The sequence below is a fragment of the Pseudomonas cichorii genome (genome assembly GCF_015471405.1).
In the GTDB taxonomy this organism is placed as follows: domain Bacteria; phylum Pseudomonadota; class Gammaproteobacteria; order Pseudomonadales; family Pseudomonadaceae; genus Aquipseudomonas; species Aquipseudomonas serbiensis.
Genome location: NZ_BLVZ01000002.1, coordinates 1 through 228,793, shown reverse-complemented (window position 1 = coordinate 228,793; position 228,793 = coordinate 1). Strand labels below are relative to the sequence as shown.

Genomic DNA, 228,793 nt, shown 5'->3' with positions numbered 1-228,793 from the left:
ATGCATGAACAGGACGTCTTCGGCAGCCAGGTCGAGCAAGGCCCGAGTGACCTGGAAAGGGGCGAACAGCGCGATGCGTTTGGCGGTTTCTTCTTCCTGGCCCATCGAGGTCCAGACATCGGTACTGACCAGATGCGCGCCGGCGACTGCTTCCTTCGGATCACGGGTGACGGTCACGCGATCACCGGCCAGTGCCAGGAACTCCGGGTTTGGCTCGTAGCCGGAAGGGCAGGCCACGCGCAACTGGAAGTCAAACTGTATGGCTGCTTCTATATAGCTGTTGCACATATTGTTGCCGTCGCCGATCCAGGCCACCGTCTTGCCCTTGATCGAGCCACGATGCTCCAGGAAAGTCTGCATGTCGGCCAGCAACTGGCACGGATGCAGATCGTCGGACAGCCCGTTGATCACCGGGACGCGGGAATTGGCAGCGAATTCGGTCAGGTTGCTGTGGGCAAAAGTACGAATCATCACCGCATCGAGCATGCGTGACATGACCTTTGCACTGTCGGCAATCGGCTCGCCACGGCCCAGTTGGGTGTCGCGATGGGACAGAAAGATGGCCTGACCACCCATCTGGATCATGCCCGCTTCAAAGGAAAGACGGGTACGTGTCGAGGATTTCTCGAAGATCATCCCCAGCACTCGATTCTTGAGTGGTTCAAAAAGCACGCCGCGATTTCGCAGGTCTTTAAGCTCTACGCCACGACGGATCAGGCCCAGAAGCTCATCTGGGGTGTAATCCATCATCGAGAGAAAGTGCCTGGCGCTCATTATTAACTACCTTTTTTGCAACAGACCGCAGGTTCTGAAAGCCGGTTTTTATCGGGAAAACGGCATGACCTGAGGCGAAAGCCGCACGGGGGCGACGAATAAGGAAGGCGCGATAGTATAAAAAAATGTCGCGTCTTACCAATAGCATGCTTACTTCAGAGAGAACGAAGTCCGTAACCGCAAAGGCGCTGGTTGAAACAGCCCTGTGGCCGGTCCGCTGATTGCAGAAGGCAGCATTTGTACACTGACCAAACAGTGCTTGGCAATTGATGCCGATCCTGTAAAAGTCCGGTCTTGTGCCTCTACGCTTATGCGACGTGCTTCACGGCGTTGAAAGGTTGCCCGTTTCCTTAACTGCTTACGTGAGTTATAAAGAGTTACAAGTAACTGCTCAATATCAATCGAGGAGCCGGGAATGGACTCAAAGGAACGACAACTAACGGAGCTGCTTGGGTTGACCGCTCGTACCCTGACGCACCTCACCGCTTCGATGACGTCGATGTCTTTTGAGTTGTTGCGTAGCGAAGACGAAGTCACGCGGGCTGCCGGACGTCGCATGATCGACCGTATGGCGACCATCAGTTCAGGTCTTGATGACCACTGGCGTCTGATCGGCGAACTGACGGGCGTGCATGTCGCTCAGGAGCAGATCGAAACTGTCACTGAAATCCAGTTGCAGCGTAAGGTCGTGACCCCCATCGGCAACTGACCGACTGAGGCCATCCGCCCGCCTGATGGCCCGCGATTCACGAGACGAACGTCTCTGGCGCGCTCGGCAGTAACGTTCCATATTCTTGTCAATGCAATCAATCGTGACTGCCATGACAAGAATATGAGGCTGCGATGATCAGGACCGAGCACCACCGCGCTTGCCACCTGTGCGAGGCCATCTGCGGCCTCACCATCGAAACCAGTGCATCCCCGGATGCTGCCCCGATCATCACCTCGATCAAGGGCGACCCGCTCGATGGTTTCAGCCGTGGCCACATCTGTCCCAAGGCCGTGGCCCTGCAAGATATCCAGAATGATCCCGACCGCTTGCGCCAGCCCATGTTGCGTGTGGGGAGCCAATGGCAGCCGATCGAGTGGCAGGATGCTTTTGATCTCGTCGCCGAGCGCCTTTTTGCCATTCAGCAGCAGTATGGGCAAAACGCAGTCGCGGTCTATCAAGGCAATCCCAGCGTGCATAACTATGGGCTGACGACCCATAGCAACTATTTTCTCGGCTTGCTCAAGACCCGTAACCGTTACTCGGCCACTTCTGTCGATCAACTGCCGCATCACCTCACCAGTTTCCTGATGTATGGCCACGGTCTGTTACTGCCTGTGCCCGATATCGACCACACCGATTTCATGCTGATCCTGGGCGGCAACCCCCTGGCCTCCAATGGCAGCATCATGACGGTGCCTGATGTCGAGAAGCGCCTGAAAGCCATTCAGAAACGTGGCGGCAAAGTGGTTGTGGTCGATCCTCGGCGCAGCGAGACGGCTGCGATTGCGGATCAACATGTCTTTGTCCGGCCCGGTGGCGATGCCGCGCTGCTTTTCGGTCTGCTCAACACCTTGTTCGAGGAAGGCCTGACCCGCGAGAGTCATTTGCCCGTCGATGGTCTGGAGCAGGTGCGAGAGGCGATCAAGGCGCTGAGCGCCGAAGCCATGAGCCCGCGTTGTGGGATTCCTGCCGAGCAGATTCGCCAGTTGGCCCGTGATTTTGCTGCCGCTGACAAAGCTGTGTGTTACGGGCGCATGGGAATTTCCACTCAGGCCTTTGGAACGCTGTGTCACTGGCTGGTGCAATTGATCAATCTGGTGACCGGCAACCTTGATCGGGTCGGCGGAACCCTGTGTACCGAACCTGCCGTGGATCTGGTCAGTTCGACTTCAGGCGGGCATTTCAATCTCTGGCAGAGCAGGGTTTCCGGTTTGCCCGAGTATGGCGGCGAGTTGCCGGTTTCGGCGCTGGCAGAAGAGATTCTGACCGAAGGGGAAGGGCAGATACGTGCCTTGGTCACGGTTGCCGGCAACCCGGTACTGTCCACGCCCAACGGGCGCCAGTTGGAAGAGGCTCTGGACGGGCTGGATTTCATGCTCAGTATCGATCTGTACATCAATGAAACCACTCGTTATGCCGATCTGATCCTGCCTTCAACCTCGGCGCTGGAAAACGATCATTACGACACGACTTTCAACCTTCTGGCGGTGCGTAACGTCACCCGCTTCAATCGTGCGATCTTTGCCAAGCCTGAAGGCGCATTGCATGACTGGGAAATCTTCGTCGGGCTGGCCAGGGCTTTTGCGGCCAAGGCCCAAAAGGAACTGAAACCGACGATGCCTCCTGCGGCAATCATCGACCATGGCCTGCGCAAGGGCTTTTATGGTGAGGCATCGGCTCACGCTTTGTCAGTCGAGGCCTTGGGCAATTACCCGCACGGGCTGGATCTGGGGCCATTGAAACCCAATCTGACACCTCGCCTGAAAACCGCCAATGGACGTCTCCAGGCGGCTCCTGAAGTGATCATGGCTGATCTGTCCCGGTTCATTGAATCACCAGCGCCGCAAGCAGGGGAGTTGTTGTTGATCGGTCGACGGCATGTGCGCAGCAACAACTCATGGATGCATAACTATCACCGTCTGGTGAAGGGCAAACCTCGTCATCAATTGCTGATGCATCCCGATGACCTGGCCAGTCGAGGTCTGAGCGACGGGCAACAGGTGAAGGTCAACTCGCGGGTCGGGATGATCGAAGTGCAGGTGTTGGGCAGTGCCGAGATGATGCCCGGAGTGGTCAGCTTGCCCCATGGCTGGGGGCATTCGCGTGCCGGGGTGCGTATGGAGATCGCCCAGGGGCAGCCAGGCGTCAGTGCCAATGACCTGACTGACGAGCGACAGCTCGATGTCTTGTCCGGCAATGCCGTGTTGAATGGCGTGCCTGTGCAGGTGACTTCCTGCTGAGTTCAAGACTGAGCGTCTGGCACGGGATTCCGTTACAATGCGCCACCGTGCCGACAACTGAGTCGGAAAGTTCAGCCGAGGTGCTCCATGGATATCATCGAAACGATCAAAGAGCAGATTGCCAACAACACCATTCTGCTTTACATGAAAGGCGCTCCGAATGCCCCGCAGTGCGGTTTTTCGGCCAAAGCCTCCCAGGCCTTGATGGCATGTGGCGAAAAATTCGCTTATGTCGACATTCTGCAGAACCCGGAAATCCGCGCCAACCTGCCTAAATACGCCAACTGGCCAACCTTCCCGCAACTGTGGGTTGCCGGTGAGCTGGTTGGCGGCAGCGACATCATCACCGAAATGTTCCAGAACGGTGAGTTGCAGCCTCTGCTCAAGCAAGCGGCTGAAAGCGCGAAGTGAAGCAGAATAGAATAGCTGCAAGCTTTAAGCTTTAAGCTTCAAGTCAAAAGCTTGTAGCTTGTAGCTTGTAGCTTGTAGCTTGTAGCTTGTATGCAAACAAAAAGCCCCGCTCTCGTCAGAGGCGGGGCTTTTTGTCGGTCGCTGAAAAGGCTTAATCGCCCATCTGCGACTGCAGGTAATTTTCGATACCCACTTTTTCGATCAGGCCCAGTTGGGTTTCCAGCCAGTCGATGTGCTCTTCCTCGGATTCGAGGATGTCTTCCAGCAGTTCGCGGCTGCCAAAGTCGCCAACGGTTTCAAAGTGCGCAATCGCAGCCTTGAGGTCAGCCAGGCCTTTCTTTTCGATCTTCAGGTCGCACTCAAGCATTTCCTTGGTGTGCTCGCCGATCAGGATCTTGCCCAGCTCTTGCAGGTTAGGCAGGCCTTCGAGGAACAGGATGCGCTTGATGAGCTTGTCGGCGTGCTTCATCTCGTCGATGGACTCGCGATACTCATGAGCGCCCAGTTTTTTCAGACCCCAATCTTCATACATGCGGGCATGCAGGAAGTACTGATTGATCGCGACCAGCTCGTTTCCGAGGATCTTGTTGAGATGCTGGATGACTGTAATGTCGCCTTTCATGTTCGAGGTCCTGCCGATGGCTTGTGTATATAAAGCGCGAGTTTGAGCTGCACTTAAAAGCCTGTCAAACCTAAGTTATTGAATAATAAGTGAAATTAAATAAGAATAAGAATGTTTGAGTTCCGCATCTTGACGCTAAGCGCTTGAATTACAGGCATAAAAAAACCGGACACAGGGTCCGGTTCTTTGAAATAGGGGAATTCAGGCAGCTGAAAATTCTGCTGGATAAGCCAGCGAAACCTGGCTGCTTTGCAGTTCTGTCAGGGTTTCACGCACCACTTCCTTGGCAAGGCAGGCGCATTTTCCGCATTTGCTGGCAACACCCAACGTCTGACGTACTTCGCGATAACTACAGCAGCCCTCAAGGATTGCATCCCGGATCTGGCCGTCAGTGACACCTTGGCAGAGGCAAACATACATAAGTCGGTAACCGTCGCTGGTTATTGCTTTGTGCCGAGGAGGTTAATCTTAATGAGAATGCTTGTCAAAACTGTTTTGGATACGCTTTGCCAACTCCGATGGACGGTCATGAGCAATTTTCAATTCTGCCCGGTAATGCGTCGTTAACTGCCGTGGGAAATATAAATAAAAAAACCGGCGCAAGGCCGGTTCATTCATGAGGCATGGGCCTCAGTCGTCGTAGTCTTCCCAGCCGCCCATTTCCTTCCAGCGGTTGACGATGCCACAGAACAGCTCGGCGGTTTTTTCGGTGTCGTAGCGAGCCGAGTGGGCCTCGCGTCCATCGAAGTCCATTCCGGCTGCCTGGCACGCCTTGGCCAGTACTGTCTGACCATAGGCCAGGCCAGCGAGGGTTGCGGTGTCGAAGCTGGAGAACGGATGAAACGGATTGCGTTTCATGTCCAGGCGAGCGACGGCAGCGTTCAGGAAGCCCAGATCGAAGCTGGCGTTGTGGCCGACCAGCACGGCGCGTTTGCAGCCATTGGCCTTCAGCGCCTTGCGCACGCCGCGAAAGATATCGGTCAGTGCGGTTTCTTCGCTCACTGCCATGCGCAGCGGGTGATCGAGCTTGATACCGGTGAACTCAAGCGCAGCCGCTTCGATATTGGCGCCCTCGAACGGTTCCACACGGAAGAAATAGGTGTGCTCCGGGAACACAAAACCTTTTTCGTCCATGCCGATCGTTACAGCGGCGATTTCCAGCAGGGCATCGGTTGCCGCATTGAAACCACCGGTTTCCACGTCGATGACTACAGGCAGGTAGCCACGAAAACGTGCTGCCATCGGGTGGCGCGAGCCGCCGCCACCGTGACCGTCCTGTTCGTCGTCGTAATGATCTTCACTCACGCATTTTCCTCCAGCAGGCGCCAGCGCAGTTTTTCTCCGGCGCGCAGCGGGATTACGCTCAACTCGCCAAATGGCAGGCTGGCAGGGGCTGTCCACTCGTCACGAACCAGCGTGATGGTGTCCTGGTTGGCAGGCAGGCCGTAGAACGCCGGGCCGTGGAGGCTGGCGAAGCCTTCCAGTTTGTCCAGCGCGTTACGTTGCTCGAAAGCCTCGGCATACATTTCGATAGCGGCATAGGCCGTGTAGCAGCCAGCGCAACCGCAGGCGGCTTCCTTGGCATGCTGGGCATGAGGTGCCGAGTCGGTGCCCAGGAAGAACTTGCCGTTGCCACTGGTTGCGGCATCGAGCAGCGCTGTCTGGTGCGTATTGCGCTTGAGGATCGGCAGGCAATAGAAATGTGGCCGAATACCGCCGACCAGCATGTGGTTGCGGTTATAGAGCAAGTGATGCGCGGTGATGGTCGCTGCAACGTTGGCCGGGGCCGCATTGACGAATTGCACGGCGTCACCGGTCGTGATGTGTTCAAACACCACTTTCAACGTCGGGAAGCGCTCCACCACACGGCGCAGATGCTCGTCGATGAAGATCTTCTCGCGGTCGAAGACGTCAATGTCGCCGCGGGTGACTTCGCCATGGACCAGCAGCAGCATGCCGACTTCGGCCATGGCTTCCAGAACATGGAAAATCTTGTCGATGCTGGTGACGCCAGAGTCGGAGTTGGTGGTCGCACCGGCCGGATACAGTTTGGCCGCATGGACGAAACCGCTGGCCTTGGCCGTGCGAATGTCCTCGGGCGTGGTCTGGTCGGTCAGATAAAGCACCATCAGCGGCTCGAAACGGCTGCCGGCCGGGCGTGCATCCAGGATGCGCTGGCGATAGGCATCGGCTTGCTGTGCATTGCGTACTGGGGGCACAAGGTTGGGCATGATGATTGCGCGGCCAAAAGTGCGCGCAACGTCAGCAACGGTGTGTGGCAAAACAGCTCCGTCACGGAGGTGGATGTGCCAGTCGTCGGGACGCAGAAGGGTCAGGCGGTCAGACATTGGGGATTCCAGGCGGGTCAAACTGCTGGGAATCCTACCGGAAAAGACTCTCTCAGGCACTCGCTATCAAGTTTTGTAGGAAGTTACCGATAGCCCGACGTAAGAAGCAGTTTTTTGTTTCGTGTCATTTTTATAAGTGGAGCCTCCCGTGCGCCAGCTATATCTCGCCTTGCTCAGCGTATTTGCCAGCCTCCCGGCCATGGCAGTCAGTTTCCAGACACGTCTGGAGAGTATCGAGTGGAAGGTCGAAGGGGATCAGTTCGAGTGTCGCCTGAGTCAGCCGATTACCGATTTCGGTGTAGGTGAATTCGTGCGCCGCGCCGGTGAGCAGGCTACATTCCGTCTCAAGCCGTCTTACAACATGCTGGGTAATGGTTCGGCCACTCTGCTGGCTGCGGCAGCACCCTGGCAGCCGGGACGGGGTGATATCAACCTCGGCTCGGTCCGTGTCAGCAATGGCGAGATTCCTTTCAATAGCTCCGAGGCACAGGCCGGACGCCTGATCAGCGGTTTGATGGAAGGGCGCAGCCCGCTCATCCGTCATAGCACCCGCGATGGCGGTGGCCCAATGGAAATACGGCTATTGCCCGTCAGGTTCAGCAAGGCGTTCAGCGACTATCAGTTGTGTACGACCAAACTGCTGCCGATGAATTTCGATCAGATCAAGCAGGCCGAAGTTGGCTTCCCCGGCGGCGGCATCGAGCTGGACGCCAAGGCCAAGGCCCGTCTGGACAATATGATTGCGTATCTGCGTGCCGACCCAACGGTCAACCATATCGAGCTGGACGGCCATTCGGATAACAGCGGCAATCGCCTGACCAACCGCGACCTGTCCCGGCGTCGGGCGCTGGCGGTGATGGACTATATGAAGGCTCAGGGGATTCCCGAGCAACAGATCACCTTGCGCTTTCATGGCGAGCGTTATCCGCTGGCTCCCAACACCAACGATGCCAACCGCGCGCGCAACCGCCGTGTAAATGTGCATCTGGAGCGTGTCGCTCCCGAAGAAAAGCCGGTTCCAGTCGCTTCTGCCGCCAGCGCTGCACGCACTTCGTAACCCGCCTGTCTCCTCGCGAGGCTGACATAACCTGTCGCCTCGTCGTCACAAGCTGTCGCGCCCCTGTAAATTTGCTGGTTTGAACGGTAGAATCACCGGTTTTCCGTACAACCCGGTGGAGTGATGGCATGGCGGACGTAAACAAGGTAGTTCTCGCGTATTCCGGTGGCCTGGATACTTCGGTCATTCTGAAGTGGCTGCAAGATACGTATAACTGCGAAGTGGTGACCTTTACAGCTGACCTGGGTCAGGGTGAAGAGGTCGAGCCGGCACGTGCCAAGGCTCAGGCCATGGGCGTTAAAGAAATCTACATCGACGACCTGCGTGAAGAGTTCGTACGTGATTTCGTGTTCCCGATGTTCCGTGCCAACACCGTCTACGAAGGCGAGTACCTGCTGGGTACTTCCATCGCTCGTCCACTGATCGCCAAACGCCTGATCGAAATCGCCAACGAAACCGGCGCTGACGCCATTTCCCATGGTGCTACCGGTAAAGGTAACGATCAGGTTCGTTTCGAGCTGGGCGCCTACGCCCTCAAGCCAGGCGTCAAAGTGATTGCCCCATGGCGTGAGTGGGATCTGCTTTCGCGTGAAAAGCTGATGGATTATGCCGAGAAGCATGCAATCCCGATCGAGCGTCATGGCAAGAAAAAATCCCCGTACTCGATGGATGCCAACCTGCTGCACATCTCCTATGAAGGCGGCGTGCTGGAAGACACCTGGACCGAGCACGAAGAAGACATGTGGCGCTGGACCAAGTCTCCGGAAGACGCGCCGAACGTTCCAACCTATCTTGAGCTGACCTATCGCAATGGCGATATCGTCGCTCTGGACGGCGTTGAAATGTCGCCTGCTACCGTACTGGCTACCTTGAACCGCATCGGTGGCGAGAACGGCATCGGCCGTCTGGACATCGTGGAAAACCGTTATGTGGGCATGAAGTCCCGCGGCTGCTATGAAACCCCAGGCGGCACCATCATGCTGCGCGCTCACCGCGCCATCGAGTCGATCACTCTGGATCGTGAAGTCGCTCACCTCAAGGATGAGTTGATGGCCAAGTACGCCAGCCTGATCTACACCGGCTACTGGTGGAGCCCTGAGCGTCTGATGCTGCAACAGATGATCGATGCGTCCCAGGTCCATGTGAACGGTATCGTTCGCCTGAAACTGTATAAAGGTAATGTGATCGTTACTGGTCGCAAGTCCGAAGAGTCGCTGTTCGATGCAAACATTGCCACCTTTGAAGAGGATGGCGGTGCTTACAATCAGGCGGACGCTGCTGGCTTCATCAAGCTCAATGCCCTGCGCATGCGCATTGCTGCGAACAAGGGCCGCAAGTTCTTCTGAACCCGGTCTGATGTTTGAGAATGCAGCCCTTCGGGGCTGCATTTTAAATCGGCGGTGTGCAATGCACTGTCACGTTTTTCCCGACCTTTCCCATGCTGATATTCCCCGTTTGCGTTCTTGATGCCGGGTGCTGCGGGCATTCTTGTGTGTGCGAGAGATAAAGAAGAAGTGGGTCGCAGGAAGGCGTTTCAAATGCTCGTGTCGTGCAGTGTCGCGGGCGTGTGTGGCGATGCGGGCCGGGGGAGGCGGTATCGACACGAAGTCCAGTCGATACCGCGGGTTATCTGTTTATATCAAGTATGTTCAGGGCGTTTCACTGTCCCTCTTTTGTTTGAATTCAAAACGATAGGCTTTACCGATATTCCAGACCTGTCGCACACTCAGATCAAGTAGTTGTGCAATTTCCGGCGCGGTATAGCCGAGGCTGGAATAATGCATGGCATGACCGGCAACGACATCGTCAATATCGGAGGTGTCATAGTGGGGGTCTTTATTGGCTTCTCTTATAGGGCGGCTGAACTTGATCTTTACATCGTTTTCCAGCGCCAGTTGTCGAATTTCCTTCTTGTTCATCCTCAATGAATATTGCAGGGCGGAAACCCCTGCGCCTTTGGCAACCAGACTCCTGAGCAACTCCAGTTTGGCACTTTTTTCAAGCTCCGGATAAAGGGCAGGTGCTTCTTCCGCAACCGCTAGAACCGGTGATTCTGCTGTTTCGCCATCGGGTATAACTGCAATGACACCTCCTTGTGCCACAAACTGTTCAACAGCGGCGGTTAAATCAAGAGGGGTTATATTTTTTGAGGTCGAGTGAGAGGTTTTGTTGTTCATGGTATATCCCTTTTTGAACATGGTTATACACATGGCCAATTCAAAAGAATTGTCAGGCCCGGTTCGGGCTTGTCAAAGGGAGGGTGTTCCTGATCGGCCATGTTCATGTTGCCCGAATCCTTTCGACTCTCTTGATAAGCAGAGTCCATATAAAGCTGTGTTATTCATGGCGTCATTAAAATGACGTCGTTTGTTGGGTCGCTCTAATCTAACTGCACATAGTTGTTGGCAGAAAGTAATGAGTTCGTTGTTAAAAAAGTAACGACTGGTAATAGAATTTGCAAGTGAAAAAACGGGGCGCTACATGAATTGACTTGTTGGGTTTGAAGAGGTCTTACATGCTGCTATCTACCGTCTGCTAGTTGTGTAGTACGTTTCCTCTTTGGCGTGGCAGGTATGGAAGCCAAATGAAATATAGTATTAGCTACTTGTCGAATGAGCCATTCGCAGAATTGAACTGTGTACGGTGTGCGACAGAAAGGTATGAAACTTTTCTGTAGGGAGTATTTATGTATCACTTTTATCGTGGTGATAGCGTAAAGTCAGCATCTTGAATGCTTCTGCAGTGAGTAACTGATAGTTGAGGAGTCCTGGTTCCGTGCGATGTAGGAAAAATCTGAACGTTGCGTGGCCTTGGTCTTTTTGCTTGGGTTTGTATAAGAAAGGTATATTTATATGTGTATTTTTTCTACGTAGTGCTGATATATGGTTTTGAAGGTAAATTTCTGAAGCAAGTAATTCAATATGATTCTCGCCTGTTTTACGTACGCCCGATTGGCTCACAGGTGCTCGGAGCGAGCATGCTGTAGCTGCCTGGAACATGATGCCTGATGTCTCTGTGCCCCTATTCAGGCCGGTTCTCGGTAGCGCTGTTCGTTTGCGCGTTTTCAGTTTTAGAGTGGTGGCAAGAGGCTATATAAATGACGTCTATCCAGATTTTTGACAGTTGCCAAGGGTGAATAACCATCGGGGCGATTGCATGTTCATCGGCTATTGACTGATCAGGCTTGAGAAGTAAAAGACTAATGCTTGACCTCGCGGCAATAATTGTTTTATCTGAGTTACGATGCTCTATCTCAGCACTCCAGACGGTAGTAATTTCATCGAATTCCGAAGGGGAGGCTCTATGAAAAATATAAAAAATAGTTCGTTAGTAGCGAAATTTGTAGGAGTTTTCTGTTGTATGTGTAGGAACGGTCTTTGGCTGTTACTCCTCGAGGGTGAGCGTCATGCAAAGCACTAAACGACTAAGCTATTGTGCTGACTCTGAAAATTCGAATAGCGAAAATTGGACTGCCCATGAATAAAGTGCTGATCGTGGATGATCATCCTGTCATTCGCCTTGCTGTACGCATGCTGATGGAGCGCCACGGCTATGAGGTCATTGCGGAGACGGACAATGGAGTGGATGCGTTGCAACTGGCTCGCGAACATTTGCCCGATATCGTCATTCTGGATATAGGCATTCCCAAGCTCGATGGCCTGGAAGTAATTGCCCGTCTGTCTGCCATGACATTGCCATTCAAGGTGCTGATTCTTACCTCGCAGGCACCTGGCCATTTTTCCATGCGCTGCATGCAGGCCGGTGCTGCCGGATATGTCTGCAAGCAACAGGATCTGACCGAATTGCTGAGCGCCATCAAGGCGGTGTTATCGGGGTACAGCTACTTTCCCAACCAGGCCTTGCATACCGTGCGCTCAAGCATGGGGAATGCCAGTGAAGCCGATATGGTGGATCGTCTCTCGGGGCGCGAGATGATGGTGTTGCAGCAATTGGCCAGGGGGAAAACGAACAAGGAAATCGCAGATGGCATGTTCCTGAGCAATAAAACCGTCAGCACCTACAAGACGCGCCTGCTGCTCAAGCTCAATGCGCACTCACTGGTCGATCTGATCGAGCTTGCCCAGCGTAACGGGCTGGTCTGATGCTCACGCCCAAAAGGCTTCCTGTGGGTCTGCGCGGTATCGATCAGGCAAGCCCATGCGAAAGCCTCTCCTGATGAGAGGCTTTGAATCAGGTTTTTGCAAGGGGGCGCTTAAAGGTCGAAGTCGTAATCGGCCAGTTGCTTCTGCAGGCGCCGCTCTTCAAGCATGTTATCGATGGTGCGTCGCTTGCTCAGGTTGGTCTTGGCGGGTTCGACGGGTGCTTGTTCGATGTCGTCCGAATCGACAGCGATGAAATCGTCTTCTACGTCCAATTGCTCTTTGCCGGTACTCATGAAAGTTGACTCCAGGCTTTGGCTGTCATTGGCGCACCTTATATCGATAATCCCGATGCTGGTAAAAAAGATTTTTTCAATCGATCAAGCCATAGAGCCTCTATTGCTCAATCGTCCGAGGTCTTTTCCTTGTAATCGCAGAGGTCCTCGATTCGGCAGCTTCCGCAGCGGGGCTTGCGTGCCTGGCACACATAGCGTCCGTGGAGGATCAGCCAGTGATGGGCATCCAGCAGGTAGTTTTTGGGCACAAACTTCATCAACTGTTTTTCCACTTCCACCACGTTTTTGCCGGGTGCGATGCCGGTGCGGTTGCTGACACGGAAAATGTGCGTGTCGACAGCCATCGCTATCTGGCGAAAAGCAGTGTTGAGCACGACATTGGCCGTTTTGCGGCCCACGCCGGGTAATGCCTCCAGAGCTTCGCGAGTTTGTGGCACTTCACCGTTGTGCAGCTCCATAAGCAGCCGACAGGTTTCAATAACGTTCCTGGCCTTGCTGTTGTAGAGCCCGATGGTCTTGATGTACTCGGACAATCCTTCGACGCCCAGCGCGTGAATGGCCTGTGGCGTATTGGCTACCGGATAAAGCCTGGCTGTGGCCTTGTTGACGCTGACATCAGTCGCCTGTGCTGACAGGATCACCGATATCAACAACTCGAACGGTGTGGTGTAGGCCAGCTCGGTTTTTGGATCGGGATTGTCTTCGTGGAGCCTGCGGAAGATTTCCTGACGTTTTGCGGCATTCATGCAGAAGGTATTTCCCTGGAAGGTGTCGGTCTGGTCAAGGCATTGTATGCGGCAAGCAGAAGGCCCAGAAGCATGAAGCCACCGGGAGCCAGAATGGCCATGTGCAAGGTTGGGCCGGGAAGGCTAATTTGCCACTGGATTGCAGAATTGCCAAACAACCAATGGGCATTGCTCAGGATCGTCGCGTTGCCCAACAACTCGCGCATGAACCCCAGCACCAGCATCAACGTGGTGTATCCGCCCAGAATGTATTTGCTGATGGGCGCAGCCTGGATCTGAAGGCAATGGATGGCGATCAAGGGCAGATAAATGCCCAGAGCCTTATGCAGTTCGGGAGCCTGAAGTTGCAGGCCTGTTTCTGCACAGGTGACCAGTGTGGCGGCAATCAGGGTGCTGGCAAGCCATTTCTGGCGTGCATCCAGCAATGGCGTCAGCGCCCGTAACAAGGCTGTGTGCAAGCCGGCGACCACAGTGAATGCCAGCAAGAAAGCGAGCGCCTTGATCAGCGAATCTGTAGCGCCAATCAGCGGGACGAGAAGGAGCAGGCAGGGCGTATGCAGCTTCACGGTCTTGTACTCAGAAGGCGGACCTTGTGATCGTCGAAGTAGCGCAAGGTGTCCTGAATGGCTCCGACAACCGCTCTGGAGGTGATGGTTGCACCGGCGATCTGGTCGAATGCTCCGTCGTTCAGCGTTTTGCCTGAGAAGCCCTTCAGCCATTGAGGCTCGCTCACGATACGGGCGCCCATGCCCGGTGTCTCGTGTTGCTCAAGCACCTTGATCCCCAACAACCTGCCTTCAATCGATACGCCCACAAGCAACTCCACGGGGCCGGCATAGCCTTGGCCGTGGCTATGAAAGATCACTGCATGCGGCTGGCCCTCACGGGTGGCGAGAAAGACACCCAGCACTGATGAATGGCTTACGGGCAACGGCAATGGATGGCGCAATGGCTGATTGTCGTAGGTACCGTCGGGCAAGACACTCGACCATTCCTGGTTGCGTGCTTCTTCACGAGCAGCCTGAATACGCGGCGCGGCAGAGTGTTGCACGCTCATGCTGATGCCAGTGCCCAGTCCCGCGATGGCGATCATGACGATCACGCCAAGCGGCTTCATGATGCCGACTCCGCAGATGAGCGTGTGGTCAGCCGTTCCAGAGCCGGTACCGCCAGATTCATCAGCAGCACTGCGAAGGCCACGCCATCCGGGTAGCCGCCCCAAGTGCGTATCACATAAGTCAGCAGGCCGATGCCGATCCCGAACAGCAGGCGTGCGCGTGGGCTGGCTGGCCCGGATACCGGCTCGGTGGCGATAAAGAAAGCACCCAGCATCGTGGCGCCAGTCAGCAGGTGAAAGGTGGGTGAGCCGTTGGAGTCCGATCCCGAACCGTTCCAGCACAACAGGCTGATCACGAACAGGCTGGCAAGCATACCGACCGGAGCATGCCAACTGATGATCCGCTGTCGCAGCAGCCATGCACCGCCTGCGAGAAATGCCAGATTGACCCATTCCGTGCCACGACCACCCATTGCGCCGAAAGCCGGATGGTTGGCGAATAGTTCATCGATGGTCAGGTTGGTGTTGATGCGCAGAACATCCAGGGCCGTGGCCTGTGACCACGCATCCGCTTGAGAGCCATCGCTGAAACCGAAGATCTGTTGCAGGCCTCCCATCAGGTTCAGGCCATGGCTGGCAGACCAGTGATTCATCTGCTGGGTAAAGCTCACCAATACAAAGGCATAACCGAGCATTGCCGGATTGAAAGGATTTTTGCCGACGCCGCCATACAGGTGTTTGCCAAAAATCATTGCGAAGCCACTGGCCAGACATGTCAGCCACCAGGGTAAATAGGGCGGCAGAGCGAGGGCGAGTAGGGTGGCGCTGACCAGTGCGCTGCCGTCCATAAGGCTTGAGTGTGCAGGCCGGTGCTGTAACCGCAGGCCGGTGAACTCGACGAGCAGAGCGGTGCCCGATGCAAGCAGCCATGTGATCAACACTCCCCAGCCATACAACCACAGCAGCGTCAGCGCGCCGGGCAGGACTGCGAGCAGAACCATGCCCATGGACTTTTGCAGACGTTCAGGCGCTTGCATCGGTCAAGGCCGCTTCGGCAGCGCTCAGCACCGTTTCGGCGTGTTGCAATTCTGTGTTCAATGCGGCGAGTCGTTCTGCCGGAGCGTCTGCGGCTTCGGCTTTCTTCACGGCGGCGCGGGCCATGGCCAACTGGATCTTGGCGCGTTTTACCCCGCTGTTGTCGAGCCTGGCCACAGGCTGTACGGGTTGCCCGGATGCAGCAGAAAGCAGTTTTTCCAGAGCCTGTTCGGCGTCCTCGAATTCCCGTTGCAGTTCCACCAGCCGTGCTGCCTGTTCAGCGATAGGCGGATGGCCGAAAGCTTTGAGGGATTTGTTCAACTGCGCACGACTCATGGCGACGGTAATACGGGCTTTTTTCAGCGCTTCGTCTTCCACCGCGGCCTTGTCGCTACGAACCCGCTCGATGACAGATGTGCTGACCGGTAACTGCTTTTGTGTTCTTGCCTGACGCTCTGCTGCACGTTGCTCCAGCTCGCGACGCAGCCGTGCATTGCGCGACTCGAAGCGACGACGGGCGTGGTTACGCTTCTGGGCACGGGCCTGCAGTTGTTCGGTGCTTGAAGCCAGGCCACCGACAATCGGGGTGACGCTTGCCAGCGGCAACGGGCGCATTTCGATACAGTCCACCGGGCAGGGCGCCACACACAGGTCGCAGCCTGTGCATTCGTCGATGATGACTGTATGCATCTGCTTTGCGGCACCGACAATGGCATCGACCGGGCAGGCCTGAATGCACTTTGTACAGCCGATGCATTCTGCTTCTCGAATGAAGGCGACCTGTGCCGGTGCCACGCCGCGTTCGGTATCCAGTGGCAGAGCGGGGATGCGCAGCAGTTGCGCCAGTTGCGCAATGGTTTCCTCACCGCCGGGCGGGCATTTGTTGATGGCTTCGCCACCGGCAATACCTTCGGCGTAAGGCTTGCAGCCGGGATGCCCGCATTTGCCGCATTGGGTCTGTGGCAGCAGGGCGTCGATGCGTTGTATCAGGTTCATGACTTTATCAGTCCGTTGAAGCCCATGAAGGCCAGCCCCATGAGCCCGATGCTGATCAAGCGGATCGGCATGCCGCGAAAAGGTTGTGCAATATCTTCAGAGCGGACCCTTTGCCCAAGATCATCCAGCAGGCTCAATACCAGCCAGAAACCCAGACCTGCACCGAGGCTCAGGGCCAGCAGATGCCCAAGGCCCTGATCAGGTTCGATGCCGAGCAGCAAAACGCCCGCCATGCCCGCATTCCCCAGCAGCAACGGCCACAGGCCGTCGAAGTCCAGCCGTGGAAGCAGTCTTTTCAGCCCCTTCAGGCTGGGCGTCAGCAAAAGCACCATCACCGGCAAGACGACGAACAGCCGCAAGCCTCCCTGATTCAAGGGCGCCAGCACGTAATGGAGGATCAGGTAACTGACGATGCTGCTTGCCAGCATCAGCCAGCAGGTAGCGATGCCCAGTGCATGCAGGCGATGTCGTGGCTGAGGTGACAAGGGATCGGCGCCCAGCGGTTGCTGCAACACGAAGTTGTTGATCAGGGCGGCGCTCAAGAGTGTGTAGATGAAATCGGTCATGATCTTGCCGGGTGGCGAACAGGCTGGTGAGCCTCTTTAAAAGTAGACAGTATCCGGCAAGGAAGCGGCGTGATAGTCAAAGGCCCGATAGCGGAGCTATCGGGCCTGGGGTGCATTACTTGATGCGCTGACCTGGCTTGGCGCCACTGTCGGGGCTCAGCAGGTAAATTTCTTCACCGCCGGGGCCGGCCGCCATCACCATGCCTTCGGAAATGCCAAAACGCATTTTCCGTGGCTTGAGGTTGGCGATCATCATGGTCAGGCGACCTTCCAGCTTGCTCGGCTCCGGGTAAGCGCTCTTGATCCCGGAGAACACGTTGCGCTGCTCGTCACCGATATCCAGAGTCAGGCGCAGCAGCTTGTCTGCACCCTCCACATGCTCGGCCTTGACGATCAGCGCAACGCGCAGGTCGACAGCGGCAAAGGTGTCGAAGTCGATTTCCGCCGACAGCGGGTCCTTGGTCAGCTCGCCGTTGCCTGTTGGGGCAGCATCGGTGGAGCTGGCAGCCAGATCTTCCTTGGAAGCGGCGGTCATGGCTTCGACCTTGGCCGGATCGATACGGGTCATCAGCGCCGAGAACGGATTGAGCTGGTGATTGCCCAGCAGTGTCTTGTGATCGTCCCAGGTCAGCGGCGCGACATTGAGGAATTTCTCGGCGTCGGCGGCCAGTGCTGGCAGGACCGGCTTGAGGAAGATCACCAGTTGGCGGAACAGGTTGATGCCCAGAGCACATACGGCCTGGACTTCATCCTGCTTGCCTTCCTGTTTGGCCAGTGACCAGGGAGCCTTGTCGGCGATGTAGGCGTTGGCGCGGTCGGCCAGGGCCATGGTTTCACGCATGGCGCGAGCGAAGTCACGGGCTTCGTAGGCTTCGGCGATGCCAGGTGCGGCAGCCAGGAAAGCGTCGGTCAGTTCCGGCGCGGCATTGCCCTCGACCAGAACGCCTGCGTTGCCTTTGTGGATGAAACCTGCACAACGGCTGGCGATATTGACCACCTTGCCGATCAGGTCGGAGTTGACCTTTTGCACGAAGTCTTCAAGGTTCAGGTCCAGGTCGTCAACGCCCCGGCCCAGCTTCGCCGCGTAGTAGTAACGCAGGTACTCGGGTGAGAGGTGTTCCAGATAGGTGCGCGCCTTGATGAAGGTGCCACGCGATTTCGACATTTTCTGCCCGTTCACGGTCAGGTAGCCGTGGACGTTGATCCCGGTTGGCTTGCGCAGGCCTGCGCCTTCGAGCATTGCAGGCCAGAACAGGGCGTGGAAGTTGACGATGTCCTTGCCGATGAAGTGGTACAGCTCGGTGGTGGAGTCCTTGGCCCAGAAGGCATCGAAGTCCAGGTCCGGGCGACGTGCGCACAGGTTCTTGAAGCTGGCGATGTAGCCGATAGGCGCATCCAGCCAGACATAGAAGTATTTGCCCGGCTCGTCAGGGATCTCGAAGCCGAAATACGGCGCATCGCGGGAGATATCCCACTGTTGAAGGCCGCTATCGAGCCATTCGGCGATCTTGTTGGCGACAGCGTCCTGCAGGGTACCGCTGCGGGTCCAGCTCTTGAGCATGTCCTCAAAGGCGGGCAGGTCGAAGAAGAAGTGTTTGGAATCCTTCAGTACGGGCGTTGCGCCGGAAATCGCCGATTTCGGGTCTTTCAGGTCAGTCGGTGCGTAGGTCGCGCCGCATTTTTCGCAGTTGTCGCCGTACTGATCCTCGGTACCGCATTTCGGACAGGTGCCCTTGATAAAGCGGTCGGCCAGGAACATCTTCTTTTCCGGGTCGAAATATTGCGTGATCGAGCGCGTGGCAATATGCCCGGCATCGCGCAGCCGGGTGTAGATCATGCTCGACAGCTCGCGGTTTTCTTCGGCGTGCGTCGAGTGGAAGTTGTCGAAGTCCACCAGGAAGTCGGCAAAGTCGGCGCTGTGTTCGGCCTTGACGTTGTCGATCAGCTGTTCCGGGGTGATGCCTTCCTTTTCTGCGCGCAGCATGATTGCCGAGCCATGGGCATCGTCTGCGCAGACATAAGTGCACTGGTTGCCGCGATGCTTCTGGAAACGCACCCACATGTCGGTCTGGATGTATTCGAGCATGTGGCCAAGGTGAATGGAACCATTGGCATAGGGCAGGGCGCTGGTAACGAGAATCTTGCGTGGCTCGGACATGGGGCTCGGCTACTTGAACTGGAACGGAGGTCGGCCACTATAAAGGTCCGGGAAATATATTTCACCTTGTACAGACTTTCTATATGTAGGATAGCCGCCTGTTTTAGTCAGTCTCTTTTCGGAGTAAGCCCATGAGCGCAGTCAATCGCGCAGCGGTGGAGACGATTCTTCGCCAGTACACCGACCCTTACATGAACCTGGACCCGGTCAGCGCCGGTTGTGTTCGATCCATCGATATTCAGGATGCACAAGTCAGCGTGCAGCTTGAGTTGGGTTATGCCGCCGATCTGTTCCGAAAAGGCTGGGCGCAGGTGCTGCAAACGGCAATCGAAGGCCTGGATGGCGTCGCCTCGGCCAAGGTCGATATCCGCACCGTCATCAACCCTCACAAGGCTCAGGCGCAGGTTCCCGGGCTGGCCAATGTGAAGAACATTGTTGCCGTGGCTTCGGGCAAGGGCGGAGTCGGGAAATCCACGACGGCTGCCAACCTGGCGCTGGCCTTGTCTCGCGAAGGCGCACGGGTCGGCATCCTCGATGCGGATATCTATGGCCCGAGCCAGGGCGTGATGTTCGGTATTCCCGAAGGCACGCGGCCGCGTATCAAGGACCAGAAGTGGTTCGTGCCCATCGAGGCGCATGGTGTTGAAGTCATGTCCATGGCTTTTCTGACCGATGACAACACGCCGATGGTCTGGCGCGGGCCGATGGTGTCCGGCGCGTTGCTGCAACTGGTCACCCAGACGGCCTGGAATGATCTGGATTATCTGGTCATCGACATGCCGCCGGGCACCGGAGATATCCAGCTGACCCTGGCGCAGAAGGTTCCGGTTGCCGGCTCCGTGATCGTCACGACGCCTCAGGACCTGGCCTTGCTGGATGCGAAGAAAGGCGTCGAGATGTTCCGCAAGGTCAATATTCCGGTATTGGGCGTCGTGGAAAACATGGCGGTGCATATCTGCTCGAACTGCGGGCATGCCGAGCATCTGTTCGGTGAGGGCGGCGGTGAGAAGCTGGCTTCGCAATATGACGTCGAGCTGCTGGCTTCGCTGCCATTGTCGATGCTGATTCGCGAACAAGCCGATGGCGGCAAGCCGACGGCGATTGCCGAGCCGGAAAGCCAGATTGCGATGGTGTATCAGGAACTGGCGCGGCACGTGGGTGCCCGGATTGTGCTGCAGGAAGCTGCAAGCCCGGCGATGCCGACCATCTCAATCAGTGACGATTGAGCTGGGGCAGCGGCAAGCTTTGAGCTGCAAGCTTCAAGTCAAAAGCTTGTAGCTTGTAGCCACAAACCACACGCGCACAAAAAACCCCGCTTTTAAGGGCGGGGTTTTTAAGCGAATCAGTACAAGTTAGATAACTTGAACTTCTTCAGCTTGCATGCCTTTCTGACCGCGGGTAGCGATGAAAGAAACCTGTTGGCCTTCTTTCAGGCTTTTGAAGCCGTCGGATTGGATAGCTTTGAAGTGCACGAACAGGTCGTCACCGGATTGTGGAGTGATGAAGCCGAAGCCTTTTTCATCGTTGAACCACTTAACGGTACCAGTTTGGCGATTGGACATAATATATCTCCTTGGACAAAGTTAACTGCGACTCAGGAAGAGCCCTGGCCGAGACTGAGTGCAAAGAGCTGGAAAATTCATGGAGATGGTTGGATCGAAATTCAACATCGTGTAGAGATTCTCAGTGACACAAGCAACACAGTGGCAACACCTTAACCCTTTTTAAGGGACGTGCCAATGGTCTTATGAGGATTATTTCTATTCGCGCTCAATGTGGGTGTGAGTCCCGTAAACTCTGGATCTGTTGCCTTTGAACCGGACGCCTCGGCCCGGTAAGATGCCGGACATCTTTTTTCACCTCGCTATTCAGGACATCGCCATGAGCATCAAATCGGACAAGTGGATTCGCCGCATGGCGCAAGAGCACGGCATGATCGAGCCCTTCGTCGAGCGCCAGATGCGTGGCGAGGGCGCCGACCGTCTGATTTCCTTCGGAGTATCCAGCTACGGTTACGACGTGCGTTGTGCAGATGAATTCAAGGTTTTCACCAACATCAACTCGGCGACCGTCGATCCGAAAAACTTCGATGAGAAAAGCTTCGTCGATATCAAGAGCGACGTCTGCATCATCCCGCCGAACTCTTTTGCGCTGGCGCGTACCGTCGAATACTTCCGTATCCCGCGCAATGTCCTGACCATCTGTCTGGGCAAGAGCACCTATGCGCGTTGCGGCATCATCGTCAACGTCACGCCGCTTGAGCCGGAATGGGAAGGTCACGTGACCCTGGAGTTCTCGAACACCACGACCCTGCCAGCCAAGATCTACGCCAACGAAGGCGTTGCGCAGATGCTGTTCCTGGAGTCCGATGAGGAATGTGAAGTGTCCTATAAGGACCGCGGCGGCAAGTATCAGGGCCAGCGTGGCGTGACCCTGCCGCGTACATGATTTTTGGGGTACGGCATTCGGTCAATTGAATTAAAGCCCGTTTGCGCACTCTATTTCCTGACATGATCCTCCTCATACGCAGCGTGTGGGGAGGCCGATGATCGGGAGTGCCCTATGACGACAGATTTCAAACCCTCTGACCGGGAAAAGCCTCCTCAGCTCAATGAGATAGGGCTTCTTGCCTGGTCATTAATGGCTGATTTGCAATTCAATATGGTGGGCGGTGGCATTCCGGGCGATCCGGGGCCGGACACGCCGTTTCCGCCCGGACCACCGGATGAGCCCGGTGAGCCGACATTGCCGGACGAGCCTCCGCCTGTTCCTGTTGCATGAGTGCCCTGCTCTGGAGCGGCTTCAGTGCCCTGACGCCTACTTCAGGTTGCCGCTCAGGAACTGCTGCAAGCGCTCGCTCTTGGGGTTGTTGAGGACTTCGTCCGGATGACCTGATTCTTCGATCTGGCCCTTGTGCAGAAACACCACCTGAGTGGCGACCTTGCGGGCGAAGCCCATTTCATGGGTGACCAGGATCATGGTCCGGCCTTCCTCTGCCAGGCCTTGAATCACCTTGAGCACTTCACCGACCAGTTCCGGGTCGAGCGCCGAGGTAGGCTCGTCGAACAGCATGATTTCCGGCTCCATCGCCAGAGCACGGGCTATTGCCACGCGCTGCTGCTGCCCGCCGGACAGAAACGCCGGGTATTGATCGGCGACACGTTCAGGCAGCCCGACCTTGTCCAGATATTTGCGGGCGCGCTGTTCAGCTTCGGCCTTTGATACGCCCAGCACCCGGCGCGGAGCCATGGTGATGTTCTCCAGCACGGTCATGTGTGCCCACAGATTGAAATGCTGGAACACCATCGCCAGTCGTGTGCGGATGCGTTGCAGTTCGTCGGCGTCGGCGACCCGCATGCCGTCCTTGTCACTGACCATGCGGATCTGCTGGCCATCCAGGCTCATGGCGCCGTCGTTTGGCTGTTCCAGAAAGTTGATGCAGCGCAGGAAGGTGCTCTTGCCCGAGCCGCTGGCGCCGATCAGGCAGATCACGTCACCGCTTTGAGCCTTGAGCGATACGCCTTTGAGTACCTCGTTGTCGCCATAGCTTTTATGCAGGCCATCGATGGTCAGTTTGTACATGTCAGGTCCTCAAGGAGAAAGTAGATAGCCGCTGCGATAGGCCTGAGTGCCAGCGACATGAGCGATGACCATGCCTGCCGTTGCCATGCGTCGTAGTGAGCGGGCATAGAGCAGACCAGCGTTTTGTGCGTGAATGGAGGCGACTGCGTCGCTGATCGGGTCGATGATTTCGGCGATCAGTTGCCCGGCCTCGATGTATTCGCCGGGCTGGGCGCAGAACACCAGCAGGCCGCCAGTCGGGGTAAGGACTGGTTCGACCGCTGCCAGCGGAGTGGCCGGGTAGAGCAATTCAGGTTGCTCGGGGGCTTCGCCTTCGATGGCGCCAAAGTCGATCAGGTAGTTGATGATCGCCTGGCAGTCGCGGCTGCCCAGCGCGTGATTGACGTCACCCTGGCCTCGCAACTCCAGCGTCACCGAAAAGCTGCCCATCGGGATCGGGAAGCGCTCGCCAAAGCGTTGCTGCAATTGCCACCAGACCAGCGTGAAGCATTCATCGAACGATTGACCGCCCGAATCGGTGGCCAGCAGGCTTGCCTGCGCACCCAGATAGCGCGACAGCGGCTCGACTTTCGGCCATGCCTCGGGCGTGGTGTAAAGGTGTTCCACCGACTCGAAGTCGCAATGCAGGTCCAGCACCATGTCGGCATTGCAGGCCAGCTTTTGCAGGGTCAGTCGCAGTGACTGCAACTGCGTCGTGGCGATCTGGGCATCCAGCGCCAGACGCAGGTTTTCGCGGATCAGCGTCGTGTTGTGCTGCGCATCGTCATTGAGCCGGCTTTCGATTTCATCGCCGACCTGTTCGCCAAGGTCGGTAAACCAGCGATTGAAGTTTTGCCCGCTTTCCAGCTCGTAACGCCCCAGCGGGGTGTCCATCAGGATCTGTTCCAGGCCAATCGGGTTGGCAACCGGGACGACAATGATTTCTCCTCGCAGCCGCCCGGCATTTTCCAGTTCTGCAAGGCGCTGTTTCAGATACCAGGCCACCAGCATGCCTGGCAGTTCGTCGGCATGCAGCGACGCCTGGATGTAGATCTTGCAGGTGCCGTCTTGCGGGCCGTAATGAAAACTGTGGACTTGCCGCGCAGTGCCGGGCACCGGCGACAGCAAGTCGTGGGTCTGATGATGCATGGGCAGGTGTCCTGTCTAGTGAGCCGGGCCGAGGAAGGCCAGCCAGCGACGTTCGGCAAGACGGAACAGTCCGACCAGGATAAAGGTGACGGTCAGGTACATGGCTGCTGCAATCCCGAAAGACTGGAACGTCATGAAGGTTGCCGAGTTGGCATCGCGCGCCACCTTGAGAATGTCCGGCACCGTGGCCGTGAAGGCTACCGTGGTCGAGTGCAGCATCAGGATCACTTCGTTGCTGTAGTAGGGCAGCGAGCGACGTAGCGCCGAGGGCATGATCACATAGGCATAGAGCTTCCAGCCTGTCAGGCCGTAGGCCTTGGCGGCTTCGACTTCACCGTGGGCCATGCTGCGTATCGCACCCGCGAAGATCTCGGTGGTATAGGCGCAGGTATTGAGGGTAAAAGCCAGAATGGTGCAGTTCATCGCATCGCGAAAGAATGCGTCCAGAACAGGCTGTTCACGCACGGCCGCGATGCTGTAGATGCCGGTATAGCAGATCAGCAACTGGATATAGAGAGGCGTGCCGCGAAACAGATAGGTGTAGAACTGCACCGGCCAGCGTACCCAGCGCTTTTCCGAGACACGGGCAATGGACAGCGGAATGGACAGGCAGAAACCGATGGCAATGGAAGCGCTGAGCAACCACATGGTCATCGCCAGACCGGTAACGTTGACGCCGTCTGTATAAAGGAAGGCTTTCCAGTATTCCTGAAGCAGCTCGATCATCGCTTGGCCTCCCGGCTGCCTGCGGCGTAATGCCGTTCGGCCCAGCGCAAGGCAAAGTTCGAGGCGCTGGTAATCACCAGGTAGATCAATGCCGCCAGGACCAGAAAATAGAACAGTTGATAGGTGCTTTTACCGGCATCCTGAGACGCCTTGACCAGATCGGCCAGACCGATGATCGACACCAGTGCGGTGGCCTTGAGCAGCACTTGCCAGTTATTGCCGATGCCCGGCAATGCGTAACGCATCATCTGTGGGAACACGACATAGCGAAAGCGCTGGCCGCGTTTCAGACCGTAGGCGATGGCTGCTTCAACCTGACCGCGTGGCACCGACAGAATGGCGCCGCGGAAGGTTTCCGTGAAATAGGCGCCATAGATGAAGCCGAGGGTGATGACCCCGGCGCCGAAAGGATTGATTTCGATGTATTCCCATTCCATGGCGTCAGTGAGGCTGGTGAGCCAGGTTTGCAGGCTGTAGAAAATCAGCAGCATCAGCACCAGATCCGGAACGCCACGGATCAGGGTGGTGTAGATCTGTGCCGGCACGCGCAGCAGCGCCGAGCTGGACAGCTTGGCACTGGCGCCGATCAGGCCGAGCACGATGCTCAGCAGCAGCGACAGTACCGATAATTTGATGGTCATCCAGGTGCCCTGAAGCAGCAGCGGGCCGAAGCCTTTCAAGCTGAATGCCGAGAGTCCCAGGTTTTGCATTAATGCATCGAGCATGGATAAAGCCTTGAGCGGGCAACAAACAGAAACGCCCATCGAGAGCGGCGGCGAATGATCGCCGAATCGATGGGCGTTGGGGGTGTTATTTACCGCTATACAGATTCAGGTCGCCAAAGTGTTTCTTCTGGATTTCGGCGTAGGTGCCGTCATCGTGTAACGCTTTGATACCTTTATCCAGGAGAGCCTTGAGCTCTTTGTTACCTTTTGCGATACCGATCGCAGTCTTGGCGGGCAGCAGCGGGCTGTCGACTGGCTCGCTGACTTCATAACCGGCGCCGGCCGGGGATTTCAGGAAGCCCAGTTCGGCTTGCAGCATGTCCTGGATGGAAGCATCCAGACGGCCGGAAGTCAGGTCCGCATAAACCTGATCCTGGTTGGCGTAGGCTTTGGTGCTTACACCGGCCTTGTCCAGAACGGCCTTGGCATAGGCTTCCTGGATGGTGCCTTGCTCGTAGCCTACGGTTTTACCTTTCAGGCTGGCCGGGTCAGCGGTGAAGCCTGCACCTTTTTTGAACACCAGCGAGGTCGGGCCGGAGAACAGTTCGTTGGAGAAGTCGATGACTTTCTCGCGGGCTGGAGTAACGGTCATCGACGAGATGACACCGTCGAATTTCTTGGCTTTCAGGCCTGGAATCATGCCGTCGAAATCGCTTTCGACCCATTTGCAGGTCACGTTCAGTTCTTTGCAGATTGCATTGCCCAGGTCGATATCGAAGCCCTGGAGGCTGCCGTCTGCGGCTTTCGACTCAAAAGGAGCATAAGAAGGATCGACGCCAAAACGCAGCTCCTTGTATTCCTTGGCCACGGAGGTACCAGCGGCCAGGCACAGAGCCAGTGCGGAAAGGGTCAGCCATGCTTTTTTCATTGTTCAGTCCTTAACCAAATTGAGCGTAGAGAACACGCCAGGCTTGCTACCGGCGGATGCCAGACTGACAAGAAGTAGCAATTTCCGAACCAAAGAGACGAACGTGCGTTTTAAATATAAGCAGTTGTCGCAATGATGAACTAGCTTGCCATCATGCGCATTTCTGCTTCCGAACGCAGAACCTGCTCACTTGGGCGCGTTGTTTAGTGTCTGGGATGCAGGAGCGATAGTTGCTCAAGAGGGGTGTCCAAAACAGGGCGTGACGAGAGTATTGCCCTGTTTTGGTGCTTTCTGATCTCTACTTTCCGGGCGTCAGGGTCAGGCGCTGTTTGCCATAACCTCTTTCATAGTTCTGCTGTTGCAGCGGAATCGTCTGGTATTGCGCCTTGAGCCACGGTTCGATGCTGTTGGCGTAGTGCGGGCTGGCCGGGTTGTCCGACTGGCCGGTGCTGACCAGACCCATCATTGGTTCCACCTGGCTGAAGTCGACGATCATGCGCAAGGCTGGCGCCGTGTGTGCTTCCAGATTCTTGCCCCACTCATAGCCCGAGACATTGATGGTGCTGTGATCGCCACCGGCTGCGCTCTGGCTGCGGTTGAAGTGGTTGCCGCCCAATGCCTTGGCCAGCGGGCTAGCCGGTGCGGCCCAGTTTTCGCGATGCAGCTTGCCCCATTGCCAGGCCTTGTGATCACTGCCCAAAAGGCTGTCGCCTGCGGTGATGGCGGCCGCCAGACTGCGGGCCAGGATTGCAGGCTTGTCTTCTTTTTGTGGGGTCTTGATGTCATCCCAGTAAGGGCTGTCTTCACGGCCCAGCAAATGATCGGCCTGTGGCGAGTATGACGAGCTGGCGTTGGCGCTCAAGGCTTGCCAGGCCAGACTGCTTTCCGGACCCAGCTCATCGAGGAAGGTCAGTTTGGCGCTTTCCTGCAGGAACAGCTCATACAGCGCTGCATCGGCGGAGCCAGCGGTGAGCTTGCCGTCGAATGCCATCAGGCGCGTGTAGGCTTCCCGAGCCTTGGCGCGCTCGGCCTCGGGCAGCGCGTCGATGGCCTGCTTGAGCGGCTTGGTCATGCCCGGCGCTTCAAACATGTTCTTGAGCTTGGCGGCAAACGTCGTGGTCTGGTCGTACTGCATGGCAATGGTGCTGCGGGTGTCCTGCTTGCCACTGTTGGCCAGTTCGCCAATGCGCTCGGCCCGCTCCGGGTAGCCCCAGGAGTTGGACAGTTGCATGCCATAGCCTTTGGGCACCGTGCGCTGATTGGCGGTAGCGATCCAGCCCTGGCGCGGGTCTTGATCGTAAGGGTGCAGCATCGAGTCGGCAAAGCCGTCCCAGTCGAACTTGCCGTCCCAGCCCGGTGAAGGCAGCAGGCCCTGGCCTTCACGGCGGTTCGGGTAGCGTCCGGTCACTTGCCAGCCGATGTTCGAGGCATCCGCGAACACCATGTTCAGCGTAATCGCACGAATCTCGCGGCTGGTGTCGAAGGCTTTCTCCACGTTGGGCGCGCGGGACAGGTCGAAGAAAGCATCCAGGCTCTTGTCGTCCTTGAAGTCCGGCGTTTGCAGTGCCAGGCCAAAGCCGTTGCCCAACGGATTTGCGCTGGTGTTGAGCAGGGCGCCGTGACGGGTGGCGTACACGGTTTCACGAATCGGACGGCCGCCTTTGACCAGGAAGGTTTCTTCATGGGCGATGGCGGGCAACCATTTGCCGTCAGCCATGTAGAACAGGCGATTGTTTTCGCGCTTGAGCTTTTCCAGGAACAGATCCTGATTGTCGCCTTTGACGTTGCTCAGGCTCCAGGCCAGCTTGCCGTTGAAACCGCTCAGGATCAGAGGCAGCCCGGCAATCGACGCGCCCGACGCCTGATATTTCGGCGCACGCAACTGCACGAAACTCCAGGCCGAGGTGATCCCGGCAGGCAGTTGCATTTCACTGGCCAGCAGGCTTTTGCCATTACGGCTGCGTTGCGGTGCGATGGCCCAGTTACTGGAAGCGGCTACACCGAGCATGTTCAGCTCGGAAAGTTGCAGCGTGACCTTGGTCAGGTCGTTCAGCTCTTGTGCCTGGCTGTTCAGGCTCAGCCCCTTGAGCTTGTCGGCTTCGGAGAAGGGCAGTGCTTCGTCAGGATAGGTCGGCAGCAGCCAGGCCAGCTTGTCGCTGCCGACTTTCTGGGCCAGCACCAGTGCCGAGAGTTCTTCCTGCAGGTTCACCGACAGGTTGAAACTCAGCAGGCTGAAGATCAGCGCCGAGTCTTCGGGCTGCCAGTATTCCGGGCGATAGCCGGAACTGGCCAGGTCCTCTGGCAGCTTGTCGCGATAGCGGAACAGGTAAGCGTTGACGCCGCGGGCATAGACCTCGAAAAAGCGTTTGAGGCGTGGCGATGAAGCGTTGTAAAGCTCGCTGGCGCGCTGCTTGAGGTTGGCCGAGCGCATCAGGCGGTCGACTTCCAGAGCATCGGCCCCGGCCATTTCCGCCAGGCGTCCCTGTGCCAGCAGGCGCATGCCGACCATCTGGGTGATGCGGTCGCCAGCATGCATATAGCCGAGTGTGAACAGCGCGTCGTGGTAAGTGCTGCTTTCTATCAGCGGCATGCCCAGGTTATTGCGGCGTACCGATACGTTCTGTGCCAGCCCCTTGACCGGAAAAACCCCGGAATTGGGCAGCAATGTCTCGTTGTCACCACCGCCCAACTGGCAGCCCGCAAGGCTCAGGAAACTTGCCGCAATGGCGGCAGCACTGAATCGGCTCAGGAAAAATGAAGGGGCTGGCGAGGCCATGGCGAAACTCCCGCAGGGGTGGCATATGTAAAGGTCGCTACGTTAGAGAGCAGACAGGCGCCACGCAAGACGGGAAGGGGAGTTTATTTCAGGATTTTACAAAGGGGTGGGTTGGTTCGCGGATAAATCCGCTCTCCTACAGGCTAATGCCGATCAGTTAAGGTGCAAACAAAACTTGTGGAAGACAGCTTGCTGGCGAAAAGGCCTGAAAACCGGCAGATATTCTGCGTCTGTACGCTGAATTTGCCAGCAAGCGCCTCCCACGAAGTGATTTATGACCTTAACTGATCGGCATTACTCCTACAGGCAAGCTCGCAGGAGCCAATTCATTCGCGAAGAAGATCATCAAGCCTTCGGCGGATTGATCTGCTCGACCAGCGCATAAGCCCTTTGGGTCGCCTCACGCCCGGCAATGGTCTCGAACCAGCGCTTGAGATGAGGGAAGTCATCCAGGTTCTGCTGCTGAAAGGTATGCGGCACGATCCACGGGTAGATCGCCATGTCCGCAATGCTGTACTCGCTGCCTGCCACGAAGTCACGGTCGGCCAGACGCTTGTTCAACACGCCGTACAGACGGGCGGTTTCATCCACGTAGCGCTTGATCGCATAAGGAATCTTTTCCTTGGCGAAGCGGTTGAAGTGGTGATTCTGGCCGGCCATCGGCCCAAGGCCGCCCATCTGCCAGAACAGCCATTGCAGCGTTTCCTGACGGCCACGGAAATCCTGAGAGATGAATTTGCCGGTCTTGTCCGCCAGATACAGCAGGATTGCGCCGGACTCGAACAGGCTCAGAGGCTCACCGCCATCGGTTGGTTCGTGATCGACAATGGCCGGGATACGATTGTTGGGTGCGATTTTCAGGAAGCCGGGCTCGAACTGTTCGTCCTTGCCAATGTTCACCGGGAAGATCTTGTAAGGCAGGCCCGTTTCTTCAAGGAACAGGGTGATCTTGTGTCCATTGGGAGTGGTCCAGTAATGAAGGTCGATCATTGAAGGCTCCATGTGATTGATCAAGACCGACTGTTTTACTCTCCCTTGAACTCTCCATACAAATGAAAACGACCTGCAAGGCAGGCCGTTGGCAAAATGCTCAGCGCTTCACGCGCCGTGGCACTTCTTGAATTTCTTGTCGCTGCCGCATGGGCAAGGATCGTTGCGGCCAACGTCCTTCAGGGCGTTGCGCACCGGCTCCTGGTGAGCGTGACCGCAGTTCGGGCCGTGGACATGGCCGTGCTGGTGGTCGTGATGATCATGGTCATGATCGTGATTGCAATCAGGGCCATGCACATGGGCTTGCTGGTTCATCGGGGGTACTCCGCAATTAAATCGGCGCGCATTATCTCGCAAATGTGCGCACAGCAATACCTTTAGCGATTCTTGAGCAGCAGCTCACGGGGTTTTACCGTCTCACTGCGCTCGATAGTGGTGCTGTGCCGGAAAATGATCCCCGTCTTGATCCTGCCTTCGAGTCGGTAGCGAACCTCTTCGTCAGGGTCTTTCATCAGTTCGGCGATGTATTTCACGTGTCGCCATAGGTTGGTCCTGACTGGCACCACAAAGGTTTTCTGGCTGTGAGCTGCGACGAAAAACCAGTCATTGGACCTTTCGTCTGCCAGCAGTACATCGTTGAGCATGAGCTTGTAGCGAAAGCCACGCACCAGCAGACGTGAGTCGTTGGGGTTGTCGACAAGAAAGTGCAGATTGAAGTCCTGCTGCGTCAGCCTGGCCTTGACGACCTGGACTTTCAGCAGATGAACGTCCGGGTCCTGGAAGGACGTGATGCTGCTCCATGTCGAGCAGCCGGTCAGCCCCAGTAATAGCAATGCAAGGCTTATCGTTCTTGTAATTGGCGCCTGGATTGACATTGTTTTGCTCCGTTGGAGAGCTGAGTTTAGCAACTGGCTGGCTTGTTGGGGCTGTCGACGCTACGCCATACTCCCGTCATACGCAGTATGAGTGCCCTTGCATGAATCTCTATGAAATCGTCTTTTGCGGCCAGTTGGTTCCTGGCGCCCAGCTTGAGCGGGTAAAAGCCAATCTGGGCAAACTGTTTCAGGCCGATGAGCAGCGTCTGGCGCTGCTGTTTTCGGGGCGGAGCCTGGTGCTCAAGAGCAATCTCGATGCCGATGCCGCCGAGAAATACCGTTCGACCCTGGAGCGTGCCGGTGCTCTGGTCGAAGTGCTGGACATGAAACTGCCGGTCGAAGAAGTGGAACTGGCACCGCCGCCTGCAGAGCCGGGCACGGCCCGTTTGCAGATCAAGCCTCGGGATGTGTACATGGCGGCTTTTGTTGATGTCGATGCGCCGGATTTTTCTGTCGCCGAAGTCGGCAGCGACATGCAGGACCCCAGGCCCGAACAGTCGACACCGGCGCTGGACCTTTCAGCCTTGAGCCTGGCCCCGGCCGGTAGTGATATGGGGCAGGCAAAACCTGTCGCGAAAGCGCTCAATCCGGATATTTCACACCTGAAGCTCGTGCCATAAAGGCTTCATGGCCTCTTCGCGAATGAATTCGCTCCTACCGGTGTGGGAGCGAATTCATTCGCGAAAGCAGTATTCCAGGTTTATCCAATGTAACTCGCACAACACTTCTTGAATTTCTGTTCGCTCCCGCAGGGGCAGGCGTCGTTGCGGCCAGCCTTGAGGGGCGCCGTGGGATCAATGAAGTACCAGCGGCCCTGATTCTGTACAAATGAAGAGCGTTCCCGGTGGCTGTGCTCACCGCTGCCGTCATGCCAGCGAGCCGTGAACGTGACGAAGGCATGTTCGGGCTTGCCACCGAAAACCTCCGAGCTTTCTACCTCAAGGCCCAGCCAGGTGCTTTGCGCACTCCACTGGGCAATGGATTCGCGGTCCAGCCCCTGTTTCTGCGCGGGCAGCGTGGTATCGACCAGATAATCGATCAATCCCAATACATAGGCGCTGTAGCGCGAACGCATCAGCTTCTCGGCGCAAGGCGCGGGTTGTCCCGCATGAAAATGCCCGCAGCAGGCTAACAACAGATCCCCGCTACCGCAGGGGCAAATAGCACTACTCATGACTCACCACCAGTATTTGCCGAAGTTTTCCGGGTTCGCCCAGAATTTCGAGTTCAGCCAGTCGGGTACTTGCTTGTATTCGCGCAAGTCGTAGGTGAACAGTGTCAGGATCTGCTCGTCGCGCTCAAAGCGTTCGCTCGCTTGCAGGGCCAGTGAAAAGAAATCGGTTTCCTGCCAGCCACAGGCCTGCAGGTCTGCCAGTACTGCGATGCGACTGGCATTGAGATTGCGGATACCGCCCAGCAGTTCCAGGCCGGTGCGCTTGGGGATGTGCTCCAGGCAATCGACCACCAGCGCCAGGTCAAAGCGCTGTGCAGCCAGTTCCGCTGGCAGGTTGCCGGGAGCCGCGAGTGCTACCTCGGTCTGTGGGTGTGCTTCCCGGAAAGCGTGCAGTGCAGGAAATTCCTGTGCTCCGACCAGCAGGAGGCGCTCGGGAGCATAACGGTCGAGCAGGGCGGCCAGTGCTTGTTGCGGGGTGCGGGTGGAATAGCCGACGGTCATCGAAAGTCCTCTGGTTGACCTGTAAGACTAGCCTGCCGGGCGGACTCTGGAAAGCGGCGACGCCCCTCGCTTTTATTCAATGCGCCGATCGGGCAACCAAACACTTTGTCTGTTGCATAGAACATAAAGTTGCTTGCAGACGTTTATCGAGCGCATTAGGATGTTGAGCAAAATTGGATCCAATGGAATGTTGTGCATGGAAGCTAAAAACGGAAAACATCGACCTGAACCTTGCGTGTGGCGATGTTGGCAATATTCCGCTTCCCCTTGAGCGTTGTTCTGTACGCATATCTTTTGGTGATATAGCCATGGGTCAGTGCGTCGGAAACTGCATCTTTTAATTCATTTGCAAGACCGCTGCTTCAGCGATGTCTTTGTAGATGCTTGCTGCCCGAAGAATATATACATGTGAGGGCGAGCCATTGAAGGGCTTGCCGTACGCTCGGTATAAGCATATCGACGCTATAGCGTAAAAGTTAATTCGATTCAGGTCTTGAAATTGAAATATACAGCGCTAATACTGCCGCTGCCCCGAAAAGGGCTTATTGAATGATGGCTTTGTAGTGTCAACTCTGTCTGATCTTTTGTCAGATGAGGCATATGCTGTTTTTGCCGGTCGTTCTTGAAATGAGTTATTTCTTTTGCTGTAGCAGTACGTGACAGGGATCAGCGTCTCGCTGAAATAAAATAGTCATTGATTTCAGATGACCATAATGGAGAGGTATAACCGATGATTTCCACTGATGTGATATTGAAAACGCTTGAGTCCACCGTTGATGCCTGCCTGGATGCAGAATTCAAGAAAGACAACATCATGGGCGAGTTCCACCAAGGAGACTGGTTCAATGAGCATTACTACAAGCGCCACATCCTGGAATGCGTAATCCGCATTCACATGAACAATGAACTGGACGCACGTGCCGTTCAGGTGGCGGCCATCGATAATATCTCCGCCGCCAAGCAACTCTCTTACTATCTGTATGATGAGTTTGGCCATGACGAAATGTTTGGGCAGGATCTCATCACTTACGGTTATTCCAAGTCCGACGTTCAGGCAGAGTTTGCCTTCCCGGAAACCTGGAAACTGATGGGCTACCTGAATCTGTGCGTCAGCAAGTTCGGCCCGCTGCCTGCGATCACCTGGGACTGGTTCCTGGAGTACTACGGCGATAAATACAGCTCGTTCATCACCCAGAAAGCCAGCGCCAGCATGGGCCAGCCTGCGGTGAGCGGCGCGGCCTCCCATGTCGCGTTCGACGAAGCGGAAGACCACAGCGGCATGATGAACAACATGCTGGCCTCGGTCATCAAGGATGAAAAGGACCTGGACAAAGCCGTTGTCCATATCAAGGCTTTCATCCCGATGGTGGGCGAATACTTCCAGGCCCTGCGTGCTTCAACGCTTTAATACACATCACTGAAGGCCGGTGTAATGGCAACTTATAGTGTCCGCGTTGGAGAGCAGACCTACACCGCCGACAGCAGGCAGCCTCTTATTGATGCAATCCCCTCCGGAGCGCTCGTAAAAGGCTGCCTTAAAGGTGTGTGCAGAGTGTGTCGATGCCGATTGGTGTCAGGCCGCGTTCTGGAAGACGGTGTGGAAGTTACAGTACAAAGCGAGTTTCTGCCCTGTATAAGCAGGGCAGAAACGGATATTGATATTGTCCCCGCTATCAGCAGCTTTCATGCCGCCAGGCTCAAAAGTAAAACGTATTTGTCCGAACAGGTCATGGAAGTCGTCCTGGAGGTCAAGCGGGTTTTTTATAACGCCAAATCTGTCGTGACGTTGAAGCATCCCGAGCTTTCAGCGGTGCGCAGTTACTCCGTGGTCACGTTGGGCAAAAAAGCGTACGACAGCATCACGTTTCATGTGAAGTTACGCCCCGGTGGGCTGTTCTCAAGTCTGTTTGCAACGTTGTCCGTTGACGACCGACTGGAGTATTACATCGTGAGTCCTTCATTGCCTCACTATGAAAGCGCCATGAACCGTCTGAATATAGTCAGTGGCGGCAGCGGAATGGGGGCGGCATTGAGTCGTGCGCAGGAGTTGGTGGTAAAACACAATATCGGTGAAGTTGAGGTGTATGCCGTCAACCGTACCACTCTTTCCACCTACCACTCGGGCTGTATTGAACGATTTCGCAGTTCCGTTGAATGCAAGGTCAATGTCGTCAACATTCCTTATCGTGACTGGACCTGTGCGGATTTCGATATTGGCGAACACTTGGTAGTGGATGCACTTACGGTAGGTGTGGGGTCGGATCTGGTAATCGACAAGCTGAAAAACCTTCCTTTATGTGAACTCGAAAGTTTTGGATAGTCGGAGACTGAACAATGTCCGTAGTTGTCATCGATCCTGTTTCATCCGGCATAAACTATCTCAATGCAGCGCAGCAACTGGGCGTTGATTTATATGTCTTTTCCGTCGACGGGGGCGAGCAGGAGCTTGACCCGCAACTGCGTGCCAAGGCGCGTCAGGTCATCAAGATCGACACCGCTGATTTCGACGCACAGATGGCGGCGCTCAATGAGTTGGGAACCGTCAGTGCCATTCTTCCCGGCGTGGAGTATGCCGTCCCGATGGCTGCAAGCCTGGGCGCTGCGCAAGGTAAAACGCATCTTGGCGACAACGCCGTGCAACGGGTGCGCAACAAGTTCAACTTCCGCAGTCGTCTGACCGAGACGGGGCTCAGCGATATCGGATTTTTTCTGCTCAGCACCGACGAGCCGGTGGTCGTGCCCGCAGGCTTCAGCTTCCCGGCGGTGGTCAAGCCGGTCGATATGGCCGGGAGTATCGGCGTTCGCAAGCTTTATAACCATGAAGAGCTGGTCGAGGCCGTCAGCGCCTTTCGTCAGTCGTTGCCCAATGACATTGGCTTTACCGCCAGCGGACGCCTGATCGTCGAAGAGTACATTCCCGGCAACGAATACAGTATCGAAGGTGTGGTGCGTAGGGATGGCAGCGTCACCATCGCGTCCATCACCGAGAAACTGCTCGGCTCGGAGCCTTACTTCATCGAGATCGGCCATATCGTCGGCCAGGGCTACGATGAGGCGTTTCGCACCACTCTGAACGACTACACGCTGGCGGTGCTGGATGCCATCAGCCTGAACGTCGGCCCTTTCCATCTGGAGCTTCGGGTTACGCCCCAGGGCCAGCCCGTAGCGGTCGAACTGGCAGCCCGTCTTCCCGGCGACGGTATCGTCGAGCTGATCAAACGGGCCAGTGGAATCGATCTGGCCCTTGAAACGCTCTGTGAATACCTGAGCATCGATACGCCTGCCGCCCCCCAGGCGAGTGGTGTCAGTGCCATCGCCTTCATTCCCCGTGGCGAGAAAAGCGAATTTACCCGCCTGCACGGTCTCGGTGAGCTTATCGACAGTCCGTACTACCTCTCGCACCAGATTTACTTTCGTACCGGCGATGCGCTGGGCTCGGATCAGGACTGGACCTCACGGGTTGGCTACGTGATGTTCGGCGGCGTTGATGAGGCCGCAGTCAGAAGCCTGGTCGGGCGGGTACACAACGAGGTTGCAATCGTATGAAGCACGTTCTGATCATTAACCGCTACGACGACGAACTTTCCGATTACCGCAAATATATCGATCACACTCAGGTCGACGTTTCCTATATTTCCCTGGCGGGGCGTGCAGGGCTGATTGATCAGCAGCTCAGCTTCAAAGTGGTGGAGCTTGGCGTACTGGATGCAGGCCTGATACTGCAGGAAGCGCAGGCCATTCATCGTCAGCACCCCATCGACTTTGTCATCGCCTTCTCGGAATACGATCTGGATGCCGCTGCACTGGTCCGCACCGAGCTGAATATCAGCGGTGCGAAAATCGCCGACAACCTGCTGTGCCGTAACAAGGCCAGTATGAAAGAAGCACTACAGGGCTCGACCGTCCGCTACCCGCAGTACCGAAACGTGTTGTCGCGTCTGGACGTGGAAGAGTTCTGCCATGCGCACGGCTACCCGGTGATCCTGAAACCTCAGGTTGGCGCGGCTTCGGACGGTGTCGTGAAGATTGACCGTCTGAGCGATATCCCCGACCTGCTGGATTTCACCGGCTATGAAGTGGAAGAGTACATAGAAGGCGATATCTATCACGTCGACGCCATACTGGCGGGCGACAGCACTCCGTATTTCAAGGTGTCGAAATACCTGAACACCTGCCTGGATTTTCGCAATGGCCAGCCGCTTGGCTCGGTGGCTGTCGATAATTCTCGGTTCATCGAGGCGGTGCAGGCTTTTACCAGAGAAGTCTGTGTTCGGCTGAACCTCAAGGATCAGGCCATTCATCTGGAGCTTATCGAGCGGCGCGGCGAACTGGTTTTTCTGGAAATCGGCGGTCGGGTCGGCGGTGGCGAGATTCCGTTTGTCGCCATGCGCAGCGAGGGAATCGATCTGTATGAGCTGTGGACCCGTGCTGCGCTCAAGGACCATGTCCCGCCTGTCAAAACCCGGATCACCGGTTTTCTGATGATGCCCAACCCCTTCACCACTGGCTTTGCCTTCGACCCGAAGATGCAATTGTCCCACCCGCTGCTGGCCTATAGCAGCGTTCAGCGGCAAGGCGAATCCAGCGAGTTCAGCTACGAAGAAATCCCCGCACGGCTGCATTTTGTGGGCGAAACCCAGGCTGAGGTGGAAGACGCCATCCTGTATTGCATGGACGTCCTGCAGACCTCCATTCGTGCCGACTCAGTGCGGGAGGCGAGCTGATGAAAGTGCTTGTGCAACTTCCCTCCATCGTACAGCCTGTGGCCATGTCGGTATTCATGGAGGCGCAGCAGCCTTACTCGCTGCGTCAGGCCGATGCCGATGTGCTGGCCCTGGCCGCATCGTTCAATGCCGCAGGTATCCCGACGGCTTTTCTGTCCGACGCGCTGTTCAATGAAGACGGGCCGCACGTCCCGCTGGAAGATATGCGGCAACTGGCCGGGAATGCGCTGCGCTTTGCCGACGATATTCCACAGGAGCGCCAGCGTCTTGCCCACGAACAACTGACGCGCAGCAGTCGCCGGGAACTGGCGGAAATCATCATCAACCAGCCGAAACTCCGGCTGTATTACGATGATGAACTGGGCCGCATCAGCCCTGACGCCACTTATGAAACGTATGAAATTCATCCGTTGTACGGGCTGCTGTTCCCGCGAGACCATTTCATGAACGTGGGCGGCCAGCCGGTTTTCGGCCGCTTGAAACGCCAGGACCGGGCGCGGGAAGTTGAAGTGGTGAAAAAGGTAGTCGCCGCCCATGGCTATCCCCTTGTGGAACTCGACCATGTGCTTGAAGGCGGTGACTATCAGGAAAACGAGCGCGTATCGATCATCAACACCGGCTTTCGGACCCAGGTCGAGACGCTGCACTTCTTGCTGGGGGCCAGCCTGCTCAAGAGCGATGTCGTGCTGGCCGTCGAGGATGGGTGGCACAACCCTGAACAGTTCCACCTCGACCACTATGTATCCCTGCTGCGCGGCGACTTGCTGATCGATGCGAAACGAGCCGACGCCATCGACCGCTCACGGGTGAGCCTCTATCACCGTACACCTTCGGGCTGGCAGCTCTCGCAAGAACACCTGACGTTGCGCCAGGCCGCAGAGGCTGTGGATCTTGAGCCGGTGTTGCTGGACGAATCGATGATGTCAGCCTGGTGCGCCAATGCGTTCTCACTGGGCAAGCATGTCTGGATCGATCACAACGCACCCACGGGCTTGCTGGATCGGCTGTCGGCGCGTGGCTATGACATTCATCGGGTCTCTTTCGCCGAACACCAGAAGCAATTTGGCGGCATTCATTGCGCCACCCAACTCATATAACTTCTTATATAACTTCGAGGACCCGTCATGACGGTGGGTAATAAGTCTGTTCTGCCCGTTCTGGCACTGATCATCAGCACCATTGGTGTGGCGTCGGCGATTGCGTTCGTCAAGCTCAGCGAGGTGGATGCCACTTCAACGCTGATGCTGCGCATGTTCATCGCTGGCGGCATGGCCTATGCGTTTACCGCCTTGCCGCCCGGCAAGAACAAGGATGTGGAAACCATCACTCCAGGTCGCAGCCGCAGTGTCATGTTGGCCCTGTTGCTGCTGTCGGGTGTGGTGTCGTGCATCGATCTGCTGTCCAACCACTGGGCGGTGAAGCTGACCAGCATGGCCAACACCTCGATCCTGATGAACCTGTCGCCGGTCTTCGTGGCGATTTTGTCCTTTCTGTTTCTCAAGGAAAAAATCGGCACCTCTCAGGTATTGGCGCTGGCCCTGAGTATCGCGGGAGCCTGCCTGCTGGTGTTTGATGGCAGCGCGAGCCTGACATTCTCCAGCCAGAGCGTGACTGGCGATCTGCTGGCGCTCAACTCGGCGCTGTTCTATGCGATCTATCTGATCCTGATCAAATCCCTGCGCGACTGCTTCTCGTCCCGCAAGATAATCATCTGGAACAGCTTCACCTGTGCCTTGCTGCTGTTGCCGGTGGCCCTTGTCACCAGTCAGCAGATTTTGCCGGACACCCTTTATGGCTGGCTGGTGATTGCTCTGTTGGCGTTGATCAGCCAATTGCTGGGGCATGGGTTGATGGCCTATGCGCTGCGTCATGTCGACGTGGTGCTGGCCTCCGTCTCGGCGCTGGCTCGCCCGGTGGTCGCGATTCTGATCGGCTTCTTCTTTTTCGACGAGAAGCTGGCCGCGCTGCAATGGGTAGGCGTCGCCGCCGTGCTGCTGGGCGTCTGGTGGTACAAGCGCCCGGCACCGGTGGTTCAGCCTGTCATTGAGGGCAAGGCCAGCAGCCAGGCCTGAAAACCGGAAGCCCCAGCCTCGATGCCGCCGTCAGTCCGGTCTTTTTTCACTCCACCGCTGGCATATTTGGTGTACAGGACGTCTACTGTGCGGCAACGAAAAAGCGTGCGAAGAATTCGCTTTCGTAAACGCATCATGACCATGGGGGGCAGGCGATGAAGCTGTTTTGGGGGCTGGGCAAGGTATTGACGCTGGGGTTCTGGCTGGTGGTGATGGTCAATTCGGTCATCGAGGCTCCCAGTCCGTTCGGCATCATGATCGATATGGCAGGCAGCCTGGTGCTGTTGACTCATTTGCTTGAGTTGATCCTGTTCAACGGCAGCCTGCGCGGTCGCCGGCATCCGTGGCGTGATCGGGGGAAAATCCTCATTTTCGGTATCTTCCATGTCCAGGCCATAGGTCGTCGTCCAGCGGAGTCCACTCATGCGTAACCTTTTTCTCCTGGCGGCCTTGTTCAGCCCGCTGGCCTTGGCGCAGACGATCAATGTCGATGCGCACTCCCTGATGCGTCTGCCGGGTAACAGCAGCGTTCTGCAGGTCGAGCGTCTGGAGGTGGCGGATTACGGCACCTTGCTGATCCCGGCAAATATTACCGAGGTCAAGGTCGGTGAGCTGGTGCTGGGGCATGAGGCACGTATCGCCATCGTGCCGGGTTCGCAGACTTTCAGCCTCGTCGTCAGTCATGGCGAATTGGCCTCTGGCAGCCAGATCATGGCGCGTGGCGCACCGGGGACCTTTGAAAAAGCGGCCTTGCCGGGGCGCAATCTGATCCTGCGCTTGCAGAGCCTGAACGCCGAGCAACTGTCGATCGATGCCCGTGGCGGTGCCGGTGCGCGAGGTTATGCAGGGCTTGATGGTGGCAATGGTCAGGCGCCGGGTTGCACCTGGGGGCAGGCGGGTCGCGGTTATGACGGTGACAATGGCGGTAACGGCCATGACGGTGCGGCAGGTGCTCAGGTTCGTCTGGAGCTGCCACAGAGTTTTGCTGCCGAGCGTATCAAGGTCAACGTCGAGGGCGGTGCCCCTGGGCCGGGTGGCGAGGGCGGCAAACCGGGCAAGGGTGGCGAATCCAAAGGCTGTATCGTCTATCGCGCCGATGGCGGCAAGCCGGGGAAACCCGGGCAAGTAGGGCAGCCAGGTGCCGCAGGACCTGCCGGTGCATTGAGCCTACAGCGTCTGTAACGCCGTTTCGTCAGGCCCGGAGCATGCTTGTGCCGGGCCTGGCTTATATTCAAGACAGATTTTTCCTTTCAGAAAGTCGGCCGGGCCGCCGCAATTGCAACTACAGTCAGGCCAACGATCAGATTGATCCCCACCAGACGCCTGATCCTGCCCAATGCAGCGGCACCTTCGGCCCATTGTCCGGCATCCACTGCGCGTTGCAGCTCCGGGAGCTGTAACGACTGGATACGCAAGAACAGTGCAACCATCACCACATACAGCCCCATCATGACCTGCACATAACGTGGTGCTGTCTCGAAGCTGGTGAAGTTCAACTGGATCATGCCGACGCCGGTAATGGGCAAGACCACGATAGCTGCCCAGACCCAGACGAAGAACCGTGGAAACACCTGAAGCCACAGTTTCAGACGCAGCGGACCTTCCAGTGCCGCGCCGACAGCCGGACGAAGGACCATCCAGGCGAAAAACATTCCGCCAACCCAGACCAGGGCAGCCAGAACATGCAGTGTGTAGACAGGGGCGAAAGCAGTCATCAGGTACTCCGTTCTGCGCGGATGGATTTAGCGCGGTATGATAGCGCCCACTTGGAACCACTGAAAATTTATCCAGCCTTTTTTGCCGTGCCGCCGAACCCGAGCCAATGATCAGTACCGAATTAAAATCCCAGATACAGGGCGCTTACTCGCGTTTCCTCGAAGCCAAGAGCCTCAAGCCTCGCTATGGCCAGCGTTTGATGATCGCAGAGGTCGCCAAGGTGCTGGGCGATGTCGAGACCGATGAGGAGGGACGGCGTTCTGGCGACCCGGCAGTGGTTGCGGTGGAAGCGGGCACCGGTACGGGGAAGACCGTAGCCTATGCCATCGCCTCTATCCCCGCGGCCAAGGCTGCGGGCAAGCGGCTGGTCATCGCCACGGCAACCGTCGCCCTGCAAGAGCAGATCGTCTACAAGGATCTGCCCGACCTCATGCGCAACAGCGGCCTGAACTTCAGTTTTGCTCTGGCCAAGGGGCGCGGGCGCTATATGTGCCTGTCCAAACTCGACATGTTGTTGCAGGAAGGCGATGCGACCAACGCCACTGCGCAGTTGTTCGAGGAAGAGGGCTTCAAGATCGAGGTCGATGAAGCCAGCCAGAAGCTTTTCACCAGTATGCTCCAGAAGCTGGCCGGCAATAAATGGGATGGTGACCGTGATAGCTGGCCTCAGGAACTGGCCGATCAGGACTGGGCCCGTCTGACCACCGACCACAGCCAGTGTACCAACCGCCATTGCCCGAACTTCCAGCAGTGTGCGTTCTACAAGGCCCGCGAAGGCATGGGCAAGGTGGATGTGATCGTCACCAACCACGACATGGTGCTGGCAGACCTGGCACTGGGCGGCGGCGCGGTGCTGCCCGATCCCCGCGACACCATGTATGTGTTCGACGAGGCTCACCACCTCCCGGACAAGGCCATCGGCCACTTTGCCCACTACACCCGGTTGCGCTCCACGGCCGACTGGCTGGAGCAGACGGCCAAGAACCTTGCCAAGCTGCTTGCCCAGCACCCGCTGCCCGGCGATCTGGGCAAGCTGATCGAACAGGTTCCCGAACTGGCGCGTGAGATCAAGGGACATCAGCAATTCATGTTCGGTGCCTGCGAGCAACTGGCCGATTTCCGCGCCGGTGAAGACATGCAGGGGCGTGAGCGCCCGCGCCATCGTTTTGTCGGCGGTGTCATTCCCGAGCATATTCGCGAGATGGGGATTGAGCTGAAGAAGGGCTTTGCGCGGCTGGACGATCTGTTCACGCGCCTGACCGAACTGCTCAAGGACGGCATGGATGGCGAGGTGAATATCGGCATTGCCAGTCATCAGGCCGAAGAGTGGTATCCGCTGTTCGGCAGCCTGCTGGCCCGTGCCCATGGCAACTGGGAGCTGTGGACCGCCTTTACCGCCGAAGACCCGGAAGACAGCCCGCCGATGGCGCGCTGGCTGACCCTGGCCGACAGCGGCGCGCAGTTCGATATCGAGGTCAATGCCAGCCCGATCCTGGCGGCTGAAATGTTGCGACGCAATCTCTGGAACATTGCCTATGGCGCTCTGGTCACCTCGGCGACCCTGACCGCGCTGGGCAAGTTCGACCGCTATCGCATGCGTGCCGGTTTGCCCAAGGGAGCAGTGACGGCGATTGTACCCAGCCCGTTCCATCATGCCGACGCTGGCGTACTGCGGGTGCCTGACCTCAAGGCCGACCCCCGCGATGCGGTGGCACACACGGCGGCAATCATTCGCGAACTGCCGGATCTGGTGGAAGGTTCACGGGGCACGCTGGTGCTGTTTTCATCCCGCAAACAGATGCAGGATGTCTTCGATGGCCTGGACCGCGACTGGCGCAAGCAGGTCTTCATTCAGGGCAACCTGTCCAAGCAGGAAACCCTCAACAAGCACAAGGCGCGGGTCGATGGCGGCGATTCCAGCGTATTGTTCGGGCTGGCCAGTTTTGCCGAGGGTGTGGATTTGCCCGGTGCATACTGCGAGCACGTGGTCATCGCCAAGATTCCATTCGCGGTGCCGGATGACCCTGTGGAGGCCGCGCTGGCGGAATGGATCGAAGCCCGAGGCGGCAACCCGTTCATGGAAATCGCCGTGCCCGATGCCTCTTTGCGTCTGATCCAGGCCTGTGGCCGGTTGCTGCGCACCGAAGCGGATCGCGGCACCATTACGTTGCTGGATCGGCGCGTGGTGACGCAGCGCTATGGCAAGGCCATTCTCAATGCGCTGCCGCCGTTTCATCGGGAGATTTCCTGAAGCATCTGCTGGGTGGCGGCAGTTCCCAAAGTCGCCAATCGCTGAAACAATGCACGCCTTTTCAGGCAACAGTCTTGCGGGAGCCAGCGGGTGCAGATTCAGGGCTATTTCGAGCTTAAATTTGAAGCAGTGCGTGAAGCTTTCGCCGCGCTTTTCGACGACCCGCAGGAGCGTGGCGCGGCGTTGTGCATTCAGGTCGGTGGCGAAACCGTCATAGACCTCTGGGCGGGGACCGCCGACAAGGACGGCACCCAGGCCTGGCACAGCGATACCATTGCCAACCTGTTTTCTTGCACCAAGACTTTTGCTGCCGTTGCCGCCTTGCAACTGGTGGATGAAGGCAAGCTGAAACTCGATGAGCCCGTCGCCCGGCTCTGGCCCGAATTTGCAGCCGCAGGCAAGGGCTCGATCACCTTGCGCCAGTTGCTGTGCCATCAGGCTGGTCTGCCGGCACTGCGCGAGCAACTGCCCGCAACCGCCCTTTATGAGTGGGACACCATGACCGCAGCCCTGGCGGCCGAACAGCCTTGGTGGGTTCCTGGCCAAGGGCATGGTTATGCGGCGATCACTTATGGCTGGCTGGTGGGCGAGATGTTGCGTCGCGCCGACGGTCGTGGGCCGGGTGAGTCCATCGTGTCCCGAATCGCACGGCCTCTCGGGCTCGATTTTCATATCGGGCTGGCCGACGAGGAATTCGACCGGGTGGCGCATATCGCTCGCAGCAAGGGGAATATGGGGGACGACGCTGCCCAGCGCCTGCTGCAAGCACTCATGCGCGAGCCTGACGCCATCGCCACCAAGGCTTTCACCAATCCGCCGTCGATCATGACCAGTACCAACAAGCCCGAATGGCGCCGCATGCAGCAACCGGCTGCCAATGGCCATGGCAATGCGCGCAGCCTTGCCGGCTTCTATAGTGGCCTGCTCGATGGCAGCCTGCTTGAAGCTGAACTGCTCAATGAGCTGACCCGCGAGCACAGCGTCGGTCAGGACAAGACCCTGATGACTTCCACGCGCTTTGGCCTGGGTTGCATGCTCGACCAGCCCAATGTGCCCAACGCCACTTACGGCCTGGGGCCGAAAGCATTCGGGCATCCGGGAGCAGGCGGTTCAGTGGGCTTTGCCGATCCCGATTACGAGGTCGCTTTCGGCTTTGTCACTCACACGCTGGGGCCTTATGTGCTGATGGACCCCCGTGCACAAAAACTGGTCAGGACACTGCGTGAGTGTTTGCAGTAACTATCACTCATAAGTGCTTGTTTCATACCGACTGTCAGTTAATGAGGTGTAAGAGGAACCGTACGACGGTTTCTTTTTCCAACTGAGTCTTTATGCGTGTTATACGGACGTAGCCAAGTCCCTACGTCCCTTGTCATCAATACTGCTGTGGGTCATCCATGTTATCCAATAAAAGTCTCGTTCTCGCCCTGTGTATTGCCGTCACTGGCTGTGCCCAAACCCCTAAAACCGATTCTGCCGATGTTGCCGATACGGGCAGCCATTGGTGGCAGTTTGGTTTTGGCAAGGATGCTCCAGCGGATGATGTAGCAAAAGCTCCTGCTCCGGCGTCTGCCCCGGCTCCTCAAAAGGCGGCTGTGGTTGATTCCCTCGCCAAGACTGAAAAGAGCAACCCGTGGTACTGGCCGTTCGGTAGCAGCGATAGCAAGAAGGACGAGCCTAAAGCCGTGCCGATGCCCGATCCGAAAGTCACCCAGGCCTGGCTCGACGAGTACGAGCCGCGCCTGCGTGCGGCGATCAAGGACAGCCCGTTCGAGCTTGAGCGACGTGAAGACCTGCTGGCCATTACCGCGCCGGTCGATACCTCGTTCAACCCTGACCGTCCGGCCATGTTGCTGCCAGTGACCCTCGGCCCTATCACTCGTCTGGCCAAGCTCGTCGAAGGTGACCCCAAGACTGCCGTACTGGTTCTTGGTCATGCCGACACTTCGGGTGTCATGGCTGCCAACCAGAAAATCAGCCAGGAGCGGGCGCAATCCGTTGCTGCGATCTTCCGCCTCAGTGGTCTGGAGCGTAATCGCCTGAGCCTGCGTGGCATGGGGGCCGTGATGCCGCGTGCTGCCAACGACAGCGCTCAGGGTCGCTCGCTCAACCGTCGGGTGGAAATCCTGCTGACGCCGCAGGACACCATGGTTGCGCTGATGAGCAAGTATGTCGTGCCACCGACTGCGCCCACCATGGTCGCTACTCAGGACGTCAAGCCTGTTGTCCCGCCAGCACCCGCCAAGAAAGCGGCTCCTGCCAAGAAAGATACGGCCAAGAAGGCTGCACCTGCGAAGGCTGCCACCGCCAAGAAAGCTGCGCCCGCCAAAGCCACGGCGCCAGCCAAGAAAGCTACTGCGGCCAAGGATGCTCCTGCCAAGACCGTAGCCAAGAAAACCGGCGATCAGGCCAGCAACTGATCGTCTGGCTGACCCGTATCATTCCCGAAGGGGAGTGAGCGGGTCAGACTTCGCATTATTTCGGTGAAGGAACCCTGTCATGACCCAAGCCCTGGCCGATATGCGCCGTGATTATGCTCGCGATGGTTTGACCGAAGCGCAGGCTCCCGATGAACCCTTTGCCCTGTTCCACAAATGGTTCGACGAAGCGGTCAAGACTGAGCAGGCACCTGTAGAAGCCAATGCCATGACGCTGGCGACAGTCGACGAGGAGGGGCGCCCGCATTGCCGGGTTCTGCTGCTCAAGGGGCTGGATACTCTGGGCTTCACGTTCTTCACCAACTACGACAGCGCCAAGGGGCAGCAACTGGCTGCTCGCCCATTTGCAGCCATGACCTTCTTCTGGCCGACCCTGGAGCGTCAGGTGCGTATTGAAGGGCGCGTGGTCAAGGTCAGTGCGCAAGAGTCAGATGCGTATTTCCAGGTTCGTCCACTGGGCAGTCGTCTGGGCGCCTGGGCATCGCCGCAAAGTCGGGTGATTGCCGATCGTGCGCAGCTTGAAGGCATGATCAAACAGACGGAGCAGCGTTTTCTCGATACACAGCCGCATTGCCCGGATCACTGGGGCGGCTATCGTCTTTTACCTGAGCGGATCGAATTCTGGCAGGGACGTCCAAGCCGTTTGCATGATCGTTTGAACTATCGTTTGATAGACGATCAATGGATACGTGAGCGTTTGGCGCCCTGAGCTTTTATTTAAAGGTTAAGGCGGGAATTATCCTGTTACCAGATCATCATAGCGTTACATGGCACGTCGCTGTATGACGCCTGAATGAACTTAAATTGCAGGAGCAGGGCAGTGACAGCGCCGATGGCGCGGAGTCTAATGGCCACTTGTTCCTTTGGAGATGCCTTTATGCGCAAGTCTGCTTTTCTGGTCGCCTCGTTCACAGCGATGGCACTGACACTGGGCGGCTGTACCTCGAATCTCACCGGTGATTCCTACTCCCGTGACGAAGCCAGGACTGTACAGACCGTTCGCCTGGGTACTGTCGAATCTCTGCGACCTGTCAAAATCGAAGGCACCAAGACGCCAATCGGCGCAGGTGCCGGTGCAATTGTCGGCGGTGTGGGCGGTAGCGCCATCGGCGGCGGGCGCGGTAGCGTGGTTGCTGCGGTAGTCGGTGCGGTTGCTGGTGGTTTGCTCGGTTCCATGACTGAAGAAGGTCTGACCCGTACTCAGGGTGTCGAAATCACCGTGCGTGAAGACGACGGCAGCATGCGTGCCTATGTACAGCAGGTTCAGGAAAACGAGATTTTCCGTGTGGGCGAGCGTGTTCGCATCATGACCGTCAATGGCACGAGCCGTGTGACGCACTGATCTGTTTTTCATGCTGTGAAAGAAAACCCGAGCCTGGCTCGGGTTTTCTCGTTATGGCGGTTATTGCCTGGGTTGCCTGCTAGACATCAGCATGACGCCATAACCGATCAAGGCCGAAAGTATGGAGCCGGTCAGAATGCCCATGCGGTCCACACCCGCGTAATCACTCGTGCCGGACTCGAAAGCCAGTGAGCCGACGAACAGGCTCATGGTGAAGCCGATACCGCACAGGATCGAAACGCCCAGTACCTGCCCCCAGTTCGCCTCGTTCGGCAGTTTCGCCAGACCGGTCTGTATCGCCAGCCAGGTCAGCCCGAATACCCCCAGCGTCTTGCCCAGCAGCAGGCCTGCTGCAATCCCCATCGGCACTGAATGCGTGAAGCTGTCCAGAGTGACACCAGTCAGCGAAACACCGGCATTGGCAAAGGCGAAGAGTGGCAGGATTGCGTAGGCGACCCACGGGTGCAGCCCATGTTCCAGGCTCAGTAGCGGTGAAGCCTTTACCTCCTTGATGCGCAGCGGTATGCAGAATGCCAGCACCACGCCTGCCAGAGTCGCATGCACGCCGCTTTTGAGTACGCACACCCAGAGCACCAGACCGACCAGCAGATAAGGCCCCAGCTTTGCCACGCCGAGCCTGTTCATCACGATCAGGGCCAGGATGGCGGCACCGGCTAATATCAGCGACAGGTTCGACAGCTCTCCCGAATAAAACAATGCAATGACGATGATCGCGCCGAGGTCGTCGATGATGGCGAGGGTCATGAGAAACAGTTTGAGCGATACCGGCACGCGCTTGCCGAGCAGCGCGAGAACACCCAGGGCAAAAGCGATATCGGTGGCCATGGGAATGGCCCAGCCGCCCAAGGCTGTCGGGTCGTCCTTGTTGAGTGCGTAATAGATAAGTGCCGGAACGACCATGCCGCCAATGGCTGCTGCGCCGGGCAGCACTATCTGTGAGGGGCGGGACAGATGCCCCTCAAGTACTTCGCGTTTGACTTCAAGCCCGATGACCAGAAAGAACAGGGCCATCAAGCCGTCGTTGATCCACAGCAACAGCGGCTTGGCGATTTTTATCGCGCCTATCTGTGCCACTACCGGAATATTGAGGAATTCGTTGTACAGCCACGACAACGGGGAGTTGTTGATAATCAGTGCCAGCGCAGCAGCAGCGATCAGCAGCAAACCGCCTGCTGCCTCAAGTTGAAAGAAACGTATGATCGTATTTCGCATCGGTGCGGTTATGCTCCATGGTCTTCAAGGAAAAGCCCGCTACCCTACCGTTTACCTGCAAGGGTTAAAACAAAAGTTATATTCGTTTTGGTTCTAAAGGTAACGGCCCGTTTGCAGCCTTTGAAGTCTAACAATTATGTAACTTATTAATTCCTAACTGTGCCTGTTTTGGTTGTAGGGTATTTCCTAAAATCGCGTTCTCATTATCTTTATGTAACTTCCGGATATTTTGGAAAGAGAAGTCAGTAAATGATCGATAACCGCCCCTGGTCCCGTGAAGCCATTCGCATCATCGAAGCCGACTTCCAGCGCAGCGCCGATACTCACCTGATTCCCTTGCCACTGCCCGGGCTACCCGGCGTGGAGCTTTATTTCAAGGACGAGTCCAGTCATCCCACCGGCAGCCTCAAGCATCGTCTGGCGCGTTCGTTGTTTCTGTATGCGCTGTGCAACGGCTGGCTCAAGGCCGGAGCGCCGGTTATCGAAGCGTCCAGCGGCTCCACGGCGATTTCCGAGGCTTACTTCGCCCGTTTGCTGGGCTTGCCGTTCGTGGCGGTCATGCCGGCGAGTACTTCCCAGGCCAAGATCGATCAGATTGCCTTCTATGGCGGCAAGAGCCATCTGGTCCAGGACCCGACGCAAATCTATGCCGAGTCCGAAAGACTGGCGCGGGAAACTGGCGGGCATTTCATGGATCAGTTCACCTATGCCGAGCGGGCTACTGACTGGCGGGCGAACAACAACATTGCCGAGTCGATCTTTCAGCAACTGCGTTTTGAAAAGCATCCAGAACCGAGCTGGCTGATCTCTAGCCCAGGCACGGGCGGCACGACCGCAACCCTGGGGCGCTACGTTCGTTATCGCCAGCACCCTACACGTGTTCTGTGTGCCGATGCCGAGCGCTCGGTATTTTTCGATTATTACCGCAGTGGCGATGCCAGCTTGCGTCTGGAGTGCGGGTCACGCATCGAAGGTATCGGCAGGCCGCGTGTCGAGGCCTCGTTCCTGCCCAATGTCATCGATGCCATGGTCAAGGTGCCGGACGCCTTGTCGCTGGCGGCCATGCATTACCTGGCCCGGCGACTGGGGCGCAAGGTCGGCGGGTCCAGCGGCACCAACCTGATCGGCGCGCTGCTGGCGGCCCGGCAGATGGTCGAAGCGGGAGAGAAGGGCTCGATTGTGGCGATTTTGTGCGATGGCGGCGAGCGCTATGCCAGCACGTATTACGATGAGGCCTGGCTCAAGGCTCAGGGGTATGAACTGGCGGGACTGATCGAGGGTATTGCAGCCTGTGCCGAGCAAGGCAAGGCCTTGCCCGAGGGTGTGCTGCGAGCAGGCTTGTAGGATCGAATTCATTCGCGAAGAGTTTGCGAATGAATTCGATCCTGCAGCGGATGGATTTTATTCAATCCCCAACATGTTGCGTGCCAGCCCTTCGGCAATCCGGATACCGTCCACGCCTGCCGACAGGATGCCGCCGGCATAACCGGCACCTTCACCTGCCGGGTACAGGCCTTTGACGTTCAGGCTCTGCATGTCCGCGCCACGTGTGATGCGCAGCGGGGCGGAGGTGCGGGTTTCGATGCCGGTCAGGATCGCATCATGCTGGGCGAAGCCTTTGATCTGCTTGTCGAACGCAGGCAATGCTTCGCGAATGGCTTCGATGGCGTAAGCGGGCAGGGCGTCAGCCAGGTCCATCAGTTTTACGCCTGGCTTGTAGGACGGCTCGACGCTGCCCAGCTCGGTGGAAGCCTTGCCCGCAATGAAGTCGCCCACCAGTTGCGCAGGCGCTTCGTAGGTGCTGCCACCCATCAGGAAGGCGTGGGATTCCAGGCGCTCCTGTAGCTCGATCCCGGCCAGCGGGCTGCCCGGATAGTCTTCCGGGGTAATGCCGACCACGATGCCCGAGTTGGCGTTGCGCTCGTTACGCGAGTATTGGCTCATGCCGTTGGTGACCACCCGGTTTGGCTCGGAGGTCGCAGCGACGACGGTGCCTCCCGGACACATGCAGAAGCTGTACACCGAACGACCGTTGCTGGCGTGGTGCACCAGCTTGTAATCGGCAGCGCCCAGTTTCGGGTGACCGGCGTACTTGCCCAGGCGGGCACGGTCGATCAGGGACTGCGGGTGCTCGATACGGAAACCCACCGAAAACGGCTTGGCTTCCATGTACACGCCACGGCTGTGCAGCATGCGGAACGTATCGCGGGCGCTGTGACCCAGTGCCAGAATTACATGGCGCGACTCGATGCGTTCGCCGCTGTCCAGTTCTACGCCGTGCAACTGGCCGTCTTCGATCAGCAGGTCGGTGACACGCTGTTGAAAACGTACTTCGCCGCCCAGGGCTTCGATCTGCTGACGCATGTTTTCAACGACGCCCGTCAGACGGAAGGTGCCGATGTGCGGCTTGCTGACGTAGAGGATTTCTTCCGGTGCGCCTGCTTTCACGAATTCGTGCAGAACCTTGCGACCGTGGAATTTGGGGTCCTTGATCTGGCTGTAGAGCTTACCGTCGGAAAAGGTCCCGGCGCCGCCTTCGCCAAACTGCACGTTGGATTCCGGGTTGAGGATCTTCTTGCGCCACAGGCCCCAGGTGTCCTTGGTGCGCTGGCGTACTTCCTTGCCGCGCTCAAGAATGATCGGCTTGAAGCCCATCTGTGCCAGCAGCAGGCCCGCGAAAATCCCGCAGGGGCCAAAGCCGACCACGATCGGGCGCTCTTTCAGATCCGCAGGAGCATGGCCCACGACTTTGTAGCTGACGTCCGGCGCCGGGCCGACATGGCGGTCATTGGCCAGTTTGCGCAGCAGGGCTTCTTCGTCGCGCACCTGGAAATCGATGGTGTAGATGAAGAACAGCTCGGAGGACTTCTTGCGCGCATCGTAGCTGCGCTTGAACAGGGTGAAGTCCAGCAGTTCGCTGCTGTCGATACCCAGGTGCTGCAACAGGGCAGCGCGCAGGTCTTCGTCCGGGTGATCGATCGGCAGCTTGAGTTCGGTGATTCGTAACATTAAGGGGTCCAGTTTTCGGGCCGCAGGTTCAGCCCGACAGCACTACAAGAACCGGCGATTATAAGCGCTGAACCCCTGTCACGGCGAGTCGGCTGGCCCGATGCCGCATCAATCGTTACGCGAACCACCGTAATACCCGCAGCCACGCTGGGTCTGACCGTTGACGCGCAGTTCGGCCGACAGGTGCTGCACCGATCCATTGACGCTGTCGACGCAACGTTGAGGCGTCACCCAGAGTTCGATGCGTTGATTGTTGGCTTCGGTACTGACGCTGAAGCTGCCATCGGGCAGTTGTTCTTCAAGATAGGGGAAGGCCAGCGCTTCCTGACCCTCACGTTCCAGAACCATGCCCTTGCCGCCGACATTGACGTTCCAGGCGGGCTTGTTGCCGCTGGCGTGCAAGGTCAGGCGCTTGAAGTTGAGGTCTTCGCAGGACTGGTCGGGACGTTCGACGCGATAGAACTGATACAGGTCCACTTGCCCGTCACTGTTGACGGCCTTGCTGGCAACGAAGTTGCCACGCAGATCGGCAAACACCTGGCCCTTGCTGTCGGCCAGCGAGGCGGCTTCCTGAAGGATACCGGTGTTGCCGCGATCCTTGACCACGTAGCGACGTTGCTCATGGCATGGCTTGAACAGCAACTGCCCGTTTTCACCGGTCAGGTCGCCCTGCATGCGGATCATGCCAGCGGTAGACACCTTGGGCGCATCCTGCGACTTGCCCAGTGGAAGCCCGAGCATCTGGCACCCGGCGAACAGCGGCAAGAGAGCGAATACAAAGGCGGAACGAACAGCGGACATGAGGAGGCCTCCAGATAAGAGCCGCCACGTTACTCAGCCTGCCGCCTCATCACAAGGGCTGTGAGGGTGGGAGCGAATTTATTCGCGAAGCTTCACGGATAAATCCGCTCCCACACCCAAAGATCAACCGCCCAGGTAGGCATCCCGGACTTTCGGGTCCACCAGCAGCTCTTCCCCGGAACCCTGCATCACCACGCGACCGTTCTCCAGAACGTAGGCGCGGTCGGCGATTTTCAGGGCCTGGTTGGCGTTCTGCTCCACCAGGAACACGGTCACGCCATCACGGCGCAGTTGTTCGACGATCTCGAAAATCTGCTGAATGATGATCGGTGCCAGGCCCAGCGACGGCTCGTCCAGCAACAACAGCTTGGGCTTGCTCATCAGCGCACGGCCGATGGCAAGCATCTGCTGTTCGCCACCGGACATGGTGCCGCCGCGCTGGGTGAAGCGCTCCTTGAGACGAGGGAACAGGTGCAGGACCTTGTCCATCTGCTCCTGATAATCGCCCTTTTCGGTGAAGAAACCGCCCATGGCCAGGTTTTCTTCGACCGTCAGGCGTGCGAACACGCGACGGCCTTCCGGCACGACCGCGATGCTCTTGCGCATGATGATCGAGGATTCCAGCCCCACCAGTTCCTCGCCCATGTAGCGAATGCTGCCGCTGTGGGCGCGAGGTGATCCGCACAGGGTCATCAACAGCGTGGACTTGCCCGCGCCGTTGGCCCCGATCAGGGTGACGATCTCGCCTTTGCGTACTTCGACGTTGACGTCGTGCAGCGCCTGGATCTTGCCGTAGAAGGTGGAAACGTTTTCAAACTGCAGCATTTACGCTTCCCCCAGGTAGGCTTTGATCACTTCAGGATTGTCGCGGATCTCTTGTGGTGTGCCGTCGGCCAGAGGTGTGCCCTGGTTGATCACCACGATATGGTCGGAAATGCTCATGACCAGTTTCATGTCGTGCTCGATCAGCAATACCGTGGCGTTGTGATCGTTGCGCAGCACGCCGATCAGTGCCTTGAGGTCTTCGGTTTCCTTGGGGTTCAGGCCGGCTGCCGGCTCGTCGAGCATCAGGATGCGCGGACGGGTCATCATGCAGCGGGCGATTTCCAGACGACGTTGCTGACCATAAGCCAGAGTGCCAGCTGGCCGGTTGGCAAACTCCTTGAGGTTCACTGCTTCCAGCCAGTGTTCGGCATAGTCCATGGCCTCGCGTTCGCTTCTGCGGAACGCCGGGGTCTTGAACAGGCCGGACAGGAAGTTGGTGTTCAGGTGGCGATGCTGGGCGACCAGCAGGTTTTCCACGGCGGTCATGTCCTTGAACAGACGCACGTTCTGGAAGGTACGGACCACGCCTTTGCGAGCGATCTCGTGGCCGGCAAGGCCCTGGATCGGCTCGCCATCGAGCAGGATGGTGCCCGCGGTCGGCTTGTAGAACCCGGTCAGGCAGTTGAAGACCGTGGTCTTGCCGGCACCGTTGGGGCCGATCATCGACACGACTTGCTTTTCATTGACGGTCAGGCCAACGCCGTTGACGGCCAGCAGGCCACCAAAGCGCATGCTCAGACCCGAGGCTTGCAGTAATGGACGGCTCATTTACGCAGCTCCATGTGAGGGCGCTGCATAGGCAGGAAACCTTGAGGACGCCAGATCATCATCAGCACCATCATGGCGCCGAACATCAACATGCGGTATTCGCTGAATTCACGCATCAACTCGGGCAGCAGGATCATCACGATGGCAGCGAGGATGACACCAAGCTGCGAGCCCATGCCGCCAAGGACGACGATGGCCAGAATGATTGCCGACTCGATGAAGGTGAAGGACTCCGGCGTCACCAGACCCTGACGGGCGGCGAAGAAGCTACCGGCGAAACCTGCGAACGCAGCACCCAGGGTGAAGGCCGACAACTTGATGACCGTCGGATTCAGTCCCAGAGCCCGGCAGGCGATTTCGTCTTCACGCAACGCTTCCCAGGCACGGCCGATAGGCATGCGCAGCAGGCGGTTGATGACGAACAGCGCGGCCAGAGCCAGCAGCAGGGCAACCAGATAGAGGAAGATCACCTTGTTGATCGAGTTGTAGGTCAGGCCGAAGAACTCGTGGAAGGTCTGCATGCCTTCAGCCGCCTTGCGCTCGAACGTCAGGCCGAAAAACGTTGGTTTTTCAATGTTGCTGATGCCGTTCGGGCCGCCGGTGAATTCGGTCATGTTGCGCAGCAGCAGACGAATGATTTCACCGAAGCCCAGAGTCACGATGGCCAGATAGTCACCGCGCAGGCGCAATACCGGGAAGCCCAGCAGGAAACCGAACAGCGCAGCCATCAGCCCGGCAATCGGCAGGCAGATCCAGAAACCCAGGCCGAAGTAGTGAGAGAGCAGGGCGTAGCTGTAGGCACCGACGGCATAGAAGCCGACATAACCCAGGTCCAGCAGACCGGCCAGACCGACCACGATGTTCAGGCCCAGGCCCAGCATCACGTAGATCAGGATCAGTGTCGCAATATCCACCGCGCCACGGGAGCCGAAGAACGGCCAGACCAGCGCGACCATCACCAGAGCCAGAATGATCCAGCGCTGTGTGCTCGGCAGAGTCAGGAAGTTACTGGCCTTGGACGGTACGCTCGGCAGACTTGGCGACGAGCGCCAGGCGGCTGATATCTGCTCATGGAACAGCACGCGCACGAACATGAGTGCGGCACAGGCCAGGATGATTGTCACGGTTGTGGTACTGGCACCAATGACCGTCAGGTTTACCCCGACGATTTCCAGTTTCAGTCCCAGCACCGGATAGGCGACAGCCAGCACCAGCAAGGCGCTGAAAAACGCCGACTTGAGATTCTTGGTCATACTTTTTCAACCTCCGGACGGCCAAGCAGGCCGGTCGGCCGGAACAACAGCACCAATACGAGAAGACTGAACGCAACGACATCCTTGTACTGATCGCCGAAAACGTCAGCGCCGAATGCCTCGGCTATGCCCAGTACCAGACCACCCAGCATGGCGCCGGGAATGCTGCCGATACCGCCCAGTACCGCAGCGGTGAACGCCTTGATACCGACCAGGAAGCCGGCGTTGGGGTTGATCACGCCGTATTGCATGCTCAGCAGCACGGCAGCAATGGCCGCCAGGGCTGCACCGATGACGAAGGTCAGGGCAATGATGTTGTTGGTGTTGATACCCAGCAGGTTGGCCATCTTGATGTCTTCGGCACAGGCGCGGCATGCACGACCCAGACGAGAGCGGGAGATGAACCAGGTCAGGCCGAGCATCGCGACCACGGTCACGATGAAAATCAGCACCTGCATGTACGAGATCACGACTTCATGAGTGCTGGCAGAGCCGAACACGAAGTTGCCGGGAATCAGGTTGGGAATCGACTTGTCCTTGGAGTCCTGCGAAAGCAATACGGTGTTTTGCAGGAAAAGGGACATGCCGATGGCGGAAATAAGAGGGATCAAGCGGTTACTGCCACGCAATGGCCGGTAGGCCACACGCTCGATGGCATAACCATAGGCACTGGTTACGACAATACTCGCGGCGAAGGCTGCGGTGATCAGCAGCGGCAAGCTGCCAAGGCCCATCATCGTCAGGCCCGCGATGGCGATGAACGCCACGTAGGAACCGATCATGTACACCTCGCCGTGGGCGAAGTTGATCATGCCGATGATGCCGTAAACCATGGTGTAACCGATGGCGATCAAGGCATAAGTGCTGCCAATGGTCATGCCATTAACCAGCTGTTGGAAAAAGTGATAGATGTCTATCTCGGGCATTACAGCGCTCCTAAAAACCTGCTCTGTGTTTCACTGGTGAAGTCTTTACCGGCTGCACGTCGTGCTCTGGGTCCACGTTTGTTACAGCTGGGTCTGTTGCCGTTTCAGCACGAGCCGTGCTGAAACGGCAACAGACCCTCGTGAATCACGGGTAACGGTTTCAAGATATTCAGGGACGTCAGGATCTTGTGGAGTCCTTTCGCCTCGCAAAACAAAGCCCACTGCGGTTGCAGTGGGCTTTGGTGTAGATCAAGGCCGTGTATTACTTCACGGGCGCCTCGGTCTTGGTGCCGTCCTTGTGCCAGGTGTAGACCACGAACTTGAAGTCTTTCAGGTCGCCCTTGGCATCGAATGCCAGGTCGCCGGTCGGAGTCTTGAAGGTGTTGGCATGCAGGGCAGCAGCGACTTTGTCGGTGTCTTCGCTCTTGGCGATCTTGATTGCATCGGCAATCACGGTCACCGCCGAGTAGGACGGGAACACGAACGGGCCGCTCGGATCTTCTTTCTTGGCTTTGAAGGCGTCAACCAGCGCCTTGTTGGCCGGGTCCTGGTCGAACGAGGCTGGCAAGGTGACCAGCAGGCCTTCGGATGCATCCTGAGCGATCTGCGAGATCGAAGCGTTACCCACGCCTTCAGGACCCATGAAGCCGGCTTTCAGACCTTTTTCTTGAGACTGACGCAGGATCAGGCCCAGTTCAGGGTGGTAGCCGCCGTAGTAGACGAAGTCGACGTTGGCTTGCTTCATCTTGGCGATCAGCGAAGAGAAGTCCTTGTCGCCAGCATTGATGCCCTCGAACAGAGCGACTTTGACGCCGTCTTTTTCAAGGGTCTGCTTGACGGCGGTGGCGATGCCTTCACCGTACTGCTGCTTGTCGTGGATGACGGCAACGACTTTCGGCTTGACCTGCTTGGCAATGTACTCGCCTGCGGCCGGGCCTTGAGCGCTGTCCAGACCGATGGTGCGGAACACCAGCTTGTAGCCACGGGAAGTGATGTCCGGGCTGGTAGCCGCTGGAGTCACCATGATGATGCCTTCGTCTTCGTAGACGTCCGAAGCCGGTTGAGCCGAGCTGGAGCACAAGTGGCCGATGACGAACTTCACGCCGTCGTTGACGATCTTGTTGGCCACGGCAACCGCTTGTTTCGGGTCGCAGGCATCGTCGTATTCAACCGCTTCAAGCTTCTTGCCATCAACGCCGCCCTTGGCGTTGATCTGCTCGATGGCCATTTTCGCGCCGCTGAACTGCATGTCGCCGTACTGAGCGACTGCACCGGTCTTTGGACCTGCGATGCCGATCTTGATGGTGTCGGCTGCGAACGAATGGCTGGCAACTCCCGCCATAACCAATGCGGCAAACAGCTTCGAAAGCTTCTTGGTACCCTTAGTCATGATGCTCCACTCTTGCGTTGTAGTTTTTATAATCCTGATGGCTAAAGCTGCAGGATCGGACTTGATGACCGATCGCCTCCCCACTCTGCCAACTGTACCGGAACAGTTTAGAGCGCCGGTCGATGGCTTGAAAAGCTGGGTGCGGGGAAGGAAATCGATGGATGTCGCTTAATCGAAAGAAAGTTACATAATCCAACCATTTAAGCCCATGAATTCGACCCCCATTTCATGGACTCCCATATAACTCTGTTGCGATCAATGGCATACATCCGGGCTTGTCTGCGGAAAAGGCAGCGCTATCATTGCGCCGATTTTTCTTTTGGTGAAACCCATGACGCAAGAACCTAGCACCCTCTATGCCAAACTGCTTGGCGAAACCGCTTCGATTACCTGGAAAGAATTGCAACCATTCTTTGCCAAGGGTGCCCTGTTGTGGGTCGAGGAACCGCTGGATCTGATCGAAGTTGCCGAGGCTATGGCCGAAAATGACGCCAGCAGGGTTTCCGCCTGGCTGACCAGCGGACAGGTCGGCAAGGTGTCTGAGTCAAAGGCGATGGAGCTTGTGGAAAGCGATCCGCTGCTTTGGGCCGTAGTGGTAGCGCCCTGGGTGCTGATCCAGAACAAGGCGGCCGACTAGCTCGCGCACTGTATTGGTGCCTTCGCGGCGCAATTGGCCCGCGAAGGCACACCCTCATCAGTATTCGGTTCTGCCCGTGTACTGATTGAGCGAGATGACGCGGGTCTTGCCGATACGGTGGCGGTAGATCTCGCGCAGGTATTTGATAGCCTTCTTCACGCTTTCGCGAGAGATCCGGATATCGTTGATCGAGACGAACCTGGATTTCTCATCGATCAGCTCGCGATACTTCTTCTCGTACATCGGCTTGATCGCATACCAGTTGGTATCGAGGATCTTGGCCGGGTTTTCGTACTCGTTGAGCAGATCGTCGATGCGGTCCTCGTCGAACTCCTCGCTCATGATGAAATCGATGATCGAGTTATCCAGCGTGTCATCGAAGCGGAACGGAGTCTTCGCGAAGCAGCGCTTGATGAACGCCACGATCAGGGTCAGGAAGTCGTCCGACAGGCACGGGCTTTTCGCGATCAGCGTGGTCAGCGACAGGTTGGCCGAAGCGCCGATGACCAGCGCGTAGCGCTTGAGCGTGGTGTTGGGGAACAGGCTGTTGAGGTGAGTCTTGAGCCGGTTCAGGTCCATATAGGACAGCTTGTAGTCCTTGGGCAGCGAGACGATGGAAACCACCGACGAGCAGTTCTTGAAGAAGTGCAGGTCGTGCAGCGCCGCCGCGTCATAGCCGGAGGTCTTGTATTGCTCAAGGGCGGCTCGATAGCGGCGTGACTCGATGGGCAACAGGCTGATGCCTTCGATGGCCTGAGTGACCTTGTTGAAGTGCGGCAAGTCGATGGAGCGGAAGAACAGATCGTCGATGTTCAGGCGTGGTGGATCTTTCTCGAACACCTTGAACTTGTCCGAACCCGGCGCGGGTGTTTCCGGCACCACGGATTCTGCATAAGCAATTGCCACCGGGCCTGCGAGGCTCATGAACAGGTCGTTTGCATCCAGGCGAATGGTTTCGCCGATGTCGATCCCTGCACGCCGGAAATAGTTCTGGTCGTAGTCGGTGGTAACGGCCTGAGCGGTCAGAATGTTGAAGATCTGCTGCGAGATGTACTGGTTGGCGTGACGCTCCATGGCGTTGACGTCGATATTCTCGATGTTGCCGTCATCGCTCTCTTCGGCGTAACGCATTATGTCGTTGGAGATCAGCATCATTGCGTTCCATGGCCGGATACGGCCCATCACGCTGGCTTCGCTGCTGTCTTCATTCTCGAAGTTGTACGAGAAGTCCCATTCTTCAGCCAGATACTTGCAGAGCAGGCGTCCAGCGTTGATGTGCAGGGCTTCGGACATTTCGCTGCGGTGGTCCGAGATGTTCGGCAGTACGCAGATGCCGCTGGTGAAGATCGGCTCGAACACAAAGGAGCGGCCGCGCTTGCTGTCGTTTTCGTTGGTAGGCCGGGTATCGAACGTCTTGTTCATGTACGAGTATTGCTGGGCCAGCCCGAACTCCGAAGCCATGCCCGAACCGGTACCGCCGCCGGCACTGAAGATGTAGAAATACAGGCGTGACTGGTTGGCCTTGATCCCGCAGGAATCTATCAGGTACGAGTGGATCAGCTTCCAGTCGGGGCTGGAGAAGTGGCTGGTGTCCTTGTTCAGGATGATCTTGGCCAGATACTGGCCCAGGATCGGGGCGTTGCCCGCACCACCGGCATGGACTTCGGACAGGTCCATGATCTTCATTTTGCTGTAGTCGCTGATAAAGCCGTTTTTCTCGCCCTTGCGGGAGAAACGGATGCGTCCGGCAATGTCTTTGTCCAGATCGCCCAGCATCACCAGAGGCTCGACCAGAAACACCGGCTTGCTTGCCTTGTTCTGTACCAGGCGCAGGTTATTGCGAATCCAGCGGCCAGGGTTGTAGCTCTTTTCGTTGGCAAGCCGGTCTTCGTTGTTGAACTGATTGAGGTAGAACTTGCGCGCGTTGTAAACCAGTTCGGCTACATCCAGCGCAATGTTGGAGCCACAACGACCCAGACCGATCAGGCATACGGAGGGAAACTGCTGGTCCCGGCGCATGGCGTTTTCTTCGACATGGGGCGAGGGCGGGAAAACCATGTCTCGCAGGCCGTCGAGATTATCGAGAATCCGGTCGGTGTCTGTTTCGGTGAAGTACATGTATTGCTGGGTGGGAGTGCTCTGGGTGCGATAAGCGCGGCTATTGGCTGCCACTTTATCGTTCTGGTTGTTATAGACGGTCTCGGCTACCACATCTGAAGTATTGATTTTTTTAGTCATCGTGCGCCATTGGTCTGGAAAGGATGGCCGCTCGATAAACAGCATCGGGCCATCTCAAAGGAAGAAAGAACGACATTCAGCGCTGCTGACAAGGCACGGGAGTCCCTTGTCATGGGTACTGAATCGGCATGGCCTTCTGGTTCTTTAATCCGACCAACGGGAGCGTTTTGTGCGGCTGGCGTTACGCATTTGCAGGTTTTCACTGCCGGGCAGTTCACTGAAAAGGTCGAGTGAGTAGGGGGTGTCTTTATCCAGATCCCTGCTTTCAAGCATGAGCGCGTTTGGCAACAGGCTGGCAGGTTCGCGCTGGTTCATCTGCTTGACCAGAGGCAGCAAGCGTTCCAGGGGTTGAGGCTTGCTGAAAAGATAGCCTTGCACATAGTCGCAGCCGTACTGGCTGAGGAACTCCAGTTGTGCCGGGGTTTCCACGCCTTCTGTGACGACTTTCAGGCGTAATGTGTGAGCCATGACGATAATCGCCTGAACAATTTCCATGTCCTGCGGCGATTGGGGAATGTCGATGATGAACGAGCGGTCGATCTTCAGGGTGTCCAGCGGCAGGCGTTTCAGATAGGCAAGTGATGAGTAGCCGGTGCCGAAGTCGTCGATGGAAAGCGATACGCCCAGGCTGCGAATGTGCTTGAGCATCAAGATGGTATTGCTGATGTTGCCCATCAGGGCGTTTTCGGTCACTTCCAGTTCCAGGCGACCAGGGGAAACATTGGCTTCACTCAAAGCCTGCTCGACTTCATCGGCCAGTTCATCCCTGGCCAGATTGAGTGCCGAGCAGTTCACGGCAATGATCATCTTGTCGAACCCGTCCAGACGCAGGGCGCCCAGATCCTTGCAGGCACGGCGCAATACCCAGTTATCAAGCTCGGCGATCAGCCCGTTGGCTTCGGCAATGCCGATGAAACGGTCGGGTATGAGCAAGCCATGTTGCGGATGATGCCAGCGCACCAGCGCTTCAAGTTTGGCCACATGCCCGGTTCGCAGGTCGACGATGGGTTGGTAGTAAACCTGCAGGCCGGTCTCTTCGCGCAAGGCATTGCGCAGCTCTTCCTCAAGATGCAGCTCCAGGCTGGCTTTGGTCTTGAGGGCCGGGCTGAAGAAATTGACCCGGTTACGGCCGTTGCCCTTGGATTGATAAAGCGCCAGATCCGCGTGCTTGAGCAGTTCGTCGCAAGTTGAACCGTCACGGGGGAAGACCGCGATACCGATACTGGTGGTCATCACCATGCGTCGGCCTGCCAGCGCGATGGTTTCCTTCATCTTCTGCATGACCCGATAAGCCAGATGCCGCGCTTCTTCATAGTCGGGAATACTGAGCAGGATGCAGAATTCATCGCCACCGAACCGGGCGACCACATCCTGTATCCGCGTTGCGCTGCGGATACGTTCGGCAATTACCTTGAGCAGTTCATCCCCGGCGTCATGGCCCAGGCTGTCGTTGATGCGCTTGAAATGGTCGATATCCAGAAACATCACGGCCAGCATGCCATTGCTGACACTGTGCTCCAGCAGTTTCTCCCCGAATATCTGGTTGAAGCCGCGCCGGTTGATCAGGTTGGTCAGAGGGTCGTAGTGTGCAACCTGCTGCAAGGAAACACGGGCCTGATCCAGTTGGCTGAGCAGGGCGTTGACCCGTTGCAGGTCATGCTCCTTGCTTTGCAGCTTCTTGTCGGCCATCGCGGCACTGATGCTCCCGGCGATGATCAGCAAGGTAATGATTGCGATGGTCAGGCCCAGTTGCTGGCTGTTTTCGGTATTGGGTATCTGTAATTGCGCTTCGAGGGGCAGCACCAGTTGCAGTGCTTCCATTCCCATCAGGTGCATGGTCAACAAGCCTGCGCCGAGCAACAGGCTGACGCCGTACCTGAACATCTGATGAAACATCCCGCTGTGGTGGCGCAGGTGTCTGGAAAGGGTCAACAGCGCCAGACTGGCCACGATGGCGACCAGAACCGACAGGGCGAACATGCCCGGTTCGTAATACTGGGTGGCATCGGACTGCATTGCCGCCATGCCGACGTAATGCATGGCGCTGATCGCCAGCCCCATGATCAGGGAGGTGAGCAGGCAACGCTTGAGGGTCAGGGTTTCCATGCTCAGCGCCTTGACCGCGAACAGGCCGGCGACCAGCACGATCAGCAGGGACGAAACGGTGATGGGCAGGTCGTAGCTGATTTTCAGCGGGGCCTGGAAAGCCAGCATGCTGATGAAATGCATGGCCCAGATACCGCCGGCCAGGCAAAGCGCAGCCAGAGCCTTCCAGACACGACGGCTCTTTGTCGCCTCGACCTGAATGACCCGGTCCGCAATATCCAGTGTTGCAAAACAGGCTGCGCACGCCACCCCGTAGGCTAGCGCTACCAGAAACAAGTTATGACTGCAGTTGATCAGTAATTGCCCGTTTGCCGGGAAGCCGACAAACATATTCAAACCGAGCCATTCCATAGCGAGCCCTATTGTTCACTACCAGGGTTCACCAAGGCGCTAAGCCTGGCGAATAGTGGTGAGTATAGAGGCTGTAAAAAACCTGCCAGTGTCAACACTCAAAAAAATGGAATTGACTCAATAACCAATGGTTATAAAAAGCCGGATTTCAATATTTCCGGCCTTTTACGAATGTTTACAGTCGGTTTGGCAGAGGGGCTCTAGAGTAGACAGAAAAAAGGGATGGATGCCTCATGAACAACACCCCGACAGACAACTCTATTCAGGCCTCCAATGCCTGGCGTGTCTTGTTTCTGCTATTTCTGGCCAACCTGTTCAACTTCTTCGATCGAGCGATTCCGGCGATTATCACCGAGCCCATTCGCAAGGAATGGCATCTGAGTGATTTCCAGCTGGGACTGCTGGGCACGGCGTTCACCCTGGTCTATGCGATTGCCGGCTTGCCTCTTGGGCGAATGGCCGACACCGGTTCGCGCAAGAAACTCATGGGTTGGGGGCTTGCTGTCTGGAGCGGGCTGACGGCGGTCAACGGGATGGCCAACAGTTTCTGGACGTTCCTGCTGGTGCGCATGGGCGTCGGGATCGGCGAAGCCAGTTATGCGCCAGCGGCCAACTCATTGATCGGTGATCTGTTCCCGGCCCATCGTCGCTCACGGGCCATAGGCATTTTCATGCTGGGCCTGCCGTTGGGGCTTCTGCTGGCGTTCTTTACAATCGGCGCAATGGTCAAGGCGTTCGACAGCTGGCGGGCGCCATTCTTTATTGCAGCGGTGCCCGGCCTGATTCTGGCGGTGTTCATCTTCTTTATTCGTGAGCCCAAGCGTGGCGCTGCCGAAAGTGTGCAGATGTCCGAGGAGAAGATCGAAAAGCCGGTTCGCCGGGTGTTGTCGATCCCGACCTTTTGCTGGCTGGTCCTGGCCGGGCTGACTTTCAACTTCGCGACCTATGCCTGCAACTCGTTCATGGTGCCGATGCTGCAACGCTACTTTCAGGTGTCCTTGCAGGAAGCGGCTGTGGCAACCGGGATCATTGTCGGCGTCACCGGCCTGGTCGGCCTGACACTGGGCGGCCTGATCGCGGACAAACTGCACCAGCGCTCGCCTAACGGGCGGCTGCTGTTTGCGGCGTTCAGCATGCTGGTCGCCACGTTGGCAACGGGCTATGCCTTGCACGCGGGACGGGTCGAGATCGGCGTGTTTGTCGCGGTATTCAGCATAGGCTGGCTGTTTGCCTATAACTTCTATACCTGTGTCTACACCGCCATCCAGGACGTGGTGGAACCGCGCCTGCGGGCGACGGCCATGGCGTTGTTCTTTGCCGGGTTATACCTGTTGGGTGGAGGGCTTGGGCCGGTAGTGGTCGGCTGGCTGTCGGATCACTATGCCCATGAAGCGATGACGCTGGCGGGAGCTGTGCAGATGGATGAAAGCTTCAAGGCCACCGGGTTGCACGATGCGATGTACCTGATCCCGGTTACCCTGGGCATGACCCTGGTGTTTCTGCTGCTGGCAACCCGTTGTTTCACCAGAGATGCCAAGCGGATGACGGACAGGATGGTGAGTCCTGTGTAGGTGTGCCTTTCGCGAATGAATTCGCTCCTACCGGGGCGTAGGGGCGAATTCATTCGCGAACAGGCTATCAGCCCGCCACCAGCACCCGAATCGCTTCCAGGCGCAGCGCTGCTTTTTCAAGCATTGCCAGGCCTTGTTCGCGCTGGGTACGCAGGGCGACCAGTTCGCTGTCGCGTACGGTCGGGTTGACGGCTTGCAAGGCGGTCAGGCGCGCCAGTTCTTCCTCTGTATCGGCTGCCAGACGACGTTGTGCCTCGGCCACGCGCTCGGCGTGTTTCGGGGCGATCTTTTCTTCACCGGCGTTGATCTTGGGCGTCAGCACGTCGCGCTGTGCCTGGATGAACTTGTTGGCGCTGGCCCGTGGCACGCTTTCCAGTTGATCGTTCAAGGTGCTGAACGAGACGCGGCTGGCCAGATCGTTGCCGTTTGCATCCAGCAGGCAGCGCAGTGCAGCAGGCGGCAGGTAGCGACCCAGTTGCAGGGAGCGCGGCGCAACCACTTCGCTGACGTAGATCAGTTCCAGCAGCACGGTGCCAGGCTTGAGCGCCTTGTTCTTGATCAGCGCCACCGAGGTGTTGCCCATCGAGCCGGACAGCACCAGATCCATGCCGCCCTGAACCATCGGGTGTTCCCAGGTGATGAACTGCATGTCTTCGCGAGACAGCGCCTGATTGCGGTCGTACGTGATGGTCACGCCTTCGTCGTCGCCCAGCGGGAAGCTGGCGTCGAGCATTTTTTCGCTCGGCTTGAGGATCAGGGCGTTTTCCGAATGGTCTTCGCTGTCGATACCGAAGGCGTCGAACAGGGTTTCCATGTAGATCGGCAGGGTGAACTGATCGTCCTGTTCCAGAATCGCTTCCACCAGCGCCTCGCCTTCGCCAGCGCCACCGGAGTTGAGTTCCAGCAGACGGTCACGGCCGGTATGCAGTTCGCTTTCCAGACGCTCACGCTCGGTACGGGCTTCGTTGATCAGGCTCTGCCACTCATCGTCGTCACCGCTTTCCAGCAACGGCAGCAGGCGCGGGCCGAACTGGTGTTGCAGGGCGTTGCCGGTCGGGCAGGTATTGAGGAAGGCATTGAGCGCTTCGTGATACCACTGGAAAAGACGCGCTTGCGGGCTGGTTTCCAGGAATGGCACGTGCAGCTCGATGGTGTGTTTCTGGCCGATACGGTCCAGACGGCCGATACGCTGCTCCAGCAGGTCCGGGTGCGCTGGCAGGTCGAACAGCACCAGATGATGGGAGAACTGGAAGTTGCGGCCTTCACTGCCGATTTCCGAACAGATCAGAACCTGCGCGCCGAATTCTTCATCGGCGAAATAGGCCGCTGCGCGGTCGCGCTCCAGAATGTTCATGCCTTCATGGAACACGGTTGCCGGGATGCCGGAGCGCACACGCAGCGCGTCTTCCAGATCCATGGCGGTTTCGGCGTGGGCGCAGATGACCAGTACCTTGACGCGCTTGAGCATCTTGAGGGTGTCGATCAGCCAGTCGACCCGCGGATCGAAGCGCCACCAGCGTTCTTCTTCGGTGATCTCCGGTTGCGACTGGAAGCTGACTTCCGGGTACAGATCGGCATGCTCGCCCAGCGGCAGTTCCAGATATTCGGCAGGGCAGGGCAGCGGATACTGATGCAACTGACGCTCAGGGAAACCTTGCACGGCTGCGCGGGTATTACGGAAAAGGACCCGGCCGGTGCCATGGCGATCCAGCAGTTCGCGGATCAGACGCGCCTTGGCTTCTTCATCGCCAGCGTTCACGGCGCTCAGCAGGGTTTCGCCTTCGGCACCCAGGAAACCATGAATGGTCTTGTGCGCACTGGCCGACAGTTTGCCTTTGTCCAGAAGCTCCTGCACGGCTTCGGCCACCGGGCGATAGTTCTCGCTTTCGGCACGGAAGGCTTGCAGGTCATGGAAGCGGTTCGGGTCCAGCAGGCGCAGACGGGCAAAGTGGCTGTCCTGGCCCAGTTGTTCCGGGGTTGCGGTCAGCAGCAGGACGCCGGGAATGACTTCGGCCAGTTGCTCGACCAGCGAGTATTCGGGGCTGACCTTTTCTTCATGCCAGACCAGGTGGTGGGCTTCGTCGACCACCATCAGGTCCCAGCCCGCGGCGAACAGGGCGTCCTGGGCTTTTTCGTCTTCGACCAGCCACTCCAGCGCGACCAGCGCCAGTTGGGTGTCCTCGAAAGGGTTGCCGGCATCGCTTTCGATGAAGCGCTCCGAGTCGAACAGTGCGACCTGAAGGTTGAAGCGGCGACGCATTTCCACCAGCCACTGGTGCTGAAGGTTTTCCGGGACCAGGATCAGCACGCGGCTGGCGCGGCCGGACAGCAGTTGGCGATGGATCACCAGGCCTGCTTCGATGGTTTTACCCAGACCCACTTCGTCAGCCAGCAAGACCCGTGGTGCGATACGGTCGGCGACTTCACGGGCAATGTGCAACTGGTGAGCGATAGGTTGGGCGCGCACGCCGCCCAGGCCCCACAGGGAAGACTGCAACTGGCGGCTGGTGTGCTCAAGGGTGTTGTAACGCAGCGAGAACCACGCCAGCGGGTCGATCTGTCCGGCAAACAGGCGGTCGGTGGCCAGACGGAACTGGATGAAGTTCGATAACTGGGTTTCCGGCAGGGTGACTGCCTCGTTCTGCGCATTGAGGCCGTGGTAGACCAGCAGCCCGTCGACATCCTCGACTTCGCGCACGGTCATCTTCCAGTTCTCGAAGTGCGTAATCACATCACCCGGAGAAAAGCGTACCCGGGTCAATGGAGCATTACGCAGTGCGTACTGGCGCGTGTCGCCAGTGGCCGGATAGAGCACGGTCAATAAGCGGCCATCCTGTGCCAGAACGGTGCCTAAACCCAGCTCGGCTTCGCTGTCGCTAATCCAGCGTTGCCCCGGTTGATACTGCTGCGCCATGCTGCCTGACTCCCGCTTTTGAAAAGCCGACTATGTTAACGGAACACGCACTGAAGCCAAAGACAGGAGTGAAAAAACACCTGTTATTGGCCGTAAATCTGACAAATACGTCTCTGTGGGCACTTATTACTTAAAACATAGTCGAAAAGTTTTCCAAAATGGCCTTCAAGTCGACGGAGTGGCAGCCGAAAGCCCGATAACAGGAGACGAAAATCATGCTGCAACCGACGCTTCCGCTGAGTGTGGTACCCGTGACGTCGCAATTGGACCCGGCCAAGCGTATGCCGGACATACCACCTGTCGCACCGGTTCAACCAGGTTCCAGCGAAACCACCATCGACCTTCGCAACGAAGACACCGAGAGAAGCGCCTTGCTGCTGCGTGAAGAGCAACAACGCCAGCAGCAACAGCGTCAGCATCACGAAGAGGAGGGCGAGCCTATCGAGCATTTGGCCGTTCCCGGTACCTCCCTGAATGCCGACAACACCGTGCCTGTCGTGCCTTTGATCGACAATGAACCGCGTCAGGGCCTGTGGGTGGATGTCGAGGTTTGATGCAGGACGCATCCTCGCTGGTCATAGCCGTTGCGATTGAGCATTATTGGCCCTGATACCGAGTGTCCGAGAGCTGCGAGTCATGAGCGAAGATGAAAAGCTGATCGATCTGAATGCTGAGCGCGCCAAGCGTGTTCACGACCTGAACGATAAACGCCTTAATGAAGTGCGCAACGCCTTTGAACAGGCCATGCCATTGAGTGGCAAGAAAAAGCCCGGCAAGAAACCGAAAAAACGCTGATACCTCCTGTTTCAGATCCCGCTTCAGATCCGTTGACCCAGATCAGTTGCCCACACGCTCACCTGCCGAGCTTATGGACAACTGATCTGGGTCAATTTCTTTGCGCGCCGTTCTGGTTAATCTAGCTCCATCGAACAGGGCAGAGCAGGAGGCGAAGTTATGTTTCTGGACAATGTGGTTGTCGCAGGGGTCGTCACCGTTGGCCTGATGCTTGTTTTCTTCGCAGGCTTCGGACTTTTTATCTGGAAGGACTCGCAAAAGCGCAAGTAAAGGCTCAGGCCTTCCATAACAAGAGCACGCAAGGCATTTAGGGCGACTTCGGTCGCCCATTTTTTTGCCTGGAGAAAGCCATATGGGGCCAGGTAGGAGCGAATGAATTCGCTCCAGCTGTATCAGCCGAAGGTGATTTCCGGCAGAACGGTCAGGTCAACGGTCTGTTGCTTGCGAGGTGCCAGGATTTCCGCTTCGCCATCAACGACCAGCTCATCGTTCTGGTTGAACACGCGGGTTGCGATGCGCACGCGGAATTTCGGCAGTTTTTCCAGGATTTCCAGGCGCACGGTCAGGGTGTCGCCCAGCTTTACCGGCTTTTGAAAGCTCATTTGCTGACCGATATAAATAGTGCCCGGCCCAGGCAGCTCGCAAGCCACGGCGGCACTGATCAACGCACCGCTGAACATGCCATGAGCGATACGCTCCTTGAACATGGTCCTGGAAGCATATTCGGCATCCAGATGGACTGGATTGTGGTCGCCCGACATCGCGGCGAACAGCTGAATGTCACGCTCTTCTACCGTTTTGCTGTAGCTGGCGGTCTGGCCGACTTCAAGTGCTTCGTAAGGTGTGTTGGTGACTTGGGTCATGTGGCTGTCCTGAAAATGAAAGTTTTAAACCGGGAGGAGTCATTCAGCCCGGTGTGGACGTGGTTGTTCGAGAGCGTGCAGCAGCCAGTCGATCAAGTCACGGATAACGTCATCGCGATTGGTTTCATTGAGCAGTTCATGTCGCGCCTGGGGGTAGATTTCAAGCTGTACTGCCTGATGACCTGCCTGCCCCAATGCATGAGCAAGATCTCTCAGACGCTTCCCATTGCTCACCGGATCACATTCACCACCAATAATCAGTAATGGCAGGCCCTGATCGATCTGTTTCAGGTTGGAAGGCTTGCTGATTTTCTGCAGCCCGCCGAGCAGGTCGAACCATAACTGATTGGTGCAGCGGAAACCGCAAAGAGGGTCGAAAAGGTACTTGTCGACTTCCTCCGGATCACGGCTAAGCCAGTCGAATCGTGTGCGTGCCGGTTTGAATGCCTTGTTGAACGAGCCGAACGACAGCCACTCGATCAGGGCGCTGCGACCTTTTGGTCCCTGACGCAAACGTTCCAGCCGGGCGATCTGGCGAGCGCTGCGATAGAGAGAAACCGGCTGGAAGTTCGAGCCACTGATAATCGCACCTTGCAGGCTGGCGCCATGGTGCATCAGGTAGGCCTGAGCGATGTAGCTGCCCATGCTGTGCCCCATCAGGAACAGCGGCAGGCCCGGGTGTTTCTGGCCGATGGCCTGACTCAGGGTCGCCAGGTCGCCGATCACCTTGCTCCAGCCGTCTTCATCGGCGTAGTGACCCAGTTCGCCTTGCGAGGCCGTCAGCCCGTGTCCGCGCTGGTCATGGGCATAAAGCGCAAAGCCTGCCGCGTTCAATGCGGCGCCCAGTCTTGCATAACGTCCACTGTGCTCGGCCATTCCGTGAGACAGCATCACAACGGCTTTCGGCTTTTGCGCCGGTAGCCAGGCATTGACGTGGAGGCGACTGTGATCACTGGCATCAAGCCAGAAGGCTTCGTGGTTCATGGCAATTTCCCGAGTCTGGATCGATGCCCGAATGAGGTGTCCATTCAGTGTATCGCCGATGACAAACGCCAGTCTGCCCGACTGCAAAAATCACGTAGTCATCATTTCAGGCTGGCGTGCGGGGTGGGTGTCGCGATGATCGGGGAGGTGTCCGGGGAGGATGTTTCGTGGTGTGCGCCGAGTGTTTGGCCCAGTGTTTCCGGTTTGATTTGCAATAAATAGAATCATTGCTCTAAAAATGACCTTTTGTTATTCAAGAGTCATTATTGTGACTGGTCAGGGCTTTTTTGCCTCTAGGCGGCCTCTGGCAAAGCTGCTACTCTCGGCCCGCTTTCTGCCCAGTCATGAAGCGGAAAAAGCGGGAAACAGCATAATTCCAAAACACAAAAAAATCATCGCGTACAGCGGTGTGAAGAATTCGCTATCGCTACGGAGCTGGCTTGCATGATCGAGAACTTCTGGAAGGATAAATACCCGTCCGGTATCGCTACCGAGATCGATCCTGATGAGTATCCAAACGTCCAGGCGGTATTGAAGCAGTCTTGTCAGCGCTTCGCCAATAAACCGGCCTTCAGCAACCTGGGCAAGACCATTACCTATGGCGAGCTGTATGAGCTCTCGGGTGCTTTCGCTGCCTGGCTTCAACAGCATACCGACCTGCAACCGGGCGACCGTATTGCGGTCCAGTTGCCCAACGTCCTGCAATATCCAGTAGCAGTATTTGGAGCCATGCGGGCTGGCCTGATCGTGGTCAACACCAACCCGCTGTACACCGTGCGGGAAATGGAACACCAGTTCAATGACTCCGGAGCCAAGGCACTGGTCTGTCTGGCGAACATGGCGCATCTGGCCGAGAAGGTCGTGCCCAAGACCCAGGTCAAGCACGTCATCGTCACCGAAGTCGCCGACCTGCTGCCGCCGCTCAAGCGCCTGCTGATCAATAGCGTCATCAAGTACGTCAAGAAGATGGTGCCGGCCTATCACCTGCCCAACGCCATCAGGTTCAACGACGTCCTGAGCAAGGGCCGTGGCCAGCCTGTCAATGAAGCGTCGCCCGACAACAACGATGTTGCGGTGCTGCAATACACCGGCGGCACCACGGGCGTGGCCAAGGGCGCGATGCTTACCCACCGCAACCTCATCGCCAACATGCTGCAATGCAAGGCGCTGATGGGCTCCAACCTGCATGAAGGTTGCGAGATCCTCATCACGCCGCTGCCGCTGTACCACATCTATGCCTTCACCTTTCACTGCATGTCGATGATGCTTATCGGCAACCACAACATCCTGATCAGCAACCCTCGCGATCTACCGGCGATGGTCAAGGAGTTGTCGAAGTGGAAGTTCAGCGGTTTCGTGGGGCTCAACACCCTGTTCGTTGCGCTGTGCAATAACCAGGAGTTCCGCAACCTGGACTTCTCCAGCCTTAAAGTCACGCTGTCTGGCGGTATGGCGTTGCAACTGGCAGTGGCCGAGCGCTGGAAGGAAGTCACCAATTGCTCGATCTGCGAAGGTTACGGCATGACCGAAACCAGCCCGGTGGCGACGGTCAACCCCATCAGCAACATCCAGATAGGCACCATCGGTATTCCCGTGCCTTCGACCCTGTGCAAGGTCATCGACGATGCGGGCAACGAGTTGCCATTGGGTGAAGTGGGCGAACTGTGTGTCAAAGGCCCTCAGGTCATGAAGGGCTACTGGCAGCGCCAGGAAGCCACCGACGAAATGCTCGATGCCGAAGGCTGGCTCAAGACGGGCGACATCGCGATTATCCAGTCCGATGGCTACATGCGTATCGTCGACCGCAAGAAAGACATGATTCTGATCTCGGGTTTCAACGTCTACCCCAACGAGCTGGAAGATGTGCTGGTAGGCTTGCCGGGCGTACTGCAATGCGCAGCCATTGGTGTACCGGACGAAAAATCCGGCGAAGCGATCAAGGTTTTCGTGGTCGCCAAACCTGGCGTCACCTTGACCAAAGAGCAGGTCATGGAGCACATGCGCGCCAACCTGACCGGCTACAAGGTACCGCGCAGCGTCGAGTTCCGGGATGTTCTGCCGACCACCAACGTCGGCAAGATCCTGCGCCGCGAACTGCGTGACGAAGAGCTGAAAAAGCTGGGCGTCAAGAAGTAAGCCTGCTTTCGCGAATGAATGCGCTCCTGTGGCAGGAGCGAATTCATTCGCGAAAAGCATCCCTCCTGCAAATCTGCGACAATCCGCGCCCCGCATCTGCAAAAAGACCCTGCGCGCCTGATGACCGAAGAATCTCCCTCCGTCGACCAACTGCTGAAAAACCTCGATCACGCGATGATCAGCGATCGCCATCGTTTGCGTCGTCAACTGCATGAGCTGCGCAAGAAGCCTGACGAAGCGAAGCTGGCGCAGTGGGTGGAGAAGGTGCAGGCGTCTTTTGCTCAGGTGACTTCGCGGCGCGATAGCGTGCCGGTGATCCGTTATGACGAAAACCTGCCGATTGCCGCCAAGCGCGATGAAATCAAGGAAGCGCTGCTCAAGCATCAGGTGCTGATCATTGCCGGTGAGACCGGTTCGGGCAAAACCACCCAGTTGCCCAAGATCTGCCTGGAAATCGGTCGCGGCCAGCACGGTCTGATCGGCCATACCCAGCCCCGCCGTATCGCGGCGCGCAGCGTTGCCAGCCGGGTTGCGGAAGAACTGGCCACGCCCTTGGGCGCACTGGTCGGTTATCAGGTGCGCTTCGAGGATCAAAGCGACAGCAATACCCTCATCAAGCTGATGACCGACGGCATCCTGCTGGCTGAAACCCAGCATGACCGCTTTCTGGAACGCTACGACACCATCATCGTCGACGAAGCCCACGAACGCAGCCTGAACATCGACTTCCTGCTGGGCTATCTGAAAACCCTGCTGCCGCGTCGCCCGGACCTCAAGGTGATCATCACCTCCGCCACCATCGACCTGCAGCGTTTCTCCGAGCACTTCGACAAGGCGCCCATCGTCGAAGTGTCCGGTCGCACCTTCCCGGTGGAAACCTGGTATCGCCCTCTGACCAGCGAACAGGACGAAGAAGGCAATAGCGTCGAAGAGGACCTGACAGTCGATCAGGCGATTCTGGCCACACTGGATGAGCTGGCGGCTTTCGAGCGCAGCGAACGCAAGAGCCCCGGTGATGTGCTGGTGTTTCTGCCCGGCGAGCGAGAGATCCGTGACGCGGCGGAAGTGCTGCGCAAGGCTCAACTCAAGCACACGGAAATTCTGCCGTTGTATGCGCGGCTGTCGCCCGCCGAACAGCAGCGGATTTTCCAGTCGCACCCTGGGCGGCGCGTGGTGCTGGCGACCAACGTCGCCGAGACTTCCCTGACAGTGCCGGGCATTCGTTATGTGATTGATACCGGTACTGCGCGCATCAGCCGCTACAGCTATCGGGCGAAGGTCCAGCGCCTGCCCATCGAAGCGATTTCCCAGGCCAGTGCCAACCAGCGTAAAGGGCGCTGTGGCCGGGTCGAGCCCGGGTTGTGCGTGCGTCTTTACAGCGAAGAGGATTTCAACGGGCGTCCTGAATTCACGGACCCGGAGATTCTGCGCACCAACCTGGCGGCGGTCATCCTGCAGATGCTGCATCTGCGTCTGGGTGAAATCACGGCATTCCCGTTTATCGAGCCGCCGGACGGCAAGGCCATCAGTGACGGCTTCAACCTGTTGCAGGAGCTGTCCGCCGTCAATCGCGAAAACCAGCTCACGCCGCTGGGCCGCCAGTTGGCGCGGCTACCGGTCGACCCGCGCATGGGCCGCATGCTGCTTGAAGCGGCGAAGCAGGGCAGCCTTCAGGAAGTCTTGATCGTCGCCAGCGCCATGTCGGTGCAGGATGTGCGCGAACGTCCGCCCGAGCGCCAGCAGGCTGCCGATCAGGCTCATGCGCAATGGAAGGATGCCGACTCGGACTTTGCCGGTCTGGTCAATCTGTGGCGCGGTTTCGAGGAGCAGCGCCAGGCGTTGACGGCCAGCCCGTTGCGCAACTGGTGCCGCCGCAACTTCCTCAATTACCTTCGGCTGCGCGAGTGGCGCGATTCCCATCGGCAATTGAGCCTGATCTGCCGTGACTTGCAGTTGGCGATCAACAAGGAACCTGCCGACTATCCCAAATTCCACAAGGCGATTCTCTCCGGCCTGCTGAGCCAGATCGGCCAGAAGGCGGAAGAGGGCGATTACCTGGGCGCGCGGCAGCGGCGCTTCTGGATTCATCCATCGTCGGGGCTAGGCAAGAAGCGCCCGCAATGGCTGATGACCGCCGAACTGGTGGAAACCACCAAGCTCTATGCGCGCATGGTCGCCAAAATCGATGCCGACTGGATCGAGCCGCTGGCCGGGCATCTGGTCAAGAAAAACCATTTCGAGCCGCACTGGGAGAAAAAGCGCGGTCAGGTGGTGGCTTTCGAGCAGATCACCCTGTTCGGGCTGATCGTTGTCGGTCGTCGTCCGGTGCATTACGGCCCGGTCGATCCGGTTGTTTCCCGTGAACTGTTTATCCGCGAAGGGCTGGTGCGTGGCGATATTCAGTCCCGCGCCAAGTGCCTGAGCGCCAACACTCGCCTGCTGGAGCAACTGGACGAGCTGGAAGCCAAGGCCCGCCGTCGCGACATTCTGGCCGACGAAGACACGCTCTACAGTTTCTACGAGGCGCGGATTCCGGCCGAGATTCACCAGACCGCAACCTTTGACAGTTGGTACAAGGTCAATAGCCAGAAAAATCCGCAACTGTTGATCATGCGAGAAGAGGACGTCCTGGCCCGCGAAGCCAGTGAAGTGACGGCCGCGCAGTACCCCGACACCTTGCGCCTGGGTGAGCTGAGCCTGGCACTGACTTACCACTTCGAGCCGAACCATCCCCGTGACGGTGTCACCCTGCGCGTACCGGCGCCGCTGTTGCTGTCCTTGCCGGTCGAGCGTCTGGAATGGCTGGTGCCGGGCTTGCTGGAAACCAAGTGCATTGCGCTGGTTCGCAACCTGCCCAAAGCCATCCGCAAGAACTTCGTGCCGGTGCCGGACTTCGTGAAGGCGGCCTTGCAGCGCATCACCTTTGGCGAAGGCTCTTTGCCTCAGGCATTGGGGCGTGAACTGCTGCGCATGACCGGCGCAAGAGTGGCGGACGAAGCCTGGGCCGAAGCGGCTCAGCAGCTTGAAAACCACTTGAAAATGAATCTGGAAATCCTCGACGGCAGCGGCAAGTTCCTTGGCGAGGGGCGTGATCTGGCCGAGCTGACGGCGCGTTTTGCCGAGGCCAGCCAGGCAGCACTGGCAGTGCCGCAAAGCGCGAAAAGTCAGCAGCCGGTGGAGGCCAAGGTATTTGCCCCGGTGGCTCAGAAGACTCAGCAAAACATTGCCGGCCTGTCGATGACGGTGTATCCGGCTCTGGTGGAAGAGGCGGGCACGGTCAAGGAAGGGCGCTTCTCGACCCAGGCCGAGGCTGAGTATCAACATCGCCGGGCCTTGCAGCGCTTGCTCTTGCAGCAATTGGCAGAGCCGGCCAAGTTCCTGCGCAGCAAGCTGCCGGGGCAAACCGAGCTGGCCTTGTTGCATCGCGAGCTTGGGCGTATCGATGCGCTGGTGGAAGACATTCTGCTGGCGAGCCTCGACACGTGCATCCTGGAAGGCGAAGCGGAGCTGCCCCGTGACGGCGCAGGTCTGCTGTCGCTGGCCGAGCGCAAGCGTGGCAACTGGACCGAGCATGCAGAGCGTCTGGCAAAGCTGACCCTGGAGATTCTCAAGCTCTGGCACGGCCTGCAAAAGCGCTTCAAGGGCAAGATCGACCTGTCCCAGGCTGTGGCGTTGAACGACATCAAGTCCCAGTTGGGGCAACTGGTCTATCCGGGCTTCGTGCGCGAAACCCCTGCCCAGTGGCTCAAGGAACTGCCGCGTTATCTGAAGGCTATCGAGATCCGTCTGGAAAAACTGCCGGGTCAGGTACAGAAGGATCGGGTCTGGAGTATCGAACTGTCCGGCCTGTGGGCGCAATACCAGGCCCGCGCCTCCAAACATGCCCAGGAAGGCAAGCGCGATCAGGAACTGGTGGTCTACCGCTGGTGGCTGGAAGAATATCGCGTGTCTCTGTTCGCGCAGCAACTGGGCACCCGAATGCCCGTATCGGACAAGCGTCTGAGCAAGCAGTGGAGTCAGGTGGAAGCCTGAGAACACGATTCCTGTACAAACCGTAGGACCGGATTTATCCGGGAAGGCATTCTCTCTGCCGATGAAGAGGCTCTGGAAGTACAGACCTCTTCCCGGATAAATCCGGTCCCACACAGACTGCATACCGTTCCCGGTCGCCTGACTAGCGCCAAACCCCCGCCGTTATGGCACACTTCGCGCCTTGCCTTGAAGTGTGCCTCGGGGTGTTGTCTTGCCCCAGCAGGCGGTTTTTACATGCGTATTGGTACGCTGGTTCCAATAAGTTGTTGGCCGCCACTTACCGTACTACTACCAGCAACATTCATAAGAGAGGAACGACCGTGCACAACGTCGTCATCAGCGGCACAGGCCTGTACACCCCGGCCAACAGCATCTCAAACGAAGAGCTGGTGCAGTCTTTCAATACCTATGTCGCCCAATTCAATAGCGAGAACGCAGCCGCCATCGAGCGTGGTGAAGTCGAGGCGCTGAGCGAGTCCAGTGCAGCCTTCATCGAAAAGGCCTCGGGTATCAAGAGCCGTTTTGTGATGGACAAGCAAGGCATCCTCGATCCGCAGCGCATGAAGCCGAATCTGCCGGAGCGCTCCAATGACGAGTGGTCGATTCTCTGCCAGATGGGCGTGGCCGCTGCCGAGCAAGCCTTGCAGCGCGCAGGCAAGACTGCAGCCGATATCGATGGCGTGATCGTCGCCTGTTCCAATCTGCAACGCGCTTACCCGGCCATTTCCATCGAAATCCAGTCAGCCCTCGGTGTGCAGGGCTATGGCTTCGACATGAACGTTGCCTGTTCTTCGGCCACTTTTGGCATTCAGGCCGCCTGCAACAGCGTGCAGTTGGGTCAGGCCCGTGCGTTGCTGGTCATCAGCCCGGAAATCTGTACGGCACATTTGAATTTCCGTGACCGCGACAGCCACTTCATTTTTGGCGACGGTGCTACTGCCGTGGTTGTCGAGCGTGCCGATCTGGCTACGTCTGCGCATCAGTTTGATATCGTCAGCACCAAACTGCTGACCACCTTCTCCAACAACATCCGCAACAACTTCGGTTTTCTCAATCGGGCTTCGGATGAAGGTGAAGGTGCGCCGGACAAGCTGTTCGTCCAGGAAGGCCGCAAGGTATTCCGCGATGTCTGCCCGATGGTGGCGGAACTGGTGGGTACTCATTTGAATGAAAACGGTTTGAATGCCAGTGACGTGCAGCGTTTCTGGCTGCATCAGGCGAACCTGAGCATGAACCACCTGATCGTCAAGAAACTGCTCGGGCGCGAAGCCAGCATCGAAGAGGCACCGGTCATTCTCGATACCTATGCCAACACCAGTTCTGCGGGTTCAGTGATTGCCTTTCATTCCTATCAGGACGACTTGCCCAAAGGCGCGCTGGGCGTGCTCAGTTCGTTCGGGGCGGGTTATTCGATTGGCAGCGTGATCCTGCGCAAGCGCTGATCACGGACTTGAAGGGCTACAGAGCCTGAAAAGAAAGACAGGCTGACATTGGCAGATCGACGGATGATGGGGATCGATATGCCAAGGCCAGCCTGTAAAAAACGAGAGCGTGTAGCTATTTACGAAACGTCGGCGAGCGGTGATCAGGCAAGGCGAAAACAGGCGAGGAACGGTCGGAGTCGCGCTCGACTTTACTGCTGTAAATGAGCATTCCGATCGGACTCGCGCACGAGCCTGTTTTCAACGCCGCATGATCGACGCGCAGCCAGTTTGCGTTAGAACTTGGCTTCTACGTCCAGCTGCAGAGTATTCACATCTGCATCACGTGGGCTGGTTGAAGTAGCGTAGTCGGCTTTGGTCAGGAAGTAGGTTGCGCCGACAGAGAAATTCTTGTCGATTTCGTAACCAACTTTGAGCTTGTGGCCGCGTGAACCTGTAGTGCCGTTGGCGAAGTCCGAGTCAGTGAAGGCACCGACCACAGCGTTACGCTGAGTGTCGCGGTAGTTGTAGTCGAGGTTGAAGCCGAACACCTTGGTCTTCACGCCAGTCAGCCAGGCAGTGTCCTGATCGTCAGTGCTGTCATTGTTGACGACGTACTGTCCATACAGAGCCAGCGGCAAGGCCAGGCCGCTGATGTCGATCTGGCCGAAACCTTCATACAGACGGAACTGGTTGGTGGTGTTGCCGTTGACGCGCAGGGCAGCACTGTCCTTGTCGTTACGGAAACCGTAGAGGCTGCCGCCGAGGGTGACTTTCAGGTCATCGGTCGGTGCGAAGCGTGCGCCCAACTGGCCGGCGTACATGGTCAGGTCGTGACGGAACTGGGTGCCGTCGCCGTCGATGTTGTCCTTGAGGGTGTAGTGACCGGCGCTGCCGAACAGTTCGGTCTTGCCGCCCAGCGGCAGTTTGTAGGTGGCCGCCAGACCTTCCGGGTTGATGTCGCTATCCCAGATGACGTCGCCCATGCTGACCCATGGCTGGTTCATCTTGCCGCCGATCACGTGCAGATCCTTGACCGCAGTCGGGGCGTAGTCGATGTAGCCCAGATCCAGCCACAGATCCTTCTTGACGAAGTAGCCGTCCAGATCCTGGTTGGTGGAGCGTGCATCGCTGCTGCCGCCGGTGGCGATACGGATACCGGTGCTCACCTGAGGGTTGATTTCGGTGTAGGCACCCAGACGGGCACGGATACGCTGGCGATCTTTGTCCTGAGCGTTGGTCTGGCCGTCGATGTTGATGGTTTCCTGACGAACGCGCACGTCACCCTTGAATTGGGTCTTGGTGGCCCAGGCGATCTTTTTCTCGAACTCGGCTTGAGAGGCGGACTTGCTCTGCTGGATATCTGCCAACGCTTGTTTCTGAGCCTGCTGGTCTTTTGCCAGTTCGGTCTGCAACTCAGCGTATTGGGCCTGATTGATCGAGCCGTTGGCCCGCAGCATGTCCAGCAGTTTAGCGTCGACTGCGGCGTTGGCGGAAACACTCATGGCCAATGCCAGGCTGCCGGAAAGGGCGGCTGCAGTACGTGTAGAAACAAGACGCATGTCAATCTCCATAACTGAATAGCGGATGGCGAAAACCATCCTTGTAAAAACCACCCAACAGGCAGGGCGCGGTGAGGGTTAGTACCCTCTGTTCTAAAAACAGGCGCCAGTATTGCGACTGGTTATTTCAGTAAGGTGGCAATACGATGGCATGTTGGTGACGATTAAAAGTCGTAAACATGCGAGCTAGAGCCTTCGCAGCAACAATTCGTGAACATTGCGTTTCGATGGGGGATACTGCTGCGTCCTTCGATCAGTCTGGAAAGCCTGCATGTCCTTACCAACCGCCAGCCTCAGTGATGTTGTGCCTGCGCACTGGGATGCGCTGGTTCCCGATGGCCAGCCTTTCCTTCGTCACGCCTTTCTCAGTGCCCTGGAAGACAGCGGCAGCCTCGGGCCTCGTTCGGGCTGGAAGGCCGAGCATTTGCTTCATTACGAGAACGGCGAACTGATTGCTGCATTGCCCGCTTACCGTAAATGGCATTCCTACGGCGAATACGTCTTTGATCACGGCTGGGCTGATGCCTGTCGGCGTGCGGGCATCGCTTACTACCCCAAACTGCTTGCGGCTGTGCCGTTCAGCCCGGTGAGTGGGGCGCGGGTCCTGGCGCAAACGCCAGAGGCCGGTCTGCAATTACTCGCGGGGTTGCCGGGCTATCTGCAAGGCGAAGGCTTGTCGAGCGCCCATGTGAACTTCACCGACCCTGCTGCCGATGCCCTGCTGAGCGCTCAGCCGGGCTGGTTGCAGCGCTATGGCTGCCAGTTCCATTGGCATAACCGTGGCTATCGGGACTTTCAGGACTTTCTCGATGCCTTGAGTTCGCGCAAACGCAAGCAGATGCGCAAGGAGCGTGAGCAGGTCGCGGGGCAGGGGATCGAGTTCGAGTGGCTTGAAGGGGCGCAGATGAGCGAGGTGCTGTGGGACTTCGTTTATGCCTGCTATTCCAATACCTATGAAGTACGCGGGCAGGCGCCGTACCTGACGCGAGAATTCTTCAGCCTGCTGGCCGAACGCATGCCCGAGGCGATTCGTGTGGTGCTGGCCCGTCAGGGCCATCGTCCGGTGGCCATGGCGTTCAGCCTTACCGGTGGCGACAGTTTCTATGGCCGTTACTGGGGATGCCTGGCGGAATTCGACCGCCTGCATTTCGAGACCTGTTTCTATCAGGGCATGGATTACGCCATCGAAAAGGGGCTACAGCGTTTCGATGCGGGAGCGCAGGGAGAGCACAAGCTGATTCGTGGCTTCGAGCCACAGATCACCCATTCCTGGCACTACCTGCTGCATCCGGGATTGAAGGACGCCGTGAGTGACTTCCTGGAGCAGGAGCGGGTCGGCATCCTGGCTTACGCCGAGGATGCGCGAGGGGCTTTGCCGTATCGGCAGTCAGGCGTGTAGGAGCGAATTTATTCGCGAATGAATTCGCTCCTACAGGTTGTCTCAATCAACCCCTACAAACCCGCCGGTCTGATGCTGCCACAAGCGTGCATACAACCCGCCACGGGCCAGCAGTTCGGCGTGGGTGCCGGTTTCGGCTATCTGGCCTTTCTCCAGAACCACCAGACGATCCATGCGGGCGATGGTCGAGAGGCGGTGGGCGATGGCGATGACGGTCTTGCCTTGCATCAGGGTTTCCAGGCTTTCCTGAATCGCGGCTTCGACTTCCGAGTCCAGCGCTGATGTGGCTTCGTCCATGATCAGGATCGGCGCGTCCTTGAGCAGAACCCGCGTAATCGCGATGCGCTGCCGCTGACCACCGGACAGTTTCACGCCACGCTCCCCGACATGGGCATCGAAACCGGTGCGGCCTTCGGAGTCGGACAGCAGCGGGATGAACTCTTCGGCGCTGGCTTTGTGTACGGCATCCCACAGTTGCTCGTCGGTTGCGCCTGGATTGCCATACAGCAGGTTGTCGCGGATCGAACGGTGCAACAGCGACGTGTCCTGGGTGATCATGCCGATCTGTGCCCGCAGACTTTCCTGAGTAACGTCAGAGATATCCTGGCCATCGATCAGAATCTGGCCTGCCTGTACGTCGTACATGCGCAGCAACAGGTTGACCAGTGTCGACTTGCCCGCGCCGGAAGGGCCGATCAGGCCGATTTTCTCCCCCGGCCGGATATCCAGGTTGAGGTTGTGAATGATGCCGTTGCCATTGCCGTAGTGGAAATCCACACCCTCGAACTTCACGCCGCCCTTGGCGATCTTCAACTGTGGTGCGGCAGGCTTGTCGTTGACTGTGACCGGCTGCGAGATGCTTTCCAGACCGTCCTGCACAGTGCCGATGTTCTCGAAAATGCCGTTGACCACCCACATGATCCAGCCGGACATGTTGACGATACGAATCACCAGCCCCGTTGCCAGGGCGATGGCGCCCATCGAGATCAGCGACTGGGTCCAGAGCCACAGGGCAAGGCCGGTGGTGGACACGATCAGCAGACCGTTCATGGTGGTGATGACCGTATCCATGGCGGTGACCACGCGAGCGGCCAGTTGGGTCTTGTGGGTGTGCTCGCTGATGGCTTCGCGGGCGTATTGCTCCTCGAAGTTGGTGTGGGCGAACAGTTTGAGGGTAGTGATGTTGGTGTAGCCATCGACGATCCGCCCCATGAGTTTGGAGCGCGCATCCGAGGACACCACCGAGCGCTCCTTGACCCTTGGCACGAAGTAGGCAAGCGACAGAATGTAGGCGGCGATCCAGAGCATCAGTGGAATCATCAGGCGCCAGTCCGCCTCGGCGAACAGCACCAGCGAGCTGATGGCGTAGATCAGCACATGCCACAAGGCATCCACGGCCTGCACGGCTGAGTCGCGAAGGGAGTTGCCGGTCTGCATGATGCGTTGGGCGATGCGCCCGGCGAAATCGTTCTGGAAGAAGTTGATGCTCTGCTTGAGCACGTAACTGTGGTTCTGCCAGCGAATCATGTTGGTCATGCCGGGGCTGATGGTCTGATGCACCAGCAGGTCATGCAGGCCGACGAAGACCGGACGCAGCAGCAGGGTCACGATCACCATCCAGATCAGCTCGTTGCCATGGACAGTGAAGAAGTCCTTGGCCGGCGTTGTCTGGGCAAGGTCGATGATGCGGCTCAGGTAACTGAACAGCGCCACTTCGATCAGCGCGCCGATCAGCCCGACGACCAGCAGCGCGGAGAAAACAGGCCATACCTGGCGCAGGTAATAGACGTAGAACGCTAGAACGGTGTTGGGCGGGGAGGCGGTAGGTGCGTCTCGGAAGGTATCGATCAGCTTTTCAAAACGACGATAAAGCATTGGCAATGATACCCACGCAATGTGGGTTCTCCTCGATGATTGGAGGCTCTCCCTGACAGAGCGCATGAGCCCGGTGTTGAGTGCCGGGCTGCATGCACCTGAGTTCCCTTTACTCGACGCGCTTGGCCGACTTGATCAGGATCGGGTCGATTGGCACGTTCTGCATGCCTTTCTGGTTGCTGGTCTGGGCATTGACGATCTGGTCCACCACGTCCATGCCCTTGACCACTTTGCCGAACACCGCATAACCGTAGTCGCGCACACCGTTGTCGAGCATGGCGTTGTCATTGGTGTTGATGAAGAACTGGCTGGTCGCAGAGTTCACGCTAGAGGTGCGGGCCATGGAAATGGTACCGCGCACGTTATGCAGGCCATTCTGTGCTTCGTTCTTGATCGGGTCCTTGGTGGGCTTCTGCACCAGATACTGGGTAAAACCGCCGCCCTGGACCATGAAACCCGGGATCACACGATGAAAAATGGTGTTGTTGTAGAAACCGCTGTCGACATAACCCAGGAAGTTCTGAGTGCTGATGGGCGCCTTGTCGTTAGCGAGTTCAAGTTCAATCTCGCCGAAGCTGGTGTTGAGCACCACATGAGTGGCCTTGGCCGGAGGCTGGGCCGCCATCAGGTTGGCTGCGAACAGCACGGAGCAGGCGGCGAGGGCGATTTTTTTCAGCATGGGGCAGAGAGTCCTTCAGTGAATATGTCGACTGTGGCTGGCAAGGTAACCACGTTTGGCTTTTTTTGCCCAGTGGGATCGACACCCGAAACCCCGCATGTGAACCGCTTGTGGTTTTTCAGACCTGCGTTGACGCGATGAATTCCAGAACGGTCCGGTTGAATTGCTCGGGCTGGTCCAGCGGCGTGGCGTGTCTGGAGTCCTTGATGACCACCAGTCGGGCGTTGGGTAGCCGTTTGACGTAGGCTTCCTTGAGCGCTACCGGCGTGTAGTCGCGGTCAGCGCTGATAATCAGCGTCGGGCAGGTAATCCTCGACAGCTTTTTCTCCACGCCCCAGCCGACAATCGCATCGAAACTGGCCAGGTAAGCGCGCTTGTCATTCTTGCTCCAGCGCTCTGCCATTTTCTGGCGCAGTTCGGCCTGCTCCGGTTTGGGGAACAACAGCTTGCCCAGCGCATGGCCCAGGGTGTTCATGCTCACCACCCGCGACAGCGTCCAGCGCCTGATCAATTGCAGGAGGTCGCTGAAGCTTTGGACCTTGACCTGTGGCGCACTGTTGACGATGCACAGGCTCTTGAGCAGGTGTGGTTGATCGACGGCTATCTGAAAACCGATCATCCCGCCCATGGACAGGCCGATGACATGCACCGGCCCCAGATGCAGATGCTCGATCAGGGCTTCGACATCGGCGCTGAAGCCCTTGATGCTGTAACGCTCATGGGGCTTGTCCGAGCGGCCGTGGCCTCGGGCATCCATGACGATGACCCGATAGTGTTCGGCCAGTGCCGGAATCTGGTATTCCCAGTCCTGGCAACTGGAGCCCAGGCCGTGCAGCAGTAATACCGGTTCGCCCTGGCCGTATTCCTCGTAATGCAGCGAACAGCCGTCATGCTCGAAAAAAGTCATTGGGTCCTTCCCCGTCAGGCTTGTTGAGGCGCCGCGAATGCCGCTGTCAGTGGCGCCGTGTCGAACGTTCGGATCAAGTCAATCAGGATCTGTGTCGCCGGCCCCAACGGCTTGTCTTTACTTGAGTAAAGATAGAACGACGGATTGCGACTGCCACCCTTGTCCAGCGGAAGTATCTTGAGCACGCCGTCCTTGAGTTCCCGTTCGATCATGTGTCGTGGCAACCAGGCAAAGCCCAGGCCGCTGCTGACAAAGGTGGTCGCCGTGCCGAGGCTGCCGACCGTCCAGCGCTGTTCGGCGCCGAGCCAGCCGACGTCACGCGGCTGTTGCCTGCCTGAGTCGCGGATCACTACTTGCAACTGGCTTTCCAGGTCCTGGAACGTCAATTCGCGATTGGCCAGATGCAAGGGATGCTCGGGATGGGCAACTGCCGTGAACTCCACAGTGCTCATTTCCGTGCCCAGATAACCGGGAATGCTGAAGCCGCTGATCGCCAGGTCGGCCACGCCTTCAAGCAGCACTTCCTCGACGCCTGACAACACTTCTTCGCGTAACCGCACCCGACAGCCACGGCTTTGCGGCATAAAGGCGGTCAAGGCGCGTACCAGTCGCGCGGTGGGGTAGGCCGCATCGACCACCAGACGCACCTCAGCCTCCCAACCCTGCTCCATGTGATGAGCCAGATCTTCCAGTTGGCTGGCTTGCTTGACCAGTTGTCGCGAACGACGCAGAAGCACGCCTCCAGCCTCGGTCAATACAGCCTTGCGCCCATCAATGCGCAACAGCGGCACACCGAGCTGATCCTGCATCCGCGCAACGGTGTAACTCACTGACGACTGTGAGCGGTGCAGGGCCTCGGCTGCCTGGGCAAAACCACCGTGATCGACAACGGCCTGCAAAGTGCGCCATTGATCGAGGGTCACGCGAGGGGCTTTCATTCTGTTATTCCTCTTTCTATCCCTATTGTCCTACTCTGACAGTCCTTTCTCTGGAGACTGTCGGATGAACAGATTGTGCTGCGCATTGCTGGCGATGTTGCCCTTGAGTGCTTTTGCCTACCCCATCGAGGTGGAGAAGCAGTATCAGGGCGTTCAGATCGACTACAACAGCCACGACACCTACCACGACACCGGCTCCATCACCGTGAACAACTACGGCAGTGTCGATGCCAAGTGCTCGGTGCTGTTTCGCAACGGTCCCGAGGCGCCACGCACTCGTCGTGTTCAGGTGGCCGCCGGGAAAAGCGTCGATGTCTCGTCCAAGTTCAATCGCAGCATTATCAAGCTGCGGATCACGCTCAGTTGTGAGCCTGCATAGGCCTGAGAGTAGAGCGCTCTGCGGGATAAGACAAATTATTCGATATATAGAACCAGGTTTTTGCGCTTTTTTATCGATAGGTTCACGTTTAGCCTTCTCTCCATCGACTCAACACATTCTTGGATGGAGATCACAGGTCATGTCCCGCGTACTCATTATCGAAAGCAGCGCTCGTCAACAGGATTCGGTTTCCCGTCAACTGACCCAGCAATTCATCAGTCAGTGGAAAAATTCGCACCCTGGCGATGAAATCACTGTGCGTGACCTGGCCATCGATCCTGTTCCTCACCTGGACGCAACCCTGCTTGGCGGCTGGATGAAGCCTGCCGAGCAGCGTACTGCCATCGAGCAAGCCGCGCTGGAGCGTTCCAACCTGCTGACCGATGAACTGATCGCGGCCGACGTGCTGGTCCTGGCGGCACCGATGTACAACTTCACCATCCCCAGCACCCTCAAGGCCTGGTTCGATCATGTGCTGCGTGCCGGCGTGACCTTCAAATACGGCGAAACCGGCCCCCAAGGCTTGCTGACCGACAAACGCGCTTTCGTGCTGACCGCCCGCGGCGGCATCTATGCCGGCAGCAACAATGATCATCAGGAACCCTACCTGCGCCAGGTACTGGGTTTCGTAGGGATTCACGATGTCAGCTTTATCCATGCCGAAGGCTTGAACATGGGCGGTGAATTCAGTGAGAAAGGCCTGAATCAGGCGATTGCCAGGCTCGCTGAAGTGGCCTGATTGAAGACTGTGTAGGAGCGAATTCATTCGCGAGACGTCATTGAAAACGACATACCCCTGTCTGACTCAACTGAACTCTCGCGGATGAATCCGCTCCTACAGAATCGCTAGACACCCAAACCACCAACCCGCTATGTTCGCGACCTTCAAAAAAGGGGCGCTCATGGGCTATCTACTTATCGTTACGCTGATCCAGGCGTTTTCCTTCAGCCTGATCGGTGTCTATCTGGCGGGCCATGTCGACAGCTACCTCGCCGTGCTGATTCGCGTGGTGCTGGCGGGGCTGGTATTCATTCCGCTGACCCACTGGCGAAAGGTCGAGCCGCGTTTCATGCGCGGGATGCTGCTGATCGGTGCTTTGCAGTTCGGCATTACCTATGTCTGTCTCTATCTGAGCTTCCGTGTCCTGACAGTGCCGGAAGTGCTGCTGTTCACCATCCTCACTCCCTTGCATGTGACCCTGATCGAAGACGCCCTCAACCGGCGTTTCAACCCATGGGCCTTGCTGGCTGCCGTGGTCGCGGTGCTGGGGGCGGGCGTGATTCGCTACGACGGGCTGGACGGCGACTTCCTTGGCGGTTTCCTGCTGCTGCAACTGGCCAACTTCACCTACGCCGCCGGGCAGGTGCTCTACAAACATCTGGTGGCGCGCCACCCGAGCGACCTGCCGCATTATCGGCGTTTCGGCTACTTCTACCTCGGCGCGCTGGCCGTGGTCCTGCCAGCCTTCCTGATGTTCGGCAACCCGCAGAATGTTCCCACCGACGTCCAGCAATGGAGCGTGTTGCTGTTCCTGGGCCTGTGCTCCACTGCATTGGGCATGTACTGGTGGAACAAAGGGGCATGCCTCGTTTCGGGGTCAACCCTGGCCGTATTCAATGTGCTGCATGTGCCAGTCGGCCTGTTGGTAAACCTGTTGATCTGGAACCAGCACGAGTCCCTGAGCCGCCTGTTCATTGGGGGCGCGCTGATCGTGGTGTCACTCTGGATCAGCCGGTTGGGTGCCAGGCCTTTGCTGGTGAGGGGGCAGTAGGGCTAATGCTGATCAATTAAGGCATACCTGTCACTTGTGGGAGGGGCCTTGGCCGCGACGACTCAATGACAGGCAACACGTTTATGTCGCCGACAACGCTCCGAGCAGTAACGCACCTCATCCCAGCAGCGCGCCCATTTCTTGCGCCAGGTGAAAGGCAGTTCGCAAGTCGCACAGGTTTTGACTGGCAGCTCACTTTTTTTCAAATCGGTTTCTCCGCGCAGTGAGGCCTGGTTTCTGAAAACGAACATTATCGTTCAAGTTGCTATTGGTGGTGGAGCTCTCGACCTCGCTATACTCCGGCAGGTCCCACATCAATAGAGCGTTTCAAAAATGGCTGTTCAACCGCCCGTGCGCTGCTACGCGACGGCAATGCGCAAGGCCTCAAGGCGGCTGACTCAGCTTTATGATGATGCTCTGGCTCCTTCGGGGCTTCGCTCGACCCAGTTTGCGATTCTTGCAGAGCTGGTTCCTCGGGCCAAATCACCTCCTACCTTGCAGGAACTGGCCGATGCGCTGGTTCTGGATCGTTCCTCGCTGGGTCACAACCTCAAACCCCTTGAGCGCGATGGGCTCGTTGCGCAGCAAACCAGCCTTGCCGATCGCCGACGTCGCCTGATCATCGCGACGGCGGAAGGGGAAAAGGCATTTCATGACGCCCGGATCTTGTGGCGACAGGCTCAGGAGCGGTTTCTCAAGACTTTCGGTGAGGACGCGGCGGGTGAGCTGTGCAAGGCATTGCTCAGCATTGCCTACGACGAACGCCTGGTGCTCACCGAAGAGTGATGAGCGCTCAAGGCGCTCGAATGACCCCTTTGAGCATCGCGAAGTAACTGACCAGAGCATATGCCACCAGTGAAAAAGCCGTGGCAATGGCAATGTTTGATAGCTGGGGCTCCAGATACAAAGCGGCCAGCCAGCTCAGCGACGTGGCCAAAAGCATGCGAGTGGTAATCGCAATGAAGGGCGCGCCTGCGTGGCCAGCCCCTTGGGCAGCGAACCCGAAGACGAAGCCGAACCCGAGTGCGCCATAGAATGGCGCAACAATGTGCAGGTAGTTTTTCGCAGGCTCCAGCACGGCCGGGTCGGTGCTGAAAAACTGCAGCCACAGCATCGGGAAGACTGCGACTATCACGCCAATGACCCCGACAAAGGCAGTACCGACAAGTATCCCGATCCAGGCAATCTGTCTGGCCCGATCAGTTTCGCCAGCACCTATGTTGACGCCCACCATCGTCAATACCGCAGCCGATAAGCCGAACAGCAGTGGAATCATCACGTAATCCAAGCGCGAAGCAATCCCGAAGGCGGCCAGCGCGTCCGTACCCGCCAGCCCGACTGCGCCGGTGATCAGGATGACAATCAGGTTGGTCATTACAGTGCTGAGTGCAGCGGGCAGGCCGACTTTCAATATTTCCCTGATCAGGCGCCACTCGAACGAGACTTTCCGGAGGGTGAGGTTCGTCTTGCCGGACATCATGTAGCGCACAAGGAAAAACGCGGCGGCCACGTAGTAGATGGCGAAGGCCGTACCGGCGCCCGCGATTCCCATTGCCGGGACTGGACCAAACCCGAAGATCAGCGCCGGGGAAGCCGGGATCAGAATGATTGCGCCTATGAGCGTGATGAGCGCGGGGATCTTTACGTTTCCCGAGCCACGAAGCGATGCGGTGATCATGTTGACGATCCACATGGGCACCGCGCCCAGAAACAGATAGTTGGAATACTTCAGGGCCGCATCCAGAGCTTCGCTGCGCCCGCCCATTGCGTGGTAGAGAAAAGGCCCCAGCAGGAGCGCGGCCACTGTAAATGCCAGGCCGATGAAAACCGCGAGAATGATGGAGTGCATCAGCAGTGAATCGGCATCGTGTTCGTTTCTCGCTCCAACGGCACGGGCTACCGCCGAGGCTACGCCGCTGCCGATTCCGCCGCCGGACATCGTCACCATGAGCATGTAGAACGGAAATACCAGAGCGACACCTGCCAATGCAGCCGTTCCCAAAAGCCCTACGTAATAGGCTTCGGCCATGGTCACGGCGGTCTGTGCCAGCAGTACGGCGACCGTTGGCCAGGCGAGCAGCAGTAACGTCGAAAGAATCGGCCCGGTCAGCAGTCTCTCACGGGCAGAGTTGATGGGGCGCGATGCTGTAGCTGCGGGTTGCTGAGCAACCACCGGGGGGAGTTTTGACATGGCAGATCCGGTATCAGTGCAAGGGCATCAGCGGCAAGGCAAGCGTCACTGGTTTAATGGGTATATGCCCATAATATGACCATTTTTCAGGCTGGGGGCAATCGTCCGGTGCTGATCGACTGTCATGCATGCCCACCGGTTATCCAGTGATGCCCTCCGATTCGCACATTCCGGCCTCGTAGAGCGCGGCTAAATGCCCGGTCGAGCAACAAAATCCACCCACAGTGGTAAAGAAACTCGGCCCCGGCGCTCGAAACCGTTACGCTATGCAGCTGTATTTTTGTATTTCGTCGAGGTAGTACCCGTGTTTTCCGAATTCGCCCTGCACGAACGCCTGCTTAAAGCTGTGGCCGAGCTTAAATTTGTCGAGCCTACGCCTGTGCAGGCCGCCGCTATTCCGCTGGCATTGCAAGGGCGTGACCTGCGGGTGACTGCACAAACCGGTAGCGGCAAGACGGCTGCTTTCGTGTTGCCGATCCTCAATCGCCTGATCGGTCCGGCTCGGGTGCGTGTGGATATCCGCGCCGTGATCCTGCTGCCGACCCGCGAACTGGCTCAGCAGACCCTCAAGGAAGTCGAGCGTTTCTCGCAGTTCACCTTCATCAAGGCTGGCCTGATCACCGGTGGCGAAGATTTCAAGGTCCAGGCCGCAATGCTGCGCAAGGTGCCGGATATCCTGATCGGTACGCCGGGTCGTCTGCTGGAGCACCTCAACGCCGGCAACCTGGATCTCAAGCTGGTTGAAGTGCTGGTTCTCGACGAAGCCGACCGCATGCTGGACATGGGCTTCTCCGAAGACGTCGAGCGTCTGGCGGGCGAATGTGCCGACCGCCAGCAGACCATGCTGTTCTCGGCCACCACCGGTGGTTCGGGTCTGCGGGACATGATCCGCAAGGTGCTGAAAGACCCACAGCACCTGCAGCTCAATAACGTCAGCGAGCTGGCCAGCGGTACTCGTCAGCAGATCATCACCGCTGACCACAATGTCCACAAAGAGCAGATTCTCAACTGGCTGCTGGCCAACGAGACCTACCAGAAAGCCATTGTGTTCACCAACACCAAGGCAATGGCCGATCGTCTGTACGGGCGTCTGGTCGCTCAGGAATACAAGGCGTTCGTGCTGCACGGCGACAAGGACCAGAAGGACCGCAAGGCGGCCATCGACCGTCTGAAACAGGGCGGCGCCAAGATACTGGTGGCCACTGATGTGGCGGCGCGCGGGCTGGATGTGGATGGCCTGGATCTGGTCATCAACTTCGACATGCCACGTAGCGGCGATGATTACGTTCACCGCGTAGGCCGTACCGGGCGTGCGGGCAGTGAAGGTCTGGCGGTTTCGCTGATCTGCCACGGCGACTGGAACCTGATGTCCAGCATCGAGCGCTACCTCAAGCAAAGCTTCGAGCGTCGCACCGTCAAGGAAGTCAAAGGCACCTACGGCGGACCGAAGAAGGTCAAGGCGTCGGGCAAGGCTGTCGGCACCAAGAAGAAAAAGACTGATACCAAGGGCGACAAGAAAAAGGTTGCCGCCAAGGGGCCGACCAAGCGCAAGAGCGTCAATCGTCCCAAGTCTGATTCGCTGGTAAGCAAGGACGGCATGGCGCCGTTGAAGAAACGCAGCACACCGGCACCTGCGGCTGAGTAATCTGCCACTCGCGACTGAAGTCGCTCCCACACACAGCCTGTGGGAGCGACTTCAGTCACGAACGATCTCCCTCCGTCTCCCCGGCTGAACGGCCACCCTCGCAACAGGTCACAACCTCTGAGTAGCAAGCCCGTGGCCGGACGTCATGGGCTATTCATCCATGCTGGACGGAGGTTTTACAAAATGGCTTACAACTGGGACCTTATCGAACGTCTGCTCCATGAAGTACAGAACAGCGCTGGCGAGTCCTTTGCTCCGCGCAAATATGCCGAGGATCATGCGGCAGCCAAGGCTGCTGAAGGCGAGTCTGTGGGTAATCTGGATCACTTGAAGACCGAAGCTGCCGATCTGGAAGCGCTATTGCTCAAGCACAACTACATCGAACCGCGTCCCGAAGAGGAAGGCGGCACGGGCTCGAACTTTGTCCTGACCGCTCGCGGGTCGAGCCTGCTGGCGATGATCGACAGCAGCATTCCGGGCAACGATCATCCGCGGCAGGTGCTGGATGATCAGGCCGATGCACTCGACCCTTCGACATTCGATGAGGTCGCGTCCAAGGCGCAAGTGGCCTGAGCCCCCGTCATGCCTTTTGTGAGGCCTTCAGGCAATCCAGATCCGCGAAGTCCTCACGCATGTCTGCGATTCTGGCCAACAGGCGTTTTCGCTGCTCGGGTGTGCTCTGGGCGATCACGTCCACGAGCAGCGAAATCGCGGCATGCTCGGCCTTGTTGTAGTTCTGGCGGTATTCAGGCGTCCAGAAGGTTTCGCGATTCTGCAGCAGGGCGGCAATGCGCTGCGGGAAGTCGCTGGCCTGACGTTGCTGCACCGTAGCCAGGAACAGGTTCTGCCAGCGGGTGCGGTTTTCTATCCAGGCACGGTTCTGTTCGCCCAGTGAGGCCGACCAGGTTTGAACCCGCGCTTTCTGTGCTGTGCTCAACTGGCCCAGCCAGGGCGTGAGGCGTTTTTCCATGCGCTCGGAGCGTTCGGCGATCTGCTTGTCCAGCGGCTCGTTGAGGAGTTTGTTTTCCTGTTTGCGCTTGTCCTTGGCGAATGCGTTCTGCATCTCCTGAACCTGCTTGTCATCGAAGCGGGCCAGCAATTCGACGGCCGAGGGCGTGATCTGGCGGGAGATTTTCGCGATGGCTTCCTTGGCTTCTTCAGTACGCGCTTCCAGCTCTGCCTGGGTGACCTGATCGTTTTTAACCATGTCTTCCAGGCGATTGAACCAGGTCAGGTAGTCGGGCAGTTGTGTACTGCAATGCCAGCTCAAGTGCTGTTTGAGACGTTCGTCGAGCCAGTTCTTTTGCGTACGACTCATGTCCAGATAGTCGTTGAGCGTCCAGGGAATGATCACGTCAAGGTTGCGATACGCCAGACCCACCTGGCTGCATGCAACAAGCAACGGCACGGCCATCAATAGCTTAATGAAGGCTTTGAAACAATGCATGACAGCTCCTCGACGCATTGAGTGACTTGTAGAGGAGTGTAGGAGCTGGCAGTTCAACTTACTTGAGGCGTTGCACGAAAACCGGTTACCTGAAGTGTCATGCAAGCCTAGAAGAACGAGCGTACGGCCTTGATCGTGAACATCCCTTCGCACCGGGAATTATGGCCGCTGTAGACGCTGCAATCGGAGCCGCTGAGGCTCGATCCGCTGTAAATCAGGTTCATGTCGATCCCCAGCCATGGTCGTGACAGCTTCAATGACCAGTCGTTGAAACCGCTGATCAATGAACCGTCATCGCCGGCCTGCGGCGTGTCGAACTGGTGATTAGCGTATTGCATGCGAACGCCCAGGCCCAGTTGCTCAATGGCGCCAAGGTCGATGAAAACAGTGCTGTTGCGGATGCCGACATCATTGCTGAATGCCGCGCCAACCCGGCTGTTGAGCACGCGCAGCCCGGCATAGAACTCATGGCTGTCGATCTGGCTGGTGTCGGGATAGCTGTAGCGAATCATCCCCAGTTCGTAACCCAGGGTGTTGTCGAAGGGTTTCTTGAAACCCATGTAGGAGTCGACTTCAAGTGTCGTGTCTTCGGTAAAGCCCATGTTCGGCGACCATTGACCGATGTAAAAGCCGCTTTCATGGGTCAGGTCCAGCCCGCCGTGGAAGGAGCCGGAGTTGCCGTTGGGTGTCACCAGCCCCTGAGCCATGCTGCGTGTGGGCGTGGTCGCCAGTTTGAGGTCGAAGTCGCCCAAATCCCGTTCCAGAACCTGGGCGTAAACCTGCTGGCACAACAGCAACGTGCTGAGAGACAGCATCTGTAATCGAAGATTGAGCATGGCTCACTCCTTAAGCGTGTCGAGGAGTGTGGTCACAATGGCGTATCGAAAACGGCGCAGGGGCCCGACACAAGCCGCGAGCTAGAGCCTCGCAAGCATACCGATGAAATGCCGGGGATGCGGACCGTTCGTCGATCCGCAGGAGCTTCAGTTGCTGGCTGTTGTCTCGGTGGGCGTAATGATCAGCCCGCGAATCACCACCAGAGCCTGCTCGAACGAGGGGTAGCCGCTCTTGGCCACGTCGAGTTCGGCGTATTCGGTGCGATAGCGTTCGGACTTTTGCGGGTCGCTCATGCTCAGTTGCTGGGAGAGCAGGGCGATGGCCAGAGGGTGCCGGTATTTGTCGGCTGCAGTCTGCAACAGATCGATGATCCGCTTCTGCTCGGCCTGCTCGCGAATCAGCAATACCGCCTGATAGAACTCGGCTTCACCGGATGCATCGTCGATGGCGGCGCGTCGCAGCATGGCCTCGGCCAGTTCGTAGTTTTCGCGGTCAGCTTCGCTGATCAGCAGTTTGGCCTGAAGCATATCGTGCTGATACAGCAGATGGCCTGCACGGCAAGGGCTGTCAGTGAGGGGATTTTCATTGGGGCCGTTTTCGCAATGCTGCGATGCACAACCACCCAGGTAGATCAGAGCGCCGAAAAGCATCCAGTTCTTCATTCAAGCATTCCGCAAAGCAAAAGGGGTCTGCTACCAGAGCGTTTTCCTGCTCTTGGTTTGGAGATAATGAAGGAGATTAGCAGTGAGACGGGAGATGTAGCTAGCGCCCTGCATTGATCAGGGCGCATAGAAACCGCAAAGCAGTCGGGGAGAATTACTTCTTGCCGAGGTTGATGTGCTTGGACGGGGTAAAAGTCTGGCCGCTCACGCCTTTGGCGATTTGCTGGATTTCGCCGCCGGACTTAAGGAAAGCTGCGATCTGGGCGTTGATCGAATCGCTCGTTTCAACGGCTGGAGCTGGCTTTGCTTTGGTGTGGGATGCCTTGATACGCATGACTGCCATAACCTTCATAAACTTCGTACGGCCAGCCATCGTACAGGAAATGAAGGGTCTCTGCTGGCTTAATAAGACGCGCAGCCAAATGAGCGGCCCGTGAGCAGTGAAGGTGAAGGCCCGGCATGACACCCTTAACTCTCTGTTTTAAATGGGAAGTCATCATTGATGGCGGCTGGTTTTGTCTGTGGATGTTCTGCCCGGAAAACTGACGAGCGGGAGCTGGTCAGTAATGCCTGCACATCCCGGGCATCTGTTCGCCAGCACGCTGCCCGCCGCGAGGGCCGGTGATCTGCCGCGCGAATGCCGACGTAAAGTCGGGTAGAATGCCGCCTACGTAATGAGGGTATCTGCAAATGGCGTTAATCGGGCGTTACAACAGCTTGCAAGTGGTCAAGCACACTAACTTCGGTCTGTATCTGGACGGTGCTCAGGATGGTGAAATCCTGCTGCCCAACCGGTATATCCCCAAGGATATTCCTACTGAAGATGAAGACTGGATCAACGTTTTCATCTATCTGGACAGCGAAGACAAGCTGATCGCCACCACTGAAAAACCCAAGGTTCAAGTGGGTGAGTTCGCCAGCCTGAAGGTGGTCGAGGTCAACAGCATCGGCGTGTTCCTGGACTGGGGGCTGCCCAAGGATCTGCTGCTGCCGTACTCCGAAGAGAAGCGCACGTTGCAGGCAGGTGATTATTGCGTGGTGCATGTCTATCTGGACAAACACTCGCGCCGCATCACCGCCACTGCGCGCCTGGATCGCTATCTGGACAAGACGCCTGCCAATTACAGCGTGGGTCAGGAAGTCGACCTGCTGGTTGCCGAAGCCACCGACATGGGCTTCAAGGCGATTATCAACAACAAGCATTGGGGCTTGATCCACAAGAACGAAGTATTCAAGTTCCTGCGTCCCGGCAAGCAGGAAAAAGGCTTCATCAAGGAAATTCGTGCTGATGGCAACATCAGCCTGAGCCTGCAACCGGTCGGCGCCGAAGCGGCCGGTAGCCTGAACTCCAAGATTCTCGCCAGATTGCGTGAGAACAATGGCGTTTTGCCGGTCAGCGACAAGAGCGATCCACAGGTCATCAGTGGCCTGTTCGGCGTCAGTAAAGGGAACTTCAAGAAGGCTATCGGTGCCTTGTATAAACAGGGTCAGATTGTGATTCATCCTGACCGTATCGAACTGACCTGATACCGGGTGCGCCCATGAAAAAAGTCCTTACAGCCTACTTCAGTACGCTTCTGGCTTTTCTGATCCTGGATGGTATCTGGCTGGGATTGCTCATGGGCTCGACCTATCGGGACTGGCTCGGGCCGCTGATGCTCGCCGCGCCGCTGTTGGGGCCGGCGGTCGTGTTCTATCTGCTGTACGCGGCGGGGCTGGTGATATTCGGCGTACTGCCCGCGCTCAAGGCGCAACGCCTTGGGCATGCAACCCTGTATAGCGGGCTGCTGGGGCTGATTGCCTACGGCACTTACGACCTGACGAACTGGGCGACCTTGCAGGGTTGGCCTGCGCAGTTGGCGCTGGTCGATCTGGCCTGGGGCACCGTTGTCTCGGCCCTGGCCGGGACGGCGGGGTATCTGGCGACACGCCGCCTTGCCTGAACCCCTTACTTCTGCACAAAACCCGCAAAGCTGAGGTTGCTGCCCTTGGGGCGCATGTCCTTGAGGAACGAATCCTTGTCGGCGCTCAACTCAAGGCTGACGGTCGGCTTGCGCTTGCCGGCATTGCGCACTTCCAGGCCTTCGATGTGATCACGCATGAAGACGGTGGTCACCTTCAGGTGCAGCAATTGGTCGGTTGCCGGAGTGTGCAGCAGCAGATGCAGCCATTCGTACTGGCCGACTTGCAGGCGTGCCACGGGCAGATCGAACCACCAGATATTGCGCTTGGTATCCAGGATGGCGAAGTGGGTGTTGTTGACGCCCAGCACTGCGCCGCCCAGATCCTGGTTCCTGCGTGCGATGGCCAGCTTTTTATCGAGTTTCATAACGTTCCTGTGAATCGGTTTGTTCAGTGTGCCGGGCACAGACTGACTGCGACGCGCATTCTCGCACAAACACCGGAAATAAGACCTGCCCATAAGCTGACGAACGGAAGGCTTTGGCGGGAAAATAATTGAAACTCTGCGCGACGGCCCCCGGTCAATTTTCTTGTCGAGGTTACGACATTTGATTTCAGAACGGTCTTCAAGACCCGGGAGAAACGTCATGAGCAGTACTGGCGACAAAATCAAAGGCAAAGCTAATGAAGTGGCTGGTAACGTCAAGCAAGGCATCGGCAAGGCGACCGACAACAACCGGTTGAAGGCCGAAGGCAAGGCGCAGGAACTCAAGGGCGAAGCCCAGCAAGCCAAAGGTAAAACCAAGGAAGTACTGAAAAAGGGTGTAGACAAGGCGTAGCCCTGAAGGAGAACGGATAAAGGTCATCGCCTAGGTGGCCTTTATCCATCATGGCCTTGAAACCTTTTACAACTCGCCCAGTCCATTTGACGCCAGTGCAATGCTACTGGCATATGGGCAGCCGCATAATCGCAGCGTTTGTCGGTCGGGCGATGTAATGTATTCGGGTTTTTAGCGCAAGGAGACGCCATGATCTTTCCTCACATGCGTCAGTTGCCACTGGGCAAAGTGATGGTTCGTACCGTCACTGAGTTTCTCGATGACGAGATGTCTACCTACGCATCGGCACTGGCCTACCAGATGCTGTTTTCGCTGTTTCCGTTCCTGTTGTTTCTGATTGCCCTGATCGGTTTCCTGCACCTGCCGGACTTCTTCTCCTGGCTGCGTCTTCAGTCTGAGCTGGTTCTGCCACCTCAGGCGCTGGAGCAGGTCAACCCGGTAATCGATCAGTTGCAACAATCCAAGGGCGGCTTGCTGTCCATCGGTATCGTTGTTGCGTTATGGACTGCGTCGGCAGGCGTGCGCCTGATGATGAGCGCCATGAACGCGGCCTACGACGTCGTTGAAGGGCGGCCTATCTGGAAGCGTTTTCCGTTATCGATCCTCTACACCGTGGGCATCGCTGGCATGTTGCTGGCTGCTGCAGGGTTCATGGTGGTCGGCCCGCAGGTCATGAGCTGGTTCGCTTCGCAGATCGGCATGGAGGAATTCATCGTCACGCTCTGGACCGTCCTGCGCTGGCCGATGATCATCCTGCTGCTGATGATTGCCGTGGCCTTGATCTATTACGTCATGCCTGACGTGAAGCAGGAATTCCGCTTCATCACTCCCGGTTCCGTACTGGCCGTGGTGGTGTGGATCATCGCGTCGCTGGGCTTTGGCTTCTACGTCAAGACTTTTGCCGACTACAACGCCATGTACGGCAGCATCGGCGCGATCATTGTGCTGTTGCTGTATTTCTACATATCGGCGGCGGTACTGCTGCTCGGTGCCGAGATGAATGCCGTGATCGAGCACATGTCCCAAGAGGGCAAGGATGCCGGAGAGAAAGAGGCCGGCGACAATGGCGTACACTCAACCACCAAGCAGCATGTTTCCGGGCTGGGGCGCGATCATTCGGTGCATGGCACATTAAAGGCTGACGAATCCTGAGCCAGAGTGCCAGAATCGCTTTTTCGTTCAAGGGACCGACACTCACCATGATCCGCAACATTCTGAAGATGGGCGACGAGCGCTTGTTGCGCATTGCGCCGCCTGTGCCCCGTGAGATGTTTGGCAGCAGCGAACTCAAGACGCTGATTGCCGATATGTTCGAGACCATGAAAAGTGTCGGCGGCGTTGGCCTCGCTGCGCCGCAGATCGGTGTCGATCTGCAACTGGTGATATTCGGTTTCGAGCGCAGTGAGCGCTATCCCCATGCCGAAGCGGTGCCGCAGACCATCCTGCTCAACCCGCTGATCACGCCACTGAGCCCAACCCTTGAAGCGGGCTGGGAAGGTTGTCTGTCGGTGCCGGGCCTGCGTGGCATGGTCGATCGCTACGAAAGCATTCGCTATGAAGGTTTTGACCCCGACGGCCAGCCGATCCAGCGCATCGCCCAGGGTTTTCATGCGCGGGTGGTGCAGCATGAATGCGATCACCTGATCGGTCGGTTGTACCCTTCGCGCATCACCGACTTCAGCAAGTTCGGCTTTATCGAGGTCATGTTCCCGGACATGGACCCCAACGCCGACGACTGACTCAGTGGCCTGCCCGGCACAAGGCAACCAGCGCCTTGCTGCGGCTGAAGCGCATGAACTTTTCGCCCAGTGCATGCGGCAGCCTCTGGGCTGGCTCGAAACCACTCAGCCGATAGAACTCCAGCAAATCCGGATGACAGAACAGCCAGACCGGCCCCGCCAATGGCTCCACGGCATGCCCGATCAGGCGTCGTGCAACGGCCTGGCCACGCAGGTGCGGGTCGACAAACAACCCGGTCAGCCAATGTCCGTCGGCGACTTCGCTCAGGCAAAGAGCGCCGACGATCTGCGACTGTTTTGCCACCCACAGAGTCCCGCGGGGCACGGCGCGCATGGACGATTTATGCTCGCGGTAGAACTTGTCCAGCAAGGGGCGGCAGGCATCAGGCAGGATGCTGAACTGAATGTCGGGCATGGTCGGGCTCTGCTGTTCGAGGCGGGCCATCATACAGAGGCCCGACCCGCTGACGTGACTCATATCAACCGCGGTCTATGATTTATCCATGAGCCGAAAACCTGTTGAATTGCATACTCCCCGCTTGCTGATCCGTGAGCTGGGCAGCACCGATATCCCGGCCCTGGCGGCGATTCTTGGGGATGCTCAGGTCATGCGCTATTCGGTCCGGGGCGTGCTCAGCGAACAAGCCACCGCCGAGTTCGTTCAGGGCTGTATCCATTGCTATGACACCGATGGCTTTGGGCCGATGGCCGTGATTGAAAAGGCTTCGTCACGGCTCGCCGGATTTTGCGGGTTTAACGCCGAACGGGTGGATGGCGTCCGGGAAGTCGAGATCGGCTACCGGCTGGGCACCGCCTTCTGGGGCCAGGGCCTTGCCACCGAAGCCGTTCGGGCCATGTTGCAGCACGGCTTTGCCGTGCTGGGCATGCCTTCGGTCATTGCAATCGTGCAGCCTGAAAACACCGCTTCGGTGAATATCCTGCGCAAGACAGGGTTCAGCGGCTTTATTCATAGCCAATACCATCGCCTGGGTGTACGGATTTATCGCATGACGTGTGAGCAATGGCTGACGGGATCTTCCTGATAACGGCATGACTCGACGGGATGCGACCCCGACTCTGGAAAAGCGTGGATTAACTGTTAAGTTCAAGGTTGCAGTCAATTCATCTCGGGAGGAGGCCATGAATGACTATCAGGGTCTGCCGCCTGTTGTATTCAGGGCACGTGTATCCAGAACAAGCCTGACCCTTTTGGGATGCAGCCTGCTGCTGTCCTTGGCGCTGACTCTGGATGTTCGCGCCGATGAAGACGCGGACGATACGGCGCTGCTGTTCGTTCAGGAACGCCATCTTGGCGACAGCCTGGCCTGGCTGGGTTATCAGGTCGCGTCGCGCACCGTCACCTTTGCAAGCCTTGTCCAGTCCATTGGCAAGACCCAGGCTCAGGACCTGGTGCACAAGGAATTGCAGCGTCTGCAACCCACCTATCAGATGCAGTGGGACCGCAATCTTGCGGCAGCCTATGCTCATTCCTTTACGGCGCAAGAATTGCAGTCTCTGAATCAGGGCAGCAGTTCCCTGTCCTTGATGAACAAGTTCAAGGCCAGGAACAACGAGGTCGGCGCACAGATGAAAGCGCGTTCGTCCGAACTGCTGAAGGCTTTCGTTGCCCAAGCGCTGGGCAATGCTCAGAAGTCACTCGCCCATTGAGGCTCTGCAGGAAATCCACCTGCGTTCGGTGATGCAGCGTTGAAAACAGGCTCACCTTCGCTCGAACACATTTCGTACAGAGCCTGCTCCTATCAAAGCAACACGAAAGCGAGGAACAACACCATGGACCTATTCATGCAAGCCGCCATTGATGAGGCGCAACAGGGATTGGCCGAGGGCGGGATTCCTATCGGTTCGGTCATCGTTCATGACGGCAAGATCATCGGGCGTGGACACAATCGCCGGGTACAAGAGGGCAGTGCAATCAAGCATGGCGAGATGGACGCCCTGGAAAACGCGGGTCGCCAGCCTGCCAGCGTTTATCGCGACTCTGTGCTCTATACCACGTTGTCGCCCTGTGCGATGTGCAGCGGTGCGATTCTGCTTTATGGCATCGGCAAGGTCATCGTGGGCGAAAACGAGACATTCATGGGCGAAGAGGAGCTTTTGCGCTCCCGTGGGGTGCAAGTCGATGTGCTGCACGACACGACTTGCCAGCACATGATGCATGGTTTCATCGCCTGCAAGCCTGAGCTGTGGAGTGAAGACATCGGGGAGTGAAAGCTTAGTGCTATCAAGCCTTCGCGGGCTCTGTGAAGGGTGTTAATCTCGACTCATTGTTCATGTGGTACGGAGTCAGTAATGCCGGTTCAGCGACGCAATAACGTAAACGTCATGGGCGATGGACCGGCCACATTGATTTTTGCTCACGGTTTTGGCTGCAATCAAAACATGTGGCGCTTCATCGCGCCGGTGTTCGCCAAACATTTCAAGGTCGTGCTGTTTGATCTGGTGGGCAGCGGGAAGTCCGAGTTGTCGGCTTACTTCCCGCACAAATATGCCTCCCTGCGCGGTTATGCCAGCGATTTGCTGGAAGTTGTCGAGGAGTTCGCCAATACCGGGCCTGTCATTCATGTCGGGCATTCGGTCAGCGCCATGATCGCGGTACTGTCTGAAATCCAGGCTCCCGGTCGTTTTGCCGCCCACATCATGGTCGGCCCGTCGCCTCGCTACCTCAACGATGACGATTACGTCGGCGGTTTCAGCCAGGCGGATATCGACTCATTGCTGCATACCCTGGAAAGCAACTATCTGGGCTGGTCCAGCACCATGGCGCCAACGCTGATGGGCTCTTCTGACCGTCCCGAACTGGGCGAGGAACTGGCCGACAGTTTCTGTCGCACCAATGCCGATATCGCCAAGCAGTTTGCCCGCGTGACCTTCATGTCGGACCACCGCAGGGATGTCGCGAATTTTTCGGGTAAAACCCTGATTCTGCAATGTAGCGATGACATGATCGTGCCGGTCCAGGTGGGCGAGTACCTTAACCGTGTCATTGAGAACAGCACATTGCGCGTCATCGAAAACGTCGGCCACTATCCTCACATGAGTGCGCCCAAAGCCTGTATCGCGGCGATGAGCGAATTCCTGCAACCTTTTGGATATGCCGAACATGCGGTCTGATTCACCTGCCTTGCCTGATGCTGACGACCTGTTTGACGGAGCTGCCTGCGGTTTATTGCTGACACGGGAAAACGGCACCATCGAACGGGTCAACCAGGCCTTCTGTGTCTGGTTGGGCATGGAGCGCGAGTCGCTGCTGGGGCGGCGTTTTCAAGACTTGTTGAGCATGGCCGGCAAGATTTTCCATCAGACTCACTGGGCGCCTCTGCTACAGGCCCGTGGTTCGGTTGCCGAAGTCAAACTTGAGCTGCTTCATGCTGATGGCCGCCCGATCCCGATGATGCTCAACGGTATACGCCGTGAACATGCTGGCGGCTTCTTCCATGAACTTGCAGTGTTTGTGGCTGAAGAGCGCAACAAGTACGAACGTGAACTGCTGTCGGCGCAAAAGCTTGCCGAAGAGCTGCTGCTGCAACAGATGAGCGTCCAGACAGAGCTGACATCGGCCCGCAACCGCTTGCGCCTGGCCCATGTCGAGGCCGAAATCCGGGCGATCTTTGCCGAGCAGATGGTGAGCATTTTCAGCCATGACCTGCGCAATCCGTTATCGGCGATCAAGATGGCGTCCGGATTGCTGGGGCGTAGCGCGCTGGAACCCCGGCAGGAACGCATGCTGGGCCACATCAATCATGCAACCGACCGCGCCCAGCGCATGATTGTCGATCTGCTGGATTTCACCGATGCAAGAGTCGGGCGCGGCATCTCGGTTTCTCCTCTGCCCATTGACCTGCATGCCGTGATTGCCCGCTGTGTTGAGGAAATGCGCGGGGCATTCCCTGGCCATGTCATCACTCATCGTTGCGAAGGCCAGGGCCCCTGTATTGCCGATGCAGACCGATTGGTGCAGGTCATCAGTAACCTGGTTGCCAATGCCATCAACTATGGCTCGGTGGATGGGGAAATTGTGGTGACCTCCGCGCTGGAGTCGAACCGGGTTCGATTGTCGGTGCATAACTTCGGGGAGCCGATACCGCCCGAAATGCTTGATAACCTGTTCGAGCCTGCTGTGCGCAACTCAGGTGACACGGATGAAAATCGCAGCGTTGGCCTGGGATTGTTCATTGTCCGGGAGATTGCCCGGGCACACCTGGGAGACGTGACCGTCCTTTCCATGGCCGAACATGGCACGACCTTTACCGCGAGCATTCCCCAGACAGCCTGAAATCCGCAGGTGCGAGCACGACGTCGGAGCGCTGCGTCAACACCACGCAGCCTCCCACATCGTTTTGTGTTGCCTTGCCCCAGACCATCCTTGTTACAAACTCCCTCGTTATAAACTTGCTCATCTGTCATTCAAGGTCGAACCTGACAACCCAATCGCTATCAAAGCCTTACCATTTCCCTTGAGGGCAAGTGATGAACAGTTTTGTGCGAAACCTCGCAATCGCGGCGCTCGTTGCCTTGTCAGGTATCGGCATTGCCCAGGCGCAGGATCAGCCGGGCAGAAACGGTGCCACCAGCAACCCCTATAACAGCCCGATTCATCGCGCCAATCCCAACAGTCGCCAGGGCACTCAGCCGAGCACGCCTCAGGTACGTCCGAGCATCGGGCCAGAACCTCGTCAGCCGACCCTGGAAAACGGCGGGATCCGCAATGGCTATCCAACCCGTCAGACGCCAACCAGCCCGACCAGCCCGACCAATCAGAACACCACGCCTAAACGCCCATGACTCATCTCCCGCAGAAGTCGGGATCTCTACTCAATGCATAAGGAATCGCCCATGTTAAGAAAAACCCTGATCGCGACAATGTGTGCCACCGCTTTGTTGAGCCTGCCATTGACTGCCAGTGCGGCTGACGAGGCCGTGCAGCAGTACAAGAGCGAGCTGGGCACTGTCAGTGTCAGTGAAGTGGTTGGCGGGCTGGATCATCCTTGGGCTCTGGCGTTCCTGCCTGACAAGAAAGGCATTCTGGTCACTGAGCGATCGGGCAATCTGCGTGTCGTCTCGCCGGAGGGCAAGCTGTCCAGCCCGATCTCCGGTGTTCCACAAGTCTGGGCAAGAGGGCAGGGCGGTTTGCTGGATGTTGTGCTTTCTCCTGATTTCGCCAAAGACCGTCTGGTCTACCTGACCTATTCCGAAGGCAGCGGCAAGACAGCCGCCGAAGGCGACAATGCAGGCACTGCTGCCGGACGCGGTCGCCTGTCGGCCGACCTGACCAGACTGGAAGACTTCACCGTGATTTTCCGCCAGCAGCCCAAGCTGTCGGTAGGGAATCACTTCGGTTCGCGGATGGTCTTCGACCGCGAGGGCTATCTGTTCATCGCGCTGGGCGAAAACAATAACCGTCCGACTTCCCAGGACCTGGACAAGCTGCAAGGCAAGGTCGTGCGTCTCTACCCGGACGGCAATGTCCCGAAAGACAACCCCTTCGTCGGGCAGAACAATGTGCGCCCCGAAATCTGGTCTTACGGCCATCGTAACCAGCAGGGCGCGGCCCTGAACCCCTGGAGCGGAACCGTATGGACCAACGAACACGGCCCGAAGGGCGGTGACGAGGTGAATATCATCGAGCGCGCCCAGAATTATGGCTGGCCACTCGCGACCCACGGCATCAACTATTCCGGGCAACCGATTCCGGAAGCCAAGGGCAAGTTTGTTGAAGGCACGAAAGTACCGTTCCATGTGTGGGAAAAGTCACCGGGTATTAGCGGCATGGCGTTTTATAGCGACGGCCGTTTCAAAGCCTGGGACCATAACTTGTTTATTGGCGCATTGGCCACCGAAGAGTTGATCCGCTTGCAGTTTGAAGGCGACCGGATTGTTCACGAAGAACGTTTCCTGGGCGATATGAAACAACGCATCCGTGATGTCCGTCAGGGGCCGGATGGTTACTTGTATGTGCTGACCGATGACGATAAAGGGAAGTTGCTTAAAGTCGGTTTGCAATAATAAATAAAAACTCCCGCATGAAAGGTTCATGCGGGAGCGTTCTCAAACGGGGAGGCTTGAGCGAATCGCTTAGCGATCCTGAGCGTCGCGCAGCACTTCACCGGTCTTGGCGTCGACCTCGAAGTCCCACTCCACGCCCTTGGCGTCTTTCAGCTCGATCTGATACACGTAACGGCCAGCGTGTCTTTCAAGCTCGGTATCGTGAATCTGGAAGCCTGGGTGTTTGGCCAGTGCCTGTTTGTTGAACTGTTCAAAGTCCCCGACTGCGCCGGATTTCTGCAGGCGGATTACTTCGTCAGGGCCAATATCGGCTTGGGCCATACCGGCAGCAGTGGTCAGTGCAAAGGCGGTGAAAAGAGCAGGCATAAGTTTCATGGGTTATTCCTTCTGATGGGACTGCTTAATGGATGCTTTACCAGTTGATTCGTTCAACTGTTTTGTTGAAGCCAGATTAATGCGCCTTACTTAATTCATCCTTAAATGTTCAAGGTGTGCGTGTCTGGCCGAAAGTCGCTTCTTGCGTCTTGGTAGACAAAGTTTCCGACGCAGGCAGGCAGAGGTTGTAAAAAAGCGGCGGTGAACGTAAAAGGTGGCCCCCGGCCGGATGGTGCCTCGTCGCTTTCCCGGTCCCCATTCCGCTGGAGTTTCATTGATGAGTACGTCACGCCGACCTGCCGCGCGTCTGGCTTCGTGTCTGTTGCCCTTTGGCATGGCCGTCACTTCACCGTTGCTGGCCGCAGAGCCGGTGAATCTGGATGCCGTGAAAGTGTCGGGAACCGCAGACGCATCCAGCCCCGATTATCAGGCCCGTCAGGCATCGGTGGGTGGCTTTGGCGAGACAGCCCTGATCGACACGCCGGCTTCGGTATCGGTATTCACTGAGGCGCTGATCAAGGACCGTCAGGCCAGGCTGCTCAGTGAAGTCCTGCGCAATGACGCTTCAGTGGGCGACGGCTATGCCCCGGTCGGCTATTACGAGAACTTCGTGGTTCGCGGTTTTTCATTGAATGCCGCCAACAGCTATCGCATCAACGGCCGCACCATTGCGGGCGAGCAGAATGTGGCGCTGGAAAACAAGCAACAGGTGGAATTACTCAAGGGCTTGTCCGGATTGCAGAGCGGTGCTGCCGCGCCGGGCGGCCTGATCAACTACGAAACCAAGCGTGCCCAGGATGTGCGCTCTGTGACGGTGTCCACCAATGAGCACGGCGGTCGCTACATCGCGACAGACGTCGGTGGCTGGTTTGGCAGCGAAAACCAGTTCGGCCTGCGCGCCAACCTTGCCCATGAAGACCTGCGTTCCTACGTCGAGCATGCCGATGGCCAGCGTGACTTCGCTTCCCTGGCCTTTGACTGGAACATCAGCGACCGGGCCTTGCTGCAACTGGACGTCGAATACCAGACCAAGGAACAGCGCTCGGTGCCGGGCTATCAATTGCTGGGCGGTACGGCGTTGCCCCACAACGCCTCGCCGCGCAGGCTGCTGGGCTATCAGAGCTGGTCGAACCCGGTGGGCATTGACTCGCTGAACATGAATGGCCGCTTCGAGTACCGTTTCAACGATGCCTGGAAAGGCAGCCTCAGCGCTTCGCGCAGTCGTGTGGTGATCGATGACTACAGCGCCTTCGCCTGGGGCTGCTATGGCTCGGCCAGTTGTGCCGCCGAAGCGGTGCCCAATCACTTCAGCGCCGAGGGCGGCTACGACATCTACGACTTCCGCAGCCCTGACGACACGCGCCGCAACGATGAAGTCGAAGCGGCCATGAGCGGCACCTTCGACACCGGTTCGCTCAAGCATGAGCTGACCTTCGGCACCAGCGCGTTCCGGCGTACCGTGGACACTCGCGGCACCTTCAACGAGATGGTCGGTTCGGGCAACATCAATACGACGCCTGAACTCATATCGCCTTCGGATCTGCCGTTGCCGCATACCGAACGCCGTCTGGACAGCCGCCAGTACGGGCTGTTCGTTACCGACCGGATCAGCTTCAACGAACACTGGCAGACCGTGCTGGGCGGGCGTCAGGTGCGTCTCGACGAACACGCCTACGCCGAAGATGGCAGCGAACAGCGTCACACCCAGCGCTCGGTCTTCCTGCCGCAGGCGGCCCTGATCTACAAGCCGGTGGAAAACATTTCTCTCTACACCAGCTACAGCAAAGGCTTGTCGCTGGGTGGCACGGCGGCCTGGTTCACCACCAACGCCAGTGAAATTCTTGCGCCGACCGTGTCGCGTCAGTTGGAAGCCGGTATCAAGTACGACTGGCAGCGCATGAGCTTCACGGCTGCGCTGTTCCAGGCACGTCAGGCCTATCAGTACTCGAAGCCCAATGATGATGGCAGCTTCACCTACGTTCAGCAGGGCGAGCAGAAGAACACCGGCCTTGAACTGGGCGCCAATGGCTGGGTGACCGACCGTCTGCAACTTTCTGCCAGTGCGGCGGCGATCCGGGCGCGGGTCGAGGGCAGCGGCACGGCGGCTTATGAAGATCATCAGGCGCTCAACGTTCCCAAGTATCGCGGCAGCCTCCAGGCCGATTACAGCTTGCCGATCCGTGGCCTGGCGCTGCTGGGCGGCATGCAGTACAGCGCCAGCAAATATGCCAACCGTGAAGGCACCGTGAAGGTCAACGACTACGCTCTGTTCAATATCGGCAGCCGTTACAGCACCCGCCTGGGCGACTACGACACCGTATTTCGCCTGACCGTGGATAACCTGTTCGATAAACGCTACTGGCGCGATGCCGGGGAATACCTGGGCGACGACTACCTGTTCATGGGTGCTCCGAGAACGGCGACCCTGTCGGCTTCGGTCAATTTCTAGCACCCGGAGGCGAACAGGTAGGAGCGAATTCATTCGCGAGGCATCATTGAAGGCGATAGATTTTCTTCGGATGTACCGGCCTCTCGCGAATGAATTCGCTCCTACTGGGCGTTCCACCACGCAAATCTTCGCGCCCTGCGCACGCAGGCGCTCTTTTCAGACATGTTTACGAGGGCTCCATGACAGCCATTGTTAAAACACGCCCTCAGCCATTCTCCAGGGGCGACTACAAGACCTTGAGCCTTGCAGCCCTGGGCGGCGCTCTTGAAATCTACGACTTCATCATCTTCGTATTTTTCGCCCTGACCCTCAGCCAGCTGTTCTTCCCGCCAGACATGCCCGAATGGCTGCGTCTGCTGCAAAGCTTCGGCATCTTCGTCACCGGCTATCTGGCGCGTCCGCTGGGCGGAATTCTGATGGCGCATTTTGCCGACCGTCTGGGCCGCAAACAGATGTTCAGCCTGAGCATCCTGATGATGGCCTTACCCTGTCTGCTGATCGGCATCATGCCGACCTACGCCCAGATCGGTTACTGGGCACCGTTGATCCTGCTGACATTACGCATCCTGCAAGGTGCCGCCGTGGGCGGTGAAGTGCCGAGCGCCTGGGTGTTTGTCGCCGAACATGCGCCTCAAGGGCATCGCGGCTATGCCCTGGGTGTTCTGCAAGCCGGGCTGACGTTCGGGTATCTGCTGGGCGCGCTGACAGCGACCTGGCTGGCCAGAGTATTCACGCCTGCGGAAATCCTCGATTACGCCTGGCGCATTCCGTTCCTGCTGGGCGGTGTGTTTGGTGTCGTGGGTGTCTGGTTACGTCGCTGGTTGAGTGAAACGCCTGTATTTGTCGCCATGCAGGCCCAGCGCGAAAACATGCAGGGCCTGCCGCTGGGCCAGGTGTTGCGCGAACACCGACAGTCGCTGTTGCCTGCGGCCCTGCTCACCTGTGTGCTGACCTCGGCTGTCGTGGTGCTGGTGGTGATCACCCCGACCGTCATGCAAAAACGCTTTGGCATCAGCGCCAGCGACACCTTTGCCCTGAGTGCCGTGGGCATTGTGTTCCTCAATATCGGTTGTGTGCTGGCCGGCATGCTGGTGGATCGTATCGGTGCCTGGCGTGGCGTGATCGTCTACAGCCTGTTGCTGCCGTTGGGCATCGGCGTGCTGTACGCGAGCCTTATCCTGCAGTGGCTTACCCCGGCCATCGCCTATGCCATTGCCGGGCTGGCCTGTGGAATTGTCGGTGTCGTGCCGTCGGTCATGGTGGGGCTATTCCCGCCCGGCATTCGGGTATCGGGTATTTCCTTCACCTACAACATCGCCTACGCCCTCTGGGCCAGCACCACTCCGCTGATGCTCATTGCCCTGATGCCCTGGAGCCCATGGGTCTGTGTCGCCTATGGCGTTGTCATGGGCGGCGCAGGTTTGCTGACCGCAGCCGTCTTTGGCCTGCACAAGGGAATGTCGGTCGATGATGGTGCGGCCAGCCGGAGTTGAGCCTCGCGCCGGCAATGTTCAACCCCCTCTCAAGCGTGACGAGTACTCAGCCTGCCTGCCATGGCAGAAGGGCTGAGTGGTTGTGACATACATTGTTGTGACGTGTGTTTGAATATGTGTCAGTAACTGGATCCAATTGTAACAACTGATTGTAATTCTCATTGTGCAAGTTTATCTTTCGCCTGCCTATGCGCAGCGCTATTCATGCCGTCGAATAAAACTATCCAATCTAAAAGCTGGGTAAAAGTTTTCTATGGGGATTTTTTAATGAATTAGCTGGGAGTGTTCTGGCAGTAGTGTAGGAGTTTTCTTTGTCTATGAGAGTTTCTGGTGGTTTTCTTTATGTGGGTTTGAATTTGTTTTTGTGTACAGGGTGAGCTGTGAAAAATAGTTCTAAATAAATGTATGGGTGTGCCGATTTGTTATTGATGCCAAGGAAGGTGAGTGTAAGAAACTTCCTACAGTTTGCATGTGGACAGGCTAATCACAAGGAGAAACAACATGTGGGTGACAATCAGGGAACGGGAGGTCTTGCATCTGCTATTGCAAGGCTGCACCAACAAGGAAATAGCGCAGCAGCTCTGTATCAGTGGCTACACCGTGCGCGATCACGTTTCTTCGCTGCTCAGGAAGAGCCAGGTAAAGACTCGCACCGAGCTTATTGCTGGCTATGTTGCTCGGCTGATGACAAGAAAGAACGTGCAACCCCCTACATCTGTCGGGTTGTGCAACGAGACAGACTGCACATAATTCGCTTTGTTCCGGGTGGGGCCGGTTAGTGTGATCAAGGGACTGGCTGCATTCGGTTTGTTCGATAAAAAGTGTCCGGTGCCTTGAAGTCAGTGACCTGGCAGTTGGGGAGGCTGTCGTGGTTTTACTTGCCGGATGAAACTTGTGGGCACAGAACCGATTGCTGAACTTTGGCGCTCATTCGTTTGTGCGGCATGGCGATAAATATCGGTTTTTAAATTCAGCACAACGAAAGAGCAAACAATAAGAAGGAGTTATTTCATGGATGTCTGTTTCATTCAGAGTGAGGAGCAGCCGCATCAGTCAGTGCGGCTGGCCCTCCATGCGTCAGGTATTGCTGTCCTGATGGATTTTCAACACCTGGCGGCCCGGCAGTCCGCATTGTCCATGGCCCAACTCAGCGAGCAGCAGGCCAACTTGCTGGGGCCCAAGGGGCTGTTCGCCAGGTTTTCCCAAGAGATCCCGCAACTGGGGAGGCAGGCATCGGTTTTTGAGGACCTGTATGAGATCAAGGACCGTGAACATCAGTTGCTGGTAGAAAAGACCGTCCGCTTCATCCTGGGGCGTTACCGTCGGCGCGAGGTCACGCAGAACCCTTTTACCGGGATGTCCCGGGAGTTCCTGTGCTGTGTCGTGTATGACGAAGCGGCGCCCTATACCCAGGCTGAGCGCTATGCCGCAGGCGAAGCGTTACGCCAGCGCGATAGCGAGTATTTCGCCAAGCTTATTGCCACGACCCGTGACACGGTCGAGCGGCGCATTGTCTTTCATGGCCTGCTGGAACATTTCGACGGCTTGCTGCCGGTGGAACAGAGCATTTACCCGCTCAACTACCGAGCGGTTCAGCAAAGCCATCTCGATCACGAGGAAGCCCTCTACGGCAATCTCGACCTGACCCAGCCACTGAGCGTGATTTTCGAAACGCATACGCCTGAATGGTTGCTGGAGAACCTTTGCGTACTGGCGGGGAGTTCCCATTGATGGCTGAGCCTGGCAAGGGCGGAGGCGGGGTGGTCAGTTCTGCATCGTCAGGCGCAGGTATTCCTGCGAGTTGTCCTTGATGCTGACCACCTGGTTTCGGCCGCTGGCCTTGGCCATGTAGAGCGCCTTGTCCGCGGCGTGCAGCCACATGGCCGCATCCGTGATATCAGGCTGGTAAGCCGCAATCCCGATGCTCAGGCTGATATTGAGGTCAGGGAGCAGGGCGTCGGTATATTCCTTGACCACACTGCGCAGGCGTTCAAGTATCTCGCTGGCCTGCTCGGCGGAGGTGGCGGGCAGGATGATGCAGAACTCATCGCCGCCATAACGGCCTGCCAGGTCGGTATCGCGCAGGTTTTGAGACAGGGCTTCACTGATGTTCTTGAGCACCGTGTCACCCATGATGTGGCCATAGGTGTCATTGATGGACTTGAAATGGTCAATGTCGATCAGAGCGATGGAACACGGATGCTCCTGTTTGCGGCTCTTGATGAACTCGGCTTCGAGCAGGTCTTTCCACGAGCCGTGATTGATGAGGCCCGTCAGGCTGTCGGTGCGGCTGAGTTCACTCAGGATATTCCGGTGTTCCCATAGCCTGAGAGCAAGCTGATGGCTCATCCAGCCAATGAATATCGGATAGATCACCAGCACCGGAAGGCAGGCATAGATCTGGGCCGTGTTGTTGTCGATATTGATCACCGGGGACAGCGCCAGAAGCGCGATGATTGCCCCCAGAAACTGCGCCAGAAAACCCTGGACCATCAATCGTGTGCCACCGGCTGCGATGTTGTGCATGGCCATCATCGCCAGCACGGTAACGCTGGGCAGCACGCTGAACCCCATCGCCCCGACCCAGAAACCACCCATCAGGGAGTCCGTGAGCAGATTGCGCCATTCGGCTTTGTAGGGGTAAGAGGAGCGTTTTGCGATCTGGTAAGCGACGTGAGGCCAGACAAAGGCATTGAGCAATACCAACGGCCATAGCCAGTGTGGGGCACTGACCTGATACAACGACACTGCCACAGTGAAGAAACCTATGCTCACGCCAAGGGTGCGTGGGGCATAGATTCTTTTGGCAAATGAAAGACCTTTGCCGTGTTGTGTGTTCATAGCGCTTACCGGACTGTTGTGCGACCCGGCCAGAAACCCCTGTACTTGACCGAAAGGCAAGAGTTTCGCCTGATGGCGGCATACATGGGAAGAGCCTTTTGCCAGTAATCCCGAAATATTGTCGCCGGCAAGCCGCCTCCCACAGTATTACCAGCGCAGCGCCAGAGACATCACAACACTTGATGCAGACAGAGCCAGTGAGTTCGCTCAGGGGCAGGCCAAACAAGCGGGCTGTTCAGCCAGATGCTGTCAGCCCTGCAACTGACGAGCCTGACGCTGCGTCCACCATGCCACGGCAATCGCAAGCAGCGCGACCCCGGCTGCGACATACCCCACCGACCCAAGCCCAAGATGCTCGATGGTTGCACCGCCGATGATCGAGCCCAGCCCGATACCGGCATTGGCCGCCGACACATTCAAGGTGCCCGCCAGTGCCTGGGCCTGCGGTGCGGCTTTCATCACGCGAATCTGGCAGATCGGGAACAGCGCGGTGTGTGCAATGCCCCATACCATCAGCACCACCGCCAGCAACGGCAACGAACCGGCCATCGGCACGCTGGCACTCATGCCCAGCGCCAACAGCAAAGCGAACACCATGGTCGAGCCCAGCGGGCTGCGGTCCACATAACGTCCACCCAGACCATTGCCGATCAAACCGACTGCACCAAAGCCCATCAACCACCATCCGACCTGAGCCGGAGCGATGCTGGCGACACGCTCAAGGGTATCGGCCAGATAGGTGTAGGCCGCGAACATCGCGGTGAACAGCAAGATAGACAACAGCAGGTTTGCCAGGAAATTCGGGTCGCGCAGGATTCTGGCCTGCTGCTTGAGGCCGACTTTCTCGCTCGGTGCCAGATGCGGCATCGACAGGGCCAACAGCAGCGCCATCAACCCGGAAAGTACCGTCAGCGCCCAGAATGTCCCGCGCCAGCCCACCGCATCGGCAAACACCGTCCCCAACGGAATACCCAGCAGCATGGCCGCCGAAATCCCCAGGTAAACCTGCGCCACGGCTTTACCGGCGTTTTTCGGGCCAGCCAGCAGGCTGGCGGTTTCACTGGCCGTCCCCCAGAACACCGGCAGCGCCAGCGCCGGGATAAAGCGCGCCAGTGCCAGCACCCAGATATTTGTCGACACCGCTGCCAACGCATTGGAGGCCGCAAAGATCAGCAGGATCGCGATAAAGGTGCGTTTGCGGTCCAGGTGCGAAAGCATGGCCGTCAGCGGCGGGCCGAAAAGCATGACCGTGAAGGCAAACAGCGTGACCAGCAAACCCGCCACAGAGATCGAAACCCCAAGGTCCCGCGCCAGAGCAGGCAACAGGCCGATAATCAAAAACTCGGTGGTGACGATCACAAAACCTGCGAGCGCCAGAATGGCAATGGACAAACCCGTGCCCGTGGAACGCGCGTCGCTGCTTGCGACGCTAGAGCTAGATTCTGAATACGACATGACACACAGCCTGAAACGAAAGAATGTGTCAGTTTATTGCGGAAAAGAGTTCTTATCTTTGGAGAATTTTCAGAGCATTATGGAAATAATTTCCATAATTGGAGGCATAGCGTGTTCTCTCCTGATCGCCTCAAGGGCATCACCACCTTTGTTGCTGTGGCCAACGCAGGCAGCTTTACTGCCGCTGCCGAGCGTTTGAACCTGACCAACTCTGCGGTCAGCAAAAGCGTGGCGCGGTTAGAAGGCCGCCTGGGCATGCGCCTTTTCGAGCGCACTACCCGCAGCTTGTCCCTGACCGAAGAGGGCGTGACTTACCATGGCGTCTGCATCCGCATCCTCGCGGAACTGGAGGACGCGGAAACCGCATTGGTGGCGCAACGCTCCGAACCGGCGGGGCAATTACGCATCGACCTGCCAGCCACGTTCGGGCGACTGAACGTGCTGCCCTTGATCCTGAAGTTTGCCGAGCAGCATCCCAAACTGCGCCCTCGGGTCACTTTTACGGATCGCTTCGTCGATCTGCTGGAAGAGGGCATCGATCTGAGCGTGCGCATTGGCGGGCCACAAGTCTGGCCGGTGGGCGTTGGGCATCGCTACCTGGGAACCGAGCGGGTGATCTTCTGTGCGTCCCCGGCCTATCTGAAACGCCACGGCATACCGCTCACCGCCGAAGAACTGAGCGGGCATGACTGCATTGTGTTTGGCAGAGGCGATGGCAGCACCAGCCCATGGCTGTTTATCGATGCTCAGGGCCAACCCGAAACCCGCGCCATCGAAGGCCGGATCGTCGTCGGCAACGGCGAGGCACTGGTAGCCGCCGTCACCTCAGCCTGCGGCATCGCCCAACTGGCAACCTGGCTGATCGAGGAACAACTGCAACGCGGCGAACTGGTGGAAATCCTCCCGCACCTGAGCACCGACGGCCTGGCCCTGCACCTCGCCTGGCCCCGCAGCCGCGAAGCATTGCCAAAAGTGCAGGCGTTGATCGAGCTGCTTGCCCAATCACTCCGGGTGTAGGGAATAGCTGCAAGCTTTTGACTTACCGCTTAAAGCTTGCAGCTTAAAACTCCTATTGCCCAATAACCGTTTTCACCATCTGCTCATGTTCCACCGCGTTCTTGGCATTGGAAATCACATTCAAGATCGCCGACCGACTTCCCGACGCCGCCACCACGGTCGTGCTCAACACTTTCGCGCCGCTCATGGTCGCCGAGGTATCGATCTGACGAATCCCCAGGCCGTTCTTCTTGACGATCTTCTTCTCGCCCAACTCCTTGAAGTCCTTGTAACCGGAGCGTTGCTGAGCCAGCGTCCCGGCGACCAGACCATCCAGCACCAGGCTGTCGTTATCGCTGGCCTGCATATCCATCGGGATCGGCGTTTCAGTGACAATCAACACCCGCTTCTGGGCCTGATGGGTGTAAAGCGCGCCACTTACGCCCTGAGCAATGGCCTTCGCATCGATTTCAGGCATCTCGCCCCGCACGTAGCCGGCCGGCAGCGTGAACGCCAGTTTGCCGTCGAGTAAAGACGCTTTCTGAGTGGCAGCAGCCTGTTTCTCGGCGGCGGGTTTCGTGGCTGCCTGAGCACTCACGATGCCTTGGCAACTGGCCAATGCAACGCACACCATCACGGCTTTAAGACTGAACGATCGCATTGGACTTCCCCATACATCAGTGGCTGAAAAGTTTAAAAAGTTGTTTAAAAACATACACAAAGTTAAAGATGTCGTTTGTTCATACTGTCCTGAACATACCCCGCATACCCCGACACTTTGGATAATCCGTACAGCCCCAGAAATGTCCACCGGCATTACGCCCGGTACGTGCCACTTTCATGATCATGGTCTTTTTACAGTGCGGGCAATTGGGCGCGGCAGGTTCTATGACCGGTTTGGGAGGTGCCGTTTTTTTAACAGCTTTGCGTACTGCAATAACCGGAGCAGATGGTGTTTTTTCGTCCGGCTCAACGGGCTGCGGCGCATGGGGTTCCGGAGTTGTGGGGGATTCCTCCACGGGCTGGCGCTTGCGTCTGGCCAGCAACGAAATCAGTGCAGCGCTCAGCCGCTTGGGCAGTTTACTGACCCGATAAACAAGAGTTTCAAGGCTGGAAGAAGGTTTACGTGACATGGCGTTGCCTGTGGGGTGCGGGGCGAGTCGCTTGGAAATGGGCGCTCATGGTGCAGAGGTCAAGAAGATGAAGCAAAGGATTTATGGCCTTTCAAGCCCGCACATCCCCCGCTCGCAAAACCGCGTGCCAGTGCCGCCAAACACCCGCGAAGCACCTGTTTAAACAAACAAAACGGGGGGCAAGTAGTGACTCTCTTGTGTGCAAAAGCTTCTACCTCTTCACGCTTGAACGGCCGTAAAAATAAATGGCGCTTCAAACGTTGGAAAATGCAGCACAACAATAATTAAAGGCCCTATCAACAGGGTCGATAAATATGCCAATGCGATTCCGGTTGTCACTTTGAAAGACTGTGCTAAACCTTCAAGGTACCCGGTATTTGAAGATTTTATCAGGGAGAGGTCTTCTAGATGCGTGTAAACATGCCTGTCACCCAGAACGAGAGAACCTTTCCCGCTTCTGAACGTTTGATTTCCACCACCGACCTCAATAGCCACATCACGTACTGCAACGATGCCTTCGTAGCGCTCAGCGGTTTTACACGTGAAGAGCTGATCGGCCAGCCACACAATCTGGTCCGCCATCCGGACATGCCACCTTCGGTCTTCGCCCACATGTGGGAAACCATCAAACAGGGCAAACCCTGGATGGGCGTGGTCAAGAACCGCTCCAAGCAAGGCGACTACTACTGGGTGAGCGCCTACGTGACCGCCGTATACGAAAACGGCCGCATTGTCGGTTATGAATCGGTGCGCTCGGTCCCGACCCGCGATCAGGTACGCCGTGCCGAAGCGCTCTATGCGCGGTTGCGTGCAGGCAAGTCTGCGGTTTCCAAGCTCGGCAGCGCGCAATATCACCTGCTGCGCCAGTTGCCGATGGTTCTTTGCGCCCTTGCCCTGATGGTGGGCGTGTACCTGCTGGACGACAATGCATCCTTCGTCATGATCCTGGTGGTATTGGTCGCCCTGGGTGGCTACCTGGAAGCCCGCCATCGAAGCAGCATCCAGAAAACCCTCGACGACCACCCCAAGGCGTTTACCAGCCCACTGGTTGCCCTGACCTACAGCGACAACCGCGGGCCTCAGGCACAACTCGACCTGGCTTTGCTCAGCGAAGAAGCGCGCCTGCAAACCGCCTTGACCCGCTTGGTGGATACCGGCGAAAGCGTCAGAAAGCACGCCGGGCAATCGGCGCAACTGTCGCATCAACAAGCGCGCTCCCTCGATCAACAGCGCAGTGAAACCGACCAGTCCGCCACCGCGATCAACCAGATGGCGGCGACCATTCAGGAAGTCACTCACAACGTCCAAAGCACCGCCCATGCCGCCGAAGAAGCCGACAAACTGGCACAGCAAGGCCGCAACCTTGCCGATGACAGCCTGCTGGCGATTCGTCACATGGCCAACTCGGTGACCGAGATTGGCACCGCCGTTGGAGAACTGGCCAGCGCCACCCAATCCATCGGCAGCGTTGTCGACGTGATTACCGCCATTGCCCAGCAAACCAACCTGCTGGCCCTCAACGCCGCCATCGAAGCCGCTCGTGCGGGTGAACAAGGTCGTGGTTTTGCCGTGGTAGCCGATGAAGTCCGCTCGCTGGCCTCACGCACCCAGTCCTCGACTGAACAGATCCAGCAGATCATCACCTCATTGCGCGACGGTGCCGACCGAGCCGTGCAGACCGCCAGCAAAGGCGAACAGATCTCCCAGGAAAGCGTCGCCAGCGTCGAAGCCGTCCAAAAGGCCCTCGACGGCATCAGCCAGGCCGTCACCCGGATTACCGGCATGAGCCAACAAATGGCCTCCGCCTCGGAAGAACAGACCCACGTAGCAGAAAACATCAGCCAGCAAATCACCCGCATCGCCCAACTCTGCGACCAAAGCGCCGGCCAGGCGCAGCAAGGCTCACAGATCAGCAAAGAGCTGGAAGAAATGGCTGAGTACCTGCACAGCCTTGCGGAGCGGTTTAATCGATAAATGTCTTCGCGAATGAATTCGCTCCTACCGGGTTATGGGGATTTTTAAATCTCCGCATACCTCCGTAGGAGCGAATTCATTCGCGAAAAAGACCGATCACATCAAAACCTATGGTTACCTTCTTGTCGCAGAACGGTTGATCTACTTTTTCCGATCCATCCATATATCAAATGGTATATCTTCCTTTTTTCGGAAATAGTGGTTTTCAACGCTCACGGTGTTTAAAACCGTTTTTTCGTGCGAACCACGGCTTTCTTTCCCAAGGCACAGCATAGGACGAGGCGTAAGCAAAGATCAGTGCGAACGAAAGCCAGCCAAGTGTTGAGTTGTCTTGAGTGCCATAAAAGGGAAGCTTTTCTTTTTCTATAAAGCGCATATGAAGATAAATGAAGAATATGTTGTATGTCATGACTGTCCAAAATTTTATCGTTGAGAAGTTTTTTCCAGAGAATGCAGATCGTGCCCAAAGTGAAGGTAGGTAAAATGCAAGGCTCATGAGTGTGAATGTTAAGTAGGTTGTCGTGTTGGTCATGGTGTTTCCTCTCCTGTTGCATGCGTACTAAAAGGAGGTGTAATGCAGTTGAGGTGATTACTTTCTTATGATTCTGAATCGTTGTACCCAAGGTGTGATTTGGGTAAAAGCGTGTGCAAAGAGCATGACAAAAGAAAGCCAGCCAAAGATGGAGTTATCTTGCTTTCCTACAAAGGGAAGTGTGCTGAGCTTGATGAAAGACATGTGTATAAAAATAATAACAGTGTTGTAGACGGCTAAAATCCAGCTTTTGAGGGGGGAGTAACCGTTTCCGGAAAGAGCTAGGCTTGCCCACAATGAAGGCATATAGGCTGCAAGGGTTAGCAGCGTGAATGATGTGAATATAATGGCGTCATTCATTATTTTTTCCATTTATAAGGTGTTATTTTTGCTTTGTTGGAGTTCGATTCTCTCTCTTTGGGGGACGGTACTGAAAAGGCATGAGCAAAAATAAATAGATAAGACAGCCAGCCAAAGATGGAGTTGTCTACTATTCCGAAGAAGGGGAGGGTGCTAAACTTTATAAATTTCGCATGAATGCTTCCTAATGCAACATTGTATGCCATTGTGATCCAAAATATAAAGGGTGAAAATCTTTTTCCAGAGAGGTAGCGTCTAGACAAAAAAGAAGGGATGTAAAAGATTGAGGCGAAGAATATAAATGCCGTATAAATAAATGCATCAGTCATTTCGGCATCTCCACTGGTCAATAATACTGTCGATTGTGATGCCGTCTGAAATTAAATCAATAGCGAGAACTCCAGCTGGGGTTGTCTTGTAGGCTCTAATGTAATCTGTATGAATATATTTAAAAAGTCGCCATGAATCAGGTTTTATTACTAATCTTCCTGCGCCATAAGCAGATAGTATCAAGTCAGTTGAACCGTAAGCTACATTCCCTATGCAGTCATCATATCCGCTGATTCTGGCAAGTTTCTGATATCCCTTGCGCAATGGCCCTTCTGTGTCAGAACGTCCCGTTATGAGATTACGCCCATTTTCATAAACGTTATTGGTCCCATGAACTATTAATGAGCCGCCAAATAATAAACACAGCGTACCCATTGACGCATAACAAACTCCCACGCCTCCTGCTACCTGCAGCCCACCCGCGATTAAACCGATTCCTTTTTTGCCAATTTCAAAAGACTGACTAAGCAGACTCTCCTGCTCATCCTTTATCGCCTTCATCCCTTGCTCGACAGTCTTATTCCCCCGCTCAACATCCCTGACAATACTCTTCGCGTAATAAGCCACTTCCCGATTGAATTGAAGCCGGAGCATTCCGTCGTTGATATGCCGCGCTGCCAAGGTGCAGGCCTGTCCTGCCAAGAGGGTCGCCGCCTCGCTTACTTTCCAAAACTCATGACTCTTTGAGGTTGTCTGTGTACTCAATGGTTCATTCCCCGCCCCAGAAAGCGTGTCCGCGTGTTCTTGCCGAGTGGTGAGTCCAGATAATTTCGCTGTAACTGATGGATATATGCTCTTGAGCTTCTGCACCGTTCTGCAAAATAGAGTGCGGTACATCCAGCATTAACTCGGAAATAAGCCCGCCGTTTATTTCAATACTATAAAACTTCTCTTGAAGGCCCTTGGACGATGTGCGATAGAAATCGATCATGCAATTCACAGGCTCACGATTAGCCAGAGCCTGAGCCAGCAAAGGCGAAGACTTATCAACATTCTTGACGATGACAACTGGACGATGGGTAGAGTACTTAAGGTTTCCGACATTGCTCATGTGATGGGCAAAGGACAGCACCATGATTTCATTCAGATGCCCGATCTGGCATTTGTTGCCAATAGATTTGTCGCTTGAGCAACCTTCAGATATAAGACCTTGACTTTCACCCTTTATGGTCATGTAACCGTGATTAGCCATATAACGATCATCCTGATAAATGGCTGATCAGTTTATGGATGAGACGTTAATGAGTATGTAGGACTATTCCGAGATTGAACTCGTCCATGGATATAAGGTGTAACGAGGAAGGCGGTGGTCCGCTCATCTGTGAAATGAACGGGCCAGAATACCCACGCTATCAACTACCTACCTGCGTTACTTCATCACGTCCCCTGAAAAAACCTCGCTGCCCCCTGAAACCAGGACCCATTCAATCGACCCTGTTGCTCCTCAACCCCCTGCCCAGGCAACGGCAACACCTGCGGCACATCCCGCAACCTGATCCACGGCTCGCTCTGCCAATGCAACATACTCAACGACATCCCCGGCCATTGCAGCACACTCAGACTCGGCATGCTCTCCACCGGCGGCTCCTGCGCATCCCGCAACGCCGCGACCACCTCATTGGTAATCCAGTGCCGCAAACTGCGATGCTCGGGGTGATAGTGATGAACCAGCAACGCATACAACCCCGACTCACTGATCATCAACGCCTCCTCAGTCCGCCCATGAGTCTCCAGCCAGAGCGTGCGGCGTTGGTCTGAATCAAGCTTGCTCGTGGTGCGTTCGTTGAGAGGCCAGGCAATGAGCTTGCTCAGGTCACGGGCGGAGAACCAGGCTTGGGTTTCAAGAAGGAGGGCGCGGAGTTGGCGGTTGTAGCGGAGGAAGGTGGTGGGGTGGAAAGTTGCTGATGTAGAAGTATTACTGTCCGAGTATGGATAGCTGGGTATTGGCATTTACGTGATCTCTGCTGTTTTTTTCTTGAGATAAAGGCGTCGGGAGTTAAGAAACCCACAGCAGAAAGGCCGGACGTATTCCCCTTGCGGGTCTTGTATTAGTCCACTCCCGACATAGCAGAAATTTTAGGACGCGCAGCCAAAGGCCGCAGGTACAAAAAGCCGCATTATATCGGGGCGGTCAGGCCGCTGCTGTTAGGTTTCTGTGCGTTTCTTAGGCGCGCAGCAAGGGTAGGGCGCGATAGCGAGGCCAGCAAGGTGCAAGGTTGTAGGGCGATTCTGAAAATGCAGAGAGCGCCGGACCCATGCCCGGCAGATCCCAGATCTATAACAATGTGTCGAGATGGTGTTGGAGAGCTTTTGCGCTTGGCCTGTCCTGCAACGACGAGGGAAGCGAGAGAGGTTTCTGATCCAGCGAGTCGTATTCACTGTGCTTGAGTTCGTCAGCCAGTCCCACCAAGAGGCTATCGGGGTGAACCCACAAAAGCCCCAGATCAAACAGAGTGTGGATGTCTGCACGAAGCAGCAAACCGTTGCTAACCACATTCGTGTCAGTACCTTGATAAGGCACGATGTGTGCGGCTTCCAGCAAGGCTTCGATGCGGCATCCAGTCACCGCACATTGGCCATCGTAAGCCTTGAGTAGCTTCTTGCGAAAGGACCTCTGTCCTTTGCGGCGCACGATGCTTGAGAGAATGCGCTTACGGGCATCGGGAATATTCGTTGGGTCGAAGGCACCCTGAGTTTCCAGCTCAGCTTCAATGGCCGCAATTGCCAATGCAGGGCTGGTTTCTCGCTGAAGCGTGAACTTGGTAGGGCCTGAGCCTTCGTGGCTTTGGTAGAGAAAGCGACCCTCATAGGTGAAGCCTGCGCCGGGGTGTTCGTATTTCTTTTTGCGGTAGAACAGCAGCAATTCCAGACCGCGCTCGATGTGTTCCTTCAGAAGATGGTCGGTGCCGCCTTTGAGTTGGCCTTCCATGTGAAGCACATCGCCTGTGAGGATATCCTCGTATTGTGTCCGGTCTGCCGTTTTGTGCTCTGTCACGAAAATCCATACAGAGTCAAAGGCTGCGGGTTTGAAGATGCCGTTGTTGATGCTGGAGGCTGTGATGTGAAACAGATCACGCAGGTCTACACGGGTGTGAATGTTGCCTACCGTCAGTTGTTGCGATGCAAAAGCTCCAGTGAGGGCGTGTTGTGAGGCCTTTGTGTTCACTAGGTAGTCCCGTTCCATTTTTTCTGTAGGAAAAGGATGGTGCCGTACTGTCTATCTTGTTACAAATATATTTGCGTCAAAAAGCACTACTTTTGTAGGAGGGATGGTGCCTTATTCAATAAATAGTCATTGGTGACCTTAGGCATAGATTTATGTATTTTCGATACGTGCCGAAAAACTCATGAACGTGAGGCTTCAGTGATCCTCGCATAGAGGCAAGCAAAATCGTGGCCTCATTGCATGGGGACGCCAGACTTGCGCCAAAGTGTGAATTGTTAAGATCTTTTAGACGTATTGAGAGTGATGTCTGTTCTGTAATATTGATTAGGACAAGGAGTGTTTTATGTGGGAAGAGCGGTATTTCAATGTCGAAGAGTCGAGCTTTAAACGAGACGAGTATGCTCGGGATCGGGCGCGTATCATCCATTCGGCATTTTTTAGGAGGCTTCAAGGCAAGACTCAGGTTTTGGGCTTGGGGGAAAGTGATTTTTATAGAACTCGCCTAACACACTCGCTAGAGGTTGCACAGATTGGTGGAGGGATTGCTGAGTTTTTAAAAACAAAGTGCTCTGAAGATGGCGAGATATTAAATATAATCCCTGGGCAAAATCTTATTGAGTCACTTGGGTTGGCGCATGATATTGGTCATCCCCCTTTTGGTCATGGCGGAGAAGTTGCGCTTAATTATGTTATGCGAGATGACCAAGGGTTTGAGGGGAATGCGCAGACTCTTCGTGTTTGTACATCGTTAGGTGAGTATTCTGACTCGAATGGCCTGAATCTCACTAGAAGAGTTTTGCTGGGCTTAATTAAATATCCTAGCTACTACTCTGATGTGGTAAATCCTGGCGCTTATGGGGATGTAGGAGGGCTTAATTTAGATTCTTTCAAACCACCTAAATGCATCTTTGATTCGGATAGGGAGAATGTCGAGTGGGTTTTCAAGCCGTTTACTAACGATCGTTCAAAGTTTATGGAGTTTGCCTCAAAAGGTAAGAGTAAGCATAGTAAGCCAAAATACAAGTCTTTTGATTGTAGTATTATGGAATTGGCGGATGATATTGCGTATGGTGTACATGATTTAGAAGATTCGGTTGCATTAGGTTTGGTTTCGGAAAGTAGATGGAGGAAGGAGGTGGTTTCAAAGCTGATGGATTCTTTGAAAGAGTATCCGCTCGCAAAGAAAATTGAGCTATATACCTCTCAGCTATTTTCTGGTGAGAATAAAGTTAGGAAGGCGGCTATCGGTAAATTAGTCAGCTATTTTATTGTGGGTGTTGAGGTGAAAAAGCAAGGTGAATTTTCTCATGCCTTGCTCGATTATCAGGCTGCATTTCCTTCTGTCGTAAGGGAGGAGCTTGATATTCTGCAAGAGTTCGTGAGGGAAAATGTTATAAAAACACCCGAAGTGCAGACGCTTGAGTATAAAGGCCAGCAAATGATTGTGAAGTTGTTTGACGCAATCTCAGCCAACCCCTCAAGGCTTCTTCCAAAGAAGTATTACAAACGCTACGTTTCAGAGAACTCGGAAAAGAGAGTCGTTTGTGACTATCTTGCGGGTACAACCGATGATTATGCTACCAGGTTGTATCACAAAATATTTACACCCTCTAGTGGGTCTATATTTGATAAGCTTTAATTGAGTTAAGGTTGGGCGTGTTGCGTAGCGTGCAGGTATTCTGTGGATCACGCATTTTTTGTTTCGTTGCGCACAAGCCCATTTACTTTTGAATGCTCATCGATAGCCTGACTACTCCTCCTGCGGCTGTACCCTATGGAGATGGATTGAAAAGCGAACATTATTTCCGCCTACACATCTCCACGTCATCCTGCGTTTTCAGCTCTGTATCGATTCCCAACCTGTAGCGACAGTAATCAATAATGAGCTGTCGCTCTTCATCGGTCAGGTGCTCCATTTTTCTGATTTCACCGTCATTGGCATGGATGTTGTAAAACTTCACCTGAAACGTCGGATGCTTCTTGATAAACACAACAGTTTCAATATCCCCATCCTCAAGCGCTTCGTAATAGCCGACATACAGCAAAGCCAGCACCGTCAGGGTTGCTGCGACCACCAGTTTTTTCATCATCACGCTGCCAGCGCTCGCTGGCAATGAACTGCAAACCATGAATGAATACTACCCTCCGATAAGCACATCATGACAACTGCCCTACAAATGCCCCGATAAAGTATTCGATCCATCCAGCCCCGGCTCATTACCAAGCAACCTTGCACTCCACACAGGCAATTCGCTCTCATCCACATCCAGACGTTTGAGCCACTGATCCGCCGCCCAGCCGACCAAGCGCAATTCACCATCATGCGAGCCGCCGTGCAGGGAGCCTACCGTGTCATAGCGAAGGTTTTTAAGCGTGTGGTTCAGCAGTACGTATGCCGCTGGTTTCGGGTCTTCGGCATCACCGCTGAGGTATGGATAGGCTCCGGCTTGTATTACCAAGGATTCCTCGCAACGGTAGAAGGCGAAGTGGCTCGGTGGCAGTTGCGTGCGCAATGCTTCCAGCCCGCCTGCCAACTCCACGCGCTCTTTATCAAGCAGTGTCAGCCAACTGACCGTTTTGATTTTGCTGGCTTTGAATTGCGGGCGATTAGCCAAGAGCGCCGCAGTGCCTACATCCAGTCCGGGCATGCGTGTGGCCATGAAGGCTTCTGTGGGTTGGTTGTCATCCCGCTTGGTTATCGAGAGGTTGTAGGCATGGCCTGCGTAGCCCTGTATCGGGTTCAGGTGTTTCGAGAAGTCGATAAACAGTTGCAGAAACTTGAGCGGGTTCTGTTCCTGATAAAGCAGGGGAACGGAGAACTCCAGAACGCTCAGGTCGTCTCCCATTTTGGCTTCCCAGGCAGGCTGGCCAAAAAACTCGAAGTACCAAGGGCTGGCGTCGTCAGGTTGCTTGCCGCTCGTGTAGTAAAAGCTCAGAGGATAATCCTCGTCCATGGCCGCCAGCATTTCGCGTAGGGTTTTTGCTTTATTGTATGGCGTTAATGGTTTTCCCTCTGGCGGTTCTTCTCGCCATAGCCAGGTGAGATGGGGCTCGGCAATATGCTTGAACTCATCGAAACATTGGCATACCGCCTCGCGTACTTGAGGCGTATGGGCTTCCTTGAAATAGAGTGTGCCGCGCAGGCAAAGTACGGTACCTACATAGTTTTCAGGGCCACCTTTCATCAGCAGGTTGCCGGGCATTTCAAGTAGTTGCGGTTGCTTTGCAAGTTCCTCGGCCATGTTGAATTCTGGTTTCATGAAGTCTTCTCCGAATCAATAGGCGGGGATTGTTGGTCGAGGGGTGCGACCACGGCTCAGGATATATACCACTGCACTTGCGACGCTCGCGGCCCATCCTAATTGTTCAACTGGCACCTCGGACTTCTGTTCTTCCTGATTACAGTCGCAGTCGGTAGATTTCATTTCGACGACCTTGTTCGGATCACCGGCAATCTTCTGGTAGGCATTTGTCTGCCTATTATTTGGGGGATCTGGTGGGAACTTCATTTCCACCACCTGCTTGATATTGTCCTGCGTGGGCGGCTTGCCTGGATCTTTGACGATCACCACGTCGGGCCGGCGAATCATGCCGCGGCCAGGTTTGAAGGGCGGGTGTTCCGGGTCGTCATTCCAATACTTTTCGATCCAGCCGGGTATCCAGCCATGTGGGTTGTGTCCGGTCTGGCTGTCTAGGATAGGCTGCGGTGGGTTCTTGGTCATGTCGTAACTGACCTCTGGCTTGTATAGGCTGCGTTTCTGAAGACGCTCATCCAGATCTCCCAGACTCTGAGCCACGCAGGCCTGCTTAAGGTTTTTGCCATCTTTACTGATGTTAGGCGTGTTGATGCAGTAGCAGATCGCCGAGCACAGGACTTTTTTGTCTTGTGGGTCGAGGCTGGGTTTCAAAATACCGACCGGGTTAGTCTTGCCTTCAGAGCTCATGCCGCCCTGAGAGATGCCTGGCTGATCGCTCATGCTTCGTCTTCCTGCACCAGATCGATATGAATGGATGCAGGGGTATCGTGGCTGACCCACGATGTCATGCCTTGTGCATCGGTCATGCTGACGGCACTCCAGCCATCACTGGACCATACCTTGACCTTGCGCCCGGCAACGGGTTTGCCGGTTGCTTGGTCGATGAGCTGGAATCGTCCGGAATACTGGGCTTTGTTGATGTTCAAGGGTGTGATGGGGATAAACGGCGCAGGTGTATGCGTATCACCAATAATCACTGTCCCGGACCCGCCGATCACGACGTCCCCATGCGCGCCGGCCGTGCCAACGAGTGCAGCGTTTTTACCATTGATAAATACGGTAGCGGATACAGCCGAAGCCAGGGCGCTGCCACATGTGCAAGTATCGCCTTGGCGGGCTGCTGCGAGCCCATCGAAGAATACGTCAGGTGATCCAGAGGAAATTGCCTTGGCACCATGCCCTGGCACTGGGCAACTGGTCGGATCGCTTATACGTGCGGCAGGCTTTGCCATGTGTGACTCCATGTCAGCGGACTTTAGCAATGGGCGACTTTATCAGAAGTTTTTTGAAAGCGAAGCGGGTCTGGGGCTTGGGTTCATCGGACATTGCGGGGGCTGATCAATCTTGGTGTGATTGCTATTGCGGTATTTTGAGTGAGGAATTCGGTGACTGAACTTCAGTTGTCGCGGGCAAGCGCGCTCCTACAGTTTGGCCATAAGATTTTGAGTTAAATAGAATTTATTTGAATGGCGACTTACGCTGTCGCGGGCAAGCCCCCTCCCACGGGTGCGTATTCGTTCTCAAGTGTTGTGTGAAAGCTGCTGGCCTTTCGCGCATAAGCGGAGCGCCGCCCGATTGCACCTACTCCTCAAAACACCCCTTCAACCGATCCCGAAAGCTCTTGATCAGCGGCTCCTTCGATCGCCCACGTCTCAACGCCAGTGAAAACGGTGCCTGATACCCGAACGTTGTTGGCAGCAACACCTTCAGCCGCTTCTGATCCACCCAGAATTGCGCGTAGTGTTCCGGCAAGTAGCCGATGTAGGCCCCGGACAGTACGAGTATCAGTTGCGCTTCCATGGATTCGACCGTCGCGGCGCTGTGTTTGAAGCCGTGGCGGGCGAGTTCGGCCTGGCTCCAGTAGCCGCGGCCGACCATGCGTTGTTGGGTGATGACTTCGGCGGGGATGCGGCGCTGGTCGAAGAGTTCGTGGCGGTCGCTGCAATACAGCCAGTGCTGTTCGCGGTACAGGCCTTGGTACATGAGGCCGTTCATGCGGATGGAGAAGGCGCCGATGGCGAGGTCGATGCGGTTTTCCTGTAAGCCCAGTTGCAGTTGCGCGGGGCTGAGTACCGAGAGGTGCAGGTGTACGGCGGGGTGTTCTTTGCTGTAGGCGCCGATGACGTCGGCCAGTGGCAGGGCCGGGTCGCTGACGGTGGTGTCGAGCACGCCGAGGTTGAGGGTGCCGCGCAGTTCGCCTTTGAGGGCGGCGCTGTAGCGCTCGAAGCCTTCGAGTTCAGCCAGCAGGCGCAGGGTTTCCTGGTGGAAGAGTTCGCCTTTGCTGGTGAGGCTGAAGCCGCCGCGGCCTCGGTGGCAGAGTACGAGGCCGAGCTGGGTTTCGAGCTGGCTCATGTAGGTGCTGATGGCGGAGGTGGAGAGGTTGAGTTCCTGTTGTGCGGCGGCAAAGCCCTGATGGCGTACCACGCTGGCGAAGATGCGCAGCAGTTTGAGGTCGGGCAGGGCTGAGGACATGGGCGCTCCTGTGAATATGGCTGTCGCCAGCAAGCTGCCTCCCCACAGGGATTGGTCGGGCTGGTACGAGGTGGCAGTGTATCTGGCGATAGTTTAGAAATCTCTGAAGTAATTATTTGCTGGCAGCGATGTGTCTGGTTATCGCGGCTCTCCAGAATGGCCTCACTTTCAATGAGAACAAGGTGAGGCCTCCCGTGGACAAGACTTTCCACCAGCCCCTGGGCGGCAATGAGATGCCCCGTTTCGGTGGTATCGCCACGATGATGCGCTTGCCTCATGTGCAGGCCCCCGAAGAACTTGAGCGTCTGGATGCCGCGTTTGTGGGTATTCCGCTGGATATCGGGACGTCGTTGCGTTCCGGTACTCGTTTCGGGCCGCGGGAGATTCGGGCCGAGTCGGTGATGATCCGTCCTTACAACATGGCCACAGGCGCGGCGCCATTCGACTCCTTGAACGTGGCGGACATTGGCGATGTGGCGATCAATACCTTCAACCTGCTCGATGCGGTGCGGATCATCGAGGAGGCCTACGACCGGATTCTCGGCCATGGCATCGTCCCGCTGACCCTGGGCGGCGACCACACCCTGACGCTGCCGATCCTGCGGGCCATTCACAAGAAGCATGGCAAGGTCGGGCTGGTGCATATCGATGCCCATGCCGACGTCAACGATCACATGTTCGGCGAGAAGATCGCCCACGGCACCACGTTTCGCCGCGCTCAGGAAGAAGGCTTGCTGGACAGCGACCGCGTGGTGCAGATCGGCCTGCGCGCTCAGGGTTACACCGCCGAGGATTTCAACTGGAGCCGCAAGCAGGGTTTTCGTGTGGTGCAGGCCGAGGAGTGCTGGCACCAGTCGCTGACGCCGCTGATGGCCGAGGTGCGGGAGAAGGTGGGTGGCGGGCCGGTGTATCTGTCGTTCGATATTGACGGCATCGACCCGGCCTGGGCGCCAGGTACCGGCACGCCGGAGGTCGGCGGGCTGACCACGATTCAGGCGCTGGAGATCATTCGCGGGTGTCAGGGGCTGGACTTGATTGGCTGCGATCTGGTGGAGGTGTCGCCGCCTTATGACACCACTGGTAATACCTCGTTGCTGGGCGCCAACCTGTTGTACGAAATGCTGTGTGTGTTGCCGGGTGTGGTGCGTAGGTAAAGCCCCCTGGAAGTAATGCTGATCAGTGAAGGTCATGAATTACTTTGTGGGAGGCAGCTTGCTGGCGACTTCACGTACAGACGCAGCATATCTGCTGGTTTTCAGGCCTTTTTCGCCAGCAAGCTGCCTCCCACAAGTTTGTGTGTACCTTGACTGATCGGCATTACCCAGTAGAGCGATAAAGGGTCAGCGTGCCTGCGCTGGCCTTACAACAACCGTGACAGGCGCTGGAGCAGCACATGAACCATTCGACGCGAATTGAAACCCGCATTGAAACCTTTGGTGTCGAGCAAATACCCGACAGCCAACGCCATGCTTCCCCTATCGACCTGTTTCGCCTGATTTTCGGTGGTGCGAATACCTTTGCTACCGCTGTGCTGGGCAGTTTTCCGGTGTTGTTCGGGTTGTCGTTTCAGGCAGGGGTCTGGGCGATTGTGCTGGGTGTGCTGGTCGGGGCGTTGATATTGGCACCGATGGGTGTGTTCGGTGCGATCAATGGCACCAACAATGCGGTGTCATCCGGCGCGCATTTCGGTGTACATGGGCGGATCATCGGCTCGTTTCTGTCGTTGCTCACTGCCGTGGCGTTCTTTTCCCTGTCGGTATGGAGTTCCGGTGATGCGCTGGTGGGCGGCGCACGGCGGTTGGTGGGCTTGCCGGAAAACGATCTGAGCCTGGGGCTGGCCTACGGGTTGTTCGCGGTTCTGGTATTGATCGTGTGCATCTTTGGTTTTCGCTTCATGCTGTGGGTCAACAAGGTTGCGGTGTGGGCGTCGAGTCTGTTGTTTCTGTTGGGCATTCTTGCCTTTGCCGAGCCGTTTGATGCGGGGTATGCCGGCAGTGTCAGCCTGGATCAGCCGGGTTTCTGGGCGGCGTTCATTGGGGCAGCGCTGCTGGCGATGAGTAACCCGGTCTCGTTCGGGGCTTTTCTCGGTGACTGGTCGCGCTATATCCCGCGCGATACTTCCAGGGTGCGAATCATGCTGGCAGTGCTTGTGGCACAGGCCTGTACGCTGATTCCGTTTCTGTTCGGGCTGTGTACCGCAACGTTGGTGGCGACTCAGGCTCCGCAGTACATTGAGGCGAACAATTATGTCGGCGGTCTGCTGGCCATTTCGCCAGGCTGGTTCTTTCTGCCGGTGTGTCTGATTGCAGTCATCGGCGGGTTGTCGACCGGTACCACGGCGCTGTATGGGACCGGGCTGGACATGTCGAGCATGTTCCCGCGCTTGCTCAGTCGTGCCGGAGCCACGCTGCTGATCGGGCTTGCTGCCATCGCCTTTATCTTCATCGGCCGCTTCACCTTCAATCTGGTGCAGAGCGTGTCGACCTTTGCGGTGCTGATCATTACCTGCACCAGCCCGTGGATGGTGGTGATGATTCTCGGTCTGGTCGCACGTCGCGGCTTCTATCACGCCGATGATTTACAAGTGTTTACCCGTGGTCAGCGCGGTGGACGTTACTGGTTTAACCATGGCTGGAACTGGCGTGGTCTGGGAGCGTGGATTCCCAGCGCGGTGGTTGGGCTGTGCTTCGTCAACGTGCCGGGCCAGTTTGTGGGGCCGCTGGGTGAATGGGCGGGCGGTATCGATGTCAGCCTGCCGATCACTCTGGGACTGGCGGCGTTGCTGTACCTGACATTGCTGCGTACTTTTCCTGAGCCAGCTTCGGTGTATGGCCCCAAGGGTGCCCACCCGATGCTGGGCCGCAAGGCCATGAGCAACGTTGCCCGATCCGCCACAGGTGGGGAGGCTTGCCCATGAAACTGGAAGTCTTTCGCACGCTGTGGGGTTATCGCGACACGTGGCAGCAGGCACTGGATGAAGCCCATGCAGCGGGTTTCGATGGCTTTGAGGCGCGTATTCCCGAGCAGCAGACCGAGCGTGCAGCGTTCGCGGCTTTCCTGCGTGACAACCGGGTGCCGTATATCGCGACGCTGTTCACTTCCACGCCGGTGTTGCCGTTGCAGTCAGCCACACCGGCTGAGCATCTGGCCGATTTCAGGCACAAGTTGCAACTGGCCGCTGAGCTTGAGCCGCGCTTTGTGAATGTGCTGGCTGGCAATGACCGCTGGCCGCTGGCCCGGCAGGTGGATTTTTTTGGTGAGGCGCTGGAGATTGCATCGCGCAGCGGTTTGATTTGCAGTTTCGAGACGCATCGGGCGCGTTCGCTGTTCAATCCGTGGCTGACCCTGCAACTGATCGAGCAAGTACCGGACCTGCGTTTCACCAGCGATATCAGCCATTGGGTGGTGACGTGCGAGCGGCTGCTGGACGACCCGGCTGACGATCTCGGGGCCTTCGTCGAGCGCGTTCATCACATTCAGGCGCGGGTGGGTTACGACCAGGGCCCTCAGGTGCCGCACCCGGCGGCTCCTGAATACGCTGCGGCGCTGGCGTTTCATCAGCAGCATTGGGAAGCGATCTGGCGTTCGCAACTGGCCCGTGGTTTTACCGGGACCACCTTGACGCCCGAGTTCGGCCCCGATGGTTATCTGCATCATTTGCCTTTCACCGATGTGCCGGTGGCCGATCTGTGGAGCCTCAATGCCTGGATGGGCCGTACCGAACGCGAGCATTTCAATGCCTTCTCCAAACGTCCAGAGAACTTGCAGCCATGAGTGAACGTTCAGCCTTCACCCGGATTCCCGTGGTCGATATACACGGTCTGTTCAGCGAGCGTCTGGAAGACCGCCAAGCCGTGGCTCAGGCACTTGGCGATGCGGCCCGGCATGTCGGTTTTCTCTACATCACCGGCCATGGCATCGCGCCAGAGTTGATCGACAACCTGCACCGCGCCGCCGAGCAGTATTTCGCCCAGCCGCTGGACGCCAAGATGCGTCATTACATCGGTGCCTCCCAGACCCACAAGGGGTTCGTGCCTGAAGGCGAAGAGGTGTATGGCACCGGTAAGCCGGATCACAAGGAAGCCTTCGATATCGGTTTCGAGGTGCCAGCCGATAACCCGCTGGTGCTCGCCGGTACACCATTGCTTGGCCCCAATGACTGGCCGAGCCTGCCGGGTTTTCAGGCGGCGGTGCAGGCTTATTACAAAGCGGTGTTCGCGTTGGGGCATCAGTTGTTTCGCGGCTTTGCCCTGGCCCTTGGGCTGGACGAGCATTTTTTTGATGACATGGCCTGTTTTCCGCCCTCGAAGCTGCGCCTGATCCATTACCCCTACGACGGCGATGCGCAGGACGCCCCCGGCATCGGCGCTCACACCGACTACGAGTGCTTCACCATTCTCAAGGCCGACCAGCCGGGCCTGGAGGTGATGAACGAGCAGGGCGAGTGGATCGACGCACCACCCTTGGGCGATGCCTTTGTGGTGAACATTGGCGACATGCTGGAAGTGATGACCGCCGGTGCTTTTGTCGCCACCGCGCATCGCGTGCGCAAGGTCAGGCAGGAGCGTTATTCGTTCCCGCTGTTCTATGCCTGCGACTACCACACCCTTATCAAACCGCTGCCGCAGTTCGCGGCCGGTGAGCAGAGTTATGAGCCCATCGCCATTGGCGAGCACATGTGGGCCCAGGCCTTGCAGACGTATCAATACCTTCGCCAGCGCGTGGCCAGCGGGCAGATTGCCTTGCCGGAACGCGCCAGAAAGCCTTCAAGCTTCGGGCACCTGAAAAACCAGAGCGTGACTTTGTGATCTGCCTTTTCCCTCAACCTGGAATGACGACTATGCAAAACACCACGCTTTCGCGCCTTGCCACTTCTGTGCTTGGCCTGTCTCTGTTGTTCGCGGGCAGCGCCCAGGCGGCACCGACTGCAACGCCCGGCACGCTCAAGGTCGGTATGGAAATCTCTTATCCGCCGTTCGAGTCCTATGACGGCGACAAGGTTGTGGGCTTTGACCCGGAAGTGTCCGCCGCGCTGGCAAAACAGATCGGTGGCCTGAAAGTCGAATTCGTCGACACGCGCTTTCCGAACCTGATCCTGGGCCTGAATGCCAACCGCTTCGACACCATCATTTCGGGCATGTACATCACCGAGGAGCGCACCAAGCAGGCGGAAGCCATCCCTTACGCGAAGGTCGGCGCAGCGATCATGGTGCGCAGCGACAGCACCGCCAAACCGCAGCAGCCTGAGGACTTGTGCGGCCTGAAAGTCGGCCTGCAACAGGGCACCAACTGGATCAACCAGCTCAAGGCGGTATCCAGCGATTACTGCGCCAAGCAGAACAAGGGCGAGATCCTGATCAGCGAATTCCCGACCACTGCTGAAGCGTCCCAGGCGCTGATGTCCGGCAACATTCAGGCCCACCTGGAAATCTCCGCCGCCGCACAGATGATCATCGACAAGGCCCGTGGCCGCATCGTCATCAGCTCGCAGAAGTCGCTGTACGCGCAGACCCTTGGCATCTACGTGAAGAAAGGCAATACCGAACTGCTGGAAAAACTGCGCAGTGCTGTCGAGGCCTACAAACAGAGCGGCGAGTACAGCCAGTTGCTCAAGAAGTACAACCTGGACCCGGCGTAAATACTGCCACTGTGCAGGAGCGCGCTTGCCCGTTCGCTCCTGCAACCTTTATCTGATTCACCGAGGTCATCATGGCATTTGATTGGGCCTATTTTTTCTCGCTGTTTTCTGTCTCTGCCTTCTGGAAAGCCTGCCTTACTGTGGTTCAGTTGAGCACCTTGTCCTGGTCCATCGGGCTGGTGCTGGGCTTTCTGTTGGCCAGTGCCAAACTGTCCGGCCATGCCTGGTTACGCATGCCGGCGAGTTTTTATATCTGGCTGTTTCGCAGCATCCCGTTATTGGTGCTGCTGGTGTTCGTCTACAACCTGCCGCAGTTGTTTCCCATGACCGGCAGCGTGCTGTCGCAGCCGTTCTATTCCGGCTTGATCGCGTTGGTGCTGACCGAAACCGCCTACATGGCCGAGATCCATCGCGGTGGGTTGCTGTCGGTGCTCAAGGGCCAGCGTGAAGCGGCCAAGGCGCTGGGCATTCGCGGGATCGGCGCGCAGCGGCTGGTGATCATTCCCCAGGCCATTCGTATTTCCTTGCCGACGCTGACCAACGAATACGTGACCATCGTCAAGCTCACTTCGCTGGTGTCGGTGATTTCCCTGAACGAGTTGCTGCTGGTCGGCCAGCGCCTGTATGCGCAGAACTTTCTGGTGCTGGAAACCCTGGCGGCCGTGGCCGTGTATTACGTGCTGATCGTCACGCTGTTTGGCTGGTTGTTGCAATGGGCCGAGCGTCATCTGGACCTGTCACGCAAGAACGCTGGCACCCTCGATGACACACAGGCCCAGGCCCTGCGCCAACCGGCGAGTGACAGCAAAAAACGTAACGAGCCGGTGCCAGGGCAACCCGATGCCTTGTTGCTGCGCGGCATTCACAAGCGCTATGGCAATCACGAAGTCCTCAAGGGCATCGACCTTGTGGTCAAGCCTGGTGAGGTGATTTCCATCATCGGCCCGTCCGGCTCGGGCAAGACGTCGCTGATCCGTACTATCAACAGCCTGGAAAGCATTGATCGTGGCGAGATCGTGCTGTTCGGCAATGACTTCATCAAGGCAGGCAAGCGTGACGATGCGCCGGTCATCCGCCAGGGTATCCGGCGCATTGGCATGGTGTTCCAGAACTTCAACCTGTTTCCGCATCGCACCATCCTCGATAACGTCATCCTCGCGCCGCGTTATCACGGTTTGGCCGATTCCACCGAGCTACGCCGCAAGGGCCATGCGCTGCTGGATCGGGTCGGGCTGCTGGCACATGCCGACAAATACCCGCATCAGTTGTCTGGTGGCCAGCAACAGCGGGTGGCGATTGCCCGTGCCCTGGCCATGGAGCCAGACATCATGCTGTTCGACGAACCTACCTCGGCGCTGGACCCGGAACTGGTGGGCGATGTGCTCAAGGTGATCGGTGACCTGGCCCGCGACGGCATGACCATGTTGATCGTGACCCATGAAATGGATTTTGCGCTGTCGATTTCCGACCGAATCGTGTTCATGGAAAACGGCCATGTGGTGACCGATGCTTCACCGACGTCGATCCGCAACGAGGGTGACCCACGGGTGCGCCGCTTTATCGGTCTGGAACAGGAGGCGACAGCATGACCACATGTGGTGAATTTCTCGTCCAGCAACTGCATGCCTGGGGTGTCGATACCGTGTTCGGTATTCCCGGCGTACACACTGTTGAGTTGTATCGCGGACTGCCGGGCAGCGGCATTCGCCATATCACTCCGCGCCACGAACAGGGCGCGGGTTTCATGGCTGATGGTTATGCGCGGGTCAGCGGCAAGCCGGGTGTGTGTTTCATCATCACCGGGCCAGGGATGACCAATATCCTCACCGCCATGGGCCAGGCCTATGCCGACTCGATTCCGATGCTGGTGATTTCCAGTGTCAACGAGCGGGCGCGGTTGGGGCTGGGCAACGGGTATCTGCATGAACTGCCGAACCAGCGCGCCATGGTCGCGGGTGTCAGTGCCTTCAGCCATACCCTGATGAGCGTCGAAGAGTTGCCCGCCGTGCTGGCGCGTGCTTTTGCAGTCTTCGACAGCCAGCGCCCGAGGCCGGTACACATCGAGTTGCCGCTGGACATCATCACCGCGCCCGCCGATCACTTGGCCTTGTTGCCACGCCAGATCATCGCCCGACCGGCGCCGGACCTTGCAGCCATTCATGAAGCGGCAGAACGCTTGCGCTCGGCGCGGCGCCCGCTCTTGCTGCTGGGCGGCGGTTGCGTCGCGGCCATGGATGAGGCTCGCGAGCTGGCGGCCCGTCTCGATGCGCCGACCGCCTTGACCATCAACGCCAAAGGCCTGCTGCCAGCGGATCATCCGTTGTTGCTGGGCAGCAATCAGTCACTGGTGCCGGTGCGGCAACTGGCGCTGGAGGCTGATGTGGTATTGGCGATTGGCACTGAACTGGGCGAGACCGATTATGACGTGGTGTTCGACGGTAATTTTCGGATTGGCGGTGAGTTGATCCGTATCGATATCGATGCCGAACAACTGACTCGCAACCATGCGCCGAGCCTGGCCATCCTCAGCGATGCCCGTCAGGCGATGCGTGCCTTGCTGGCCGAGTTGCCGGCCCGTGCTGCAAGCCCCGACAGTCCGGGAGCTCAGCGAGCGGCTGCGGTGCGCAAACAACTGGCTGAGGATTTCAGCGGCTGGGCGCATTACCGGCGGTTATTTGAGTGTGTGCTGGAAGTGTTGCCCGAGGCGCGTTTTGTCGGGGATTCGACACAGACCGTGTACAGCGGCAATCACCTGGTCGAACTGAATGGCCCGCGCCGCTGGTTCAACGCCTCCACCGGCTACGGCACGCTGGGCTACGGCCTGCCAGCCGCACTCGGCGCAAAACTGGCCGAGCCTGAACGAGCGGTAATCAGCCTGATGGGGGATGGCGGCATCCAGTTCACACTGCCAGAACTGGCCAGTGCCGTGGAAGCGCGAATCGCTATCATCGTGCTGTTGTGGAATAACCAGGGCTATGGCGAGATCAAGCGCTACATGGAGCGCCGGGACATCACACCGCTAGGCGTGGACATCTACACCCCGGACTTCCTCGCAATTGCCCGAGGTTTCGGCTGTGCCGCCGAACGCGCCCGTGACCATGCGCACCTGCAAACCCTGCTGCGCGAAGCCCCGAATGACCGCCCGTTGATCATTGAAATCAACGAAGCGCCACCGTTTGCGCCTTGAGTGAAGAAGCCGTCGCCAGCAAGCTGCCTCCCACGCAATTGTGGGAGGCTTTTCGCGAATGAATTCGCTCCTACGGCGGTAGGAGCGAATTTATTCGCGAAGAGAAGAAGAGCCGATCAATCCCAGCTCAACGCACCGCCAGTCTGATACTCGATAACCCGAGTCTCGAAGAAGTTCTTCTCTTTCTTCAAGTCCATGATCTCGCTCATCCATGGGAACGGGTTGTTGGTGCCCGGGTATTCTTCTTTCAGGCCGATCTGCGACAGGCGACGGTTGGCGATGAACTTGAGGTAGTCCTCCATCATCGCTGCGTTCATGCCCAGTACGCCGCGAGGCATGGTGTCGCGGGCGTATTCGATTTCCAGCTGGGTGCCTTGCAGGATCATCTGCGTGGCTTCTTCCTTCATCTCGTTATCCCACAGGTGCGGGTTTTCGATCTTGATCTGGTTGATCACGTCGATGCCGAAGTTCAGGTGCATGGACTCGTCGCGCAGGATGTACTGGAACTGCTCGGCGACGCCGGTCATCTTGTTGCGGCGGCCCATGGAGAGGATCTGGGTGAAGCCGCAATAGAAGAAGATGCCTTCCAGAACGCAGTAGTAGGCGATCAGGTTGCGCAGCAGTTCCTTGTCGGTTTCGACGGTGCCGGTCTCGAACTTCGGATCGGAGATCGAGCGGGTGTATTTCAGGCCCCAGGCTGCTTTTTTAGCGACCGATGGAATCTCGTGGTACATGTTGAAGATCTCGCCTTCATCCATGGCCAGCGATTCGATGCAGTACTGGTAAGCGTGGGTGTGGATCGCTTCCTCGAAGGCCTGGCGCAGGATGTACTGGCGGCACTCGGGGTTGGTGATCAGGCGGTACACGGCCAGCACGAGGTTGTTGGCAACCAGGGAGTCGGCGGTGGAGAAGAAGCCCAGGTTGCGCATCACGATGCGGCGCTCGTCGTCGGTCAGGCCTTCCGGGTTTTTCCAGAGGGCGATGTCGGCGGTCATGTTGACTTCTTGCGGCATCCAGTGGTTTGCGCAGCCGTCCAGGTACTTCTGCCATGCCCAGTCATATTTGAAAGGCACGAGCTGGTTGAGGTCGGCGCGGCAGTTGATCATGCGCTTTTCATCGACCGCGACGCGGGCCGAGGCACCTTCGAGTTCAGCAAGACCTTCGGCAACGTCCAGAGCGTCCAGCGCTTTCTTGGCGCGGATCAGGGCGGCGGAGTCGTTGGCGGTAATTGCACGGGCTTCCAGTGCCGCAGCGCCACCGGCGCTGTCCAGGCGGTCCATCGTGGCGTCGTGAGCCTGTGCAGCCTGGTTGGGTTTGGAGGCTACTTCGCCTTCGTCTTTGTCGAATTCGTCCCAGCTCAGCATGGTGGTAAAGCTCCTGTGCGTGAGGGTGCCAGCGGCAACCGCTTGGATTTTCAAGTGTGGATCGCCAGCGTTGCGAACGGTGCACGCTGGCAGTGATTTTTCGAGGTTTACTCGGAGTCTTTTCGTGATCGGCCGATCTATGAAATTGTCGGTCGTTCAATGAGCTTGTGGCGTTGGCTCACAAGCGTGCAATACGGGTCTTTGGGGTTGCTTTCAGGTGAGCCAGCTTTGCATGTGCAAATGGTCATTTGAGTACCCTGGAGCAAGCGCGGGAGTATACAGATTTTCCCCGAAGCTTGTTCATCCGTAATTGAATTTGCAGTGTGACTTCACGCTTTTCTTTCAGCGTTTGCACGTTCATTTTCATTGCACCGAAAATGGGCGGCAAACACAGCGGAAATCCCTTATGTAGTGTTTTTTACGATTTGAAACGCAGGATATAGTGCGTTGGCTTTTCGGGCAACGACTCATTGGCCGTGATTTTCGAGCGTTTGTTTAGAGCATGATCCAGGTCAAGAGTTTCATCTGCCGTAGATAGTGGCTCTTAAGGGGATGCGAGCATTTCAGGTGCCTGAATGCTGCCGGTTTGTCTGTCGTAAAGTCGACGAATGGCTGGCGAATAGTCGAAGCCCCTGATGCCATCTGTCTACAGCGATGGCATCAGGGGTTACCCACACGGTTAACGTCATTTTGCCGTTGGCTTGTATCCCGAAAGCATTTTCAACACGTCATCATGTGAGCCGCTCGCTTCAGCAAAACGTAATGGTTTGGCGCGTTCGACGACGAGTTCACGTGGGGTTGGAGTGATCTTGAACAGTTCGAATATCTCATCCAGAAACTCGTCCAGAGGCATGGCGTGTTCGTCGTTCTCCTGCCCAAGCAACGTGGTACGCACGCCCGGTGGCGCAAGCTCGATAACCTCGACCGACGAGTCTTCCAACTGCACTCGAAGGCTTTGGGTGAACGAATGAACGGCCGCTTTGGTTGCGCTGTAGGTCGGTGTTGCTGGCAGCGGAACGAAGGCCAAGGCCGAACTGATATTGATGATCGTTGCACTGGGCTGCTTGAGCAGTTGCGGAGTAAATGCATACACCATGCGGATCGTGCCCAGTAGGTTTGTTGTCACGATGTCTTCGGCGGTGCTCAGGTCTTGCTGATCAGTAAGATTCTCCCAGTGCATGATGCCGGCGTTGTTTATGAGCACGTTGAGGTTCGGGTGACTGATCGCAAGTGCTTCGCTGGTGCGCTGGATGGATTGCGGATCGGAAACGTCCAGCACGACTGATTCGATACCCGGGTATTCCGATACGATCTTGTCGAGCAGTGCCTTGCGACGTCCCGCGATGATGACGGTGTTGCCCGCCTTGTGGAGCCTGAGCGCCAGGCCAAGGCCTATGCCTGAGGTACTGCCGGTGACCAGAATCGTATTGCCAGTGCCGTTCATAGTAAACTCCAGTGAAAGCGCGTAATCGGACAAGTGTCCACTTGAGAGAAATTACCGGACAAGTGTCCGCTTTGCAATGCAGTGAAGGAAAACCTTGCTCATGAATGACGAATTGGTGATGCGTTCTGACGCCAGGAAAAACCGGGAACGTATCCTGGAGGTCGCCGTGGTCGAGCTGACACTCGATCCTGCTGTCCCGCTGAGCGCGATTGCGAAGAAAGCCGGAGTAGGGCAAGGCACGTTCTATCGCCATTTCGCGACCAGAGAGAGCCTGGTATTCGAGGTCTACCAATTTGAAATGCAACAAGTAGCCTCGTTGGCCGAGCAGTTGCTCGCGACAAGACCACCCAAGGAGGCCTTACGGGAATGGATGGACTGCCTCGCTGAATATGCGATGACAAAGGCCGGGCTCGCGATTGCGATACGACAGGCAGCCTCTACATACGAATTTCCGGGGAAGTCGGGATATGCGCCAGTCCAGAATGCAGCCGAACTGCTTTTGAGGGCCAATGAAAAGGCCGGCACGATTCGTAGCGGTGTGACCAACGATGACTTTTTTCTGGCCATTGCCGGCATATGGCAAATAGATGCCCAGAGCGAATGGCGCTCACGGCTTGCCAGATTGATGGGCCTGGTGATGGATGGTCTATGCGCTGGCAGCCCCGAAAGTCTGAAGAGCGATGTGAAGCGTTGATGAAACCGGTCATTGCCCTGTTTGAAGCGCAATGACCGGAGCATCTTGCGATTACTTTTGCGCCAGTAATGCCTTTCTGGTTGCCTTTTCATGCTTCATGGCGGCGATTTCACGCTCGCATGCCTCGACATCGAACGAGTTGTCCCACTTGGCTATGGCAATGGTGCCGATGCCATTACCGATCAGGTTGGTAACGGCTCTTGCTTCGTTCAGGAACCGATCGATGCCCAGGAGCAGAACGAGGCCTACCAGAGGAATGGAGTGGATGGTTGTGAGCGTTGCTGCGAGGGTTACGAAGCCCGCACCCGCCACGCCGGCCGAGCCTTTTGAGGTCAGCAGGAATACGCCCAGCAGAATCATCTGATCCATGAAGGTCAGGGGCGTGTTGGTCGCCTGGGCGATGAAGATGGCGGCCATGGTGAGATAGATGCAGGTGCCGTCGGCATTGAAGGTGTACCCCGTTGGCAGCACCATGCCCACCACGGATTTCTTGCAGCCGAGCTTTTCAAGTTTCACCATCATTCGCGGCAGTACGGCTTCAGTCGAGCAGGTTCCCAGAGTGATGAGAATTTCATCTTTGAAATAACGAAGAAACTGCATGAGGGGCATGCCCGACCATCTGGCAACCGCACCCAGTATGACTACGATGAAAATCAGGGTCGTGATGTAGAGCGCGACCAGCAACTGGCCGAGTGAAAGCAAGGTACCAATCCCGTACTTGCCAATGGTGAACGCCATGCCGGCACCGGCCCCGAGCGGAGCCAGGCGCATGACCATCGCAACGATCTTGAACAGGCCTTGCAGGAACAGATCAATGGTGTTGATCAGCGGCTTGCTGGTTTCGCCCATTTGAACCAGGGCTACCCCCATCAGGACCGAGAGCAGAATAACCTGAAGCATCACCCCATTGGAGAATGCGCCCAGGAAGGTATGGGGGATGATGTTGAGGAAGAACTCAATGGTGCCGCCTTGCTCGCTTGCCGCCTGGCTGTACTTGCTGATCGCACTTCCATCCAGCGCGCTGGCGTTGATGTTCATCCCTACGCCAGGTTTCACGATGTTGACCACAACAAGGCCGAGAACAAGGGCGATGGTCGAAAGAATCTCGAAGTAGATCAGCGCTTTCACGCCAATCCGCCCGACCTCTTTGATGCTGCCCATCTTGGCGATACCCACGACGACCGTACCGAAAATGATGGGCGCCAACAGCATCTTGATCAGCTTGATGAAGCCATCGGCGAAGGGTTGCAGCTTGGCTCCGATATCTGGCACGAAGTAACCGATTGCTGCACCGATCACGATGCCGATCAGCACCTGTACATATAGCTGGCTGTACCAGCGGGACTTGGAGATTTCCACGGAAGCACCTCATTTTATTTTTGTGATGGGCATGTGGCTTGAGGCTGGGTGATTGATCCGCGGCCTCTTCAAGAGAGACCGCAAATCACGAGTGATCAGCCTTCGCCCAACTCGCGCATGACCGCGTACAAGGCGGATTTCGCTTCGAAGCCGACACCTGGAATATCCGGCAGACCGACAAAACCATTTTCCACACGGATTCCGTCAGCGAAGCCGCCGAAAGGCTGGAACACGTCCGGATACGATTCGTTACCGCCCAGGTGCAGGCCCGCTGCGATGTTCAGGGACATCTGGTGACCACCGTGCGGCACCACACGGCGCGAAGACCAACCCATTTCTTCCATCACCTTCAGGGTGCGCATGTATTCCACCAGCCCGTAGGACAGGGCGCAGTCGAACTGGAGGTAATCGCGATCAGGGCGCATGCCGCCGTGGCGCAGAAGGTTGCGGGCATCCTGGTGGGAGAACAGGTTTTCACCCGTCGCCATGGGCAGTTCGTAGTGATTGGCAAGCTCGGCCTGCAGCGCATAGTCCAGCGGGTCACCGATCTCTTCGTACCAGAAGAGGTTGTACTTCTTGATGGCTTCGGCGTACGCAATACCGGTCTGCAGATCGAAACGGCCATTGGCATCCACCGCCAGTCGACGACCGTCACCGACCACTTCGAGCACGGCCTCGATGCGGCGGATATCTTCGTCCAGTGGCACTGCACCAATCTTCATCTTGACGACGTCGTAGCCACGATCCAGATAACTCTGCATTTCTGCCTTGAGCTTGGTCTGGTCTTTGCCGGGATAGTAGTAGCCGCCCGCTGCATAGACCCAGACCTTGTCATCGGCCACGCCGTTACGGTAGCGGTCGGCCAGGAGGCGATACAGCGGTTTGCCTTCAATCTTGGCGACGGCATCCCATACCGCCATGTCGATGGTGCCCACGGCGACCGAGCGCTCGCCGTGGCCGCCTGGCTTTTCGTTGGTCATCAGGGTTTTCCAGATGGCGAACGGGTCCAGGTTGTTGTTTTCATGATCGATGAGGGTGTCTGGGTCAGCTTCCGTGATACGCGCCAGGAACCGGTCGCGCATCAGGGCGCCCTGGCCATAACGGCCATTGGAGTTGAAGCCGTAGCCGATGACAGGCTTGCCATCGCGGATCACATCCGTGACCACGGCGACAACCGAGCAGGTCATTTTCGAGAAATCGATATAGGCGTTGGCAATGGGGGAGGCGATAGAGACAGTTTTTTCACGAATGTCCACGATACGCATGGCGGGTTCCTCTTGTTGTTGATGACCCCACGTTATGCTTTGCGATGACACCCGCCCAATGCTATTAATGCCGCGCCCTATGCACAGGAGGCATTGCCCTTGGAACTCGTCTGGCTCGAAGACTTTTCAGCGCTTGCGGAATACGGCAGCTTTGTCCGTGCCGCTGAAGCACGCCATGTCACTCAGCCGGCCTTCAGCCGCAGAGTGCGTTCATTGGAAAACTGGATGGGAGTTGAGTTGTTTGTGCGTACACCTCAGGGAGCCATCCTGACCGATGCGGGGAGGCAAATCCTGCCCGCTGCTCAGGAGGCTGCCAGACGTTTGTACCGGATACGCAACGAGGCTCAGGAGGTAGCGGGGGTGGCCGCCAGGTCCCTGCAATTCGCGGCCACTCACTCCCTGTCGTTTACATTTTTCCCCAAGTGGCTTCGCAGCTCGGAAAACGGTGCCCCCATCGAGTCGGTGCAACTGCACTCCGACAGTATGGCTGTCTGTGAACAGATGCTGATACATGGGCAGGTGCAGTTTCTGCTCTGCCACCGCCACCCCGATGTACCGCCTTTGCTGGCACCTGATCAGTTCATCGGCAAGAAGGTGGGTGAGGACGTGCTCGTTCCTCTGGCGAGTGCTTCTGCCCACTTCGGTACATCTCCCGCGGCGTTACCTTACCTCGCTTACACCCATGAGTCGGGTCTGGGGCGCATCGTCGCTCACCGCCTGCGTGGCAAGGAAGACTACCTGCACCTCAAACCGCTTTTCAGCACCCACCTCGCGGCGGTGCTGATGTCCATGGCCCTGGAAAGCAAGGGCGTGGCGTGGTTGCCCAAGAGCCTCACCGAGCAGGAAATACTCGATGGGCGTCTGGTCAGAGCCCTCGACGAAAGCTGGGATATACCTCTGGAAATTCATCTGACTCGCCCGGCAGCGCCACTCAGTCAATCTGCCGAAGACTTCTGGGCACGGATCGGCAGCAACTGATTTAACGCCGATCACTTAAGGCCTAAACAAAACTGGTGGGAGACAGCTTGCTGGCGAAAGGGCCTGTGAACCGGCAGAAACTCTGCATCTGTACACAGGAGCGTCGCCAGCAAGGTGTCTCCTACAAAGTGATTTATGACCCTGAATGATCGCGCTTTTCAGGCTGCCATAAACCAAAAACCCCCTGCATGAGCAGAGGGTTGATGGTGTTTCAGCGCTTTGTTACCTGAGTGTCATTGGCAAGCTTCGCAATCCGGCTCGTCAATGGCGCAGGCCTTTGGCACTGGGGCCGGGCCGGCGGGTGCTGCTTCGGCTGGACGTGGCGCGGTGATCGCGGAGTCGTCCGGGCCGTGGCCGCCGCTCGATACTGCGTTGAGCTTGCCGGTGTTGATGGTCGACTTCTCGGTGCTGGTCGCAGCCAGGGCACGGAGGTAGTAAGTGGTTTTCAGACCACGGTACCAGGCCATGCGGTAGGTCACGTCCAGTTTCTTGCCCGAAGCGCCAGCGATGTAGAGGTTCAGGGACTGAGCCTGATCGATCCACTTCTGACGGCGGCTTGCGGCGTCGACGATCCACTTGGTTTCCACTTCGAACGCGGTGGCGTAAAGCTCTTTGAGCTCCTGCGGAATGCGCTCGATCTGTTGTACGGAACCGTCGTAGTACTTCAGGTCGTTGATCATGACCGAGTCCCACAGATCGCGTGCCTTGAGGTCGCGAACCAGGTACGGGTTGATCACGGTGAATTCGCCCGACAGGTTCGATTTCACGTACAGGTTCTGATAGGTCGGTTCGATCGACTGCGATACGCCGGTGATGTTGGCGATGGTCGCGGTCGGTGCGATGGCCATGATGTTCGAGTTACGGATACCTTTCTGAACGCGGGCACGTACCGGCGCCCAGTCCAGGGTTTCCTTCAGGTCGACATCGATGTACTTCTGGCCACGGGCTTCGATCAGGATCTGTTGCGAATCCAGTGGCAGGATGCCCTTGGACCACAGCGAACCCTGGAACGTCTCGTAGGCGCCGCGCTCGTCCGCCAGGTCACAGGATGCCTGGATGGCGTAGTAGCTGACCGCTTCCATGGAAGTGTCGGCGAACTCGACGGCCGCTTGCGAACCGTACGGGATGTGCTGCAGGTACAGCGCGTCCTGGAAGCCCATGATGCCCAGGCCGACCGGACGGTGGCGGAAGTTGGAGTTCTTCGCCTGCGGTACCGAGTAGTAGTTGATGTCGATCACGTTGTCGAGCATGCGAACCGCTACATCGACAGTACGCTTGAGCTTGTCGGTGTCCAGCTTGCCGTTGACGATGTGGTTCGGCAGGTTGATCGAGCCCAGGTTGCAGACCGCGATCTCGTCCTTGTTGGTGTTCAGGGTGATCTCGGTGCACAGGTTCGAGCTGTGGACCACGCCCACGTGCTGCTGCGGGCTGCGCAGGTTGCACGGGTCCTTGAAGGTCAGCCATGGGTGGCCGGTCTCGAACAGCATCGAGAGCATCTTGCGCCACAGATCCTTGGCCTGGATGGTCTTGAACAGCTTGATCTTGCCTGGGTACTCGGTCAGGGCTTCGTAGTACTCGTAACGCTCTTCGAAGGCCTTGCCGGTCAGGTCGTGCAGGTCCGGTACTTCCGATGGCGAGAACAGGGTCCACTGGCCGTCATCGAAGACGCGCTTCATGAACAGATCAGGGATCCAGTTGGCGGTGTTCATGTCGTGGGTACGACGACGATCATCACCGGTGTTCTTGCGCAGCTCGATGAACTCTTCAATGTCCATGTGCCAGGTTTCCAGGTAGGCACAGACAGCGCCTTTGCGCTTGCCGCCCTGGTTGACCGCAACGGCGGTGTCGTTGACCACTTTCAGGAAAGGTACGACGCCTTGCGACTTGCCGTTGGTGCCCTTGATGTAGGAGCCCAGAGCACGAACCGGAGTCCAGTCGTTGCCCAGGCCGCCTGCGAATTTGGACAGCATGGCGTTGTCGTGGATGGCGTGGTAGATGCCCGACAGGTCATCCGGCACGGTGGTCAGGTAGCAGCTGGACAGCTGTGGACGCAGGGTACCGGCGTTGAACAGTGTCGGCGTCGACGACATGTAGTCGAAGGACGACAACAGGTTGTAGAACTCGATGGCGCGATCTTCCTTGGCTTTCTCTTCGATCGCCAGGCCCATGGCCACACGCATGAAGAAGATCTGCGGCAGTTCGAAACGCACGCCATCCTTATGGATGAAGTAACGGTCATACAGGGTTTGCAGGCCCAGGTAAGTGAACTGCTGGTCGCGCTCGTGGTTGATCGCCTTGCCCAGCTTGACCAGATCGAAGTCGGCCAGCACAGGGTTGAGCAGTTCGTACTTGATACCGGTGGCGATGTAGGCAGGCAGGGCCTTGGCGTACAGGTCGGCCATTTCGTGGTGCGTGGCGCTGTCGGCGACTTCCAGGAAGCTCAGGCCTTCGGCACGCAGGGTGTCCATCAGCAGGCGGGCGGTGACGAACGAGTAGTTCGGCTCACGCTCGACCAGAGTACGGGCAGTCATGACCAGTGCGGTGTTGACGTCTTTCAGTGCAACGCCGTCGTACAGGTTTTTCAGGGTTTCGGTCTGGATCAGGTTGGCGTCGACTTCAGCCAGGCCTTCGCACGCTTCGGTAACGATGGTGTTCAGACGACCCATGTCCAGCGGCGTCAGGCTGCCGTCGGCACGAGTGATGCGGATCGACGGGTGAGCCTGGACTTCGCTTTCGGTAGCGCGGCCAGCACGCTCCTTGGCACGGGAGTCACGATAGATGACGTAGTCGCGAGCGACTTTCTGCTCACCGGCACGCATCAGGGCCAGTTCGACCTGGTCCTGGATTTCTTCGATGTGGATGGTGCCGCCCGATGGCATGCGACGCTTGAAGGTCGCGGTGACTTGCTCGGTCAGACGTGCAACGGTGTCGTGGATGCGCGACGAGGCGGCAGCATTGCCACCTTCAACTGCAAGAAACGCTTTGGTGATAGCGACGGTGATCTTGTCATCGGTGTACGCAACAACAGTGCCGTTACGCTTGATCACGCGCAGTTGACCAGGTGCGGTCGCGGTCAGGTCCTGTTGGCCCTGGCTCGATTGCGGCGCATTGGTCGGCGAGTTCTCGCGAGTTGTGTCTGTTTGCATGGGTGTCTCCACGTTCTTTAAGTTTGTTTGGGCAGCCAGGCCACCCACCGATCCGTCTTGAGGCATTCAGCCGCCAAAAGGGGCGACTGCAAAGGACTTCAAAACGGAGAAAGGAGCGCTTGATCACCGCTCCCGGGCTTTGAAGTCAAAAGGGGAATGGTTCGATGGCCATTCCCTTGAAAATCTGATGAATATTGCTCATTTGATGTTGCAAAACGTGTACCGGCTTGCCAAAGGCTGGCGCGGTCGATTGGGCTATTGAACACGTCTTAAAGTTCAACCGTGCAGGCACAAGAAAAATGCTTGAATTTCTCGATTGAGTTGTGTTGGCGTTTCTCCACAAAACCCTACATGTAGGGTGTCGCTTCGGATCGGGCTACAAGATAATGCGTTTGGGACATCAATTGCAACGCACAGCCTGTGGATAAGCTTGTGCGTAGTTTGTGTATGAATCGCCCATATCGCGTGTAGGCCGCATAACTACTGAGCTGGACCGTTTGTCATTGTTTTTTACATCTGTTGGCGGCTCTGAGCGGATTTTTGCGGGCGCGAACCCTATCACAAAAAACGCATCGTGCAAGGCCGCTCTGGCATGTCGTGTGCTTGTCCCAGCGCTTGCTACAATCGCCTCCACCGATGCGATAGAAAACGCCTTGCATAACAACAATCAGGAGGCAGCTTGTGGAGCAAGAAAACTGGCAGGTGCTGATCGTCGAAGATGATCGGCGATTGGCCGAGTTGACCTGTGATTATCTGCAGAGCAACGGCCTGAGCGTGGCCATCGAGGGCAATGGCGCTCTGGCGGCGGCGCGCATCATTGATGAGCAGCCGGATCTGGTGATCCTCGACCTGATGCTTCCCGGCGAAGACGGTCTGAGCATCTGCCGCAAGGTGCGCGGCCGTTATGACGGGCCGATCCTGATGCTCACCGCACGCACCGACGATTCCGATCAGATCCAGGGGCTGGACACAGGTGCTGACGATTTTGTCTGCAAACCTGTTCACCCGCGCGTGTTGCTGGCGCGCATCCACGCCTTGCTGCGGCGCAGTGAAGCACCGCAAGTGCCTGCCGCCGAGTTGCGCCGTCTGGTGTTCGGCCCGCTGGTGGTGGATAACGCCTTGCGCGAGGCCTGGCTGCGGGATCAAAGCATCGAGCTGACTGGTGCCGAGTTCGATCTGTTGTGGCTGCTGGTCGCCAATGCCGGGCGCATCCTGTCGCGGGAAGAAATCTTCACGGCCTTGCGTGGTGTGGGCTATGACGGCCAGGACCGCTCCATCGACGTGCGTATTTCGCGCATTCGCCCGCGTATCGGCGACGATCCGATTCACCCGCGTCTGATCAAAACGGTGCGCAGCAAGGGCTATCTGTTTGTGCCTGAAGCCGCGCAGGACATGAACAGCTTTGTCCTGAACGGCTGACCCCCATGAACTCCATTTTTCTGCGCATCTATGGCGGCATGCTGGGCGTACTGGTGTTGGTGGCCTTGCTCGGGGTGCTGGCGCTGCATCTGCTCAATCAGGAGCGAAGCGGGCAATACCGCGAGCGGCTGGCCCACGGCACCTTTACGGTAATGGCCGATAACCTGATCCCCTTGAATGACATCGAGCGTCGTCGTGCGCTGGCGGTATGGGAACGCTTGTTGGGGATTCCACTGAGCCTGCAAAGTGTCGAACAGGCAAACCTGGACAGCAGTGCCCGCAGCCGCTTGCAGCGCGGGCAGGTGGTGGTCGAGCAGATCGGCCCGCATGCGGCCAGGGTCTATCGTCAGCTCAGTGATAATGAGCACTTGTTGCTGACCGGCGAGGTGCAGCAAATCACTGAGCAGTTGGCGCGGGCCACCATCTATTTATTGATCGACGAACTGGTGCGCCTGCCGGTCGATGAACAACCGGCCCGGCTGCAAGCCTTGCGGGTGAGCAAGGGCTTTGGCTTTGATCTGAACCTCATTGCACTGGATCAGGCCGATCTGGATGACGATCAGCGCCGGCGTGTCTATGAGGGCGATACGGTCATGGCGCTGGGCAAGGGCGGTGATTCCATCCGCGTGCTGTCCGGGATCGTCGATACCAACTGGGTGCTGGAAATCGGCCCGCTGTACCAGATGAATCCTTATCCGCCCCAACTGCTGGTGCTGATTGCCCTGTTGGGGCTGTGTTTTATCGGCGTGGTGGTTTACCTGTTGGTGCGGCCTCTTGAACGACGGGTGCAGGCGCTGGAAGCGGCTGCCACTTTGATCGCCAAAGGCAGCCTGCAAACGCGGGTCCCCACCGAAGGCTCCGACTCCATCGGGCGTCTGGCAGCCGCGTTCAACAGCATGGCCGAGCACTTGCAGCGCTCGCTGATGATCCAGCGCGAACTGGTGCGTGCGGTGTCCCATGAACTGCGCACGCCAGTGTCGCGTTTGCGCTTTGGTCTGGAGATGATTCAGGACGCAGCCACGCCTGAGGCCCGCCAGAAATACATGACCGGCATGGACCACGACATTCAGGACCTCGACAAGCTCGTGGACGAGATGTTGACCTATGCGCGACTGGAGCAGGGCGCGCCGACCCTGAATTTCCAGCGTATCGATCTGGACCTGTTGATCAATCGGGTGATCGCGGAACTGGCGCCCTTGCGCGCCAATGTCCGGGTCGCGCGTGGCGAATGTGTGATAACCACCGTGGGTGAGTCAGCCTGGGTGGATGCCGAACCTCGTTACATGCATCGGGCGGTGCAGAATCTGGTGAGCAACGCCATGCGCCATGCCGAGTCGCAAGTCAGCATCAGCTATCGACTGGAGCCGGGATGCTGTCGTCTCGATGTCGAAGACGACGGCCCCGGCGTGCCGGAAAGTGCCTGGGAGCAAATCTTCACGCCTTTCATGCGTCTGGATGACAGCCGCACCCGAGCGTCCGGCGGGCACGGGCTGGGGTTGTCCATCGTGCGGCGAATCATCAACTGGCACGAAGGCCGCGCATCCATCGACCGCAGCGGGAGTCTGGGCGGCGCCTGTTTCACGCTGGTCTGGCCGCGCATTCAGGAATCGCGATGAACACATTGTTCGCTGGGCCGCTGGCGCGGTTCGGGCAGACGCTGCTGGCGGCAGATGATCCGCGACGGGTGACGGCGTTGCCCGATTTGCTTCACAAGGACTCGCTGGATGCTTTACTGACCGGGCTTTACGGGCCGGATTTGATGGCCGCTCATTTGCCGGTGCTGGTGTCGCAATGGGCCAAGTATTACTTCATGCAGGCCATTCCGCCGCTGGTGGTTGCCAGCCTTGTTCATGGCTGGCACTGGCCGCTGAAGCTGGAGCAGGTGGCGGTAGCGCTGGATGAGCGGGGCGTGCCGACGGGAGTGAAGCTGCTGGGCGAAGGGGCGGCATGGGGTGAGTTACCGGTCGATCCCTTTCAGCGTTTCGCCAGCCTGCTGGACGATAACCTGCAACCGTTCATTGAGGCATTGAGCGCTTATGGTGATTTGGCCGGGGGAGTGCTGTGGTGCAGCGTCGGGGATTATCTGGAAGGTTGTCTGTTGCAACTGGGCCAGTGCAGCGAGGTATCGCTGGAGGCAGGGCAGGCGTTGCTGGCTGCGCGAGTGCGCCCGGACGGCAGGCGCAACCCGTTGTTCAGGGCGGTGAGTTATAGCGGGCAGCGTCGTCAGCGCCGCACGTGCTGCCTGAGTTATCAGGTCGAGTGGGTCGGGCGCTGCGAGCATTGCCCGTTGCCGGCCTGATTCAGGCTGCGATGCTGACCAGGCTCAACAAGTGCTGATCCTGCACGCTGAACTGGCCTTCCAGTTCCTTGCCGCTGTGCCATTCACTGGACAGGTCCATCAATAGACGCAGGCGTACGCTGCCATCGGCTGACCATTCCAGCAGTTGCGCGTCTTCAAAGTAGAAGCGTTTCTGCACGATGGGGTAGAGCGCCTTGAACAGCGCTTCCTTGATCGAGAAGGTCAGGGTGACCCGTAGCGCTATTTCTTCTTGCGGGCCTGCTGCCATGGCGGCCAGTTCATCGGCGGTGAGGATTTCTCCGGCCAGCCGTGTGGCGCGGTCGGTGCTCAACAGGTTTTCGGTATCCAGCCCCAGCCCGCGCCATTGTTGTCTGGGCGCAACGATGGCGGCTGCCCAGCCGGTGCTGTGGGTGATCGAGCCGCAGATATCGGTCGGCCAGATCGGCGCACGATCTTCGCCAATAGTGGGGACGTACAGGCGCTCATCGAGTTGTCGCAACGCTTCACGGGCGCAGAGCCGACCGGCGAGGAATTCCGCCTGACGCTTGGCGACCGAGCGCTGAATGCTGGCGGGCGGCGCGATGGCGCAACGCTGGAAATCGCCTTCGACCAGTTTTTGCGGGTCGAAATGACTGCTGACCAATATTGCACCCGGCACAGCGTGTGGCAGAGGCCAGTGTCGCGTGGGTTCGGAGCAGCAGGTGGGGAATGTCGGGATTTGAGTCATGGGATGCATTGTATTTGCTTCGCGAATGAATTCGCTCCTACACAGTTCTGTAGGAGCGAATTCATTCGCGAAAGGTTGATCAACCAAATATCTTCTTGAAGAACGCTTGCATGTCCGCCCACGAACTCTGGTCGGCGGCCTTGTCGTAGCCGATGTCCGGGCCGCCATGGTCGCCGTGGCTCAAGCGGTCGGCGTCGGGGTTGGTGAAGCCGTGTTTCGCGCCTTCGATGCTGACGAACTTGTAGTCAGCCTTGGCGTCGTCCATTTCCTTCTTGAAGGCAAGGACGTGTTCAGGCGTGACCATGCTGTCCTTGGCGCCATGCTCTACCAGCATTGGAACCTTGATGCCCGGTTTGGCAGGCGTATTGGTTACCAGCGCGCCATGGAAACTCACTACGCCCGCCAGTGGTTCGCCGCGACGTGCCGCATCAAGCACGATCTTGCCGCCGAAGCAGTAGCCGATGGCAGCGATCTTTGCCGGGTTGGTCTGTGGCTGTTTCTTCAGTTGCTCAAGGCCTGCGTCGAAGCGCTTGTCTGCTGCATCGCTGTCCTTGAGAGCTGCCTGCATGAAGGCCAGAGCGTCCTTGGGGTGTTCGGTGTTCTTGCCGTCGCCGTACATGTCGATGGCCAGAGCGCTGTAACCCAGTGCGGCGAGATCGCGGGCGCGACGTTTGGCGTAATCGTTCAGCCCCCACCATTCGTGAACCACCAGCACGCCGGGGCGCTGGCCCTTGATGGCGTCGTCGTAGGCGTAGTAACCCACCAGTTTTGTACCGTCGGCACTTTTGTAATCGATCTGTTCGGTCTTGATCGCTGCCTGGGCCAGGCCGGTGAGGCTCATCATGATCAACGCAATCCACACACGCATGTTCAGTTCCTTCTAGCAGGAGGGAATAAAGGGCACAGCTTAGACGATTCCGCTTTTTTATCCTGTACTTGTGTTCAGCGCAGGTTCAGAGCGCGTTCAGTAACAGTTCAGGCCATGGGGGCTACTGTGAAATCGTACTTTGACAGTGTCCCCGATCGCAAAAGGAGTCCTTATGTTGAACATCAACAAGTTTTTCCTGGCGTTGGCTTTTCTGGGTGGCAGTGCTGCGGCGCAGGCCAGTGATGGGCGGTTGGAGCCGGCACGTATCGAGTTCGGTAAAACCAGCGAGAGGCTTGACGATGCCAATGGCTGGAGCCATGGTCTGGGTCAGCATGAGCCGTTGGTTTCTTCAACAGGGGCGCTCTATTCGCCGGCTATTTATGGCAGTCTTTCAGGCACCTACAATGGCGTGTCTGTCAGCCGCGAGGCCCTGCTGGGCGGATATGATGTAAAACAGCGTTTGCCCTTGAGCACGATGCTGTCGAGTACCGATTCGGCAAAGTCGTTTCATTATTTGTCTTAGGGGAGAGCTGCATGAAGTTGTTGGTGGTCGAGGATGAGGCGCTGCTACGTCATCACTTGTGGACTCGCTTGACCGAAGCGGGCCATGTGGTGGAGGCGGTGGCCAATGCCGAGGAGGCGCTGTATCAGGTCGGGCAGTTCAATCATGATCTGGCCGTGATCGATCTTGGATTGCCGGGTATTGGCGGGCTGGACCTCATCCGCCAGTTGCGTGCTCAAGGCAAGGCGTTTCCGATCCTGATTCTCACCGCCCGCGGCAACTGGCAGGACAAGGTCGAAGGGCTGGCTGCCGGTGCGGATGATTACGTGGTCAAGCCGTTCCAGTTCGAGGAGCTTGAAGCGCGACTCAATGCCTTGTTGCGTCGTTCCAGTGGCTTCATCCAGTCGACCATCACGGCGGGGCCTTTGTTGCTTGACCTCAATCGCAAGCAGGCCGCACTGGACGAACAGCCATTGGCGCTGACGGCCTACGAATACCGGATTCTCGAATACCTGATGCTTCATCACCAGCAAGTGGTGCCCAAGGAGCGCCTGATGGAGCAGTTGTACCCTGACGACGATGAGCGCGATCCGAATGTGATCGAGGTGCTGGTCGGGCGCCTGCGCCGCAAGCTGGAAGGTAGCGTGGCATTCAAACCTATCGATACGGTGCGTGGCATGGGGTATCTGTTCACTGAGCGCTGTACATGATTCGTTCGCTGCGCCTGCGTTTGATGCTGGCCGCTGCAACTCTGGCGGTGATTTTCATGTTGCTGATGCTGCCTGCCTTGCAGGGCGCATTCAGCCTGGCATTGCGTGGCGCAATCGAGCAGCGTCTGGCGTCGGATGTGACGACCATGATTTCAGCCGCGCGTGTCGAAGACGGGCGCCTGCTGATGCCATCGCTGTTGCCCAGCGAACAGTTCAACCTGCCGGGCAGCCGCTTGCTTGGCTATATCTATAACCTTCAGGGCCAACTGGTCTGGCGCTCGCTGGGCACTGAAGGTGAAAACATCAAATACCACCCGCACTATGACGGCCAGGGCAGTCAGTTTTCCAAGATAAAGGAAGCCAACGGCGACGAGTATTTCGTCTATGACGCCGAGATTCGCCTGCTGGGCGGGCGCAATGCGGCGTTCAGTATCGTGGCCCTGCAACCCTTGCGCGACTATCAGGAAACCATCGCTGGCCTGCGACAGAAACTGTACCTGGGGTTTGGCGGGGCCTTGCTGGTGCTGCTGGGGTTGCTGTGGCTTGGGCTGACCTGGGGGCTGCGAGCGCTCAAGGGCTTGAGTCAGGAGCTGGATCAGGTTGAGGCGGGCGCCCGCGATAGCTTGAGTGAAGAGCATCCCAGCGAATTGCTACGCCTGACCGACTCCCTGAACCGCCTGTTACGTAGCGAGCGCGAGCAGCGCACCCGGTATCGTGATTCTCTTGGGGACCTGGCCCATAGCCTGAAAACACCGCTGGCGGTGTTGCAGGGTGTCAGTGAAAACATCGCCAAACGCCCGGAAGATGTGGAGCAGGCCAGGGTTCTGCAGTCGCAGATCGAGCGTATGAGCCAGCAGATCGGTTACCAATTACAACGTGCCAGCCTGCGCAAGAGCGGTCTGGTGCGGCATCACGTGATGCTGCGCCCGGTGGTCGAAAGCCTGTGCAACACCCTGGAGAAGGTTTACCGCGACAAGCAGGTCAAGGTCACGCTGGACCTGCCCGAGCAATGCCAGGTGCCGATGGAAGAGGGCGCATTGCTGGAAATGCTCGGCAACCTGCTGGAAAACGCTTACCGGCTCTGCCTTGGCGAAGTCAGGGTCAGTTTTCAGTCATCTGCAACGGGTGACGAATTGTGCGTCGAGGACGATGGTCCCGGCATCCCGCTGCGCCAGCGAGCGCGCATTCTTGAGCGCGGCGAGCGGCTTGACCGCCAGAATCCGGGGCAGGGCATCGGGCTGGCGGTGGTCAAGGACATCATCGAAAGCTACAGCGCCCGCCTGACCCTGGGCGATTCACCGCTGGGCGGGGCGGTGTTCAGGATTCATTTTCTGGCGTGATCATCGTTTTGTGTGAGGGGCCTTGGCCGCGACGGGGGATGCTCTGGTCGACAATCACAACCTCCATTAGGCGGATACCCGCCACCCTTTCGGTTTTTTTATTCGCTATCGGCGGAAAACCGCCACTGTCATGGCCTTTTCATACTAGTGTTTATACAGCGACGCCTTGTGATCCGGGCTCTGGATGATTTTTTCCAGGAGTGGCACGCCGCTTGCTACTTGTCGTCGTAGAGAACTGCCCTGTGCAAACTCGACACAACAAATCCCTCCAGTGCAGGAGGGTTAGTGCTTTATAGGCTCGCGTGCATCAGGTGAGATGCCGACGACGCCCTTGAGGATAACAACAATGACGACTCGTCAGCCCTTCTACAAAACACTGTACTTTCAGGTAATCGTAGCGATTGTCATCGGTATCCTGATCGGCCACTTCTATCCAGATACCGGCAAGGCCTTGAAGCCGCTGGGTGACGGGTTCATCAAACTGATCAAGATGGTCATCGCCCCCATCATCTTCTGTACGGTCGTCAGTGGTATCGCCGGCATGCAGAACATGAAATCGGTCGGCAAGACCGGTGGCTATGCACTGCTGTACTTCGAGATCGTTTCGACTCTGGCCCTGATCATCGGTCTGGTAGTAGTCAACGTCGTCAAGCCGGGTGTCGGCATGAACATCGACGTCAGCACTCTGGATGCCTCCAAGATTGCTGCCTATGTCACCGCCGGTAAAGACCAGAGCATCGTCGGCTTTATCCTCAACGTGATTCCGAACACCATCGTCGGCGCGTTTGCCAACGGCGATATCCTGCAAGTACTGATGTTCTCGGTGATCTTCGGCTTCGCCCTGCATCGCCTGGGTGCCTATGGCCGTCCGGTCCTGGACTTCATCGATCGCTTCGCTCACGTGATGTTCAACATCATCAACATGATCATGAAGCTGGCGCCTGTCGGTGCGTTCGGTGCCATGGCCTTCACCATCGGCGCCTACGGTGTGGGTACCCTGGTGCAGCTCGGTCAGTTGATGATCTGCTTCTACATCACCTGCTTCCTGTTCGTGATGCTGGTTCTGGGCGCCATCTGCCGTGCTCACGGTTTCACCATCTCCAAGGTGATCCGCTACATCCGTGAAGAGCTGCTGATCGTACTGGGTACTTCCTCTTCGGAATCCGCCCTGCCACGCATGCTGATCAAGATGGAGCGCCTGGGTGCTCAGAAGTCGGTGGTTGGTCTGGTTATCCCGACCGGTTACTCCTTCAACCTGGACGGCACCTCGATCTACCTGACCATGGCTGCCGTGTTCATCGCTCAGGCGACCAACACCGAGATGGACATCTCTCACCAGATCACCCTGTTGCTGGTGCTGCTGCTGTCCTCCAAAGGTGCTGCTGGCGTGACCGGTAGCGGCTTCATCGTTCTGGCTGCAACCCTGTCGGCCGTAGGCCACCTGCCGGTTGCCGGTCTGGCGCTGATCCTGGGTATCGACCGCTTCATGTCCGAAGCCCGCGCCCTGACCAACCTGGTAGGTAACGCTGTTGCAACTCTGGTTGTTGCCAAGTGGGTTGGCGAGCTGGACAACGACAAGCTGCAGGCCGAACTGGCTTCCGGTGGTACTTCCATCGTCGAAACCCGTCATGAAGATGACCTGGGTGTCGCTGAAGGCCCGGCTCCTGTCGACACTGGCAAGACCGTCTGACACGCGCTGAATGATAAAAAACCCATCTTCGGATGGGTTTTTTTATACCTGCGATTCCTGCGGGGCGGGATTACTCCACGCGGGTCTCACCGCTGAAAACCAGTGTCTGGCGGCAGCGTCGGCACAGGTAGCGCCGGCCTTTGGAAACCATGTTGTGGCGTTGCGCCGAGAAGGGGAAGTCGCTCCCGGCGCAGGGGCAGCGATAGATGTAACGGGTCACGCTGCGCCGTTCGATGGCGTAGGTGTGGCAGCGGTTGGGCGGCAGCTCGTACACGCCGCGCATGATCAGTTGCCACTCTTCGCCATGGGGCTGGATACGGTCCCCGAAAAGCTGATGGGCAATCATGTGGGCGACTTCATGGGGCACGGTCTGGCGCAGGAAGTCTTCGGTGTTTTCCCGATACAGCTGCGGGTTGAAGCGCAGCATATTCTCGTGCAGGTGCGCGACGCCGGCTTTCTGGCCGCGCAGCTTGAGGCTGACGACAGGGCGCTTGAAAGTGCGTTTGAAAAAGGCTTCGGCTTGTTGGTAACAGGTTTCGACGCGGGAGTTGATTTGCTCAGGCATGCTGTGTGGCTCTCCAGATGCCTCAAGTATGCCGTAAAGCAGTGTGGGGCTGAAAACCCCAACCGCCAGATGGTTGGTCGCTGCGGCGGGCCGCATGGGTGCGCTGCCCGCCTGACGATGGTTCAACTGGTATATTCCGGGCCGACCCCGACTCCCCACAGCACGACGGTAAATGCCATGATCGCGACCAGCACCACCAGGCCCACGGCGAGGATGGAGCTGGAAAACATGAAGCCTTCCTCGGAGGGAATATTCATGAAGGTCGGCAGGCCGACATAGAGCAGATAGACCGTGTAGCAAATGGCTGCTGTCCCCACCAGCATGCCCAGCCACATATGCGGATAGAGCGCCGCCAGCCCGCCGATGAACAGCGGCGTGGCCGTATAGGTGGCGAAAGCGATGCACCTTGCCAGAGTGGGCGTGGCGTCATAGGTGCGTGCCATCCAGTGAATGAAGCCGCCCATCACCGCAACGCCCAGCAACATGGAGATATATGACATGAGCGTCATCCATATCGCGCTGCCATGGGTGAGCATGACTGGCGGTCGATCTCCGATCACCCAGCCGATCTGTGTCGTGCCTATATAGGCGGAAACCGCCGGGATCGCAGCCAGGATCAGGGTGTGAGTGAGGTACATGTGGCCAATGCTTTCTTCTTCGCCACGTATCTGTCTCCATTCCCGATCGGGATGCGTGAACAATCCCCATACGTGATGGATCATAGGGTTACTCCTTCATCTCGTGGATTGAAGGCCACAAGCCTGAAATGCGACCTCACCACGCAGTATAGAAAGCATGGCAAGGGGAAGAGCGGCGGGCTTAGAGTGTTTGGCCATTTGCAGGGGGCTGTTAATAGCCTGCTTCGATAAGCCAGTTGTTTAACGATTCGCAGGTTGTGCGTAAAATGGCTGCCCTTTCCCCGAAGTCACCAGCGGATACCACCAGCATCATGGGCACCCTTTCAGTCAATCAGAACAAACTGCAGAAACGCCTGCGTCGGCTGGCCGGCGAAGCGGTTACCGACTTCAACATGATTGAAGATGGCGACAAGGTGATGGTCTGTCTCTCCGGTGGCAAGGACAGCTACACCATGCTCGACGTGCTGATGCACCTGCAGAAGGTCGCGCCGATCAAGTTCGAGATCGTAGCCGTGAACATGGACCAGAAGCAGCCGGGCTTTCCAGAGCATGTGCTGCCTGCCTATCTGGCCACTCTGGGCATCGAGTACCACATCGTCGAAAAAGACACCTATTCGGTGGTCAAGGAGCTGGTCCCGGAAGGAAAGACCACCTGCTCGCTGTGCTCGCGCCTGCGCCGCGGCACCTTGTACACCTTCGCCGATGAAATCGGTGCCACCAAAATGGCGCTGGGGCATCACCGCGACGATATCGTCGAAACCTTCTTTCTCAACATGTTCTTCAACGGTTCGCTCAAGGCCATGCCGCCCAAGCTGCGCTCCGACGATGGCCGCAACGTGGTGATTCGCCCGCTTGCCTACTGCCATGAGAAGGACATTCAGGCGTATTCGGACTTCAAGGAGTTCCCGATCATTCCATGCAACCTGTGCGGCTCGCAGGAAAACCTGCAACGTCAGGTAGTCAAGGAAATGCTCATCGAGTGGGAGCGCAAGACACCCGGCCGTACCGAAAGCATCTTCCGCGCCTTGCAGAACGTCCATCCTTCGCAACTGGCCGACCGCAACCTGTTCGACTTCACCAGCCTGCGCATGGACGAAACCGCAGCCTCGCGGTTCGTCAATGTGGTGAATATCTGACCTGTCAGTGATTCACGGTAAACGCCAACATCGCTGAAAGCTGGCACATCGGTCGCCCGCTTTCAGCGTGCCACTGATTGAAGGCGTCCTGCACGATGGCCTGATCACGCTTGCTGGTCGGTACTTTATCGACGATGTTCTGCGCGTTCAGGGCGGCCACTACATCCTGGCTCGGGATAAAGGTGTCCTTGCCCACCATGCGCAGGAAACGTGGCGCTGAAAGCCCGCCCATCTGGTTGCCGTGTCTGGCCAGGTATTGCCAGAGGCCGGTGATGTCATCGACCGGCCACTGGGCGATGAATTTGGCGAAGCTGCCGTGTTCCTGGGCGATATCCAGAATCAGTTGCGCATTGCGCGGCACGCTCTTGAGCTTGCCCAGGTGGCGAATGATGCGGGTGTCCTGCATCAGTCGCTCCAGATGATCGGCGCCCATCAGCACGACCTTTTCCGGGTCGAAGCGAAAGAAAACCTCCTCGAAAGCCGGCCACTTTGCATCTACCAGGCTGTGTTTCAAGCCAGCACGAAATACCCGCAGGGCCATGGTCGACAGATAGCGATCATCGCCGAAAGCCATCAGTTGCTTCGGCGTATGCGGCACCGGCAGCAGCGCCTCAAGTGCCTTGGCGGAGCCGAAACGGTTCAGGCAGTATTCGTTCAGCCATTTGTAATCGAGCATCGGTTCTCCATAAGCAGGTGGGATCAGTCACAAACAAAACTTGTGGGAGGCAGCTTGCTGGCGAAAAGGCCTGAAAATCGGCAGATATTCTGCGTCTGTACGTGAAGTCGCCAGCAAGCTGCCTCCCACAAAGTGATTTATGACCTTAACGGATAGGCATTGTTTGGTCGGTGCGATCAAGTTGTGATTTCCACCTGACATACAGCAACGCACTGATGAATACCGCCACACTGGCCAGCATTTCCAGCACGCCGAACAGCCAGCGGTTCGGGTCGAAGGCCGCCAGGGCACCTTTGATGAAATACAGGTTGATGACAAAACAGGTCCAGGAGTGCCCTCGGGTTTTACCCAGTAGCATGCCGGGTGCCAGCAACAGCAAAGGCAACAGCTCGACGGCCAGGATCACATGGGGACGGGCGCCATGCAGGTCGGCGATAAACAGGTAATACACCGACAGCAGGGCGATCATGCCCAGAAAGCAGATCAGGCTCGCGGCCCGGCTGATGCGTACCCGTGGCTCCAGCCATTCCCTGGGTGGCAGCACTTTGGGCTTTTTAGCCACGGGGCGTCTCCAGTTGCAACGCGGTTTTTGCCAGACGCTGGCCAAGGGCGCGGCACAGTTCGGTTTCATGACGATCCAGCGGCCGCTTGCCGTCAGGCCCCGCATGATGGCTGGCGCCGTAAGGTGTGCCGCCACCGGCGGTTTCCAGCAGAGCGGCTTCGCTGTAAGGCAGGCCCATGACCAGCATGCCGTGATGCAGCAAGGGCAGCAGCATCGACATCAGGGTGGTTTCCTGGCCGCCATGCAGGCTGGCGGTGGAGGTGAACACGCTGGCCGGTTTGCCCACCAGGGCGCCGGTCAGCCAGAGGTTGCTGGTGCCGTCCAGAAAGTATTTGAGCGGCGCGGCCATGTTGCCGAAGCGGGTCGGGCTGCCCAGCGCCAGGCCGGAGCAGTTTTTCAGGTCGTCCAGCGTGGCATACAGCGCGCCGTTTTCCGGAATATCCGATGCTGTGGCTTCGCAGTCGGCGGAGACGGCGGGCACGGTGCGCAGGCGTGCTTCCATGCCGCCCATTTCAATGCCGCGAGCGATCTGGCGGGCCATCTCGCTGGTCGAACCGTTGCGGCTATAGAACAGAACCAGAATATAAGGCGTGCTCACGGCAATAGCTCCAGTATGTTTTCTGGAGGACGGCCGATGACGGCCTTGTCGCCAGCGACCAGGATTGGCCGTTCGATCAGTTTCGGATGGGAGGCCATGGCCGCGATCAGTTGCTCGTCGCTCAGGCTTGGGTCAGCCAGGTTCAGGGCCTTGTAGTCATCTTCGCCGCTGCGCAGCAATTGCCGTGCGCCAATGCCCAGCTTGCCCAGCAGCTCGCGCAATTGTGCGGCATCCGGTGGGGTTTCAAGATACAGAACGATGTCCGGAGTCAGGCCACGGGCCTGCAGCAGTTCCAGCGCACCGCGGGATTTCGAGCAGCGCGGGTTGTGATAAAGCTTCAGATCAGTCATTTGCAGGTCGCATCTTGCGTAGAGTGGCGCGTATTCTACCTGTGCGATGGCGCAGGTCGACATGATCAGGCGCATCTCGGTGAACCGTTTTATAGAGAAAGTCGAGGAAGGAAGCACAGATGGCGAGGCGATTGGCAGCGGTAGCGATGTTTGTCGGCAGTTTACTGTTGGGTGGCTGTGGCGCTGATCTGGGCACAGACCAGAACGGCCAGAAGGTTGCCAGCGAGCGTATCGACAACCATTGGCTGGTGATTAACTACTGGGCCGAATGGTGTGGTCCGTGCCGTACCGAGATTCCAGAGTTCAATCACTTGTCCGAAGAGCTCAAGGACAGGAAGGTCAGTGTGCTGGGCGTCAATTTCGACAACCTGCAGGGGGACGACCTGAAAAATGCCTCCAATGCCCTGGGGATCAAATTCACCGTGCTGGCCCAGGACCCGGCCGAGCGCTACAACCTGCCGCCTTCCGAAGCGCTGCCCGTGACTTACATCATCGACGACAAAGGCAAGATGCGTGCGCAGTTGCTGGGTGAGCAGACAGCCCAGGGCGTGACTGACAAGTTGAAGGCGTTACGCGGCGAGGGCTGACGTGTGGGAGCGAATTCATTCGCGAATGAATTCGCTCCCACAGGGTGTGGCTTGATCAGTCTTCAGGCCAGAACCGCAATGGCTTGCCTTCCGCAGGCCACAGGCGCAACTGCTCGATGGGGGAAATATCCCAGCGCTGCACTTTGCTCAGCTCTTTCAGGAAGCGCTGCTCCTGCTCCATCACAGGCGGTACGCACATTTTGCGGGTATTGCCGATGGGGCCGAAACTGATGGTCTGGCCTTGCAGGGTGTAGGGTGCGAACCAGTGGTTGCAGCCTGCATTGCCGTAGGCCCGGCCATCGGCACCCAGGGTCATGGTCAGCCGGCTGGAGTCGATCAGCGGACGTTCGCCGATCCACTCCAGTACATAGCTCTGATCCTGTTCGATGGGTTTGGGCTCAGTCGCACAGCCAGCCAGCAGGGCGCTACCGATCAGGCTCAGTACAGCCAGGTGTTTCATGCCGCTTTCTCCTGACACTTTCTGCATGTGTGTTTTTCACCTTCGGTCTTCCAGCCCAGCTCGGCGATGCGTGCAACGGCGGCGGGTTTCTGGGCCTTGGTGCCCAGCTTGCTCTCGACCATGAACTCGAAGTCCAGTTCGGCAGAGCAACTGTCGCAATTGACTTTCCATTGATGGATCGACAGTTCATCGAATGCCGGGCCATTGGCTACCGCGACCCATTGGCCGGGCGGGTTGATCAGGTGCCGGACTTTCTCAACGGCCAGGCGCATATAAAGGCTCTTGCTGCCCTTGATGGTCACCAGCAGTTGATCATTGTTGTGAATCGAGCCGCCGTTACCGGTGACTTGATAGCGGCCAGGCCCCAGCGTACGGCACTCGATGAGTGTGTGCTGCGGGTTGAGCATGCTGTAGCGGAAATCGTGTTCGACCATGGGTCCTCCAAATTGCCGCGCATCTTATCACGGCTGCGCCTGGACCCGGTTTTGCGCAGTACCTGCATTCCACGCTGCAATGTTGTCCAGAGTTGTCCGGGCAATCGCGCCCAGTGCTTCCTGAGTCAGGAAGGCCTGATGGGCGGTGATGATGACATTGGGGAAGGTCAGCAGCCGCGCCAGCACATCGTCCTGCAAGGGCAGGTCCGAACGGTCGGCGAAGAACAGTTGCGCTTCCTCTTCATACACATCCAGCCCCAGATAACCCAGTTGCCCGGTCTTGAGCGCGTCGATCAGTGCGGGTGTTTCCACCAGCGCGCCCCGGCCGGTATTGATGAGCATGGCGCCGCGTTGCAGGGTCGCCAGGGATTGCTGGTTGATCATGTGGCGTGTCTGCTCGGTAAGCGGGCAATGCAGGCTGATGATCTGCGCCTGTTCAAGCAGGGCGGGCAGGCTCAGGTATTCGGCGCCCAGGGCCTGGACTTCCGGATTCGGGCAGGGATCGTAAGCCAGCAGCTTGCAACCGAAGCCTGACATGATCTTCGCGAAAGTTGCGCCGATCTGACCGGTGCCGACCACGCCGACCGTCTTGCCCACCAGGTCGAAACCGGTCAGGCCGTGCAGGCTGAAATCACCTTCGCGGGTGCGGTTGTAGGCACGATTCAGGTGGCGATTGAGGGCCAGGATCAAGGCCACCGCATGTTCGGCCACGGCATGGGGCGAATAGGCCGGAACCCGTACCACGCTGATGCCAAGGCGTTCTGCGGCAGACAGGTCCACATGGTTGTAGCCCGCAGAACGCAGGGCGACCAGCTTTGTACCGCCGGCTGCCAGACGCTCCAGCACCGGGGCGCTGAGGTCATCATTGATGAAGGCGCATACCACCGGGTAGTTGTTGGCCAGTGTGGCGGTTTCGAGGGTCAGGCGAGCCGGCTGGAAATGCACTTCAAGGCCTTCGGGCGCTTGAGCTGCCAGGAAGCTTTCCCGGTCGTAGGTCTGGCTGCTGAAAATCAGGGTGCGCAGGGTCATGGGTCTTCCTTGTAGAAACGAGTTTATTCGCTCTGTCTGCGTTAAATGTTGCCAGGTCAGTTCGTTGACTGTGGGAGGCAGCTTGCTGGCGACGGGGGCGTTGAAGCCGATAAAAATGTTTTGGCTTCACTGGCCCTGTCGCCAGCAAGCTGCCCCCACATCACTGAATTTCAGGCCGTGACACGTGCCTCGACGGCCAGTCGGGTAATGGCTTTATCCAGATCGTCCAGCGCATCGCCAGCCTGTGGTGCATCTTGCTTGAGCAGGGTTTCAGCGCGCTGACAGGCGGCGCGCAGTTGTGGCACGCCACAGTAGCGAGTGGCACCGTGCAGGCGATGGACGCGCTCGATGAGGCCTTGAATGTCTTCGGCGGCTCTGGCCAGCCGAATGGCTTCGCGGTCGGCATCCAGGGACGCGAGCAGCATGGCCAGCATGTCGGTGGCCAGATCGGGTTTGCCGGCTGCCAGACGCAGCCCTTCTTCATGATCGAGCACCAGCGGGCCGGTATGGCTCTGCTGAGTGTCGGACGGGCGTTCCGGCAGCGGAGTGCGCAAGGCCAGCCCGGTCCACTTGAGCACCACTTGGGCCAGTTGCCTTTCGCTGATCGGCTTGGTCAGGTAATCATCCATGCCGCTTTGCAACAGGGAGCGTTTTTCATTGGCCATGGCATGGGCGGTCAGGGCGACGATCGGCAGGGAAGTACACTGGCGCTCCAGTTCCCAGAGACGAATCGCCTCGGTGGCCTGACGCCCGTCCATGCCGGGCATCTGTACATCCATCAGCACCAGATCGAAGGTTTCAGTCTGGACGCAATGCAGCGCGGCATAGCCACTGTCGACCGCAACCACCAGAGCGCCCATGTCTTCAAGCAGGGTCTGTACCAGCAGCAGGTTGGCGGGGTTGTCGTCCACGCACAGGACTTTCGGCGGACGGCTGGCCAGCGGCTGGATAACGTCGGTGCGCACTACTTTCGGGGCAATCAGCTCCGACAAGGCTTTTTGCAGCTTGCGGGTACAGGCTGGCTTGGCCTGCAACTGGTTATAGACATCGGGCACCGACAACTGGAACAGCGCCTGTTCGGTGGTCGGGCACAACACCAGCACCTTGCAGCCAAGGTTTTCCAGGTCCCATATGTGCTGGCGCAAGCGCTCCGGCGGGATTTCATGGGCCGTCACGCCCAGCACGGCCAGATCGATTGCCGTCGGTGTCTGGTGGGCGGCGGTAACGCCGTTGAGCAGGTTTTCCAGATTGTTGAAGATCAGCGTTTCAAGCCCACAGTCTTCCAGTTGATGCTCCAGAGCCTGACGAGCAAGGTCGTGGTGCTCAAGCACCGCGGCCCGAACGCCTTCCAGCGGCTTGTGCAGCAGATCATCCACTTCGTCACGGGCTTTGGGCAGCGTCAGGGTGATCCAGAATTCCGAACCGATGCCCGGCGTGCTGTCCACGCCAATCTCGCCACCCATCTGTTCGATCAGGCGTTTGGAAATGACCAGCCCAAGGCCGGTGCCGCCCGGTTGCCGGGACAGCGAGTTGTCCGCCTGACTGAATGCCTGGAACAGAGCGCGTACATCCTGGCTGGACAAGCCGATGCCGGTGTCCTGAACGCTGATGCGCAACTGCGCGTGTTCTTCGGTTTCATCCTCGACCATGGCCCGGGCGACGATGGTGCCTTCGCGGGTGAACTTGATCGCGTTGCTGACCAGGTTGGTCAGGATCTGCTTGAGGCGCAGCGGGTCGCCGGACAGTGACAGTGGTGTGTCGCGGTAAACCAGGCTGACCAGTTCAAGCTGCTTGGCATGGGCCGCAGGCGCCAGGATGGTCATGGTGTCCTGCAACAGGTCCCGCAGGTTGAAAGGCACGTTTTCCAGAACCAGCTTGCCGGCCTCGATTTTGGAAAAGTCGAGAATCTCGTTGATGATGCTCAGCAGGCTGTCGGCCGACTTCTCGATGGTGTTCATGTAATCGCGCTGGCGCGGGGTCAGCTCGCTTTTTTGCAGCAGATGGGTGAAGCCCAGAATGCCGTTGAGCGGGGTGCGGATTTCATGGCTCATGTTGGCCAGGAATTCGGATTTGATCCGGCTGGCCTCCAGCGCTTCCTTGCGCGCCAGATCCAGCTCTATGTTCTGGATCTCGATGGTTTCAAGGTTCTGCCTGACGTCTTCGGTGGCCTGATCGATGCTGTGCTGCAATTCTTCCTGAGCATTCTGCAGCGTCGAGGCCATGCGGTTGATGCCGGACGCGAGTACATCCAGCTCAGCGCTGCCCAGGGGCGGCACGCGGGTTTCGAGGTTGCCATCCTTGAGTTGCGACACCGCCTGCTTGATCTGGCTCAGGGGTTCATTGATGGTGCGGCCCATGCGTACTGCAACAATGGCGGTGAGTGCCAGGCCGAAGGCGATCAGCAGCGTACTCACGAAGAGGCTGCGATAGCCACGCAGCAACGTGCCGTTGTGGGAAATTTCCAGTTCCACCCAACCCAGCAGCCGGTCGGCTTCGGCCGGGATGATTTCGCTGGTCAGGTGGCGTTGATTGCCAAAGACCGGCAGCAAATAGCGGGTTGCATCGTTGGCCGAGTTGTTGAGCAACTGGGTGCTGTTACCGATGGGGGCCGGGGCAATCATGCTCGGGCCGGCGTGTGCCAGAGTATTGCGCTCAGGGTCGAGAAAGGACACCGAGCGCACGTCTGCCTGTTCCAGCGTCTGGGAAGCGATGCGGCTCAGGAGTGTCTTGTCCTTGCGGCCCAGTGCGGGCGCGGACAGCGGGGCCAGCTCCTGGGCAATCATTTCACCGCGTTGCAGCAGTTGACCCTGCAACTCGTGAAGCTGCATCACGGTGAAGTAGCTGCCCATCATCAGCGCGATCAAACTGGCCGGCAAAATAGTCAGCAGTAATACGCGGCCTTTTATACCCAGTTTGGTCAGCACAGCTTTCTCCAGATATTCAGAATCAGTCCGTCGATATCGGTTCAGCGCAGTCTAGCTGCTGACCCTGTAACGCATATTACATGCCGATACGTTCTTGGGGTTGCGGGAAGTCAAGGCTTGAGAGACAGAAGCCAAAAAACACCACTTATTCCTTTTGGTGATAAGAAGCGCACTTTGCGTGATATGGGCTTTGGGCGTTTGCCGTTATGATAGTGCCCCCCGCAGTCTGGATCGCGAATACGCCATGACCTTGCAGTATCAAACCATTGCCGATTGCGTCGGCAACACCCCGCTTGTGCGCCTGCAACGCATCGCGGGTAATACCAGCAATACCCTCCTGTTGAAGCTCGAAGGTAACAACCCGGCTGGCTCGGTAAAAGACCGCCCGGCGCTGTCGATGATTACCCGTGCCGAATTGCGCGGCCAGATCCACGCGGGTGACACCCTGATCGAAGCCACTTCCGGCAATACCGGCATCGCTCTGGCCATGGCCGCGGCGATCAAGGGTTACCGCATGATCCTGATCATGCCCGACAACTCCAGTGCTGAGCGCAAGGCCGCGATGACGGCTTATGGCGCAGAACTCATTCTGGTCAGCAAGGAAGAGGGCATGGAAGGCGCCCGCGATCTGGCTGAACGCATGCAGGCCGAAGGCCGTGGCAAGGTGCTCGATCAATTCGCCAACGGTGACAACCCTGAGGCGCATTACACCAGTACCGGCCCGGAAATCTGGCAGCAGACCGGTGGAACCATTACCCATTTCGTCAGTTCCATGGGCACCACGGGGACCATCATGGGTACCTCGCGCTACCTCAAGGAGCAGAACCCCGACGTGCAGATCGTCGGCCTGCAACCCATGGAAGGCGCTGCGATCCCCGGCATCCGCCGCTGGCCTCACGAATATCTGCCGCGCATCTATCAGGCTGATCGTGTCGATCGCATCATCGACATGGCCCAGCTTGAAGCCGAAGACACCATGCGCCGACTGGCCCGCGAGGAAGGCATCTTCTGTGGCGTTTCGTCCGGTGGTGCTGTGGCTGGCATGTTGCGCCTGTCTCTTGAAGTCGAAAATGCGGTCATGGTCGCAATCATCTGTGACCGTGGCGACCGTTACCTGTCGACCGGCGTCTACGACGCGCCCAACTGATGGCCAGGCAACCAAGAGGGCTGCGCTTCCAACCCGCTGGAGGCGTCAAGGCTGCGCAGATCCCTGCTGGCAAGAAACAGCGGCTGACCATCGAGCGCCTTTCCAGCGACGGACGCGGTATCGCCTTTCTCGACGGCAAGACCTGGTTTGTCGCGGGTAGCCTGGCGGGAGAGGAGGTCGAGGCGCGGGTGCTCAATGCCCATGGCAAGATTGTCGAAGCGCGCACCGAGCGAGTCTTGCAGGCCAGTGCCATGCGCCGTCCTGCGGCGTGCAAGCATTTTGGCCGTTGTGGTGGTTGCAGCGTGCAGCATGTGCCCCATGACGAGCAGCTTGCCCTGAAACAGCGCATGCTGGCCGAGCAGTTGCAGCGGGTCGCCAGTGTCGAGCCGGACGAATGGGCCGCTCCACTTGCCGGTTCCGAGCTGGCCTACCGTCGTCGTGCGCGTATCGCCGTGCGCTGGGATGCCAAGGCCAGACGGCTGGATGTGGGCTTTCGTGCGGCAGCCAGTCAGGACATCGTCAGCATCGAGCATTGCCCGGTGCTGGTACAGGCCTTGCAACCGATCATGACGCAACTGCCTGCCTTGTTGAAAAGCTTCATCAAACCTCAGTCGCTGGGTCACGTTGAATTGTTCAGCGGCTCTTCCATTGCCGTGTTGCTGCGTCACACCGCGCCTCTGGCCGAGGGTGATCTGGCCATGCTGCAAGGGTTCTGCAAGGAGCATGACGCGCAACTCTGGCTGCATGGCGAAGGCGAGCCGCAACCGGCAGACCCGGAACAGGCATTGGGCTATCATCTTGATCCATGGAATCTGCAGTTGGCCTGGAGGCCGGGGGATTTCATTCAGGTCAACGCGGCGGTGAATACCGCGATGATCGAGCAGGCCTTGCAGTGGCTGGCACCCAAGGCTGACGAGCGAGTGATGGATCTGTTCTGTGGCCTGGGCAACTTTGCCCTGCCGCTGGCCGGGATGGCGCAGGAGGTGGTTGCGGTCGAGGGGGTTGCGACCATGGTCGAGCGTGCCTCTGCCAATGCAATGAGTAATGATCTGCACAATGTCAGTTTTTTTCAGGCGGATCTTTCCCAGCCGCTGACACAAGCAAGCTGGGCCGCTGACGGGTTTTCTGCGGTACTCTTGGACCCACCGCGCGACGGGGCTTTTGAAGTGGTGCGCCAGATCAGGAAATCAGGCGCCAAACGGTTGGTTTATGTTTCATGCAACCCGGCAACTTTGGCTCGCGACACGGTCGAATTGGTCAATCAGGGCTACCGATTAAAACGTGCCGGAATTCTCGATATGTTTCCACAGACGGCCCATGTCGAGGCGATGGCTTTATTTGAAGCGAGTAAGTGAGCAGCGGTTCATTGGATCGAGTCAGCTGCTGACAGGGAATCTCGTTTAATCCGACTGGCCCGCGAATGCCGGTCCTTGCTTGCCCGGCAAGTGGCATTCGCTCAAGAAGGCTGGCGACTGATGGCGCTATTCATCGCGCCGTAGGGAAGGTAAGCAGCATGGTACAGGTGAGAGCGCACCAGCCGATAAACACAGACGGCAGTATCAACCTCGACGCATGGCTTGATCATATTGTCAGCGTCGATCTGGTCCTGGACCGGGAGGCCATGAAAGAGGCCTGCGAATTTGCCCGGCAAGCCGAGCAGAAGGACAACGCTTTAAAGAATCATTGGGCAGACGGTACTTCCAGTTTCCAGACCGGTCTGGAAATTGCGGAAATCCTGGCTGACCTCAAGCTCGATCAGGATTCCCTGATCGCAGCCGTCATCTATCGGGGTGTGCGCGAAGGCGTGATTCCCTTGCAGGATGTCGAACAGCGATTTGGCTCGACGGTCGCCAAGCTGATTGATGGCGTACTGCGCATGGCGGCGATCAGTGCCAGCCTCAGCCCTCGCCAGTCTCTGGTGCTGGGCAGTCAGGCGCAGGTGGAAAACCTGCGCAAGATGCTGGTGGCGATGGTCGATGACGTGCGCGTGGCCCTGATCAAGCTGGCCGAGCGTACCTGTGCGATTCGTGCGGTAAAGAATGCCGACGACGAAAAACGCAACCGCGTGGCCCGTGAAGTCTTCGACATCTATGCGCCTCTGGCCCATCGACTGGGCATCGGTCATATCAAGTGGGAGCTGGAAGACCTGTCTTTCCGCTACCTTGAGCCTGAGCAATACAAGCAGATCGCCAAGCTTTTGCATGAGCGGCGCCTGGATCGTGAGCGCTTCATCAGCGATGTGATGTCGCAACTGGAAAACGAACTGCTGGCCACCGGCGTCAAGGCCGACATCAGCGGGCGTGCCAAACACATCTATTCCATCTGGCGCAAAATGCAGCGCAAGGGCCTGGCTTTCAGCCAGATCTATGACGTGCGTGCCGTTCGGGTGTTGGTCCCGGAAATGCGCGACTGCTACACCGCGCTGGGGATCGTGCATACCTTGTGGCGACACATTCCCAAGGAGTTCGACGATTACATCGCCAACCCCAAGGAAAACGGCTATCGCTCGTTGCACACCGCCGTCATCGGGCCGGAAGGCAAGGTGCTGGAAGTCCAGATCCGCACGCATTCCATGCACGAAGAGGCCGAACTGGGTGTTTGTGCGCACTGGCGCTACAAGGGCACCGACGTCAAATCCGGCTCCAATCACTACGAAGAGAAAATCTCCTGGCTGCGTCAGGTGCTGGAATGGCACGAAGAGCTGGGGGATATCGGCGGTCTGGCGGAGCAGTTACGGGTCGATATCGAGCCGGATCGTGTTTACGTCTTCACCCCGGACGGCCACGCCATCGACCTGCCCAAGGGCTCGACACCGCTGGACTTCGCTTATCGGGTACACACCGAGATCGGCCACAACTGCCGTGGCGCGAAGATCAATGGCCGGATCGTGCCGCTCAACTACAGCCTGCAGACCGGCGAGCAGGTCGAGATCATCACCAGCAAGCACGGGACCCCGAGCCGCGACTGGCTGAACTCGAACCTGGGTTACATCACCACGTCGCGGGCGCGGGCCAAGATTGTCCATTGGTTCAAGTTGCAGGCCCGTGACCAGAACGTTGCGGCGGGTAGAACCCTGCTTGAGCGCGAGCTGGCACGTCTGGCGCTGTCGCTGGTGGATTTCGAGAAGCTGGCGGACAAGGCCAACTACAAGACGGCCGAAGACATGTTCGCCGCCCTCGGTGCAGGCGACTTGCGTCTGGCGCAACTGGTCAACCTTGCCCAGCAGCAGGTCGAGCCTGAGCGTATCAACGATGTGGAGCTGATTCCGCGCAAGGCCACCGGCTACAAGCCGGGCAAGCGCGGCGACATTCAGATCCAGGGCGTCGGCAACCTGATGACGCAAATGGCCGGCTGCTGCCAGCCGCTGCCGGGGGACGCCATTGTCGGCTATATCACCCAGGGCCGCGGCGTGAGCATCCACCGTCAGGATTGTGCGTCGGTGCTGCAACTGAGCAGCCGCGAACCCGAGCGAATCATTCAGGTCAGCTGGGGGCCAGTGCCGGTGCTCACCTATCCGGTGGACATCATCATCCGCGCTTACGACCGCTCCGGGCTGCTGCGTGACGTCACCCAGGTCCTGCTCAACGAGCGGATCAACGTTCTGGCTGTCAACACCCGCTCGAACAAGGAAGACAACACCGCACTCATGTCACTGACCATCGAGATTCCGGGGCTGGATGCATTGGGTCGATTGCTGGGGCGTATTGCCCAGTTGCCGAACATCATCGAGACACGGCGCAACAGGACGCCTTGATAAGCCTTCGCGAATGAATTCGCTCCTACCGTAGGAGCGAATTCATTCGCGAACCAGCCAGACACGGACCCCCATGTATTCAATCACCGATCTGCTCAATCTCATGTCCCGTCTGCGCGACCCGCAATACGGTTGTCCGTGGGATCTGAAGCAGACTTACGCCAGTATCGTGCCTCATACGCTGGAAGAAGCTTATGAAGTGGCCGATGCCATCGAGCAGGGCGATTTCGATCATCTTCCCGGTGAGTTGGGAGACCTGCTGTTTCAGGTGGTCTTCTATGCCCAGTTGGCGAAGGAGGAGGGCCGTTTCGAGTTTGAGGGTGTTGTAGACGGCATCGTCCGCAAGTTGCTGCGGCGTCATCCCCATGTGTTCCCGACCGGCGAGCTGTATGCGCCGCTGGAAACACCGCGCCTGACCGACGAAGAGGTCAATCGGCGCTGGGATGAGATCAAGGCTCAGGAGCGCGCCGAGAAGGCGGGTGCGCCCGAGCAGCTTTCGTTGCTCGACGATGTGCCCACGGCTTTGCCGGCGCTGTCCCGTGCGGTCAAACTGCAAAAGCGTGCTGCTCAGGTCGGTTTCGACTGGCCCGCCGCCTTGCCGGTGGTCGACAAGATTCGTGAAGAGCTCGATGAAGTACTTGAAGCCATGGCCGAGAACGACGCCCAGGGCATGGCCGAGGAAGTCGGCGATTTGCTGTTTGTGGTCGTCAATCTGGCCCGGCATCTTAAAGTTGACCCGGAAACTGCGCTACGCTCGGCCAATGGCAAATTCGACAGGCGCTTCCGATTTATTGAACAGGCATTGCATCATGCCGGGCGTCCCATCGAAGAGTGCTCTCTCGAAGAAATGGACGCTCTGTGGGGCGAAGCCAAACGTCAGGAAAAGAACGCGCCCGGCTGCGGCTGAGCGTGTGGTATCTGCATAAGCGAGTAGACAATGAGCCTTTCCCTTCGCGACCAGTTGCTCAAGGCAGGTCTGGTCAACCAAAAGCAGGCCAAGCAGGTCGGCAAAGAAAAGCAGAAAGAACAGCGTCTGGCGCACAAGGGCCAGATCCAGATTGACGACTCGCAAAAGCGTGCGGCCCAAGAGGCTCAGGCCGAAAAGGCCAGGCGCGACCAGGAGCTCAATCGTCAGCAGCAGGAGAAGGCCGAGGCCAAGGCCCGCACCGCGCAGATCAAGCAATTGATTGAAGTCTCGCGTCTGCCCAAGCTGACCACCGAGGATTACTACAACTTCGTCGATGACAAGAAGGTCAAGCGTATCTCGGTCAACGCCCTGATGCGCAACAAGCTGAGCAGCGGCTCGCTGGCCATCGTGCATCATGGCGGTGGTTACGAAATCATCCCCCGTGAAGCGGCTTTGAAGATTCAGGAGCGCGATCCGCGTCGTATCGTGTTGCTCAATACGCCAACCGAAGCCCCGGATGCCGACGATCCGTACGCGGCTTATCAGGTACCTGACGACCTGATGTGGTAAGGAACAAAACCCGCTTTTAGCGGGTTTTGTTTTTCTCTCGAATTTTAGTGAGTCCGCTGGTTTTCCTGCTCTTCCAGCTCCGCCTTGTAACGATAGGCGTCCGACTCTACGTGAAACATCCCGACCAACTGGTCTTGTTGGTAAACGTCCCAGATCTGAATGCCATCGGCAACGGCTTCATGAGAGAGGTGGGCTTCGTCACGCTCAGTAACTTTTACGGTCATATTGATAGCTCCTGACTCTAGAAACTGCGGCGATGTGTCGCAGGCCTCTTTTATAGAATCGGTTAGCTTGCTAAGTAAACAGGAAATTTTTGCGGTACTGGCCCATTGAACTTTTTGCGGGGCTGGAGGCTTTGAATGGCGGGGCTTTCAGGTTTTGCGAGGGGGAAATGAAGGATTCTTCATGAAGGGTTCACGAATCAATTCGCCCCTGCTGTAGGAGCGAATTCATTCGCGAAAGAGGCTTAGCTACCCTTCACAGCCTTGCCATTCACAGTACCGTCCAACAGCATGATGTTGTATTCCTTGCCGTCGGTTTCGACCTGTTGCAGGCGGACCAGCAGGTAGTCCCAATCCTTGGCGAACCACAGCACGGTGGTGCGCTTGCTTTGAGTCGGGTCACGTACGCGCTCGACCTTGATGGCATCGACCTGGCCTGCCTTGGTGGCGACCGTTTCCGAGCCCAGCACACGGAAGTCATAAGTATCGATTTCGTCACCATCGACGACCTGATAGCTCATGCTCTTCTTGCCGGCTGCCACGTCATGCTGCAGGGCCAGTTGGTAGGTGGACTTGTCGAGAACGCCACGGTTTAGCGGCAGCTTGATCGCGTCGCCACGGTCGCTGCCGGTCACGAACTTGGCGTTCCAGTCGAAGGCCAGATCAACCTTCTTGGATTTGCCCAGGCCGCTACGCTCGAAGTTGTAGGTCTGAGGCAGCATCACGTCCTTGTCGACTTTCAGCGTGCTGACTTCCGTCAGGCTGGCGATCATCATCGAGGCCTTGAAGTTGAGGGTCCAGGTGCCGTTGGGGCCGGCTTCCAGGCTGCGTTCGGCTGTACCGCTCATTGGAAGCTGTTTCCAGTCGGCGGTATAGCTTGCGGAGAAGGGTTGAAGATCTGCTGCATGTGCCGCAGGCAGTGCGAACAGAGCGAAAGCGAAGAGCAAGGCACGACGCATGGTATCTCCTAGTTTTGAATCAAGTGTCCGGTGGGCGGAAGCAGCTTGCCATCCAGTAATGAGCCTTCATCGCCAAGCCTCAATCGGCCTTCGGCGAACCAGCGTATGGCCAGCGGGTAAATCCGGTGTTCCTGAACATGGACTCGCTGCGCAAGTGTGGCTGGCGAATCCTGCAACTCTACCGAAATCACAGCCTGTACGACCAGTGGTCCGCCATCGAGTTCCTCGGTGACGAAATGCACGCTGCAGCCGTGTTCGGTGTCCCCGGCTTCCAGAGCCCGCTGATGGGTATGCAGGCCTTTGTAGCGAGGGAGCAGGGAAGGGTGGATATTGAGCAGGCGACCCTGGTAGTGACGAACGAAGTCCGCCGTCAGGATGCGCATGAATCCGGCCAGTACCACGAGCTGTGGCTTGAAGGTGTCGATCAGTTTCATCAGGGCGGTATCGAAGGCTTCGCGGCCTTCGTATGCCTTGTGATCCAGAACGCAGGCTTCGATACCTGCGTCTCTGGCGCGTTGCAGACCGAACGCATCGTCACGGTTGGAAATGACGGCCCGGATACGGACGGGGCTGGCCCCGTCCTTGAAACTGTCGATCATGGCTTGCAGGTTGCCACCGGTGCCGGAAAGCAGCACCACGACATCGCAGGTGGCAGACATCAATGCGCCTTGAGGTTCTTCAGCTCGACTTGTGCTGCGCCTTCGGCGGCGGTGGCGATCTGGCCGATGACCCAAGGCTGCTCGCCCGCTTCGCGCAATACGTTCAGGGCGGTTTCAACGTGCTCCTGAGCAACGCAGATAACCATGCCGACGCCGCAGTTCAGGACGCGGTGCATTTCGTTTTCTTCGACGTTGCCTTGCTGCTGCAACCAGTCGAATACCGCAGGGCGTTGCCAGCTGGCAACGTCGACCACGGCTTGTGCGCCTTCCGGCAGTACACGCGGGATGTTGTCCAGCAGGCCGCCACCGGTGATGTGGGCCATGGCCTTGACCGCGCCGGTTTCCTTGATCAGCTTGAGCAGCGGCTTGACGTAGATGCGGGTTGGCGCCATCAGCAGGTCGGTCAGAGGCTTGCCGTCCAGCTGGATGTTTTCGATATCGGCACCTGCCACTTCGATGATCTTGCGGATCAGCGAGTAACCGTTGGAGTGCGGGCCGGACGATGGCAGAGCGAGCAGGGCGTCACCGGCAACGACTTTCGAGCCGTCGATGATGTCGGCCTTTTCCACGACGCCGACGCAGAAGCCGGCCAGGTCGTAGTCTTCGCCTTCGTACATGCCGGGCATTTCGGCAGTTTCGCCGCCAACCAGCGAGCAGCCGGCCAGTTCACAGCCCGCGCCGATACCGGTCACGACCTGAGCCGCCGTGTCGACGTTGAGCTTGCCGGTGGCGTAGTAGTCGAGGAAGAACAGAGGCTCTGCACCGCAGACCACCAGATCGTTGACGCACATGGCGACCAGATCGATGCCGATGCTGTCGTGCTTGTTCAGGTTCAGGGCCAGACGCAGCTTGGTGCCTACGCCGTCGGTGCCGGAAACCAGAACCGGTTGTTTGTAGCCGGCCGGGATTTCGCAGAGGGCGCCGAAACCTCCCAGGCCGCCCATGACTTCCGGACGCTTGGTGCGCTTGGCGACGCTCTTGATGCGTTCGACCAATGCTTCACCGGCGTCGATGTCTACACCGGCGTCTTTGTAGCTCAGGGAGGGTTGCTTGCTCATAAAAATCCAGGCCTTTAGGGGGGATTCGGGGGTATCGACCGCTGCGGCGGGGCCGGTTCAAGGTTGCGCTTTCGCGCAGTGCCATTTCAGGCCGCCACCATCGCCAGTCTGCGAAGGCGCGCGATTTTATCAGGCTTGCTGCCCGTGAGCCATCCTTGGGCCGACGGGCAGGGGGGTATCAGGCAAAAATAAAATCCGGATCGGCGATTCAGGCCTTCCTTAATAAGCTGTAATTTTATGTGAATGATTGGCAAGGACCTGCTGTCTGAGGCATGTTGAGCATCTTTATACGGTCTTCAATGCCGTTTTTTCCGTTCGGGAACTGTCCATGCGTTTTTCTAGATTCCTTTTCGTCGGCTGCCTGTCTCTGTTCAGCCTGCCCGGCCTTGCCGAGACCGTGAGCAATTTGTATCAAGTGCGTGAAACTGTCAGCGGCCAGTCGCCCGAGGAGCGTACCCGCGCGACTCAGGCTGCCCTTGAAACACTGGTAGTGCGCCTGACCGGCGATACCAAGGCTGCCCAGGGTTCGGCCTTGGCCGAGTTGCGCAAGGACCCGCAACAGATCATCAGCCAGTACGGCTATGAAGCCGGCCCACCTGAAACCCTGCTGGTGGATTTCGATCCGGCCACTACCGACCGCTCCCTGCGTCAGGCCGGCCTGTCGATATGGGGCAGCAATCGCCCGTCGATCCTGGGCTGGTGGCTGCTGGACTCCACCGAAGGTTCCAATCTGGTCGGCGATGGCCAGACTTCTGCCGAGCCCCTGCGCCGTGCAGCCCAGCATCGTGGCATGCCTTTGCGTCTGCCGCTGGCTGACCTGAGCGAGCAGGGCATTGGTACGGCGCAGCATCTTGAAAGCAACGATGTCACGCCGTTGAAAGAAGCTTCCGAGCGTTATGGCGCCGACGCCATTCTTGCCGTGCATGCCAAGGAAGAGGCCGGACAATGGCAGGGCAAGTGGCGGTTGTGGCTGGGTGATCAGCGCGAGCAGGGTACCGCCACCGGCGCCAATCCAGAAGCGTTGGCCGATTCCGTTCTTCTGGCAGTGAGCCAGCGTCTGGCGCCACGCTTTGTGGCCAAGCCGGGGGCGTCCACCGGGCTGGTATTCCAGGTGCAAGGCATGACGCTGGAGCGTTATGCACAATTGCTTAATCTGCTTGAACCCTTTGGCGCCAGGCTCCAGTCGGTCGAGGCTGATCGCGTGACTTTTGAAGTCACGAGCAGCCCGGAGCAGCTACGCTCGCAATTGTCCCTGGCAAAATTGCAGGAAGTGCCTGCCAGCGAAGCTGCGACCGCTACCACTGCGCCAACTGCTCCAGCCGCGCCAGTCGATGCCGGTGCGCCGCCTGCTCCTTCTGCCGGCGCGCCAACGATTGTCCCGGTGTCTGCACCGCAACTGTATTTCCGTTGGTAGCCTGGCAAAGAGTGCCGGAGTACGTTTTTTCCTGGGGTTGGGGTCATTGATGACTGATACAAGGCGTTGGTACTTGCTTGGCGGGATTGCTCTGCTGGCTGCGTTCATATTTATGCTGCATCCGATTCTGATGCCGTTTCTGGTAGCGCTGCTGCTGGCCTATATGGGTGATCCGCTGGTTGATCGTCTTGAAAGGTTAGGGATGTCGAGAACGCTGGGGGTGGTGGCGGTATTCGGTCTGTTCACGCTGGTGCTGATGGCGCTGCTGCTGGTTCTGGTGCCGATGCTGGCCAAGCAGTTGTTCCGTCTTTATGAGCTGGCCCCGCAGATTCTCGACTGGTTGCAGCATACGGCTTTGCCGTGGGTGCAAGCCAAGTTCGGCTTGTCTGACGGTTTCTGGAAGTTCGACAAGGTCAAGACGGCAATTTCCGAGCACATGGGCAAGGCGGGGGATATCGTCAGCGTGGTGTTGTCGCAAGCCACGGCATCGAGCCTTGCGCTGATCGGCTGGCTGACCAATCTGGTGCTGATCCCGGTGGTGTGTTTCTACCTGCTGCGTGACTGGGACCTGATGATGGGCAAGGTCCGTGGCCTGCTGCCTCGTCATCGTGAGGATCAGGTCGTGAAACTGGCCGGCGAATGCCATGAGGTGCTGGGTGCGTTCATTCGTGGCCAGTTGCTGGTGATGGTCGGTCTGGGTGTGATCTACGCGGCTGGCCTTATGCTGGTCGGTCTTGAGCTTGGGCTTCTGATCGGCGTGATCGCTGGGCTTGCGGCCATCGTGCCTTATATGGGCTTTGTGATCGGTATCGGTGCTGCACTGGTTGCCGGGTTGTTCCAGTTCGGCGGCGAGCTGTATCCGCTGCTGGGCATCGTTGCCGTGTTCATGATTGGCCAGATGCTCGAAGGCATGGTGCTCACGCCGTTGCTGGTGGGCGACCGGATCGGTCTGCATCCGGTGGCAGTGATCTTTGCGATTCTGGCCGGTGGCGAGCTATTCGGTTTTACCGGCATTCTGCTGGCGTTGCCGGTAGCGGCAGTGATCATGGTGCTGGTGCGTCATATTCATGACATTTATAAGAGCTCCGAAGTCTACGGCGGCATGGAAGACCCTGATCTATAGAGCTTTGTCGTTCTCCTGAATCCGGCGCTCAGACATTTTCGCCAACAGGGTCATGCAGGCCCGGTTGGCGAAGGTTTGTAGCGCCAAAGCGCAAGTCTTTGATTTTGCTTGGGGTATGGCGCATTGTGCCGTCGCCGTCACGGGTATAAACTTTGCGCACTTTCCCAGAGGCCCTTAGCGGTTCGCCTGAACCGTGTCAGCCAGCATGAAACCGATTCAGCTGCCCCTGAGTGTTCGTCTGCGTGATGACGCCACTTTCATCAATTACTATCCCGGCGCCAATGCTGCGGCACTCGGCTATGTCGAGCGCCTGTGCGAGGCCGATGCGGGGTGGACGGAAAGCCTGATCTATCTGTGGGGCAAGGATGGCGTGGGTCGTACGCACTTGCTTCAGGCCGCGTGCCTGCGCTTCGAGCAGATGGGTGAGCCTTCGGTGTATCTGCCCCTGGCCGAAGTGATCGATGAAGGCGTCGAGCTGTTCGATCACCTTGAGCAGTACGAGCTGGTTTGCCTGGACGACCTGCAAGCGGTAGTGGGCAAGCCGGAGTGGGAAGAAGCGTTGTTTCATCTGTTCAACCGTTTGCGTGACAGCGGGCGTCGCCTGCTGATCGCCGCCTCCCAGTCGCCACGCGAGTTGCCGGTCAAGCTGCCTGACCTCAAATCCCGACTGACCATGGCGCTGGTGTTCCAGATGCGCCCTCTGTCCGATGAGGACAAGCTGCGCGCCCTGCAACTGCGTGCTTCCCGTCGCGGCCTGCACCTGACCGACGAAGTCGGGCATTTCATCCTCACCCGCGGCACGCGCAGCATGAGCGCCTTGTTCGAGTTGCTGGAGCGTCTTGATCAGGCCTCTCTTCAGGAAAAGCGCAAGCTGACCATTCCCTTCTTGAAGGAAACCCTGGGTTGGTAGATCAGGCCTTGCTGATGCAGACGGCGGCAGCACTGCGCCATGCTCAGCGGATCCTGGTGATTACCGGCGCGGGGCTTTCGGCTGATTCGGGTCTGCCGACCTATCGCGGTGTTGGCGGGCTGTATAACGGCAAGACCGATGATGGCCTGCCGATCGAGGTGGCCTTGTCGGGGCCGATGCTGCGCCGTGATCCCGAACTGTGCTGGAAGTACATTGCCGAGCTGGGCAAGGCCTGTCTTGGCGGGCAGCCCAATGCTGCGCATTACGCCATTGCTCAATTGCAGAGGATCAAGCCCGAATGCTGGGTGCTGACCCAGAACGTCGATGGCTATCATCGCGCCGCAGGCAGCCCGCCTGAGCGCCTGATCGAGATCCACGGGCAAATGGCTCCACTTTTTTGCCAGGCCTGTGGCGAAAAAGACCCTCATTTGAGTGAACACCTGCAACGTCCGTTGCCGCCCTTGTGCGAGAAATGTAGTGGCGTTTTGCGACCGTCCGTCGTGCTGTTTCAGGAGATGTTGCCGGAGCAAGCTCTTGAAACACTTTATGAGGAGATGGCCAAAGGCTTTGATGCAGTGCTGAGCATCGGCACCACCGCCAGCTTCCCCTATATCCACGAACCTGTGCTGCGCACCCGTATTTGCGGGGGATTCACCGCAGAAATCAATCCGGCGGCCACCGATCACAGCGCGCAGATGGACGTTTTTCTGAAGTGCCGAGCGGCACATGTCATGGAAAAACTCATAAGTCACATTTGATTCGATTGAATTTGCAAATCATCTTGATAGCGGGCATAGTCTCGCCTTCTTAACAGTTCAGCCACGGTCGTGCCCATGCAAGTAGTTCGCTTCGCACCCCTCGTGCCCCTCGCACTCGTTACTTTTTTGTTTGGTTGCTCTGCCAATTTACCGGTATCTCAAGAGCAACAACCGCAGTACACGAATTCCACCAGCTCGCAGTCTGCTGCTCGCCGTGCAGACGCAGCCATGTTGCAGGAAGAACTCGCCACCGAAGACGAACTGGCCGGTTTTGCTGACAACAAGCCTTACCAGTTGCCGGTTCTGGCCGACAGCATCCTTGAACGTGGCAAGTCCCTGATCGGTACGCGCTACCGTTTCGGTGGTTCTTCGACCACTTCGGGTTTCGATTGCAGCGGTTTCATCGGTTATCTGTTCCGCGAAGAGGCTGGCATGAGCCTGCCGCGTTCCACTCGCGAAATGATCAACGTGAATGCGCCTCTGGTTTCGCGTAATGACCTCAAGCCCGGTGACCTGCTGTTCTTCAGCACCCGTGGTCGCGGTCGTGTGAGCCACGCAGCCATTTATCTGGGTGACGATCAGTTCATCCATTCCAGCAGCCGCCGCAGCGGCGGTGTGCGCATCGACAGCCTCGATGACGCTTACTGGAGCAAGACCTTCATCGAAGCCAAGCGTGCCCTGGCAATGGCTCCCTCAAGCGAGCCTGTCCAGACCACCGCAATGACATCGACTACAATCAAGCGCCATAAATGATGTGATACGCAGACAGGCATGAGCCTGTCTGCTTTTTTCGATTCTCGGCAGCGTAGGCCGCATCCAGATCAGGTTGTTGTGGTTATGTCGATTACGTTACGTCTGGCGGTCATCTCCATCGCTGCGTTGCTGGGTGCTTGTGCCAGCTCGCCACCTCCTCAGTCCCGTGTCGTTCAACGTCCGGTGCTTTCTGCTCCCCCGCAAGTTCTCTCCCAGGCTGCCGAAGACGTACTGTTCCGTGCGCTTGGGCTGGTCGGCACGCCTTATCGCTGGGGCGGCAACACGCCGGATTCGGGGTTCGATTGCAGTGGCCTGATCGGCTATGTGTATCGTGACGCGGCGGGTATCTCGTTGCCGCGCTCCACCCGCGACATGATCGTGATGGGTGCGCCGAATGTCGGGCGTGAACAGCTGCAATCCGGTGATCTGGTGTTCTTTGCAACATCGGGTGGCTCGCAGGTTTCCCATGCGGGCATCTATGTCGGAGAGGGGCGCTTCGTGCATGCCCCGGCGACCGGTGGCACGGTGAAGCTGGACAGCCTGGACAAGCCGTATTGGCAAAAGGCCTATCTCAACGCCAAGCGCGTGATCCAGCCCTCGAACCTGGCGCAGAACGCACAGCTGCATAATTAACACCCGCGTAGGAGCGAATTCATTCGCGAGACGTCATTGAAGGCCTATACATTTTCTTCGGATGTACAGGCCTCTCGCGAATAAATTCGCTCCTACCCAGCCTGTTTTCAACGCGGCATGACCGAGCGCAGAGCCTCTACCGGGGCGTGGGTCATTTCACTGACGTCACTCGCCAGATCTTGTTGCCCACGTCATCCGCTACCAACAATCCGCCATGCTGGTCATTGACCACACCCACCGGGCGCCCCTGGGCTTTTTCGTCTGCACTCAGGAAGCCGGTCAGTACATCCACTGGTGCGCCAGTGGGTTTGCCGCCGCTGAAGGGGATGAACACCACTTTATAGCCGCTGTGTGGCTTGCGATTCCATGAGCCGTGCTGGCCGATGAACAGGCCTTCGTTGAACGGCGACGCCAGTGTCTTGCCATCGGCGAACACCAGCCCCAGCGATGCCGTGTGCGGGCCGACCGCGTAATCCGGGGAGATGGCCTTGGCGACCAGTTCCGGTTTCTGGGGTTTGACCCGCACATCTACATTCTGGCCGTAATAGCTGTAGGGCCAGCCATAGAAGCCGCCATCCTGCACCGAGGTGACGTAGTCAGGCACCAGATCGCTGCCGATCTCGTCGCGCTCGTTGACGGCTGTCCACAACTTGCCGGTGTGTGGTTCCCAGTCCATGCCATTGGGGTTGCGCAGGCCCGAGGCGAAAATCCGGTGTTGGCCGGTGGCAGCGTCCACTTCCCAGATCGCGGCGCGGCCTTCTTCCTGATCCATGCCGTTTTCGCCCACATTGCTGTTGGAGCCGACAGTGACGTACAGCTTGCTGCCGTCCTTGCTGGCGATCACGTTCTTGGTCCAGTGATGGTTGAGCGTGCCGCCAGGCAAGTCGACGACCTTGGTCGGCTGGGCGTTGATGGAGGTCTGGCCGGTTTCATAGGGGAAGCTGATCAGGCGGTCGGTGTCGGCTATATAGAGCTTGTTGCCCACCAGCGTCATGCCGAAGGGCGAGTTGAGGTTTTGCAGAAAGACCGTGCGCGTTTCGGCCACGCCGTCGTGGTCTTTGTCGCGTAGCAGGGTGATTCGGTTGGCGCTGGGTACGCCAGCCCCGGCACGGTTCATGACCTTTTCCATGACCCAGCCGCGTATGCCTTTGGAGTCGTCAGGTTTGGGCGGCGCATTGGTTTCCGCGACCAGCACGTCGCCATTGGGTAGTACGTATAGCCAGCGCGGGTGATCCAGCCCTTCGGCAAACGCCGCGACCTGAGTGCCGGGCGCTGCGACCGGTTTGGCGTTCTTTTCCCAGCCCACGGCGGGCGCGATATTGACGGTGGGGATCAGGGTCTTGTTCGGCTCGGGCAGCCTGGGCGAAGGGCCGGTGCCATCCGAGACTTGCAGTGTCGAGGACTCGCCGCAGGCTACAAGGCCCCCGGCAACCAGAAGCAGCAAGGCAAGCTGCGGTTTAAGTGTGAACATGCCGATCTCCATAACGGTCAGTGGTCAGTTAAAAGATAGGAGATACCTGCACTGTCGAGGTTCAATCCTGTTGTGTCGATTGACGCTCCCACCCCAACCCTCTACCCTTCGCGGCTTGTTTCAGGTGCTTTGCAGTCCTCGATTGGCAAAGTGAAACAGGGAAGCCGGTGAGGAGGCATTGCAACTCCGATCCCGGCGCTGCCCCCGCAACGGTAAATGAGTCAAGACTGCGCTCGATGCCACTGTGTCCCAGGACACGGGAAGGCGCGCAGGTCAGGCAGATGCCTGCTCATGAGCCCGGAGACCGGCCTGATCCACTCAACAGCATCACGGCGGGCGATGCTCTGCGCAGGGCTTTGCCGTGCTGTCTGATGCTGTCCTTCCGTCTGCTTTCGCGTGCCCTCAAGCGGAGAGCTGAGATGAACGAATCCCCCGAACGTGACGAACGTCATCTGGCGCGCATGCTGCGCAAGAAGGCGGTAATTGACGAGCGTATTGCCAACGCTCCCAACGAGTGTGGCTTGCTGCTGGTATTGACCGGTAATGGCAAGGGTAAAAGCAGCTCTGCATTCGGCATGCTCGCCCGGGCCATGGGGCACGACATGCAGTGCGGCGTGGTGCAGTTCATCAAAGGCCGCAACAGCACCGGCGAAGAACTGTTCTTCCGGCGTTTCCCCGAGCAGGTGCGTTACCACGTGATGGGCGAGGGTTTCACCTGGGAAACCCAGGATCGTCAGCGTGATATCGCTGCCGCTGAAGCCGCCTGGGAAGTTTCCCGTGAAATGCTTCGCGATCCGAGCATCGGGCTGGTGATCCTCGATGAGCTGAATATCGCCCTCAAGCACGGCTATCTGGATCTGGAACAAGTACTGAGTGACCTGCAAGCCCGTCCACCGATGCAGCATGTGGTGGTGACCGGCCGTGGCGCCAAACCCGAATTGATCGATCTGTCCGATACCGTTTCCGAGATCGGCGTAGTCAAGCATGCGTTCCAGGCCGGAATTCGTGCGCAAAAAGGCATCGAGTTGTGAGTAAACCGTTATGAGAGCGCCGCGTCATTGCCCGGCAGTATTGATTGCCGCGCCCGCGTCCGGGCAGGGCAAGACCACGGTCACCGCTGCGCTGGCACGCTTGCACCGTAATCAGGGCCGCAAGGTCCGTGTGTTCAAGTGCGGGCCTGACTTTCTGGACCCGATGATTCTGGAGCGGGCCAGCGGCGCGCCGGTCTATCAACTTGATCTGTGGATGGTGGGTGCCGACGAAAGCCGACGCCTGTTGTGGGAAGCGGCCGATGAGGCAGATCTGATCCTGATCGAAGGTGTGATGGGGCTGTTCGACGGTACGCCGTCCAGCGCCGATCTTGCTCGTCATTTCGGCGTTCCGGTGCTGGGCGTGATCGACGGCACGGCCATGGCCCAGACCTTCGGGGCGCTGGCTTTGGGGTTGGCGCGTTACCAGCCGGACTTGCCGTTCGCCGGGGTACTGGCCAATCGGGTCGGCACCGTGCGTCATGCGCAACTGCTCGAAGGCAGCCTGACTGAAGGCCTGCGCTGGTATGGCGCGCTGTCCCGTGAAACCGGTATCGAATTGCCCAGCCGTCATCTGGGGCTGGTGCAGGCCAGTGAACTCAACGATCTGGACCTGCGTCTGGATGCCGCCGCCGATGCGCTGGCCAGCACCTGTGAAGTGGCCTTGCCGCCCGCTGTGACTTTCAATGCGCCGGATCCGGTGCCTGCCGAACCTTTATTGGCTGGCGTGCGTATCGCGATTGCTCGTGACGAGGCCTTTGCCTTTGCCTATGGCGCGAGCCTTGACCTGCTGCGAGCCATGGGGGCGGAGCTGTCGTTCTTCTCGCCGATCCGCGATAGCCGGTTGCCCGAGGCCGACAGCCTGTATCTCCCTGGCGGTTACCCGGAGCTGCACCATGCTGCTCTGGCCGAAAACGCTCCGATGCTGACGGCGATTCGTGCCCATCATCAGGCGGGCAAGCCGATCCTGGCCGAGTGCGGCGGCATGTTGTATCTGCTCGATGCCCTGACCGATGTCGAAGGGCAGCGGGCAGAACTGGTAGGCTTGCTGAATGGCGAGGCGGTGATGCAAAAGCGTCTGGCGGCGTTGGCGTTGCAAGCGGTCGAGCTGCCTGAAGGCTTGCTGCGCGGACACACCTATCACCATTCCCTGACCAGCACCGAGTTGCAGCCCATTGCCCGTGGCGTCAGCCCCAATGGCGGACGAGGCGCAGAGGCGGTGTACCGCAACGGGCGTCTGACAGCTTCTTACGTTCATTTCTATTTCCCTTCCAATCCCCAGGCGGTTGCGGCGCTGTTTACACCATGACCGATCAAGCGTTCAGCCCCCAGGAGCGGGAAGCGGTATATCGGGCGATTGCCGAGCGTCGCGACATGCGTCACTTCAGTGGCGGCAGCGTGGCGCCTGAACTGCTTGCACGTTTGCTTGAGGCGGCGCATCAGGCGCCCAGTGTCGGTTTGATGCAACCCTGGCGTTTTATCCGCATCAGCGACCCGGCATTGCGGGCGAAGATGCAGGCTCAGGTGGAGGAGGAGCGGGTACGTACTGCCGAAGCCCTGGGCGAGCGTGCCGACGAATTCATGAAGCTCAAGGTCGAGGGCATCAGCGATTGCGCCGAGGTGTTGGTCGCCGCGCTCATGGAGGACCGCGAGAAGCATATCTTCGGTCGCCGGACCTTGCCGGAAATGGACATGGCGTCCTTGTCCTGCGCGATCCAGAACCTGTGGCTGGCTTCCCGCGCCGAAGGGCTGGGCATGGGCTGGGTGTCGCTGTTCGACCCGCAGCAACTGGCCAGCCTGCTGGGCATGCCCGAAGGCGCAAAACCCCTGGCGATTCTGTGTCTGGGGCCGGTGAAAGAGTTTTATCCTGCGCCGATGCTGGTGCTGGAAGGCTGGGCGCAGGCTCGGCCACTCAATGAATTGCTGTATGAAAATCAATGGGGAGTGAGTCCATGAGTGTGGCGCTGTTGAGCGTTGCCGGTGTGGCGCTGGATGCGTTGCTCGGCGAGCCGAAACGCTCACATCCGCTGGTGGCGTTCGGTCGTTTGGCCGACCGTATAGAGCAGCGTTTCAATTCCGGCGGTCGCGGCTGGCGCAGCCATGGCGTCACGGCCTGGTTTCTGGCCGTGGTGCCATTGACCCTGCTGGCAACACTCTTGAGCTGGTTGCCCTATGTCGGCTGGCTGGTGGAAATTCTGGCGCTGTATTGTGCGCTGGGGCTGCGCAGCCTGGGCGAACATGTGGAGCCGGTTGCTCAGGCCCTGCGCTCGGGCAATCTGGAGGAGGCGCGGCGCCGGGTCGGTTATCTGGTCAGCCGCCAGACCACCGAACTGGACGAGACGCAAGTTGCTCGGGCGGCAACCGAGTCCGTACTGGAAAACGGCAGCGATGCGGTGTTTGCCGCGCTGTTCTGGTTTGCGGTGGCCGGTGCGCCCGGCGTGGTTTTGTACCGACTGAGCAACACGCTGGATGCCATGTGGGGGTATCGCAACGAGCGTTTCGAGCGCTTCGGCTGGGCTGCGGCGAAAATCGACGACCTGCTCAACTATATTCCTGCGCGTCTGGTGGCCTTGACCTACGCGCTGCTGGGCAAGACTCGCCTTGCCTTGCGCTGCTGGCGAACCCAAGGGCCGACCTGGGACAGCCCCAATGCCGGGCCTGTGATGGCGGCCGGTGCCGGTGCCCTGGGTGTTGAGCTGGGTGGCGCGGCGATCTATCACGGTGAGCTGCATCAGCGTCCGCAACTGGGCGAGGGTGTGCCGGCCGATGCGAATGCTATCGACCGCGGCTGGCAACTGGTGCAGAGAGGCGTCTGGCTGTGGTTGCTGATCTTGTGCATGGGGGCCGAGTTCTATGCTTGAGCACGGTGGTCGCCTGCGGGCGGCAGCGCAACATTACGGTATCGACCGCGCTGACTGGCTGGACCTGTCCACCGGCATCGCGCCCTGGGCGTGGCCGATTCCAGACATTGCGCCACAGGCCTGGGCACGCTTGCCGGAAAACGATGATGGTCTGGAGGCCGCAGCCTGTGCTTATTACGGCGTGCCTCATCTGTTGCCGGTGCCCGGGTCGCAAGCGGCGATCCAGGCACTGCCACGTGTGCGCAGTACCTGCCGGGTCGGTGTCTTGTCGCCGTGTTATGCCGAACATGCCCATGCCTGGCGCAAAAGCGGATTTCTGGTGCGCGAAGTCCGGGAACATGAAGTGGAATACTTCCTGGACAGCCTAGACGTGCTGGTGGTGGTCAACCCCAACAATCCCACGGGCCTGCACCTGACCTCGGAACGTCTTCTGGAATGGCACGCTCGTCTGGCCGAGCGCGGCGGCTGGCTGGTGGTCGATGAGGCATTCATGGATAACACGCCTGACGCGAGTCTGGCGGCCGAAACCTGGCGGGTTGGTTTGATCGTGTTGCGTTCGTTCGGCAAGTTCTTTGGCCTTGCCGGTGTAAGGCTGGGTTTCGTGCTGGCTGAGCCGGGCCTGTTGAAATCGTTGGCGGAGCAGATCGGCCCTTGGGCGGTCAGCGGCCCGACACGGATTCTGGGTCAGGTGTGCCTGGGTGATCTGGAAGGCCATGCCCGGCAGCGCTTGCGCTGCGATCAGGCCAGCCAGCGATTGGCGACATTGCTCAGCAATAACGGCCTGAGCCCGCAGGGTGGCTGCGCGCTGTTCCAGTGGGTGGTTACGGAGCAGGCACAAGCCCTCCATGACTTCTTTGCCCGGCGTGGCGTGTTGCTGCGCTTGTTCGATGGTGAGGGTTCGGTCACCAGTCTGCGTTTTGGTCTGCCTTGCGAAGAGGCCGACTGGCTGCGCCTGGAAAATGTACTGCTTGAATACCGCAAGGAAACCCCATGACCACGTTGATGGTGCAAGGCACGACGTCCGATGCTGGCAAAAGCACGCTGGTAACCGCGCTTTGTCGCTGGCTGACCCGTCAGGGCGTCAAGGTGGTGCCGTTCAAGCCGCAGAACATGGCGCTCAACAGCGCGGTGACGGCAGACGGCGGGGAGATCGGTCGTGCCCAGGCTGTACAGGCCCAGGCCTGCGGGCTTGAACCCCACACCGACATGAACCCGGTGCTGCTCAAGCCCAATAGCGATACCGGAGCACAGGTCATCATTCATGGCCGCGCTGTCACTACCATGAATGCGGTGGCCTATCACGGCTATAAAGAGATCGCGATGAAAGCGGTGCTGGAGTCGCACCAGCGCCTGGGCGAGGCTTATCCAGTGATCATGGTGGAGGGTGCCGGTTCGCCTGCGGAGATCAATCTGCGCGCCAACGACATCGCCAATATGGGGTTTGCCGAAGCGGTGGATTGCCCGGTGTTGCTGGTCGCCGATATCAACCGCGGCGGCGTGTTCGCGCATCTGGTCGGTACGCTGGAGTTGCTGTCGCCCAGCGAGCAGGCGCGGGTCAAAGGGTTTGTCATCAACCGTTTTCGTGGCGATATCGCGCTGCTGCAACCGGGGCTGGACTGGCTCGAAGCGCGCACCGGCAAGCCGGTGGTGGGCGTGTTGCCGTATGTGATGGATTTGCACCTGGAAGCCGAGGACGGTCTGGATCGACGCCAGACCGACAAGGTCGAGCAAGTGCTGAATGTCGTGGTGCCAGTGCTGCCACGCATCAGCAACCACACCGATTTCGATCCGCTGCGCCTGCATCCGCAGGTCAATCTGCAATTCATCGGCCCCGGTCAGCCTGTGCCTCCTGCTGATCTGATCATCCTGCCGGGCTCGAAAAGTGTGCGCAGCGACCTGACTTACCTGCGCGCCAATGGCTGGGACACTGCCATTGACCGGCATCTGCGCTATGGCGGCAAGCTGCTGGGCATTTGCGGCGGCCTGCAGATGCTGGGCCAGCAGTTGCATGATCCGTTGGGCCTTGAGGGCGCGGCAGGTTCCAGCCCCGGTCTGGGCTTGCTGGACATGAGCACGGTGCTGGAAGCCGAGAAGCAGTTGCGTAATGTGCGCGGACGTCTGGTGCTGGAAGACGCCGAAGTCTGTGGCTATGAAATCCACGCAGGTGTCACCAGCGGTGCTGCATTGGAAAACGCAGCCGTACGTCTGGACGACGGCCGCAGTGACGGCGCGCAAAGTGCTGACGGGCAGATTTTCGGGACTTATCTGCATGGCCTGTTCGAGTCGCCTGCCGCGTGTAGCGCACTGCTGCGTTGGGCGGGTTTGCAGGATGTGCAGCAGGTGGATTATCACGGGCTGCGCGAGCGGGATATCGAGCGTCTGGCCGACCTGGTGGAAAAACACCTCGATGGCCGTTTGTTGCGCGAGCTGTGCGGCCTGGAGGCGAATTGAAATGCTGCAATTGATCCTGGGTGGTGCCCGTTCGGGCAAGAGTCGCCTGGCTGAAAAACTGGCGGCGGAATCGGAACTGAGCGTCATTTATATCGCCACCAGCCAGCCGCTGGACGGCGAGATGAGTCAGCGCGTGATCAGTCATCGTCAGCGTCGCCCCGACAGTTGGGGGCTGGTTGAAGAGCCGCTGGAGCTGGCCCGTGTCCTGCGCGAAAACGCCGCAACCGGGCACTGCCTGCTGGTGGACTGCCTGACGCTGTGGCTGACCAATCTGCTGATGCTCGATAATCCCGAGCGTCTGGTTCAAGAGCGCGATGCGCTGCTGGAGTGCCTGGGCGAACTGCCGGGCGAAATCATTTTTGTCAGCAACGAAACCGGGCTGGGCGTCGTGCCGCTGGGTGAGCTGACCCGCCGCTATGTCGACGAAGCCGGGCTGTTGCACCAGGCCATTGCCGAGCGTTGTCAGCGTGTGGTGCTGACCGTTGCCGGCTTGCCTCTGACTTTGAAAGGAACCGCATTATGAGTAATTCCTGGTGGCTAAAGCCCGCTCAGGCCATCGATGTGCCGATGCGTGAAGCCGCTCTGGCTCGTCAGCAGCAACTGACCAAGCCGGCCGGTTCGCTGGCGCAACTGGAGCGGCTGGCGGTTCAGCTCGCAGGCTTGCAAGGGCGAGTCAAACCCAAGGCCGATCAGGTGTGGATTGCGATTTTTGCCGGTGATCACGGAGTCGTGGCGGAAGGCGTTTCGGCTTATCCGCAGGAAGTGACCGGGCAGATGCTGCATAACTTCGTCAACGGCGGCGCTGCGATCAGCGTGTTGGCCAAGCAGTTGTCGGCGCAGCTGGACGTGGTTGATCTGGGTTCCGTATCGCCCGTGGATTTCCCCGGTGTGCGGCATTTGCGCATTGGCGCAGGTACCGCCAACTTTGCCCAGGGCCCGGCCATGACGGTCGAGCAGGGGCTGGCGGCCATGCAGGCCGGGCGCGACAGTGTGTTGCGGGCCAAGGCCGCGGGTTCCGAGCTGTTCATCGGCGGCGAAATGGGGATCGGCAATACCACAGCGGCCAGTGCTGTCGCCTGTTCGTTGCTGGAGTGCGCGGCGCAATTGCTGGTCGGCCCTGGTACTGGCCTGAACGCCGAGGGCGTGCGGCACAAGAGCGAGGTCATCGAGCGTGCTCTGGTCCTGCATGCCGAGCAGGCGGGCGATCCGTTGCAAAGCCTGTTCTGCCTGGGTGGTTTCGAGATTGCCGCGCTGGCAGGTGCTTACCTGGCCTGTGCGCAGGAAGGCATCGCGGTGCTGGTGGATGGTTTCATTTGCAGCGTTGCGGCGCTGGTCGCTGTGCGTCTGAATCCGTCCTGCCGCGACTGGCTGCTGTTTGGTCATCGTGGCGCGGAGCCTGGGCATCGTCATCTGCTGGAAGCCTTGCAGGCTGAGCCTTTACTGGACCTGGGCCTGCGCCTGGGTGAAGGCAGCGGCGCAGCCTTGGCGGTGCCGCTGGTGCGGCTGGCCTGTGAACTGCACAACGGCATGGCGACCTTCGCTGAAGCGGCTGTGGCGGATCGTCCGGCATGACATTGCATCTGGACCTGTTGCGTCACGGTGAAACCGAACTGGGTGGCGGCCTGCGCGGCAGCCTGGACGACGCCCTGACTGCGACGGGCTGGGAGCAGATGCGCGAGGCCGTTGCACAAGCAGGCCCGTGGGATCGGATTTACAGCTCGCCCTTGCAGCGCTGTGCGCGTTTTGCCGAAGAGCTTGCGGACAAACTGGCGTTGCCGCTGCATCTTGAGCCGGGCTTGCAAGAGCTGCATTTCGGCGACTGGGAAGGGCATAGCGCCGCGCAACTGATGGAAACCGACGCTGAAGGGCTGGGGTTGTTCTGGGAAGATCCTTACGCTTTCACACCGCCCAATGGCGAGCGGGTTGTGGACTTCTCAGCACGGGTATTGGGCGCGGTTCAGGCGTTGCAGCAGCGCCATGCCGGTGAGCGAGTGTTGCTGGTCAGCCACGGTGGGGTGATGCGCCTTTTGCTGGCTCAGGCGCGGGGTTTGCCTCGCGAACAGTTGTTGCAGGTCGTGGTCGGCCACGGAGCGCTGCTGTCCGTCAGTGTCGCCGCTGGCGGCGTGTTGACGGAGAACTGAGATGCTGCCGTTCTGGATCGCCCTGCAATTTCTCAGCAGCTTGCCGATTCGGCTGCCGGGTATGCCGCAGCCTCAGGAGCTAGGGCGTTCGTTGTTGTTCTATCCGCTGGTGGGCGTGCTGTTCGGTGTGCTGTTGATGATGCTGAACGTCGTGCTCGACGGCGCGCCACTGATGCTGCATGCCGCGTTGCTGCTGACGGCTTGGGTGTTGCTAAGTGGTGGCTTGCATCTGGACGGCCTGGCAGACAGCGCCGACGCCTGGCTGGGCGGCTTTGGCGACCGTGAACGAACCCTAAGCATCATGAAAGACCCGCGCAGCGGGCCTGTTGCCGTGGTGACACTGGTGCTGGTCCTGCTGCTCAAGTTCACCGCCATTCTGGCCTTGATCGAAAACCAAAACAGCATCGCCTTGCTGTTGGCTCCGCTGATCGGGCGCAGCGCCATGCTTGGGCTGTTTCTCGGCACTCCTTATGTTCGGGCGGGCGGTCTTGGGCAGGCGCTGGCCGATCATTTGCCAAAGCACACCGGGCAGTGGGTCTTGCTGATTAGTGCGGGCGCTTGTGTGTTACTGGGTGGCTGGGCCGGATTGATTGCTGTGCTTGCGGCAACCGCGGGTTTCTTCTGGCTGCGCCAGTTGATGTTGCGCCGGTTGGGCGGTACGACCGGTGATACCGCGGGTGCCTTGCTGGAGTTGCTTGAGGTGTTGGTTTTGTTGGCGGTTGTGTTGGTTTTTCGCGAATGAACTCGCATCCTGCCGGTGCCGTGTGGGAGCGAATTCATTCGCGAAAGATGACACCTGTAATCTATTGACACAGCCATCCCGCGAGGCGTAATTTCGCGTTGTGATTATTTGCGGGTATATCCACGTAAATAGTGTCCGTCGAGCCTTGGGGAGCATAAAAACAATGACATCGGTCTGGCGTACCAGCGGTTGGATTCTGTTGGGCAGTGCGTTGATTCTCGCGCTGTCCCTGGGGACCCGGCATGGCTTCGGGTTGTTTCTGGCGCCCATGAGTGCCGAGTTCGGGTGGGGACGGGAAGTCTTTGCCTTTGCCATTGCCCTGCAGAATCTCATGTGGGGGCTGGCGCAGCCGTTTGCCGGTGCCTTGGCGGACCGGTTCGGTGCGGCGAAGGTGGTGTTTATCGGCGGCGTGCTTTATGCCTCGGGCCTGATCTGCATGAGCATGGCCGATTCGCCTGCGAGCCTTTCCCTGAGTGCCGGTATCTTGATCGGGATTGGCCTGTCCGGGACGTCTTTCTCGGTCATTCTGGGTGTCGTAGGCCGCGCCTTGCCACCCGAGAAGCGCAGCATGGGGATGGGGATAGCCAGTGCTGCCGGTTCGTTCGGCCAGTTCGCCATGCTGCCGGGGACTTTGGGGCTTCTGAGCTGGCTGGGTTGGTCCAGTACCTTGCTGGTGCTGGGTTTGATGGTTGCCTTGATTCTGCCGCTGGTGAGCATGCTCAAGGACAGCCCGGCGGCTTCGGCTGGCAGTGAGTTGACCTTGGGTGAAGCATTGCGCGAGGCCTGTTCCCATTCGGGTTTCTGGTTGCTGGCCCTGGGCTTTTTCGTCTGTGGTTTCCAGGTCGTGTTCATCGGCATTCACTTGCCTGCGTATCTGGTCGATCAACATTTGCCGGCCAAGGTCGGGACCACGGTGCTGGCCTTGATCGGGCTGTTCAATATCTTCGGCACTTACACGGCAGGCTGGCTGGGTGGACGCATGTCCAAACCGCGTTTGCTGACTGCGCTCTATCTGCTGCGCGCAGTGGTGATCGTGCTGTTCCTGTGGGTTCCGCTGAGTGAAACGACGGCCTATCTGTTTGGTATAGCAATGGGCTTGTTGTGGCTGTCGACTGTGCCGCTGACCAACGGTACGGTGGCGACGCTGTTCGGTGTGCGCAATCTGTCGATGCTTGGTGGTATTGTTTTCCTGTTCCACCAGTTGGGCTCCTTCCTGGGTGGCTGGCTGGGTGGGCTCGTGTATGACCATACCGGGAGTTACGATTTGATCTGGCAGGTGTCCATTCTGCTCAGCCTGATGGCGGCGGCCCTGAACTGGCCCGTGCGTGAGCGGCCGGTGGCTCGGTTACAACCTCAGGGTAGCGTGGCGTGAATCTGTCATGGCCTGTGCTGGCTGCGGTGCTGAGCGGCACCGTGGTGTTGGCGTTGCTCTGGTGGGCCTGGCAACAGGTCGGGCTGGCGGCCTTGCAGTTGGGGCTGGGTGCCTGTTGAGTGCAGGCTCTTCAAGGAGTAGCGTGTCTCTCCAGACAATAATGTAGGGATGCCTTGATGAAAATACGCTGGATTTCTGTCCCTGTTCTGCTGTTCGCCATGAGCGGTGCTGCGATGGCTGCCGATTGCCCGCCATTGCTGCAGGGCGAGTTGCCCAAGCTGCGTGCCAAGGAAAACATCGACCTTTGCAAGCGCTTTGCCGGCAAACCTCTGGTGGTGGTCAATACCGCCAGCTTTTGCGGTTTTGCCCCACAGTTCAAGGGGCTTGAGGAGTTGAGTCAGCGCTACAAGGCCCAAGGGCTGGAAGTGCTCGGTGTTCCGTCCAATGACTTCAAACAGGAGTCCAAGGACGGAGAGGAAACCGCCAAGGTCTGCTACGTCAATTACGGCGTGACCTTCACCATGACCGAGCCGCAGCCGGTCAGGGGTGATGATGCAACGCATCTGTTCAAGGTGCTGGCCGAGCAGAGCAGTGCGCCGCGCTGGAACTTCTATAAATATGTGGTGGACCGCCAGGGCAAGGTGGTCGCCAATTTCTCCAGCATGACCAAGCCCGACGACCCGGAGCTGATTGCAGCCATCGAGAAGGCTATCGCTTCAAAGCCATGACCTGATACGAAAAAGCCCGCGACCAGTGATGGTCGCGGGCTTTTTCGTGGCCGGAACAGGCTTTTCAGCCTGCTTCGGTCGGGTGTCATCAGAAGCGATAGGTCAGCGAAGTACCGATACCGTGGGCGCTGTTCTTGTAGTCAGCGTTGTAGGTGCCTTTGGTGGCACTGGAGTTGCGGATCTTGGCTTCGTCTTCCCACAGGTAGGAATAGGCGACATCAATGGTGATCGCGTCGCTCGGGGTCCAGCCAGCGCCGAAGCTGATGATCTGACGATCACCGGTCGGAATGCGTGGAGAGCGGTGCTCGTTGTTGGTAGGCGACTGGTCGACGGAGTAGCCGGTGCGCAAGGTCCACTCTTTATTGACCTTGTACGAAGCGCCGATGGCATGGGCCCAGGTGTCATGCCAGTCCTGTTCTTCGGAAATGCGTCCGATAGGACCGTTGGCACCACCCAGAACTGCTTGAACACCGCTGTTGTTGACGGTGATGTCTTTCAGGCGGCTCCAGCGTGTCCAGGTGCTGCCTGCATAGACGGTCCAGTTTTCATCCAGTTGCTGGGTGATGGAGAAATCCACCGACTCAGGTGTGCTGATATCCAGCGAGGCGTCGTACTTCTGGCCGTTGAAGATACTGAAACTGCTGCCTTCGATCTTGGTCTTGCCTTCGAGCTTGTAGTCGACCTTGGAGTGGTAAGTCAGGCCCAGGCGGGTGGTGTCGGTGGCCTGGACCAGGATGCCGACGTTGAAACCCAGAGCGACATCGTCACCCTTGATCTTGACCTTGCCGTCGTTTGTGCCCTGAGAAGCGGCGTTGACGGTCGAAGAGGTCAGTTCGCCTTCGATGCGGTTGATGGTCGGGCCGAAACCGATGGAAACCCGATCGTTGAAGGCGTAGCTGACAGTCGGCTGGAAGGTGACGACCTGTACGTGGCTCTTGTCGGCCCAGTAGCGGCCCGCGAAACCGTTTTCATAGTCGGTGACCAGGCCAAACGGCACATAGACACCCAGGCCGACGGCCCATTGATCGTCGAGTGGTTTGACGTAGTAACCCATGGGCACGCCAACGACCGGCACCATGTCGCCGTCATTGCTGCCGGTGAAAGTGCTGCGGGCATTGCTGATATCGGTCTTGGCGATGATTGCCGCCGCGCCAACGCTGACTTGTTCGCGCTTGAGACGGGACATGCCGGCCGGGTTGCCGAATACGGTACTGGCGTCCTCTGCGGAGGAGGAGCGTCCGGCAAAACCGGTACCCATGGCACTGATACTTTGTTCGTTGATTGCAAAGCCAGAAGCGAATAGTTGGGAAGATGCCAGGCCAATGGCTAGACCAAGTGTTGTCCTGTGAATTGCTTTTGTCGTTATTCTCATTATTAGAACTCCTTTGTTGATCACGGGGCGGAAATTACCAACATTTTCAAGAACGCGCTAGTGGGCTGAAGAGCCCGATTTAGAGCTATTTTTGTAGGACAATCCGATAATATTGCAGGAATTTTCCAGAACTTTGTTTTTTGGCAATCATGCTTGTTGCGATAAATAAATAGGTGCTACGCAAGAGTGCCAAGCGGTTACAAAGTCTCGTAATCGTCCTTGCGGTTGAAATATCTGTCGCCAGATTCTGGCCATGGCCAATGCATCGTCTTCGGTGGGCAAGGTGACGGTCTGGGCTTCGATCATCATCCAGGCAATGGCGGTGGAGTAGCGCAGGTTGACGGTCAGTTCCAGATGCGGCCCGCTCAGGAAGGCATGCTGGCTGGCAAGGCCGCGCACGCGGCTGGCGAGGTCCGGGTCTTGTGCCAGGTAATTGTCCCAAAGCTGTCGGTGCCGTAGTTCCGGGATGCGGTACAGGCCGTGGCCGCGTCTGCTGTCCAGCGCATCGCCCAGGGATGACTGGCTTGCCGCTATGCCCAGAAGCAGGGATTCGGCGCAGGCGTTCTGGCGATCCAGGTAGATCAGGGTCGGGCGGATTACATGACGGCATAATTCTATGGCTGCAATACCCATAAGACAGTCAGCTCGCAAGGTAATGGCCAACGGACCCTAATGCGTGGCAGCGGTGAATCGGATCGGGCCCGTTGGAAGCAGCCAGAGGCCGCTTGAGTTGAAGTGTAGTCTCATATTTGGAATGTAAAATTATGTTTTACATCGTTTTAGGTTTTACGCCCTGACCCTATAGATCGGTTGGCGATTAGCTTGGTCCGGCAGATATTAAAAAGCCCCGCTTTTGAGGGCGGGGCTTTTGAGGGTAGCCAGAGGCTTCAGGCGGTCAGGGCCTGGCGGGTGCGTTCTATCACAGCCTGCAGCGGCGCGGCGCTGGAGTACTGATCGGGGTAGAGGCGTTCGCTATGGCGGGCAATACCGTGTTCATTGACGATGGTAAAGCTGAAGGAGCCTTTGCGGGCGGCCATGATAAGGCAGTCCATTGGAGCGAAAGCGTGGGTGAGGGTGCGGATGGCATCCTGGGTCTGGATATGAGTAGTCATCATTGAAAGTGTTTCCTGAAACGACACGGAACAATACCGTGCATCAATAAAGGCTCCAGTAAACGCGGGCTGGCTTGAGTGTCGAAGCGGGCCGGGCGAAGAACCTGACTGGAACAAGGCAGTCAGTTGAAGCGCGCTTTATCGTATGGCGCCCTGGCTGACAGGTAGGTACTTAGGAGGGCAGGCAACACAACACGAGCAAAGGTTCGACGCTCGGGTGAAGATCCTGATCAATTGCAGGCTGGTCAGTGCAGGCCATGATTACGCTTTGCCCTTGTGGGCCAATGTTGCGCAGGACATGCCTGGAAACCATCGAGGTGGTCGATCCCTTGTTGTCGACACCGCTTCCATATGGAGTAGCGCTTGTCGGGGGACTTATCGACCGGAATTGATTTTCAGCTTGGTACTAACGGCGCGGATACTAATGCAATATCCAGAGTAATGAAAGGGGTATCTGTAAATATTTTTTCTTGTCGGGTGGTCTGTACGGGTCTCGTGAAAATCCACTTGTACACATTAGCGGCACAAGCTGCCACATCACTGTCACATACGACCCTAAGAGTTTGATTTACTGTGGTGAATTATTAAGTCAATGAAAAACATCGCTTTTTTTTACTGGTGAAAAAATCGTCAGTTTGAGCGCAGCCCCCGTTCTATCTACGTTTGCGAGGGTTAAAGGGGGGTTGTCCACTGAGTTATCCACAGCTTCTGTGGATTGTCCCGTCACATGAAGCGGTTATATGCAGGGTTTACCTTGTGCTAAAAGAGAGTAGAGTTATGTCCCCCGATTTGCCCCCGCAATGCCTATCATGCCTGCCTTGAGTCGCAGTCTCTGTCCCGGAGACGTTTCTGAATCTTCTTTTGTTCACAATGCCGAAGGCACTGATCCGGCATGTATGGAGTCGTTATGGCCTTGGACCTGAACAGCCTGTTGCTGGGGCTTGGTGCGGCGGCGCTGCCTTTGTTGGCGTGGGTCTGGCAATTGCAGCGACGTCTGGCGCGTCAGCAGGCCGATACGGCGTTGCTCGATGAACGCTTGAGCATGGCGCAGATGGCGCAGGACGGCCTTAACGCCCAACTGGACGCTAGCCGCGACGAGATCAGTGACCTGAGCCAGGCAAACTCTGCCCGGCAGGCCGACCTTGCTGCCGTGCGCCGTGAAGTCGAACTGTTGCGCCAGGAGTGCGATAACGGCCGCGATGCCGCTCATGGCTGGAACCTCGAACGGGCCAGCAAGGAAACCGAGCTGCGCCGTCTGGATGCGCAATGTGCCGCTTTGAATGCCGAGTTGCGCGAACAGCAGGAAAGCCATCAGCAGCGCCTGAACGATCTTCAGGGTTCGCGTGATGAGTTGCGCGCCCAGTTTGCCGAGCTGGCGGGCAAGATTTTTGATGAGCGCGAGCAACGCTTCGCTGAAACCAGTCAGCAACAGATTGGGCAACTGCTCAACCCGCTGAAGGAGCGCATTCAGTCATTCGAGAAGCGCGTCGAGGAAAGCTATCAGAGCGAAGCCCGCGAGCGGTTTTCCCTGGGCAAGGAGCTTGAACGTCTGCAGCAGTTGAACCTGCGTCTGAGCGATGAGGCGACCAACCTTACCCGCGCACTCAAGGGCCAGAAAACCCAGGGCAACTGGGGGGAGCTGATTCTGGAGCGGGTGCTGGAGCATGCCGGTCTGGAGAAAGGCCGCGAGTACCAGACCCAGGTCAGTCTCAAGGGGCCTGATGGTGAACGTTTCCAACCGGATGTCCTGATCATGTTGCCGGGGGACAAGCAGGTTGTGGTGGATGCCAAGGTCAGCCTGACGGCCTATCAGCAGTATGTGTCGGCGGCCGACGAAGTGATCGGTCAGGCAGCCTTGAAGCAGCATGTCCTGTCCTTGCGCAATCATGTCAAAGGTTTGTCCGGCAAGGATTACAAGCGGCTTGAAGGGTTGCACAGCCTGGATTTCGTCTTGTTGTTCGTGCCCATAGAAGCGGCGTTTTCTGCGGCATTGCAGGCTGAGCCCAACCTGTTCCAGGAAGCGTTCGATCGTAATATCGTGATTGTCAGCCCGACCACGCTGCTTGCCACCTTGCGGGTCATCGACAGCCTGTGGAAGCAGGAGCGCCAGAGCCAGAACGCCAGGGAAATCGCGGAGCGGGCAGGGTGGCTGTACGACAAGTTCGTGTTGTTCATTCAGGATCTGGACGAGGTCGGTAACCGCTTGCAACAACTTGATAAAGCGTATTCCGCTGCCCGCAACAAATTGACGGAGGGCCGCGGTAATCTGGTCAGCCGCAGTGAGCAGCTCAGATTGTTGGGCGCGCGGGCCAGCAAAAACCTGCCGCCAGACCTGCTTGAGCGTGCCATGACTGATGAAGATGGCGTGTTGCGTTTACCTGAGTAGCGGGCAGGGTGAGCCGCGTAAAACCGTCTGTCGTAAAGACTAGAAGGAAACGCGCAGAGATGTCACATTGATTCCATCGGGAAAAATGTTTTCCGAGACACTCGGCTAAATGAAAACTTGCTTCTATGATCAGTAGTAGCAATGGGCACATGGCCGGTTGCCTGGCTTTTCCCTCAAGGGGGCGTTATGAACAGCAAATTGCAAGAATGGCTCCATGATCTGGGTGTTGCACTGGGTTTGATTGAACGGCCCAAACTGCAACCTGTACCTGTGCGCGCCGAGGACGAGCGTCGCCGCCCACGTCGATAAGCCTTGGTCGACCGCAATCGCGGTCACCTGTATTGGCGCTCAATCCGAGCGGGACGCAAGGCCGTGTCCCGTTATCTGCTTGCAATTGTCTTTTTTCCTGGCGCTATATCTGGCGCATCAATACGATCAGATCCACCACCATGGGCAGCGATAGATGCTCGGGCTTGTCGAGGGCGCGCGCCCTTATGAAGGCCGGGAACTTGAAGTCGAACTCTTCTCCCAGGCGCCCGAAAAACTCATCTATATCCTCCTCGTCCAGAACGAGATCCTTGAAGGTCACATCGTCGCGCAGCGCAGATTTGTCCACAAGAATGACTCCCAGAACGTCGAGCACCCTTTGGTTGATGTCCTCGCGGTTCATGGAAGCCCCGGATTTTAATCATGTCAGGATTACGGGAACTTCGGATAAGCCAGCCCTCGGTTTCAGGCTAGCTGAAGTTTGCTGGCGGCCTGTGCTGGGCGACGGGTGTCCGATAGCGGGTTCAGGCCAGTCAGGTGATCGGCTAGACTGCGCGCCTTGTCTGCAACTGAAGAGAAAACCATGTCCCGTGCCCGTTGCGAGCGCTGTCTGCGTCCAGACAACCATTGTCTTTGCGACTTGATTCCGCAACTGGACAGCCGCACTCGTGTTTTGGTGCTGCAACATCCCAGTGAAGTCAGCCATGCCTTGAATACTGCACGCCTGGCCACCCTTGGGCTGGTCAATGCCGGATTGGTGGTGGGGGAGGTATTCGAGGATCTGGATGTGTTGTTGAACCAGCCCGGTTATCAGGCCCGCCTGTTGTTTCCGGGCGATGATGCGCAAGTGCTGGCACCCTATGCCGATCAGGATCTGCCAACGCTGTTGGTGGTTCCAGATGGCACCTGGCGCAAGGCGCGAAAGCTGTTGCACCTCAACCCGCTGTTGGCCGCGCTGCCCAGAGTGACGCTGGGCTCGGCTCCGGTTTCACGTTATCGCCTGCGCAAGGCGCCCGGGCCGGATGCCTTGTCGACTCTGGAAGCGATCACCCATGCCTTGCAAACCCTTGAGGGCGGGGATTCCTTCTGTGCGCTGCTACAGCCTTTCGATGCCTTGATCGAAGGGCAGATCAAGGCCATGGGCGACGAGACTTATCAGCGTAATCACTCGGAAAAGTGAGCCGCAAAAACACTTGGGGACGTTATGTGTTCCCAGCTGTATCTGTGAGTACCGGCAATCTGTGCCTAGACTGACAACTTTGTTTTGTCTGACATGGAATGACCGATGCACATTTCCTCCGGCCGCTGGGTGTATGGCCTCTGTCTTGCCCTGTTGACCGCTTTTCTCTGGGGCATTCTGCCCGTCAAGCTCAAGCAAGTGCTTCAAGCGATGGATCCAGTGACGGTGACCTGGTTCCGTCTGCTGGTATCCGGCGTCCTGCTCTTTATATGGCTGGCATCGGTCAAGCGGCTGCCGAGCTTCAAGGTGTTGGGGCGCAAGGGCAAGGTTCTGGTGCTGCTGGCTGTGTTGGGGCTGGTGGGCAACTATGTGTTGTATCTGGTGGGGTTGCGGCTGCTGAGCCCGGGTACCACACAACTGATGATTCAGACGGGGCCGATCCTGTTGCTGCTCGGCAGCATCTTTCTGTTCAAGGAGCGATTCACTCTTGGGCAGGGCATTGGCCTGTTTGTGCTGCTGACCGGTTTTGGCCTGTTCTTCAATGAGCGTCTTGTGGAGCTGTTCACCTCGTTGAGTGATTACACCGCCGGGGTCCTGATCGTCTTTCTGGCTGCGGTGGTCTGGACGTTCTATGGCTTGAGCCAGAAGCAATTGCTGACAGTGTGGAACTCGTTGCAGGTCATGATGGTGATCTATCTGTTCTGTGCGCTGTTGATCACGCCCTGGGCGCATCCGATGGAGGCTTTGCAGTTGAGCCCGTTGCAGGGTTGGTTATTGCTGGCTTGTTGCCTGAACACGCTGGTGGCCTATGGCGCCTTTGCCGAGGCTCTGGCTCATTGGGAGGCATCGCGTGTCAGCGCGACCCTGGCCCTGACGCCGCTGGTGACGCTGGCTTCGGTTGCGGTGGCTGCCTGGTTGTGGCCGGACTATGTGCAGGCCGAAGAGATCAATGCGCTGGGGTATGGCGGTGCGGTGCTGGTGGTGCTGGGTTCGGCCTTGACCGCCTTGGGACCGTCGATGATTGCAGGCTGGAAGGCCAGGAAGCAGCGGTTGGCGGTTTAGCATCCTGCCGCTCGATTCTTTCCTACTCCCGACCCAGTTGCCCGGCCTGCCGAAGCCATTGCTGGCGTTGTTCCTCGGTGGATGTGCGTATCGGTGAGAATTCGCTCAGGCGTTTTGTCTTTATCCCGCAAAAAGCCAGGATCGTCCGGATCATCTGACGATGGGCCGGGGCGCCGTAGATCCATTGGAAATAGCGGGGCGGGGTGTCCATGGTCACCAGCAGTTCAGCAGACTTGCCCTTGAGCAATTCGTTGGATGGATGCCGGCGACCATGGGCCTTGAAGGCAAAACCGGGCATGAAGACCCGGTCGAAGAAACCACTCAGCAAGGCCGGTAGCCCACCCCATGAAACGGGATAGACGAATACCAGATGTTCGGCCCAGTGGATCTGGCGTTGGGCCTCGAGCAGGTCTTGTTCCAGGTTCTGACTCTGCTCGTAGCCGTTGTGCAGGATCGGGTCGAACGTCAGTTCGCTGAGCCTGAGCGCTCTCACCACATGGCCTTTGCTGCGTGCTCCCTGCGAGTAGGCATCACCCAGGGCATGGCAGAAACTGACGGTCTTCGGTGTTCCGTAAATCATCAGGATGCGTTTCCCACTGCCTTCCAAGGGTGTTGCACCACTTTTGGGGTCAGCCATTGCTACCCGCCTCCAGCATTTTTTCCGGTCGCACCCAGGCGTCGAATTGCTCGTCGGTGAGGTAGCCCAGGGCAAGGGCGGCTTCACGCAAGGTCAATCCTTCGCTATAGGCTTTCTTGGCGATCTGCGCCGATTTGTCGTAACCGATATGAGGATTGAGGGCGGTAACCAGCATCAGGCCGCGTTCCAGGTGTTCGGCCATCTTCCCGGCATCGGGTTCAAGGCCCGCGATGCAATGCTCGTTGAAGTTGCGGCAACCATCGGCCAGCAGCCGGATCGATTGCAGCAGGTTGTGGATGATGACCGGTTTGTAGACGTTCAACTGCAGATGGCCCTGACTGGCGGCGAAACCGATGGTCACATCGTTGCCCATGACCTGACAGGCCAGCATCGACAGGGCCTCGCACTGGGTCGGGTTGACCTTGCCAGGCATGATCGAGCTTCCCGGCTCATTTGCAGGCAGTCGCACTTCGGCCAGCCCGGCGCGTGGACCGGAACCCAGCAGGCGCAGGTCGTTGGCAATTTTCATCAGGGCGACGGCCAGGGTCTTGAGCGCCCCGGACAGGGCTGTCAGGGGTTCGTGGCCTGCCAGTGCCGCGAATTTGTTGGGCGCGGTGACGAACGGAAGTCCTGACAATGCCGCCAGCTCTGCTGCCACGGCTTCGGCGAACCCCTTGGGGGCGTTCAGGCCGGTGCCCACTGCGGTGCCGCCCTGCGCCAGCTCGAAGACGGCGGGCAGGGTTGCACGGATGGCTTTCTGGGCATAATCCAGTTGTGCCACGAAGCCCGACAATTCCTGCCCGAAGGTGATCGGCGTGGCATCCATCATGTGGGTGCGACCGGTTTTCACCAGTTTGATATGCCGTGTCGACTGCTCGGCAAGTCCATTGGACAGTTCGGCGATGGCGGGTAGCAGTTGCTCCTTGATCGCTTGTGCGGCCGCGATATGCATGGCTGTGGGGAAGCAGTCATTGGAGCTTTGTGAGCGATTGACGTGATCGTTGGGGTGGACCGGGCTCTTGCCGCCACGACCCTGACCAGCCAGTTCGTTGGCCCGACCGGCAATCACCTCGTTGACGTTCATGTTGCTTTGCGTGCCGCTGCCGGTCTGCCAGACCACCAGCGGGAATTGCGCGTCATGCTGACCGTCGAGCACTTCGTTGGCAGCCTGCTCGATGAGCCGGGCGATATCGGCGGGGAGGTCGCCATTGCGGTCGTTGACACGGGCGGCGGCTTTCTTGATCAGGGTCAGGGCATGCAGGACGGCAAGGGGCATGGACTGATCGCCAATGGCGAAGTTGATCAGCGACCGTTGGGTCTGTGCACCCCAGTAAGCGTCTTCAGGGACTTCTATCGGGCCAATGCTGTCTGTTTCGGTACGGCTCACTGGTCTTACTCCTTTAAGGTGCGTGAAGGTTAGGTGCCCATAGTCCGGCAGGGTTCCCGCGCTGTCTGTTCAGGGGCGGTTTTTAACCACTCAGTTAAGCGGGGGTTGAGCCAAAAGCGAACATAAGCGCAGAATGGTCGGCCTTGAGGTAATGCCTCGTTTGTCAGATTAAGGAAATTCGATGACCCGTCTTCGTGCCATCTGTACCGCGGTAGCCCTGGTTTGTGCCAGCGGTCAGGTTCTCGCCGACACCGCCAGCCACAACGCCAGTGCCGAAACTTTCCTCAAGCTTGCCAACGCTGACAGGCTGGGTGCTCCGGTCTACGCGCAGGTTCAGCAGATGTTTGCCCAGCGCTTTGCTGAAACCAAGGCGCCTGCATCGAAAAAAGCCCTGCTGGAAACCTATCAGGCCAAGGCCAATACCGCTCTCGACCAGGCTATCGGCTGGAACAAGATCAAGCCGGACATGGTCAAGCTCTACACGACCAACTTCACCGAAAGCGAGTTGAAGGATCTGGTTGCGTTCTACCAGTCGCCACTGGGCAAGAAAGTGATGACCAAAATGCCTGAGCTGGCTCAGCAATCGGCCCAACTGACCCAGAGCAAGCTGGAAAGCGCCGTGCCGGTCGTCAACAAGCTGCTCGCCGACATGACCGCAGAACTGGAGCCTGCCAAAGCCGCAGCCCCGGCTGCGCCCAAGAAACCCTGACAGGCGAGCTTTGTCATGACCATGCAACAACGAATCGAGTCGGCGCTTGCGCTGCTTCAGCCGCAGCACCTGCAAGTGCTCGACGAGAGCCACATGCACAGCCGTGGTCAGCAGACGCATTACAAGGCTGTTCTGGTCTGCGACCAGTTTCAGGGCTTGAACTCGGTCAAGCGGCATCAGAAAGTCTACGGCACGCTGGGCAGCCTCATGGGCGAGTTCCACGCCCTGGCGCTGCATACCTACACGCCTGAGGAATGGGCAAAGGTCGGTGCAGCGCCGGCTTCGCCGACCTGCGCTGGCGGTCACTGATCCAGGCCTCGGGGTTCGGTCCGTAGCAATATCCTGATACCTGCCTGACACCTGTTTTGCTAGAATCCGCACCGCGCCGCATGGCCGGTGCGTTTTTCGTTTGGATTTTTTTTGCCCGGTAGGCCCTTTACGAGGGTCACCACCAGGAGAGATACATGACTCAAGAGCCGATGACTCAGCCGATCGTCGTGGCTGCGCTATACAAATTCGTGACCCTCAGCGATTACGTCGCCCTGCGTGAGCCTCTGTTGCAGGCCATGATTGCCAATGGCATCAAGGGCACTCTGTTGATCGCCGAGGAGGGCATCAACGGTACGGTTTCCGGTAGCCGTGAAGGCATCGACGGCCTGCTGGCCTGGCTGAGAAACGATCCGCGCATGGTCGATATCGATCACAAGGAATCGTTCTGCGACGAGCAGCCGTTCTACCGCACCAAGGTCAAGCTCAAGAAAGAGATCGTCACCCTGGGCGTCGAAGGCGTGGACCCCAACAAGAGCGTCGGCACTTATGTCGAGCCCAAGGACTGGAACGCCCTGATCACCGATCCTGAAGTGCTGCTGATCGATACCCGTAACGACTACGAAGTGTCCATTGGCACCTTTGAAGGCGCTATCGACCCCAAGACCACGTCCTTCCGCGAGTTTCCGGAATACATCAAGGAACACTTCGATCCGGCCGTCCACAAGAAGGTCGCGATGTTCTGCACCGGTGGCATTCGTTGCGAAAAGGCGTCGAGCTACATGTTGGGCGAGGGCTTCGAGGAGGTTTATCACCTCAAGGGCGGGATTCTCAAATACCTCGAAGAAGTGCCCCAGGAAGAAAGCCAGTGGCGTGGCGAATGCTTCGTGTTCGATAACCGTGTCACGGTGCGTCACGACCTGAGCGAAGGCGACTACGATCAATGTCATGCCTGCCGCACACCGATCAGTGCCGAAGACCGCGCCAGCGAGCATTATTCTGCTGGCATCAGTTGCCCGCATTGCTGGGACACCCTGAGCGAGAAGACCCGTCGCAGCGCCATTGATCGGCAAAAGCAGATCGAGCTGGCCAAAGCCCGTAACCAACCGCACCCGATTGGTCATAACTACCGTCTGCAATCCGAGGCCTGAGCCATGTCCTCCCGCCTGATCTATGTAATGGACCCGATGTGCTCGTGGTGCTGGGGGTTCACTCCGGTTGCCGATGCACTGGTACAGCAGGCTCGGGCGGTGGGTGTTCCGCTGCATCTGGTCATGGGCGGCTTGCGCTCTGGCACGGCGGCGCTGGACTCGTCGACGCGGCGTTACATCCTTGAACACTGGGAAAGCGTGGGGAAAACCACGGGGCAGCCATTTCGTTTCGAGGGTGCCTTGCCGGACGGTTTCGTCTATGACACCACACCCGCCTGTCGGGCGGTGTGCGCGGCCCGCAGCCTTGACCCGCAAGCAGCGTGGGAGCTGGTCAAGTTGATTCAGCTGGCGTTCTACACCCAGGGGCGTGATGTCACTTATGCCCCGTTGCTGGTCGAGCTGGCCGAGCAGGCGGGGCTTGCCCGTCAGTCGTTTGCGGATGCTTTCGACAGCGCTGAACAGCGAGCGGCCACGGCTGCCGACTTCGCCTGGGTGCAGGGTCTGGGTATTGCCGGTTTCCCGACCCTGCTCGCCGAGCACAACGGTCAATTCGCGTTGCTGACCAATGGTTACCAACCCTTGAACGAGCTGGCGCCATTGCTTGGGCGATGGCTGGAGCGTGCCGCCAGTGCGTGACGAGCCTTCTCCCAAGCAGCCAGAGCCCCGTAACGACAGTTTGAGTTGGGCCGAGATCCGGCGGCTGGCATTACGTCATAAAAAAGCCCTCTGGATCGCCAACGGCGTGGCCGTGCTGGCGACGCTGTGCAGTGTGCCGATTCCGTTGTTGCTGCCGCTGTTGGTGGATGAAGTGCTGCTGGGGCGTGGCGACGCGGCACTGAGAATCATGGACCATGCCTTGCCCGAAGGCCTGCAGAAGGCGGTGGGCTATATCGGCCTGATGCTGGTGCTGACTCTGGTTCTGCGTACGGGGGCTCTGCTGTTCAATGTCCTCCAGGCACGCCTGTTCGCTCGTCTGGCCAAGGACATCGTCTACCGCATTCGCCTGCGTCTGATCGAACGCCTCAAGCGTATTTCCTTGCGCGAGTATGAAAGCCTTGGCAGCGGCATGGTGACGACGCATCTGGTCACCGATCTGGATACGCTGGACAAGTTCGTCGGCGAAACCCTCAGTCGCTTTCTGGTGGCAACCCTGACCCTGGCGGGTACGGCCGGCATTCTGATGTGGATGCACTGGAAGCTCGCGCTGCTGATCATGTTGTTCAACCCACTGGTGATCTTTGCCACGGTGAAGCTGGGCAAGCGGGTCAAGCATCTGAAAAAGCTGGAGAACGACAGCACTTCGCGTTTTACCCAGGCCCTGAGTGAAACCCTTGATGCCATTCAGGAAGTGCGGGCTGGCAATCGGCAGGGCTTTTTCCTGGGGCGCCTTGGGCTGCGCGCTCGGGAAGTGCGCGATTACGCGGTGAATTCGCAATGGAAAAGCGATGCTTCCGGCCGGGCCAGCGGCCTGCTGTTCCAGTTCGGTATCGATATTTTCCGCGCCGCCGCGATGCTGACTGTGCTGTTCTCGGATCTTTCCATTGGCCAGATGCTCGCGGTATTCAGCTATCTGTGGTTCATGATCGCGCCGGTGGAGCAACTGCTGAACCTGCAATACGCCTATTACGCGGCCGGTGGGGCGCTGACCCGGATCAATGAACTGCTGGCCCGTGATGATGAGCCGCAATATCCCGGTGTCGTCGACCCCTTCAAGGGCCGGGAAACCGTCGGCATCGAGGTGCGAGGCCTGAGTTTCGGCTATGGCGAGGATCTGGTGCTGGACCGGCTGGATCTGTCGATTGCGCCCGGAGAGAAGGTGGCGATAGTCGGCGCCAGTGGTGGCGGCAAAAGTACCCTGGTGCAGTTGTTGCTGGGCTTGTACAGCGCGCAGACCGGGACTATCCGTTTTGGCGGCTCCACCCAGCAGGAGATCGGTCTGGAGCGGGTGCGCGAACATGTTGCGGTGGTGCTGCAACATCCGGCGTTGTTCAACGATACCGTACGCGCCAACCTGACCATGGGGCGCGATTGTACGGATGAGGCTTGCTGGGCGGCGCTTGAGGTCGCTCAGCTTGAGTCGGCCATTCGCCTGTTGCCCGAAGGCCTGGACAGCATCGTGGGGCGTTCCGGGGTGCGTTTGTCCGGTGGGCAGCGGCAGCGGCTGGCGATTGCGCGAATGGTTCTGTCCGATCCGAAAGTCGTCATCCTGGACGAGGCGACTTCGGCGCTGGATGCCGCCACCGAATACAACCTGCACAAGGCTTTGGCGCGCTTCCTGCGCAGCCGCACGACCTTGATCATTGCTCACCGCCTGTCAGCGGTTAAACAGGCTGATCGGGTGCTGGTATTCGACGGTGGCCGTATCGCCGAAGATGGCGATCACCAGCAACTGATTGCAGAGGGCGGCCTTTACGCCAAACTATACGGCCACCTGCAGCAGATCTGATCGCTCCAGCGCGAATGACACGCCTGCTTTGTGCGCAATGTTGCACCTTGTATAAAATCCGGGAAAATCACTCGTCCCGATTGATGGATTTGGCCTAGTCTCAGGGCAGGACATTCAATCAGTCATGTGGTGAAGTGAACCCATGAAGCAGCCGCGGTCTCTCTCGAAGCCCCGTCTACTGGGCATTGTATGGCCTTTCGTTGCGGTCGCGCTTTTTCAGGCGCTGCTTGGATGCGTGAGCCTGTACACCTTGTCTGCCGTGCGTAGCTATGTCGTGGGCGAAAGTCTCTGGTCCAAAGGTCAGAAGGATGCCATTCATTACCTGGGGCTTTATGTCGACAGTCATGATGAACGCGACTATCTGAAGTACCAGCAGGCTATTGCCATCCCGCAAGGCGGTCATGCCCTGCGCGACGCGCTGAATCAGCCTGAACCCTCATTGGCGGATGCGAGAAAAGCCATTCTTCAGGGCGGTAATCACCCGGATGATGTGGGCGGCATCATCTGGCTGTACCTGAACTTCCACGATTTCAGCTATATGGAAAAGGCCATTCGCTGGTGGACCATGGGCGATGATTATCTTGCCCGACTCGATGACCTGGCCCGCACTATCCGTGGCAGAGTCGCCGAAGGCTCGGCAAGCCCCGAGGACGCCCTGCAATGGCACGCCCGGATCAATGCGATCAATGAGGCGGTCACTCCCGTTGCCAAGGCTTTCAGCGATGCTCTGGGGGAAGGTTCGAGATTCATTCTCTGGTTACTGGTCATCATCAATCTGGTCACCGCGCTGGTGCTGATCCTTCTGGCGCTGCTGCGTGTACACAAGCTGCTTGCACAGCGCCATGTCTTTGCCCATGCGCTGCAACTGGAAAAGGACCGGGCGCAGATCACTCTGCAATCGATTGGCGACGGGGTCATTACCACTGACGTCAAAGGCTTCATCGTTTACATGAACCCTGCCGCCGAAGGCCTGACGCACTGGAGAAACAGTCAGGCCATCGGGTTGCCGCTGGCTGCGCTGTTCAATCTGCTCGATGAAAATGATCACAAGGACAGTTCGACGCTGATGGAGCACATCCTCAGCGGCAGGCTCAAGGGCGGCGGGGTGAACTGCAAGCTGATCCAGCGTCTGGATGGCAGTACGGTGCTGGTCGCACTGGTCGGTTCGCCGATCTACAGCGACGGTGAGATCAGTGGCGCGGTGCTGGTATTGCATGACATGACCCAGGAGAGCCAGCACATTGCCAATCTTTCATGGCAGGCTGCGCATGATGCGCTGACCGGGCTGGTCAACCGCAGTGAGTTCGAGTATCGCCTGGAACAGATGCTCAGCCATTCTGAGTCCGAGGGGCAAAGCCACTGCCTGATGTTTCTGGATCTGGATCAGTTCAAACTGGTCAATGACACCAATGGTCATGCCGCAGGGGATGAATTGCTCAGGCACCTTTGTCGCATGCTGCCTCAGGGCATCCGTGACGGTGACACCCTTGCTCGTTTGGGGGGCGATGAGTTTGGCATCCTGCTGCGCAATTGTGCGCCACACACGGCACTGGAAATCTCCGAGAACCTGCGCCTGATGGTGCAGAACATGCACTTCGTCTGGAAAGGGCGGCCATTCGTGACGACTGTCAGTATTGGCCTGGTGCATATAGGTGATGCTCCGACCACCCTGGAAGCCTCGCTTCGAGCGGCGGACATGGCGTGCTACATGGCCAAGGAAAAGGGCCGCAACCGGGTTCAGGTCTATCACCCCGATGATTCCGAACTTTCAATGCGCTCCGGCGAAATGGCCTGGATCCAGCGTCTGCACATGGCCCTGGATGAAAACCGTTTTTGCCTGTACACCCAGGAAATTGCCTCGCTCCGCCAGCCTGACGACGGGCTTCGGCATATCGAGATCCTGTTGCGGCTGCGGGACGAGTCGGGGCGAATGGTTTCGCCGGACAGCTTCATCCCGGCTGCCGAGCGGTACGGGCTGATGACCACGCTTGATCGCTGGGTTGTGCAGAATGTATTCAGGGTCATTGCGCAATGCATGAACGACCCAAGGCATCAGATGCCACAGGCGCTCTGTGCCATTAATCTGTCCGGCTCCAGTATTGGCGATGAAGCATTTCTGGATTACCTCAAGCTTCAGTTCAGGACTTACGGTGTTTCGCCGAGCATGATCTGTTTCGAGGTGACCGAAACCAGCGCAATTGCTGATCTGGGAAGTGCCATCCGCTTCATGAATGAACTTAAATCGTTGGGTTGCCTGTTCTCTCTCGATGACTTTTGCGCCGGCATGTCCTCCTTTGCCTATCTGAAACATCTGCCCGTCGATTTTCTGAAGATCGATGGTAGTTTTGTAAAGGATATGCTCGACAATCCGATCAACCGTGCCATGGTCGATGTCATCAATCATATCGGTCATGTAATGGGCAAAAAAACAATTGCCGAGTTTGTTGAAACCCCGCAGATTGAGGCAGCTCTGCAGGAAATAGGTGTGGATTTTGCACAGGGGTATCTGATAGCTCGTCCAGAGCTGTTGACGTGTGAAAGTCTGTACACCCAGCCTGCACGCCCGGCCTCTTCAGTGGCCGATGCGCAGGGGCATCAAGCCAACTCGGTACAACCAACAAAAAAGGGAGCCGCACAGTGATCGACACTTTCAATAGAACCGGTCCGCTCATGGAAGCCAGCAGTTATCCGGCATGGGCGCAACAGTTAATCAAGGATTGCAGTGCTGCCAAGACCCGAGTGGTCGAGCACGAGCTTTATCAGAGAATGCGCGACGGGCGTCTGAGCCCTCAGGTCATGCGCCATTACCTGATTGGCGGATGGCCGGTGGTCGAGCAGTTCGCCGTCTATATGGCCAAGAATCTGACCAAAACCCGTTTCGGCCGTCATCCTGGCGAAGACATGGCGCGTCGCTGGCTGATGCGCAATATCCGCGTCGAACTCAATCATGCCGACTACTGGGTGAACTGGTCTGATGCCCATGGCGTGAGCCTCGACGACCTGCACGCCCAGCGCGTGGCACCCGAGCTGCATGCCTTGAGCCACTGGTGCTGGCAGACCAGCTCCTCGGACTCTCTGGCCGTAGCCATGGCCGCGACGAACTATGCAATCGAAGGCGCTACAGGGGAGTGGGCGGCCATCGTCTGCTCCACGGACGTATATGCCGAGGGTTTCCCGGCAGAAACCCGAAAACGCGCCATGAAATGGCTCAAAATGCACGCTCAGTATGATGATGCGCACCCATGGGAGGCGCTGGAGATCATCTGCACCCTGGCGGGCAACAACCCCAGTGTGCAACTCCAGACGGAATTGCGCCAGGCGACCATCAAGAGCTATGACTACATGTACCTGTTTCTTGAGAGCTGCCTGCAGCTAGAAAAGGCCAAGCCAGCGCGGGAACGTGCCACGGCGGTTGAGGCCTGATACCTCTCGGCAGGAGTAATGCCGATCAGTTAAGGCCCAAACAAAACTTGTGGGAGGCAGCTTGCTGGCGAAAAGACCTTGAAAACCGGCAGATATTCTGCGTCTGTACATGAAGTCGCCAGCAAGCTGCCTCCCACAAAGTGATTTATGATTTTTGACTGATTGGCAGTCACTTGCGGGAGGGGCCTTGGCCGCGACAGTTCACATCGGCGGCTTTTCGGCGGTTGGTTTTTGACGTTTTTCACCGCTCCCTTCCAGTCGTCGCTCTTTTTAAAGAAAGACCGGCTTACGCCGATGGGGATCTCATAGGGCATACACACCGGATTGAAAACGGTTGTACAGGGATGTGGCCTGCCATCTATCTGCACACCTTCGCAGATCCGTGTTCTCCAGAGATCATCATCATGTCCAAATCCCTGAGGCTCCAAATTCTTGGCTTGCTCGGCGGCAGCCTTGCGCTGGTGCTGGTCATCGCGCTGGCTTGTTTCAATTTCCTTTCCGATAACGTGCAGTCCTATCGCAGCCTGCTTGAAGGCCCGATCCGTGCTTCACAACTGGTCGACGAAGCCAACCTTCAGTTCAAGGTCCAGGTTCAGGAGTGGAAAAACGTACTGCTGCGTGGCAAGACTCCTGCGGAGCGAGACAAGTTCTGGGCTCAGTTTGAAGAGCAGGAGCGCAAGGTGCAGGGCACGCTGGGCCAGCTCGTTGATATGAAAGGTACGGACGCTGCGCTGAAAAATCAGGTTCAGAGGCTGCAGCAGGAGCATCGAACCCTGGGCGCTTCCTACCGCACGGGTCGTGATGCATTCGTGGCTGCTGGTGGTGATGCTTCGGTCGGCGATGCCGCGGTCAAGGGCGTGGATCGCCCGACCAGCGAGCAGATGGCCAGTCTGGTAGATCAACTGCACAAATCCAGTGATGCCCAGTCGGTTGCGATCAGCAAAGAGGCTGACCAGACCATATTGGTTGGTGCTACGGTAATGCTGGCCTCTGCTCTGCTGGTCGGATTACTGGCGCTGTGGATGGTCAATCGCAACCTGGTCGCGCCGATTCGCATGCTGATCGAGTATGTGGCTCAGTTGAGCGAAGGCAAGTTTGGTGCGCGTGTCGAGGTAGTGCGCCAGGACGAACTGGGTCGTTTGGCTGTGGCCGCCAATACCTTGCGCGATTTTCTGGCCGACACCTTCAATCGCCTGAAGCGCAGCACCACTGAACTGGACGCTGCTGGCGGGGAATTGAATGCCATTGCTGCGCTGATGGCTCAAGGCACTCATGAGCAATTTGAGCGTACCGATCAGGTTGCCACAGCCATGACTGAAATGTCGGCAACGGCTCAGGAAGTCGCCAGGCATGCTGCGGACGCGGCGCGTGCGGCGGATGACGCCGATCACAGCGCGCAGGATGGCGAGAAGGTCATGCAGTCGACCATTGCCACCATAACCCGCATGCGCAATGAAATTTCCTCCACCGCCAATGTCATTCAGCGCCTGGAAACAGACAGCGGTCGAATCGGCAAGGTGCTGGAAGTGATTCGTGGCATCGCCGAGCAGACCAACCTGCTGGCGCTCAATGCGGCCATCGAAGCCGCGCGTGCCGGAGATGCCGGACGTGGTTTTGCGGTGGTGGCCGACGAAGTGCGTACCCTGGCGCAACGTACCGCTGTGTCCACGGCCGAGATCAATCAGATCATCAGTTCGGTGCAGACCGGCGCTACCGATGCGGTGCTGGCCATTCAGGGCGGTCAGGCCCGTAGTGAGGAGAGTGTCGAGCAGGTCACTCATGCCGGTGCAACCTTGCAGCGCATCACTGTGGCAGTGGAAAACATCCGTGACATGAACCGCCAGATCGCCACTGCTGCCGAGGAGCAGACGTCAGTGGCAGAAGATATCTCGCGTAACCTGACTGAAATTACCGCTATCGCCGTAACCAATCAGGACAACGTCAAACGTACTCAAAGTGCCAGTCATGACTTGCGCGGTCTTTCAGCAGGCCTTGATGACGTAATCTCACGTTTGAGTGCATAACCTGTTGCACTTGCCCTTGTGCCCCCTTCGTTTCGAGGGGGCGCTCATGCATCGGCAATCAGCCTGCCATTGTCAGGCGATTACGGCCTTCGCGCTTGGCGACATACAGGGCGTTGTCGGCGCGGCGCAGCAGGCTGTCGGCGGACTCTGCGGGCAGCAAGGTCGAGCAGCCCAGGCTTATGGTGATGTTGAGTGCGGTATTGCACTCGTGGAACTCCAGTTCCAGCACGGCCTGGCGCAGACGCTCACCGACCATTGCCGCACAATCGCGATCGGTGTTGGCAAGCACGATCACAAATTCCTCTCCGCCATACCTGAACACCCGGTCTATGTTGCGCAACTGAGCCTTGAGCGTATGGGCGATGATGCGAAGCACTTCGTCGCCGGTCTTGTGGCCGTAGTTATCGTTGACGTTCTTGAAGTGGTCGATATCCAGCATCAGCAGTGAAAGCGGCTGCTTGTTGCGATGCGACACTTCGGTTTCCCGCAGCAGGTTCTGGTCCATCGCGATCCGGTTGCCGGTGTTGGTCAATGGGTCGCGTAGCGCGCTTTGCATGGCGATACGATAAAGCAGGGCATTTTTCATGGGGTAGAGCAGGCAGGTCATGAGTGATTCAAGTTCGCTCAGTTCCTGTTCGCTGAAGGCGTTGGAGCGCTGGAACACCAGATAGCCCAGGCATTCGTTCTTGTGACGCAGCGTGTAATGAGCCTTGTGCTCTGCGTCTTCGCCCAGTTGCATATGCAGGTCGCTGCGGGGGTGTTCATAGATCAGTGCGGATAGCGGCACAAGACGCTGAACCCCACGAAAGAACATGCCGAAAATTTTTTCCGCTTCCAGGCTGCTTTGTAATTGCAGGCTCAGTTGCTGGGTGAGTCTGGGCAGGTCTACAGGAGGAAGAGAAGCCGCTGGTCGATTGCGAAAGCCCTGCCTTTGCAATTTTGCAGTATCGAAATCAATTGCCTGGGGGCCGGTCGGAGAACTCATGGCTTCACTCCTATCACATCGTTGCTGGCTTGTGAGGGCTAGAGCGAAAGTCGTGCCATGTTGTTGGTATGTTTATAACGTGTTGAATTTTATTGTTTATTTAAGAGCTTGAAGAGGTTCTGAAAAAGAATTGACGATTTTTTGACTTGGCGCCTTCATGAAAAAGCCTGCCGTGACGGATTTCCGCCAAGGCAGGCTTCTTTGGCGCCGGGCTTTATTGCGCGTTGAATGCCTGGCCGTTGATGCCCGTGCTGTCTGGACCCATCAGGTACAGATAGACCGGCATGATTTCCTCGGGTGTCGGGTTGTCCATGGGGTTTTCCCCAGGATAGGCCTGCGCACGCATGCTGGTGCGGGTTGCTCCGGGGTTGATGCTGTTGGCGCGGACCGGCGCGACGGTATCCAGTTCGTCGGCCAGCGTCTGCATCAGCCCTTCGGTGGCGAACTTCGACACACCATAGGCACCCCAATAGGCGCGTCCCTTGCGACCGACGCTGCTGGAGGTGAATACCACTGAAGCATCGGCGGACAGTTTGAGCAGTGGCAGCAAGGTGCTGGTGAGCATGAACATCGCATTGACGTTGATATGCATGACGCGCATGAAGTTTTCGCCTGACAACTGCTCCACGGGCGTGCGCGGGCCGATGATCGAGGCATTGTGCAGCAGGCCGTCGAGATGGCCGAATTCGGTTTCGATCATCGCCGCCAGTTCATCGTATTGATGGGGCAGGGCGGTTTCCAGATTGAACGGAATGACCACAGGCTGAGGATGGCCTGCTGCTTCTATCTCGTCATACACCTGAGTCAGGTTGGCTTCGGTCTTGCCCAGCAGTAAAACCGTAGCGCCATGGGCTGCATAGGTCTTTGCTGCCGCTGCGCCGATGCCGCGACCTGCGCCGGTGACCAGAATTACCCGGTCCTTGAGCAGTTCAGGGCGAGCGGAGTAATCGAACATGAGAAACCTCTGTAGCTGTAAATAAGGCTCAAGCCGCTGTCAGCAACTGCACAGCGCGTTATCCAGAACCTTGCGCAGGTCCAGCGGATGATCCACAACCACATCGGCGCCCCAGTGATCGGGGTTGTCGTTGGGGTGGATATAGCCGTAACGCACGGCGGCAGTCCGGGTGCCGGCATCGCGACCGGACTCGATGTCGCGCAGATCATCGCCCACGAACAGCACGCTGGCCGGGTCCAGATCAAGCTGGCTGCAAGCCAGGATCAGTGGCTCCGGGTGAGGTTTGCTGTAGGTCACATGGTCGGGGCAGATCAGCAGCGCCGAGCGTTGGGCCAGGTCGAGCTGCTCCATGATCGGTTGGGCGAAACGCACGGGCTTGTTGGTCACAACGCCCCAGATCAGGCCGGCCTTTTCAATGTCGGCCAGCAGCTCTGCCATGCCGTCGAAGAGTCGGCTGTGGACCGCGCAATCACGTTGGTAGCGCTCCAGAAACTCAAGGCGCAGGGCCTCGAAGGCCGGATCCTGCGGGGACATGGCAAAGGTTGCCGCGACCATGGCCTTGGCGCCGCCCGAGATTTCATCGCGAATCAGCTTGTCCGGGACTGCTGGCAGGCCACGATCGGCCAGCATCGCCTGGGAAATGGCGATGAAGTCCGGTGCGGTGTCGAGCAATGTGCCGTCCATGTCGAATAGAACCGCTCTCAAGCGCATGCCTTATGCCTCCCGCAGTGTCTGGATCATGTAGTTGACGTCTACATCCGAGGCCAGCTTGTAGTGCTTGGTCAGCGGGTTGTAGGTCAGGCCGATGATGTCCTTGACCTGCAGGCCGGCATCGCGGCTCCAGGCACCCAGCTCCGACGGGCGGATGAATTTCTTGAAGTCATGTGTGCCGCGTGGCAGCAGGCCCATGATGTATTCGGCGCCGACAATCGCGAACAGGTAAGCCTTGGGGTTGCGGTTGATGGTGGAGAAGAACACCTGGCCGCCGGGCTTGACCATGCGATAGCAGGCGCGGATCACGGAAGAAGGGTCCGGTACGTGCTCCAGCATTTCCAGGCAGGTCACCACATCGAACTGCTCGGGCATTTCTTCGGCCAGGTCTTCGGCGGTGATCTGACGGTACTCGACATTCACGCCGGATTCGAGCTGATGCAACTGGGCCACGGCCAATGGGGCTTCGCCCATGTCGATGCCGGTCACGGTAGCGCCGCGCTGGGCCATGGCCTCGCTGAGAATGCCGCCGCCACAACCGACGTCGAGCACTTTCTTGCCCGCCAGATTGACCCGTTCGTCGATCCAGTTGACCCGAAGCGGATTGATATCGTGCAGCGGCTTGAATTCGCTTTCACGATCCCACCAACGATGTGCCAGTGCCTCGAATTTGGCGATTTCTGCGCGGTCGACGTTGCTCATGGGGGTTACCTCTTGAACTTGAAATTCGTTTTCAGAGGCCCGGCGATCAGACAGGCCAGGCCTTCATGTATTCAGTTTGCGCCGCCAATGCGTTTGCCCCAGGCAATCGCGGTCTCGCGTAGCGCCGATTCGTCCATTCGTGTCAGGCGGCGATTGTCGAGCAATTGCTTGCCGGCCACCCAGACATGGCTCACGCAGTCGCGGCCGGTGGCGTATATAAGCTGTGACACTGGATCATAGATCGGTTGCTGCTCCAGCCTGGAAAGATCGAACGCGACGATATCGGCCGCCTTGCCGATTTCCAGCGAGCCCGTCTCGGCCTGGATGCCCAGGGCGCGTGCGCCGTTCAGGGTCGCCATGCGCAATGCCCGATGCGCATCCAGCGCTGTTGCCGAGCCCGCGACAGCCTTGGCCAGCAAGGCCGCAGTGCGTGTTTCGCCGAGCAGGTCCAGGTCATTGTTACTGGCTGCGCCATCGGTTCCCACCGCAACGTTGACGCCGGCTTGCCACAGGCGCTCCACCGGGCAGAAGCCACTGGCCAGTTTCAGGTTGGATTCCGGGCAATGCAGTACGCTGGAGTTGCTTTCTACCAGTAAAGCCAGGTCGTCGTCGCTGATTTGCGTCATATGTACGGCCTGGAAGCGCGGCCCCAGCATGCCGAGGCGGTTCAGTCGCGCCAGTGGGCGTTCCTGGCGTTGTTCGAGGGATTGCTCGACCTCGAAGGCTGTTTCATGCACATGCATCTGAATCATGGCGTCGAGTTCGTCCGCGATGACCCGGACCTTTTCCAGATTTTCGTCGCTGACGGTGTAGGGCGCATGTGGGCCGAAGGCAATCTTGATGCGCGGGTGATGAATCAGGTCGTTGAACAGCTCGACCCCGATGTGCAGGGATTCGTCGGTGGTCCTGGCTCCCGGAATCGGGAAGTCCAGCACCGGCACGGTGATCTGGGCGCGGATACCGCTGCTATGGGCCCGGTCTGCGGCAACCTTGGGGTAGAAGTACATGTCCGAGAAGCAGGTGATGCCGCCCTTGATCTGTTCGGCAATGGCCAGGTCCGTGCCATCGCGTACAAAGTCTTCGGTGACCCATTTGCCTTCGGAAGGCCAGATATGGTCCTGCAGCCAGGTCATCAGCGGCATATCATCGGCCAGACCGCGGAAAAGGGTCATTGCCGCGTGGCCGTGGGCATTGATCAGTCCTGGCGTGAGCAGCATGCCGGGCAACTCCTGCACGTGCAGGGCGTTGTGTTTCAATGCCTCGGCTCTGGGGCCTATATAAACGATGCAGCCATCGCGGATGCCGAGTCCATGATCCTTGAGTACCACGCCTGCAGGTTCGACCGGCACCAGCCAGCTGGGCAGGAGCAGGAGGTCGAGCGGTGCTGTTGCGTTCGGCATGTCAGGGCTTCCAGAGCTTATTGCAATAATGGCGAAGTATACCCGAGCACCTTCGCGGTCGGCTCGCTATAATCGTCCCCTTTTGATTCCGGGCTTTGGATTTTCGAGATGGAGTGGGTGGTAATGCGCGATCGGCTATTGGCTGCGGAGAAGGTAAAGGCCATCGATTGGCGAGATGACACTCTGTATCTCCTGGATCAGCGTGTGCTGCCGTTCGAGGAAACCTGGCACGCTTATAACGGTGCTGCGGCAGTGGCCGAAGCGATTCGCTCGATGGTAGTGCGCGGCGCGCCTGCAATCGGTATCGCGGCAGCCTATGGCGTTGTGCTGGGCGCGCGTGCGAGGTTCGCGGCGGGTGGTGACTGGCAGGCAGCGCTGGAGGAAGACTTCTCGCTGCTCGCGGATTCGCGCCCCACGGCCGTCAATCTTTTCTGGGCGCTGAACCGGATGCGCGACCGCCTGCAACGGCTCAAGGAAGGGGATGACCCTCTGGCTGTTCTGGAAGCCGAAGCCGTGGCGATCCATCTGAGCGACCGTGAAGCCAATCTGACCATGGCGCAGTTGGGGGCGGATCTCATTCGCAAGCATCAGGGCAACCTGCAGGCAGTCCTGACCCATTGCAATACGGGCGCCCTGGCGACGGGCGGCTTTGGTACTGCGCTGGGCGTGATCCGTGCCGCGCATCTTGAAGGCATGATCGAGCATGTTTATGCCGACGAAACCCGGCCCTGGCTGCAAGGTTCGCGTCTGACGGCCTGGGAATTGGCGAACGAGGGGATTCCGGTCACCCTCAATGCCGACTCCGCAGCCGCGCATCTGATGCGTACCAAGGGCATTACCTGGGTCATCGTCGGTGCCGACCGCATTACCGCCAATGGCGATGTGGCCAACAAGATCGGCACTTATCAGCTGGCCGTTGCGGCCATGCACCACGGCGTGCGTTTCATGGTCGTGGCGCCAAGCTCTACGATTGATATGGATATGCCCAGCGGCGAAGACATTGTCATTGAAGAGCGTGACGGGCGTGAACTGCTCGAAGTGGGTGGTCATCGCGTGGGGGCTGATGTCGAGGCCTTCAATCCGGTGTTCGATGTGACGCCGGCCGATCTGATCGACGCCATCGTGACCGAAAAGGGCATCGTCGAGCGTCCTGATACCGCCAAGATGGCCCAGCTCATGAGCCGCAAGCACTTGCATTGATCGTTTCGCAGTCTGGCCGCTCCCTCGTTCGGGGCGGCTTGTTTTCAGCGCTTTCAAAGGATAGGAGCGTGACAGCGATTGTGGTAATATCCGGCGGTTTCCAACGGCGCTATCAGTAGTCGCCCTTACTGCGCAGATCCATGGCATAACTCGTTGATTTGTCGTAAGTCGTTGCCTGGCAAATGCCGGCGGCGGCGAGCTTCGTCTATCCCGTATGGATGTACGAGGTTTCACCAGAAAAAGGAATCAGGCTTCTCATGGGCGAACTGGCCAAAGAAATCCTCCCGGTCAATATCGAAGACGAGCTGAAACAGTCCTACCTCGACTACGCGATGAGCGTGATCGTCGGGCGAGCACTGCCGGATGCGCGCGATGGCTTGAAGCCCGTGCACCGGCGTGTGCTGTACGCAATGAGCGAGCTGGGTAACGACTGGAACAAACCGTACAAGAAATCCGCTCGTGTGGTTGGTGACGTAATCGGTAAGTACCACCCGCATGGCGATACCGCTGTCTACGACACCATCGTTCGTATGGCGCAGCCATTTTCGCTTCGCTACCTGCTGGTAGACGGTCAGGGCAACTTCGGTTCGGTCGACGGCGACAACGCCGCGGCGATGCGATACACCGAAGTGCGCATGACCAAGCTGGCTCACGAGCTGCTGGCCGACCTGCACAAGGAAACCGTGGACTGGGTGCCGAACTATGACGGCACCGAGCAGATCCCGGCGGTCATGCCGACCCGTATTCCCAACCTGCTGGTCAACGGTTCCAGCGGTATTGCCGTGGGCATGGCGACCAACATCCCGCCGCACAACCTCGGTGAAGTCATTGATGGCTGTCTGGCCCTGATCGACAACCCCGAAGTCACTGTCGATGAGTTGATGCAGTACATTCCCGGCCCGGATTTCCCGACAGCGGGGATCATCAACGGCCGTGCCGGCATCATCGAGGCCTATCGCACCGGTCGTGGCCGCATTTACATGCGTGCCCGTTCGATCGTCGAGGATATCGACAAGGTGGGCGGTCGCCAGCAGATCGTCATCACCGAGCTGCCGTACCAGTTGAACAAGGCCCGCCTGATCGAGAAGATCGCCGAGCTGGTAAAAGAGAAGAAACTCGAAGGTATCACCGAGCTGCGCGACGAGTCCGACAAGGACGGTATGCGCGTGGTCATCGAGCTGCGCCGTGGCGAGGTTCCTGAGGTCATCCTCAACAACCTCTACGCCCAGACCCAGTTGCAAAGCGTGTTCGGTATCAACATCGTTGCGTTGATCGACGGCCGCCCGCGAATCCTCAACCTCAAGGATCTGCTGGAAGCGTTCGTTCGTCACCGTCGTGAAGTGGTTACCCGCCGTACCGTCTTCGAGCTGCGCAAGGCGCGTGAGCGCGGGCATATTCTCGAAGGTCAGGCCGTTGCCTTGTCGAACATCGACCCGGTCATCGCCCTTATCAAGGCCTCGCCGTCTTCGGCTGAAGCCAAGGAAGCACTGGTCAGCACTCCCTGGGAATCCAGCGCAGTGGTTGAAATGGTCGAGCGTGCCGGTGCTGATTCCTGCCGTCCGGAGAACCTCGATCCGCAGTACGGTCTGCGTGATGGCAAGTATTTCCTGTCGCCAGAACAGGCACAGGCGATTCTTGAGTTGCGTCTGCACCGTCTGACCGGCCTGGAACATGAAAAACTGCTCACCGAGTATCAGGAAATCCTCGGCCAGATCGGCGAGCTGATCCGCATCCTCGGCAGCGCCACGCGCCTGATGGAAGTGATCCGCGAAGAGCTGGAGCTGATTCGTTCCGAATATGGCGATGTGCGCCGCACCGAGATTCTCGATGCGCGTCTGGACCTGACTCTGGGTGACCTGATCACCGAAGAAGAGCGGGTTGTCACCATCTCCCACGGCGGCTATGCCAAGACCCAGCCATTGGCGGTCTATCAGGCTCAGCGCCGTGGCGGTAAAGGCAAGTCGGCTACCGGCGTCAAGGATGAGGACTACATCGCTCACCTGCTGGTCGCCAACAGCCATACCACGCTGCTGATGTTCTCCAGCAAGGGCAAGGTCTACTGGCTCAAGACTTACGAAATTCCGGAAGCATCCCGTGCTGCTCGCGGACGTCCTTTGGTCAACCTGCTGCCGCTGGACGAAGGTGAGTACATCACCGCCATGCTGCCGATCGATCTTGAGGCGCTGCAACAGAGTTCGGGTGCCGATGACGAGCTGGAAGATGCCGAAGATGCGGTGATCGAAGGTGAAGTTGTCGAGGCCGAGGAAGTCGACGAAGAAGACGGTGACACTCCTGAGCTGGTTGCCGAGCCGACTGGCGCCTATATCTTCATGGCTACAGCCTTCGGTACGGTCAAGAAGACGCCTCTGGCACAGTTCTCCCGTCCTCGTTCCAGCGGCCTGATCGCCCTGAAACTGAAGGAAGGCGACACCCTGATCGCTGTTGCGATCACCGACGGCGCCAAGGAAGTCATGCTGTTCTCCGACGCGGGCAAGGTTATCCGCTTCGCCGAGAGCGATGTTCGTCAGATGGGTCGTGGTGCTCGCGGTGTGCGCGGGATGAAGATCGGCAAGGGCCGACTGATTTCCATGCTGATCCCCGAGTCGGGCGCACAGATTCTCACGGCCTCCGAGCGTGGTTTCGGCAAGCGGACCTTGCTGAGCAAGTTCCCGCGTCGCGGTCGTGGCGGTCAGGGCGTTATCGCCATGGTCACCAAGGGGCGTAACGGGAAGCTGATCGGCGCTGTGCAGGTTCAGGAAGGCGAGGAAATCATGCTGATTTCCGATCAGGGCACGCTGGTTCGTACCCGTGTCGACGAAGTGTCCCGACTGGATCGCAACACTCAGGGCGTCACCTTGATCAAGCTTGCCAGCGACGAAACCCTGGTGGGTCTGGAGCGTGTCCAGGAGCCATCGGAAGTTGAAGGCGAAGAGATTGACGGTGAAATCGTGGATGGCACCGTTGTCGAGCCGGATGATGCTGACGACCTGCAAGTCGATGCAGCGACTGACGATGACGAATCTCAAGGCTGAGTTGTAACGTAAATCCGGTAAGGGCTGGCTCGTCTGTGAATGCATGTGCATTACAGGTGACTCAGCCCTTGCGACATTCGGTCGTGTGGCCGAATACGTATTCCTGCAGAAGTGGCCAACAGCTGTCCGGCCTGCTTCGACAAAGAAGCGCGTAAGACCCAACGCATTTGACGAGAGTGGATATGAGCAAGCGAGCCTTTAACTTTTGCGCAGGCCCTGCTGCGCTTCCTGAAGCGGTTCTGTTGCGTGCCCAGGCGGAGCTTCTGGACTGGCACGGCAAGGGCCTGTCCGTGATGGAGATGAGCCATCGCAGCGATGAGTTCGTCTCCATCGCCATCAAGGCCGAGCAGGATCTTCGCGACCTGCTGACCATCCCCTCGAACTACAAGGTGCTGTTCCTGCAAGGCGGTGCCAGCCAGCAGTTTGCCCAGATCGCCCTGAACCTGTTGCCGGAAAACGGCAAGGCCGACTACATTGATACCGGCATCTGGTCGCAGAAGGCAATTGAAGAGGCTTCGCGCTACGGTACGGTCAATGTCGCCGCCAGCGCCAAGCCCTACGACTACTTTGCCATTCCTGGCCAGAACGAGTGGAAGCTGTCCAGGGACGCTGCCTACGTTCATTACGCGCCGAACGAAACCATCGGTGGCCTGGAGTTCGACTGGATTCCGGAAACCGGCGACGTTCCGCTGGTCGCGGACATGTCCTCCGACATTCTTTCCCGTCCGGTGGACGTTTCGCGCTTCGGAATGATCTACGCCGGCGCCCAGAAGAACATCGGCCCGAGCGGCATCGTCGTCGTCATCATTCGTGAAGACTTGCTCGGTCGTGCCCGTGCGCTCTGCCCGACCATGCTCGACTACAAGGTCGCAGCCGATAACGGTTCGATGTACAACACGCCGCCGACCCTGGCCTGGTATCTGTCGGGTCTGGTCTTTGAGTGGCTCAAGGAGCAGGGTGGCGTCGAAGCCATCGGCAAGCTCAATGAAGTCAAGAAGCGCACCCTGTATGACTTCATCGATGCCAGCGAGCTGTACAGCAACCCGATCAACAAGCCCGATCGCTCCTGGATGAACGTGCCGTTCCGTCTGGCCGATGATCGCCTGGACAAGCCGTTCCTGGCGGGTGCCGATGCCAATGGCCTGCTCAACCTCAAGGGCCATCGCTCGGTCGGCGGCATGCGTGCTTCCATCTACAATGCTGTCGACATCAATGCAGTCAATGCGCTGGTGACCTACATGAAAGACTTCGAGAAGGAACACGGCTGATGTCCGAGCAAGAACTCAAGGCGCTGCGAGTCCGCATCGACAGCCTGGACGAAAAGGTTCTGGAGTTGATCAGCGAGCGCGCTCGCTGCGCGCAGGAAGTGGCGCGGGTGAAAATGTCCTCGCTGGCGGAAGGCGAAGTGCCTGTGTTCTATCGCCCGGAGCGTGAGGCTCAGGTTCTCAAGCGTGTCATGGATCGCAACCGTGGTCCGCTGAGTAACGAAGAGATGGCGCGTCTGTTCCGCGAAATCATGTCTTCCTGCCTGGCGCTGGAGCAGCCGCTGAAGGTCGCTTATCTGGGGCCTGAAGGGACGTTTACCCAGGCCGCGGCCATGAAGCATTTCGGGCATGCCGTCATCAGTCTGCCCATGGCAGCTATCGATGAAGTGTTCCGCGAAGTGGTTGCCGGTGCAGTGAATTTCGGCGTCGTGCCGGTGGAAAACTCCACCGAGGGCGCGGTCAATCACACCCTCGACAGCTTCCTCGAACACGACATGGTCATCTGTGGCGAGGTCGAGTTGCGTATTCACCACCATTTGCTGGTCGGTGAGAGCACCAAGACTCAAAGCATTACCCGCATCTATTCCCATGCCCAGTCGCTGGCTCAATGCCGCAAGTGGCTGGACGCCCATTACCCGAATGTCGAGCGTGTCGCTGTCGCCAGCAACGCCGAAGCGGCCAAGCGGGTCAAGAGCGAGTGGAATTCCGCCGCCATTGCCGGAGACATGGCAGCCAGCCTGTATGGTCTGACACGTCTGGCCGAGAAGATCGAAGATCGTCCCGACAATTCCACGCGGTTCCTGATCATCGGTAATCAGGAAGTGCCGCCGACCGGTGACGACAAGACCTCGATCATTGTGTCGATGAGCAACAAGCCGGGTGCCTTGCATGAGCTGCTGGTGCCGTTCCATGAGAACGGGCTGGACCTGACCCGCATCGAAACCCGTCCTTCGCGCAGTGGCAAGTGGACTTATGTGTTCTTCATCGATTTCGTGGGGCACCACCAGGATCCGCTGGTCAAGGCGGTGCTGGAGAAGATCAGTCATGAAGCCGTTGCACTGAAGGTGCTGGGTTCCTACCCGAAAGCGGTTCTTTGAAGAGACGATACATGAGCAGCGATTTCTTCACTCCGGCGCTGCCGGGTGTGCAAACACGTTCGCCTTGCGCGGGTGTCAGTCACAAGGTTTCTGCGCGTGGTTGATTTCACGTCGGTGCAGTCCGTTCGACCTGTTATTGGTCGGCTTGTGGTCGTCGGTCTGGGTTTGATCGGCGGCTCCTTTGCCAAAGGTGTTCGCGAAAGCGGTCTGTGCCGTGAGGTGGTGGGGGTCGATCTTGACCCGCGCTCACGCAAGCTGGCCGTTGAGTTGGGGGTTGTGGATCGTTGCGAGGATGATCTGGCTGCCGCTTGTCGTGGCGCTGATGTCATTCAGCTTGCAGTTCCTATTCTGGCGATGGAAAAGCTGCTTGCGCTGCTGGCTCCCCTTGATCTTGGCAATGCCATCCTGACGGATGTCGGCAGTGCCAAGGGCAATGTGGTCAGGGCTGCGCGGCTTGCGTTCGGCCATATGCCGACCCGTTTCGTGCCGGGGCACCCGATTGCGGGTTCCGAGCAGAGTGGTGTCGAGGCGTCGAATTCCGAGCTGTTCCGGCGGCATAAGGTGATCCTGACGCCGTTGGCCGAGACCGATCCCGATGCCGTTGCGCTGGTTGATCGCCTCTGGTCGGTACTGGGTGCCGATGTCGAGCACATGCAGGTCGAGCGTCACGATGAGGTGCTGGCCGCGACCAGTCACTTGCCGCATTTGCTGGCATTCGGTCTGGTGGATTCTCTGGCCAAGCGTAACGAGAACCTGGAGATATTCAGGTACGCAGCAGGCGGCTTTCGTGATTTCACCCGCATCGCAGGCAGTGATCCGGTGATGTGGCACGATATCTTTCTGGCCAACCGCGAGGCGGTGCTGCGAACGCTGGATACATTCCGCAGCGACCTCGATGCCTTGCGTGAAGCTGTGGATACAGGCGATGGGCATCAGTTGCTGGGCGTGTTTACCCGTGCCCGTGTTGCCCGGGAGCACTTCGGCAAGATTCTCGCCCGTCGCGCCTATGTAGAGCCTACCAGCACGGATGATCTGGTCTTTGTTGCCAGCCCCGGAGGCCGTGTCAGCGGCAATGTTCGAGTGCCGGGTGACAAATCCATCTCCCACCGCTCGATCATGCTGGGTTCTCTGGCTGAAGGCACCACCGAGGTCGAAGGTTTTCTTGAAGGCGAGGATGCGCTGGCGACCTTGCAGGCCTTCCGTGACATGGGCGTGGTGATCGAAGGCCCGCATCATGGTCGCGTGACGATCCATGGTGTCGGCATGCGCGGCCTGAAAGCTGCGCCCGGCCCGATCTATCTGGGGAATTCCGGAACCTCCATGCGTCTGCTGTCGGGGCTGCTGGCCGCGCAGGATTTCGACAGTACCCTGACGGGCGATGCCTCGCTCTCCAGGCGCCCCATGAGTCGTGTGGTCGATCCTTTGCGTGAAATGGGTGCTGTCATCGAAACGGCTGCCGATGGCCGTCCGCCACTGACCATTCATGGTGCAGGAAAACTCTCGGGTCGAGCCTACACTACGCCAATGGCCAGTGCGCAGGTCAAATCCTGCCTGTTGCTGGCCGGTTTGTATGCACACGGCGAGACAGTGGTCAGCGAGCCGGCACTCACACGCGATCATACCGAGCGCATGCTGCGTGGCTTCGGCTATCCGCTGTCGGTCGAGGGCAACAAGGTTTCGGTCGAGTCCGGGCATAAACTGGTCGCGACCCGTATAGAAGTGCCGGCGGATATTTCATCGGCAGCGTTTTTCATGGTGGCGGCCTCGATTACCGAGGGTTCCGAGCTGCTGCTTGAACATGTGGGCGTCAATCCGACACGTTCAGGTGTTATTGATATTCTTCGCCTGATGGGCGGTGATATCACCCTGGAAAACCCGCGTGAAGTGGGAGGTGAGCCTGTTGCGGACCTGCGCGTGCGCTCTGCTTCCCTGAAAGGTGTAGATATCCCGGAAGCGCTGGTGCCGTTGGCCATCGACGAGTTTCCGGTGCTGTTCATTGCAGCGGCCTGTGCCCAGGGGCGCACTGTCCTGCGCGGTGCCCAGGAGTTGCGAGTCAAGGAGTCTGACCGGATTCAGGCCATGGCCGACGGTCTGCTGGCGTTGGGTATCAAGGTTGAGCCGACGCCGGATGGCATTATTATTGAAGGCGGTTCCATGGGCGGTGCCGAGATCGATGCTCATGGCGATCACCGCATTGCAATGGCATTCAGTGTTGCATCATTGCGGGCATCGGCACCGATCCGTATCCACGATTGTGCGAACGTCGCCACATCGTTTCCCAATTTTCTGGCGCTGTGCGCTCAAGTCGGTATGCGTGTCGCGCAAGAGGATCAAAAGTGAAAATCAAAGCACCCGTTATAACCATCGACGGCCCTAGCGGCTCGGGGAAGGGCACTGTTGCCGGTTTGCTTGCCAAGCATCTGGGCTGGTGTCTGCTCGATTCCGGCGCTCTTTACCGTTTGCTGGCCTTTGCGGCACGCAACCACGGTGTCGATCTGACCAATGAAGAGGCGCTGAAGCTGCTGGCGGCACATCTTGATGTGCAGTTCGAGACGACTTCCGGTGGTCAGGGGCAGCGCATCATCCTTGAGGGTGAGGATGTTACCCATGCCATCCGTAACGAGCAGATTGGCAGCGGTGCCTCGCAGGTTGCTTCCTTGCCCGCAGTGCGTGATGCGTTGTTGCAGCGCCAGCGTGCGTTTCAGGAAGAGCCGGGGCTCGTTGCCGATGGCCGCGACATGGGAACGGTGGTGTTTCCCGACGCGCCCCTGAAGATTTTTCTCACTGCCAGTGCCGAGGAGCGTGCACGTCGTCGTTACTTGCAGTTGAAGGCCAAGGGTGATGATGTTAGTCTGTCGAGTCTGCTAGATGAGATATGTGCGCGCGATGAGCGCGACACCCAGCGAGCGGTAGCTCCGCTAAAGCCGGCGCATGACGCCATACAGCTGGATTCCACCGAGTTATCCATCGAGCAGGTGCTGGAACGCATTCTGAGTGAGGTCGCGCTACGCGATATCGCCGGGTGATCAAGGAGCTGCACAGGCGACCAGATTTAGTCCTGCCAGCTTCCTTTTACATGAACGAAACCCACGTTGTCTGGGACGTGGCAGATGGGCGTATTCTTCGCCCTTGATCAACAGGAATTAAAATGAGCGAAAGCTTTGCAGAACTTTTTGAAGAAAGCCTAAAAACCCTGAACCTTCAGCCGGGCGCCATCATTACCGGTATCGTTGTCGACATCGACGGCGACTGGGTAACTGTACACGCTGGCCTGAAGTCCGAAGGCGTCATCCCGCTCGAGCAGTTCTACAACGACGCTGGCGAGCTGACCATCAAGGTCGGTGACGAAGTTCACGTTGCGCTGGACGCGGTAGAAGACGGCTTTGGCGAAACCAAGCTGTCCCGCGAAAAAGCCAAGCGCGCCGAGTGCTGGATTGTTCTGGAAGCGGCTTTCGCAGCTGAAGAAGTGGTCAAGGGCGTTATCAACGGTAAGGTTAAAGGCGGCTTCACTGTCGACGTTAACGGCATCCGTGCGTTCCTGCCAGGTTCTCTGGTTGACGTCCGTCCAGTGCGCGACACCACGCACCTGGAAGGCAAAGAGCTCGAGTTCAAGGTCATCAAGCTGGACCAGAAGCGCAACAACGTTGTCGTTTCCCGTCGCAGCGTCCTGGAAGCCGAGAACAGTGCAGAGCGCGAAGCACTGCTCGAGTCCCTGCAGGAAGGTCAGCAAGTCAAAGGTATCGTCAAGAACCTCACCGATTACGGCGCATTCGTCGATCTGGGTGGCGTCGATGGCCTGCTGCACATCACCGACATGGCCTGGAAGCGTATCAAGCATCCATCGGAAATCGTCAATGTTGGCGATGAGATCGATGTAAAAGTCCTGAAGTACGATCGCGAGCGCAATCGTGTTTCCCTGGGTCTGAAGCAACTGGGCGAAGACCCATGGGTTGCTATCAAGGCTCGTTACCCGGAAAGCACCCGCGTTACCGCGCGTGTAACCAACCTGACCGACTACGGCTGCTTCGCAGAGCTGGAAGAAGGCGTGGAAGGCCTGGTACACGTTTCCGAAATGGACTGGACCAACAAGAACATCCACCCGTCCAAAGTCGTTCAGGTTGGCGACGAAGTGGAAGTCATGGTTCTGGACATCGACGAAGAGCGTCGTCGTATCTCCTTGGGCATCAAGCAGTGCAAATCGAACCCGTGGGAAGATTTCTCTGGCCAGTTCAACAAGGGCGATAAAATCTCCGGCACCATCAAGTCGATCACCGATTTCGGTATCTTCATTGGTCTGGACGGCGGCATCGACGGCCTGGTTCACCTGTCCGACATCTCCTGGAACGAAGTGGGCGAAGAAGCCGTACGTCGCTTCAAGAAGGGCGACGAGCTCGACACCGTAATCCTGTCTGTTGATCCAGAGCGTGAGCGTATCTCCCTGGGTATCAAGCAACTGGAAAGCGATCCGTTCTCCGAGTACGTCACTGTCAATGACAAAGGCGCTATCGTTCGCGGTACCGTTAAAGAAGTTGACGCCAAAGGCGCCATCATCACTCTGGCCGACGACATCGAAGCTACCCTCAAAGCCTCCGAAATCAGCCGTGACCGCGTTGAAGACGCGCGTAACGTTCTGAAAGAAGGCGAAGAGATCGAAGCCAAGATCATCAGCGTTGACCGCAAGAGCCGCGTAATCAGCCTGTCCATCAAGTCGAAAGACGTTGAAGACGAGAAAGAAGCTATCCAGAGCCTGCGTAGCAAGCCTGAAGCTGCTGAAAGCACTGGTCCAACCACTATTGGTGACCTGCTGCGCGCGCAAATGGAAAAACAGAACTAAGTTCTGCTTGACCATGAAAAAGGGCGACTTCGGTCGCCCTTTTTTGTGGGC

221 protein-coding genes, 1 pseudogene and 1 riboswitch (1 of these 223 cut by a window edge) are annotated in these 228,793 nt (G+C 57.9%); of the genes and pseudogenes, 120 read left to right on the top strand and 102 right to left on the bottom strand.

From position 1 onward, the window contains the following. Positions 1-774 carry the 5' portion of an ornithine carbamoyltransferase gene (gene argF / locus JL015_RS03015; protein WP_201000112.1) on the bottom strand. 147 nt of this gene lie to the left of the window's left edge, so the window shows 774 of its 921 coding nt (coding positions 1-774); the start codon lies at positions 772-774; its stop codon lies off the left edge, out of view. 415 nt (positions 775-1,189) lie between these two features. Between argF and JL015_RS03010 the strand changes: the two genes are divergently transcribed. The 3 genes from JL015_RS03010 to grxD all read left to right on the top strand — a co-directional run bounded on the left by JL015_RS03010 (position 1,190) and on the right by grxD (position 4,137). Next, complete coding sequence (locus JL015_RS03010; RefSeq protein ID WP_025261500.1) at positions 1,190-1,483, top strand: hypothetical protein; 294 nt, start codon at positions 1,190-1,192, stop codon at positions 1,481-1,483. A 134-nt stretch (positions 1,484-1,617) separates the two neighbouring features. Beyond that, positions 1,618-3,726: a molybdopterin oxidoreductase family protein gene (locus JL015_RS03005; RefSeq protein ID WP_201017356.1), complete on the top strand. Its 2,109-nt coding sequence runs from the start codon at positions 1,618-1,620 to the stop codon at positions 3,724-3,726. An 87-nt stretch (positions 3,727-3,813) separates the two neighbouring features. Next, complete coding sequence (gene grxD / locus JL015_RS03000; RefSeq protein ID WP_201017355.1) at positions 3,814-4,137, top strand: Grx4 family monothiol glutaredoxin; 324 nt, start codon at positions 3,814-3,816, stop codon at positions 4,135-4,137. A 151-nt stretch (positions 4,138-4,288) separates the two neighbouring features. Here the strand turns inward: grxD and bfr are convergent, their stop codons facing one another. The 4 genes from bfr to pyrC form a co-directional block, all read right to left on the bottom strand. After that, positions 4,289-4,759 carry a bacterioferritin gene (bfr, locus tag JL015_RS02995; RefSeq protein ID WP_025261497.1) on the bottom strand — a complete coding sequence of 157 codons (471 nt, stop codon included), beginning with the start codon at positions 4,757-4,759 and terminating at the stop codon, positions 4,289-4,291. Between the two features lie 201 nt (positions 4,760-4,960). Further along, a complete protein-coding gene (locus JL015_RS02990; RefSeq protein WP_117166038.1) occupies positions 4,961-5,179 on the bottom strand; it encodes a bacterioferritin-associated ferredoxin in 219 nt (72 codons plus the stop codon). Positions 5,180-5,389: 210 nt separating this feature from the next. Beyond that, entirely contained in the window at positions 5,390-6,064 is a 675-nt protein-coding gene (gene rnt, locus JL015_RS02985; RefSeq protein ID WP_201017354.1) for a ribonuclease T, read from the bottom strand. Beyond that, positions 6,061-7,107, bottom strand: a complete 1,047-nt coding sequence (gene pyrC, locus JL015_RS02980) for a dihydroorotase (RefSeq protein ID WP_201017353.1) — start codon at positions 7,105-7,107, stop codon at positions 6,061-6,063. Before pyrC ends, rnt begins: the two co-directional genes overlap by 4 nt. Before the next feature lie 148 nt (positions 7,108-7,255). Between pyrC and JL015_RS02975 the strand changes: the two genes are divergently transcribed. Then, positions 7,256-8,164 carry a flagellar protein MotY gene (locus JL015_RS02975; protein WP_201017352.1) on the top strand — a complete coding sequence of 303 codons (909 nt, stop codon included), beginning with the start codon at positions 7,256-7,258 and terminating at the stop codon, positions 8,162-8,164. 128 nt (positions 8,165-8,292) lie between these two features. Further along, positions 8,293-9,510, top strand: a complete 1,218-nt coding sequence (locus tag JL015_RS02970) for an argininosuccinate synthase (RefSeq protein WP_201000106.1) — start codon at positions 8,293-8,295, stop codon at positions 9,508-9,510. A gap of 303 nt (positions 9,511-9,813) precedes the next feature. Here JL015_RS02970 and JL015_RS02965 read toward each other — a convergent pair whose 3' ends face one another. Further along, positions 9,814-10,341, bottom strand: a complete 528-nt coding sequence (locus JL015_RS02965; protein WP_236250148.1) for a hypothetical protein — start codon at positions 10,339-10,341, stop codon at positions 9,814-9,816. Between the two features lie 1,299 nt (positions 10,342-11,640). Between JL015_RS02965 and JL015_RS02960 the strand changes: the two genes are divergently transcribed. Next, complete coding sequence (locus JL015_RS02960; protein ID WP_025261490.1) at positions 11,641-12,267, top strand: response regulator transcription factor; 627 nt, start codon at positions 11,641-11,643, stop codon at positions 12,265-12,267. A 110-nt stretch (positions 12,268-12,377) separates the two neighbouring features. Here the strand turns inward: JL015_RS02960 and JL015_RS02955 are convergent, their stop codons facing one another. From JL015_RS02955 to metG, 8 genes are all read right to left on the bottom strand, one after another. After that, positions 12,378-12,560, bottom strand: coding sequence for a PA3496 family putative envelope integrity protein (locus tag JL015_RS02955; RefSeq protein ID WP_201017350.1), 183 nt, complete (start codon positions 12,558-12,560; stop codon positions 12,378-12,380). A 107-nt stretch (positions 12,561-12,667) separates the two neighbouring features. Further along, positions 12,668-13,306, bottom strand: coding sequence for an endonuclease III (gene nth / locus JL015_RS02950; protein ID WP_201000103.1), 639 nt, complete (start codon positions 13,304-13,306; stop codon positions 12,668-12,670). Further along, positions 13,303-13,872: an Rnf-Nqr domain containing protein gene (locus tag JL015_RS02945; protein ID WP_201017349.1), complete on the bottom strand. Its 570-nt coding sequence runs from the start codon at positions 13,870-13,872 to the stop codon at positions 13,303-13,305. Before JL015_RS02945 ends, nth begins: the two co-directional genes overlap by 4 nt. Beyond that, positions 13,869-14,423, bottom strand: a complete 555-nt coding sequence (locus tag JL015_RS02940; protein ID WP_201017348.1) for an RnfABCDGE type electron transport complex subunit G — start codon at positions 14,421-14,423, stop codon at positions 13,869-13,871. Before JL015_RS02940 ends, JL015_RS02945 begins: the two co-directional genes overlap by 4 nt. Continuing rightward, positions 14,420-15,400, bottom strand: a complete 981-nt coding sequence (locus JL015_RS02935; protein ID WP_201017347.1) for an RnfABCDGE type electron transport complex subunit D — start codon at positions 15,398-15,400, stop codon at positions 14,420-14,422. Before JL015_RS02935 ends, JL015_RS02940 begins: the two co-directional genes overlap by 4 nt. Continuing rightward, complete coding sequence (gene rsxB / locus JL015_RS02930) at positions 15,387-16,394, bottom strand: electron transport complex subunit RsxB (protein WP_201017346.1); 1,008 nt, start codon at positions 16,392-16,394, stop codon at positions 15,387-15,389. Before rsxB ends, JL015_RS02935 begins: the two co-directional genes overlap by 14 nt. Next, positions 16,391-16,960, bottom strand: a complete 570-nt coding sequence (locus JL015_RS02925) for an Rnf-Nqr domain containing protein (protein ID WP_201000098.1) — start codon at positions 16,958-16,960, stop codon at positions 16,391-16,393. Before JL015_RS02925 ends, rsxB begins: the two co-directional genes overlap by 4 nt. A gap of 115 nt (positions 16,961-17,075) precedes the next feature. Then, complete coding sequence (metG, locus tag JL015_RS02920; protein WP_201017345.1) at positions 17,076-19,118, bottom strand: methionine--tRNA ligase; 2,043 nt, start codon at positions 19,116-19,118, stop codon at positions 17,076-17,078. A gap of 131 nt (positions 19,119-19,249) precedes the next feature. Here metG and apbC point away from each other — a divergent pair, with 131 nt between their 5' ends. Then, positions 19,250-20,344: an iron-sulfur cluster carrier protein ApbC gene (gene apbC, locus JL015_RS02915; RefSeq protein WP_201000096.1), complete on the top strand. Its 1,095-nt coding sequence runs from the start codon at positions 19,250-19,252 to the stop codon at positions 20,342-20,344. A gap of 126 nt (positions 20,345-20,470) precedes the next feature. Here the strand turns inward: apbC and JL015_RS02910 are convergent, their stop codons facing one another. Next, the gene (locus tag JL015_RS02910; RefSeq protein ID WP_002554837.1) at positions 20,471-20,680 is read right to left on the bottom strand and encodes a cold-shock protein; all 210 of its coding nucleotides are present in this window, start codon (positions 20,678-20,680) and stop codon (positions 20,471-20,473) included. Between the two features lie 319 nt (positions 20,681-20,999). Between JL015_RS02910 and dcd the strand changes: the two genes are divergently transcribed. After that, the gene (gene dcd / locus JL015_RS02905; RefSeq protein WP_017126297.1) at positions 21,000-21,566 is read left to right on the top strand and encodes a dCTP deaminase; all 567 of its coding nucleotides are present in this window, start codon (positions 21,000-21,002) and stop codon (positions 21,564-21,566) included. A 114-nt stretch (positions 21,567-21,680) separates the two neighbouring features. Continuing rightward, positions 21,681-21,899 (top strand): hypothetical protein, encoded by a 219-nt coding sequence (locus JL015_RS02900; RefSeq protein ID WP_201000095.1) that lies wholly within the window; start codon positions 21,681-21,683, stop codon positions 21,897-21,899. Between the two features lie 36 nt (positions 21,900-21,935). On the opposite strand, the gene JL015_RS02895 is transcribed toward JL015_RS02900, so the two are convergent. From JL015_RS02895 to JL015_RS02855, 9 genes are all read right to left on the bottom strand, one after another. Then, entirely contained in the window at positions 21,936-22,700 is a 765-nt protein-coding gene (locus JL015_RS02895; RefSeq protein WP_201017344.1) for an ABC transporter ATP-binding protein, read from the bottom strand. 9 nt (positions 22,701-22,709) lie between these two features. Continuing rightward, positions 22,710-23,828: a succinylglutamate desuccinylase/aspartoacylase family protein gene (locus JL015_RS02890; RefSeq protein WP_201017343.1), complete on the bottom strand. Its 1,119-nt coding sequence runs from the start codon at positions 23,826-23,828 to the stop codon at positions 22,710-22,712. A 15-nt stretch (positions 23,829-23,843) separates the two neighbouring features. Beyond that, positions 23,844-24,554 (bottom strand): ABC transporter permease, encoded by a 711-nt coding sequence (locus JL015_RS02885; protein WP_201017342.1) that lies wholly within the window; start codon positions 24,552-24,554, stop codon positions 23,844-23,846. Beyond that, the gene (locus JL015_RS02880; protein WP_201000091.1) at positions 24,551-25,279 is read right to left on the bottom strand and encodes an ABC transporter permease; all 729 of its coding nucleotides are present in this window, start codon (positions 25,277-25,279) and stop codon (positions 24,551-24,553) included. The genes JL015_RS02885 and JL015_RS02880 overlap by 4 nt, the downstream gene beginning before the upstream one ends. Positions 25,280-25,364: 85 nt before the next feature. Further along, a complete protein-coding gene (locus JL015_RS02875; protein WP_201000090.1) occupies positions 25,365-26,147 on the bottom strand; it encodes a transporter substrate-binding domain-containing protein in 783 nt (260 codons plus the stop codon). Positions 26,148-26,445: 298 nt separating this feature from the next. After that, entirely contained in the window at positions 26,446-28,923 is a 2,478-nt protein-coding gene (locus JL015_RS02870) for a penicillin acylase family protein (RefSeq protein WP_201017341.1), read from the bottom strand. A 345-nt stretch (positions 28,924-29,268) separates the two neighbouring features. Continuing rightward, positions 29,269-29,913, bottom strand: coding sequence for a glutathione binding-like protein (locus tag JL015_RS02865; protein WP_201017340.1), 645 nt, complete (start codon positions 29,911-29,913; stop codon positions 29,269-29,271). A 108-nt stretch (positions 29,914-30,021) separates the two neighbouring features. Beyond that, complete coding sequence (locus tag JL015_RS02860; RefSeq protein WP_111757795.1) at positions 30,022-30,228, bottom strand: SEC-C metal-binding domain-containing protein; 207 nt, start codon at positions 30,226-30,228, stop codon at positions 30,022-30,024. Positions 30,229-30,290: 62 nt separating this feature from the next. Next, positions 30,291-30,788, bottom strand: a complete 498-nt coding sequence (locus tag JL015_RS02855) for an LEA type 2 family protein (protein ID WP_201017339.1) — start codon at positions 30,786-30,788, stop codon at positions 30,291-30,293. A gap of 101 nt (positions 30,789-30,889) precedes the next feature. Here JL015_RS02855 and JL015_RS02850 point away from each other — a divergent pair, with 101 nt between their 5' ends. Then, on the top strand, positions 30,890-31,408 hold the full coding sequence (locus JL015_RS02850; RefSeq protein ID WP_201017338.1) for a hypothetical protein: 519 nt from the start codon (positions 30,890-30,892) through the stop codon (positions 31,406-31,408). An 80-nt stretch (positions 31,409-31,488) separates the two neighbouring features. On the opposite strand, the gene JL015_RS02845 is transcribed toward JL015_RS02850, so the two are convergent. Both JL015_RS02845 and JL015_RS02840 read right to left on the bottom strand, forming a co-directional pair. Beyond that, the gene (locus JL015_RS02845; protein ID WP_201000085.1) at positions 31,489-31,962 is read right to left on the bottom strand and encodes a YchJ family protein; all 474 of its coding nucleotides are present in this window, start codon (positions 31,960-31,962) and stop codon (positions 31,489-31,491) included. Positions 31,963-31,965: 3 nt separating this feature from the next. Next, complete coding sequence (locus JL015_RS02840) at positions 31,966-32,463, bottom strand: DUF6231 family protein (RefSeq protein ID WP_201017337.1); 498 nt, start codon at positions 32,461-32,463, stop codon at positions 31,966-31,968. 730 nt (positions 32,464-33,193) lie between these two features. Between JL015_RS02840 and JL015_RS02835 the strand changes: the two genes are divergently transcribed. The 8 genes from JL015_RS02835 (at position 33,194) to JL015_RS02800 (ending at position 40,441) form a co-directional block, all read left to right on the top strand. Next, complete coding sequence (locus JL015_RS02835; protein WP_201017336.1) at positions 33,194-33,871, top strand: hypothetical protein; 678 nt, start codon at positions 33,194-33,196, stop codon at positions 33,869-33,871. 24 nt (positions 33,872-33,895) lie between these two features. Further along, complete coding sequence (locus JL015_RS02830) at positions 33,896-34,783, top strand: 2Fe-2S iron-sulfur cluster-binding protein (protein ID WP_201017335.1); 888 nt, start codon at positions 33,896-33,898, stop codon at positions 34,781-34,783. A gap of 14 nt (positions 34,784-34,797) precedes the next feature. Then, the gene (locus JL015_RS02825; protein WP_201017334.1) at positions 34,798-36,009 is read left to right on the top strand and encodes an ATP-grasp domain-containing protein; all 1,212 of its coding nucleotides are present in this window, start codon (positions 34,798-34,800) and stop codon (positions 36,007-36,009) included. Continuing rightward, entirely contained in the window at positions 36,006-37,187 is a 1,182-nt protein-coding gene (locus tag JL015_RS02820; protein ID WP_201017333.1) for an ATP-grasp domain-containing protein, read from the top strand. The genes JL015_RS02825 and JL015_RS02820 overlap by 4 nt, the downstream gene beginning before the upstream one ends. Continuing rightward, positions 37,187-38,284, top strand: a complete 1,098-nt coding sequence (locus tag JL015_RS02815) for an arginine deiminase family protein (protein WP_201017332.1) — start codon at positions 37,187-37,189, stop codon at positions 38,282-38,284. The genes JL015_RS02820 and JL015_RS02815 overlap by 1 nt, the downstream gene beginning before the upstream one ends. Positions 38,285-38,311: 27 nt before the next feature. Then, complete coding sequence (locus JL015_RS02810; protein WP_201017331.1) at positions 38,312-39,259, top strand: DMT family transporter; 948 nt, start codon at positions 38,312-38,314, stop codon at positions 39,257-39,259. 155 nt (positions 39,260-39,414) lie between these two features. Continuing rightward, positions 39,415-39,690, top strand: coding sequence for a DUF1145 domain-containing protein (locus JL015_RS02805; RefSeq protein WP_201017330.1), 276 nt, complete (start codon positions 39,415-39,417; stop codon positions 39,688-39,690). Next, positions 39,683-40,441 carry a collagen-like protein gene (locus tag JL015_RS02800; protein ID WP_201017329.1) on the top strand — a complete coding sequence of 253 codons (759 nt, stop codon included), beginning with the start codon at positions 39,683-39,685 and terminating at the stop codon, positions 40,439-40,441. Before JL015_RS02805 ends, JL015_RS02800 begins: the two co-directional genes overlap by 8 nt. A 68-nt stretch (positions 40,442-40,509) precedes the next feature. On the opposite strand, the gene JL015_RS02795 is transcribed toward JL015_RS02800, so the two are convergent. After that, a complete protein-coding gene (locus tag JL015_RS02795) occupies positions 40,510-40,974 on the bottom strand; it encodes a CopD family protein (RefSeq protein WP_201017328.1) in 465 nt (154 codons plus the stop codon). A 107-nt stretch (positions 40,975-41,081) separates the two neighbouring features. On the opposite strand from JL015_RS02795, the gene dinG reads away from it, so the two are divergent. The 5 genes from dinG to JL015_RS02770 all read left to right on the top strand — a co-directional run bounded on the left by dinG (position 41,082) and on the right by JL015_RS02770 (position 47,006). Next, positions 41,082-43,226, top strand: coding sequence for an ATP-dependent DNA helicase DinG (dinG, locus tag JL015_RS02790; RefSeq protein WP_201017327.1), 2,145 nt, complete (start codon positions 41,082-41,084; stop codon positions 43,224-43,226). Positions 43,227-43,316: 90 nt separating this feature from the next. Next, on the top strand, positions 43,317-44,465 hold the full coding sequence (locus tag JL015_RS02785; protein ID WP_201017326.1) for a serine hydrolase domain-containing protein: 1,149 nt from the start codon (positions 43,317-43,319) through the stop codon (positions 44,463-44,465). 158 nt (positions 44,466-44,623) lie between these two features. Further along, complete coding sequence (locus tag JL015_RS02780; RefSeq protein WP_201017325.1) at positions 44,624-45,646, top strand: OmpA family protein; 1,023 nt, start codon at positions 44,624-44,626, stop codon at positions 45,644-45,646. 79 nt (positions 45,647-45,725) lie between these two features. Then, positions 45,726-46,373, top strand: coding sequence for a pyridoxamine 5'-phosphate oxidase (gene pdxH / locus JL015_RS02775; RefSeq protein WP_201017324.1), 648 nt, complete (start codon positions 45,726-45,728; stop codon positions 46,371-46,373). Positions 46,374-46,541: 168 nt separating this feature from the next. Continuing rightward, the gene (locus JL015_RS02770) at positions 46,542-47,006 is read left to right on the top strand and encodes an outer membrane lipoprotein (protein ID WP_201000075.1); all 465 of its coding nucleotides are present in this window, start codon (positions 46,542-46,544) and stop codon (positions 47,004-47,006) included. 60 nt (positions 47,007-47,066) lie between these two features. Here the strand turns inward: JL015_RS02770 and nhaA are convergent, their stop codons facing one another. After that, positions 47,067-48,239 carry a Na+/H+ antiporter NhaA gene (gene nhaA, locus JL015_RS02765; RefSeq protein ID WP_201017323.1) on the bottom strand — a complete coding sequence of 391 codons (1,173 nt, stop codon included), beginning with the start codon at positions 48,237-48,239 and terminating at the stop codon, positions 47,067-47,069. A gap of 249 nt (positions 48,240-48,488) precedes the next feature. On the opposite strand from nhaA, the gene JL015_RS02760 reads away from it, so the two are divergent. After that, positions 48,489-49,583, top strand: a complete 1,095-nt coding sequence (locus tag JL015_RS02760; RefSeq protein ID WP_201017322.1) for a PLP-dependent cysteine synthase family protein — start codon at positions 48,489-48,491, stop codon at positions 49,581-49,583. 57 nt (positions 49,584-49,640) lie between these two features. Here JL015_RS02760 and JL015_RS02755 read toward each other — a convergent pair whose 3' ends face one another. The 7 genes from JL015_RS02755 to JL015_RS02725 all read right to left on the bottom strand — a co-directional run bounded on the left by JL015_RS02755 (position 49,641) and on the right by JL015_RS02725 (position 57,211). After that, a complete protein-coding gene (locus JL015_RS02755) occupies positions 49,641-51,248 on the bottom strand; it encodes an NAD(P)/FAD-dependent oxidoreductase (protein WP_201000072.1) in 1,608 nt (535 codons plus the stop codon). 108 nt (positions 51,249-51,356) lie between these two features. Continuing rightward, the gene (locus JL015_RS02750) at positions 51,357-52,049 is read right to left on the bottom strand and encodes a COG3650 family protein (RefSeq protein WP_201017321.1); all 693 of its coding nucleotides are present in this window, start codon (positions 52,047-52,049) and stop codon (positions 51,357-51,359) included. Positions 52,050-52,172: 123 nt separating this feature from the next. Beyond that, positions 52,173-52,874 (bottom strand): ABC transporter ATP-binding protein, encoded by a 702-nt coding sequence (locus JL015_RS02745; protein ID WP_201000070.1) that lies wholly within the window; start codon positions 52,872-52,874, stop codon positions 52,173-52,175. Further along, on the bottom strand, positions 52,875-53,642 hold the full coding sequence (livG, locus tag JL015_RS02740) for a high-affinity branched-chain amino acid ABC transporter ATP-binding protein LivG (protein ID WP_201000069.1): 768 nt from the start codon (positions 53,640-53,642) through the stop codon (positions 52,875-52,877). It abuts the gene before it with no gap. Beyond that, positions 53,639-54,895, bottom strand: a complete 1,257-nt coding sequence (locus JL015_RS02735) for a high-affinity branched-chain amino acid ABC transporter permease LivM (RefSeq protein ID WP_201000068.1) — start codon at positions 54,893-54,895, stop codon at positions 53,639-53,641. The genes livG and JL015_RS02735 overlap by 4 nt, the downstream gene beginning before the upstream one ends. Then, complete coding sequence (gene livH / locus JL015_RS02730) at positions 54,892-55,821, bottom strand: high-affinity branched-chain amino acid ABC transporter permease LivH (RefSeq protein WP_025261446.1); 930 nt, start codon at positions 55,819-55,821, stop codon at positions 54,892-54,894. Before livH ends, JL015_RS02735 begins: the two co-directional genes overlap by 4 nt. Positions 55,822-56,083: 262 nt before the next feature. Next, entirely contained in the window at positions 56,084-57,211 is a 1,128-nt protein-coding gene (locus tag JL015_RS02725) for a branched-chain amino acid ABC transporter substrate-binding protein (protein ID WP_201000067.1), read from the bottom strand. Between the two features lie 331 nt (positions 57,212-57,542). On the opposite strand from JL015_RS02725, the gene JL015_RS02720 reads away from it, so the two are divergent. Further along, entirely contained in the window at positions 57,543-57,848 is a 306-nt protein-coding gene (locus JL015_RS02720) for a DUF2288 domain-containing protein (protein WP_201000066.1), read from the top strand. Between the two features lie 57 nt (positions 57,849-57,905). Here JL015_RS02720 and JL015_RS02715 read toward each other — a convergent pair whose 3' ends face one another. Next, positions 57,906-59,966, bottom strand: coding sequence for a hypothetical protein (locus JL015_RS02715; RefSeq protein WP_374063365.1), 2,061 nt, complete (start codon positions 59,964-59,966; stop codon positions 57,906-57,908). Between the two features lie 264 nt (positions 59,967-60,230). Next, positions 60,231-62,543: a putative bifunctional diguanylate cyclase/phosphodiesterase gene (locus JL015_RS02710; protein WP_201017319.1), complete on the bottom strand. Its 2,313-nt coding sequence runs from the start codon at positions 62,541-62,543 to the stop codon at positions 60,231-60,233. Positions 62,544-62,776: 233 nt separating this feature from the next. Here JL015_RS02710 and JL015_RS02705 point away from each other — a divergent pair, with 233 nt between their 5' ends. Continuing rightward, the gene (locus tag JL015_RS02705; RefSeq protein WP_201017318.1) at positions 62,777-64,114 is read left to right on the top strand and encodes a spinster family MFS transporter; all 1,338 of its coding nucleotides are present in this window, start codon (positions 62,777-62,779) and stop codon (positions 64,112-64,114) included. Positions 64,115-64,181: 67 nt separating this feature from the next. On the opposite strand, the gene rapA is transcribed toward JL015_RS02705, so the two are convergent. Continuing rightward, complete coding sequence (gene rapA, locus JL015_RS02700; RefSeq protein ID WP_201017317.1) at positions 64,182-67,028, bottom strand: RNA polymerase-associated protein RapA; 2,847 nt, start codon at positions 67,026-67,028, stop codon at positions 64,182-64,184. A gap of 215 nt (positions 67,029-67,243) precedes the next feature. Between rapA and JL015_RS02695 the strand changes: the two genes are divergently transcribed. From JL015_RS02695 to ccoM, 3 genes are all read left to right on the top strand, one after another. Continuing rightward, positions 67,244-67,582 (top strand): aspartate-semialdehyde dehydrogenase, encoded by a 339-nt coding sequence (locus JL015_RS02695; RefSeq protein ID WP_201000061.1) that lies wholly within the window; start codon positions 67,244-67,246, stop codon positions 67,580-67,582. 82 nt (positions 67,583-67,664) lie between these two features. Next, a complete protein-coding gene (locus JL015_RS02690) occupies positions 67,665-67,823 on the top strand; it encodes a hypothetical protein (protein WP_201000060.1) in 159 nt (52 codons plus the stop codon). 159 nt (positions 67,824-67,982) lie between these two features. After that, complete coding sequence (gene ccoM / locus JL015_RS27940; RefSeq protein ID WP_025261439.1) at positions 67,983-68,093, top strand: cytochrome c oxidase subunit CcoM; 111 nt, start codon at positions 67,983-67,985, stop codon at positions 68,091-68,093. A 122-nt stretch (positions 68,094-68,215) separates the two neighbouring features. Here the strand turns inward: ccoM and JL015_RS02685 are convergent, their stop codons facing one another. Beyond that, the gene (locus tag JL015_RS02685) at positions 68,216-68,686 is read right to left on the bottom strand and encodes a MaoC family dehydratase (RefSeq protein WP_201000059.1); all 471 of its coding nucleotides are present in this window, start codon (positions 68,684-68,686) and stop codon (positions 68,216-68,218) included. 39 nt (positions 68,687-68,725) lie between these two features. Next, positions 68,726-69,670: an alpha/beta hydrolase gene (locus JL015_RS02680; RefSeq protein ID WP_201017316.1), complete on the bottom strand. Its 945-nt coding sequence runs from the start codon at positions 69,668-69,670 to the stop codon at positions 68,726-68,728. A gap of 444 nt (positions 69,671-70,114) precedes the next feature. On the opposite strand from JL015_RS02680, the gene fadD1 reads away from it, so the two are divergent. The 3 genes from fadD1 to JL015_RS02665 all read left to right on the top strand — a co-directional run bounded on the left by fadD1 (position 70,115) and on the right by JL015_RS02665 (position 77,280). Then, entirely contained in the window at positions 70,115-71,806 is a 1,692-nt protein-coding gene (fadD1, locus tag JL015_RS02675) for a long-chain-fatty-acid--CoA ligase FadD1 (protein ID WP_201017315.1), read from the top strand. Between the two features lie 120 nt (positions 71,807-71,926). Continuing rightward, positions 71,927-75,838 (top strand): ATP-dependent RNA helicase HrpA, encoded by a 3,912-nt coding sequence (hrpA, locus tag JL015_RS02670; RefSeq protein ID WP_201017314.1) that lies wholly within the window; start codon positions 71,927-71,929, stop codon positions 75,836-75,838. 320 nt (positions 75,839-76,158) lie between these two features. Beyond that, entirely contained in the window at positions 76,159-77,280 is a 1,122-nt protein-coding gene (locus tag JL015_RS02665) for a beta-ketoacyl-ACP synthase III (RefSeq protein WP_201017313.1), read from the top strand. A 275-nt stretch (positions 77,281-77,555) separates the two neighbouring features. Here the strand turns inward: JL015_RS02665 and JL015_RS02660 are convergent, their stop codons facing one another. Continuing rightward, positions 77,556-78,821: a putative porin gene (locus tag JL015_RS02660; protein ID WP_201000054.1), complete on the bottom strand. Its 1,266-nt coding sequence runs from the start codon at positions 78,819-78,821 to the stop codon at positions 77,556-77,558. Between the two features lie 271 nt (positions 78,822-79,092). Here JL015_RS02660 and JL015_RS02655 point away from each other — a divergent pair, with 271 nt between their 5' ends. Further along, a complete protein-coding gene (locus tag JL015_RS02655; protein WP_201017312.1) occupies positions 79,093-80,220 on the top strand; it encodes a GNAT family N-acetyltransferase in 1,128 nt (375 codons plus the stop codon). 42 nt (positions 80,221-80,262) lie between these two features. On the opposite strand, the gene JL015_RS02650 is transcribed toward JL015_RS02655, so the two are convergent. The 4 genes from JL015_RS02650 to JL015_RS02635 form a co-directional block, all read right to left on the bottom strand. Then, positions 80,263-82,095 carry an ABC transporter ATP-binding protein gene (locus tag JL015_RS02650; protein ID WP_201017311.1) on the bottom strand — a complete coding sequence of 611 codons (1,833 nt, stop codon included), beginning with the start codon at positions 82,093-82,095 and terminating at the stop codon, positions 80,263-80,265. Positions 82,096-82,204: 109 nt separating this feature from the next. Continuing rightward, positions 82,205-82,774 (bottom strand): peptidylprolyl isomerase, encoded by a 570-nt coding sequence (locus tag JL015_RS02645; protein ID WP_201000051.1) that lies wholly within the window; start codon positions 82,772-82,774, stop codon positions 82,205-82,207. Positions 82,775-82,892: 118 nt separating this feature from the next. Further along, positions 82,893-83,681 (bottom strand): alpha/beta fold hydrolase, encoded by a 789-nt coding sequence (locus tag JL015_RS02640; RefSeq protein WP_201000050.1) that lies wholly within the window; start codon positions 83,679-83,681, stop codon positions 82,893-82,895. Positions 83,682-83,695: 14 nt separating this feature from the next. Then, complete coding sequence (locus JL015_RS02635) at positions 83,696-84,619, bottom strand: LysR family transcriptional regulator (protein ID WP_201017310.1); 924 nt, start codon at positions 84,617-84,619, stop codon at positions 83,696-83,698. A 64-nt stretch (positions 84,620-84,683) separates the two neighbouring features. Here JL015_RS02635 and JL015_RS02630 point away from each other — a divergent pair, with 64 nt between their 5' ends. From JL015_RS02630 to JL015_RS02620, 3 genes are all read left to right on the top strand, one after another. Continuing rightward, positions 84,684-84,998: a 3-phosphoglycerate kinase gene (locus JL015_RS02630; RefSeq protein ID WP_201017309.1), complete on the top strand. Its 315-nt coding sequence runs from the start codon at positions 84,684-84,686 to the stop codon at positions 84,996-84,998. Between the two features lie 139 nt (positions 84,999-85,137). Continuing rightward, positions 85,138-85,737, top strand: a complete 600-nt coding sequence (locus JL015_RS02625) for an FMN-dependent NADH-azoreductase (protein WP_201017308.1) — start codon at positions 85,138-85,140, stop codon at positions 85,735-85,737. A 163-nt stretch (positions 85,738-85,900) separates the two neighbouring features. Next, a complete protein-coding gene (locus JL015_RS02620) occupies positions 85,901-86,770 on the top strand; it encodes a carboxylate/amino acid/amine transporter (RefSeq protein WP_201017307.1) in 870 nt (289 codons plus the stop codon). A 62-nt stretch (positions 86,771-86,832) separates the two neighbouring features. Here the strand turns inward: JL015_RS02620 and JL015_RS02615 are convergent, their stop codons facing one another. Next, positions 86,833-86,976, bottom strand: a complete 144-nt coding sequence (locus JL015_RS02615) for a DUF2256 domain-containing protein (RefSeq protein ID WP_201017306.1) — start codon at positions 86,974-86,976, stop codon at positions 86,833-86,835. A 127-nt stretch (positions 86,977-87,103) separates the two neighbouring features. Here JL015_RS02615 and JL015_RS02610 point away from each other — a divergent pair, with 127 nt between their 5' ends. Further along, entirely contained in the window at positions 87,104-87,556 is a 453-nt protein-coding gene (locus tag JL015_RS02610) for a MarR family winged helix-turn-helix transcriptional regulator (protein ID WP_201017305.1), read from the top strand. 7 nt (positions 87,557-87,563) lie between these two features. On the opposite strand, the gene JL015_RS02605 is transcribed toward JL015_RS02610, so the two are convergent. Continuing rightward, the gene (locus JL015_RS02605; protein WP_201017304.1) at positions 87,564-88,961 is read right to left on the bottom strand and encodes an MATE family efflux transporter; all 1,398 of its coding nucleotides are present in this window, start codon (positions 88,959-88,961) and stop codon (positions 87,564-87,566) included. Positions 88,962-89,265: 304 nt separating this feature from the next. Here JL015_RS02605 and JL015_RS02600 point away from each other — a divergent pair, with 304 nt between their 5' ends. After that, the gene (locus JL015_RS02600; RefSeq protein ID WP_198727428.1) at positions 89,266-90,606 is read left to right on the top strand and encodes a DEAD/DEAH box helicase; all 1,341 of its coding nucleotides are present in this window, start codon (positions 89,266-89,268) and stop codon (positions 90,604-90,606) included. Between the two features lie 183 nt (positions 90,607-90,789). Then, positions 90,790-91,179: a transcriptional regulator gene (locus tag JL015_RS02595; protein ID WP_201017303.1), complete on the top strand. Its 390-nt coding sequence runs from the start codon at positions 90,790-90,792 to the stop codon at positions 91,177-91,179. Between the two features lie 7 nt (positions 91,180-91,186). On the opposite strand, the gene JL015_RS02590 is transcribed toward JL015_RS02595, so the two are convergent. The 4 genes from JL015_RS02590 to JL015_RS02575 all read right to left on the bottom strand — a co-directional run bounded on the left by JL015_RS02590 (position 91,187) and on the right by JL015_RS02575 (position 93,895). Next, positions 91,187-92,053: a DUF6279 family lipoprotein gene (locus tag JL015_RS02590; protein WP_201017302.1), complete on the bottom strand. Its 867-nt coding sequence runs from the start codon at positions 92,051-92,053 to the stop codon at positions 91,187-91,189. Between the two features lie 107 nt (positions 92,054-92,160). Then, positions 92,161-92,889, bottom strand: coding sequence for a TorF family putative porin (locus tag JL015_RS02585; RefSeq protein ID WP_201000039.1), 729 nt, complete (start codon positions 92,887-92,889; stop codon positions 92,161-92,163). A gap of 147 nt (positions 92,890-93,036) precedes the next feature. After that, the gene (locus JL015_RS02580) at positions 93,037-93,552 is read right to left on the bottom strand and encodes a hypothetical protein (RefSeq protein ID WP_201000038.1); all 516 of its coding nucleotides are present in this window, start codon (positions 93,550-93,552) and stop codon (positions 93,037-93,039) included. 154 nt (positions 93,553-93,706) lie between these two features. Continuing rightward, on the bottom strand, positions 93,707-93,895 hold the full coding sequence (locus JL015_RS02575; RefSeq protein ID WP_025261417.1) for a hypothetical protein: 189 nt from the start codon (positions 93,893-93,895) through the stop codon (positions 93,707-93,709). A 347-nt stretch (positions 93,896-94,242) separates the two neighbouring features. On the opposite strand from JL015_RS02575, the gene JL015_RS02570 reads away from it, so the two are divergent. Together JL015_RS02570 and JL015_RS02565 are read left to right on the top strand one after the other, a co-directional pair. Then, positions 94,243-95,079 (top strand): CvfB family protein, encoded by an 837-nt coding sequence (locus tag JL015_RS02570; protein WP_201017301.1) that lies wholly within the window; start codon positions 94,243-94,245, stop codon positions 95,077-95,079. Positions 95,080-95,093: 14 nt separating this feature from the next. Next, complete coding sequence (locus tag JL015_RS02565; RefSeq protein WP_201000036.1) at positions 95,094-95,495, top strand: DUF2177 family protein; 402 nt, start codon at positions 95,094-95,096, stop codon at positions 95,493-95,495. 5 nt (positions 95,496-95,500) lie between these two features. On the opposite strand, the gene JL015_RS02560 is transcribed toward JL015_RS02565, so the two are convergent. Then, positions 95,501-95,881 (bottom strand): hypothetical protein, encoded by a 381-nt coding sequence (locus tag JL015_RS02560; RefSeq protein WP_201000035.1) that lies wholly within the window; start codon positions 95,879-95,881, stop codon positions 95,501-95,503. Between the two features lie 220 nt (positions 95,882-96,101). Between JL015_RS02560 and JL015_RS02555 the strand changes: the two genes are divergently transcribed. The 3 genes from JL015_RS02555 to def all read left to right on the top strand — a co-directional run bounded on the left by JL015_RS02555 (position 96,102) and on the right by def (position 98,032). Continuing rightward, a complete protein-coding gene (locus JL015_RS02555) occupies positions 96,102-96,293 on the top strand; it encodes a CsbD family protein (protein WP_025261413.1) in 192 nt (63 codons plus the stop codon). Positions 96,294-96,482: 189 nt separating this feature from the next. Next, a complete protein-coding gene (locus tag JL015_RS02550) occupies positions 96,483-97,445 on the top strand; it encodes a YihY/virulence factor BrkB family protein (RefSeq protein ID WP_025261412.1) in 963 nt (320 codons plus the stop codon). A gap of 47 nt (positions 97,446-97,492) precedes the next feature. Beyond that, on the top strand, positions 97,493-98,032 hold the full coding sequence (def, locus tag JL015_RS02545; protein WP_201000033.1) for a peptide deformylase: 540 nt from the start codon (positions 97,493-97,495) through the stop codon (positions 98,030-98,032). A 1-nt stretch (position 98,033) separates the two neighbouring features. Here the strand turns inward: def and JL015_RS02540 are convergent, their stop codons facing one another. Continuing rightward, complete coding sequence (locus JL015_RS02540; protein WP_201017522.1) at positions 98,034-98,447, bottom strand: GNAT family N-acetyltransferase; 414 nt, start codon at positions 98,445-98,447, stop codon at positions 98,034-98,036. 88 nt (positions 98,448-98,535) lie between these two features. On the opposite strand from JL015_RS02540, the gene JL015_RS02535 reads away from it, so the two are divergent. The 7 genes from JL015_RS02535 (at position 98,536) to JL015_RS02505 (ending at position 104,056) form a co-directional block, all read left to right on the top strand. Then, positions 98,536-99,075: a GNAT family N-acetyltransferase gene (locus JL015_RS02535; RefSeq protein ID WP_201017300.1), complete on the top strand. Its 540-nt coding sequence runs from the start codon at positions 98,536-98,538 to the stop codon at positions 99,073-99,075. Between the two features lie 97 nt (positions 99,076-99,172). Beyond that, positions 99,173-99,700, top strand: a complete 528-nt coding sequence (locus JL015_RS02530) for a hypothetical protein (RefSeq protein ID WP_201017299.1) — start codon at positions 99,173-99,175, stop codon at positions 99,698-99,700. Positions 99,701-99,823: 123 nt separating this feature from the next. Beyond that, positions 99,824-100,261, top strand: a complete 438-nt coding sequence (locus JL015_RS02525; RefSeq protein WP_201017298.1) for a nucleoside deaminase — start codon at positions 99,824-99,826, stop codon at positions 100,259-100,261. 81 nt (positions 100,262-100,342) lie between these two features. Beyond that, complete coding sequence (locus JL015_RS02520) at positions 100,343-101,164, top strand: alpha/beta fold hydrolase (RefSeq protein WP_201017297.1); 822 nt, start codon at positions 100,343-100,345, stop codon at positions 101,162-101,164. Next, positions 101,154-102,326 (top strand): PAS domain-containing sensor histidine kinase, encoded by a 1,173-nt coding sequence (locus JL015_RS02515; protein ID WP_201017296.1) that lies wholly within the window; start codon positions 101,154-101,156, stop codon positions 102,324-102,326. Before JL015_RS02520 ends, JL015_RS02515 begins: the two co-directional genes overlap by 11 nt. A 194-nt stretch (positions 102,327-102,520) precedes the next feature. Then, positions 102,521-102,835 (top strand): hypothetical protein, encoded by a 315-nt coding sequence (locus tag JL015_RS02510; RefSeq protein WP_201017295.1) that lies wholly within the window; start codon positions 102,521-102,523, stop codon positions 102,833-102,835. A 51-nt stretch (positions 102,836-102,886) separates the two neighbouring features. Then, a complete protein-coding gene (locus JL015_RS02505) occupies positions 102,887-104,056 on the top strand; it encodes a PQQ-dependent sugar dehydrogenase (RefSeq protein ID WP_201000027.1) in 1,170 nt (389 codons plus the stop codon). A 69-nt stretch (positions 104,057-104,125) separates the two neighbouring features. Here the strand turns inward: JL015_RS02505 and JL015_RS02500 are convergent, their stop codons facing one another. Beyond that, positions 104,126-104,431, bottom strand: coding sequence for a PepSY domain-containing protein (locus JL015_RS02500; RefSeq protein ID WP_025261403.1), 306 nt, complete (start codon positions 104,429-104,431; stop codon positions 104,126-104,128). A 277-nt stretch (positions 104,432-104,708) separates the two neighbouring features. On the opposite strand from JL015_RS02500, the gene JL015_RS02495 reads away from it, so the two are divergent. The 4 genes from JL015_RS02495 to JL015_RS02480 all read left to right on the top strand — a co-directional run bounded on the left by JL015_RS02495 (position 104,709) and on the right by JL015_RS02480 (position 110,104). Continuing rightward, positions 104,709-106,880: a TonB-dependent siderophore receptor gene (locus JL015_RS02495; protein WP_201017294.1), complete on the top strand. Its 2,172-nt coding sequence runs from the start codon at positions 104,709-104,711 to the stop codon at positions 106,878-106,880. A 179-nt stretch (positions 106,881-107,059) separates the two neighbouring features. Further along, positions 107,060-108,373 carry an MFS transporter gene (locus JL015_RS02490; RefSeq protein WP_201017293.1) on the top strand — a complete coding sequence of 438 codons (1,314 nt, stop codon included), beginning with the start codon at positions 107,060-107,062 and terminating at the stop codon, positions 108,371-108,373. A 501-nt stretch (positions 108,374-108,874) separates the two neighbouring features. Next, positions 108,875-109,123 (top strand): helix-turn-helix domain-containing protein, encoded by a 249-nt coding sequence (locus tag JL015_RS02485; protein ID WP_201000024.1) that lies wholly within the window; start codon positions 108,875-108,877, stop codon positions 109,121-109,123. Positions 109,124-109,384: 261 nt separating this feature from the next. Next, complete coding sequence (locus JL015_RS02480; RefSeq protein WP_201017292.1) at positions 109,385-110,104, top strand: hypothetical protein; 720 nt, start codon at positions 109,385-109,387, stop codon at positions 110,102-110,104. Between the two features lie 33 nt (positions 110,105-110,137). Here the strand turns inward: JL015_RS02480 and JL015_RS02475 are convergent, their stop codons facing one another. After that, a complete protein-coding gene (locus JL015_RS02475; protein WP_201017291.1) occupies positions 110,138-111,214 on the bottom strand; it encodes a diguanylate cyclase in 1,077 nt (358 codons plus the stop codon). Positions 111,215-111,463: 249 nt separating this feature from the next. Beyond that, entirely contained in the window at positions 111,464-112,669 is a 1,206-nt protein-coding gene (locus JL015_RS02470) for an MFS transporter (RefSeq protein ID WP_201017290.1), read from the bottom strand. A gap of 111 nt (positions 112,670-112,780) precedes the next feature. On the opposite strand from JL015_RS02470, the gene JL015_RS02465 reads away from it, so the two are divergent. After that, positions 112,781-113,686 (top strand): LysR family transcriptional regulator, encoded by a 906-nt coding sequence (locus tag JL015_RS02465; RefSeq protein WP_201017289.1) that lies wholly within the window; start codon positions 112,781-112,783, stop codon positions 113,684-113,686. A 52-nt stretch (positions 113,687-113,738) separates the two neighbouring features. Here the strand turns inward: JL015_RS02465 and JL015_RS02460 are convergent, their stop codons facing one another. Next, positions 113,739-114,326: a polyribonucleotide nucleotidyltransferase gene (locus tag JL015_RS02460; protein ID WP_201017288.1), complete on the bottom strand. Its 588-nt coding sequence runs from the start codon at positions 114,324-114,326 to the stop codon at positions 113,739-113,741. Positions 114,327-114,405: 79 nt separating this feature from the next. Continuing rightward, positions 114,406-114,798 carry a topoisomerase DNA-binding C4 zinc finger domain-containing protein gene (locus JL015_RS02455; protein WP_201017287.1) on the bottom strand — a complete coding sequence of 131 codons (393 nt, stop codon included), beginning with the start codon at positions 114,796-114,798 and terminating at the stop codon, positions 114,406-114,408. A 408-nt stretch (positions 114,799-115,206) separates the two neighbouring features. On the opposite strand from JL015_RS02455, the pseudogene JL015_RS27990 reads away from it, so the two are divergent. Then, positions 115,207-115,488: pseudogene (locus JL015_RS27990) on the top strand (PAS domain-containing protein); the annotation flags it as partial. Between the two features lie 249 nt (positions 115,489-115,737). Beyond that, positions 115,738-116,772: a methyl-accepting chemotaxis protein gene (locus JL015_RS02450; RefSeq protein ID WP_371856563.1), complete on the top strand. Its 1,035-nt coding sequence runs from the start codon at positions 115,738-115,740 to the stop codon at positions 116,770-116,772. Between the two features lie 205 nt (positions 116,773-116,977). On the opposite strand, the gene JL015_RS02445 is transcribed toward JL015_RS02450, so the two are convergent. The 6 genes from JL015_RS02445 to JL015_RS02420 form a co-directional block, all read right to left on the bottom strand. Next, the gene (locus JL015_RS02445) at positions 116,978-117,304 is read right to left on the bottom strand and encodes a hypothetical protein (RefSeq protein WP_201017286.1); all 327 of its coding nucleotides are present in this window, start codon (positions 117,302-117,304) and stop codon (positions 116,978-116,980) included. Positions 117,305-117,361: 57 nt separating this feature from the next. Further along, positions 117,362-117,664 (bottom strand): hypothetical protein, encoded by a 303-nt coding sequence (locus JL015_RS02440; RefSeq protein ID WP_201017285.1) that lies wholly within the window; start codon positions 117,662-117,664, stop codon positions 117,362-117,364. Positions 117,665-117,985: 321 nt separating this feature from the next. Then, positions 117,986-118,699 (bottom strand): DUF4225 domain-containing protein, encoded by a 714-nt coding sequence (locus tag JL015_RS02435; RefSeq protein ID WP_236250145.1) that lies wholly within the window; start codon positions 118,697-118,699, stop codon positions 117,986-117,988. A 4-nt stretch (positions 118,700-118,703) separates the two neighbouring features. Further along, the gene (locus JL015_RS02430) at positions 118,704-119,186 is read right to left on the bottom strand and encodes an Hcp family type VI secretion system effector (RefSeq protein WP_201017284.1); all 483 of its coding nucleotides are present in this window, start codon (positions 119,184-119,186) and stop codon (positions 118,704-118,706) included. A 185-nt stretch (positions 119,187-119,371) separates the two neighbouring features. Then, a complete protein-coding gene (locus JL015_RS02425; RefSeq protein WP_201017283.1) occupies positions 119,372-119,944 on the bottom strand; it encodes a BRO-N domain-containing protein in 573 nt (190 codons plus the stop codon). 325 nt (positions 119,945-120,269) lie between these two features. Then, entirely contained in the window at positions 120,270-121,178 is a 909-nt protein-coding gene (locus JL015_RS02420; protein WP_201017282.1) for an HNH endonuclease, read from the bottom strand. Positions 121,179-121,503: 325 nt separating this feature from the next. On the opposite strand from JL015_RS02420, the gene JL015_RS02415 reads away from it, so the two are divergent. After that, the gene (locus tag JL015_RS02415) at positions 121,504-122,799 is read left to right on the top strand and encodes an anti-phage deoxyguanosine triphosphatase (RefSeq protein ID WP_201017281.1); all 1,296 of its coding nucleotides are present in this window, start codon (positions 121,504-121,506) and stop codon (positions 122,797-122,799) included. Positions 122,800-122,959: 160 nt separating this feature from the next. On the opposite strand, the gene JL015_RS02410 is transcribed toward JL015_RS02415, so the two are convergent. The 5 genes from JL015_RS02410 to JL015_RS02390 all read right to left on the bottom strand — a co-directional run bounded on the left by JL015_RS02410 (position 122,960) and on the right by JL015_RS02390 (position 126,889). Further along, on the bottom strand, positions 122,960-123,247 hold the full coding sequence (locus JL015_RS02410) for a hypothetical protein (RefSeq protein ID WP_201017520.1): 288 nt from the start codon (positions 123,245-123,247) through the stop codon (positions 122,960-122,962). A gap of 84 nt (positions 123,248-123,331) precedes the next feature. Next, a complete protein-coding gene (locus JL015_RS02405) occupies positions 123,332-124,420 on the bottom strand; it encodes a DUF3396 domain-containing protein (RefSeq protein WP_201017280.1) in 1,089 nt (362 codons plus the stop codon). Positions 124,421-124,435: 15 nt separating this feature from the next. Then, on the bottom strand, positions 124,436-125,137 hold the full coding sequence (locus JL015_RS02400) for a VRR-NUC domain-containing protein (protein WP_201017279.1): 702 nt from the start codon (positions 125,135-125,137) through the stop codon (positions 124,436-124,438). Next, positions 125,134-125,649 (bottom strand): PAAR domain-containing protein, encoded by a 516-nt coding sequence (locus JL015_RS02395; protein WP_201017278.1) that lies wholly within the window; start codon positions 125,647-125,649, stop codon positions 125,134-125,136. Before JL015_RS02395 ends, JL015_RS02400 begins: the two co-directional genes overlap by 4 nt. 349 nt (positions 125,650-125,998) lie before the next feature. Next, entirely contained in the window at positions 125,999-126,889 is an 891-nt protein-coding gene (locus JL015_RS02390; protein ID WP_095067512.1) for a LysR family transcriptional regulator, read from the bottom strand. A gap of 194 nt (positions 126,890-127,083) precedes the next feature. Here JL015_RS02390 and speB point away from each other — a divergent pair, with 194 nt between their 5' ends. From speB to JL015_RS02355, 7 genes are all read left to right on the top strand, one after another. Next, positions 127,084-128,043, top strand: coding sequence for an agmatinase (speB, locus tag JL015_RS02385; protein WP_025261377.1), 960 nt, complete (start codon positions 127,084-127,086; stop codon positions 128,041-128,043). Between the two features lie 239 nt (positions 128,044-128,282). Then, entirely contained in the window at positions 128,283-129,806 is a 1,524-nt protein-coding gene (locus tag JL015_RS02380; RefSeq protein WP_201017277.1) for a purine-cytosine permease family protein, read from the top strand. Then, positions 129,803-130,663, top strand: coding sequence for a sugar phosphate isomerase/epimerase family protein (locus JL015_RS02375; RefSeq protein WP_201000009.1), 861 nt, complete (start codon positions 129,803-129,805; stop codon positions 130,661-130,663). Before JL015_RS02380 ends, JL015_RS02375 begins: the two co-directional genes overlap by 4 nt. Continuing rightward, entirely contained in the window at positions 130,660-131,697 is a 1,038-nt protein-coding gene (locus JL015_RS02370) for an isopenicillin N synthase family dioxygenase (RefSeq protein WP_201017276.1), read from the top strand. The genes JL015_RS02375 and JL015_RS02370 overlap by 4 nt, the downstream gene beginning before the upstream one ends. 32 nt (positions 131,698-131,729) lie before the next feature. Further along, a complete protein-coding gene (locus JL015_RS02365; protein ID WP_201017275.1) occupies positions 131,730-132,527 on the top strand; it encodes a transporter substrate-binding domain-containing protein in 798 nt (265 codons plus the stop codon). Positions 132,528-132,598: 71 nt separating this feature from the next. Then, positions 132,599-134,116, top strand: a complete 1,518-nt coding sequence (locus JL015_RS02360; RefSeq protein ID WP_201017274.1) for an amino acid ABC transporter permease/ATP-binding protein — start codon at positions 132,599-132,601, stop codon at positions 134,114-134,116. After that, the gene (locus JL015_RS02355) at positions 134,113-135,714 is read left to right on the top strand and encodes a 5-guanidino-2-oxopentanoate decarboxylase (RefSeq protein WP_201017273.1); all 1,602 of its coding nucleotides are present in this window, start codon (positions 134,113-134,115) and stop codon (positions 135,712-135,714) included. The genes JL015_RS02360 and JL015_RS02355 overlap by 4 nt, the downstream gene beginning before the upstream one ends. A 116-nt stretch (positions 135,715-135,830) precedes the next feature. Here the strand turns inward: JL015_RS02355 and JL015_RS02350 are convergent, their stop codons facing one another. Further along, entirely contained in the window at positions 135,831-137,078 is a 1,248-nt protein-coding gene (locus JL015_RS02350; protein ID WP_201017272.1) for a ribonucleotide-diphosphate reductase subunit beta, read from the bottom strand. A 685-nt stretch (positions 137,079-137,763) separates the two neighbouring features. Then, entirely contained in the window at positions 137,764-138,522 is a 759-nt protein-coding gene (locus JL015_RS02345; protein ID WP_201017271.1) for an SDR family oxidoreductase, read from the bottom strand. A gap of 100 nt (positions 138,523-138,622) precedes the next feature. On the opposite strand from JL015_RS02345, the gene JL015_RS02340 reads away from it, so the two are divergent. Next, the gene (locus tag JL015_RS02340) at positions 138,623-139,216 is read left to right on the top strand and encodes a TetR/AcrR family transcriptional regulator (RefSeq protein ID WP_201000001.1); all 594 of its coding nucleotides are present in this window, start codon (positions 138,623-138,625) and stop codon (positions 139,214-139,216) included. Between the two features lie 51 nt (positions 139,217-139,267). Here the strand turns inward: JL015_RS02340 and dctA are convergent, their stop codons facing one another. Together dctA and JL015_RS02330 are read right to left on the bottom strand one after the other, a co-directional pair. Then, positions 139,268-140,575 carry a C4-dicarboxylate transporter DctA gene (gene dctA, locus JL015_RS02335; RefSeq protein WP_201017270.1) on the bottom strand — a complete coding sequence of 436 codons (1,308 nt, stop codon included), beginning with the start codon at positions 140,573-140,575 and terminating at the stop codon, positions 139,268-139,270. 95 nt (positions 140,576-140,670) lie between these two features. Then, complete coding sequence (locus tag JL015_RS02330) at positions 140,671-141,840, bottom strand: mandelate racemase/muconate lactonizing enzyme family protein (RefSeq protein WP_201017269.1); 1,170 nt, start codon at positions 141,838-141,840, stop codon at positions 140,671-140,673. Between the two features lie 99 nt (positions 141,841-141,939). Between JL015_RS02330 and JL015_RS02325 the strand changes: the two genes are divergently transcribed. Further along, positions 141,940-142,818 carry a LysR family transcriptional regulator gene (locus tag JL015_RS02325; RefSeq protein ID WP_201017268.1) on the top strand — a complete coding sequence of 293 codons (879 nt, stop codon included), beginning with the start codon at positions 141,940-141,942 and terminating at the stop codon, positions 142,816-142,818. A 233-nt stretch (positions 142,819-143,051) separates the two neighbouring features. On the opposite strand, the gene JL015_RS02320 is transcribed toward JL015_RS02325, so the two are convergent. Beyond that, positions 143,052-145,964 (bottom strand): ribonucleoside-diphosphate reductase subunit alpha, encoded by a 2,913-nt coding sequence (locus tag JL015_RS02320; protein ID WP_201017267.1) that lies wholly within the window; start codon positions 145,962-145,964, stop codon positions 143,052-143,054. A 681-nt stretch (positions 145,965-146,645) separates the two neighbouring features. On the opposite strand from JL015_RS02320, the gene JL015_RS02315 reads away from it, so the two are divergent. Genes JL015_RS02315 through fhuF form a run of 3 tightly spaced genes read left to right on the top strand, consistent with a single transcriptional unit; the run spans position 146,646 to position 149,682 of the window. Beyond that, positions 146,646-147,383 (top strand): response regulator, encoded by a 738-nt coding sequence (locus JL015_RS02315; protein ID WP_201017266.1) that lies wholly within the window; start codon positions 146,646-146,648, stop codon positions 147,381-147,383. 5 nt (positions 147,384-147,388) lie between these two features. Further along, entirely contained in the window at positions 147,389-148,999 is a 1,611-nt protein-coding gene (locus tag JL015_RS02310) for an ATP-binding protein (RefSeq protein WP_201017265.1), read from the top strand. After that, entirely contained in the window at positions 148,957-149,682 is a 726-nt protein-coding gene (fhuF, locus tag JL015_RS02305) for a siderophore-iron reductase FhuF (RefSeq protein ID WP_201017519.1), read from the top strand. Before JL015_RS02310 ends, fhuF begins: the two co-directional genes overlap by 43 nt. 1 nt (position 149,683) lies before the next feature. Here the strand turns inward: fhuF and JL015_RS02300 are convergent, their stop codons facing one another. Beyond that, the gene (locus tag JL015_RS02300; RefSeq protein WP_201017518.1) at positions 149,684-150,409 is read right to left on the bottom strand and encodes a 4'-phosphopantetheinyl transferase family protein; all 726 of its coding nucleotides are present in this window, start codon (positions 150,407-150,409) and stop codon (positions 149,684-149,686) included. A gap of 79 nt (positions 150,410-150,488) precedes the next feature. After that, positions 150,489-151,277: a dienelactone hydrolase family protein gene (locus tag JL015_RS02295; RefSeq protein ID WP_201017264.1), complete on the bottom strand. Its 789-nt coding sequence runs from the start codon at positions 151,275-151,277 to the stop codon at positions 150,489-150,491. A 172-nt stretch (positions 151,278-151,449) separates the two neighbouring features. Between JL015_RS02295 and JL015_RS02290 the strand changes: the two genes are divergently transcribed. The 4 genes from JL015_RS02290 (at position 151,450) to JL015_RS02275 (ending at position 155,519) form a co-directional block, all read left to right on the top strand. After that, positions 151,450-151,800 carry a hypothetical protein gene (locus tag JL015_RS02290; protein WP_201017263.1) on the top strand — a complete coding sequence of 117 codons (351 nt, stop codon included), beginning with the start codon at positions 151,450-151,452 and terminating at the stop codon, positions 151,798-151,800. Positions 151,801-151,811: 11 nt separating this feature from the next. Then, on the top strand, positions 151,812-152,489 hold the full coding sequence (locus tag JL015_RS02285; protein WP_200999991.1) for a response regulator: 678 nt from the start codon (positions 151,812-151,814) through the stop codon (positions 152,487-152,489). Further along, complete coding sequence (locus tag JL015_RS02280) at positions 152,486-153,829, top strand: ATP-binding protein (RefSeq protein ID WP_200999990.1); 1,344 nt, start codon at positions 152,486-152,488, stop codon at positions 153,827-153,829. The genes JL015_RS02285 and JL015_RS02280 overlap by 4 nt, the downstream gene beginning before the upstream one ends. Before the next feature lie 346 nt (positions 153,830-154,175). Further along, entirely contained in the window at positions 154,176-155,519 is a 1,344-nt protein-coding gene (locus JL015_RS02275; protein WP_200999989.1) for a dicarboxylate/amino acid:cation symporter, read from the top strand. 70 nt (positions 155,520-155,589) lie between these two features. On the opposite strand, the gene JL015_RS02270 is transcribed toward JL015_RS02275, so the two are convergent. Both JL015_RS02270 and JL015_RS02265 read right to left on the bottom strand, forming a co-directional pair. After that, a complete protein-coding gene (locus tag JL015_RS02270; protein WP_200999988.1) occupies positions 155,590-156,084 on the bottom strand; it encodes a SprT family zinc-dependent metalloprotease in 495 nt (164 codons plus the stop codon). Positions 156,085-156,206: 122 nt separating this feature from the next. Then, on the bottom strand, positions 156,207-156,806 hold the full coding sequence (locus JL015_RS02265; protein ID WP_200999987.1) for a Yip1 family protein: 600 nt from the start codon (positions 156,804-156,806) through the stop codon (positions 156,207-156,209). A 227-nt stretch (positions 156,807-157,033) separates the two neighbouring features. Here JL015_RS02265 and ttcA point away from each other — a divergent pair, with 227 nt between their 5' ends. After that, complete coding sequence (ttcA, locus tag JL015_RS02260; RefSeq protein ID WP_025261351.1) at positions 157,034-157,858, top strand: tRNA 2-thiocytidine(32) synthetase TtcA; 825 nt, start codon at positions 157,034-157,036, stop codon at positions 157,856-157,858. A 4-nt stretch (positions 157,859-157,862) separates the two neighbouring features. Here ttcA and JL015_RS02255 read toward each other — a convergent pair whose 3' ends face one another. The 4 genes from JL015_RS02255 to arsC all read right to left on the bottom strand — a co-directional run bounded on the left by JL015_RS02255 (position 157,863) and on the right by arsC (position 160,044). Continuing rightward, entirely contained in the window at positions 157,863-158,534 is a 672-nt protein-coding gene (locus JL015_RS02255) for a DNA-3-methyladenine glycosylase I (RefSeq protein ID WP_201017262.1), read from the bottom strand. 145 nt (positions 158,535-158,679) lie between these two features. Further along, positions 158,680-159,096 carry a DUF2069 domain-containing protein gene (locus JL015_RS02250; protein ID WP_200999985.1) on the bottom strand — a complete coding sequence of 139 codons (417 nt, stop codon included), beginning with the start codon at positions 159,094-159,096 and terminating at the stop codon, positions 158,680-158,682. Continuing rightward, positions 159,089-159,694: an NAD(P)H:quinone oxidoreductase gene (gene wrbA, locus JL015_RS02245; protein WP_201017261.1), complete on the bottom strand. Its 606-nt coding sequence runs from the start codon at positions 159,692-159,694 to the stop codon at positions 159,089-159,091. The genes JL015_RS02250 and wrbA overlap by 8 nt, the downstream gene beginning before the upstream one ends. Then, complete coding sequence (gene arsC / locus JL015_RS02240; RefSeq protein WP_200999983.1) at positions 159,691-160,044, bottom strand: arsenate reductase (glutaredoxin); 354 nt, start codon at positions 160,042-160,044, stop codon at positions 159,691-159,693. The genes wrbA and arsC overlap by 4 nt, the downstream gene beginning before the upstream one ends. A gap of 119 nt (positions 160,045-160,163) precedes the next feature. On the opposite strand from arsC, the gene JL015_RS02235 reads away from it, so the two are divergent. Continuing rightward, complete coding sequence (locus tag JL015_RS02235) at positions 160,164-160,631, top strand: TlpA disulfide reductase family protein (protein WP_201017260.1); 468 nt, start codon at positions 160,164-160,166, stop codon at positions 160,629-160,631. A 55-nt stretch (positions 160,632-160,686) separates the two neighbouring features. Here the strand turns inward: JL015_RS02235 and JL015_RS02230 are convergent, their stop codons facing one another. The 4 genes from JL015_RS02230 to JL015_RS02215 all read right to left on the bottom strand — a co-directional run bounded on the left by JL015_RS02230 (position 160,687) and on the right by JL015_RS02215 (position 165,478). Beyond that, positions 160,687-161,091: an META domain-containing protein gene (locus JL015_RS02230; protein WP_201017259.1), complete on the bottom strand. Its 405-nt coding sequence runs from the start codon at positions 161,089-161,091 to the stop codon at positions 160,687-160,689. Then, positions 161,088-161,525, bottom strand: a complete 438-nt coding sequence (locus JL015_RS02225) for a hypothetical protein (protein ID WP_200999980.1) — start codon at positions 161,523-161,525, stop codon at positions 161,088-161,090. Before JL015_RS02225 ends, JL015_RS02230 begins: the two co-directional genes overlap by 4 nt. Before the next feature lie 27 nt (positions 161,526-161,552). Then, positions 161,553-162,548: a 2-hydroxyacid dehydrogenase gene (locus JL015_RS02220; protein ID WP_201017517.1), complete on the bottom strand. Its 996-nt coding sequence runs from the start codon at positions 162,546-162,548 to the stop codon at positions 161,553-161,555. Positions 162,549-162,724: 176 nt separating this feature from the next. Then, positions 162,725-165,478: a response regulator gene (locus JL015_RS02215; RefSeq protein WP_201017258.1), complete on the bottom strand. Its 2,754-nt coding sequence runs from the start codon at positions 165,476-165,478 to the stop codon at positions 162,725-162,727. Between the two features lie 244 nt (positions 165,479-165,722). Here JL015_RS02215 and cysM point away from each other — a divergent pair, with 244 nt between their 5' ends. From cysM to JL015_RS02190, 5 genes are all read left to right on the top strand, one after another. Next, positions 165,723-166,625 carry a cysteine synthase CysM gene (gene cysM / locus JL015_RS02210; RefSeq protein ID WP_200999978.1) on the top strand — a complete coding sequence of 301 codons (903 nt, stop codon included), beginning with the start codon at positions 165,723-165,725 and terminating at the stop codon, positions 166,623-166,625. Continuing rightward, positions 166,625-167,980 carry a 23S rRNA (uracil(1939)-C(5))-methyltransferase RlmD gene (rlmD, locus tag JL015_RS02205; protein WP_201017257.1) on the top strand — a complete coding sequence of 452 codons (1,356 nt, stop codon included), beginning with the start codon at positions 166,625-166,627 and terminating at the stop codon, positions 167,978-167,980. The genes cysM and rlmD overlap by 1 nt, the downstream gene beginning before the upstream one ends. Before the next feature lie 158 nt (positions 167,981-168,138). Beyond that, on the top strand, positions 168,139-170,379 hold the full coding sequence (relA, locus tag JL015_RS02200; protein WP_201017256.1) for a GTP diphosphokinase: 2,241 nt from the start codon (positions 168,139-168,141) through the stop codon (positions 170,377-170,379). A gap of 73 nt (positions 170,380-170,452) precedes the next feature. Then, the gene (gene mazG / locus JL015_RS02195) at positions 170,453-171,286 is read left to right on the top strand and encodes a nucleoside triphosphate pyrophosphohydrolase (protein WP_201017255.1); all 834 of its coding nucleotides are present in this window, start codon (positions 170,453-170,455) and stop codon (positions 171,284-171,286) included. A gap of 30 nt (positions 171,287-171,316) precedes the next feature. Continuing rightward, positions 171,317-171,856 (top strand): DUF2058 domain-containing protein, encoded by a 540-nt coding sequence (locus JL015_RS02190; protein WP_201017254.1) that lies wholly within the window; start codon positions 171,317-171,319, stop codon positions 171,854-171,856. Between the two features lie 44 nt (positions 171,857-171,900). Here JL015_RS02190 and JL015_RS02185 read toward each other — a convergent pair whose 3' ends face one another. The 4 genes from JL015_RS02185 to purM all read right to left on the bottom strand — a co-directional run bounded on the left by JL015_RS02185 (position 171,901) and on the right by purM (position 174,753). Then, positions 171,901-172,080, bottom strand: a complete 180-nt coding sequence (locus tag JL015_RS02185; protein WP_200999973.1) for a hypothetical protein — start codon at positions 172,078-172,080, stop codon at positions 171,901-171,903. Between the two features lie 242 nt (positions 172,081-172,322). Then, positions 172,323-173,036 carry a DUF3108 domain-containing protein gene (locus tag JL015_RS02180; protein ID WP_201017253.1) on the bottom strand — a complete coding sequence of 238 codons (714 nt, stop codon included), beginning with the start codon at positions 173,034-173,036 and terminating at the stop codon, positions 172,323-172,325. Positions 173,037-173,044: 8 nt separating this feature from the next. Beyond that, the gene (gene purN / locus JL015_RS02175; protein ID WP_200999971.1) at positions 173,045-173,695 is read right to left on the bottom strand and encodes a phosphoribosylglycinamide formyltransferase; all 651 of its coding nucleotides are present in this window, start codon (positions 173,693-173,695) and stop codon (positions 173,045-173,047) included. Further along, positions 173,695-174,753: a phosphoribosylformylglycinamidine cyclo-ligase gene (gene purM / locus JL015_RS02170; protein WP_117185134.1), complete on the bottom strand. Its 1,059-nt coding sequence runs from the start codon at positions 174,751-174,753 to the stop codon at positions 173,695-173,697. The genes purN and purM overlap by 1 nt, the downstream gene beginning before the upstream one ends. Positions 174,754-175,081: 328 nt before the next feature. Between purM and JL015_RS02165 the strand changes: the two genes are divergently transcribed. From JL015_RS02165 to JL015_RS02140, 6 genes are all read left to right on the top strand, one after another. Next, entirely contained in the window at positions 175,082-176,167 is a 1,086-nt protein-coding gene (locus tag JL015_RS02165; protein WP_201017252.1) for a DUF2066 domain-containing protein, read from the top strand. Between the two features lie 49 nt (positions 176,168-176,216). Beyond that, positions 176,217-177,290: an AI-2E family transporter gene (locus JL015_RS02160; protein ID WP_201017251.1), complete on the top strand. Its 1,074-nt coding sequence runs from the start codon at positions 176,217-176,219 to the stop codon at positions 177,288-177,290. A 205-nt stretch (positions 177,291-177,495) separates the two neighbouring features. After that, complete coding sequence (gene hda / locus JL015_RS02155; protein ID WP_200999968.1) at positions 177,496-178,200, top strand: DnaA regulatory inactivator Hda; 705 nt, start codon at positions 177,496-177,498, stop codon at positions 178,198-178,200. Then, positions 178,194-178,958, top strand: coding sequence for an NAD-dependent deacylase (locus tag JL015_RS02150; RefSeq protein ID WP_201017250.1), 765 nt, complete (start codon positions 178,194-178,196; stop codon positions 178,956-178,958). The genes hda and JL015_RS02150 overlap by 7 nt, the downstream gene beginning before the upstream one ends. 75 nt (positions 178,959-179,033) lie before the next feature. Continuing rightward, a complete protein-coding gene (locus JL015_RS02145; RefSeq protein WP_200999966.1) occupies positions 179,034-179,711 on the top strand; it encodes a C40 family peptidase in 678 nt (225 codons plus the stop codon). Between the two features lie 84 nt (positions 179,712-179,795). After that, positions 179,796-180,344, top strand: coding sequence for a C40 family peptidase (locus JL015_RS02140; RefSeq protein ID WP_200999965.1), 549 nt, complete (start codon positions 179,796-179,798; stop codon positions 180,342-180,344). A gap of 151 nt (positions 180,345-180,495) precedes the next feature. Here the strand turns inward: JL015_RS02140 and JL015_RS02135 are convergent, their stop codons facing one another. Further along, positions 180,496-181,815 (bottom strand): PQQ-dependent sugar dehydrogenase, encoded by a 1,320-nt coding sequence (locus tag JL015_RS02135; protein ID WP_201017249.1) that lies wholly within the window; start codon positions 181,813-181,815, stop codon positions 180,496-180,498. Positions 181,816-181,920: 105 nt separating this feature from the next. Continuing rightward, positions 181,921-182,142, top strand: a riboswitch (cobalamin riboswitch). 92 nt (positions 182,143-182,234) lie between these two features. Between JL015_RS02135 and cobO the strand changes: the two genes are divergently transcribed. From cobO to JL015_RS02075, 13 genes are all read left to right on the top strand, one after another. Then, positions 182,235-182,846, top strand: coding sequence for a cob(I)yrinic acid a,c-diamide adenosyltransferase (gene cobO / locus JL015_RS02130; RefSeq protein ID WP_200999963.1), 612 nt, complete (start codon positions 182,235-182,237; stop codon positions 182,844-182,846). A gap of 10 nt (positions 182,847-182,856) precedes the next feature. Continuing rightward, positions 182,857-184,152 carry a cobyrinate a,c-diamide synthase gene (locus JL015_RS02125; protein WP_201017248.1) on the top strand — a complete coding sequence of 432 codons (1,296 nt, stop codon included), beginning with the start codon at positions 182,857-182,859 and terminating at the stop codon, positions 184,150-184,152. Continuing rightward, positions 184,149-184,799, top strand: coding sequence for a 5,6-dimethylbenzimidazole synthase (gene bluB / locus JL015_RS02120; RefSeq protein WP_201017247.1), 651 nt, complete (start codon positions 184,149-184,151; stop codon positions 184,797-184,799). Before JL015_RS02125 ends, bluB begins: the two co-directional genes overlap by 4 nt. Further along, a complete protein-coding gene (gene cbiB / locus JL015_RS02115) occupies positions 184,796-185,704 on the top strand; it encodes an adenosylcobinamide-phosphate synthase CbiB (protein WP_201017246.1) in 909 nt (302 codons plus the stop codon). Before bluB ends, cbiB begins: the two co-directional genes overlap by 4 nt. Further along, positions 185,697-186,698, top strand: coding sequence for a threonine-phosphate decarboxylase CobD (gene cobD / locus JL015_RS02110; RefSeq protein ID WP_201017245.1), 1,002 nt, complete (start codon positions 185,697-185,699; stop codon positions 186,696-186,698). Before cbiB ends, cobD begins: the two co-directional genes overlap by 8 nt. After that, on the top strand, positions 186,695-188,155 hold the full coding sequence (locus JL015_RS02105) for a cobyric acid synthase (protein WP_201017244.1): 1,461 nt from the start codon (positions 186,695-186,697) through the stop codon (positions 188,153-188,155). Before cobD ends, JL015_RS02105 begins: the two co-directional genes overlap by 4 nt. Before the next feature lies 1 nt (position 188,156). Further along, positions 188,157-188,678, top strand: coding sequence for a bifunctional adenosylcobinamide kinase/adenosylcobinamide-phosphate guanylyltransferase (gene cobU / locus JL015_RS02100; protein WP_201017243.1), 522 nt, complete (start codon positions 188,157-188,159; stop codon positions 188,676-188,678). After that, entirely contained in the window at positions 188,675-189,727 is a 1,053-nt protein-coding gene (gene cobT / locus JL015_RS02095; protein ID WP_201017242.1) for a nicotinate-nucleotide--dimethylbenzimidazole phosphoribosyltransferase, read from the top strand. Before cobU ends, cobT begins: the two co-directional genes overlap by 4 nt. Beyond that, positions 189,724-190,296 (top strand): alpha-ribazole phosphatase family protein, encoded by a 573-nt coding sequence (cobC, locus tag JL015_RS02090; RefSeq protein WP_201017241.1) that lies wholly within the window; start codon positions 189,724-189,726, stop codon positions 190,294-190,296. The genes cobT and cobC overlap by 4 nt, the downstream gene beginning before the upstream one ends. A 1-nt stretch (position 190,297) precedes the next feature. Next, complete coding sequence (locus JL015_RS02085; protein ID WP_201017240.1) at positions 190,298-191,038, top strand: adenosylcobinamide-GDP ribazoletransferase; 741 nt, start codon at positions 190,298-190,300, stop codon at positions 191,036-191,038. Positions 191,039-191,201: 163 nt separating this feature from the next. Then, positions 191,202-192,410 (top strand): MFS transporter, encoded by a 1,209-nt coding sequence (locus JL015_RS02080; RefSeq protein WP_201017239.1) that lies wholly within the window; start codon positions 191,202-191,204, stop codon positions 192,408-192,410. After that, positions 192,407-192,529 (top strand): hypothetical protein, encoded by a 123-nt coding sequence (locus tag JL015_RS27885; RefSeq protein ID WP_260417455.1) that lies wholly within the window; start codon positions 192,407-192,409, stop codon positions 192,527-192,529. The genes JL015_RS02080 and JL015_RS27885 overlap by 4 nt, the downstream gene beginning before the upstream one ends. A gap of 57 nt (positions 192,530-192,586) precedes the next feature. Then, on the top strand, positions 192,587-193,138 hold the full coding sequence (locus tag JL015_RS02075; protein ID WP_201017238.1) for a glutathione peroxidase: 552 nt from the start codon (positions 192,587-192,589) through the stop codon (positions 193,136-193,138). A gap of 88 nt (positions 193,139-193,226) precedes the next feature. On the opposite strand, the gene JL015_RS02070 is transcribed toward JL015_RS02075, so the two are convergent. The 3 genes from JL015_RS02070 to JL015_RS02060 form a co-directional block, all read right to left on the bottom strand. Next, the gene (locus JL015_RS02070) at positions 193,227-194,510 is read right to left on the bottom strand and encodes an OmpP1/FadL family transporter (protein WP_201017237.1); all 1,284 of its coding nucleotides are present in this window, start codon (positions 194,508-194,510) and stop codon (positions 193,227-193,229) included. A 147-nt stretch (positions 194,511-194,657) separates the two neighbouring features. After that, the gene (locus tag JL015_RS02065; RefSeq protein WP_200999950.1) at positions 194,658-195,143 is read right to left on the bottom strand and encodes a hypothetical protein; all 486 of its coding nucleotides are present in this window, start codon (positions 195,141-195,143) and stop codon (positions 194,658-194,660) included. A gap of 254 nt (positions 195,144-195,397) precedes the next feature. Next, the gene (locus tag JL015_RS02060) at positions 195,398-195,622 is read right to left on the bottom strand and encodes a hypothetical protein (RefSeq protein ID WP_201000272.1); all 225 of its coding nucleotides are present in this window, start codon (positions 195,620-195,622) and stop codon (positions 195,398-195,400) included. 1,021 nt (positions 195,623-196,643) lie between these two features. Here JL015_RS02060 and rmuC point away from each other — a divergent pair. Both rmuC and JL015_RS27880 read left to right on the top strand, forming a co-directional pair. After that, a complete protein-coding gene (rmuC, locus tag JL015_RS02055; protein WP_201017516.1) occupies positions 196,644-198,008 on the top strand; it encodes a DNA recombination protein RmuC in 1,365 nt (454 codons plus the stop codon). A gap of 186 nt (positions 198,009-198,194) precedes the next feature. Then, the gene (locus JL015_RS27880; protein ID WP_117164006.1) at positions 198,195-198,317 is read left to right on the top strand and encodes a PA1414 family protein; all 123 of its coding nucleotides are present in this window, start codon (positions 198,195-198,197) and stop codon (positions 198,315-198,317) included. Between the two features lie 103 nt (positions 198,318-198,420). On the opposite strand, the gene JL015_RS02050 is transcribed toward JL015_RS27880, so the two are convergent. Next, on the bottom strand, positions 198,421-198,678 hold the full coding sequence (locus JL015_RS02050) for a hypothetical protein (protein ID WP_200999949.1): 258 nt from the start codon (positions 198,676-198,678) through the stop codon (positions 198,421-198,423). Positions 198,679-198,858: 180 nt separating this feature from the next. Here JL015_RS02050 and JL015_RS02045 point away from each other — a divergent pair, with 180 nt between their 5' ends. Continuing rightward, positions 198,859-199,455, top strand: a complete 597-nt coding sequence (locus tag JL015_RS02045; RefSeq protein WP_201017236.1) for a tRNA-uridine aminocarboxypropyltransferase — start codon at positions 198,859-198,861, stop codon at positions 199,453-199,455. Between the two features lie 105 nt (positions 199,456-199,560). Next, positions 199,561-200,517 (top strand): DMT family transporter, encoded by a 957-nt coding sequence (locus tag JL015_RS02040; protein ID WP_201017235.1) that lies wholly within the window; start codon positions 199,561-199,563, stop codon positions 200,515-200,517. Between the two features lie 22 nt (positions 200,518-200,539). On the opposite strand, the gene JL015_RS02035 is transcribed toward JL015_RS02040, so the two are convergent. Further along, positions 200,540-201,154 (bottom strand): NAD(P)H-dependent oxidoreductase, encoded by a 615-nt coding sequence (locus JL015_RS02035; RefSeq protein WP_201017234.1) that lies wholly within the window; start codon positions 201,152-201,154, stop codon positions 200,540-200,542. Continuing rightward, positions 201,147-202,541 (bottom strand): class II fumarate hydratase, encoded by a 1,395-nt coding sequence (locus tag JL015_RS02030; protein WP_201017233.1) that lies wholly within the window; start codon positions 202,539-202,541, stop codon positions 201,147-201,149. The genes JL015_RS02035 and JL015_RS02030 overlap by 8 nt, the downstream gene beginning before the upstream one ends. Before the next feature lie 181 nt (positions 202,542-202,722). Here JL015_RS02030 and JL015_RS02025 point away from each other — a divergent pair, with 181 nt between their 5' ends. From JL015_RS02025 to JL015_RS01990, 8 genes are all read left to right on the top strand, one after another. Beyond that, entirely contained in the window at positions 202,723-203,250 is a 528-nt protein-coding gene (locus tag JL015_RS02025; RefSeq protein ID WP_200999944.1) for a DUF2059 domain-containing protein, read from the top strand. 15 nt (positions 203,251-203,265) lie between these two features. Continuing rightward, positions 203,266-203,559, top strand: a complete 294-nt coding sequence (locus JL015_RS02020; RefSeq protein ID WP_201017232.1) for a BolA family protein — start codon at positions 203,266-203,268, stop codon at positions 203,557-203,559. Positions 203,560-203,729: 170 nt separating this feature from the next. Next, positions 203,730-204,668: an oxygen-dependent tRNA uridine(34) hydroxylase TrhO gene (trhO, locus tag JL015_RS02015; protein WP_201017515.1), complete on the top strand. Its 939-nt coding sequence runs from the start codon at positions 203,730-203,732 to the stop codon at positions 204,666-204,668. Between the two features lie 3 nt (positions 204,669-204,671). Then, complete coding sequence (locus tag JL015_RS02010) at positions 204,672-205,304, top strand: DsbA family protein (protein WP_200999942.1); 633 nt, start codon at positions 204,672-204,674, stop codon at positions 205,302-205,304. After that, a complete protein-coding gene (locus JL015_RS02005; RefSeq protein ID WP_374063364.1) occupies positions 205,297-207,114 on the top strand; it encodes an ABC transporter ATP-binding protein in 1,818 nt (605 codons plus the stop codon). Before JL015_RS02010 ends, JL015_RS02005 begins: the two co-directional genes overlap by 8 nt. Before the next feature lie 142 nt (positions 207,115-207,256). Then, a complete protein-coding gene (locus JL015_RS02000; RefSeq protein ID WP_201017231.1) occupies positions 207,257-209,755 on the top strand; it encodes an EAL domain-containing protein in 2,499 nt (832 codons plus the stop codon). Continuing rightward, positions 209,752-210,537, top strand: coding sequence for a TenA family transcriptional regulator (locus JL015_RS01995; protein WP_201017230.1), 786 nt, complete (start codon positions 209,752-209,754; stop codon positions 210,535-210,537). The genes JL015_RS02000 and JL015_RS01995 overlap by 4 nt, the downstream gene beginning before the upstream one ends. Positions 210,538-210,941: 404 nt before the next feature. After that, positions 210,942-212,561: a methyl-accepting chemotaxis protein gene (locus JL015_RS01990; RefSeq protein ID WP_201017229.1), complete on the top strand. Its 1,620-nt coding sequence runs from the start codon at positions 210,942-210,944 to the stop codon at positions 212,559-212,561. A 58-nt stretch (positions 212,562-212,619) separates the two neighbouring features. Here JL015_RS01990 and JL015_RS01985 read toward each other — a convergent pair whose 3' ends face one another. The 5 genes from JL015_RS01985 to JL015_RS01965 all read right to left on the bottom strand — a co-directional run bounded on the left by JL015_RS01985 (position 212,620) and on the right by JL015_RS01965 (position 217,314). After that, entirely contained in the window at positions 212,620-213,546 is a 927-nt protein-coding gene (locus JL015_RS01985; RefSeq protein ID WP_200999938.1) for a GGDEF domain-containing protein, read from the bottom strand. Positions 213,547-213,760: 214 nt separating this feature from the next. Then, positions 213,761-214,501 (bottom strand): YciK family oxidoreductase, encoded by a 741-nt coding sequence (locus JL015_RS01980; protein WP_201017228.1) that lies wholly within the window; start codon positions 214,499-214,501, stop codon positions 213,761-213,763. A 39-nt stretch (positions 214,502-214,540) separates the two neighbouring features. Further along, positions 214,541-215,212: an N-acetylmuramic acid 6-phosphate phosphatase MupP gene (gene mupP / locus JL015_RS01975; RefSeq protein WP_200999936.1), complete on the bottom strand. Its 672-nt coding sequence runs from the start codon at positions 215,210-215,212 to the stop codon at positions 214,541-214,543. Positions 215,213-215,215: 3 nt separating this feature from the next. Further along, positions 215,216-215,914: a bifunctional 2-polyprenyl-6-hydroxyphenol methylase/3-demethylubiquinol 3-O-methyltransferase UbiG gene (gene ubiG, locus JL015_RS01970; RefSeq protein WP_200999935.1), complete on the bottom strand. Its 699-nt coding sequence runs from the start codon at positions 215,912-215,914 to the stop codon at positions 215,216-215,218. Positions 215,915-215,985: 71 nt separating this feature from the next. Continuing rightward, positions 215,986-217,314 (bottom strand): TRZ/ATZ family hydrolase, encoded by a 1,329-nt coding sequence (locus tag JL015_RS01965; protein WP_200999934.1) that lies wholly within the window; start codon positions 217,312-217,314, stop codon positions 215,986-215,988. Positions 217,315-217,437: 123 nt separating this feature from the next. Here JL015_RS01965 and mtnA point away from each other — a divergent pair, with 123 nt between their 5' ends. The 7 genes from mtnA (at position 217,438) to rpsA (ending at position 228,742) form a co-directional block, all read left to right on the top strand. Further along, positions 217,438-218,514, top strand: a complete 1,077-nt coding sequence (mtnA, locus tag JL015_RS01960; protein WP_201017227.1) for an S-methyl-5-thioribose-1-phosphate isomerase — start codon at positions 217,438-217,440, stop codon at positions 218,512-218,514. Between the two features lie 257 nt (positions 218,515-218,771). Next, positions 218,772-221,546, top strand: a complete 2,775-nt coding sequence (gene gyrA / locus JL015_RS01955) for a DNA gyrase subunit A (protein ID WP_200999932.1) — start codon at positions 218,772-218,774, stop codon at positions 221,544-221,546. Between the two features lie 182 nt (positions 221,547-221,728). After that, on the top strand, positions 221,729-222,814 hold the full coding sequence (gene serC / locus JL015_RS01950) for a 3-phosphoserine/phosphohydroxythreonine transaminase (RefSeq protein WP_201017226.1): 1,086 nt from the start codon (positions 221,729-221,731) through the stop codon (positions 222,812-222,814). Continuing rightward, on the top strand, positions 222,814-223,908 hold the full coding sequence (gene pheA / locus JL015_RS01945) for a prephenate dehydratase (protein WP_200999930.1): 1,095 nt from the start codon (positions 222,814-222,816) through the stop codon (positions 223,906-223,908). Before serC ends, pheA begins: the two co-directional genes overlap by 1 nt. A 96-nt stretch (positions 223,909-224,004) precedes the next feature. Continuing rightward, positions 224,005-226,248: a bifunctional prephenate dehydrogenase/3-phosphoshikimate 1-carboxyvinyltransferase gene (locus JL015_RS01940; protein WP_201017225.1), complete on the top strand. Its 2,244-nt coding sequence runs from the start codon at positions 224,005-224,007 to the stop codon at positions 226,246-226,248. Continuing rightward, positions 226,245-226,934 carry a (d)CMP kinase gene (gene cmk / locus JL015_RS01935; RefSeq protein ID WP_200999928.1) on the top strand — a complete coding sequence of 230 codons (690 nt, stop codon included), beginning with the start codon at positions 226,245-226,247 and terminating at the stop codon, positions 226,932-226,934. Before JL015_RS01940 ends, cmk begins: the two co-directional genes overlap by 4 nt. A 122-nt stretch (positions 226,935-227,056) precedes the next feature. Beyond that, on the top strand, positions 227,057-228,742 hold the full coding sequence (gene rpsA / locus JL015_RS01930) for a 30S ribosomal protein S1 (protein WP_025261287.1): 1,686 nt from the start codon (positions 227,057-227,059) through the stop codon (positions 228,740-228,742). Positions 228,743-228,793: the final 51 nt, after the last annotated feature.

Coding starts and splice junctions, on each gene's coding strand:
- JL015_RS03010 (WP_025261500.1), top strand. CDS start 1,190: ATGGACTCAAAGGAACGACAACTAACGGAGCTGCTTGGGTTGACCGCT.
- JL015_RS03005 (WP_201017356.1), top strand. CDS start 1,618: ATGATCAGGACCGAGCACCACCGCGCTTGCCACCTGTGCGAGGCCATC.
- grxD (WP_201017355.1), top strand. CDS start 3,814: ATGGATATCATCGAAACGATCAAAGAGCAGATTGCCAACAACACCATT.
- bfr (WP_025261497.1), bottom strand. CDS start 4,759: ATGAAAGGCGACATTACAGTCATCCAGCATCTCAACAAGATCCTCGGA.
- JL015_RS02990 (WP_117166038.1), bottom strand. CDS start 5,179: ATGTATGTTTGCCTCTGCCAAGGTGTCACTGACGGCCAGATCCGGGAT.
- pyrC (WP_201017353.1), bottom strand. CDS start 7,107: ATGTCTGACCGCCTGACCCTTCTGCGTCCCGACGACTGGCACATCCAC.
- JL015_RS02970 (WP_201000106.1), top strand. CDS start 8,293: ATGGCGGACGTAAACAAGGTAGTTCTCGCGTATTCCGGTGGCCTGGAT.
- JL015_RS02965 (WP_236250148.1), bottom strand. CDS start 10,341: ATGAACAACAAAACCTCTCACTCGACCTCAAAAAATATAACCCCTCTT.
- JL015_RS02960 (WP_025261490.1), top strand. CDS start 11,641: ATGAATAAAGTGCTGATCGTGGATGATCATCCTGTCATTCGCCTTGCT.
- JL015_RS02955 (WP_201017350.1), bottom strand. CDS start 12,560: ATGAGTACCGGCAAAGAGCAATTGGACGTAGAAGACGATTTCATCGCT.
- nth (WP_201000103.1), bottom strand. CDS start 13,306: ATGAATGCCGCAAAACGTCAGGAAATCTTCCGCAGGCTCCACGAAGAC.
- JL015_RS02940 (WP_201017348.1), bottom strand. CDS start 14,423: ATGAAGCCGCTTGGCGTGATCGTCATGATCGCCATCGCGGGACTGGGC.
- JL015_RS02935 (WP_201017347.1), bottom strand. CDS start 15,400: ATGCAAGCGCCTGAACGTCTGCAAAAGTCCATGGGCATGGTTCTGCTC.
- rsxB (WP_201017346.1), bottom strand. CDS start 16,394: ATGAACCTGATACAACGCATCGACGCCCTGCTGCCACAGACCCAATGC.
- JL015_RS02925 (WP_201000098.1), bottom strand. CDS start 16,960: ATGACCGATTTCATCTACACACTCTTGAGCGCCGCCCTGATCAACAAC.
- metG (WP_201017345.1), bottom strand. CDS start 19,118: ATGTCCGAGCCACGCAAGATTCTCGTTACCAGCGCCCTGCCCTATGCC.
- apbC (WP_201000096.1), top strand. CDS start 19,250: ATGAGCGCAGTCAATCGCGCAGCGGTGGAGACGATTCTTCGCCAGTAC.
- JL015_RS02910 (WP_002554837.1), bottom strand. CDS start 20,680: ATGTCCAATCGCCAAACTGGTACCGTTAAGTGGTTCAACGATGAAAAA.
- dcd (WP_017126297.1), top strand. CDS start 21,000: ATGAGCATCAAATCGGACAAGTGGATTCGCCGCATGGCGCAAGAGCAC.
- JL015_RS02900 (WP_201000095.1), top strand. CDS start 21,681: ATGACGACAGATTTCAAACCCTCTGACCGGGAAAAGCCTCCTCAGCTC.
- JL015_RS02895 (WP_201017344.1), bottom strand. CDS start 22,700: ATGTACAAACTGACCATCGATGGCCTGCATAAAAGCTATGGCGACAAC.
- JL015_RS02890 (WP_201017343.1), bottom strand. CDS start 23,828: ATGCATCATCAGACCCACGACTTGCTGTCGCCGGTGCCCGGCACTGCG.
- JL015_RS02885 (WP_201017342.1), bottom strand. CDS start 24,554: ATGATCGAGCTGCTTCAGGAATACTGGAAAGCCTTCCTTTATACAGAC.
- JL015_RS02880 (WP_201000091.1), bottom strand. CDS start 25,279: ATGCTCGATGCATTAATGCAAAACCTGGGACTCTCGGCATTCAGCTTG.
- JL015_RS02875 (WP_201000090.1), bottom strand. CDS start 26,147: ATGAAAAAAGCATGGCTGACCCTTTCCGCACTGGCTCTGTGCCTGGCC.
- JL015_RS02870 (WP_201017341.1), bottom strand. CDS start 28,923: ATGGCCTCGCCAGCCCCTTCATTTTTCCTGAGCCGATTCAGTGCTGCC.
- JL015_RS02865 (WP_201017340.1), bottom strand. CDS start 29,913: ATGATCGACCTTCATTACTGGACCACTCCCAATGGACACAAGATCACC.
- JL015_RS02860 (WP_111757795.1), bottom strand. CDS start 30,228: ATGAACCAGCAAGCCCATGTGCATGGCCCTGATTGCAATCACGATCAT.
- JL015_RS02855 (WP_201017339.1), bottom strand. CDS start 30,788: ATGTCAATCCAGGCGCCAATTACAAGAACGATAAGCCTTGCATTGCTA.
- JL015_RS02850 (WP_201017338.1), top strand. CDS start 30,890: ATGAATCTCTATGAAATCGTCTTTTGCGGCCAGTTGGTTCCTGGCGCC.
- JL015_RS02845 (WP_201000085.1), bottom strand. CDS start 31,962: ATGAGTAGTGCTATTTGCCCCTGCGGTAGCGGGGATCTGTTGTTAGCC.
- JL015_RS02840 (WP_201017337.1), bottom strand. CDS start 32,463: ATGACCGTCGGCTATTCCACCCGCACCCCGCAACAAGCACTGGCCGCC.
- JL015_RS02835 (WP_201017336.1), top strand. CDS start 33,194: ATGATTTCCACTGATGTGATATTGAAAACGCTTGAGTCCACCGTTGAT.
- JL015_RS02830 (WP_201017335.1), top strand. CDS start 33,896: ATGGCAACTTATAGTGTCCGCGTTGGAGAGCAGACCTACACCGCCGAC.
- JL015_RS02825 (WP_201017334.1), top strand. CDS start 34,798: ATGTCCGTAGTTGTCATCGATCCTGTTTCATCCGGCATAAACTATCTC.
- JL015_RS02820 (WP_201017333.1), top strand. CDS start 36,006: ATGAAGCACGTTCTGATCATTAACCGCTACGACGACGAACTTTCCGAT.
- JL015_RS02815 (WP_201017332.1), top strand. CDS start 37,187: ATGAAAGTGCTTGTGCAACTTCCCTCCATCGTACAGCCTGTGGCCATG.
- JL015_RS02810 (WP_201017331.1), top strand. CDS start 38,312: ATGACGGTGGGTAATAAGTCTGTTCTGCCCGTTCTGGCACTGATCATC.
- JL015_RS02805 (WP_201017330.1), top strand. CDS start 39,415: ATGAAGCTGTTTTGGGGGCTGGGCAAGGTATTGACGCTGGGGTTCTGG.
- JL015_RS02800 (WP_201017329.1), top strand. CDS start 39,683: ATGCGTAACCTTTTTCTCCTGGCGGCCTTGTTCAGCCCGCTGGCCTTG.
- JL015_RS02795 (WP_201017328.1), bottom strand. CDS start 40,974: ATGACTGCTTTCGCCCCTGTCTACACACTGCATGTTCTGGCTGCCCTG.
- dinG (WP_201017327.1), top strand. CDS start 41,082: ATGATCAGTACCGAATTAAAATCCCAGATACAGGGCGCTTACTCGCGT.
- JL015_RS02780 (WP_201017325.1), top strand. CDS start 44,624: ATGTTATCCAATAAAAGTCTCGTTCTCGCCCTGTGTATTGCCGTCACT.
- pdxH (WP_201017324.1), top strand. CDS start 45,726: ATGACCCAAGCCCTGGCCGATATGCGCCGTGATTATGCTCGCGATGGT.
- JL015_RS02770 (WP_201000075.1), top strand. CDS start 46,542: ATGCGCAAGTCTGCTTTTCTGGTCGCCTCGTTCACAGCGATGGCACTG.
- nhaA (WP_201017323.1), bottom strand. CDS start 48,239: ATGCGAAATACGATCATACGTTTCTTTCAACTTGAGGCAGCAGGCGGT.
- JL015_RS02760 (WP_201017322.1), top strand. CDS start 48,489: ATGATCGATAACCGCCCCTGGTCCCGTGAAGCCATTCGCATCATCGAA.
- JL015_RS02755 (WP_201000072.1), bottom strand. CDS start 51,248: ATGTTACGAATCACCGAACTCAAGCTGCCGATCGATCACCCGGACGAA.
- JL015_RS02750 (WP_201017321.1), bottom strand. CDS start 52,049: ATGTCCGCTGTTCGTTCCGCCTTTGTATTCGCTCTCTTGCCGCTGTTC.
- JL015_RS02745 (WP_201000070.1), bottom strand. CDS start 52,874: ATGCTGCAGTTTGAAAACGTTTCCACCTTCTACGGCAAGATCCAGGCG.
- livG (WP_201000069.1), bottom strand. CDS start 53,642: ATGAGCCGTCCATTACTGCAAGCCTCGGGTCTGAGCATGCGCTTTGGT.
- JL015_RS02735 (WP_201000068.1), bottom strand. CDS start 54,895: ATGACCAAGAATCTCAAGTCGGCGTTTTTCAGCGCCTTGCTGGTGCTG.
- livH (WP_025261446.1), bottom strand. CDS start 55,821: ATGCCCGAGATAGACATCTATCACTTTTTCCAACAGCTGGTTAATGGC.
- JL015_RS02725 (WP_201000067.1), bottom strand. CDS start 57,211: ATGACTAAGGGTACCAAGAAGCTTTCGAAGCTGTTTGCCGCATTGGTT.
- JL015_RS02720 (WP_201000066.1), top strand. CDS start 57,543: ATGACGCAAGAACCTAGCACCCTCTATGCCAAACTGCTTGGCGAAACC.
- JL015_RS02715 (WP_374063365.1), bottom strand. CDS start 59,966: ATGTACTTCACCGAAACAGACACCGACCGGATTCTCGATAATCTCGAC.
- JL015_RS02710 (WP_201017319.1), bottom strand. CDS start 62,543: ATGGAATGGCTCGGTTTGAATATGTTTGTCGGCTTCCCGGCAAACGGG.
- JL015_RS02705 (WP_201017318.1), top strand. CDS start 62,777: ATGAACAACACCCCGACAGACAACTCTATTCAGGCCTCCAATGCCTGG.
- rapA (WP_201017317.1), bottom strand. CDS start 67,028: ATGGCGCAGCAGTATCAACCGGGGCAACGCTGGATTAGCGACAGCGAA.
- JL015_RS02695 (WP_201000061.1), top strand. CDS start 67,244: ATGCTGCAACCGACGCTTCCGCTGAGTGTGGTACCCGTGACGTCGCAA.
- JL015_RS02690 (WP_201000060.1), top strand. CDS start 67,665: ATGAGCGAAGATGAAAAGCTGATCGATCTGAATGCTGAGCGCGCCAAG.
- ccoM (WP_025261439.1), top strand. CDS start 67,983: ATGTTTCTGGACAATGTGGTTGTCGCAGGGGTCGTCACCGTTGGCCTG.
- JL015_RS02685 (WP_201000059.1), bottom strand. CDS start 68,686: ATGACCCAAGTCACCAACACACCTTACGAAGCACTTGAAGTCGGCCAG.
- JL015_RS02680 (WP_201017316.1), bottom strand. CDS start 69,670: ATGAACCACGAAGCCTTCTGGCTTGATGCCAGTGATCACAGTCGCCTC.
- fadD1 (WP_201017315.1), top strand. CDS start 70,115: ATGATCGAGAACTTCTGGAAGGATAAATACCCGTCCGGTATCGCTACC.
- hrpA (WP_201017314.1), top strand. CDS start 71,927: ATGACCGAAGAATCTCCCTCCGTCGACCAACTGCTGAAAAACCTCGAT.
- JL015_RS02660 (WP_201000054.1), bottom strand. CDS start 78,821: ATGCGTCTTGTTTCTACACGTACTGCAGCCGCCCTTTCCGGCAGCCTG.
- JL015_RS02655 (WP_201017312.1), top strand. CDS start 79,093: ATGTCCTTACCAACCGCCAGCCTCAGTGATGTTGTGCCTGCGCACTGG.
- JL015_RS02650 (WP_201017311.1), bottom strand. CDS start 82,095: ATGCTTTATCGTCGTTTTGAAAAGCTGATCGATACCTTCCGAGACGCA.
- JL015_RS02645 (WP_201000051.1), bottom strand. CDS start 82,774: ATGCTGAAAAAAATCGCCCTCGCCGCCTGCTCCGTGCTGTTCGCAGCC.
- JL015_RS02640 (WP_201000050.1), bottom strand. CDS start 83,681: ATGACTTTTTTCGAGCATGACGGCTGTTCGCTGCATTACGAGGAATAC.
- JL015_RS02635 (WP_201017310.1), bottom strand. CDS start 84,619: ATGAAAGCCCCTCGCGTGACCCTCGATCAATGGCGCACTTTGCAGGCC.
- JL015_RS02630 (WP_201017309.1), top strand. CDS start 84,684: ATGAACAGATTGTGCTGCGCATTGCTGGCGATGTTGCCCTTGAGTGCT.
- JL015_RS02625 (WP_201017308.1), top strand. CDS start 85,138: ATGTCCCGCGTACTCATTATCGAAAGCAGCGCTCGTCAACAGGATTCG.
- JL015_RS02620 (WP_201017307.1), top strand. CDS start 85,901: ATGGGCTATCTACTTATCGTTACGCTGATCCAGGCGTTTTCCTTCAGC.
- JL015_RS02610 (WP_201017305.1), top strand. CDS start 87,104: ATGGCTGTTCAACCGCCCGTGCGCTGCTACGCGACGGCAATGCGCAAG.
- JL015_RS02605 (WP_201017304.1), bottom strand. CDS start 88,961: ATGTCAAAACTCCCCCCGGTGGTTGCTCAGCAACCCGCAGCTACAGCA.
- JL015_RS02595 (WP_201017303.1), top strand. CDS start 90,790: ATGGCTTACAACTGGGACCTTATCGAACGTCTGCTCCATGAAGTACAG.
- JL015_RS02590 (WP_201017302.1), bottom strand. CDS start 92,053: ATGCATTGTTTCAAAGCCTTCATTAAGCTATTGATGGCCGTGCCGTTG.
- JL015_RS02585 (WP_201000039.1), bottom strand. CDS start 92,889: ATGCTCAATCTTCGATTACAGATGCTGTCTCTCAGCACGTTGCTGTTG.
- JL015_RS02580 (WP_201000038.1), bottom strand. CDS start 93,552: ATGAAGAACTGGATGCTTTTCGGCGCTCTGATCTACCTGGGTGGTTGT.
- JL015_RS02575 (WP_025261417.1), bottom strand. CDS start 93,895: ATGGCAGTCATGCGTATCAAGGCATCCCACACCAAAGCAAAGCCAGCT.
- JL015_RS02570 (WP_201017301.1), top strand. CDS start 94,243: ATGGCGTTAATCGGGCGTTACAACAGCTTGCAAGTGGTCAAGCACACT.
- JL015_RS02565 (WP_201000036.1), top strand. CDS start 95,094: ATGAAAAAAGTCCTTACAGCCTACTTCAGTACGCTTCTGGCTTTTCTG.
- JL015_RS02560 (WP_201000035.1), bottom strand. CDS start 95,881: ATGAAACTCGATAAAAAGCTGGCCATCGCACGCAGGAACCAGGATCTG.
- JL015_RS02555 (WP_025261413.1), top strand. CDS start 96,102: ATGAGCAGTACTGGCGACAAAATCAAAGGCAAAGCTAATGAAGTGGCT.
- JL015_RS02550 (WP_025261412.1), top strand. CDS start 96,483: ATGATCTTTCCTCACATGCGTCAGTTGCCACTGGGCAAAGTGATGGTT.
- def (WP_201000033.1), top strand. CDS start 97,493: ATGATCCGCAACATTCTGAAGATGGGCGACGAGCGCTTGTTGCGCATT.
- JL015_RS02540 (WP_201017522.1), bottom strand. CDS start 98,447: ATGCCCGACATTCAGTTCAGCATCCTGCCTGATGCCTGCCGCCCCTTG.
- JL015_RS02535 (WP_201017300.1), top strand. CDS start 98,536: ATGAGCCGAAAACCTGTTGAATTGCATACTCCCCGCTTGCTGATCCGT.
- JL015_RS02530 (WP_201017299.1), top strand. CDS start 99,173: ATGAATGACTATCAGGGTCTGCCGCCTGTTGTATTCAGGGCACGTGTA.
- JL015_RS02525 (WP_201017298.1), top strand. CDS start 99,824: ATGGACCTATTCATGCAAGCCGCCATTGATGAGGCGCAACAGGGATTG.
- JL015_RS02520 (WP_201017297.1), top strand. CDS start 100,343: ATGCCGGTTCAGCGACGCAATAACGTAAACGTCATGGGCGATGGACCG.
- JL015_RS02515 (WP_201017296.1), top strand. CDS start 101,154: ATGCGGTCTGATTCACCTGCCTTGCCTGATGCTGACGACCTGTTTGAC.
- JL015_RS02510 (WP_201017295.1), top strand. CDS start 102,521: ATGAACAGTTTTGTGCGAAACCTCGCAATCGCGGCGCTCGTTGCCTTG.
- JL015_RS02505 (WP_201000027.1), top strand. CDS start 102,887: ATGTTAAGAAAAACCCTGATCGCGACAATGTGTGCCACCGCTTTGTTG.
- JL015_RS02500 (WP_025261403.1), bottom strand. CDS start 104,431: ATGAAACTTATGCCTGCTCTTTTCACCGCCTTTGCACTGACCACTGCT.
- JL015_RS02495 (WP_201017294.1), top strand. CDS start 104,709: ATGAGTACGTCACGCCGACCTGCCGCGCGTCTGGCTTCGTGTCTGTTG.
- JL015_RS02490 (WP_201017293.1), top strand. CDS start 107,060: ATGACAGCCATTGTTAAAACACGCCCTCAGCCATTCTCCAGGGGCGAC.
- JL015_RS02485 (WP_201000024.1), top strand. CDS start 108,875: ATGTGGGTGACAATCAGGGAACGGGAGGTCTTGCATCTGCTATTGCAA.
- JL015_RS02480 (WP_201017292.1), top strand. CDS start 109,385: ATGGATGTCTGTTTCATTCAGAGTGAGGAGCAGCCGCATCAGTCAGTG.
- JL015_RS02475 (WP_201017291.1), bottom strand. CDS start 111,214: ATGAACACACAACACGGCAAAGGTCTTTCATTTGCCAAAAGAATCTAT.
- JL015_RS02470 (WP_201017290.1), bottom strand. CDS start 112,669: ATGTCGTATTCAGAATCTAGCTCTAGCGTCGCAAGCAGCGACGCGCGT.
- JL015_RS02460 (WP_201017288.1), bottom strand. CDS start 114,326: ATGCGATCGTTCAGTCTTAAAGCCGTGATGGTGTGCGTTGCATTGGCC.
- JL015_RS02455 (WP_201017287.1), bottom strand. CDS start 114,798: ATGTCACGTAAACCTTCTTCCAGCCTTGAAACTCTTGTTTATCGGGTC.
- JL015_RS02450 (WP_371856563.1), top strand. CDS start 115,738: ATGATCCTGGTGGTATTGGTCGCCCTGGGTGGCTACCTGGAAGCCCGC.
- JL015_RS02445 (WP_201017286.1), bottom strand. CDS start 117,304: ATGACCAACACGACAACCTACTTAACATTCACACTCATGAGCCTTGCA.
- JL015_RS02440 (WP_201017285.1), bottom strand. CDS start 117,664: ATGAATGACGCCATTATATTCACATCATTCACGCTGCTAACCCTTGCA.
- JL015_RS02430 (WP_201017284.1), bottom strand. CDS start 119,186: ATGGCTAATCACGGTTACATGACCATAAAGGGTGAAAGTCAAGGTCTT.
- JL015_RS02425 (WP_201017283.1), bottom strand. CDS start 119,944: ATGCCAATACCCAGCTATCCATACTCGGACAGTAATACTTCTACATCA.
- JL015_RS02420 (WP_201017282.1), bottom strand. CDS start 121,178: ATGGAACGGGACTACCTAGTGAACACAAAGGCCTCACAACACGCCCTC.
- JL015_RS02415 (WP_201017281.1), top strand. CDS start 121,504: ATGTGGGAAGAGCGGTATTTCAATGTCGAAGAGTCGAGCTTTAAACGA.
- JL015_RS02410 (WP_201017520.1), bottom strand. CDS start 123,247: ATGAAAAAACTGGTGGTCGCAGCAACCCTGACGGTGCTGGCTTTGCTG.
- JL015_RS02405 (WP_201017280.1), bottom strand. CDS start 124,420: ATGAAACCAGAATTCAACATGGCCGAGGAACTTGCAAAGCAACCGCAA.
- JL015_RS02400 (WP_201017279.1), bottom strand. CDS start 125,137: ATGAGCGATCAGCCAGGCATCTCTCAGGGCGGCATGAGCTCTGAAGGC.
- JL015_RS02395 (WP_201017278.1), bottom strand. CDS start 125,649: ATGGCAAAGCCTGCCGCACGTATAAGCGATCCGACCAGTTGCCCAGTG.
- JL015_RS02390 (WP_095067512.1), bottom strand. CDS start 126,889: ATGTCCTCAGCCCTGCCCGACCTCAAACTGCTGCGCATCTTCGCCAGC.
- JL015_RS02380 (WP_201017277.1), top strand. CDS start 128,283: ATGAACCATTCGACGCGAATTGAAACCCGCATTGAAACCTTTGGTGTC.
- JL015_RS02375 (WP_201000009.1), top strand. CDS start 129,803: ATGAAACTGGAAGTCTTTCGCACGCTGTGGGGTTATCGCGACACGTGG.
- JL015_RS02370 (WP_201017276.1), top strand. CDS start 130,660: ATGAGTGAACGTTCAGCCTTCACCCGGATTCCCGTGGTCGATATACAC.
- JL015_RS02365 (WP_201017275.1), top strand. CDS start 131,730: ATGCAAAACACCACGCTTTCGCGCCTTGCCACTTCTGTGCTTGGCCTG.
- JL015_RS02360 (WP_201017274.1), top strand. CDS start 132,599: ATGGCATTTGATTGGGCCTATTTTTTCTCGCTGTTTTCTGTCTCTGCC.
- JL015_RS02355 (WP_201017273.1), top strand. CDS start 134,113: ATGACCACATGTGGTGAATTTCTCGTCCAGCAACTGCATGCCTGGGGT.
- JL015_RS02350 (WP_201017272.1), bottom strand. CDS start 137,078: ATGCTGAGCTGGGACGAATTCGACAAAGACGAAGGCGAAGTAGCCTCC.
- JL015_RS02345 (WP_201017271.1), bottom strand. CDS start 138,522: ATGAACGGCACTGGCAATACGATTCTGGTCACCGGCAGTACCTCAGGC.
- JL015_RS02340 (WP_201000001.1), top strand. CDS start 138,623: ATGAATGACGAATTGGTGATGCGTTCTGACGCCAGGAAAAACCGGGAA.
- JL015_RS02330 (WP_201017269.1), bottom strand. CDS start 141,840: ATGCGTATCGTGGACATTCGTGAAAAAACTGTCTCTATCGCCTCCCCC.
- JL015_RS02320 (WP_201017267.1), bottom strand. CDS start 145,964: ATGCAAACAGACACAACTCGCGAGAACTCGCCGACCAATGCGCCGCAA.
- JL015_RS02310 (WP_201017265.1), top strand. CDS start 147,389: ATGAACTCCATTTTTCTGCGCATCTATGGCGGCATGCTGGGCGTACTG.
- JL015_RS02300 (WP_201017518.1), bottom strand. CDS start 150,409: ATGACTCAAATCCCGACATTCCCCACCTGCTGCTCCGAACCCACGCGA.
- JL015_RS02295 (WP_201017264.1), bottom strand. CDS start 151,277: ATGCGTGTGTGGATTGCGTTGATCATGATGAGCCTCACCGGCCTGGCC.
- JL015_RS02290 (WP_201017263.1), top strand. CDS start 151,450: ATGTTGAACATCAACAAGTTTTTCCTGGCGTTGGCTTTTCTGGGTGGC.
- JL015_RS02285 (WP_200999991.1), top strand. CDS start 151,812: ATGAAGTTGTTGGTGGTCGAGGATGAGGCGCTGCTACGTCATCACTTG.
- JL015_RS02280 (WP_200999990.1), top strand. CDS start 152,486: ATGATTCGTTCGCTGCGCCTGCGTTTGATGCTGGCCGCTGCAACTCTG.
- JL015_RS02275 (WP_200999989.1), top strand. CDS start 154,176: ATGACGACTCGTCAGCCCTTCTACAAAACACTGTACTTTCAGGTAATC.
- JL015_RS02270 (WP_200999988.1), bottom strand. CDS start 156,084: ATGCCTGAGCAAATCAACTCCCGCGTCGAAACCTGTTACCAACAAGCC.
- JL015_RS02265 (WP_200999987.1), bottom strand. CDS start 156,806: ATGATCCATCACGTATGGGGATTGTTCACGCATCCCGATCGGGAATGG.
- ttcA (WP_025261351.1), top strand. CDS start 157,034: ATGGGCACCCTTTCAGTCAATCAGAACAAACTGCAGAAACGCCTGCGT.
- JL015_RS02255 (WP_201017262.1), bottom strand. CDS start 158,534: ATGCTCGATTACAAATGGCTGAACGAATACTGCCTGAACCGTTTCGGC.
- arsC (WP_200999983.1), bottom strand. CDS start 160,044: ATGACTGATCTGAAGCTTTATCACAACCCGCGCTGCTCGAAATCCCGC.
- JL015_RS02235 (WP_201017260.1), top strand. CDS start 160,164: ATGGCGAGGCGATTGGCAGCGGTAGCGATGTTTGTCGGCAGTTTACTG.
- JL015_RS02230 (WP_201017259.1), bottom strand. CDS start 161,091: ATGAAACACCTGGCTGTACTGAGCCTGATCGGTAGCGCCCTGCTGGCT.
- JL015_RS02225 (WP_200999980.1), bottom strand. CDS start 161,525: ATGGTCGAACACGATTTCCGCTACAGCATGCTCAACCCGCAGCACACA.
- cysM (WP_200999978.1), top strand. CDS start 165,723: ATGACCTTGCAGTATCAAACCATTGCCGATTGCGTCGGCAACACCCCG.
- rlmD (WP_201017257.1), top strand. CDS start 166,625: ATGGCCAGGCAACCAAGAGGGCTGCGCTTCCAACCCGCTGGAGGCGTC.
- relA (WP_201017256.1), top strand. CDS start 168,139: ATGGTACAGGTGAGAGCGCACCAGCCGATAAACACAGACGGCAGTATC.
- mazG (WP_201017255.1), top strand. CDS start 170,453: ATGTATTCAATCACCGATCTGCTCAATCTCATGTCCCGTCTGCGCGAC.
- JL015_RS02190 (WP_201017254.1), top strand. CDS start 171,317: ATGAGCCTTTCCCTTCGCGACCAGTTGCTCAAGGCAGGTCTGGTCAAC.
- JL015_RS02185 (WP_200999973.1), bottom strand. CDS start 172,080: ATGACCGTAAAAGTTACTGAGCGTGACGAAGCCCACCTCTCTCATGAA.
- JL015_RS02180 (WP_201017253.1), bottom strand. CDS start 173,036: ATGCGTCGTGCCTTGCTCTTCGCTTTCGCTCTGTTCGCACTGCCTGCG.
- purN (WP_200999971.1), bottom strand. CDS start 173,695: ATGTCTGCCACCTGCGATGTCGTGGTGCTGCTTTCCGGCACCGGTGGC.
- purM (WP_117185134.1), bottom strand. CDS start 174,753: ATGAGCAAGCAACCCTCCCTGAGCTACAAAGACGCCGGTGTAGACATC.
- JL015_RS02165 (WP_201017252.1), top strand. CDS start 175,082: ATGCGTTTTTCTAGATTCCTTTTCGTCGGCTGCCTGTCTCTGTTCAGC.
- JL015_RS02160 (WP_201017251.1), top strand. CDS start 176,217: ATGACTGATACAAGGCGTTGGTACTTGCTTGGCGGGATTGCTCTGCTG.
- hda (WP_200999968.1), top strand. CDS start 177,496: ATGAAACCGATTCAGCTGCCCCTGAGTGTTCGTCTGCGTGATGACGCC.
- JL015_RS02145 (WP_200999966.1), top strand. CDS start 179,034: ATGCAAGTAGTTCGCTTCGCACCCCTCGTGCCCCTCGCACTCGTTACT.
- JL015_RS02140 (WP_200999965.1), top strand. CDS start 179,796: ATGTCGATTACGTTACGTCTGGCGGTCATCTCCATCGCTGCGTTGCTG.
- JL015_RS02135 (WP_201017249.1), bottom strand. CDS start 181,815: ATGTTCACACTTAAACCGCAGCTTGCCTTGCTGCTTCTGGTTGCCGGG.
- cobO (WP_200999963.1), top strand. CDS start 182,235: ATGAACGAATCCCCCGAACGTGACGAACGTCATCTGGCGCGCATGCTG.
- JL015_RS02125 (WP_201017248.1), top strand. CDS start 182,857: ATGAGAGCGCCGCGTCATTGCCCGGCAGTATTGATTGCCGCGCCCGCG.
- bluB (WP_201017247.1), top strand. CDS start 184,149: ATGACCGATCAAGCGTTCAGCCCCCAGGAGCGGGAAGCGGTATATCGG.
- cbiB (WP_201017246.1), top strand. CDS start 184,796: ATGAGTGTGGCGCTGTTGAGCGTTGCCGGTGTGGCGCTGGATGCGTTG.
- cobD (WP_201017245.1), top strand. CDS start 185,697: ATGCTTGAGCACGGTGGTCGCCTGCGGGCGGCAGCGCAACATTACGGT.
- JL015_RS02105 (WP_201017244.1), top strand. CDS start 186,695: ATGACCACGTTGATGGTGCAAGGCACGACGTCCGATGCTGGCAAAAGC.
- cobU (WP_201017243.1), top strand. CDS start 188,157: ATGCTGCAATTGATCCTGGGTGGTGCCCGTTCGGGCAAGAGTCGCCTG.
- cobT (WP_201017242.1), top strand. CDS start 188,675: ATGAGTAATTCCTGGTGGCTAAAGCCCGCTCAGGCCATCGATGTGCCG.
- cobC (WP_201017241.1), top strand. CDS start 189,724: ATGACATTGCATCTGGACCTGTTGCGTCACGGTGAAACCGAACTGGGT.
- JL015_RS02085 (WP_201017240.1), top strand. CDS start 190,298: ATGCTGCCGTTCTGGATCGCCCTGCAATTTCTCAGCAGCTTGCCGATT.
- JL015_RS02080 (WP_201017239.1), top strand. CDS start 191,202: ATGACATCGGTCTGGCGTACCAGCGGTTGGATTCTGTTGGGCAGTGCG.
- JL015_RS02075 (WP_201017238.1), top strand. CDS start 192,587: ATGAAAATACGCTGGATTTCTGTCCCTGTTCTGCTGTTCGCCATGAGC.
- JL015_RS02070 (WP_201017237.1), bottom strand. CDS start 194,510: ATGAGAATAACGACAAAAGCAATTCACAGGACAACACTTGGTCTAGCC.
- JL015_RS02065 (WP_200999950.1), bottom strand. CDS start 195,143: ATGGGTATTGCAGCCATAGAATTATGCCGTCATGTAATCCGCCCGACC.
- JL015_RS02060 (WP_201000272.1), bottom strand. CDS start 195,622: ATGACTACTCATATCCAGACCCAGGATGCCATCCGCACCCTCACCCAC.
- JL015_RS27880 (WP_117164006.1), top strand. CDS start 198,195: ATGAACAGCAAATTGCAAGAATGGCTCCATGATCTGGGTGTTGCACTG.
- JL015_RS02050 (WP_200999949.1), bottom strand. CDS start 198,678: ATGAACCGCGAGGACATCAACCAAAGGGTGCTCGACGTTCTGGGAGTC.
- JL015_RS02045 (WP_201017236.1), top strand. CDS start 198,859: ATGTCCCGTGCCCGTTGCGAGCGCTGTCTGCGTCCAGACAACCATTGT.
- JL015_RS02040 (WP_201017235.1), top strand. CDS start 199,561: ATGCACATTTCCTCCGGCCGCTGGGTGTATGGCCTCTGTCTTGCCCTG.
- JL015_RS02035 (WP_201017234.1), bottom strand. CDS start 201,154: ATGGCTGACCCCAAAAGTGGTGCAACACCCTTGGAAGGCAGTGGGAAA.
- JL015_RS02025 (WP_200999944.1), top strand. CDS start 202,723: ATGACCCGTCTTCGTGCCATCTGTACCGCGGTAGCCCTGGTTTGTGCC.
- JL015_RS02020 (WP_201017232.1), top strand. CDS start 203,266: ATGACCATGCAACAACGAATCGAGTCGGCGCTTGCGCTGCTTCAGCCG.
- trhO (WP_201017515.1), top strand. CDS start 203,730: ATGACTCAGCCGATCGTCGTGGCTGCGCTATACAAATTCGTGACCCTC.
- JL015_RS02010 (WP_200999942.1), top strand. CDS start 204,672: ATGTCCTCCCGCCTGATCTATGTAATGGACCCGATGTGCTCGTGGTGC.
- JL015_RS02000 (WP_201017231.1), top strand. CDS start 207,257: ATGAAGCAGCCGCGGTCTCTCTCGAAGCCCCGTCTACTGGGCATTGTA.
- JL015_RS01990 (WP_201017229.1), top strand. CDS start 210,942: ATGTCCAAATCCCTGAGGCTCCAAATTCTTGGCTTGCTCGGCGGCAGC.
- JL015_RS01985 (WP_200999938.1), bottom strand. CDS start 213,546: ATGAGTTCTCCGACCGGCCCCCAGGCAATTGATTTCGATACTGCAAAA.
- JL015_RS01980 (WP_201017228.1), bottom strand. CDS start 214,501: ATGTTCGATTACTCCGCTCGCCCTGAACTGCTCAAGGACCGGGTAATT.
- mupP (WP_200999936.1), bottom strand. CDS start 215,212: ATGCGCTTGAGAGCGGTTCTATTCGACATGGACGGCACATTGCTCGAC.
- ubiG (WP_200999935.1), bottom strand. CDS start 215,914: ATGAGCAACGTCGACCGCGCAGAAATCGCCAAATTCGAGGCACTGGCA.
- JL015_RS01965 (WP_200999934.1), bottom strand. CDS start 217,314: ATGCCGAACGCAACAGCACCGCTCGACCTCCTGCTCCTGCCCAGCTGG.
- mtnA (WP_201017227.1), top strand. CDS start 217,438: ATGCGCGATCGGCTATTGGCTGCGGAGAAGGTAAAGGCCATCGATTGG.
- gyrA (WP_200999932.1), top strand. CDS start 218,772: ATGGGCGAACTGGCCAAAGAAATCCTCCCGGTCAATATCGAAGACGAG.
- serC (WP_201017226.1), top strand. CDS start 221,729: ATGAGCAAGCGAGCCTTTAACTTTTGCGCAGGCCCTGCTGCGCTTCCT.
- pheA (WP_200999930.1), top strand. CDS start 222,814: ATGTCCGAGCAAGAACTCAAGGCGCTGCGAGTCCGCATCGACAGCCTG.
- rpsA (WP_025261287.1), top strand. CDS start 227,057: ATGAGCGAAAGCTTTGCAGAACTTTTTGAAGAAAGCCTAAAAACCCTG.